Origin of the sequence: Pseudomonas sp. R1-1, from assembly GCF_051132135.1 — a bacterium.
GTDB lineage: Bacteria > Pseudomonadota > Gammaproteobacteria > Pseudomonadales > Pseudomonadaceae > Aquipseudomonas.
This window is the reverse complement of the sequence record NZ_CP071663.1, coordinates 57672-288357: the sequence shown is the minus strand read 5'-3', so window position 1 is coordinate 288357 and position 230686 is coordinate 57672. Positions and strand designations below refer to the sequence as shown.

202 protein-coding genes and 1 pseudogene (2 of these 203 only partly in view) are annotated in these 230686 nt (G+C 59.9%); 74 read left to right on the top strand and 129 right to left on the bottom strand.

The features are described 5' to 3' along the window. Positions 1-595 carry the beginning of an ammonium transporter gene (locus J3P75_RS01285; protein ID WP_093097049.1) on the bottom strand. It extends 743 nt beyond the left edge of the window, so the window shows 595 of its 1338 coding nt (coding positions 1-595); the start codon lies at positions 593-595; its stop codon lies off the left edge, out of view. A 36-nt stretch (positions 596-631) separates the two neighbouring features. Further along, complete coding sequence (gene glnK, locus J3P75_RS01280; RefSeq protein ID WP_002555808.1) at positions 632-970, bottom strand: P-II family nitrogen regulator; 339 nt, start codon at positions 968-970, stop codon at positions 632-634. A 414-nt stretch (positions 971-1384) separates the two neighbouring features. Here glnK and J3P75_RS01275 point away from each other — a divergent pair, with 414 nt between their 5' ends. The 3 genes from J3P75_RS01275 to J3P75_RS01265 all read left to right on the top strand — a co-directional run bounded on the left by J3P75_RS01275 (position 1385) and on the right by J3P75_RS01265 (position 4561). Next, positions 1385-1645, top strand: coding sequence for an accessory factor UbiK family protein (locus J3P75_RS01275; protein ID WP_007920416.1), 261 nt, complete (start codon positions 1385-1387; stop codon positions 1643-1645). A 289-nt stretch (positions 1646-1934) separates the two neighbouring features. After that, entirely contained in the window at positions 1935-2471 is a 537-nt protein-coding gene (locus J3P75_RS01270) for an N-acetyltransferase (protein WP_434709056.1), read from the top strand. Positions 2472-3067: 596 nt separating this feature from the next. After that, a complete protein-coding gene (locus tag J3P75_RS01265) occupies positions 3068-4561 on the top strand; it encodes a YifB family Mg chelatase-like AAA ATPase (protein ID WP_434709054.1) in 1494 nt (497 codons plus the stop codon). On the opposite strand, the gene J3P75_RS01260 is transcribed toward J3P75_RS01265, so the two are convergent. The 3 genes from J3P75_RS01260 to J3P75_RS01250 all read right to left on the bottom strand — a co-directional run bounded on the left by J3P75_RS01260 (position 4558) and on the right by J3P75_RS01250 (position 9079). Beyond that, positions 4558-5772, bottom strand: a complete 1215-nt coding sequence (locus J3P75_RS01260; RefSeq protein ID WP_434709053.1) for an aldose 1-epimerase family protein — start codon at positions 5770-5772, stop codon at positions 4558-4560. The genes J3P75_RS01265 and J3P75_RS01260 overlap by 4 nt on opposite strands. Before the next feature lie 219 nt (positions 5773-5991). Continuing rightward, positions 5992-7968, bottom strand: a complete 1977-nt coding sequence (locus J3P75_RS01255; protein WP_258451180.1) for a methyl-accepting chemotaxis protein — start codon at positions 7966-7968, stop codon at positions 5992-5994. Between the two features lie 190 nt (positions 7969-8158). Continuing rightward, positions 8159-9079 carry a LysR substrate-binding domain-containing protein gene (locus tag J3P75_RS01250; protein WP_434709052.1) on the bottom strand — a complete coding sequence of 307 codons (921 nt, stop codon included), beginning with the start codon at positions 9077-9079 and terminating at the stop codon, positions 8159-8161. A 156-nt stretch (positions 9080-9235) separates the two neighbouring features. Between J3P75_RS01250 and J3P75_RS01245 the strand changes: the two genes are divergently transcribed. Further along, positions 9236-10630, top strand: a complete 1395-nt coding sequence (locus J3P75_RS01245; protein WP_434709051.1) for a NorM family multidrug efflux MATE transporter — start codon at positions 9236-9238, stop codon at positions 10628-10630. Between the two features lie 107 nt (positions 10631-10737). On the opposite strand, the gene J3P75_RS01240 is transcribed toward J3P75_RS01245, so the two are convergent. After that, positions 10738-12411 carry a putative bifunctional diguanylate cyclase/phosphodiesterase gene (locus J3P75_RS01240; protein ID WP_434709050.1) on the bottom strand — a complete coding sequence of 558 codons (1674 nt, stop codon included), beginning with the start codon at positions 12409-12411 and terminating at the stop codon, positions 10738-10740. A gap of 271 nt (positions 12412-12682) precedes the next feature. On the opposite strand from J3P75_RS01240, the gene rep reads away from it, so the two are divergent. Both rep and J3P75_RS01230 read left to right on the top strand, forming a co-directional pair. After that, positions 12683-14692, top strand: coding sequence for a DNA helicase Rep (rep, locus tag J3P75_RS01235; protein ID WP_434709049.1), 2010 nt, complete (start codon positions 12683-12685; stop codon positions 14690-14692). A gap of 57 nt (positions 14693-14749) precedes the next feature. Next, entirely contained in the window at positions 14750-15322 is a 573-nt protein-coding gene (locus J3P75_RS01230; protein ID WP_434709048.1) for a xanthine phosphoribosyltransferase, read from the top strand. A 131-nt stretch (positions 15323-15453) separates the two neighbouring features. Here J3P75_RS01230 and J3P75_RS01225 read toward each other — a convergent pair whose 3' ends face one another. The 6 genes from J3P75_RS01225 to dadA form a co-directional block, all read right to left on the bottom strand. Further along, positions 15454-17376 carry an acetyl-CoA hydrolase/transferase C-terminal domain-containing protein gene (locus J3P75_RS01225; protein ID WP_434709047.1) on the bottom strand — a complete coding sequence of 641 codons (1923 nt, stop codon included), beginning with the start codon at positions 17374-17376 and terminating at the stop codon, positions 15454-15456. A 385-nt stretch (positions 17377-17761) separates the two neighbouring features. Next, complete coding sequence (locus tag J3P75_RS01220) at positions 17762-18175, bottom strand: c-type cytochrome (RefSeq protein WP_434711400.1); 414 nt, start codon at positions 18173-18175, stop codon at positions 17762-17764. 182 nt (positions 18176-18357) lie between these two features. After that, a complete protein-coding gene (locus J3P75_RS01215; RefSeq protein ID WP_016772566.1) occupies positions 18358-18906 on the bottom strand; it encodes a cupin domain-containing protein in 549 nt (182 codons plus the stop codon). Positions 18907-18994: 88 nt separating this feature from the next. Next, entirely contained in the window at positions 18995-20068 is a 1074-nt protein-coding gene (gene alr / locus J3P75_RS01210; RefSeq protein ID WP_434709046.1) for an alanine racemase, read from the bottom strand. Positions 20069-20162: 94 nt separating this feature from the next. Then, entirely contained in the window at positions 20163-20516 is a 354-nt protein-coding gene (locus tag J3P75_RS01205; RefSeq protein WP_034152045.1) for a RidA family protein, read from the bottom strand. Further along, positions 20488-21792, bottom strand: a complete 1305-nt coding sequence (gene dadA, locus J3P75_RS01200; RefSeq protein ID WP_090287486.1) for a D-amino acid dehydrogenase — start codon at positions 21790-21792, stop codon at positions 20488-20490. Before dadA ends, J3P75_RS01205 begins: the two co-directional genes overlap by 29 nt. 154 nt (positions 21793-21946) lie before the next feature. On the opposite strand from dadA, the gene J3P75_RS01195 reads away from it, so the two are divergent. Next, positions 21947-22435, top strand: coding sequence for an Lrp/AsnC ligand binding domain-containing protein (locus tag J3P75_RS01195; RefSeq protein WP_010465173.1), 489 nt, complete (start codon positions 21947-21949; stop codon positions 22433-22435). A 129-nt stretch (positions 22436-22564) separates the two neighbouring features. On the opposite strand, the gene J3P75_RS01190 is transcribed toward J3P75_RS01195, so the two are convergent. Beyond that, positions 22565-22918 carry a YkgJ family cysteine cluster protein gene (locus tag J3P75_RS01190; protein ID WP_090287488.1) on the bottom strand — a complete coding sequence of 118 codons (354 nt, stop codon included), beginning with the start codon at positions 22916-22918 and terminating at the stop codon, positions 22565-22567. Positions 22919-23063: 145 nt separating this feature from the next. Here J3P75_RS01190 and J3P75_RS01185 point away from each other — a divergent pair, with 145 nt between their 5' ends. After that, positions 23064-24374, top strand: a complete 1311-nt coding sequence (locus tag J3P75_RS01185) for an NAD(P)/FAD-dependent oxidoreductase (protein WP_434709045.1) — start codon at positions 23064-23066, stop codon at positions 24372-24374. A gap of 123 nt (positions 24375-24497) precedes the next feature. Here J3P75_RS01185 and J3P75_RS01180 read toward each other — a convergent pair whose 3' ends face one another. Continuing rightward, entirely contained in the window at positions 24498-24740 is a 243-nt protein-coding gene (locus J3P75_RS01180; protein WP_434709044.1) for a DUF1127 domain-containing protein, read from the bottom strand. Between the two features lie 175 nt (positions 24741-24915). Between J3P75_RS01180 and J3P75_RS01175 the strand changes: the two genes are divergently transcribed. Both J3P75_RS01175 and J3P75_RS01170 read left to right on the top strand, forming a co-directional pair. Then, the gene (locus tag J3P75_RS01175) at positions 24916-26337 is read left to right on the top strand and encodes a PLP-dependent aminotransferase family protein (protein WP_434709042.1); all 1422 of its coding nucleotides are present in this window, start codon (positions 24916-24918) and stop codon (positions 26335-26337) included. A gap of 61 nt (positions 26338-26398) precedes the next feature. Then, positions 26399-27967, top strand: coding sequence for a phospholipase D family protein (locus tag J3P75_RS01170; protein ID WP_434709041.1), 1569 nt, complete (start codon positions 26399-26401; stop codon positions 27965-27967). Between the two features lie 121 nt (positions 27968-28088). Here J3P75_RS01170 and J3P75_RS01165 read toward each other — a convergent pair whose 3' ends face one another. Both J3P75_RS01165 and J3P75_RS01160 read right to left on the bottom strand, forming a co-directional pair. Next, positions 28089-29234: an MFS transporter gene (locus J3P75_RS01165; protein ID WP_394504529.1), complete on the bottom strand. Its 1146-nt coding sequence runs from the start codon at positions 29232-29234 to the stop codon at positions 28089-28091. Positions 29235-29423: 189 nt separating this feature from the next. Next, positions 29424-30917 (bottom strand): aldehyde dehydrogenase, encoded by a 1494-nt coding sequence (locus J3P75_RS01160; RefSeq protein WP_090287506.1) that lies wholly within the window; start codon positions 30915-30917, stop codon positions 29424-29426. A 235-nt stretch (positions 30918-31152) separates the two neighbouring features. Here J3P75_RS01160 and J3P75_RS01155 point away from each other — a divergent pair, with 235 nt between their 5' ends. Beyond that, on the top strand, positions 31153-31515 hold the full coding sequence (locus J3P75_RS01155) for a cupin domain-containing protein (protein WP_203419998.1): 363 nt from the start codon (positions 31153-31155) through the stop codon (positions 31513-31515). Between the two features lie 179 nt (positions 31516-31694). Here the strand turns inward: J3P75_RS01155 and rpmG are convergent, their stop codons facing one another. Together rpmG and rpmB are read right to left on the bottom strand one after the other, a co-directional pair. Further along, complete coding sequence (rpmG, locus tag J3P75_RS01150; RefSeq protein ID WP_003177274.1) at positions 31695-31850, bottom strand: 50S ribosomal protein L33; 156 nt, start codon at positions 31848-31850, stop codon at positions 31695-31697. A gap of 11 nt (positions 31851-31861) precedes the next feature. Beyond that, positions 31862-32095 (bottom strand): 50S ribosomal protein L28, encoded by a 234-nt coding sequence (gene rpmB / locus J3P75_RS01145; protein WP_007920377.1) that lies wholly within the window; start codon positions 32093-32095, stop codon positions 31862-31864. 448 nt (positions 32096-32543) lie between these two features. Between rpmB and J3P75_RS01140 the strand changes: the two genes are divergently transcribed. Continuing rightward, positions 32544-34130, top strand: coding sequence for an ABC transporter substrate-binding protein (locus tag J3P75_RS01140; RefSeq protein ID WP_434709040.1), 1587 nt, complete (start codon positions 32544-32546; stop codon positions 34128-34130). 131 nt (positions 34131-34261) lie between these two features. On the opposite strand, the gene radC is transcribed toward J3P75_RS01140, so the two are convergent. Then, entirely contained in the window at positions 34262-34936 is a 675-nt protein-coding gene (gene radC, locus J3P75_RS01135) for a RadC family protein (RefSeq protein WP_203420000.1), read from the bottom strand. 133 nt (positions 34937-35069) lie between these two features. Between radC and coaBC the strand changes: the two genes are divergently transcribed. From coaBC to argB, 4 genes and pseudogenes are all read left to right on the top strand, one after another. Next, entirely contained in the window at positions 35070-36278 is a 1209-nt protein-coding gene (gene coaBC / locus J3P75_RS01130) for a bifunctional phosphopantothenoylcysteine decarboxylase/phosphopantothenate--cysteine ligase CoaBC (protein WP_434711398.1), read from the top strand. Between the two features lie 5 nt (positions 36279-36283). Then, a complete protein-coding gene (gene dut, locus J3P75_RS01125) occupies positions 36284-36739 on the top strand; it encodes a dUTP diphosphatase (protein ID WP_434709039.1) in 456 nt (151 codons plus the stop codon). Positions 36740-37003: 264 nt separating this feature from the next. Continuing rightward, positions 37004-38380: pseudogene (locus J3P75_RS01120) on the top strand (phosphomannomutase/phosphoglucomutase); the annotation flags it as partial. Positions 38381-38397: 17 nt separating this feature from the next. Beyond that, positions 38398-39303: an acetylglutamate kinase gene (gene argB / locus J3P75_RS01115; protein ID WP_016772548.1), complete on the top strand. Its 906-nt coding sequence runs from the start codon at positions 38398-38400 to the stop codon at positions 39301-39303. Between the two features lie 183 nt (positions 39304-39486). On the opposite strand, the gene pyrE is transcribed toward argB, so the two are convergent. After that, entirely contained in the window at positions 39487-40131 is a 645-nt protein-coding gene (pyrE, locus tag J3P75_RS01110) for an orotate phosphoribosyltransferase (RefSeq protein ID WP_090287521.1), read from the bottom strand. Between the two features lie 82 nt (positions 40132-40213). Here pyrE and J3P75_RS01105 point away from each other — a divergent pair, with 82 nt between their 5' ends. Continuing rightward, positions 40214-40993, top strand: a complete 780-nt coding sequence (locus J3P75_RS01105) for an exodeoxyribonuclease III (RefSeq protein ID WP_007920349.1) — start codon at positions 40214-40216, stop codon at positions 40991-40993. Between the two features lie 74 nt (positions 40994-41067). Here J3P75_RS01105 and gltS read toward each other — a convergent pair whose 3' ends face one another. The 3 genes from gltS to rph form a co-directional block, all read right to left on the bottom strand. After that, positions 41068-42276, bottom strand: a complete 1209-nt coding sequence (gltS, locus tag J3P75_RS01100) for a sodium/glutamate symporter (protein WP_434594353.1) — start codon at positions 42274-42276, stop codon at positions 41068-41070. A 367-nt stretch (positions 42277-42643) separates the two neighbouring features. Continuing rightward, positions 42644-43012: a DUF4870 domain-containing protein gene (locus J3P75_RS01095; RefSeq protein ID WP_203420003.1), complete on the bottom strand. Its 369-nt coding sequence runs from the start codon at positions 43010-43012 to the stop codon at positions 42644-42646. A gap of 28 nt (positions 43013-43040) precedes the next feature. After that, the gene (gene rph, locus J3P75_RS01090) at positions 43041-43763 is read right to left on the bottom strand and encodes a ribonuclease PH (protein ID WP_090287527.1); all 723 of its coding nucleotides are present in this window, start codon (positions 43761-43763) and stop codon (positions 43041-43043) included. Between the two features lie 268 nt (positions 43764-44031). On the opposite strand from rph, the gene J3P75_RS01085 reads away from it, so the two are divergent. The 6 genes from J3P75_RS01085 to J3P75_RS01060 all read left to right on the top strand — a co-directional run bounded on the left by J3P75_RS01085 (position 44032) and on the right by J3P75_RS01060 (position 49336). Beyond that, positions 44032-44895, top strand: coding sequence for a YicC/YloC family endoribonuclease (locus J3P75_RS01085; protein WP_434709038.1), 864 nt, complete (start codon positions 44032-44034; stop codon positions 44893-44895). Between the two features lie 12 nt (positions 44896-44907). Next, positions 44908-45528 (top strand): guanylate kinase, encoded by a 621-nt coding sequence (gene gmk / locus J3P75_RS01080; RefSeq protein ID WP_039757364.1) that lies wholly within the window; start codon positions 44908-44910, stop codon positions 45526-45528. Positions 45529-45696: 168 nt separating this feature from the next. Further along, the gene (rpoZ, locus tag J3P75_RS01075) at positions 45697-45960 is read left to right on the top strand and encodes a DNA-directed RNA polymerase subunit omega (protein WP_039757363.1); all 264 of its coding nucleotides are present in this window, start codon (positions 45697-45699) and stop codon (positions 45958-45960) included. A 57-nt stretch (positions 45961-46017) separates the two neighbouring features. Next, positions 46018-48123: a bifunctional GTP diphosphokinase/guanosine-3',5'-bis pyrophosphate 3'-pyrophosphohydrolase gene (gene spoT / locus J3P75_RS01070; protein WP_007920338.1), complete on the top strand. Its 2106-nt coding sequence runs from the start codon at positions 46018-46020 to the stop codon at positions 48121-48123. A 24-nt stretch (positions 48124-48147) separates the two neighbouring features. Continuing rightward, positions 48148-48528 (top strand): RidA family protein, encoded by a 381-nt coding sequence (locus J3P75_RS01065; protein WP_003229509.1) that lies wholly within the window; start codon positions 48148-48150, stop codon positions 48526-48528. Positions 48529-48595: 67 nt separating this feature from the next. Then, a complete protein-coding gene (locus J3P75_RS01060) occupies positions 48596-49336 on the top strand; it encodes a hypothetical protein (protein ID WP_434709037.1) in 741 nt (246 codons plus the stop codon). Between the two features lie 140 nt (positions 49337-49476). On the opposite strand, the gene J3P75_RS01055 is transcribed toward J3P75_RS01060, so the two are convergent. Next, positions 49477-50334, bottom strand: a complete 858-nt coding sequence (locus J3P75_RS01055) for an SDR family oxidoreductase (protein ID WP_434709036.1) — start codon at positions 50332-50334, stop codon at positions 49477-49479. Positions 50335-50522: 188 nt separating this feature from the next. On the opposite strand from J3P75_RS01055, the gene exbB reads away from it, so the two are divergent. The 6 genes from exbB (at position 50523) to J3P75_RS01025 (ending at position 57425) form a co-directional block, all read left to right on the top strand. After that, positions 50523-51476 (top strand): tonB-system energizer ExbB, encoded by a 954-nt coding sequence (exbB, locus tag J3P75_RS01050; protein ID WP_434709035.1) that lies wholly within the window; start codon positions 50523-50525, stop codon positions 51474-51476. A 6-nt stretch (positions 51477-51482) separates the two neighbouring features. Then, positions 51483-51911 (top strand): TonB system transport protein ExbD, encoded by a 429-nt coding sequence (gene exbD, locus J3P75_RS01045; protein ID WP_090287539.1) that lies wholly within the window; start codon positions 51483-51485, stop codon positions 51909-51911. Next, on the top strand, positions 51908-52654 hold the full coding sequence (locus J3P75_RS01040) for a TonB family protein (protein WP_434594337.1): 747 nt from the start codon (positions 51908-51910) through the stop codon (positions 52652-52654). Before exbD ends, J3P75_RS01040 begins: the two co-directional genes overlap by 4 nt. 276 nt (positions 52655-52930) lie before the next feature. After that, on the top strand, positions 52931-53860 hold the full coding sequence (locus tag J3P75_RS01035) for a LysR substrate-binding domain-containing protein (protein WP_434709034.1): 930 nt from the start codon (positions 52931-52933) through the stop codon (positions 53858-53860). Positions 53861-53869: 9 nt separating this feature from the next. Further along, positions 53870-55945, top strand: a complete 2076-nt coding sequence (gene recG, locus J3P75_RS01030; RefSeq protein WP_434709033.1) for an ATP-dependent DNA helicase RecG — start codon at positions 53870-53872, stop codon at positions 55943-55945. A 79-nt stretch (positions 55946-56024) separates the two neighbouring features. Further along, a complete protein-coding gene (locus J3P75_RS01025; RefSeq protein WP_434709032.1) occupies positions 56025-57425 on the top strand; it encodes an aminoacyl-tRNA deacylase and HDOD domain-containing protein in 1401 nt (466 codons plus the stop codon). Between the two features lie 56 nt (positions 57426-57481). Here J3P75_RS01025 and J3P75_RS01020 read toward each other — a convergent pair whose 3' ends face one another. The 3 genes from J3P75_RS01020 to J3P75_RS01010 all read right to left on the bottom strand — a co-directional run bounded on the left by J3P75_RS01020 (position 57482) and on the right by J3P75_RS01010 (position 62349). Then, positions 57482-58843, bottom strand: coding sequence for a hypothetical protein (locus J3P75_RS01020; protein ID WP_434709031.1), 1362 nt, complete (start codon positions 58841-58843; stop codon positions 57482-57484). Positions 58844-59125: 282 nt separating this feature from the next. Beyond that, positions 59126-61774, bottom strand: a complete 2649-nt coding sequence (locus J3P75_RS01015; RefSeq protein WP_434709030.1) for a hypothetical protein — start codon at positions 61772-61774, stop codon at positions 59126-59128. 191 nt (positions 61775-61965) lie between these two features. Then, the gene (locus tag J3P75_RS01010; protein ID WP_434709029.1) at positions 61966-62349 is read right to left on the bottom strand and encodes a helicase; all 384 of its coding nucleotides are present in this window, start codon (positions 62347-62349) and stop codon (positions 61966-61968) included. A 583-nt stretch (positions 62350-62932) separates the two neighbouring features. On the opposite strand from J3P75_RS01010, the gene J3P75_RS01005 reads away from it, so the two are divergent. After that, a complete protein-coding gene (locus tag J3P75_RS01005) occupies positions 62933-63304 on the top strand; it encodes a DUF6124 family protein (RefSeq protein WP_434709027.1) in 372 nt (123 codons plus the stop codon). A 114-nt stretch (positions 63305-63418) separates the two neighbouring features. Here the strand turns inward: J3P75_RS01005 and J3P75_RS01000 are convergent, their stop codons facing one another. From J3P75_RS01000 to J3P75_RS00805, 40 genes are all read right to left on the bottom strand, one after another. Next, positions 63419-63580 (bottom strand): hypothetical protein, encoded by a 162-nt coding sequence (locus J3P75_RS01000; RefSeq protein WP_434709026.1) that lies wholly within the window; start codon positions 63578-63580, stop codon positions 63419-63421. Positions 63581-63617: 37 nt separating this feature from the next. Next, positions 63618-64181, bottom strand: coding sequence for an N-acetyltransferase (locus tag J3P75_RS00995; RefSeq protein WP_434709025.1), 564 nt, complete (start codon positions 64179-64181; stop codon positions 63618-63620). A gap of 190 nt (positions 64182-64371) precedes the next feature. Then, positions 64372-64797 carry a hypothetical protein gene (locus tag J3P75_RS00990; protein ID WP_434709024.1) on the bottom strand — a complete coding sequence of 142 codons (426 nt, stop codon included), beginning with the start codon at positions 64795-64797 and terminating at the stop codon, positions 64372-64374. A gap of 56 nt (positions 64798-64853) precedes the next feature. After that, positions 64854-65852: a hypothetical protein gene (locus tag J3P75_RS00985; RefSeq protein ID WP_434709023.1), complete on the bottom strand. Its 999-nt coding sequence runs from the start codon at positions 65850-65852 to the stop codon at positions 64854-64856. Between the two features lie 54 nt (positions 65853-65906). Continuing rightward, on the bottom strand, positions 65907-66662 hold the full coding sequence (locus J3P75_RS00980) for a lysozyme inhibitor LprI family protein (RefSeq protein WP_434711396.1): 756 nt from the start codon (positions 66660-66662) through the stop codon (positions 65907-65909). A 2-nt stretch (positions 66663-66664) separates the two neighbouring features. After that, a complete protein-coding gene (locus J3P75_RS00975) occupies positions 66665-67528 on the bottom strand; it encodes a tetratricopeptide repeat protein (RefSeq protein WP_434709022.1) in 864 nt (287 codons plus the stop codon). A 4-nt stretch (positions 67529-67532) separates the two neighbouring features. After that, the gene (locus tag J3P75_RS00970) at positions 67533-68039 is read right to left on the bottom strand and encodes a hypothetical protein (RefSeq protein ID WP_434709021.1); all 507 of its coding nucleotides are present in this window, start codon (positions 68037-68039) and stop codon (positions 67533-67535) included. Between the two features lie 37 nt (positions 68040-68076). Then, a complete protein-coding gene (locus tag J3P75_RS00965; RefSeq protein ID WP_434709020.1) occupies positions 68077-68829 on the bottom strand; it encodes a hypothetical protein in 753 nt (250 codons plus the stop codon). After that, complete coding sequence (locus J3P75_RS00960; RefSeq protein WP_434709019.1) at positions 68822-69310, bottom strand: cell division protein; 489 nt, start codon at positions 69308-69310, stop codon at positions 68822-68824. The genes J3P75_RS00965 and J3P75_RS00960 overlap by 8 nt, the downstream gene beginning before the upstream one ends. 137 nt (positions 69311-69447) lie before the next feature. Next, complete coding sequence (locus J3P75_RS00955) at positions 69448-70869, bottom strand: lysozyme inhibitor LprI family protein (RefSeq protein WP_434709018.1); 1422 nt, start codon at positions 70867-70869, stop codon at positions 69448-69450. A gap of 276 nt (positions 70870-71145) precedes the next feature. Then, the gene (locus tag J3P75_RS00950; RefSeq protein ID WP_434709017.1) at positions 71146-71874 is read right to left on the bottom strand and encodes a hypothetical protein; all 729 of its coding nucleotides are present in this window, start codon (positions 71872-71874) and stop codon (positions 71146-71148) included. Between the two features lie 383 nt (positions 71875-72257). Then, positions 72258-72515: a hypothetical protein gene (locus J3P75_RS00945; RefSeq protein WP_434709016.1), complete on the bottom strand. Its 258-nt coding sequence runs from the start codon at positions 72513-72515 to the stop codon at positions 72258-72260. Positions 72516-72657: 142 nt separating this feature from the next. Then, the gene (locus tag J3P75_RS00940; RefSeq protein ID WP_434709015.1) at positions 72658-72912 is read right to left on the bottom strand and encodes a hypothetical protein; all 255 of its coding nucleotides are present in this window, start codon (positions 72910-72912) and stop codon (positions 72658-72660) included. A 41-nt stretch (positions 72913-72953) separates the two neighbouring features. Continuing rightward, positions 72954-73664, bottom strand: coding sequence for a hypothetical protein (locus tag J3P75_RS00935; RefSeq protein WP_434709014.1), 711 nt, complete (start codon positions 73662-73664; stop codon positions 72954-72956). Further along, positions 73645-76701: a glycoside hydrolase family 19 protein gene (locus J3P75_RS00930; RefSeq protein ID WP_434709013.1), complete on the bottom strand. Its 3057-nt coding sequence runs from the start codon at positions 76699-76701 to the stop codon at positions 73645-73647. Before J3P75_RS00930 ends, J3P75_RS00935 begins: the two co-directional genes overlap by 20 nt. 15 nt (positions 76702-76716) lie before the next feature. Continuing rightward, positions 76717-77730 carry a sel1 repeat family protein gene (locus J3P75_RS00925; protein ID WP_434709012.1) on the bottom strand — a complete coding sequence of 338 codons (1014 nt, stop codon included), beginning with the start codon at positions 77728-77730 and terminating at the stop codon, positions 76717-76719. Between the two features lie 10 nt (positions 77731-77740). After that, positions 77741-79777 carry a type VI secretion system tip protein VgrG gene (locus J3P75_RS00920; RefSeq protein ID WP_434709011.1) on the bottom strand — a complete coding sequence of 679 codons (2037 nt, stop codon included), beginning with the start codon at positions 79775-79777 and terminating at the stop codon, positions 77741-77743. A gap of 28 nt (positions 79778-79805) precedes the next feature. Further along, positions 79806-80807 carry a serine/threonine-protein kinase gene (locus J3P75_RS00915; protein WP_206414455.1) on the bottom strand — a complete coding sequence of 334 codons (1002 nt, stop codon included), beginning with the start codon at positions 80805-80807 and terminating at the stop codon, positions 79806-79808. Continuing rightward, a complete protein-coding gene (locus tag J3P75_RS00910; RefSeq protein ID WP_336356515.1) occupies positions 80804-81532 on the bottom strand; it encodes a PP2C family protein-serine/threonine phosphatase in 729 nt (242 codons plus the stop codon). Before J3P75_RS00910 ends, J3P75_RS00915 begins: the two co-directional genes overlap by 4 nt. After that, the gene (gene tssM / locus J3P75_RS00905) at positions 81532-85071 is read right to left on the bottom strand and encodes a type VI secretion system membrane subunit TssM (protein WP_434709010.1); all 3540 of its coding nucleotides are present in this window, start codon (positions 85069-85071) and stop codon (positions 81532-81534) included. Before tssM ends, J3P75_RS00910 begins: the two co-directional genes overlap by 1 nt. 13 nt (positions 85072-85084) lie before the next feature. Next, a complete protein-coding gene (gene icmH, locus J3P75_RS00900; RefSeq protein ID WP_090287580.1) occupies positions 85085-85960 on the bottom strand; it encodes a type IVB secretion system protein IcmH/DotU in 876 nt (291 codons plus the stop codon). Positions 85961-85965: 5 nt separating this feature from the next. Then, entirely contained in the window at positions 85966-87297 is a 1332-nt protein-coding gene (gene tssK / locus J3P75_RS00895; protein ID WP_434709009.1) for a type VI secretion system baseplate subunit TssK, read from the bottom strand. A 2-nt stretch (positions 87298-87299) separates the two neighbouring features. Further along, a complete protein-coding gene (gene tssJ / locus J3P75_RS00890) occupies positions 87300-87800 on the bottom strand; it encodes a type VI secretion system lipoprotein TssJ (RefSeq protein WP_434709007.1) in 501 nt (166 codons plus the stop codon). Positions 87801-87805: 5 nt separating this feature from the next. Next, positions 87806-89002, bottom strand: coding sequence for a type VI secretion system-associated FHA domain protein TagH (gene tagH, locus J3P75_RS00885; RefSeq protein ID WP_394504592.1), 1197 nt, complete (start codon positions 89000-89002; stop codon positions 87806-87808). 18 nt (positions 89003-89020) lie between these two features. Then, the gene (locus J3P75_RS00880; protein WP_434709005.1) at positions 89021-89161 is read right to left on the bottom strand and encodes a type VI secretion protein; all 141 of its coding nucleotides are present in this window, start codon (positions 89159-89161) and stop codon (positions 89021-89023) included. Positions 89162-89254: 93 nt separating this feature from the next. Continuing rightward, on the bottom strand, positions 89255-90775 hold the full coding sequence (locus J3P75_RS00875; protein WP_434709004.1) for a sigma-54 interaction domain-containing protein: 1521 nt from the start codon (positions 90773-90775) through the stop codon (positions 89255-89257). Between the two features lie 10 nt (positions 90776-90785). Further along, on the bottom strand, positions 90786-93443 hold the full coding sequence (gene tssH, locus J3P75_RS00870) for a type VI secretion system ATPase TssH (RefSeq protein WP_434709003.1): 2658 nt from the start codon (positions 93441-93443) through the stop codon (positions 90786-90788). 11 nt (positions 93444-93454) lie between these two features. After that, a complete protein-coding gene (gene tssG / locus J3P75_RS00865) occupies positions 93455-94462 on the bottom strand; it encodes a type VI secretion system baseplate subunit TssG (protein WP_090287595.1) in 1008 nt (335 codons plus the stop codon). Further along, complete coding sequence (gene tssF, locus J3P75_RS00860) at positions 94426-96213, bottom strand: type VI secretion system baseplate subunit TssF (RefSeq protein ID WP_093096845.1); 1788 nt, start codon at positions 96211-96213, stop codon at positions 94426-94428. Before tssF ends, tssG begins: the two co-directional genes overlap by 37 nt. Positions 96214-96282: 69 nt before the next feature. After that, a complete protein-coding gene (locus J3P75_RS00855; protein WP_434709002.1) occupies positions 96283-96705 on the bottom strand; it encodes a hypothetical protein in 423 nt (140 codons plus the stop codon). 7 nt (positions 96706-96712) lie between these two features. Further along, positions 96713-97126, bottom strand: coding sequence for a hypothetical protein (locus tag J3P75_RS00850; RefSeq protein WP_434709001.1), 414 nt, complete (start codon positions 97124-97126; stop codon positions 96713-96715). A gap of 52 nt (positions 97127-97178) precedes the next feature. Further along, on the bottom strand, positions 97179-98108 hold the full coding sequence (locus tag J3P75_RS00845) for a DUF6402 family protein (protein ID WP_434709000.1): 930 nt from the start codon (positions 98106-98108) through the stop codon (positions 97179-97181). A gap of 12 nt (positions 98109-98120) precedes the next feature. Then, the gene (locus J3P75_RS00840; protein WP_083353839.1) at positions 98121-98645 is read right to left on the bottom strand and encodes a PAAR domain-containing protein; all 525 of its coding nucleotides are present in this window, start codon (positions 98643-98645) and stop codon (positions 98121-98123) included. Positions 98646-98656: 11 nt separating this feature from the next. Continuing rightward, positions 98657-99064 carry a type VI secretion system baseplate subunit TssE gene (gene tssE, locus J3P75_RS00835; protein WP_434708999.1) on the bottom strand — a complete coding sequence of 136 codons (408 nt, stop codon included), beginning with the start codon at positions 99062-99064 and terminating at the stop codon, positions 98657-98659. 9 nt (positions 99065-99073) lie between these two features. After that, the gene (gene tssC, locus J3P75_RS00830; RefSeq protein WP_016772499.1) at positions 99074-100549 is read right to left on the bottom strand and encodes a type VI secretion system contractile sheath large subunit; all 1476 of its coding nucleotides are present in this window, start codon (positions 100547-100549) and stop codon (positions 99074-99076) included. Positions 100550-100574: 25 nt separating this feature from the next. After that, the gene (gene tssB / locus J3P75_RS00825) at positions 100575-101078 is read right to left on the bottom strand and encodes a type VI secretion system contractile sheath small subunit (protein ID WP_003229587.1); all 504 of its coding nucleotides are present in this window, start codon (positions 101076-101078) and stop codon (positions 100575-100577) included. Between the two features lie 32 nt (positions 101079-101110). After that, the gene (gene tssA, locus J3P75_RS00820) at positions 101111-102673 is read right to left on the bottom strand and encodes a type VI secretion system protein TssA (RefSeq protein WP_434708998.1); all 1563 of its coding nucleotides are present in this window, start codon (positions 102671-102673) and stop codon (positions 101111-101113) included. Positions 102674-103314: 641 nt separating this feature from the next. Further along, positions 103315-103590: an HU family DNA-binding protein gene (locus tag J3P75_RS00815; RefSeq protein WP_003213368.1), complete on the bottom strand. Its 276-nt coding sequence runs from the start codon at positions 103588-103590 to the stop codon at positions 103315-103317. A 190-nt stretch (positions 103591-103780) separates the two neighbouring features. Then, a complete protein-coding gene (locus tag J3P75_RS00810; RefSeq protein ID WP_434708997.1) occupies positions 103781-104929 on the bottom strand; it encodes an NAD(P)/FAD-dependent oxidoreductase in 1149 nt (382 codons plus the stop codon). A gap of 20 nt (positions 104930-104949) precedes the next feature. After that, entirely contained in the window at positions 104950-105117 is a 168-nt protein-coding gene (locus J3P75_RS00805; RefSeq protein ID WP_003177199.1) for a rubredoxin, read from the bottom strand. Positions 105118-105317: 200 nt separating this feature from the next. Between J3P75_RS00805 and J3P75_RS00800 the strand changes: the two genes are divergently transcribed. Beyond that, positions 105318-105878 carry a chorismate--pyruvate lyase family protein gene (locus J3P75_RS00800; RefSeq protein ID WP_434708995.1) on the top strand — a complete coding sequence of 187 codons (561 nt, stop codon included), beginning with the start codon at positions 105318-105320 and terminating at the stop codon, positions 105876-105878. After that, on the top strand, positions 105878-106768 hold the full coding sequence (gene ubiA / locus J3P75_RS00795) for a 4-hydroxybenzoate octaprenyltransferase (RefSeq protein WP_434708994.1): 891 nt from the start codon (positions 105878-105880) through the stop codon (positions 106766-106768). The genes J3P75_RS00800 and ubiA overlap by 1 nt, the downstream gene beginning before the upstream one ends. Positions 106769-106880: 112 nt before the next feature. On the opposite strand, the gene J3P75_RS00790 is transcribed toward ubiA, so the two are convergent. Continuing rightward, entirely contained in the window at positions 106881-107264 is a 384-nt protein-coding gene (locus J3P75_RS00790; RefSeq protein WP_206414438.1) for a COG4315 family predicted lipoprotein, read from the bottom strand. Positions 107265-107415: 151 nt separating this feature from the next. Here J3P75_RS00790 and phoB point away from each other — a divergent pair, with 151 nt between their 5' ends. The 3 genes from phoB (at position 107416) to J3P75_RS00775 (ending at position 110989) form a co-directional block, all read left to right on the top strand. After that, positions 107416-108105, top strand: a complete 690-nt coding sequence (gene phoB, locus J3P75_RS00785; protein ID WP_007896474.1) for a phosphate regulon transcriptional regulator PhoB — start codon at positions 107416-107418, stop codon at positions 108103-108105. Between the two features lie 133 nt (positions 108106-108238). After that, entirely contained in the window at positions 108239-109525 is a 1287-nt protein-coding gene (phoR, locus tag J3P75_RS00780) for a phosphate regulon sensor histidine kinase PhoR (protein ID WP_434711394.1), read from the top strand. A gap of 123 nt (positions 109526-109648) precedes the next feature. After that, complete coding sequence (locus J3P75_RS00775) at positions 109649-110989, top strand: hemolysin family protein (RefSeq protein WP_090287628.1); 1341 nt, start codon at positions 109649-109651, stop codon at positions 110987-110989. 113 nt (positions 110990-111102) lie between these two features. On the opposite strand, the gene J3P75_RS00770 is transcribed toward J3P75_RS00775, so the two are convergent. The 8 genes from J3P75_RS00770 to J3P75_RS00735 form a co-directional block, all read right to left on the bottom strand. Continuing rightward, positions 111103-111999, bottom strand: coding sequence for a peptidoglycan DD-metalloendopeptidase family protein (locus J3P75_RS00770; protein WP_434708993.1), 897 nt, complete (start codon positions 111997-111999; stop codon positions 111103-111105). A 208-nt stretch (positions 112000-112207) separates the two neighbouring features. Then, a complete protein-coding gene (locus J3P75_RS00765) occupies positions 112208-113158 on the bottom strand; it encodes a response regulator (RefSeq protein WP_434708991.1) in 951 nt (316 codons plus the stop codon). 187 nt (positions 113159-113345) lie between these two features. After that, entirely contained in the window at positions 113346-114107 is a 762-nt protein-coding gene (gene phoU, locus J3P75_RS00760; RefSeq protein ID WP_203420045.1) for a phosphate signaling complex protein PhoU, read from the bottom strand. Positions 114108-114225: 118 nt separating this feature from the next. Further along, positions 114226-115059 carry a phosphate ABC transporter ATP-binding protein PstB gene (gene pstB, locus J3P75_RS00755; RefSeq protein WP_090287634.1) on the bottom strand — a complete coding sequence of 278 codons (834 nt, stop codon included), beginning with the start codon at positions 115057-115059 and terminating at the stop codon, positions 114226-114228. A gap of 131 nt (positions 115060-115190) precedes the next feature. Then, on the bottom strand, positions 115191-116861 hold the full coding sequence (gene pstA, locus J3P75_RS00750; RefSeq protein WP_203420046.1) for a phosphate ABC transporter permease PstA: 1671 nt from the start codon (positions 116859-116861) through the stop codon (positions 115191-115193). A gap of 16 nt (positions 116862-116877) precedes the next feature. Next, the gene (locus J3P75_RS00745) at positions 116878-118911 is read right to left on the bottom strand and encodes an ABC transporter permease subunit (RefSeq protein WP_434711392.1); all 2034 of its coding nucleotides are present in this window, start codon (positions 118909-118911) and stop codon (positions 116878-116880) included. 413 nt (positions 118912-119324) lie between these two features. Next, the gene (locus J3P75_RS00740; protein WP_090287642.1) at positions 119325-120323 is read right to left on the bottom strand and encodes a phosphate ABC transporter substrate-binding protein PstS; all 999 of its coding nucleotides are present in this window, start codon (positions 120321-120323) and stop codon (positions 119325-119327) included. A gap of 239 nt (positions 120324-120562) precedes the next feature. Further along, positions 120563-121861, bottom strand: a complete 1299-nt coding sequence (locus tag J3P75_RS00735) for an MFS transporter (protein WP_090287649.1) — start codon at positions 121859-121861, stop codon at positions 120563-120565. Between the two features lie 377 nt (positions 121862-122238). On the opposite strand from J3P75_RS00735, the gene J3P75_RS00730 reads away from it, so the two are divergent. Continuing rightward, on the top strand, positions 122239-122643 hold the full coding sequence (locus J3P75_RS00730) for an acyl-CoA thioesterase (RefSeq protein WP_003229628.1): 405 nt from the start codon (positions 122239-122241) through the stop codon (positions 122641-122643). 57 nt (positions 122644-122700) lie between these two features. After that, positions 122701-123600 (top strand): D-hexose-6-phosphate mutarotase, encoded by a 900-nt coding sequence (locus J3P75_RS00725; protein WP_434708990.1) that lies wholly within the window; start codon positions 122701-122703, stop codon positions 123598-123600. Positions 123601-123726: 126 nt separating this feature from the next. Here J3P75_RS00725 and J3P75_RS00720 read toward each other — a convergent pair whose 3' ends face one another. The 5 genes from J3P75_RS00720 to J3P75_RS00700 all read right to left on the bottom strand — a co-directional run bounded on the left by J3P75_RS00720 (position 123727) and on the right by J3P75_RS00700 (position 127537). After that, entirely contained in the window at positions 123727-124263 is a 537-nt protein-coding gene (locus tag J3P75_RS00720) for a DUF3299 domain-containing protein (protein ID WP_090288674.1), read from the bottom strand. Between the two features lie 93 nt (positions 124264-124356). Beyond that, positions 124357-124602, bottom strand: a complete 246-nt coding sequence (locus J3P75_RS00715; RefSeq protein WP_208939209.1) for a GlsB/YeaQ/YmgE family stress response membrane protein — start codon at positions 124600-124602, stop codon at positions 124357-124359. 111 nt (positions 124603-124713) lie between these two features. Then, the gene (locus J3P75_RS00710; protein WP_090287654.1) at positions 124714-125796 is read right to left on the bottom strand and encodes a 5-(carboxyamino)imidazole ribonucleotide synthase; all 1083 of its coding nucleotides are present in this window, start codon (positions 125794-125796) and stop codon (positions 124714-124716) included. Positions 125797-125806: 10 nt separating this feature from the next. Continuing rightward, the gene (purE, locus tag J3P75_RS00705; protein WP_007954291.1) at positions 125807-126298 is read right to left on the bottom strand and encodes a 5-(carboxyamino)imidazole ribonucleotide mutase; all 492 of its coding nucleotides are present in this window, start codon (positions 126296-126298) and stop codon (positions 125807-125809) included. 330 nt (positions 126299-126628) lie between these two features. Beyond that, positions 126629-127537: a LysR substrate-binding domain-containing protein gene (locus tag J3P75_RS00700; protein WP_090287657.1), complete on the bottom strand. Its 909-nt coding sequence runs from the start codon at positions 127535-127537 to the stop codon at positions 126629-126631. A 180-nt stretch (positions 127538-127717) separates the two neighbouring features. Between J3P75_RS00700 and J3P75_RS00695 the strand changes: the two genes are divergently transcribed. The 6 genes from J3P75_RS00695 (at position 127718) to J3P75_RS00670 (ending at position 139477) form a co-directional block, all read left to right on the top strand. After that, positions 127718-129142 carry an aspartate ammonia-lyase gene (locus tag J3P75_RS00695; RefSeq protein ID WP_093096767.1) on the top strand — a complete coding sequence of 475 codons (1425 nt, stop codon included), beginning with the start codon at positions 127718-127720 and terminating at the stop codon, positions 129140-129142. 499 nt (positions 129143-129641) lie between these two features. Beyond that, positions 129642-131090: an alanine/glycine:cation symporter family protein gene (locus tag J3P75_RS00690; RefSeq protein WP_434708989.1), complete on the top strand. Its 1449-nt coding sequence runs from the start codon at positions 129642-129644 to the stop codon at positions 131088-131090. A gap of 170 nt (positions 131091-131260) precedes the next feature. Then, the gene (locus J3P75_RS00685; protein ID WP_434708988.1) at positions 131261-132265 is read left to right on the top strand and encodes an asparaginase; all 1005 of its coding nucleotides are present in this window, start codon (positions 131261-131263) and stop codon (positions 132263-132265) included. Between the two features lie 168 nt (positions 132266-132433). Continuing rightward, positions 132434-133429 (top strand): AraC family transcriptional regulator, encoded by a 996-nt coding sequence (locus J3P75_RS00680; RefSeq protein WP_434708987.1) that lies wholly within the window; start codon positions 132434-132436, stop codon positions 133427-133429. Between the two features lie 263 nt (positions 133430-133692). Continuing rightward, positions 133693-134718, top strand: a complete 1026-nt coding sequence (locus J3P75_RS00675; RefSeq protein ID WP_434708986.1) for a histone deacetylase family protein — start codon at positions 133693-133695, stop codon at positions 134716-134718. A gap of 154 nt (positions 134719-134872) precedes the next feature. Continuing rightward, positions 134873-139477 carry a dermonecrotic toxin domain-containing protein gene (locus J3P75_RS00670; protein WP_434708985.1) on the top strand — a complete coding sequence of 1535 codons (4605 nt, stop codon included), beginning with the start codon at positions 134873-134875 and terminating at the stop codon, positions 139475-139477. Here the strand turns inward: J3P75_RS00670 and J3P75_RS00665 are convergent. Then, on the bottom strand, positions 139434-140987 hold the full coding sequence (locus J3P75_RS00665) for a PLP-dependent aminotransferase family protein (RefSeq protein WP_434708984.1): 1554 nt from the start codon (positions 140985-140987) through the stop codon (positions 139434-139436). The two genes, J3P75_RS00670 and J3P75_RS00665, sit on opposite strands and share 44 nt — an antisense overlap. Positions 140988-141078: 91 nt before the next feature. Here J3P75_RS00665 and J3P75_RS00660 point away from each other — a divergent pair, with 91 nt between their 5' ends. Genes J3P75_RS00660 through J3P75_RS00650 form a run of 3 tightly spaced genes read left to right on the top strand, consistent with a single transcriptional unit; the run spans position 141079 to position 142843 of the window. Further along, positions 141079-141702 carry an FMN-binding negative transcriptional regulator gene (locus tag J3P75_RS00660; RefSeq protein WP_434708983.1) on the top strand — a complete coding sequence of 208 codons (624 nt, stop codon included), beginning with the start codon at positions 141079-141081 and terminating at the stop codon, positions 141700-141702. A 10-nt stretch (positions 141703-141712) separates the two neighbouring features. Continuing rightward, entirely contained in the window at positions 141713-142159 is a 447-nt protein-coding gene (locus J3P75_RS00655) for a GNAT family N-acetyltransferase (protein WP_434708982.1), read from the top strand. A 12-nt stretch (positions 142160-142171) separates the two neighbouring features. Beyond that, entirely contained in the window at positions 142172-142843 is a 672-nt protein-coding gene (locus J3P75_RS00650; RefSeq protein WP_434708981.1) for a GNAT family N-acetyltransferase, read from the top strand. Positions 142844-142964: 121 nt separating this feature from the next. Here J3P75_RS00650 and J3P75_RS00645 read toward each other — a convergent pair whose 3' ends face one another. Then, a complete protein-coding gene (locus J3P75_RS00645; RefSeq protein WP_434708980.1) occupies positions 142965-143867 on the bottom strand; it encodes a homocysteine S-methyltransferase family protein in 903 nt (300 codons plus the stop codon). A 114-nt stretch (positions 143868-143981) separates the two neighbouring features. Between J3P75_RS00645 and J3P75_RS00640 the strand changes: the two genes are divergently transcribed. Both J3P75_RS00640 and J3P75_RS00635 read left to right on the top strand, forming a co-directional pair. Then, a complete protein-coding gene (locus J3P75_RS00640; protein WP_434708979.1) occupies positions 143982-144803 on the top strand; it encodes an ABC transporter substrate-binding protein in 822 nt (273 codons plus the stop codon). Next, positions 144800-145636 carry an amino acid ABC transporter permease gene (locus J3P75_RS00635; protein WP_434708978.1) on the top strand — a complete coding sequence of 279 codons (837 nt, stop codon included), beginning with the start codon at positions 144800-144802 and terminating at the stop codon, positions 145634-145636. Before J3P75_RS00640 ends, J3P75_RS00635 begins: the two co-directional genes overlap by 4 nt. Positions 145637-145664: 28 nt before the next feature. Here the strand turns inward: J3P75_RS00635 and J3P75_RS00630 are convergent, their stop codons facing one another. Next, the gene (locus J3P75_RS00630) at positions 145665-145943 is read right to left on the bottom strand and encodes a helix-turn-helix domain-containing protein (RefSeq protein ID WP_090287690.1); all 279 of its coding nucleotides are present in this window, start codon (positions 145941-145943) and stop codon (positions 145665-145667) included. Beyond that, entirely contained in the window at positions 145940-147289 is a 1350-nt protein-coding gene (locus tag J3P75_RS00625) for a HipA domain-containing protein (protein ID WP_434708977.1), read from the bottom strand. The genes J3P75_RS00630 and J3P75_RS00625 overlap by 4 nt, the downstream gene beginning before the upstream one ends. A 229-nt stretch (positions 147290-147518) precedes the next feature. On the opposite strand from J3P75_RS00625, the gene J3P75_RS00620 reads away from it, so the two are divergent. Both J3P75_RS00620 and J3P75_RS00615 read left to right on the top strand, forming a co-directional pair. After that, complete coding sequence (locus J3P75_RS00620) at positions 147519-150473, top strand: autotransporter outer membrane beta-barrel domain-containing protein (RefSeq protein ID WP_434708976.1); 2955 nt, start codon at positions 147519-147521, stop codon at positions 150471-150473. A 206-nt stretch (positions 150474-150679) separates the two neighbouring features. Next, complete coding sequence (locus J3P75_RS00615) at positions 150680-152881, top strand: autotransporter outer membrane beta-barrel domain-containing protein (RefSeq protein WP_434708975.1); 2202 nt, start codon at positions 150680-150682, stop codon at positions 152879-152881. A gap of 655 nt (positions 152882-153536) precedes the next feature. Here the strand turns inward: J3P75_RS00615 and oadA are convergent. Beyond that, entirely contained in the window at positions 153537-155345 is a 1809-nt protein-coding gene (gene oadA / locus J3P75_RS00610; RefSeq protein WP_434708974.1) for a sodium-extruding oxaloacetate decarboxylase subunit alpha, read from the bottom strand. An 11-nt stretch (positions 155346-155356) separates the two neighbouring features. Then, positions 155357-156772 (bottom strand): acetyl-CoA carboxylase biotin carboxylase subunit, encoded by a 1416-nt coding sequence (locus tag J3P75_RS00605; protein ID WP_434708973.1) that lies wholly within the window; start codon positions 156770-156772, stop codon positions 155357-155359. Between the two features lie 189 nt (positions 156773-156961). Here J3P75_RS00605 and J3P75_RS00600 point away from each other — a divergent pair, with 189 nt between their 5' ends. Next, positions 156962-157924 (top strand): LysR family transcriptional regulator, encoded by a 963-nt coding sequence (locus J3P75_RS00600; RefSeq protein WP_258451118.1) that lies wholly within the window; start codon positions 156962-156964, stop codon positions 157922-157924. Here the strand turns inward: J3P75_RS00600 and J3P75_RS00595 are convergent. The 3 genes from J3P75_RS00595 to J3P75_RS00585 all read right to left on the bottom strand — a co-directional run bounded on the left by J3P75_RS00595 (position 157866) and on the right by J3P75_RS00585 (position 162173). Beyond that, positions 157866-158069: a PA3496 family putative envelope integrity protein gene (locus tag J3P75_RS00595; protein ID WP_090287706.1), complete on the bottom strand. Its 204-nt coding sequence runs from the start codon at positions 158067-158069 to the stop codon at positions 157866-157868. The genes J3P75_RS00600 and J3P75_RS00595 overlap by 59 nt on opposite strands. 239 nt (positions 158070-158308) lie before the next feature. Next, positions 158309-159175 (bottom strand): transcriptional regulator HexR, encoded by an 867-nt coding sequence (hexR, locus tag J3P75_RS00590; protein ID WP_007962240.1) that lies wholly within the window; start codon positions 159173-159175, stop codon positions 158309-158311. A gap of 127 nt (positions 159176-159302) precedes the next feature. Beyond that, positions 159303-162173 (bottom strand): EAL domain-containing protein, encoded by a 2871-nt coding sequence (locus J3P75_RS00585; RefSeq protein ID WP_434708972.1) that lies wholly within the window; start codon positions 162171-162173, stop codon positions 159303-159305. 256 nt (positions 162174-162429) lie between these two features. Here J3P75_RS00585 and uvrD point away from each other — a divergent pair, with 256 nt between their 5' ends. The 3 genes from uvrD to J3P75_RS00570 all read left to right on the top strand — a co-directional run bounded on the left by uvrD (position 162430) and on the right by J3P75_RS00570 (position 166327). Further along, a complete protein-coding gene (uvrD, locus tag J3P75_RS00580; protein WP_434708971.1) occupies positions 162430-164613 on the top strand; it encodes a DNA helicase II in 2184 nt (727 codons plus the stop codon). A 289-nt stretch (positions 164614-164902) separates the two neighbouring features. Beyond that, on the top strand, positions 164903-165778 hold the full coding sequence (locus J3P75_RS00575; protein ID WP_203420076.1) for a Tim44 domain-containing protein: 876 nt from the start codon (positions 164903-164905) through the stop codon (positions 165776-165778). 141 nt (positions 165779-165919) lie between these two features. After that, positions 165920-166327: an SMI1/KNR4 family protein gene (locus J3P75_RS00570; protein WP_003187120.1), complete on the top strand. Its 408-nt coding sequence runs from the start codon at positions 165920-165922 to the stop codon at positions 166325-166327. A 21-nt stretch (positions 166328-166348) separates the two neighbouring features. On the opposite strand, the gene J3P75_RS00565 is transcribed toward J3P75_RS00570, so the two are convergent. Next, on the bottom strand, positions 166349-168112 hold the full coding sequence (locus J3P75_RS00565; RefSeq protein ID WP_434708970.1) for a cation:proton antiporter: 1764 nt from the start codon (positions 168110-168112) through the stop codon (positions 166349-166351). A 278-nt stretch (positions 168113-168390) separates the two neighbouring features. Between J3P75_RS00565 and J3P75_RS00560 the strand changes: the two genes are divergently transcribed. Next, positions 168391-168873: an acyl-CoA thioesterase gene (locus J3P75_RS00560; protein WP_016772447.1), complete on the top strand. Its 483-nt coding sequence runs from the start codon at positions 168391-168393 to the stop codon at positions 168871-168873. Between the two features lie 105 nt (positions 168874-168978). Here the strand turns inward: J3P75_RS00560 and pdxY are convergent, their stop codons facing one another. Continuing rightward, a complete protein-coding gene (gene pdxY, locus J3P75_RS00555; protein ID WP_090287716.1) occupies positions 168979-169851 on the bottom strand; it encodes a pyridoxal kinase PdxY in 873 nt (290 codons plus the stop codon). 117 nt (positions 169852-169968) lie between these two features. Between pdxY and J3P75_RS00550 the strand changes: the two genes are divergently transcribed. Further along, a complete protein-coding gene (locus tag J3P75_RS00550; RefSeq protein ID WP_434711390.1) occupies positions 169969-170382 on the top strand; it encodes a DUF3301 domain-containing protein in 414 nt (137 codons plus the stop codon). Between the two features lie 6 nt (positions 170383-170388). Here J3P75_RS00550 and J3P75_RS00545 read toward each other — a convergent pair whose 3' ends face one another. Continuing rightward, a complete protein-coding gene (locus J3P75_RS00545) occupies positions 170389-171354 on the bottom strand; it encodes a CobW family GTP-binding protein (RefSeq protein ID WP_434708969.1) in 966 nt (321 codons plus the stop codon). A 27-nt stretch (positions 171355-171381) separates the two neighbouring features. Here J3P75_RS00545 and J3P75_RS00540 point away from each other — a divergent pair, with 27 nt between their 5' ends. Continuing rightward, positions 171382-171738 carry an NADH:ubiquinone oxidoreductase gene (locus J3P75_RS00540; protein ID WP_434708968.1) on the top strand — a complete coding sequence of 119 codons (357 nt, stop codon included), beginning with the start codon at positions 171382-171384 and terminating at the stop codon, positions 171736-171738. A 4-nt stretch (positions 171739-171742) separates the two neighbouring features. Here the strand turns inward: J3P75_RS00540 and J3P75_RS00535 are convergent, their stop codons facing one another. Both J3P75_RS00535 and zigA read right to left on the bottom strand, forming a co-directional pair. Beyond that, positions 171743-172387, bottom strand: coding sequence for a DUF1826 domain-containing protein (locus tag J3P75_RS00535; protein WP_434708967.1), 645 nt, complete (start codon positions 172385-172387; stop codon positions 171743-171745). Beyond that, positions 172387-173592 (bottom strand): zinc metallochaperone GTPase ZigA, encoded by a 1206-nt coding sequence (gene zigA / locus J3P75_RS00530; protein WP_434708966.1) that lies wholly within the window; start codon positions 173590-173592, stop codon positions 172387-172389. Before zigA ends, J3P75_RS00535 begins: the two co-directional genes overlap by 1 nt. Positions 173593-173788: 196 nt before the next feature. Between zigA and J3P75_RS00525 the strand changes: the two genes are divergently transcribed. The 5 genes from J3P75_RS00525 (at position 173789) to J3P75_RS00505 (ending at position 177589) form a co-directional block, all read left to right on the top strand. Beyond that, positions 173789-174169 carry a glutamine synthetase gene (locus tag J3P75_RS00525; protein ID WP_434708965.1) on the top strand — a complete coding sequence of 127 codons (381 nt, stop codon included), beginning with the start codon at positions 173789-173791 and terminating at the stop codon, positions 174167-174169. Positions 174170-174274: 105 nt separating this feature from the next. Further along, on the top strand, positions 174275-175171 hold the full coding sequence (gene folE2 / locus J3P75_RS00520) for a GTP cyclohydrolase FolE2 (RefSeq protein ID WP_434708964.1): 897 nt from the start codon (positions 174275-174277) through the stop codon (positions 175169-175171). After that, positions 175168-175836 (top strand): metal ABC transporter ATP-binding protein, encoded by a 669-nt coding sequence (locus J3P75_RS00515; protein ID WP_434708963.1) that lies wholly within the window; start codon positions 175168-175170, stop codon positions 175834-175836. The genes folE2 and J3P75_RS00515 overlap by 4 nt, the downstream gene beginning before the upstream one ends. Next, positions 175836-176702 carry a metal ABC transporter permease gene (locus tag J3P75_RS00510; RefSeq protein WP_434708962.1) on the top strand — a complete coding sequence of 289 codons (867 nt, stop codon included), beginning with the start codon at positions 175836-175838 and terminating at the stop codon, positions 176700-176702. Before J3P75_RS00515 ends, J3P75_RS00510 begins: the two co-directional genes overlap by 1 nt. A gap of 11 nt (positions 176703-176713) precedes the next feature. Then, the gene (locus tag J3P75_RS00505; RefSeq protein WP_434708961.1) at positions 176714-177589 is read left to right on the top strand and encodes a metal ABC transporter substrate-binding protein; all 876 of its coding nucleotides are present in this window, start codon (positions 176714-176716) and stop codon (positions 177587-177589) included. Between the two features lie 9 nt (positions 177590-177598). Here the strand turns inward: J3P75_RS00505 and J3P75_RS00500 are convergent, their stop codons facing one another. Next, complete coding sequence (locus tag J3P75_RS00500; protein ID WP_042608032.1) at positions 177599-178117, bottom strand: DUF3617 domain-containing protein; 519 nt, start codon at positions 178115-178117, stop codon at positions 177599-177601. A gap of 131 nt (positions 178118-178248) precedes the next feature. Between J3P75_RS00500 and cls the strand changes: the two genes are divergently transcribed. Further along, positions 178249-179688 carry a cardiolipin synthase gene (gene cls / locus J3P75_RS00495; protein ID WP_434708960.1) on the top strand — a complete coding sequence of 480 codons (1440 nt, stop codon included), beginning with the start codon at positions 178249-178251 and terminating at the stop codon, positions 179686-179688. Between the two features lie 26 nt (positions 179689-179714). Here cls and cfaB read toward each other — a convergent pair whose 3' ends face one another. The 5 genes from cfaB to hflK (J3P75_RS00470) all read right to left on the bottom strand — a co-directional run bounded on the left by cfaB (position 179715) and on the right by hflK (J3P75_RS00470) (position 187068). Then, on the bottom strand, positions 179715-180902 hold the full coding sequence (gene cfaB, locus J3P75_RS00490; protein WP_434708959.1) for a C17 cyclopropane fatty acid synthase CfaB: 1188 nt from the start codon (positions 180900-180902) through the stop codon (positions 179715-179717). Between the two features lie 196 nt (positions 180903-181098). Further along, a complete protein-coding gene (locus J3P75_RS00485) occupies positions 181099-183018 on the bottom strand; it encodes a cation-translocating P-type ATPase (protein ID WP_434708958.1) in 1920 nt (639 codons plus the stop codon). Continuing rightward, complete coding sequence (gene hflK, locus J3P75_RS00480) at positions 183015-184064, bottom strand: protease modulator HflK (RefSeq protein WP_434708957.1); 1050 nt, start codon at positions 184062-184064, stop codon at positions 183015-183017. Before hflK (J3P75_RS00480) ends, J3P75_RS00485 begins: the two co-directional genes overlap by 4 nt. Further along, positions 184061-185107, bottom strand: a complete 1047-nt coding sequence (hflC, locus tag J3P75_RS00475) for a protease modulator HflC (RefSeq protein WP_434708956.1) — start codon at positions 185105-185107, stop codon at positions 184061-184063. Before hflC ends, hflK (J3P75_RS00480) begins: the two co-directional genes overlap by 4 nt. After that, positions 185104-187068: a protease modulator HflK gene (hflK, locus tag J3P75_RS00470; RefSeq protein WP_434708955.1), complete on the bottom strand. Its 1965-nt coding sequence runs from the start codon at positions 187066-187068 to the stop codon at positions 185104-185106. Before hflK (J3P75_RS00470) ends, hflC begins: the two co-directional genes overlap by 4 nt. A gap of 210 nt (positions 187069-187278) precedes the next feature. On the opposite strand from hflK (J3P75_RS00470), the gene lpdA reads away from it, so the two are divergent. Next, positions 187279-188679, top strand: a complete 1401-nt coding sequence (gene lpdA / locus J3P75_RS00465) for a dihydrolipoyl dehydrogenase (RefSeq protein ID WP_434708954.1) — start codon at positions 187279-187281, stop codon at positions 188677-188679. A gap of 91 nt (positions 188680-188770) precedes the next feature. On the opposite strand, the gene J3P75_RS00460 is transcribed toward lpdA, so the two are convergent. Beyond that, positions 188771-189244 carry an Lrp/AsnC family transcriptional regulator gene (locus J3P75_RS00460; RefSeq protein ID WP_090287752.1) on the bottom strand — a complete coding sequence of 158 codons (474 nt, stop codon included), beginning with the start codon at positions 189242-189244 and terminating at the stop codon, positions 188771-188773. A gap of 145 nt (positions 189245-189389) precedes the next feature. Between J3P75_RS00460 and J3P75_RS00455 the strand changes: the two genes are divergently transcribed. Then, positions 189390-190019 (top strand): LysE family translocator, encoded by a 630-nt coding sequence (locus tag J3P75_RS00455; protein ID WP_434708953.1) that lies wholly within the window; start codon positions 189390-189392, stop codon positions 190017-190019. A 2-nt stretch (positions 190020-190021) separates the two neighbouring features. Here J3P75_RS00455 and J3P75_RS00450 read toward each other — a convergent pair whose 3' ends face one another. From J3P75_RS00450 to J3P75_RS00420, 7 genes are all read right to left on the bottom strand, one after another. Continuing rightward, entirely contained in the window at positions 190022-192154 is a 2133-nt protein-coding gene (locus J3P75_RS00450) for a hypothetical protein (protein ID WP_434708952.1), read from the bottom strand. Continuing rightward, a complete protein-coding gene (locus J3P75_RS00445; protein ID WP_434708951.1) occupies positions 192141-193325 on the bottom strand; it encodes a DUF3142 domain-containing protein in 1185 nt (394 codons plus the stop codon). Before J3P75_RS00445 ends, J3P75_RS00450 begins: the two co-directional genes overlap by 14 nt. A gap of 147 nt (positions 193326-193472) precedes the next feature. Next, entirely contained in the window at positions 193473-194300 is an 828-nt protein-coding gene (locus J3P75_RS00440) for a class I SAM-dependent methyltransferase (protein ID WP_434708950.1), read from the bottom strand. Continuing rightward, on the bottom strand, positions 194294-195448 hold the full coding sequence (locus J3P75_RS00435; RefSeq protein ID WP_434708949.1) for an acyltransferase family protein: 1155 nt from the start codon (positions 195446-195448) through the stop codon (positions 194294-194296). The genes J3P75_RS00440 and J3P75_RS00435 overlap by 7 nt, the downstream gene beginning before the upstream one ends. Then, positions 195445-196320: a class I SAM-dependent methyltransferase gene (locus J3P75_RS00430; RefSeq protein WP_434708948.1), complete on the bottom strand. Its 876-nt coding sequence runs from the start codon at positions 196318-196320 to the stop codon at positions 195445-195447. Before J3P75_RS00430 ends, J3P75_RS00435 begins: the two co-directional genes overlap by 4 nt. Next, positions 196317-197621 carry a glycosyltransferase gene (locus J3P75_RS00425; protein ID WP_434708947.1) on the bottom strand — a complete coding sequence of 435 codons (1305 nt, stop codon included), beginning with the start codon at positions 197619-197621 and terminating at the stop codon, positions 196317-196319. The genes J3P75_RS00430 and J3P75_RS00425 overlap by 4 nt, the downstream gene beginning before the upstream one ends. Next, entirely contained in the window at positions 197615-199249 is a 1635-nt protein-coding gene (locus J3P75_RS00420) for a glycosyltransferase (RefSeq protein WP_434708946.1), read from the bottom strand. Before J3P75_RS00420 ends, J3P75_RS00425 begins: the two co-directional genes overlap by 7 nt. Before the next feature lie 425 nt (positions 199250-199674). Here J3P75_RS00420 and J3P75_RS00415 point away from each other — a divergent pair, with 425 nt between their 5' ends. Genes J3P75_RS00415 through J3P75_RS00380 form a run of 8 tightly spaced genes read left to right on the top strand, consistent with a single transcriptional unit; the run spans position 199675 to position 208684 of the window. After that, positions 199675-200589 (top strand): GDP-mannose 4,6-dehydratase, encoded by a 915-nt coding sequence (locus tag J3P75_RS00415; RefSeq protein WP_434708945.1) that lies wholly within the window; start codon positions 199675-199677, stop codon positions 200587-200589. Next, positions 200586-201557 carry a GDP-mannose 4,6-dehydratase gene (gmd, locus tag J3P75_RS00410; protein WP_434708944.1) on the top strand — a complete coding sequence of 324 codons (972 nt, stop codon included), beginning with the start codon at positions 200586-200588 and terminating at the stop codon, positions 201555-201557. Before J3P75_RS00415 ends, gmd begins: the two co-directional genes overlap by 4 nt. A 3-nt stretch (positions 201558-201560) precedes the next feature. After that, positions 201561-203003 (top strand): mannose-1-phosphate guanylyltransferase/mannose-6-phosphate isomerase, encoded by a 1443-nt coding sequence (locus J3P75_RS00405; RefSeq protein ID WP_434708943.1) that lies wholly within the window; start codon positions 201561-201563, stop codon positions 203001-203003. Continuing rightward, positions 203004-203801 (top strand): ABC transporter permease, encoded by a 798-nt coding sequence (locus tag J3P75_RS00400; protein WP_434594095.1) that lies wholly within the window; start codon positions 203004-203006, stop codon positions 203799-203801. It begins immediately after the preceding gene. Further along, positions 203801-205066, top strand: coding sequence for an ABC transporter ATP-binding protein (locus J3P75_RS00395; protein ID WP_434708942.1), 1266 nt, complete (start codon positions 203801-203803; stop codon positions 205064-205066). The genes J3P75_RS00400 and J3P75_RS00395 overlap by 1 nt, the downstream gene beginning before the upstream one ends. Then, entirely contained in the window at positions 205063-206439 is a 1377-nt protein-coding gene (locus J3P75_RS00390; protein WP_434708941.1) for a glycosyltransferase family 4 protein, read from the top strand. Before J3P75_RS00395 ends, J3P75_RS00390 begins: the two co-directional genes overlap by 4 nt. After that, on the top strand, positions 206423-207553 hold the full coding sequence (locus J3P75_RS00385; RefSeq protein ID WP_434708940.1) for a glycosyltransferase family 4 protein: 1131 nt from the start codon (positions 206423-206425) through the stop codon (positions 207551-207553). Before J3P75_RS00390 ends, J3P75_RS00385 begins: the two co-directional genes overlap by 17 nt. After that, complete coding sequence (locus tag J3P75_RS00380) at positions 207554-208684, top strand: glycosyltransferase family 4 protein (protein WP_434708939.1); 1131 nt, start codon at positions 207554-207556, stop codon at positions 208682-208684. A gap of 131 nt (positions 208685-208815) precedes the next feature. On the opposite strand, the gene J3P75_RS00375 is transcribed toward J3P75_RS00380, so the two are convergent. The 20 genes from J3P75_RS00375 to mnmG all read right to left on the bottom strand — a co-directional run bounded on the left by J3P75_RS00375 (position 208816) and on the right by mnmG (position 229709). After that, the gene (locus J3P75_RS00375) at positions 208816-210846 is read right to left on the bottom strand and encodes a pyridoxamine 5'-phosphate oxidase family protein (RefSeq protein WP_434708938.1); all 2031 of its coding nucleotides are present in this window, start codon (positions 210844-210846) and stop codon (positions 208816-208818) included. A gap of 43 nt (positions 210847-210889) precedes the next feature. Then, the gene (locus J3P75_RS00370; RefSeq protein WP_434708937.1) at positions 210890-211516 is read right to left on the bottom strand and encodes a glutathione S-transferase family protein; all 627 of its coding nucleotides are present in this window, start codon (positions 211514-211516) and stop codon (positions 210890-210892) included. A gap of 103 nt (positions 211517-211619) precedes the next feature. Further along, a complete protein-coding gene (locus tag J3P75_RS00365; protein WP_434708936.1) occupies positions 211620-212546 on the bottom strand; it encodes a LysR family transcriptional regulator in 927 nt (308 codons plus the stop codon). 10 nt (positions 212547-212556) lie between these two features. After that, entirely contained in the window at positions 212557-213756 is a 1200-nt protein-coding gene (locus tag J3P75_RS00360; protein ID WP_434708935.1) for a Fic family protein, read from the bottom strand. 201 nt (positions 213757-213957) lie between these two features. Continuing rightward, a complete protein-coding gene (glmS, locus tag J3P75_RS00355) occupies positions 213958-215790 on the bottom strand; it encodes a glutamine--fructose-6-phosphate transaminase (isomerizing) (RefSeq protein ID WP_434708934.1) in 1833 nt (610 codons plus the stop codon). Between the two features lie 2 nt (positions 215791-215792). Then, positions 215793-216569, bottom strand: coding sequence for a DeoR/GlpR family DNA-binding transcription regulator (locus tag J3P75_RS00350; RefSeq protein ID WP_434708933.1), 777 nt, complete (start codon positions 216567-216569; stop codon positions 215793-215795). A 149-nt stretch (positions 216570-216718) separates the two neighbouring features. Further along, a complete protein-coding gene (gene glmU, locus J3P75_RS00345) occupies positions 216719-218086 on the bottom strand; it encodes a bifunctional UDP-N-acetylglucosamine diphosphorylase/glucosamine-1-phosphate N-acetyltransferase GlmU (protein ID WP_434708932.1) in 1368 nt (455 codons plus the stop codon). Between the two features lie 118 nt (positions 218087-218204). Then, the gene (locus J3P75_RS00340; protein ID WP_016772407.1) at positions 218205-218630 is read right to left on the bottom strand and encodes a F0F1 ATP synthase subunit epsilon; all 426 of its coding nucleotides are present in this window, start codon (positions 218628-218630) and stop codon (positions 218205-218207) included. 45 nt (positions 218631-218675) lie between these two features. Further along, positions 218676-220055 (bottom strand): F0F1 ATP synthase subunit beta, encoded by a 1380-nt coding sequence (gene atpD / locus J3P75_RS00335; protein WP_090287822.1) that lies wholly within the window; start codon positions 220053-220055, stop codon positions 218676-218678. Positions 220056-220082: 27 nt separating this feature from the next. Then, the gene (gene atpG / locus J3P75_RS00330; protein WP_007911960.1) at positions 220083-220943 is read right to left on the bottom strand and encodes a F0F1 ATP synthase subunit gamma; all 861 of its coding nucleotides are present in this window, start codon (positions 220941-220943) and stop codon (positions 220083-220085) included. Between the two features lie 50 nt (positions 220944-220993). Next, positions 220994-222538 carry a F0F1 ATP synthase subunit alpha gene (atpA, locus tag J3P75_RS00325; RefSeq protein WP_016772405.1) on the bottom strand — a complete coding sequence of 515 codons (1545 nt, stop codon included), beginning with the start codon at positions 222536-222538 and terminating at the stop codon, positions 220994-220996. A gap of 21 nt (positions 222539-222559) precedes the next feature. Next, positions 222560-223096, bottom strand: coding sequence for a F0F1 ATP synthase subunit delta (locus tag J3P75_RS00320; protein ID WP_016772404.1), 537 nt, complete (start codon positions 223094-223096; stop codon positions 222560-222562). Positions 223097-223108: 12 nt separating this feature from the next. Next, entirely contained in the window at positions 223109-223579 is a 471-nt protein-coding gene (locus J3P75_RS00315) for a F0F1 ATP synthase subunit B (protein WP_016772403.1), read from the bottom strand. Positions 223580-223638: 59 nt separating this feature from the next. Beyond that, entirely contained in the window at positions 223639-223896 is a 258-nt protein-coding gene (gene atpE, locus J3P75_RS00310; RefSeq protein ID WP_003097235.1) for a F0F1 ATP synthase subunit C, read from the bottom strand. Between the two features lie 133 nt (positions 223897-224029). Beyond that, positions 224030-224899, bottom strand: coding sequence for a F0F1 ATP synthase subunit A (atpB, locus tag J3P75_RS00305; protein ID WP_016772402.1), 870 nt, complete (start codon positions 224897-224899; stop codon positions 224030-224032). 16 nt (positions 224900-224915) lie between these two features. Continuing rightward, complete coding sequence (locus J3P75_RS00300; protein WP_090287824.1) at positions 224916-225323, bottom strand: F0F1 ATP synthase subunit I; 408 nt, start codon at positions 225321-225323, stop codon at positions 224916-224918. Between the two features lie 148 nt (positions 225324-225471). Then, complete coding sequence (locus J3P75_RS00295; protein WP_090287826.1) at positions 225472-226344, bottom strand: ParB/RepB/Spo0J family partition protein; 873 nt, start codon at positions 226342-226344, stop codon at positions 225472-225474. A gap of 9 nt (positions 226345-226353) precedes the next feature. Continuing rightward, complete coding sequence (locus J3P75_RS00290; RefSeq protein WP_203420125.1) at positions 226354-227151, bottom strand: ParA family protein; 798 nt, start codon at positions 227149-227151, stop codon at positions 226354-226356. An 18-nt stretch (positions 227152-227169) separates the two neighbouring features. Continuing rightward, a complete protein-coding gene (gene rsmG, locus J3P75_RS00285; RefSeq protein WP_434708931.1) occupies positions 227170-227814 on the bottom strand; it encodes a 16S rRNA (guanine(527)-N(7))-methyltransferase RsmG in 645 nt (214 codons plus the stop codon). After that, on the bottom strand, positions 227811-229709 hold the full coding sequence (mnmG, locus tag J3P75_RS00280) for a tRNA uridine-5-carboxymethylaminomethyl(34) synthesis enzyme MnmG (RefSeq protein WP_434594027.1): 1899 nt from the start codon (positions 229707-229709) through the stop codon (positions 227811-227813). The genes rsmG and mnmG overlap by 4 nt, the downstream gene beginning before the upstream one ends. A gap of 570 nt (positions 229710-230279) precedes the next feature. On the opposite strand from mnmG, the gene J3P75_RS00275 reads away from it, so the two are divergent. After that, positions 230280-230686, top strand: partial view of a sigma-70 family RNA polymerase sigma factor gene (locus J3P75_RS00275; protein ID WP_434708930.1) — the 5' portion only. The gene runs 100 nt beyond the window's last position; 407 of the gene's 507 nt are visible here — the first part of the coding sequence; it begins with the start codon at positions 230280-230282; the stop codon falls past the right edge of the window.

Below are 230686 nucleotides of genomic sequence, written 5' to 3'. Positions count from 1 at the left end.
CGCCCCAGTCCCACATCAGACCGCCGTTACCGGACCAGACCATGTGCGCGATCGGTGCATAAACCAGGGTGAACCAGATGCCCATGAAGATCAGCATCGCGGAGAACTTCATGCGCTCGGCGAACGCACCGACGATCAGCGCTGGGGTGATGATCGCGAAGGTCATCTGGAAGGTGATGAACACCGCTTCGGGGAACAGCGCCGCCGGGCCGGTGATGCTCGAAGGCGTGACACCGGCGAGGAACGCCTTGCCCATGCCACCGAAGAACGAATTGAAGTTGACGACGCCCTGCTCCATGCCGGTGGTGTCGAACGCAATGCTGTAGCCATAGATGACCCACAGGATGCTGATCAGACCGGTAATGGCGAAGCACTGCATCATCACGGAAAGAATGTTTTTCGAGCGGACCATGCCGCCGTAGAACAGTGCAAGGCCGGGAATGGTCATGAACAGCACAAGGGCTGTCGAGGTGAGCATCCAGGCAGTGTCGCCGGAATTGAGGACTGGGGCCGCCACTTCGTCTGCCGCCATTGCAAGGCCGGGCATTACGATGGACAACAGGGCTCCTAGCCCTGCGAATTTACGCAGAGTCATATTGTTTTCTCCTGGGGCGTTGGGGTTTGTGGCGGCTTAGATCGCGTCGGTATCGGTTTCGCCGGTACGGATGCGGATCGCCTGTTCCAGATTGACCACGAAGATCTTGCCGTCACCGATCTTGCCGGTGTTGGCGGCCTTGGTTATCGCTTCGATAACCCGGTCCAGATCCTTGTCGTCGATGGCCACGTCGATTTTCACCTTGGGCAGAAAATCGACCACATATTCCGCGCCGCGATACAGCTCGGTGTGACCCTTCTGCCGGCCGAAGCCTTTGACTTCAGTAACGGTAATGCCCTGCACGCCGATTTCGGACAGCGACTCGCGCACGTCGTCCAACTTGAACGGCTTGATGATGGCAGTGACTAGCTTCATGAAACTCTCTCCCGAATTGGTGGACTTGCCCCAGGAAAACAAACCCGACTCAAGTCTAAGCGCAGTGCCTGGCTTTGTAACGCATCGTCGGCCTTGCCTGCCCGACTGACGCCAGCTAACCGCATCCAGACGAAACTCCCCGCTCCGTCTGCCGCACTGCATTCGTCACAGCGACTGCATCAGTGCATGGGTCGAGGGTGACTAAGCAGAAACCTTGCCATCTCGCCAAAATCCCCTGATTTCAATCCCTTGGCCGCTACCGCAGGCCCTCTCGCGCAAAGCGCCGCGCCGATACGCACAACAACGGTGCGTTGCCGTCCGTCCGCCTGCGCGAAAAGCGTGCATCCCTGACCACGGGATTGACTATAGACACTGCGTGATACACTGCCGGCCATTGTTTCCAGGACATCCACCATGCTCGCGCCCAAAGACTTCCTCGACGCCCTGAGCGGCACCGCCTCCCGCCTGTTCAGCGGCGACACCCCGCTGCCAAAAGCCGAAATCGAAAGCCAGTTCAAGATGCTGCTGCAAAGCGCCTTCAGCAAACTCGACCTGGTCAGCCGTGAAGAATTTGACAGTCAGATGGTTGTGTTGGCCCGAACGCGTGCACGGCTTGAGAGCCTTGAAGCAAAGGTTGCCGAGATGGAAGCGAAGCTGACGCCGCCTGCGGAATAAGACCGCAATCTACTGTGGGAGCTAGCTGAACAAATAAACCGCACGGTTGTGAACTCATGGTGGAGAAAGGCTATGCAATTGATCTGAATTTTGCGCTGCAACCTCACCACAGGTCATTTCAGCGATACCACTGAAATGACCTTTTTTGTGTCGTCGTTATCTTCCCCCCTACTCCGCAATCCTCCACTCACAGAAGTAACGTCCTACAAAACGCGTCCCCCACGTCTGATTTCGCTGCCCCCTCTCTGCTGGCTATCTTCTTGCGACCCGCTCCGAACAGATGAAAACAATGAGAAGAAAAGGCAAGGCAACGGATCTTCGTAACCAGACATTCAGATCAAACTCGCGAAAGATCGCCTACAAATTCTTTCTCAAGGACATTGCCCCGAGAATCCCAAATATTGATGCAGCAGCGGTCAAGTTTGAGCCAATTACCCCAGCAGCGATAAAGCAATACTTTCTCTGGGAGGGGCCAACAATTTTCCCTTGGGATGACGTTGCAGACTGGAAAAGTAAAGATGCGAAAGGTCTGGATTTGGCGATATGGTTCAAACAGATTCTTTGCGGCATGTGCTATGCGACTCCGCGCGCAAGCTCTATCTGCTTAAAGATTATTCTGTTGGAAGGGCATCCGGACAGGGCGCACCCGCTTCGCGGCAGGATCGCGCCGATTGCTCTGCTTGTCGCAGATCACTATGCGCGAGCGCTAGGATGCAAAGAAATCGAGATTCAGGATCCTGATCCGAATGTTGTTTTTTACTACCGGAAACTAGGGTTCGAATTCGACCACACCAACCGGCTTGTCATTTCTGTGAACGGTCAATAACATCGAAATCAACAACCTAATCGCACGAGGTGCGTATGAGCCCAAAAAAGCGAAAGGCAAAGCTTCTTCAGATTGTTGAACTACATCTCGAAGCACTCCGGTTGGCTGGGGATATGTCAGCCAACCAACGGCGATTTATTGAAGTTGCTGTTACGTGTGGGCCAGAGCTTGAGCCAAGCGGCCCGCTGGCCGGTAGAAGATCCTGAGTCAAAAATAAAAAGGCGTCCATAGGACGCCTTTTTTGTGTTTGGAGGAGTAGTCGCAGCGATTCTTTAACTCCTGGCTTTGCAGCCATGGGTTCAGAATCCGACGAGCTGGCCCGTCGTCACTACTTCAGAGAAACCAGCTTTCTCTGCTGCCGAAAATGCGGGGGAGCTTTTGCTGGTGCCCAGTCCCGACGAATGCGCAGTTGCAGTCCTCGAACGGAATGATCCTTTAATGCCGGGCGAGAGTCAACGCTCCAATTCAGGCAAGCAGTGACAGCCCATCGGGTCTTGATACGTCTTGTAAACCTCTATTTCAGCACTAAAACCCGGCTCAACTACCCTTCAAAAACCCGCAGGAAGCGGCTCCCCGATTCAGCTCAAGGAACGACCATGTCCCTCTCCATCGTCCACAGTCGCGCCCAGATTGGCGTGGAAGCCCCCGCTGTCACCGTCGAAGTTCATCTGGCCAACGGTCTGCCGTCGCTGACCATGGTCGGGCTGCCCGAGGCGGCGGTGAAGGAGAGCAAGGATCGGGTGCGCAGTGCGATCATCAATTCCGGGCTGCAGTTTCCGGCGCGGCGGATCACGCTGAATCTGGCCCCGGCGGATCTGCCCAAGGATGGCGGGCGGTTTGATCTGGCAATAGCCTTGGGGATTCTGTCGGCGAGTGTGCAGGTGCCGTGTCTGACGCTGGACGAGGTGGAGTGTCTGGGCGAATTGGCGTTGTCCGGCGCGGTAAGGCCGGTTCGCGGGGTGTTGCCGGCAGCCCTGGCGGCGCGCAAGGCCGGGCGCGCATTAGTGGTGCCTCGGGCGAATGCGGAAGAGGCTTGTCTGGCCTCGGGGTTGAAGGTGTTTGCGGTGGATCATTTGCTGGAAGCGGTGGCGCATTTCAACGGGCATACGCCGGTTGAGCCGTATGTGTCTGACGGCTTGATGCATGCCAGCAAGCCCTATCCCGACTTGAATGAAGTGCAGGGTCAGATGGCCGCCAAACGCGCGTTGCTGATTGCTGCGGCGGGGGCGCATAACCTGCTGTTCAGCGGGCCACCGGGAACGGGCAAGACGTTGCTGGCAAGTCGTCTGCCGGGGCTTCTGCCGCCGCTGGCCGAGAGTGAAGCGCTGGAGGTCGCGGCGATCCAGTCGGTCGCCAGCGGTGCGCCGCTGACCCATTGGCCGCAGCGTCCCTTTCGCCAACCGCACCACTCAGCCTCCGGGCCGGCCCTGGTCGGTGGCAGCTCGAAACCGCAACCCGGGGAGATCACTCTCGCTCATCATGGCGTTCTGTTTCTCGACGAACTGCCGGAGTTCGATCGCAAGGTACTGGAGGTTTTGCGCGAGCCGTTAGAGTCCGGGCACATCGTGATTGCACGAGCCAAGGATCGTGTGCGGTTTCCGGCGCGGTTTCAGTTGGTAGCGGCGATGAATCCCTGTCCCTGTGGATATCTTGGTGAGCCCAGCGGCAAGTGCTCATGCACACCGGACATGGTCCAGCGCTATCGCAACAAGCTGTCGGGCCCGCTGCTGGACCGGATCGATTTGCACCTGACGGTGGCGCGCGAGGCGACAGCGTTGAACCCGCAGGTGAAGCCGGGCGAAGACAGTGCCAGTGCTGCCGCGTTGGTTGCCGAGGCTCGTGAACGACAGCAAAAAAGGCAGGGCTGCGCCAATGCCTTTCTCGATTTGCCGGGACTGAAACGGCATTGCAAGTTATCCACAGCCGATGAAACCTGGCTGGAAACCGCCTGCGAACGCTTGACCCTGTCGCTACGCTCGGCGCATCGCTTGCTCAAGGTCGCCCGAACACTGGCAGACCTCGAACAAGCCGATGCCATCAAACGCGAGCACCTGGCCGAGGCGCTGCAATATCGGCCGGCGACGCCTTAATGCTCGGTCAGATCAACCAGCGGTGTTTGCCGAACTTCGGTTTCACGCCCGGCCTGAATCTCGGTCACACGCTTCAAGGCGTTATCCACAGCGCCCTTGTCCGCGAGCAGGCTGTAACTGATCTGGAACTGCTGGCTCGCTTTCGGCGCAATGGTCGGCACCAGATTCAGCGGGCGCTGATAGCGGCGGTTGTAGGAAAAACTGGTTCCCGGCTCCAGCCCGGTGACATAGCCCTGCCCTTGGGTATCGGTATTTTTCCACAGAGAGAACACCGGCAACTGCGAGGTATTGAAGCCAACCGAAACGCCAAGGCTACCGGCCTTGTTATGCAGCACGGTCAGCGTTTGCCCCTTGGCATCGGCATAGGGCACGACGTTATAGACAGTTTCGTCGTAGTCCCTGGTCGGCCCGCGATAGGTCTGCCAGTCGGCCAGATCACCCTTGGCCTTGTCGTTGAATGGCGAAACCTGTTTGACCGGCGCGGCAAATCGGGCGCCTTGCTCAAGAAACGGCGTGCTGAAATTGCTGTGATACAGCGCCTGATATTCCTTCGGATAATCGCCGTTGTTGGTCAGCGTATCGTTGAGGCTGAAGGCGGCGCTGCCTGGAACCGTGACCAGTTCGGTGGCCACGGAGAAGTCGACTTTCTTGAACGCCTGCTCTTTCAACTCCCCACGCAGGCTGATGGCATAGGGGGGATTTTCGTCAATGTGCAGGGTGACGGTACTGGCCGGGATGTTAGCGGCGCGGCCGTGCAAAGTCAGCAGCTCACCATTGTCGATGCCGGGGTGACCGACCCATTCATAGCCACAGCGGGTCACCAGCTCGTTGAAACCTTCCAGCCAGCCCAGACCACCGCGTCCGTTGAGTTCGATGAAGGCCGGGTTGACCACCTCCTTGACCGGCGAATCCCAGCCCATGCGCACATCGCCGACGGACGCCTGCAAGACGTTCATGCCACGGGTCGGCACTACGGAGAGTTTCATGGTGCCGTTATCGATATCGACGATGCTCACGCCTTCCTGCCGGCCGCCATGCAAGGTGCGCAGGCTGACGGAAAAGGGTTTGTCGGTTTTCACGCCCAATTGCGCGCTGGTGATGGTCCAGTTTTGCGCGGACTTGGTGCTATCGAGCAATACGTAATCCCAGGCCATGGCGTGGGAAGCAGCAGAGAGTGCGCCGAGTGCGACGGCGAGTTTGAGCGGGGTCATGGCAGCAGCCTTTATTGGAGTTGTGCCATTTATATAGCGCTGCGGAAACGTTTCAGCAAGTGCATTAGATCGACGGGGCGCATGTTCTGCCGAAGATCTTCATTGACGCAATCGCGAGCAGGCTCGCTCCCACAGGGGATCCGGGTTTTCACAAAATCTGTGAATCACACCGAAAACTGTGGGAGCGAGCCTGCTCGCGAAAGCTATTTCAAAGGCGCATCAACGAAAGCGATCAACCTCGGAACGCAGATCCGCCGCCAGTTTTTCCAGCTCCTTGGCGGTAACCGCAAGGTTGGAAACCACTTCGCGTTGTTCGCTGTTAGCCAGCGCAATGCTCTGCAAGTTGCTGCTCAGCAACGTCGCGGTGCTACTCTGCTCCTGCGTCGCCGTGGTGATCGCGGCAAACTGTTGGCCCGCCGAACGGCTCTGCTCATCAATCCGCGCCAGCGCCGAGGCGACGTTGGCGTTGCGCGACAGGCCTTCCTGCATCAGCACATTGCCCTGCTCCATGGTGCTGATCGCGTTGCCGGTTTCCTGCTGGATGCTGTGAATCATGCTGGAGATTTCATCAGTGGCCTGACGAGTACGCGAGGCCAGGCTGCGCACTTCGTCGGCGACCACGGCAAAGCCGCGACCCTGCTCACCGGCACGCGCCGCTTCGATCGCCGCGTTGAGTGCCAACAGGTTGGTCTGCTCGGCGATCGAGGTGATCACGCCGACGATGCCGCCGATTTCCTGGGAACGCTGACCGAGGGTGTTGATCACGGTGGCGGTGCTGTTGAGGGCGCCAGCAATTTGCTCCAGCGACGACGAAGCTTCTTCCATCGAGCTGCGGCCGATCTGCGTTTGCTGAGCATTTTCCTGTGCCAGACGCTGGGTGGCGCTCATGTTGTCGGCGATGTTCAGCGAGGTCGCGCTGAACTCTTCCACCGCGCCGGCCATGCTGGTGATCTCGCCGGACTGTTGCTCCATGCCGTCATAGGCACCGCCGGACAAACCGGACAACGCCTGCGCCCGGCTATTGACCTCTTCCGAGGAGCGACGGATGTGCTCGACCATGGTCGACAAGGCCTGGCTCATCTGGTTGAACGCTCGCGACAACTGACCGATTTCATCGTTGCTCGACACGTTCAGACGTACGCTCAGATCGCCCGCGCCCAACGCTTCGGCCTGCCGCACCAGATCGCTCAACGGCGCCAGTTTGCTGCGCAGCAGCCAGACCACCGAACCGACCGCCAGCAACATCGCCAGCAGACTGCCAATCGCCAGTTGCGTGCCGACGCTCCAGGTCACCGCGCGAATCTCGGCTTTCGGCATGCTCGCCACCACCGACCAAGGGCCACCTTCGAACGGCACGGCAATGCTGTAGAAGTCTTCGCCCTGATCGCTCCAGAACTCACCCTTGCCCGGAGTTTTCACCAGTGCGTTGATGGCTGGCACCGCCTGGTCCAGCGACTCGACACCGGCGATCGGCACCAGCCATTTGTTCTGCTCGTCGAGCAGCGCCAGCGAGCCGGTCTGGCCGATGCGGAAGCGCTTGAGGTTGGCGAACTGGGCGTTCTGCGCGTCGGTGTAATCGAAGCCGACATACAACACGGCAATGATCTTGCCGCTGCCGTCACGCACCGGCGTGTACTGCGACATGTAATAGCGCTCGAACAACAGCGAGCGGCCGACGTAACTCTGCCCCGCCATCAACTTCGCGTACGCCGGGTTGGCGTGGTCGAGCACGGTGCCGATGGCGCGCGTGCCGTCCTGCTTGCTGACGTTGGTGCTGACGCGAATGAAGTCTTCGCCGCTGCGCACGAATACCGTGGCCACGCCGGCGGTCATCTGCTTGAACTCGTCGACTTCCTTGAAGTTGTTGTTCAGCACTTCGTTGCCCAGATGCAGGCCCGGGGTCTGCACGCCGGCCACGGTCACGGGCTGGTCAGGGTGCACGCTCAGGCCGCTGCCGAAGCGCTTTTCGAACAAGCCGCTCAGGCGCAGGGTGCTTTCACGCAAGGTGCCGTGGAACGTGCTCAGTTGGTCGGCCAGCAGCCGCGCCTCACTGGCCAGATGCTCTTCACGGGTGGCGAGGTTGGCAGAATCCAGCGAACGCAGGGCGAACACCGTACTGCCGCTGATGACAATCGCCAGTATCACGGCGAGGGCGAGGCCCAGCTGCGAGGCGATCCGAGCACGAGGTTGAGACATGAACAGCTCCTGGCCGAGCCACCGAATCCTCCTTGATCGCGGTAAATGCCCGGGAAAATATTCTAATAATGGGGGTGCAGCCTGGAACCGGCACGACGGTTCCACTTGCTCATAGTCGGCGGTGAATGCGAATACTTGAGCGCGCAACGTGGGTATGGCGTAAGGCCTGCATTGTCGCCGCTCCAACGTTTCAGCTCAAGCGCGCCACCGCTGGCAGTTCCATGGCGCGGACTTCGCCCTGGAGGAAGTCACTGAGGCGGCGCAAACGTTCACCTCCGGGACGGGTTTTCGGCCACACCAGGTAATAATTCAGGCCACTGGCGACCGCCGTAGGCCACGGCAGGCTCAGACGTCCCTGGGCGACATCTTCAGCCACCATCAACAGATCGCCCATCGACACGCCGTAGCCGCGCGCCGCAGCGATCATCCCCAGTTCGAGGGTATCGAACACTTGCCCGCCCTTGAGTGAAACCTGATCCGACAATCCCATGCATTCCAGCCAACTGCGCCAGTCGCGACGGTCCGGGGTCGGATGAAGCAATTCGGTGCTGGCCAGCCGCTCCACATCCCACGGTTGGTCGTTGAGCAGATTAGGCGCACCGACCGGAATCAGCTCCTCGGCAAACAACAGGCTGGCTTCCCAGTCCGGCGGAAAATGGCCGTCGCTCAGCAGCACTGCGCAATCGAACGGCTCGTCATTGAAATCCACCGAATCGATGTCCATCCATGCACTGGTCAGTTGCACTTCGTTGCCCGACTGCAGATGACGGAAGCGACTCAGGCGCGCCAGCAGCCAGCGCATGGTCAGGGTCGATGGCGCTTTCATGCGCAGGATGTCGTCTTCGGCACGCAAGGTATTGCAGGCGCGCTCGAGCGCGATGAAACCTTCGCGAATGCCCGGCAATAAAAGTCGCGCGGCTTCGGTCAGTTGCAGATTGCGCCCGCTGCGCTGAAACAACCGACAGGCAAAGTGTTCTTCGAGGGTGCGGATATGCCGGCTCACCGCACTCTGGGTAATCGACAGTTCTTCAGCCGCGCGGGTGAACGAGCTATGCCGCGCCGCCGCTTCGAATGCGCGCAGGGCATACAACGGTGGAAGTCGACGGGACATGCACAGAGCTCCGGTAGCGGGATGCGGCCAACTTAGCAGAATCGGCGCTGGATGAGTTTTAATCATGCCACCCATCCTTTTTATCCCTTTGTGCAATCACGCTCACGCGCCGAGAATCGACGCTCTTCTGTTCCCTCTGAATCGAGTGGTGATGACATGCAGCATCCTGTGCGTAACGAACTCTGGGCCATTCTGCGGCTGGCCGGGCCGCTGATCGCTTCGCAGTTGGCGCACATGCTCATGGTGCTGACTGACACGCTAATGATGGCGCGCCTTAGCCCGGAGGCCTTGGCAGGTGGCGGCCTAGGTGCGGCGAGCTATTCGTTCGTGTCGATTTTCTGCATCGGCGTAATCGCCGCCGTCGGCACGCTGGTGGCGATTCGGCAGGGCGCCGGCGATATCATCGGTGCGGCGCGCCTGACCCAGGCCGGTTTGTGGCTGGCGTGGCTGATGGCGCTGGGCGCCGGACTGTTGCTGTGGAACCTCAAACCGGTGTTGCTGCTGTTTGGCCAGACGGAAACCAACGTCAACGCCGCCGGGCAATTTCTGATCGCCCTGCCCTTCGCCCTGCCCGGCTACCTGAGCTTCATGGCGTTGCGTGGTTTCACCAGTGCCATCGGGCGAGCGACGCCGGTGATGGTCATCAGCCTCGCCGGCACCGTGGCCAACTTCCTGCTCAACTACGCCTTGATCACCGGCATGTTCGGCCTGCCGCAGCTCGGGCTGACCGGTATCGGCCTGGTTACGGCAATTGTTGCCAACTGCATGGCACTGGCGCTGGCCTGGCATATGCGTCGGCATCCGGCATACGACGCTTACCCTCTGCGTGCCGGGCTGGCGCGGCCCAACCGGCAGTACCTGAAAGAGCTGTGGCGCCTCGGCCTGCCAATCGGTGGTACCTATGCGGTGGAAGTCGGTTTGTTTGCCTTCGCCGCCCTGTGCATGGGCACCATGGGCAGTACGCAAATGGGCGCGCACCAAATCGCGTTGCAGATCGTTTCGGTGGCATTCATGGTGCCGGCCGGGATGTCCTACGCCATCACCATGCGCGTCGGCCAGCATTACGGCGCCGGGCAACTGCTCGATGCGCGGATGTCCGGTCGCGTCGGCATCGCCTTCGGTGCGGTGGTAATGCTCGGTTTTGCCCTGGTGTTCTGGCTGTGGCCGAACGAGTTGGTCGGGTTGTTCCTCGACCATGACGACCCGGCGTTTGCCGAGGTGATCCGCCTCGCGGTAAGCCTGCTGGCCGTGGCGGCCTGGTTCGAGCTGTTCGATGGCACGCAGACGATCGCCATGGGCTGTATTCGCGGGCTCAAGGACGCCAAGACTACCTTTCTGGTCGGGCTTGCTTGCTACTGGCTGATCGGCGCGCCGGCGGCGTGGTGGATGGCGTTCCACCTGAACTGGGGGCCGACCGGGGTCTGGTGGGGCCTCGCGCTGGGCCTGGCGTGTGCAGCGGTGAGTTTGACGCTGGCATTTGAATGGAAGATGCAGCGGATGATCCGGCGCGAGCCGCAATCTCAGGGCTTCAACATTCCTCAAGCCGAATGAGATCCCCTGTAGGAGTGAGCCTGCTCGCGATAGCGGTGTGTCAGACAAATCATGATTATCTGACACACCGCTATCGCGAGCAGGCTCACTCCTACAAGGGACAGGTGTTAACTCACGATTTCGAGAGCTGGCTGCTGATTCGATCCAGACACCAGATACTCCACCAGCTCCGCCAGCGGCAACGGCCGGCTGATCAGATAACCCTGCACCTGATCGCAGCCAAAACCGCGCAGCAATTCCAGCTGCTCGGTGGTTTCGACGCCTTCGGCCACCACTTCAAGCTGCAGGTTATGTGCAAGATTGATCATCGCGTGCACCAGTTTGCGGTTCTCTTCACGCTGTTCCATGCCGCCGACGAAGCTTTTGTCGATCTTCAGCAAGGTGATCGGCAGGCTGTTGAGGTGCACGAACGACGAAAACCCGGTGCCGAAGTCATCCAGCGAAAAGCGCACACCGAGGCGGCCGAGGGCATCCATGGTCTGCTTGACCAGATCGCTGCGGCGCATCACCGCGGTTTCCGTCAGTTCGAATTCCAGCCACTGCGCCTCGACCCCACGTTCGAGAATCAGCCGGCTCAGGGTCGGCAGCAACTGGCTGTCCTGAAACTGGCGGAACGACAAGTTGATTGCCATGTGCAGCGCCGGCAGGCCTTGCTCGCGCAGCGCCTGCATGTCGCGCAGGGCGCGGGAAATCACCCAGTAGCCCAGCGGCACGATCAAACCGCTCTGCTCGGCCAGCGGCACGAACTCGCTCGGCGGCAGCAGGCCGCGCTCGCCATGACGCCAGCGCACCAGGGCTTCGAGGCCGACGATCTGGCCATCTTCAAGATTCAGCCGTGGCTGGTAATGCAGCTCCAGCTCATCGCGCCGCAGCGCCCGGCGCAGCTCGCTTTCCAGATCGGCCATGCTCCGCGCATTGCGGTTGATGCGCTCGTTGAAGATATGAAAGGTGCAGCCCTGGGTGCTCTTGGCTTGCTGCATGGCGATGTGCGCATGCCACATCAGCGGGTCGGCGCCGGCCTGCGCGCGGGCGTGGGCAATGCCCAGGCTGGAGCCGATCAACAGGCTTTCGCCATCAATCCAGTAAGGCTCGGCGAGTGCTTCAGTAATGCGCTCGGCCATCCACTCGGCCCGCTCGGGCGCACGGCGGGTGTCAATCAGCAAGGCGAATTCATCGCTGCCCAGGCGCGCCAGTTGATCACCGGCCTCTAGCTGGCTTTTCAGCCGCGCGACGACTTGCAGGATCAGCCGGTCGCCGGCCTGATGGCCAAGAGCATCGTTGGCGTGGCGAAAGTTGTCGAGATCGAGATGCCCGAGAGCCAGGCCACGGCCGTCGTTTTCCGCCAGACGCGCCGTCAGCAGGGTCTGGAAACCCTGGCGGTTGGCGATACCGGTCAGCGGATCCTGTTCGGCCAGGCGTTGCAAGGTGTTTTCGAGCACGCCGCGCTCGCGCACATGGCGCAGGCAACGGCGCAACATGCCGGCGTCGAGGGCATCAAATGCCAGCCAGTCACTGACCCCGTCCGGCGCGGTGGCCGGTTCGTGATCCAGCAGCAATACCGTCGGTAGGCTGCAACGGCCCGGGGCCGGTTGCAACGCGGGAATGGTCAACAACACCGCGTGGCGGTTGTCTTCGAACAGGCTGCTGACCGACTCCCAGCTCGGCGCGCTGATCAGCACCGCCGCGCTCCCCATGGGCGCCAGACACTCGCGCAATAACGCTGTCCACGCTGGCTCTTCGGCCAGTAACAGCAAACGCAAGGGCTCGACAGGCGTAGACAAGCTGACTCCCTAGACTCTGCAATGATGTGGGCTGGGCATTATGCCGTTGTGTGTAACATTGACCAATGCGCATGACCATCAACGTCGGACAAAACGTTATCTTTGGTCACAAATGAGAACATTAGCCGCAAAATCACCGCGCATCCTGCGTGAAAGTAACAAAACCGGCAAATCCGCATCGCGTGCTACGTCACAAGTCGGACAGAGCAGCACAATTCGCTGAGCCTGTTAAAATGCCGGCCCATTTCGTCAACGACTCCCGAATTTTCGTATGTCCCGACTCAATCCCCGGCAGCAAGAAGCCGTGAACTACGTCGGCGGCCCTCTATTGGTGCTCGCCGGTGCTGGCTCCGGCAAGACCAGCGTGATCACGCGCAAAATCGCGCACCTGATCCAGAACTGCGGCATCCGCGCCCAGTACATCGTCGCCATGACGTTTACCAACAAGGCCGCGCGCGAGATGAAAGAGCGGGTCGGCAGCCTGCTGCGTGCCGGCGAAGGCCGCGGCCTGACGGTCTGCACCTTCCACAACCTGGGCCTGAACATTATCCGCAAGGAGCATGCGCGGCTGGGCTACAAACCCGGTTTCTCGATCTTCGACGAGACCGACGTAAAAGCCCTGATGACCGACATCATGCAGAAGGAATATGCAGGCGACGATGGCGTCGACGAGATCAAGAACATGATCGGCGCCTGGAAAAACGACCTGATCCTGCCGCCGCAGGCCCTGGAAAACGCGCGCAATCCCAAGGAACAGACCGCCGCCATCGTTTATACCCACTACCAGCGCACGCTCAAGGCGTTCAACGCGGTGGACTTCGACGACCTGATCCTGCTGCCGGTGAAATTCTTCGAGGAACACGCCGACATTCTCGAAAAGTGGCAGAACAAGGTGCGTTACCTGCTGGTCGACGAATATCAGGACACCAACGCCAGCCAGTACCTGCTGGTGAAGATGCTGATCGGCAAGCGCAACCAGTTCACCGTGGTCGGCGACGACGACCAGTCGATCTACGCCTGGCGCGGCGCGCGCCCGGAAAACCTGATGCTGCTCAAGGACGATTACCCGTCGCTGAAAGTGGTGATGCTCGAGCAGAACTACCGCTCGACCAGCCGCATCCTGCGCTGCGCCAACGTTTTGATCTCGAACAACCCGCACGAATTCGAAAAGCAACTGTGGAGTGAAATGGGCCACGGTGACGAGATCCGCGTGATCCGTTGCCGCAACGAGGATGCCGAAGCCGAGCGCGTGGCCATGGAAATCCTCAGCCTGCACTTGCGCACCGACCGCCCGTACAGCGATTTCGCGATTCTCTATCGCGGTAATTATCAGGCCAAACTGATCGAATTGAAGCTGCAGCACCATCAGGTGCCGTACCGCCTCAGCGGCGGCAACAGTTTCTTCGGCCGCCAGGAAGTGAAGGACCTGATGGCTTACTTCCGCCTGATCGTTAATCCGGATGACGACAACGCCTTTCTGCGGGTGATCAACGTGCCGCGTCGCGAAATCGGCTCGACCACCCTGGAAAAACTCGGCAATTACGCCACCGAACGCAAGATCTCGATGTACGCCGCCACCGACGAAATCGGCCTCGGCGAGCATCTGGACAGCCGCTTCACCGATCGCCTGTCGCGCTTCAAGCGCTTCATGGACAAGGTCCGCGAGCAGTGCGCCGGCGAAGATCCGATCTCGGCGCTGCGCAGCATGGTCATGGACATCGACTACGAGAACTGGCTGCGCACCAACAGCTCCAGCGACAAGGCCGCCGACTACCGCATGAGCAACGTCTGGTTCTTGATCGAGGCGTTGAAAAATACCCTCGAAAAAGACGAAGAAGGCGAAATGACCATCGAGGACGCCATCGGCAAACTGGTGTTGCGCGACATGCTCGAACGCCAGCAGGAAGAAGAGGACGGCGCCGAAGGCGTGCAGATGATGACCTTGCATGCGTCCAAGGGTCTGGAGTTTCCTTACGTGTTCATCATGGGCATGGAAGAGGAAATCCTCCCGCACCGCTCCAGCATCGAAGCCGACACCATCGAAGAAGAGCGCCGCCTGGCCTACGTGGGCATCACCCGCGCCCGTCAGACCCTGGCGTTTACTTTCGCCGCCAAGCGCAAGCAGTACGGCGAAATCATCGACTGCGCGCCGAGCCGTTTCCTCGATGAGCTGCCGCCGGACGACCTCGCCTGGGAAGGCAACGACGACACCCCGACCGAAGTCAAAGCCGTGCGCGGCAATAACGCTTTGGCCGACATACGCGCGATGTTAAAGCGCTAGAATTGACCACTTTTTACTAGACCTTCGGCGCACCAGGCGCCAAATGAGGACAGCTTCATGGAAGCATTGCAGCAGAAAATCCGCGAACAAGGCATTGTGCTTTCCGACCAGGTCCTGAAGGTCGACGCCTTCCTGAACCACCAGATCGACCCGGCCCTGATGAAGCTGATCGGCGACGAATTCGCCGCGCTGTTCAAGGACTCGGGCATCACCAAGATCGTCACCATCGAAGCGTCGGGCATCGCCCCGGCGATCATGACCGGCCTGAACCTCGGCGTGCCGGTGATCTTCGCCCGCAAGCAACAGTCCCTGACCCTGACTGAAAACCTGCTGTCGGCGACCGTCTACTCGTTCACCAAGAAGACCGAAAGCACCGTGGCGATTTCCCCACGCCACCTGACCAGCAGCGACCGTGTGCTGATCATCGACGACTTCCTGGCCAACGGTAAGGCCTCGCAAGCGCTGATCTCGATCATCAAACAGGCCGGCGCTACCGTGGCCGGTCTGGGTATCGTCATCGAGAAGTCATTCCAGGGCGGCCGCGCCGAACTGGATTCGCAGGGCTACCGCGTCGAGTCGCTGGCCCGCGTCAAGTCGCTGAAGGATGGCGTCGTCGCCTTCATCGAATAATCCGCCACCCCACCGATCCCCTGTAGGAGTGAGCCTGCTCGCGATAGCGTAGTGTCAGTCGACCCTTTCGGTGACTGATGCACCGCCATCGCGAGCAGGCTCACTCCTACAGTTGTTTTTGGGGCGGGCAGTTATTGCGCGGTGGCTTTGAGGCCGGTGAGCAGCAGGCGTTGAAAAAGCTCTTCTTTGAGGCCTTCGGGGTTCGTGAGCTGCATCCGGTCCAGGTGTTCCGGGAACGACGCAGCGTCCGGCGCATCCAGCGCTGCCTTGCCCAGTTCCAGTATCTCGGTCAGCTTGAACTTGCTCTTCAGCCAGTTCAGCGCGCGCAGCAGATCGCGCTCGATCGCGGTGAAATCACAGCCCAGCGGATACTCCGGAAACAGATTCGGATGTCGTACGGCGATCGCCTGCAAGCGTTGCGGCGTGTTGTCGGCAAAACGTGGATCGATGCGGAAGTCCTTTGGCAGTTTGCCAACCTTTTGTGCCTGTTCGATCAGCCCCGGCTGGAAGCGCGAGTCGCTGATATTGAGCAGCGCTTCGATCACCGCCGCGTCGGGCTTGCCGCGCAGATCGGCGATGCCGTATTCGGTGACGACAATATCGCGCAAATGTCGCGCAATCGTGCAATGACCGTATTCCCAGACGATATTCGAACTGACCTCGCCGCCCGACTCGCGCCAGCTGCGCAGGATCAGGATCGAACGTGCGTCATGCAAAGCATGGCCCTGTGCAACAAAGTTGTACTGCCCGCCAACGCCGCTGAGCACGCGGCCGTCCTGCAACTGGTCGGCCACCCCAGCGCCCAGCAGGGTCATGGTGAACACCGTGTTGATGAACCGCGCATCCAGGCGCTGCAAACGCTTGAGCTCTTCCTGCCCGTACAGCTCGTTGATGTAGCTGATGCGGGTCATGTTGAATTCGAGCAATTTGCTTTGCGGCAGCTCACGCAAACGCTCATAAAAACTGCGCGGGCCGAGGAAAAAGCCGCCATGTACGCAAATGCCGTCAGGCTGCGCCGCCTCGTCTAGGGTACCGGCGTTGGCCTGCAGCTGAGTCGGCACGTCCGGGTAGACCTTGCGCCGGATGATCCCTGCTTCCGCCAGCACCAGCAGGCCGTTGACGAACATTTCACTGCAGCCATACAAACCTTTGGCGAAAGGCGCGGTGCCGCCCTCGCGCTCGATCAGTTGCGCCCACTGGCTGAGATTGACGTCATCGAGCAGCGCCCGATAACCGCCGCTGTCGGCCTGCCGTGCAAGCAACGCGGCAGTCAGCGCATCGCCCATCGAACCGATGCCGATCTGCAACGTGCCGCCATCGCGCACCAGCGTGCTGGCATGCAAACCGATGAAGTGATCCTGAAAACCGACCGGCATGTTCGGCGTCGAGAACAGCGTGCTGCTGTCCTTCTCGTCGATCAGTAGATCAAAGGTGTCGATATCGACTTCGGCATCCCCGGGCATGTACGGCAGATCGGTGTGAACCTGGCCGACCAGCACAATCGTCTCGCCGGCTTCGCGGCGCCTGGCGATCATCGGCAACAAGTCGAGGGTGATATCGGGGTTGCAGCTCAGGCTCAGGCGGTCCGGGTGCTCGCTGCTGCTGGCGAGCAACTGCGCCACCAGATTCAGGCCGGCGGCGTTGATATCCCGGGCGGCGTGGCTGTAATTGCTGCTGACGTAATCCTGCTGGGCCGGTGCGCTGTTGAGCAGACTGCCGGGCTGCATGAAAAACTGTTGAATGCGGATGTTGGCCGGCAGGCTGTCGCGCTGCAGATCGGCGAGAAAATCGAACTCGGGATAATCGCCGAAAACCCGTTCGACAAAGGGTTCGATAAAGCGCTTCTGCAAACCATCGCCCAGACTCGGCCGGCCCAGGCACAGCGCCGTGTAGATCGTCAGCTGGCGCTCGGGCAGGTCTTTGATGCGCCGGTACAGCGCGTTGACGAAGTGGTTGGGCTTGCCCAGCCCCAGCGGCAGGCCCATGTGGATATGCGCCGGCAGGCGCGCGAGCACGTCGTCCACTGCCTGTTCGATCGAACACAACTGCACCATCTGAAGCCTCCCGCCCGTTCCGTTGATAGGGGTAGACCGAGATTGCCTTGAGTTTGCTGCAAAGGACAGCGTTAGGGACTGGATCAGCGTTTTTTCCAGATTCGTTTACGACCTCAAATCGCCACCCGCACCCTAACCCTCTCCCGGAGGGAGAGGGGACTGAATGGGGAATATTTGGGAGGTAAGCCGACTTGGAATAGCCTTACTGAATCCATAGTCGCTAAGGTCTTTCAGGTCGATGTAGAGCGCCAGACAACCCGGTCGGCCCCCTCTCCCTTTGGGAGAGGGCTGGGGTGAGGGCAAGGTTGACTGGATCTGAACCAGAAAACCACAAGCACAAAAAAAACCGTCCGAAGACGGTTTTTTACGTCGAGAGCGCCGCCTATTACAGACCGGACATCTCTTTGATCGCACCCTTGAGCTCATCATCGGTGCAATCGGCGCAAGTGCCTTTAGGTGGCATCGCATTAACACCGGTAATCGCCTTGGCGAGGATGCCGTCCAGACCACCCTGGTGATCGGCCCGCTCTTTCCAGGCGGCCTTGTCACCGATTTTCGGCGCGCCCAGCAGGCCGGTGCCGTGACAAGCGTTGCAGTGTTTGGCGATCACGTCTTTAGGCGCCTTGGCTCCACCGCCGCCGCCAGCGCTTGCAACCACTTCCATGCCCTTGCATTCCTTGCCCTGAACACACACCTGGCCAACCGGCTCGAGGCGTTTGGCAATGTCGTCGTTAGTCGCAGCTTGAGCGCTGACAGCCCAGAGGGCCAGTACGGTTGCTGGTGCAGCCAGCATTTTCATAATTAGGTTCACGCGTTCACCCTCAATGGTGGCTATTCACGCCTGCGGCCACGGTTCGCAGGCGGGCGCAAGTATAGCGGGTAGCCCGCCACACTGAAACAACCCCATTTTTAAAGGGGTCTTGTTGCGCATCGGTCAAACGGTTCGGGAGCCATGGCCATCAGGGCCTGGCGCCTCTTGCTTTAGAAATTCGCCGGTGTGGCTGCGCTGATCAGTCGCGCAGGCACATCGAAGGGATTACGGAAACGATGCGGCTTGGTACTTTCAAAATAGTAGCTGTCGCCGGCTTCGAGGATAAAAGTTTCCAGACCGACCACCAGTTCCAGCCGACCCTCGACCAGAATCCCGGTTTCCTCGCCCTCGTGGGTGAGCATTTCTTCGCCGGTATCGGCGCCCGGCGGGTAGATTTCATTGAGGAAGGCGATGGCGCGGCTGGGGTGCGCGCGGCCGACCAGCTTCATGGTCACGGCGCCGTCGGAAATGTCGATCAGCTCGTTGGCCTTGTAGACGATCTGGGTCGGCTGGTCTTGCAGGATCTCTTCGGAAAAGAACTCGACCATGGACATGGGAATGCCGCCGAGCACCTTTCTCAGCGAACTGATCGAAGGGCTCACGCTGTTCTTTTCGATCATCGAAATGGTGCTGTTGGTGACGCCCGCGCGTTTGGCGAGTTCGCGCTGGGAAAGCCCTTTGAGCTTGCGGATCGATTGCAGTCGTTCACCGACGTCCAAGGCGGGAGCCTCCTGATGTTGTAAGAATATTGAGCGGTATCATGGCGACAGCGTTCAGTATTTACAACACTTGGCCCCCGCGCTGGCGTCAGGCCTCGGAATAGAGCCTTGGCACCCGGCGCAGGTTGCAGAAGATCTGATAGGGAATGGTATCGGCCCACTGCGCCACGTCGCTGGCGAGGATGTTCTTGCCCCACAGCTCGACGGTTGAACCGAGGCCCGCCTCCGGTACGTCGGTGAGGTCAATGCACAGCATGTCCATCGACACGCGCCCCAACAGACGGCTGCGCTGGCCAGCCACCAGCACCGGTGTGCCGGTCGGCGCCTGACGCGGATAGCCGTCGGCGTAACCCATGGCGACCACGCCGATGCGCATCGGCTTGTCGGTGATGAACTTCGCGCCGTAACCGATCGGCTCGCCCGCCGGCAGCTCACGGACGCTGATGACTTTCGATTCCAGGGTCATCACCGGTTGCAGACGCTCGGCCACGGCGTTGGCTTCTTCGAACGGTGTCGCACCGTAGAGCATGATGCCAGGGCGTACCCAGTCGCTGTGGATCTGCGGCCAACCCAGCACCGCCGGCGAATTGCGCAGGCTGACTTCCGCCGCCAGGCCCTGGCGCGCCGCTTCGAAGACAACCACCTGCTCGCTGCTGCTCTGCGCGTGCAGCTCATCGGCACGGGCGAAGTGGCTCATCAACACAATCTTCGCCACTTTGCCGCTGGCCAGCAGGCGCTGATAGGCAGCCGGATAATCTTTTGGATGCAGGCCGACGCGGTGCATGCCGGAGTCGAGCTTCAGCCACACCGTGATTGGTTTGTTCAGCGCCGCCTGCTCGATGGCTTCGAGCTGCCACAGCGAATGCACCACGCACCAGAAATCATGCTCGACGATCAGCGCCAGCTCATCCGCCTCGAAGAAACCTTCGAGCAGCAGCACCGGCGCACGAATACCCGCCGCGCGCAGCTCCAGCGCTTCTTCGATGCACGCCACGGCAAACCCGTCAGCCTCGGCTTCCAGCGCTTGAGCACAGCGCACCGCGCCATGGCCGTAGGCGTCAGCCTTGATCACCGCGAGCGCCTTGGCGCCGGTGACTTCGCGGGCAATTCGGTAGTTGTGGCGCAGGGCTTGAAGGTCGATCAGGGCACGGGCAGGACGCATGGCGGCGGACTTCTAGGCAGTCATGGAAGAAAAACCGGCGCCGACTGGCGGCGTTAACCGCCAACAGCGCCGGGAGAGGGATCTTTGTTACGGCTTACGGCAGCGCAGCGACGATGGAGATCTCGACGAGGATGCTCGGCTTGGCCATTTTCGCTTCGACAGTGGCACGGGCCGGCGCGGCGCCCTTGGGCAGCCACTGATCCCACACCGAGTTCATCCCGGCAAAGTGCGCCTCGATGTCGTTCAGGTAGATCGTCGCCGAGAGCAGATGCTGTTTGTCGGTGCCGGCCAGATCGAGCAGGCGCTCGATATTGGCCAGCACGTCGCGGGTCTGCTGTTCAATCCCGGCATCGAAGTCATCGCCGACCTGCCCGGCCAGGTACACCGTACCGTTGTGGCTGACGATCTGACTCATGCGCTCATTGGTGAGCTGGCGCTGGATTGACATGTTTTGCGGACTCCTGGGTCTGGTTGCCGTAACGGGAAATATCGAGGCCTTCGGCACTGATCTGCGGTTTTTTCTTCGCCATCAGATCGGCCAGCAAACGCCCGGAACCGCACGCCATGGTCCAACCCAGGGTGCCGTGACCGGTGTTGAGGAACAGATTCTTGAACGGCGTGGCGCCAACGATCGGCGTGCCGTCCGGCGTGGTCGGACGCAGGCCGGTCCAGAAACTTGCCTCCGCCAGATTGCCGCCCTGAGGATAAAGGTCGTTGACGATCATCTCCAGGGTTTCACGTCGACGTGGGTTCAGCGACAGGTCAAAACCGGCAATCTCGGCCATGCCGCCAACGCGGATGCGGTTGTCGAACCGGGTGATCGCGACCTTGTAGGTTTCGTCAAGAATGGTCGAGGTCGGCGCCATGTCCGGGTTGGTGATCGGCACGGTCAGCGAGTAGCCCTTGAGCGGATATACCGGGGCCTTGATGCCCAGCGGCTTGAGCAATTGCGGCGAATAGCTGCCCAGCGCCAGCACGTAGCGATCGGCGGTTTCCAGCTTGCCGTCGATCCACACGCCGTTGATGCGGTCGCCGGCGTAGTCGAGCTTCTGGATGTCCTGGCCGAAGCGGAATTCCACACCGAGCTTGCGCGCCATGTCAGCGAGGCGAGTGGTGAAGATCTGGCAGTCGCCGGTCTGGTCGTTCGGCAAGCGCAGGGCGCCGGCGAGAATATCGGTGACGCCGGCCAGCGCCGGTTCGACGCGGGCAATGCCGGCGCGGTCGAGGACTTCGAACGGCACGCCGGACTCTTTCAGCACGGCGATGTCCTTGGCGGCGTTATCCAGCTGCGCCTGGGTGCGGAACAATTGCGTGGTGCCGAGGCTGCGGCCTTCGTAGGCAATGCCGGTTTCGGCGCGCAATTCGTCGAGGCAGTCACGGCTGTACTCGGACAGACGCACCATGCGCTCCTTGTTCACCGCATAACGGCTGGCGGTGCAGTTGCGCAGCATCTGCGCCATCCACAGGTACTGATCAATGTCGGCGGTGGCCTTGATTGCCAGCGGTGCGTGGCGTTGCAGCAGCCACTTGATCGCCTTGAGCGGTACGCCCGGCGCGGCCCACGGCGAGGCGTAGCCCGGCGAGACTTGGCCGGCGTTGGCGAAACTGGTCTCCATGGCCGCGGCGGGCTGCCGGTCGACCACCACCACTTCAAACCCGGCACGGGCCAGATAGTAAGCACTGGCGGTACCGATGACGCCGCTACCCAAGACCATGACGCGCATTTTCAATCCCTCATCGCGGCTTTGTGCCGAGCTGTGTTGTTAGAGCAATGATGAGCGCAGTGTAGAAAAGAAATGCCAGTGCTTTTCACTATATAAGCGCCTATATTTGGCGACAATTCTCGGTAAAAAACCTTTTCACGGAGGCGCATCCCCTATGCGGACCAACACCCAGACCAAGCGCGAGTTGGACAAGATCGACCGCAACATCCTGCGGATCCTGCAGGCGGACGGGCGCATTTCGTTTACCGAACTGGGGGAAAAGGTCGGCCTCTCCACCACGCCCTGCACCGAGCGCGTGCGGCGTCTGGAGCGCGAGGGGATCATCATGGGCTACAACGCCCGGCTCAATCCGCAGCATTTGAAGGGTAGCCTGCTGGTGTTCGTCGAGATCAGCCTCGACTACAAATCCGGCGACACTTTCGAGGAGTTCCGACGTGCGGTGCTGAAATTGCCCCACGTCCTGGAATGTCATCTGGTGTCAGGGGATTTCGACTACCTGGTGAAGGCGCGGATTTCCGAGATGGCTTCGTACCGCAAATTGCTCGGCGACATCCTCCTCAAGTTGCCGCATGTGCGCGAATCGAAGAGCTATATCGTCATGGAAGAAGTCAAAGAGAGCCTGTGCCTGCCGATTCCTGACTGAAATTTGTGCCGCAGCCATCGCCAGCAGGCTGGCTCCCACAGGTTCCGTGGTGAACACAAATAATGTGCACACCTGCGAACTCTGTGGGAGCTAGCCCTGCTAGCGATGCAGGCGACTCGGTTTATCGAGTCAAACCAACACCTGCCGATTCGCCGCCATGTACTCGAAAATCTGCTTCTCAACCCGCGGATGAATCAGCTCCACCGGCCGCCGCTCATTCGGGCAAGGCAACGTTTTGGTCGTGCCAAACAACCGGCAGATCAACGGCCGTTCCTCATACACCGTGCAGCCATTCGGCCCCAGGTGTACGCAGTTCAGTTCTTGCATCGCCGCATCCTGCTCGGCGCGGGTCTTGCGCGGCAGTCGGGCCATTTCCTCGGGCGACGTGGTCACCGGCCCGCAGCAGTCGTGGCAGCCGGGTACGCACTCGAACGAGGGAATCTGCTGACGCAACGTGCGGATTTTCTGGCTGTTGCAGCTCATCGAAACGGTGACCGAAGGGAAATGGACGGCAATTGTGCCGCAAAAGACTTGGGCCAGACACCGTAGGCCGACCAATGTTGCCCGTGCTCGGCCGTGCGGCTTATGCTCCGTCAAATTTTCTCGACACCGCCTCAGGATGACGCCCATGACCGCCCGCGCCCACACTTTCGCGAGCCAACCCCACGCCGCCTCTTACTACGCCGCCAGCAGCCTGCCGCAGCCAGACCATCCGCGGCTGCAAGGTGAAGTGCTGGCCGACGTCTGTGTGGTCGGTGGCGGGTTTTCCGGGTTGAACACCGCGCTGGAACTGGCTGAACGCGGCTTCAGCGTCGTCCTGCTGGAGGCGCACCGGATCGGCTGGGGCGCCAGTGGGCGCAACGGCGGGCAGCTGATTCGCGGCGTGGGTCATGGCCTCGATCAATTCGCCAACGTTGTCGGCACCGACGGCGTGCGGGCGATGAAACTCATGGGCCTGGAAGCGGTGGAGATCGTTCGCCAGCGCGTCGAGCGTTTCCAGATCGCCTGTGACCTGACCTGGGGTTACTGCGACCTCGCCAACAAGCCTGCTGATCTGCAAGGTTTTGCCGAAGAGGCCGAAGAGCTGCACAGCCTTGGCTATCGCCACGAAACCCGGCTGTTGCAAGCCAACGAGATGCACACCGTGGTCGGCTCCAAACGCTACGTTGGTGGTTTGATCGACATGGGCTCCGGGCATTTGCACCCGCTGAATCTGGCGCTCGGCGAAGCCGCAGCAGCGCAGCAATTGGGTGTGAAGCTGTTCGAGCAATCGGCAGTCATCCGCATCGATTACGGTGCCGAAGTGAAGGTGCACACTGAACAGGGTTCAGTACGTGCGAAGACCCTGGTGCTGGGCTGCAACGCCTATTTGAATGACCTGAATCCGCAGCTCAGCGGCAAAGTCCTGCCGGCCGGCAGCTATATCATTGCCACCGAACCACTGAGCAAAGAGCAGGCGCACAGCCTGCTGCCGCAGAACATGGCGGTCTGCGACCAGCGTGTCGCCCTGGATTATTACCGACTGTCAGCGGATCGACGCTTGTTGTTCGGCGGCGCCTGCCATTATTCGGGGCGCGATCCGAAAGACATCGCCGCGTATATGCAGCCGAAGATGCTTGAGGTGTTCCCGCAACTCGCTGGGGTGAAGATCGATTATCAGTGGGGCGGGATGATCGGCATCGGCGCCAACCGCCTGCCGCAGATTGGCCGGCTCGCCGATCAGCCGAATGTGTATTACGCCCAGGCCTATTCCGGGCACGGCGTGAATGCCACGCACCTGGCGGGCAAGCTGCTGGCCGAGGCGATCAGTGGCCAGCATGGCGGTGGCTTTGATTTGTTTGCCAAGGTGCCGCACATCACCTTCCCCGGCGGCAAGCATTTGCGCTCGCCGTTGTTGGCGCTGGGGATGTTGTGGCATCGGCTGAAAGAATTGCTCTGACAGCTTTTAGAGATCGTTCCCACGCTCTGCGTGGGAATGCATCCAGTGACGCTCTGCGTCACAGTGGACGCAGAGCGTCCGGGGCGGCGTTCCCACGCAGAGCTTGGGAACGATCGGTGAAAGTCAGATCCGCCAGAACGGCTTCAACCCCTCCTCCAGTGCCTGCTCCCGGGTCAGGCCGACATCCTTGAGCTGATCGGTCGTCAGCGCCAGCAACGCCTTGCGCGTATGCAGACGGTGCCACAACAGACCCCAGCGATTCAGCCCGGACGGTGCATTGCGCAGTTCATTGCGCGCCCGCTCCTTCTGCCCTGCCGCCAGTTCCTGACTGTGTAACGTCAGCCGCACATCGCTCAAGCCGTTCATTTTTGTCGCTCCTGTTTACTTGGGTAGCCAGAGATTCCATGATGCGCGGGCGGGAAAAAGCATTACAGATTCAAAGAACCTGTATTAAATCCATACAGATTCATAGATCTGCCGACTGAATGATCAATTTTTGCCGCATCTGTACTGGTTTTCGCTCAACTGCACCGAGGGCGCCATGACTCTGTATGTAAACCTCGCCGAATTGCTCGGCACCCGCATCGAACAGGGCTTCTATCGGCCCGGCGATCGCTTGCCCTCGGTGCGCGCCTTGAGCGTTGAACATGGAGTGAGCCTGAGCACGGTGCAACAGGCCTATCGCATGCTCGAGGACAGCGGCCTCGCCACGCCGAAACCCAAGTCCGGCTACTTTGTCCCGGTCGGCCGTGAGCTGCCGGAGCTGCCCGCCGTGGGCCGCCCGGCACAACGGCCGGTGGAGATTTCGCAATGGGATCAGGTGCTGGAACTGATCCGCGCAGTGCCGCGCAAAGACGTCGTGCAATTGGGTCGCGGCATGCCCGACGTTGGCTCACCAACGATGAAACCGCTGCTGCGCGGTCTGGCGCGGATCAGCCGCCGGCAGGACATGCCCGGTCTGTATTACGACAACATCCACGGCAACCTCGAACTGCGTGAACAAATTGCGCGGCTGATGCTCGATTCCGGCTGCCAGTTGAGCGCCAGCGATCTGGTGATCACCACCGGTTGCCACGAGGCGCTGTCCACGAGCATCCATGCGATCTGCGAACCGGGCGACATCGTCGCGGTGGATTCGCCGAGTTTTCACGGCGCCATGCAAACGCTCAAAGGCCTGGGCATGAAAGCCCTGGAGATTCCCACTGACCCGCTCACCGGCATCAGCCTCGACGCGTTGGAACTGGCGCTGGAACAGTGGCCGATCAAAGCCATACAGCTCACACCCAACTGCAATAACCCGCTCGGCTACGTCATGCCCGAGTCGCGTAAACGTGCGCTGCTGACGCTGGCGCAACGCTTTGACGTGGCAATCATCGAAGACGATGTGTATGGCGAGCTGGCGTATTCCTACCCGCGTCCGCGCACGATCAAATCCTTCGACGAGGACGGCCGTGTATTGCTGTGCAGTTCGTTTTCCAAGACCCTGGCACCGGGGCTGCGCATTGGTTGGGTCGCACCCGGCCGCTATCTGGAGCGGGTGCTGCACATGAAATACATCAGCACCGGCTCGACCGCGCCGCAGCCGCAGATTGCCATCGCCGAATTTCTCAAGGCCGGCCACTTCGAACCGCACTTGCGGCGTATGCGCATGCAATACCAGCGCAATCGTGATGCGATGATCGATTGGGTGACCCGCTACTTTCCCGTCGGCACCCGCGCCAGTCGCCCGCAGGGCAGCTTCATGCTCTGGGTGGAACTGCCGGAAGGCTTCGACACGCTGAAACTGAATCGTGCGTTGCACGATCAAGGCGTACAGATTGCCGTCGGCAGCATCTTTTCTGCCTCGGGCAAGTACCGCAATTGCCTGCGGATGAACTACGCTGCCAAACCAACGGCACAGATCGAAGAAGCAGTGCGCAGGGTCGGTGCCGCCGCGATCAAATTGCTTGCCGAGAGCGACTGACCTTTTTCCCGCGCCCGGCGTCCAAAATGCCGACCTTAGCCGCCAACCGGAACGATCCTACGTGAGCCTCAGACAGCCCCTACTCGCTTTGCTGTTACTCGCCTCGTTCCTGAGCGGTTGCGCCAGCCTCGATGTGCCGCGCGAACCGAGCCAGGCCTTGCCGGCGTCGGACTCGGCTTTCGGCCGTTCGATTCAGGCTCAGGCCGCGCCCTACCAGGGGCAATCGGGTTTTCGCCTGTTGTCTGACAGCGGCGAGGCGTTTACCGCCCGCGCCGAGCTGATTCGCAACGCCCAGACCAGTCTCGATCTGCAGTACTACATCGTTCACGACGGCATCAGCACACGCATGCTGGTGGAGGAAGTGCTCAAGGCGGCCGACCGTGGCGTGCGTGTGCGCATTCTGCTCGACGACACCACCAGCGACGGCCTCGACCAGATCATCGCCACGCTGGCGGCGCATCCGCAGATCCAGATTCGCTTGTTCAACCCTCTGCATCTGGGTCGCAGCACCGGTGTCACGCGGGCGGCGGGACGGCTGTTCAACCTGTCCGTGCAACACCGGCGCATGCACAACAAGTTATGGCTGGCGGACAACAGCGCGGCGATTGTCGGCGGGCGCAATCTGGGCGATGAGTATTTCGATGCCGAGCCCAACCTGAATTTCACTGACATCGACATGCTCAGCCTCGGACCGGTTGCCGAGCAGCTCGGGCACAGCTTCGACCAGTACTGGAACAGCGCACTGAGCAAACCGATCGAGGAATTTCTCTCGGCCAGACCGAGCGCCGCGGACCTGCAGAACACTCGCACGCGCCTGGAAGAATCGCTGGAAGAAACGCGCAAACAGAATCACGCGCTGTATCAACAGTTGATGAAATTCAAGACCGACCCACGCATGGACATCTGGCGCAAAGAGCTGATCTGGGCGTGGAATCAGGCGTTGTGGGATGCACCGAGCAAGGTGCTGTCCAAGGGCGAACCCGACCCACACCTGCTGCTGACCACGCAACTGGCGCCGGAACTGACCGGGGTGAGCAAAGAGCTGATCATGATTTCGGCGTATTTCGTGCCGGGTCAGCCAGGGCTGGTTTACCTGACCGGGCGGGCCGACGCCGGGGTTTCGGTGAATCTGCTGACCAACTCGCTGGAGGCTACCGACGTGCCGGCGGTGCATGGCGGTTATGCGCCGTATCGCAAGGCGTTGCTGGAGCATGGCGTGAAACTCTATGAACTGCGGCGCCAGCCTGGGGATAACTACGGCAGTGGCCCGCGGCTGTTCTACAGCAAGTCGTATCGCGGCTCGGATTCCAGCCTGCACAGCAAGGCGATGATCTTTGATCGACGCAAATCGTTTATCGGTTCGTTCAACTTCGATCCGCGCTCGGTACTGTGGAACACCGAAGTCGGCGTGTTGGTCGACAGCCCGGAACTGGCCGAGCATGTCCGCGCACTGGCATTGCAAGGCATGGCGCCGAACCTGAGCTACCAGGCGAAACTGGAAAGCGGCCAGGTCGTCTGGGTCACCGAGGACAACGGCCAGATGCACACGCTGACCAAGGAACCGGGGAGCTGGTGGCGGCGCTTCAATGCATGGTTCAGCACCAGCGTGGGTCTGGAGCGCATGCTCTGATTCCGGCTGACGGTAATCCCCTGTGGGAGCGAGCCTGCTCGCGAAAGCGGTTTCACATCCAGCAAATGAGCTGACTGATGCACCGCTTTCGCGAGCAGGCTCGCTCCCACGAGGGATGTGTTCAGGCAGCTTCTGCCGTTGTGCCAAAGGCGCCCTGCCGCAACAGCAAGAGCACCAATCCGAACGCCCCCACCGCCATCAACAGCGGCAACGCATGCCCATTGATCCACTGACTGCCCGCCCCCGCCGCCAACGGCCCGACCAGACAACCGATACCCCACAGCTGCGCGATATGCGCGTTGGCGCGCACCAGCGCATCGTCGCGATAACGCTCGCCGATCAGAATCAGTGACAGGGTGAACAGCCCGCCGGCACTGGCACCGAACAGTACCCACAACGGCCAGATCAGCAGCGTGTCGAGCAGCAGCGGAATCGCCAGACTCGAGAGCATCAGCACCACCGCGCAGCCAGCAAACAAGGTGCGCCGCGACAGGTAATCGGCCAAGGCGCCAATCGGCAATTGCAGCAGCGCATCGCCGACCACTACGGTGCTGACCATGGCCAAGGCGATTTCCGCGGTGAAACCCTGTTGCAGGCAATACACCGGCAGCAACGTCAGGATCATCGCCTCGAACGCGGCGAACAATGACACCGCCCAGGCGATCGCCGGCAGCTCACGGGCGAAGCCCCACAGGTCGACAAAGGTCACGCTGCTCGCTTCACTGCTGGGTGCCCCACTGCGCCCCAGCAACAACAACGGCGAAACGGTCAGCAAGCCAACACCGACCCAGAAACCGTAGTCATGCTCGGTACCGAGCGCACCCAATAGCAACGGCCCCGACAGTTGGCTCAACGCATAGCTGCTGCCATACAGCGCCACCAAGCGACCGCGCCATTGCTCGACCACCAATTGATTGATCCAGCTCTCGCCGAGGATGAACACGATGGTCAGGATCACCCCGATCAGCAGGCGCAGCAGCAGCCAGACCGGATAACTTGGCAGCAGCGCCAGCAAGCCGATCGACAAGGCTCCGGCCCACAGGCACAAGCGCATCAGGTTCGCCGTACCGAAATACGCAGCGAGATGGCTGGAAACCTTGGCCCCCAACAACACGCCGATCGCCGGCATGGCCGCCATCACACCGATGGCGAAAGCGCCGTAGCCCCAGCCTTCAAGACGCAGCGACACCAACGGCATGCTCACGCCCAGGGCCAGGCCGACACTCAAGACCGACGCCAACACGGCGAAATACGTCGCCCACCGCATGTTCCACGCTCCTGTGGATATTTTTTAGAGGACACATCAAGCAACTGTGGGAGCGAGCCTGCTCGCGAATACGGTTTCACATTCAGCACATTGGCTGACTGATTCACCGCTTTCGCGAGCAGGCTCGCTCCCACAGGGGATCTCTGTTTTGCCAGGGAGCCCGAGGGTGGCCGGGCTCGCGTTAGCGGCTTACAGCTTGATCCAGGTCGCTTTCAGTTCGGTGTACTTGTCGAACGCATGCAGCGACTTGTCGCGGCCGTTGCCTGACTGCTTGAAGCCGCCGAACGGCGCGGTCATGTCGCCGCCGTCATACTGGTTGACCCACACGCTACCGGCGCGCAGGGCCTTGGCGGTCAAGTGCGCCTTGGAGATGTCCTGCGTCCACACCGCCGCAGCCAGACCGTATGGCGTGTCGTTGGCGATCTGAATGGCTTCTTCAGCGCTGTCGAAAGCGATGACCGACAGCACCGGGCCGAAGATTTCTTCCTGAGCAATCTTCATCGCATTGCTCACGCCGTCGAAAATCGTCGGCTCGACATACGTACCGCCTGTTTCCTGAAGGATGCGCTTGCCACCAGCCACCAGTTTGGCGCCGTCGCTGTGGCCGGATTCGATATACGACAGCACGGTGTTCATCTGCTGGGTATCGACCAGCGCGCCAACGTTGGTCGCCGGGTCCAGCGGATTGCCGGGCTTCCAGGTTTTCAGCGCCTCGATCACCATCGGCAGGAATTTGTCCTTGATCGAACGCTCGACCAGCAGACGCGAACCAGCGGTGCAAACCTCGCCCTGGTTAAAGGCGATCGCACTGGCGGCGGATTCGGCAGCGGCTTGCAGGTCCGGCGCATCGGCAAAGACGATGTTCGGGCTCTTGCCGCCGGCCTCCAGCCAGACGCGCTTCATGTTCGATTCACCGGAGTAGATCATCAGTTGCTTGGCGATCTTGGTCGAGCCGGTGAACACCAGCGTGTCGACATCATTGTGCAAGGCCAGCGCCTTGCCAACGGTGTGGCCGTAGCCCGGCAGTACGTTGAGCACGCCTTTGGGAATACCGGCTTCGACAGCCAGCGCGGCGATGCGGATGGCGGTCAGCGGCGATTTTTCCGACGGCTTGAGGATCACCGAGTTACCGGTCGACAGCGCCGGGCCGAGTTTCCAGCACGCCATCATCAGCGGGAAGTTCCACGGCACGATGGCGCCCACCACGCCGACCGGCTCGCGGGTTACCAGTCCCAGTTGATCGTGGGGCGTGGCGGCGACTTCGTCGTAGATCTTGTCGATCGCTTCGCCGCTCCAGCTCAGCGCTTGCGCTGCGCCCGGCACATCGATGTACAGCGAGTCGCTGATCGGCTTGCCCATGTCGAGGGTTTCGAGCAGGGCCAGCTCTTCAGCGTGCTGCTTGAGCAGGCTGGCGAAACGGATCATCGTCGCTTTGCGCTTGCTCGGCGCCAGGCGCGACCACACGCCGGAATTGAACGTGGCGCGGGCATTTTCCACAGCGCGCTGGGCGTCGGCGGCGTCACAGCTGGCGATCTTGCCGAGCAGACGGCCATCGACCGGGCTGATGCATTCGAAGGTTTCGCCGGAAACGGCGTCGGTGTATTCGCCATTGAGGTAGGCGCGGCCTTCGATCTTCAGATCGCGGGCGCGTTGTTCCCAGTCGGCACGAGTCAGGGTGGTCATTCGGGTGTCCTCCTCTTTTTGAATACGAACGCCGCAAGTGCTGCGACGTTCATCAAGAATACTGCCCGGCCAGCCTGCATGTCGGCCCAAGGCACCCGCCACCCTAAACCAGCGGCCGGGTTTGTTTCAATATATTTGACATAAGCCGGCCATACGGCCTTGCAGTGTTCAATTTAATAAACATAGACTTTCACCCATTCCAGTCCACGCGCGGTCATCACCGGAGAAAACAACAATGAACATCCAGAACGTCGTCGACATCAGCCTGACCGGCAGCGAAGCCGAACGCTATCGCCCAGACCCGGCCAAAGTGCTCAAGGGCGATCCTGAACAAGCCGTGTTCCATCAATACGAAAGTCCCTGTGGCCAGATGGGCGCGGGCGTTTGGGAAGGTGCGGTGGGCCAGTGGACGGTGAATTACACCGAGCATGAGTATTGCGAGATTCTGCAGGGCGTTTCGGTGCTGCGTGACAGCGAGGGCAACGCCAAGACCTTGCGTGTCGGCGATCGCTTTGTGATTCCAGCGGGGTTCCGCGGAACCTGGGAAGTGCTGGAAGCCTGCCGCAAGATCTATGTGATCTTTGAACAGAAGGCTTGAAAATTTTCGTCGGCTGATCCGGCCCTATCGCGAGCAGGCTCACTCCTACAGGTGACCGCATCCAATTGTAGGAGTGAGCCTGCTCGCGATGAGGCCCTGACAGGCAATACAATCTGAAGGCAACAAAAAAGGCCCGTATCGTGAGATACGGGCCTCTTTCGTAAGTCGGGAAAAATCAATTACTTGATTTTGCCTTCCTTGTAGATCACGTGCTTGCGAACAACCGGATCATATTTCTTGATCTCGATTTTGTCCGGGGTAGTACGCTTGTTCTTGTCGGTAGTGTAGAAGTGACCAGTACCGGCGCTCGAGATCAAACGAATCAATTCACGCATGATTAGCTCCCTTAAATCTTGCCATCGCGGCGAAGTTCGGCGAGCACGACAGTGATGCCACGCTTGTCGATGATACGCATGCCTTTGGCAGATACGCGCAGACGCACAAAACGTTTCTCTTCTTCAACCCAGAAGCGGTGATGCTGCAGGTTCGGCAGGAAACGACGACGGGTTTTGTTGTTTGCGTGGGAAATGTTATTCCCAGTCACCGGACCCTTACCGGTAACTTGACATACTCTCGACATGCCTCAGCCCTCTAAAACCACATGCCCAACCCGGCATGGGTTGGCCGCTTAATCTCTCAGTCATTTGGCGCCAGGCGCCGCGTTTCTTTAGAGGTCTTACCGGCTACACCTACAGTGAAGGAACCGGGCCCCTAGAAAAGAGCGCTGCTTTATACCAGAAAGACCGGGGTGCAACAACAATCGGTGTGCAATCAATCGGCAAAAAGGCGTTTTTTCGGCCTGCGGTTCCCTTGAATAAAGGCTGGCGGCGATTTTTACCGCTCGTCGCAGAAAATCACCTGCAACGACACTTCAGACTTTTTCCTGGGCAGGCCAACCTGAAACGGTGTCGTCGCGGTGCCTGGAAAAATACAAAAAGGGGATAGTCATTTGCAATTCAGACCTCTAGGGTAGGACTTTTCCAGACTGCACTTGCAGATGGGCCTTCGATCTGTAAAGGAAACCGACCATGCGCCTCGCTGCCCTACCCCTGTTGCTCGCCCCGCTGTTGCTAAGCCCTCTGGCCCAGGCCGCCGCGCTGAGCGTCTGTACCGAGGCCAGCCCTGAAGGGTTCGACGTGGTGCAGTACAACTCGCTGACCACCACCAACGCCTCGGCAGACGTGCTGATGAATCGTCTGGTCGATTTCGACACCGCCAGTGGCAAAGTCATCCCGAGCCTGGCCGACAGCTGGGAAGTCAGCACCGATGGGCTGACGTACGTATTCAAGCTGCATCCGCAGGTGAAGTTTCACACCACCGACTACTTCAAACCGAGCCGTGAGCTGACCGCCGAAGACGTCAAGTTCAGCTTCGACCGCATGCTCGACCCGGCCAACCCTTGGCACAAAGTCGCGCAGAGCGGCTTCCCCCACGCGCAATCGATGCAATTGCCGGCGCTGATCAAGAAAATCGATGCGCTCGACCCGCTGACCGTGCGCTTTACCCTTGATCACCCGGACTCGACTTTCCTCGCCACCCTGAGCATGGGCTTCGCTTCGATCTACTCGGCCGAGTACGCCGACAAGCTGATGAAAGCCGGCGCGACCGACAAGCTCAACAGCCAGCCGATCGGCACCGGCCCGTTCGTGTTCAATCGCTTTCAAAAGGACGCGGCGATCCGCTACAAGGCCAACCCGGATTACTTCCGTGGCAAGCCTGCGGTCGATCCGCTGATCTTCGCCATCACCCCGGACGCCAACGTGCGCCTGCAAAAACTGCGGCGCAATGAATGCCAGATCGCCCTGTCGCCGAAACCACTCGACGTACAAGCCGCGCTGAAAGAGCCGACGCTGAAAGTCGAAAAGACTGACGCGTTCATGACCGCTTTCGTTGGCATCAACAGTCAGCATCCACCACTGGACAAGCCGGAAGTGCGTCAGGCCATCAACCTCGCCTTCGACAAGGCCAATTACATCAAAGCTGTGTTCGAAGACACCGCCGAAGCCGCCAATGGCCCGTATCCGCCGAACACCTGGAGCTACGCGAAGAACCTGCCGGGCTACCCGCACGACGTGGCGAAGGCCAAGGCGTTGCTGGCCAAGGCCGGGCTGAAGGACGGCTTCCAGACCACGATCTGGACGCGGCCATCGGGTAGCCTGCTCAACCCGAACCCGAGCCTCGGCGCGCAGATGTTGCAGTCGGACCTGGCTGAAATCGGCATTCAGGCAGAGATCCGCGTGATCGAATGGGGCGAGCTGATTCGCCGCGCCAAGGCGGGTGAGCATGATCTGCTGTTCATGGGTTGGGCCGGTGACAACGGCGATCCGGACAACTTTCTCACGCCGCAGTTTTCCTGCGCAGCGGTCAAGTCCGGCACCAACTTCGCCCGCTACTGCAATGCCGATCTGGACAAGCTGATCAGCGCGGGCAAGACCACCAGCGAACAAGGCGTGCGCACCAAACTGTATGAACAGGCGCAGGCGCAGATTCAGCAACAGGCGTTGTGGCTGCCGCTGGCGCACCCGACGGCGTATGCGCTGACGCGCAAGGACATCAACGGCTATTCGGTGAGCCCGTTCGGTCGGCAAGACTACTCCAAGGTCAACCTCAAATAACCTGCCCTGCACAAAACCTGTAGGAGTGAGCCTGCTCGCGATGGCGGCACTTCGGTCAACCCATGCGGTGACTGGAAGATTGCTATCGCGAGCAGGCTCACTCCTACAGGGGAGCGAGTTATTCATGAGAACTACATCCAGCCACACTCCGCCATCGACAGCGGCTCGCCATCGCCGACGATGAAGTGATCCAGCACCCGCACATCGATCAGCTCCAGGGTCTTTTGTAGCCGCTTGGTCAGCAGTCGATCTGCCTGGCTGGGGTCGGTGTTCCCGGAGGGATGGTTGTGACACAGAATCACCGCCGCCGCGTTATTGGCCAGCGCGCGCTTCACCACTTCCCGGGGATGCACGCTGGTGTTGTCGATCGAGCCGCGAAACAGCGCTTCGAAATTCAGTACTTGATGCTTCGAGTCGAGAAACAGGCAGCCGAACACTTCGTGCGGCTCGTGCCGCAGCATCGCTTTCAGGTAGTCGCGCACGACTTGGGGGTTTTCCAGTGCCGGCTTCTGCCGTGATCGCTCGGCCAGATGGCGCTTGCTCATTTCTTGCGCGGCTTGCAGTTGCGCAAACTTCGCCGGCCCGAGTCCCATTTGTTTACTGAATGCGTCCTGATCGGCCTCGAGCAGTAAACGCAGGCTGCCGAATTGCTTCAGCAGATGTCGCGCCAGGTCTACGGCGCTTGTTCCGGGTACTCCGGTGCGCAAAAAAATCGCCAGCAACTCAGCGTCCGAAAGGCTCCCTGCCCCGTGTTCCAACAACCTTTCCCGCGGCCGCTCTGCCGCCGGCCAATCGCGAATACTCATACACACTCCCTGTCTGTGGGCGCCGCTGTTCCGTAGCGGTCGCTGTGATATCGTAGCCCATCTTTTTTGCGCGCGATTCAACCCTGGGGAGGGGCATCGCCGCGCAGTCATCAACGAAATGAAAGGCAGACCTATGCAGCGGCTGTATCGGAAACGCATCGTTCTGGGCGTCGGCGGCGGCATTGCGGCCTACAAGAGCGCCGATCTGGTTCGCCGCCTGATCGACCAGGGTGCCGAAGTGCGCGTGGTCATGACCCATGGCGGCGCCGAGTTCATCACTCCGCTGACCATGCAGGCCCTGTCCGGCCATCCGGTGCACCTCGACTTGCTCGACCCGGCCGCCGAAGCCGCGATGGGCCATATCGAACTGGCAAAGTGGGCCGATCTGGTGCTGATCGCCCCGGCCACCGCCGACCTGCTTGCGCGCCTTGCTCAAGGCATCGCCAACGATCTGCTGACCACGCTGGTGCTGGCCACCGACGCCATCGTCGCCGTCGCGCCAGCGATGAACCAGGCCATGTGGCGCGATCCAGCCACCCAGGCCAACCTGCAACTGCTCGAAAGCCGTGGCCTGAAGACCTTTGGGCCGGCGTCCGGCAGCCAGGCCTGCGGCGACGTCGGTATGGGCCGTATGATGGAAGCCACCGAGCTGGCGCTGCTCGCCGCCGACTGCTTCCAGCGCCAGGCGCTGACCGGCAAGCATGTAGTGATTACCGCCGGCCCGACTCAGGAAAACATCGACCCGGTGCGCTACATCACCAACCACAGCTCCGGCAAAATGGGCTTCGCCCTCGCCGAAGCCGCGGTAGAAGCTGGAGCCCGCGTCACCCTGATCAGCGGCCCGGTGCACCTGCCAACCCCCGATCGCGTCACGCGGATCGACGTGGTCAGCGCCCGCGACATGCTCGCTGCTTGCGAGTCGGCGATTCCCTGCGACGTATTCATCGCTTCGGCAGCCGTGGCGGACTACCGCCCGGAAGTCGTTGCCCCGCAAAAACTCAAGAAAGATCCTGCAAGTGGTGACGGTTTCGTCCTGCAAATGGTGCGCAACCCGGACATCCTCGCGAGCATCGCGACCCGTCCCGACCGTCCGTTCAGTGTCGGCTTCGCCGCCGAGACCGAACACCTGCTCGACTACGCTGCACGCAAGCTGAAGGACAAGAATCTCGATTTGATCGTCGCCAACGACGTCGCCAACCCGAGCATCGGTTTCAACAGCGAAGAAAACGCCTGCAGCGTCATCGACCGTGAGCTGCACGCCACGGTTTTCGCCCAGACCAGCAAGGGCAAGATCGCCCGCCAGCTGGTCACTTTTATCGCCGAACGTCTGAACCAGGTTTAATTTACATGCACGCTTTGCAAGCCAAGATCCTCGACCCACGCATCGGCACCGACTTCCCGCTGCCGCAATACGCCACCCCGGGCTCCGCCGGCCTCGACCTGCGCGCCATGCTGGATCAGGACACCGTGATCAAGCCGGGTGAAACCGTGCTGATCCCCACGGGCCTGTCGGTCTACATCGGCGACCCGAACCTCGCCGCGCTGATCCTGCCGCGCTCGGGCATGGGCCATAAACACGGCATCGTGCTGGGTAACCTGGTCGGCCTGATCGACTCCGACTACCAAGGCCCGCTGATGGTGTCCTGCTGGAACCGTGGCCAGAGCGATTTCTCCATGACCGTCGGCGAACGTCTGGCGCAACTCGTGCTGGTGCCGGTGGTTCAGGCGCACTTCGAAATGGTCGAGGAATTCGTCGAAACCGAACGCGGCACCGGCGGTTTCGGGCATACCGGAACGAAGTGATCCAGTCGGGCGATCCGGTGGTAAGCCAGCTCACTGGCTCACCGCAAACCGAAATTGTCATCTGCAAGGTTTAGCGCGGTAAATCAAGGCATTGGCCGGTCAAAGCCCCGCTGTATTGGGTGTCATGGCCCTTTCATAGCACGAACTCTCTGTGGAAAACGCCGTCATACCCTTCAGTTTGAGCCTGCCGTCGAACGATTCGTCGGCCTGTCCCGCCACTTTCCAGATGGAGCATTTGTGCAGATGAGCACTCCAGCCAAGATCGCCCCGACCCTCCCCGAGAGCATTTTCCGCGCCTATGACATTCGCGGCACCGTGCCGGATTTTCTGAACGGTGAAACCGCTTACTGGATCGGCCGCGCCATCGGCTCACAGAGCCTGGCCCAGGGCGAACCGAACGTGTCGGTCGGTCGTGACGGCCGCCTGTCCGGTCCGGAACTGGTCGCCGAGCTGATTCGCGGCATCGCCGAGAGCGGTTGCCATGTCAGCGACGTCGGCCTGGTGCCGACACCGGCGCTGTATTACGCCGCCAACGTGCTGGCCGGCAAATCCGGGGTCATGCTCACCGGCAGCCACAACCCGTCGAACTACAACGGCTTCAAGATCGTCATCGCCGGCGACACTCTCGCCAACGAGCAGATTCAGGTACTGCACCAGCGCATCAAGAACAACGATCTGAGCAGCGGCCAGGGCAGCGTCACCCAGGTTGAAATCCTCGACCGCTACAACACCGAAATCGTCCAGGACATCAAACTGGCCCGTCGCCTGAAAGTCGTGGTCGACTGTGGCAACGGCGCGGCCGGCGTGATCGCCCCGCAACTGATCGAAGCACTGAACTGTGAAGTCATTCCATTGTTCTGCGAAGTTGACGGCAACTTCCCCAACCATCACCCGGACCCGGGCAAGCCGGAGAACCTTGTCGACCTGATTGCCAAGGTCAAGGAAACCAACGCCGATATCGGCCTGGCCTTCGATGGCGACGGCGACCGTGTCGGCGTGGTAACCAACACCGGCAGCATCGTTTACCCGGATCGCCTGCTGATGCTGTTCGCCCGCGACGTGGTGGCACGCAACCCGGACGCGGAAATCATCTTCGACGTCAAATGCACCCGCCGCCTGGTGCCGCTGATCAAGGAATACGGTGGTCGGCCGCTAATGTGGAAGACCGGTCATTCGTTGATCAAAAAGAAAATGAAACAATCCGGCGCACTGCTGGCCGGTGAAATGAGCGGGCACATCTTCTTCAAGGAACGCTGGTTCGGTTTCGACGACGGCATCTACAGCGCTGCACGCCTGCTGGAGATCCTCAGCAAGGAAAAATCCACCGCGGAAGAGCTGTTTGCGACCTTCCCGAACGATATTTCTACGCCGGAAATCAATATCCATGTGACCGAAGAGAGCAAATTCAGCATCATTGATGCACTGCACGATGCTCAGTGGGGTGAAGGCGCTGACCTCACCACCATCGACGGCGTGCGGGTCGATTACGCCAAAGGCTGGGGCCTGGTGCGCGCGTCCAACACCACACCGGTGCTGGTGCTGCGCTTCGAGGCCGATGACGAGGCTGAATTGCAGCGCATCAAGGATGTGTTCCACGCCCAACTGAAACGCGTTGCACCTGATCTCCAACTACCGTTCTGATCCACCCGGAGCCCTGAATGACCCTCGAACGCGAAGCCGCCGCCAACACTGCCAAGGTCCTGTCCGAAGCATTGCCTTACATCCGACGTTATGTCGGCAAGACCCTGGTGATCAAATACGGCGGCAACGCGATGGAAAGCGAGGAGCTGAAAACCGGCTTCGCCCGCGACATCGTGCTGATGAAGGCCGTGGGCATCAACCCGGTGGTGGTACACGGTGGCGGCCCGCAGATCGGTGATCTGCTCAAGCGCCTGTCGATCGAGAGCCATTTTGTCGACGGCATGCGCGTGACCGACGCGGCCACCATGGACGTAGTGGAAATGGTCCTGGGCGGTCAGGTCAACAAGAGCATCGTCAACCTGATCAACCGCCACGGCGGCAGCGCCATCGGCCTGACCGGTAAAGACGCCGGGCTGATTCGCGCGAAGAAGCTCACCGTGTCCCGGCAGACCCCGGAGATGACCCAACCGGAAATCATCGACATCGGTCATGTCGGCGAAGTGGTCGGGATCAACACCGAACTGCTGAACCTGTTGGTCAAAGGCAACTTCATCCCGGTGATCGCGCCGATCGGCGTGGGCGAGAACGGCGAGTCGTACAACATCAACGCTGACCTGGTGGCCGGCAAGGTTGCCGAAGCGCTGAAAGCCGAGAAGCTGATGCTGCTGACCAACATCGCCGGCCTGATGGACAAATCCGGCACGGTGTTGACGGGCCTGAGCACGCAGCAGGTCGACGATCTGATCGCTGACGGCACGATTTACGGCGGCATGCTGCCGAAGATCCGTTGCGCGCTGGAAGCGGTTCAGGGCGGTGTCGGCAGTTCGTTGATCATCGACGGCCGTGTACCGAACGCGATTCTGCTGGAAATCTTCACCGACACCGGTGTGGGTACGCTGATCAGCAATCGCAAGCGTCCGTAAGCGATCGCGCAAACAAAAAGCCCCCGCTCAGTCTGACTGAACGGGGGCTTTTTTTTACCGAAAAACCCATGTGGAAGGACCCATGAGGGAGCGAGCCTGCTCGCGAACACCGACTTCTATTCAACATCAATGTCGGCTGGCGAGACGCTTTCGCGAGCAGGCTCGCTCCCACAAAGCCGGCGCTTAAACGCCGAACTGGGCGCGGTACGCTTCCACGGCCGGCAAGTGCTGCTTGAGCTGCGGGTCGTCAGCGAGGAATTCCAGCACCTGATTCAGCGAAACGATGCTGATCACCGGAATACCGAAGTCGCGCTCCACTTCCTGGATCGCCGACAGTTCGCCGTTGCCGCGCTCCTGGCGGTTCAGGGCGATCAGCACGCCGGCGGCCTTGGCGCCCTCCTGCGAGGCGATGATCTGCATCACTTCGCGAATCGCGGTACCGGCAGTGATCACGTCATCGATGATCAGCACGTCGCCGGTCAGCGGTGCGCCGACCAGGCTGCCGCCTTCGCCGTGAGCCTTGGCTTCCTTGCGATTGAAGCACCATGGCAGGTCGCGGTCATGGTGTTCGGCCAGCGCAACGGCAGTGGTCGCTGCCAACGGGATGCCTTTGTAGGCCGGGCCGAACAGAACATCGAAAGGAATGCCGCTTTCGGCGATGGCGGCGGCGTAGAAACGCCCCAGCTGCGCCAGGGCCGAGCCCGAGTTGAACAGGCCGGCGTTGAAGAAGTAGGGACTGGTGCGCCCGGACTTCAGGGTGAACTCACCGAAGCGCAAAACGCCGCGATCGATGGCAAAACGAATGAAATCGCGCTGATACGCTTGCATGAAAAAAACCCCAAATACCACGGATTTAGCTAATTAGCTTGACGCCGTGTATCATACACGCACGCGATTTTTGGGGCCATTTATGCGGATCATCAGTGTGAACGTCAATGGTATTCAGGCGGCAGTCGAGCGCGGTTTGCTCAGTTGGCTGCAAGCACAGAATGCCGACGTCATCTGCCTGCAGGACACCCGTGCCTCCGCCTTTGAACTGGACGACCCAGCCTTCCAACTGGATGGCTACTTCCTTTATGCCTGCGATGCTGAAGTCCCTGCCCAAGGCGGCGTGGCTTTGTATTCGCGGTTGCAACCGAAGGCTGTCATCAGCGGTCTCGGTTTCGAGACGGCCGACCGCTACGGGCGCTACCTGCAAGCAGATTTCGACAAAGTCAGTATTGCCACTTTGCTGCTTCCTTCGGGGATGAACGGCGATGAGGACTTGAACCAGAAGTTCAAGCTCATGGACGACTTCGGCAAGTATCTGGACAAACAGCGGCGCAAACGTCGCGAGTACATTTATTGTGGCTCGCTGTACGTGGCGCAGCAGAAGCTCGACATCAAGAACTGGCGCGACAGCCAGCAGTCTCCAGGCTTCCTGGCGCCGGAACGGGCCTGGATGGACGAGATTGTCGGCAACATGGGCTACGTCGATGCGTTGCGCGAAGTCAGCCGCGAAGGCGATCAGTACAGCTGGTGGCCAGATAACGAACAGGCCGAGATGCTCAATCTGGGCTGGCGCTTCGATTATCAGATCCTGACACCAGGCCTGCGGCGCTTCGTGCGCAGCGCACGCCTGCCGCGTCAGCCACGGTTCTCGCAGCACGCGCCGCTGATCGTCGACTACGACTGGACGCTGACCATCTAAACGTCCGATCGCCGTCAGAAAATGCCCGCATCGTCAGATGCGGGCATTTTTTTCGTCTCGAACAAAGACGCAGCCTAGACAGCGGCGAACAACGGCAAGGCCAGGTAAAGCTTGATCACGATGACGTTGATGATGTCGATAAAGAACGCTCCGACCATCGGCACCACCAGAAAGGCAATCTGCGAAGGCCCATAGCGCTGCGTCACCGCCTGCATATTGGCGATCGCGGTAGGCGTGGCGCCCAGGCCGAAACCGCAATGCCCCGCAGCCAGTACGGCGGCATCGTAGTTGCTGCCCATCACCCGGAATGTCACAAAAATCGCGAACAGCGCCATGACCAGCGCCTGCACAGCGAGAATGATAAAGATCGGCAAGGCCAGCGCCGCCAGATCCCATAATTTCAGCGACATCAGCGCGATCGCCAGAAACAGCGAAAGGCTGACGTTGCCGAGCACCGAAACCTCACGCTCGAACACCTGATACAAGCCCAGTGCCGACAGACCATTGCGCAACACCACGCCCACGAACAGCACGCAGACAAACGTCGGCAGTTCGAAGGCAGTGCCCTGCAGCAAGCCATTCAACAGATTGCCAGCCAGCAGGCTGACGGCAATCAACGCCAGCGTTTCGACGAAGGAAAATGGCGTAATCGAGCGCTCCTTATTCGGCTGCTCGAAGCCTTTTGGTAACCGCGGGGCTTGCTCCTGATTGCAGCCCGGCACTTGCACACGCTTGATCAGCAAGCGCGCAACCGGGCCGCCGATCAGTCCGCCGAGGACCAGACCGAACGTCGCCGAGGCCAACGCCAGTTCCGAGGCGGAGGCCAGCCCATACTTTTCGCTGAATACCGTTCCCCAGGCGGCACCCGTACCATGCCCGCCGGCCAGGGTGATCGAACCGGTCAGCAGGCCCATCAGCGGGTCCAGCCCAAGCATGGTTGCCAACCCGATACCCATGGCGTTCTGCACCACCAGCAAGCCGATAACTGCCAGCAGGAATATGCCGACAACGCGGCCACCCTTTTTCAGGCTGGCGAGGTCCGCACTTAAGCCAATCGTCGCGAAGAAAGCCAACATCAACGGCGTTTGCAAGGAAGTATCAAAGCGCACTTCAATATCAAAGGTGCGCAATATCAATAACAGCACGGCGACCACCAGGCCGCCCGCTACCGGTTCGGGAATATTGTAACTTCGCAAAAAGCCGACACGCGAAACAAGTCCGCGACCGAGTAGTAACACTAATGACGCGGCCACGAGCGTGCCGTAGAAATCGAGCTGAATCATGTGGATTTATTCTTGGCTATGTATTCAGGAGGCGAGCGTTTACCTGGGCTCGACTCATGAACCGGCTGATTTGATCAACACTGATTACTGGGAAATTCAAGAGCCTTCGATGGCTTGAACATATCGAGATGTTTCAAGGGAAACACGACGCCGGGTAACTTTAACAATCAGCACCAGGCCATAACAAGAACTCGATCAGGTACTGCGCGAACGAGTTGTGACGAAAGATGTAGTTGCGCAACACCTACTAATATAAAAACACCACTCGTCAATTAAAGACTATTCCCACACAAGACAGAAACTTATTACGTTGCACAAATAAAAACGCCCGGATAACTCGGGCGTTTGATTTGATTTTTCGGTTCGCTTATTTGATCAGCCGCCAAGTGAAGGGATACCGATAAGGGAAGCCTTCATTGGCCTTGACGCCAGCAATGATGGTCAACACCAGAGCAGCGATGGCCAGCAGGCCAAACAGGAAAAACCCGATGATCAGCACCATCAGCAAAAAACAGATCGCCGAAGCGATTGCCACAGTGATCTGGAAATTCAGCGCCTCTTTGCCTTGGGCATCGATGAACGGGTCCATCTCGCGCTTCATCTGCCACAGGATCAGCGGCCCGATCAGCGTGCCGAACGGAATCCAGATCCCCAGCAAGGCAGACAAGTGACAAAACATCGCCCATTGGCGAACCTCATGGCTCGGTTTGGGCAGCAGCTCTTGCTCATCACTCATCGCGTCCTCCTTGCGGTTGGAAACCTGTTCAGTCGGCCAATGCAGCCTTTTGCAGTTCGAAGATTTCGTTCATGCCTTTCTTCGCCAGTTCCAACATGGCGTTGAGGTCTTCAGGCTGGAACGGCGCGCCTTCAGCGGTGCCCTGCACCTCGATGAAACCACCGGTGCTGGTCATTACCACGTTCAGATCGGTCTCGGCAGCGGAATCTTCAAGATAGTCGAGATCCAGCACCGCCTCGCCCTGATACATACCGACCGATACCGCGCCGATCATCTGCTTGAGAGGGTCGCCGCCCTTCAGGCCACCACGTTTCTTGATCACTTTCAGTGCATCGACCAGCGCAACCATGGCACCGGTGATCGACGCCGTACGGGTGCCGCCGTCCGCCTGGATCACGTCGCAGTCGACGTACAGGGTCACATCGCCCAGCTTGGACATGTCCAGCGCCGCGCGCAGGGAGCGGCCGATCAGACGCTGGATTTCGAGGGTGCGACCGCCCTGCTTGCCGCGGCTTGCTTCACGCTGGTTACGTTCGCCAGTGGCGCGCGGCAGCATGCCGTATTCGGCGGTCAGCCAGCCCTGGCCCTGACCTTTGAGAAAGCGCGGCACGCCGTTTTCGACGCTGACGGTGCAGATGACTTTGGTATCACCGAATTCGACCAGCACGGATCCCTCGGCGTGTTTGGTGTAGTTGCGGGTAATGCGGATCGAGCGGAGCTGATCGGCAGCGCGACCACTTGGACGTTTCATAGGGAATACCTGTGCTGAGGACGGAAAACTACCGAGCATTATAGAGCGGCGCACCGCGACTGGGCACTGGTTAAAAAGCCGGGCCGACCGGCGAGGGCTCTGAAGCGCCTGTTACCGACGGGCTGCAGCGCTTTGTCACAGGGTGTGTTTGGGCGCGCTCGCCGCACTGCGCTACAATCCTGCGCCTTTGCTGCCAGTCGGCTTACATTCATTGATATCGCGCCTGCGGAACCCCTGCTGCGCCGATCTGCATTGCGAGGTCACCGCCATGGTGCACAGCATGACCGCCTTCGCCCGCGTCGAGAAAGCCGGCGCCCAGGGCACCCTGAGCTGGGAATTGCGCTCGGTCAACAGCCGCTATCTGGAACCGCACCTGCGCCTGCCGGAGTCGTTTCGCGACCTCGAAGGCGCCGTGCGCGAAGCGTTGCGCCAGGGCCTGTCGCGAGGCAAGCTCGAATGCACCCTGCGCTTCACCGAAGAAAGCACCGGCAAGGCACTGCAAGTTGACCGCGAGCGCGCGGCCCAACTGGTCGCTGCTGCCGAAACCATCGCTGGCTTGATCAGCAACCCTGCGGCATTGAACCCTCTGGAAGTGCTGGCCTGGCCGGGCGTGCTGGTGGGTGATGCGACGGATCCACAAGCGTTGAACGCCGATGCGCTGGCGCTGTTCAATCAGGGCTTGAAGGATCTGAAGGCTGGCCGCGAGCGCGAAGGCGCGGAGCTGGCCCGCTTGATCAACGATCGCCTGACCGCCATTGAAGAAGACGTCGTGACCCTGCGCGAGCTGGTCCCGCAAATGCTCGCCACCCAGCGCCAGAAGGTCCTCGACCGCTTCGCTGACATGAAGGCCGAGCTGGATCCGCAGCGTCTGGAGCAGGAAATGGTCCTGCTCGCACAAAAAAGCGACGTCGCCGAAGAACTGGACCGCCTGAGCACCCACATCATCGAAGTACGCCGGGTGCTCAAGTCCGGCGGTGCGGCCGGGCGGCGCCTCGACTTCCTGATGCAGGAACTCAACCGCGAAGCCAATACATTGGGCTCCAAGGCCTTCGACCCGCGCAGCACCCAGGCCGCCGTCAACCTCAAAGTGTTGATCGAGCAGATGCGCGAACAAGTGCAGAACATTGAGTAAGGCTACCCCGAGATGACCCAACACACCGGCACCCTGTACATCATTTCCGCGCCATCGGGCGCGGGCAAGAGCAGCCTGGTCAAGGCGTTGACCGACGCTGACCCGGAGATTCGCGTTTCCGTCTCGCACACCACCCGCGCCATGCGTCCCGGCGAAGTGGACGGCGTGAATTACCACTTCGTGACCCGCGAAGAGTTCGTGAAAATGGGCGAACACGGCGACTTCCTCGAACGCGCCGAAGTGTTCGGCAACTTCTACGGCACTTCGCAAAGCCGTCTGCAGCAGACGCTCGACGAAGGTCATGACCTGATTCTGGAAATCGACTGGCAAGGCGCCGAGCAAGTGCGCAAGCTGATGCCGCAGGCACGCTCGATCTTCATCCTGCCGCCATCACTGCAAGCGTTGCACCAGCGCCTGACCAACCGTGGCCAGGACAGCGATGAAATCATCGACGGGCGGATGCGCGAAGCGGTCAGCGAGATGAGCCACTACGTCGATTACGATTACCTGATCATCAACGACGATTTCGCCCACGCGCTGGACGATCTCAAGGCAATTTTCCGCGCCAATCAATTGCAACAGAAGCGTCAACAGGTGCGTTTCGGCAAATTGCTGGCCGAACTGCTCGGTTAAAACAGCACTTCCCAAAATGCCTGCAAGCGCTTTACATTGGTGCTTGCAGCGCGTTGAAGGGTTTGGTCAAAAAATCAGCGCTTCCCTAATCGCTGGTGATTTTTTAAACTGCTGAGTCCGCTTGCCCATTCGGGCAGCGCGCATATTGCATTCGCTCCGAGGAATACCATGGCCCGCGTAACCGTTGAAGACTGCCTAGAACACGTGGAAAACCGCTTTGAGCTGGTCATGCTCTCTACCAAGCGTGCCCGTCAACTGGCCACCGGCGGCAAAGAGCCACTGGTTCAGTGGGAAAACGACAAGCCGACTGTTGTCGCGCTGCGTGAAATTGCTGAAGGCGTGATGAGCTACGAGTACATCGCCGAGCAGGAAATCGTCCAGGATGAGCCGCTGTTCGCAGCGTTCGAGGACGAGTCCAACGAGGCCGTCTAAGCCTATGCCTGGTCGACGTAGCACGGCGCGGGATCACAGCTTGCGGCAGGATTTATCATGCCGAGCATAGACGCCCTCGCCGATCGCTTATCGACCTACCTCGGCAACGACCAGGTCAACCTGGTCCGCCGAGCGTATTTCTACGCCGAACAAGCCCATGACGGTCAGCGCCGTCGCAGCGGCGAGGCGTACGTCACGCACCCTCTTGCGGTGGCGAATATTCTTGCCGACATGCACATGGACCATCAGAGCCTGATGGCGGCGATGCTGCATGACGTGATCGAAGACACCGGTATTGCCAAAGAAGCGCTGCAGGCGCAGTTTGGTGAAACCGTGGCCGAACTGGTCGACGGGGTCAGCAAACTGACCCAGATGAACTTCGAGACCAAGGCCGAAGCCCAGGCGGAAAACTTCCAGAAAATGGCCATGGCCATGGCGCGCGACATTCGCGTGATCCTGGTCAAGCTTGCCGACCGCCTGCACAACATGCGCACGCTGGAAGTGCTGTCCGGGGAAAAACGCCGGCGCATCGCCAAGGAAACCCTCGAAATCTACGCGCCCATTGCCAACCGCCTGGGCATGCACGCGATCCGTATCGAATTCGAAGACCTCGGCTTCAAGGCCATGCACCCGATGCGTTCCGCGCGGATCTACCAGGCGGTCAAGCGCGCCCGGGGCAACCGCAAGGAAATCGTCAACAAGATCGAAGAATCCCTTGGCCATTGCCTCGCCATCGACGGCATCCAGGGTGAAGTCAGCGGTCGCCAGAAACACCTCTACGGCATCTACAAGAAAATGCGCGGCAAGCGTCGGGCCTTCAACGAGATCATGGACGTCTACGCGTTCCGGATCATCGTCGACAAGGTCGATACCTGCTACCGCGTGCTCGGTGCTGTGCATAATTTGTACAAACCGTTGCCGGGGCGCTTCAAGGATTACATCGCGATCCCCAAGGCCAACGGCTACCAGTCGCTGCACACTACGCTGTTCGGCATGCACGGCGTACCGATCGAAATCCAGATCCGCACCCGCGAGATGGAAGAGATGGCCAACAACGGCATCGCCGCCCATTGGCTGTACAAATCCAGCGGCGATGAACAGCCGAAAGGCACTCACGCGCGCGCCCGTCAGTGGGTCAAAGGTGTGCTGGAAATGCAGCAACGCGCCGGCAACTCGCTGGAATTCATCGAAAGCGTAAAAATCGACCTGTTCCCGGACGAGGTCTACGTTTTTACGCCCAAGGGCCGGATCATGGAGCTGCCGAAAGGCTCCACCGCGGTCGACTTCGCCTACGCGGTGCACACCGATGTCGGCAACAGTTGCATCGCCTGCCGGATCAACCGTCGCCTCGCACCGCTGTCCGAACCGCTGCAAAGCGGCTCCACGGTCGAGATCGTCAGCGCACCCGGCGCCCGGCCAAACCCGGCATGGCTCAACTTTGTGGTCACCGGCAAGGCGCGTACGCACATCCGTCACGCGCTGAAACTGCAGCGCCGCTCCGAGTCCATCAGTCTCGGCGAACGTTTGCTGAACAAGGTTCTCAATGGCTTCGACAGCTCGCTGGAGAAGATTCCGGCCGAACGCGTCAAGGCGATGCTCACCGAGTACCGCCTCGAACTGATCGAAGACCTGCTCGAAGACATCGGCCTGGGCAACCGCATGGCCTACGTGGTTGCCCGTCGCCTGCTCGGCGAAGGCGAGCAACTGCCAAGCCCGGAAGGCCCGCTGGCGATTCGCGGCACCGAAGGCCTGGTACTCAGCTATGCCAAATGCTGCACGCCGATCCCGGGCGACCCGATTGTCGGCCACCTGTCGGCAGGCAAAGGCATGGTCGTGCACCTGGACAACTGCCGCAACATCAGCGAAATCCGGCACAACCCGGAAAAATGCATCCAGCTTTCGTGGGCCAAGGATGTCACCGGCGAATTCAATGTCGAACTGCGGGTCGAGCTGGAGCACCAGCGCGGCCTGATCGCCCTGTTGGCCAGCAGCGTCAACGCGGCCGATGGCAATATCGAAAAAATCAGCATGGACGAACGCGATGGTCGCATCAGCGTCGTGCAACTGGTGGTCAGCGTCCACGACCGTGTGCACCTGGCCCGCGTGATCAAGAAGCTGCGCGCCTTGACCGGAGTGATCCGCATCACTCGCATGCGCGCATAACCTGCCTATTACAAGGAGTCATACATGACCAAAACCGTCATCACCAGCGACAAGGCCCCGGCCGCCATCGGTACTTACTCCCAGGCCATCAAGGCAGGCAACACCGTATACATGTCGGGCCAGATCCCGCTGGACCCGAAAACCATGGAACTGGTCGAAGGCTTCGAAGCCCAGACCGTCCAGGTCTTCGAGAACCTCAAAGCCGTGGCCGAAGCGGCCGGCGGTTCGTTCAAGGACATCGTCAAACTGAACATCTTCCTCACCGACCTGAGCCACTTCGCCAAGGTCAACGAGATCATGGGCAAGTATTTCGACCAGCCGTACCCGGCTCGCGCCGCGATCGGCGTGGCCGCCCTGCCAAAGGGTTCGCAAGTTGAAATGGATGCCATTCTGGTCATCGAGTGATGCGCACGGCGCGGCCTGACCGCCGCGCCGACAGCTGTGCAAGAAAAGGTATTGAAAGGATTCCACCATGCGCAAAGCGCTAGCTCTCTCGCTGCTCGCCCTGTTCCTCGGCGGCTGCGCCAGCGACCCTGCCGACCGTGACATCAGCGGCACCTGGATCAATCAGGTGGCGATCGATGCCGCCGCCAAGGGCGGCCCCCTGCGCGAAGCGCTTCAGGCCTATGGCCCGAATCTGGAATGGGACGTCAACACCAAGGCCGGTCAGGCTCGCTACACCAACGGTTTTGAGAACGTCGAAGGTCGGCTGCTGGGCGAACAGTCCGGCGCCTGGAAAGTCGACTTTTATGGCAGCTCCGCCAGCGAGCTGAAACGCGACGGCAACCATCTGCAGCAAGCTGCCAGCGATAACGAACCGGAACAGCTGTTCGACCGCGCGCAGATTCCGGTGCCGGAAGGCGCACCGATTGGTGCCAGCTTCGAACGCGCACTGTATTCGGCGTACATGGGCGGCAACTGGAAAATCGTCAGTGGTGAGGGCGAAGGCGCCACCGTGCAGTTTCAGGCGGATGGCCAGGTTACCGGCCTGCCGGGCGCTGACCGCTATGCCTTGTGCCTGGCGGGTGATTGCGCGTCGATGAGCAACGGCAACGACAGCATGTGGCTGCAGCTCAACGGTCAGGGCAACAACTGGATTTTTGTGCGCAAGGGCAACGAGCTGGAGATTTTGCAGGCAGTGAATGCTGCGCTGGCGGATGAACAGCCGCAGTTCGCTGCGGGTGAGCGCAAGTGGTTGCTGGAGAAGCAGTAGCCCGATTCCTGAAACACCGCAAATCCCATGTGGGAGCTAGCCTGCTAGCGATAGCGGTCTGACAGTCAGTATTGATTTTGACTGTCATGGCCTCATCGCTAGCAGGCTAGCTCCCACAGTTGTTTTGTGATGCCTGGAAGTCAGCAGCGACCCTCAAGAATCGCCGCGTAGCCCTCGCGGTAGGTCGGATAAGTCGGCACCCACCCCAACGCCTTCACCCGCGCATTGCTGCAACGCTTGCTGCCGGTGCGCCGCACGCTGGCGTCTTCGGCCCACTCGGTCACGTTCAGGTATTCGCGCAACCAGCCGACCACTTCTGCCAACGGCGCCGGCGCATCGTCGACACCGATGTAATAGTCCTCCAGCTTCACGCCTTGGCGATCCTTTTCCAGCAGAAACGCCAGCAGACCGGCCGCGTCGTCGGCATGGATGCGGTTGCCGTATAGAGGCGGCTCGACTGCCACACGATAACCTCGGCGCACCTGGGTCAACAGCCATTCGCGGCCCGGCCCGTAAATGCCTGTAAGGCGCAGAACGCTGGCCGGAACACCGCTGCTGAGCGCGACTTGTTCGGCTTCGAGCATCAACCGCCCGGAATAACCAGCCGCGACAGTCTCTGAGGTCTCATCGACCCACTCCCCACCCTGCTGCCCGTAAACGCTGCTACTGGAGACGAAAATCAGGCGTTCCGGCGTTTGCCCGTAGTCACTCAGCCAACCGAGCACGTTCTGCAGACCCTGCACGTATGCCTTGCGATATCCCTCTTCGTCATGGTCAGTCGCCGCAGCGCAATAGACCACATAGTCAATCGCGCCGACTGGCCAGTTCGTCGGGCACTCCTCGCTGAACAGGTCGCCGGCGACGCCAGTTACGCCGTCCGGCAGTCGCGACACATTGCGCCGCAGACCAAAAACGTCCCAGCCGGCAGCCCACAATTGCTTGGCCAGACGACTGCCGACATCACCACAACCGGCAATCAAAACAGAAGGCGAGGACATCAGAAAACTCCCATCACAAAGGCACAGACTAGCGTCGGCAGAGGACGAACGGCTAGCAATGGAGGAAAAAAAGATACTCTATTACTTTTGTTAACAAGAATTACTTGCAATAATGCACGTCACTTTTGTTCTCGGCCTCACGAGGCCTGGAAGAGCATCATCGTTTTTCAATCTCAGGTCCGGCCAGCATGACACGTAATCAAACTCCCGCTTCGCCAACCAATCGACCTCGCGCCTGGAGCGCCGTGGCAGCTCTGGTGCTCAGCCTGATGCTGGCACCAACCGCCGCATTCGCTGACGCCCAGGCCCCGGCCGCACCAGCCGCTGCCGAGCAGAACGCCCCGGCCGCCGCGCCAGTTGCACCGGCCGCCACCGATCCGGTGCAGGGCGTGCAAGCCGTCGACGCACCTGAAGTCCTCGAAGCCGACAACAGCCTGGGCATGGCCCATGACCTGTCGCCGTGGGGCATGTACCAGAACGCCGACATCATCGTGAAAATCGTGATGATCGGTCTGGCCATCGCCTCGATCATCACCTGGACCATCTGGATCGCCAAAGGCTTCGAGCTGATGGGCGCCAAGCGTCGTCTGCGTGGCGAAATCGCTGCGCTGAAAAAAGCCACCACCCTTAAAGAAGCCAGCGCTACGGCCGGCAAGGAAGGCACCCTCGCCAACCTGCTGGTGCACGACGCGCTCGAAGAGATGCGCCTGTCGGCCAACAGCCGCGAGAAAGAAGGCATCAAGGAACGCGTGAGCTTCCGCCTCGAGCGTCTGGTCGCGGCCTGCGGTCGCAACATGAGCAGCGGCACCGGCGTACTCGCCACCATCGGTTCCACCGCACCGTTCGTCGGCCTGTTCGGTACCGTGTGGGGCATCATGAACTCGTTCATCGGCATCGCCAAAACCCAGACCACCAACCTTGCCGTCGTTGCGCCGGGTATCGCTGAAGCGCTGCTGGCCACGGCGTTGGGTCTGGTTGCCGCGATTCCGGCGGTGGTGATCTACAACGTCTTCGCCCGCTCCATCGCCGGTTACAAGGCGCAGGTGTCCGATGCGTCGGCAGAAGTCCTGCTGCTGGTCAGCCGCGACCTCGACCACCAGCCTGAGCGCAGCTCGCAGCCGCACATGGTCAAAGTGGGGTAATCGGCCATGGGCCTGCATTTGAAAGAAGGCGCAGACGACGATCTGGCCGAGAACCACGAAATCAACGTCACGCCGTTCATCGACGTGATGCTGGTGCTGTTGATCATCTTCATGGTGGCCGCGCCGTTGGCCACCGTGGACATCAAAGTCGACCTTCCTGCCTCGACCGCCAAACCGGCGCCGCGGCCAGAAAAACCGGTGTTCCTCAGCGTGAAAGCTGACCAGCGCCTGTTCCTCGGTGACGACGAAGTGAAAGCCGAAGCACTCGGCGCCACCCTCGACGCCAAGACCCAGGGCAAGAAAGACACCACGATCTTCTTCCAGGCCGACAAAGGCGTGGATTACGGTGACCTGATGAGCGTGATGGATAACCTGCGCGCCGCCGGTTACCTGAAGGTCGGTCTGGTCGGTCTCGAGACGGCAGCCAAGAAATGATCAACACGCGCCATAAGCTGACGCGTTACAGCGGTAGCCTGGCCGTGGTGCTGGGCGTGCATGCGTTAGCCATCGCGCTGGCGCTGAACTGGACCGCCCGCCCGCCCATCGAATTGCCGCCGCAGGCAATGATGGTCGAGCTGGCACCAGTGCCTGCCCCACCACCGCCCGCTCCGCCGAAAGTCGTCACACCGCCACAGCCACCGGCGCCGGTGGAAGAGCTGCCGATGCCGAAACTGGCCGAAGCACCGAAAGCGGAAATCGCGGTACCGAAACCCAAGCCGAAGCCAAAGCCCAAACCGCCGAAGCCGGTCGAGAAGAAGCTGCCTGACCCGCCGAAGGAAAAACCTTCCGAGGAAAAGCCGGCCGACACCCAACCGACCCAGGCACCGACGGAGAAATCCGCCCAGCCGGCACCAGGCCCATCGCCAGCACAACTGGCGGCCAAGGCCAGTTGGCAAGGCACCCTGCTCGCACATCTGCAGAAGTACAAGAAATACCCGCAAAGCGCACAGGCACGGGGCAAGGAGGGCTTGAATCGTCTACGTTTCGTGGTCGACGGCGAAGGCAACGTGTTGTCGTTCGAACTGGTGGGCCGCTCCGGCAACGCTGATCTGGACCGGGCCACCCTGGACATGATCCGCCGCGCGCAACCGCTGCCCAAGCCACCGGCCGACATGCTCAACAACGGCTCGATCGAAATTGTTGCGCCGTTTGTTTACTCCCTCGAACGCCGCCGCTAATGCGACACAAAACCCTGTAGGAGTGAGCCTGCTCGCGATAGCGGTGTGTCAGATGATGATTTTCTGACTGAAACACCGCTATCGCGAGCAGGCTCACTCCTACAAATGATATCTGCAAGTCCGGAGACAGTATAAAAGGCACCCGAAAGGTGCCTTTCGCATATCTGCCTGCGGCAAACCGACATCGTCTGGTGTCGCACTCAGCCCACAGTCTGATAACGTGCGTCTATCGATTGCAGCCGGTATGCTTGGCGCGCAACTTCATGGACGCTTGCTATGACCCTCACAGAATTACGCTACATCGTTACCCTCGCCCAAGAACAGCACTTCGGCCATGCCGCCGAGCGTTGCCACGTCAGCCAACCGACGCTGTCGGTGGGCGTGAAGAAACTTGAAGACGAACTCGGTGTGCTGATTTTCGAGCGCAGCAAAAGCGCCGTGCGCCTGACCCCGGTCGGCGAAGGCATCGTCGCTCAGGCGCAGAAAGTCCTGGAGCAGGCCCAAGGCATTCGCGAACTGGCCCAGGCCGGCAAGAACCAGCTGACCGCACCGCTGAAAGTCGGCGCCATCTACACCGTTGGCCCGTACCTGTTCCCGCACCTGATTCCGCAACTGCACCGGGTCGCCCCGCAGATGCCGTTGTACATCGAAGAAAACTTCACCCACGTACTGCGCGACAAACTGCGCAACGGCGAACTGGACGCGATCATCATCGCCCTGCCGTTCAACGAAGCCGATGTGCTGACCCTGCCGCTGTACGACGAGCCGTTCTACGTCCTGATGCCGGCCCAGCACCCGTGGACCAAAAAGGAAACCATCGACGCCGGCCTGCTCAACGACAAGAGCCTGCTGCTGCTCGGCGAAGGCCACTGCTTCCGCGATCAGGTGCTCGAAGCCTGCCCGACCCTGACCAAGGGCAACGACGGCGCCAAGCACACCACGGTCGAATCCAGCTCGCTGGAAACCATCCGGCACATGGTCGCCTCCGGCCTGGGCATCTCGATCCTGCCGCTGTCGGCGGTGGACAGCCATCACTACGCTCCGGGCGTGATTGAAGTCCGTCCGCTGACCGCGCCCGTGCCGTTCCGCACCGTGGCCATTGCCTGGCGCGCGAGTTTCCCGCGGCCGAAAGCCATCGAGATTCTCGCCGACTCCATTCGCCTGTGCTCGGTGGCCAAACCTGCCGCGCCGGTCGCGGCCGGTTAAGCCAGGGTCATGACGGAGCTGTCGCAAGTGTCGGTGACGGCACTCAAGGGTGTCGGCGAGGCCATGGCCGAGAAGCTGGCCAAGGTCGGCCTCGAGAATCTGCAGGACGTGCTGTTTCACCTGCCACTGCGTTATCAGGACCGCACCCGCGTGGTGCCGATCGGTGCGCTGCGGCCGGGGCAGGACGCCGTGGTCGAAGGCACCGTCAGCGGTGCCGACGTGGTCATGGGCCGGCGTCGCAGCCTGGTCGTGCGCTTGCAGGACGGTACTGGCGGACTGAGTCTGCGCTTCTACCACTTCAGCAACGCGCAGAAAGAAGGCCTCAAGCGTGGCACGCGGGTGCGCTGCTACGGCGAAGCGCGGCCCGGCGCGTCCGGTCTGGAAATCTACCATCCGGAATACCGTGCGATCACCGGCGACGAACCGCCGCCAGTGGATGAAACCCTGACCCCGGTCTACCCGCTCACTGAAGGCCTGACCCAGCAGCGTCTGCGCCAGTTGTGCATGCAAACCCTGACCATGCTCGAACCTTCGACCCTGCCCGACTGGCTGCCGACCGAGCTCGCTCGCGACTATCAACTGGCGCCGCTGGCCGACGCGATCCGCTACCTGCACAACCCGCCAGCCGATGCCGACGTCGATGAACTCGCCCTCGGTCATCATTGGGCGCAGCATCGTCTGGCCTTCGAAGAATTGCTTACCCATCAACTGTCGCAACAGCGCCTGCGCGAAAGCCTGCGTTCGCTACGCGCACCGGCGATGCCGAAAGCCACGAAGCTGCCACCGAAATACCTGAAGAACCTCGGCTTCAGCCCGACCGGCGCGCAGCAACGGGTCGGCAACGAAATTGCTTACGACCTCAGCCAGCACGAACCGATGCTGCGGCTGATTCAGGGCGACGTTGGCGCGGGCAAAACCGTGGTCGCCGCCCTCGCTGCACTTCAAGCACTGGAGGCTGGATATCAAGTCGCGTTGATGGCACCGACCGAGATTCTTGCCGAACAACACTTCATCACCTTCAAGCGCTGGCTCGAGCCGCTGGGCATCGACGTCGCGTGGCTGGCCGGCAAGCTCAAGGGCAAGAACCGCGTCGCCGCGCTGGAACAGATCGCCAGCGGCACGCCAATGGTGGTCGGCACTCATGCGCTGTTTCAGGACGAAGTGCAGTTCAAGAACCTCGCCCTGGTGATCATCGACGAACAACACCGCTTCGGCGTGCAGCAGCGTCTGGCCCTGCGACAGAAAGGCGTTGGCGGGCGCATGTGCCCGCATCAACTGATCATGACCGCCACGCCGATTCCGCGGACGCTGGCGATGAGCGCCTACGCCGACCTCGACACCTCGATCCTCGACGAATTGCCGCCCGGCCGGACCCCGGTCAACACCGTGCTGGTCACCGACACCCGTCGCGTTGAAGTCATCGAACGCGTGCGCGGTGCCTGTGCCGAGGGCCGACAAGCCTATTGGGTGTGCACGCTGATCGAAGAATCCGAAGAGCTGACCTGCCAGGCCGCCGAAACCACGTTTGAAGACCTCACTCTCGCCCTCGGCGAACTGAAAGTCGGGCTGATTCACGGGCGCATGAAACCGGTCGAGAAAGCCGCGGTGATGGCCGAGTTCAAGGCCGGCAACCTGCAACTGCTGGTCGCCACCACGGTGATCGAAGTCGGCGTCGACGTGCCCAACGCCAGCCTGATGATCATCGAAAACCCCGAACGCCTTGGCCTTGCGCAACTGCACCAGTTGCGCGGTCGGGTGGGTCGAGGCAGCGCGGCCAGTCATTGCGTGCTGCTTTACCATCCGCCGCTGTCGCAGATCGGTCGTCAGCGTTTGGGCATCATGCGCGAGACCAACGACGGTTTCGTCATTGCCGAAAAAGACCTCGAACTGCGCGGCCCCGGCGAAATGCTCGGCACCCGTCAGACCGGCCTGCTGCAATTCAAGGTCGCCGACCTGATGCGCGACGCCGATCTGTTGCCCGCCGTGCGCGACGCCGCGCAAGCTCTGCTGGAACGCTGGCCAACCCACGTCAGCCCGTTGCTTGATCGCTGGCTGCGGCATGGGCAGCAATACGGCCAAGTGTGAGCACTGTCGCAGTTTCCGACAGCTCGTTCCGGCAGAGGTGGTTATACTCCTGCCATTGTTTCAAAAACGGATACAGACCATGACCGAAGCTGCTCTCGTCCCCGAATCTCCGCAAGCTCCGTCTGTTATTCGGCTGCTGCTCAACAAGCTGGGCGTTGCCTACGAAGAAGTGCTCGACCACCACGGCCTCAATGCTTCGAGCAAAGTGCAGGCCGTGTTGCTCGACGACGCCGTCGGCGCGTTGATGGTGCTGTTTCCACAGAGCCAGTTGCTGGATCTCAACCGCCTCGCCGAACTCACTGGTCGCCGCCTCACAGCCGTGTCCACCGAGCGCCTGGAAAAGATGCTCGGCAAACACAATCTGAGCCTGCTCCCGGGCCTGCCGGCGCTGACCAGTTCGCCTTGCCTCTACGAAGAAAGCCTGCTGCGCGAGCCGAAGCTGCTGATCAACTCCGGCGAGCCGGGCCTGCTGCTGGAAATCAGCAGCGATGACTTCAAATCGATGCTGACCAAGGCCAGCGCCGCCAATTTCGGCGAAGCCCTGAGCAGTATCCGCCCCAACCTCGACCGCCCGGACGATGACCGCGAGGAAATCACCCAGGCCGTGCAGGCGTTTACCGCGCGGCGCATCCAGCAACGTCTGGAAGCGACCATCGAAATTCCGCCACTGGCCGAAACCGCGCAAAAAATCATCAAGCTGCGCGTCGACCCCAACGCCACCATCGACGACATCACCGGCGTGGTCGAAACCGACCCGGCGCTGGCCGCGCAAGTGGTGAGCTGGGCGGCCTCGCCGTACTACGCCTCGCCGGGCAAGATTCGTTCGGTGGAAGACGCGATCGTCCGCGTGCTCGGTTTCGATCTGGTGATCAACCTGGCGCTGGGCCTCGCCCTCGGCAAAACCCTGAGCCTGCCCAAAGACCACCCGCAACACACCACGCCGTACTGGCAGCAGTCGATCTATACCGCTGCCGTCATCGAAGGCCTGACCCGCGCCATGCCGCGCGCCCAGCGCCCGGAAGCCGGCCTGACCTATCTGGCCGGCCTGCTGCACAACTTCGGCTATCTGCTGCTGGCCCACGTATTCCCGCCGCACTTCTCGCTGATCTGCCGCCACCTGGAGGTCAACCCGCACCTGTGCCACAGCTACATCGAGCAACACCTGCTGGGTATCAGCCGCGAACAGATCGGCTCGTGGCTGATGCGCTACTGGGACATGCCGGATGAGCTGGCCACCGCCCTGCGCTTCCAGCACGACCCAAGCTACGACGGCGCCTACGCCGAATACCCGAACCTCGTCTGCCTGGCCGTGCGCCTGCTGCGCAGCCGCGGGATTGGCTCCGGTCCGGATGAAGACATCCCCGACGCCCTGCTTGAGCGTGTCGGCCTGAGCCGCGATAAAGCCAATGATGTGGTCAGCAAAGTCCTTGAGGCTGAAGTGTTGCTGCGGGAACTGGCTTCGCAATTCAGCCAGGCATAAAAAAACCGCTCTCACGGATCACTTCATTCGTGAGAGCGGACATCTTTGTTTATTGATCAAGCAATGAAGCGCGCTATCCATCCGCCTGTAGCAAAACTCAACCGGTCTTTCCAATACTCGCCGCAGATAACAATTTTATTTTGCGCGGTGACGTGCATATCTAAACTATTTTCCAGTTTGTCAGTTTGATCAAAGGATACCCAACCAGTACCGTTGAACATCGAATCGAGCTCGCCGGTAAGGCCATAACGTGCACAGACGGCATGCATTTCATCAGTAGCAAAACCCCCACCACTGGTGCCAGCGACAATCAATTTGCTTTCATCCGCATCACCAAAGGCGCAGCTCGACCAATTTTGGCCAATTTCAGGCACAACTTTGGAGATTAACGGCTGGCCATTGTTGAAAAGGGGATGAGGTGAGCCATCCGCACGCAGCACAACAATCACCCCGTTACCGTCAAACATAGTTTCACCGTCCTGGCCTCCAACCAAAGCGATCATTCCATCCTTTTTTCTCACAGCGATATCACGAAATATCGGCAACCGATCCGATGACACGATCGTTGTCTTGAACGTGTCGTCCCGCACTCCATTCTTGGTGAAGCGAACGGCATAGGTGCCGAAGATACCGTCATCATGGAAGTCGCCATACACCACCAAACCACCATCTGCTTGCGCAGCCACTCCACGAGCAGCGATCTGACTTTGCGGACTCAATTCCGCCAATTCAACCCAGGCGGAACCGACCTTGTTGAAGGTTTCGTCAAACGTACCATCCGGATTGAGCCGAATGACCAAACCCTTGATTTGCTGTGCAGCATCGTAAAAGCCGAAATAGGCCAGAGCGATTTTACCGTCTGGCAACTCGATACCCGAAGCTCCAGGGTGGCCGTTGCCGAGAATGGCAGGTTCCACATTCTGGGGTTCGTTTCGGCGGGCGCGCGCAGCCTTGGCCGCACTGGTCAGCGTGACGGGTATTGAACCGTAAGCGAGGGTCGCCACACCGCCCTCGCCAAACTTGTCGTTGAGTCGACCGTCTGGCAGTAGCTGGATAGCGGCAAGACCGCTTTCAACATTCGGCGCCCGCCCAGAGTAATCGACAGTTATCAACACCCCACCGTTGCTCAGCAAGCTCGCGCCAAATTTTCCGGTCAAATCCTTTCCTGGAGTCAAAATCCGCGCGAACCCTTGCTGGTTCTCGCCGAAACCGGTGCCAACGTCAAGCTGCCCCCTTTCGGTGAGCCGGGCGATTACAAAACCAGGAAACACCCCTCTCTCGTTCGCCACGACGAGCATTCTGCCGTCAGGTAATGAAAGAACAACCTGAGGGGCAATGCTCACAAACTCAGGGAACGTCCAATCGCGCTTGCCGTCACCATTGAAAGTTGAATCAGGCTCACCTGCTCGTACTGACATATTGAATTCTCCATTCCAGATAAGTCCCTTTACTGCTGGACTACCTCATGAAGCCTCAAACATTGAAAAAACACACCTGTCAGATCTGTCAGTCTTTTATGACAAAAAATGCGCCTTTGCCGAGATAACGTGAATAGCGGAATAACTGGAAGGGAATATCGGGAGTAATGAGGCTGCCGTCTGCTGCGTTAATTGCTGCGCAGTTCTGCCGAGGCGGAAAAAAGCGGGCACGCGACGCGAAGTGAAACAAAGCTTGCCCGTAATGCTCCAAGCCTTTCCCGGCTAAGCCGACTTATGCAGATAACGGATCACCCAACCTTTCTCATATCCCGCATCCGTGAAGAACACGCCGCCTACCAGGATGCGGCCGTCCTCCCTCACGGCCATGCCGTGAGGGTATTCGAAACCCTCGCCCTCATTGAAAACGGTGAATCCCGTGCCGAAGAATGAGGTGTCTGGGGAGCCATCGGCCAGAATACGTGCGGTGACTGCACTCAGGTCATCGTCAAACGCGCCGCTACCACTGCTGCCGCAAACGATGATTGACCCGTCCGTCTGCGGCACACAATGCAACCATCTGACGCCTTGGGGAACAGGTGAATCAATCAGTGGATCACCACCGTTGAAGATACGGTTGTACTCGCCGCTGTAATTGAGCACGGCAACCAGGCCCTGATTGACCCCCTGCACTTGCGCACCGCCGGCCACAACGATTTTGTCGCCGACTATCGCCGCGACATCCAGGCTGATCCATTGATCACGGGGGATGTCCACCACTCCGTTTTTTCCGAAGCCGGTGTCAACCTGGCCTGAAGTGGCGAAGCGAATAACATAGGCACCGTGGATATTCGTGGCGAAATAATTGCCACAGACCACCACGCCACCGTCGGCCTGGACTGCCACGGATTGTCCGATAGTGTCCGCAGGTGAAATGCCCGCAAGCTCCACAAATGCAAAGCCTGCGCCATTGAATGTCGTGTCAGGCAAGCCGTTCGAATCGAACCGCAGAACGATACCTCTTGGGTGACCGCCAGTGTCCTCAACGGTAGTGACTACGACGATTTTTTCGTCCGCTTGTTGGGCGACCGTCCGAGCTGCACCAGCAGCTGTAGCACCGTTCGGAGATACTTCCGCCAACCCGATATATCCGCCGCCTCCCATGTCCTCGTAAGCCAGGTAAAGCAGTCCCTGCTCTGCGAAAGACGGCTCCAGTTGCCCGTTCTCGCGCTGTCTGACCAGCACCAGGCCCGTCGAGTAATTTTCGCCTTCCACGCTGTACTGAGCCACCACCAGCCAGCCGCCATCGCCAAGAGGCGTAAAACCGAGGATGCGGCTCATGAACAAATCATCTTTAAGCTTGATCTCAACGTAACCGCTGTTCTGCTCGCCAAAAGCGCTGTCCAGAGAACCGTTCTCGAGCAGACGGACGATCTGCGTGGGCGCGCCCTCCGTCGACAGGCGAACGGCAACCAGCAGCTTGTTTTGCGGCAACGCGAGCAGCGCCCGCACGTCGTACCCTGTGAACCCGGGAAATGGAAATCTGAGGAGGCCACGGTCGCCGAAGGTCGGGTCGTTATTCAGCGTCGTAGAACCGGCCAGGTAGCGCACGATCCGCCCTGCCAATTCTGATGTATCAGCATTGTTGAACAGCCCGATACCCACGACGATCCGGCCGTCTTCGAGCACTGCAAGACCGCGCACGCTGGCATCCCCCATGCTGTCTTCAAACAGCGCCTGCCCTACACCGCTGAAGCCTGTATCCGGTTTTCCGTCAGCGAGGAAACATGCCGTGACCACGACGGAGTGACCCTGACCGACCACGATGATCGAACCACCCTTCTGCGAAACATGCGTCCACGCTAACCCTTCCACGAACGGTGAAAAAAGCGGCTTGCCTCCATTGAACACAAGATTGGCGGTACCGTTGGTCGTGAACGCAGCGATCAACCCGACATCGCCACCGTCACGCAGCGCTCGGCCAGCAACAATAATCCTGCCGTCGCTTTCACGTACCGAGACCGCTTGCAGATGGCTGTCGCCTGCATCGTCGGGCATCAGCACGACCCCACCGGTGGTGACCTTACTGTTCGGTGCTGTAAGTGGATTGAACTGACTGTCCAGCGCGCCACTGGCATCCAGACGCGCCAGAAAGACTCCATTGCCTCCTGATCCGTCCCGGTATGTACCGCAGATGAGTACCTTGGCGTCGGTTTGAACAGCAATGCCAAATGTGGCGCTCGAAGTGGTGCGGACATCGACCACTACGTAACCTGAATCGCCGAATGATGGATCGAGCGAGCCATCCGCCAAAAGACGAATCACAACGGACACAGGCAGTGGAGATGCCTCATCCACAAAAATCGAATGGAGCAGGATGATTTTGCCATCCACCTGCAGAGCCGCTGACGGTAATGAAGCGCTCGCAACTTGAGCAGCCTCCATATTCGAATGGCTTACCGTACGCGGCGCGCTTGCAGGTTCAGGAATGCCGTGATGGGAGATCAACCTTGAGCCATTGGTGCCAAACGAGAGGTCCAGTTCCCCGGTACTTTTCAGGCGGACGAGAGCCAGGCCACGGTCACTGGAGATCGTCGAGGCGTACTGAATCAGTGCAAGCCAACCGTCATCGATAAGGGCAGCCACACTGTACACATGGCTGATTCGAGCGCTCTCCAGGGTTATTTCAACGAAACCTTTGCGCGCTGGACCGAAGGTTTCGTCCAGCGAACCGTCTTCATTCAACCTCGCGATGGCAACCGGGGCGTCCGCTCCGCTTAACGGAACAGCAACGAGCGATTTTGAATCGGAAAGCGCCAGTACGGTGGCCGCTACGTCGCCCACGATGCCAGGGATCGGCAACGTCAACACGCCGCCTTGGGCAAATGTGGGGTCGAGAAACTTGGGGGTCCAGATGCTCTCTGCCAGGCTCATATGCTTGCTCCATCAAGTCAGTGAAGTCCTTTGTGCAGGACCGGTACTTGAGTAGAGCACCGCGCGGGGGGCCGAAACACCTGATAGAAATGACAGTTCGAGTGTCTTTACAAGCCTGATTGCTGGTTTTGGAAGACAAAGCGCGCCATTTTTCAGCGCGCCTGCGTGGGTTTATTCGGGCCAGCGACTTTTTATGCTGTGGCCTTTGCTTTCCGCGGCTTCAGATATTTCATCAAGCCCTGAAACCACATCACCAGCGCCGGATTACCCTTGAGCTGGATCGATTTGTCCTGGATCCCCTGCATAAACGCCAACTGCTTGTTCTTCGCCTGCATCGTCGCAAAGCCATAACCGGCATCTTTAAAAGCAATCGCAAACGCAGGCTCCGCCACCACGCCAGACTTGCTGGTGATGCGCTGATCCTTGACCACAAAATGCCGCGCCACTTTCCCGTCCAGCGTCTGCAGCTGAAACACCAGATCCTTGTCACCCAACTGCTGCTGGAACGCAGGATTGGTCCGGCTGGCCTTGGCCATCAACAAACCCATCATCCACAGAAGAAAACGAAATTTCATGCGCACAGCCTCAAAAGGAAAATGAACGGCCGGAGCAGTGTAAGGGATTCGGACGATAACGCCAGTATCTGACGCTGTTTGAGGATTATGTAGGCGATTTTCGGCACGATGACTGCCAAGTCACGATTCAATGTCCACTCTGATCGTTCCCCCGCTCCGCGTGGGAATGCATCCCGAGACGCTCCGCGTCTCACCACTCACGTTTCCTACAACTGAAGAAACACATCTGTGTAGGAGTTGGCGAAGCCTGCGATCTTTTGATCTTCCGGCCCGCGAACCTATGGGAAATTTCCAGCGAAGTGCCGGGCTGTCCGTGAACTAGGCGAGTTGATGCGCTAGGGATAGGCTTTGAGCATCGCCGCAAAATCGGCGATACGGACGTACACGTCCGGCGGGAGTACACATTGGTTATGGCAATTCGCCGAGCGTTTTCCTATGCTCGCGGATCGTTATGGCTGCTGTGTATGGGAGGCCTTCGGGTCTGCCGGGTGACTCCACCGGTCTTGCACACCTATGCACAGCTGCCACCCCTTTCGAAGTGCGAGCGAAACGGTGCCAGCTCCTGAAACTGGAGTAAGACCGAATGAAGAAACCAACACCCAACCCCCCGGAAACCCCGGACATATCGCCCTCCGAATCTCTGGAATCGAAGAAATTCCACGAAGCCGCCGAGCGCGCCCTCGACCACCACTTCAAACCGCCCACCGAACCGCACCCCAAGCGCGAAACCGGCCTCTTCAAACTCTCCCCCGGCACCGACGCCGAAGCCCTCATGGCCAACGCCTCCGAAGACCTCCTGTCCATCAGCGTCATCGCCTGCGACCTGGCCGACGACCTCCATGGCTCACGCCGTTCTGTGGCACTGGCCCTGAGCAGAATGGCGGATGGGGTGAGATTGATGGTGGAAGGGACGCTTGATCATATTGAGGTGAAGAGCGCGGCGGCGAAGCCGTAGCGGGATTTGCGGATGAAAAAAGGGGACGTTGAGTCCCCTTCCAATAATGTCCGTAAAAATCCAGACATAAAAAAGCTGCCAACGAGGGCAGCTTTTTTAAGAGTCGCGAAAGCTTCAACCGGCCAGTCGACCGACAGGCTCGAAATCACTGCCTTTTGACAGTGCAGCATCCAGAAAGCGGCTGCGCTTACCGGAACGTTTAGCCAAAACTTCACGAGCTTCAGCCTGGAACCGGGCAGCCATCATAGGCTTAGGTTCATGTTTGGATTTTTTCATGGAAACCTCTTGGGTCTCGAAATTTAACTGGATAGTATTACCGCTCAACCGCAATAACAAGCCGGCCCGTCGGATCAAAGCCAAACCCTAAACTCTCGTATATGGGTATAGCGCCGACTGCCGGCTCTTGAACTTCAATCTCTGTACAGCCAATCAAGAGAGCGTAGTTTTCAATCGCGGTTAATGCCAAAGCAGCCACTGTGCCCCGCAACGGATGGGATCTTTCCGGCTTGCCCTCCAGAATGACGATCTTGATACATAGCTTGCTCTTGCGCGGTGACGCATAACACAACCCACACAACTCGTGGTTGAACCAAAGCGAGACATCAAAACCACGGGTGTCAGCCTGTTTCCATTGATGCACATCGTGCCACGGGTAGAGCGTCGCCTCCTCACCCCAAAGATCCGCAGCTTCGATGGCAATGGGAGTAATAGGCTCATACCGGATTTGAGTAGTTTCGATACCTCGGATCTTGAGATTTTGGCTTTCACGCGCCATATCTTCCGCAGCCTTGCGCGCCTCAGATCGCCAGATCTGATAGCGATACCCGTTACCTCGAATCCTGGACATGGACAACCACTGGCAATCTTCGAAGGCCATGAGGGTATCGACGTTTCCAAGCGTCTGAACATAAACAGAAATAACCTGACACTGATTACTTGGTCCGAGCAATCCGCGGCCCTCAGCCACTTACGCCATCGCACATCGGCAGGACGGGGTGAGCTTGAGCCACGCCGTAGCGAGATTTGCGGATAAAAAAGGGGACGTTAAGTCCCCTTTCTTGAAGAATTCATCCCCACTGACAACCCATCTCTGGAGAGGACTCGATGCTGAAGTCCTCATCGAACGAATACTGTTTGGCGGATTCGTAATTCGTGTAACGCATCGAGTTCACCCGAGCGCCTTGCGTTGCAATGACGTACTGCCCCGTCACTGCACCGCCTGAAACTTCCACCCAAGTCGTCGTGAATTCGTAGGGCCCGCTCTCCGTCATGACGTACTCTTCGGTTCGGTGATGAACCAAAGTAATGGCTTTCTTCGACTTGCTGTACCTGACACTTGCACCGCTCCATTTGGCGGCCACGTCGTAATAGGTTCTGAACTCAAAATTGATGCTTTTGCCTTCCAGCGTGTGGAAGCACCTTACCTGTGTAGAAACTTCACTGTGGGAAGCCAACGGCAACACCCACAGCAGCACTAAAAACAACTTCTTCACAAATCCCTCTGAACCCGTTCTGTTGAAGGCGCTTATGTCGATGAACGCCGGTGTTTCTAAAGCGAATAATCCGCCACTTCTTCCAGCCGCCAACACTGCCCACGAACAAACCGATATTCGAAGACATAATCGGTATCCGGTTTCTGAAGGATCGCAATCGCCTTTTCGCCCCGTTCGTCCTTGACGGTCAACGTCAGGCCCTGTGCCTCTCGCTTTGCTTGATCCGGGATGATTGGAAACTTGAGCTGATCGCCGCTGAGACTGCGTTTTTCCATCTCAGGCTCAGGATCGCCGGCCACGGTCGTGGCCATTTTCAGGGGTTGCTGGACGAAAGCTTGTTGCACGTCGACGCGCTCCGAAAACGCTGCAAGGAACGCTGAAAACTCGGGTGAAGGACAAGCAACACTGGCCTCGTCGTCGTTAGTTTTGGCCGACTGCTGGCGCAGGTCCTGTTGAAGCTTTGAATCAGCAATGATCTTTGCATCGAGGTCTGCCAGGCGCTTTTTGATACTCGCCGCATCCTTGTAGCCACACACAACATCGACGCCGTTTTCAAGGTCTCGGCCGTCTCGGCAATCCTGCAACTCAGGGTCTGGTGGATCACCGCGAAAAAACCGTAACGACAACTGTTCGCCCTGCTTGATGAGTGGCAATTCCAGCGTCCAATAGGTGTAGCCTTCGAAACCACCGTTTGACTCTTTTTGCCTCATGAGCACGTAAAGGGACTTCCCCGCTCGCTCAGGGAATTTGCGTTCGAAAAAAAACACCGATGCGACTTCATCACCCACGAGCGGCGCCACAAACGAGAGCTCTGGCCTCATGGCACTCATTGTCGTGTAGAAAACCTCCCCACCGGGAACGTAGGCGCCTGTCGTCTGACCTTTGAGCGTGTTCTTCAAGAACAACACGGTGATCTTCTGCTCGCCCACCGATGCCACCACCGGCGGATGCATTTGTTTGATGGTTTGCAGGTCATCAGCCGTAGCCGTTTGCGCGGTAAGACTGATGGTCGATATGAGCAGGCACACACAACTGAAAAACTTGGTCACTTTCATTACTTCCTTGTTGATCGACGAATTGATCAGTCTTCAATAACTGGCGCGAGGACATCACGATGACTCAGGTTCGCCACATTTCAGCGCTTTGATTTGCTCGTTCTTGATCGGAATCATACAGGCGCGACGCTTCTCCCCGGGCGCGCGAAGCTCCGTGGTGCTTAATGTCAGGTGCAGGCCGTCATCTGCAAATACAGGCTCCTCAAATCTGGCGTCGGTATAACCGGACCGGAATGACTTGCCGTCAAAACTGCAGAGCTGCGCAGATGACAGCACTCGCCATCCACCGTCAGGCGCGAGAATCTGAACCGTCAGGCATGGGTTGTCGAAAGAGTAGAGATAGCGCGCGACTACGTCTTGGTAACGTTTCGTGCCGGATGTGGAAACTTTGTTCATATCAACCACATCCCTCGAGTCATCTGCCACGATCCAGTCCAGATATGCCGCGCATTCCAGGCTCATTCTGGTGATGCAGCTATTGACGGTTGTAAACTGAAGCGCCGTATCAGGCTCGATTTCCGTGGCTTCAAGCGGGCACGTGGTGTCGCGTAGCTTGATCCAGGCGCGCTGAGATTCTCTGGCCATGGCGACCAGCGCCTTGCCCTGTTCAGGGTCGCGCCGCTGTTGAGCCTCAAACCGTCCCAGCAGTTTCTTGTAGCTGGCATTGAGTTGCGTGTCGGCTTCCCTGCGGGCCGCCTCCACACACCGATCGACCTGGTCGCTCACGGTGATTTCTTTACAGTCGTCCTCGGCCATCGCGCAGGAGACAAACAGACACCCAAAGGACAACGCGATAAAACGTGCAAACATGTTCAATTTTTCGCTCCCTGAATGACGGACCGCGAAACTACGCGTTGAGGCATTTTCTGCGTCTTGCCATCGGTGCTCATCGCGTCGCGGTACTGGCTGTAATAGCGCTGCGCTTCATCTTTGCGATCAAGGCGCCAGAGCGAGTCGGCTATGTTCAACATCAGTACCGTGCGTTTACCAACCGCCTCAACGCCGCGATAGAACTTCAGCGCCAGCTCATCTCTACCGCCCTCGGCCAAGTAGAAAGCCAGGTCGTTGAAAGCTTGAACATTGCGCGACGGTGGGTGACAAGCCATATAGGACTCTGGACTTATAGTGCGAAGATTGAATGCGAGTTCTTCCACGCGAGATTGTGGCATCTCAATATTTGAGACCTGCTTCAATAAGTCCTTTGGAGACGGCGTCTGCATGACGAGGTCAGGCGCATCCTCTTCCCCGGAAGTCCACCGATTGCCCTCCCACTTGCCGTAGCAAAACCTGGCTGCCGGCTGACTGAGCACGCAACCGGTCTCCATCGAAATGACCCCGCAACCAGTTTCCTCTGTCGGGATTTCTTCACCCTCCTGGCCAATGACAACGCCATACAGAGTCTGAAGGAGGAGTAATGTTTTCTTGTCGGGACTTAGCCAAGCCTCATGCGTTTCAGTACCCACCGCGGGTACATAGAGGGGAAACGTTTTTCCATTGGCGGTAAACGAGGCAACCGCCGCCTCCGGAGCAGGCCTGCCCCATGTCTTGTCCTTCAGCGTCACTAAGTGCCCGCCAACCCCCACGATCTGAATATTTTCAGACAAGGCATCGGCTGAAGCTAACAGGCTCATGACAATCATCATCCGCTTAAGGCTGCCCGCGAGAAGACGGTTCATCCACTCACTCCTCATCCATCGGCGATGATTCCACATCGGTCATGCTCAGCAGCCGGAATTCGTTGTTCACAAACTCGTAGTAACGATCCCGGTTACCGCTTTCCAACGCCTTCCCCTGCGCATCTTCTTCGCCGTTGAGCGTGACGCCGGAGACGATGATCAAGCGGCTGTCGGGCTGGTAAACCATCCCGAAGGTGCTGCCGTCGTAAGCATTCGGCAGACCGCCAACTACTTCACCGGTCTGGGCGTCCAGCACTTCGCCGCAAATGGCGCTGCCGCCACAACCGAGCCTGTGCAGGATGTAATGGCCGGCGAAGTTGACCTTGCCTTTCAGGGCTTGCACCCGTGCCTGATCCATCATTGGGCTGCTGTTTTCTTGCGGCACCAGCTTATGGTTGGGGCCGGTGAAAACTGGCGTGACGGTGTAATCCTTGAAGGCTGGATCGGCAGCGAATGCCATGGACGCGGCAGCCAATATCACGCTGCCGAGAAGAACCGAAAATCCTTTCACGCTGTAGCTCCATCTATGCAATGCATCGTCAACATCCTCACTCGAAGGCGATGCTCCGCACTGCTGTTTTGATTTCTTCAAATCCTTCAGCGCTTATCGCCAACGGGGCGGATGAGCCAGACTCCGCGGACCCAATCAGTACTTGTTCGTTATGCATAAGGCAGAAGGTGATGCGACTGAACAGACGTCGACTCTCATCGTGATAACCGATGATGAATCCTGACGACTTTGCCCCCTTCAGCGACTCAAACGTGTAGGTTTGTGGATCTCCCGCCAACAACGTTGGCCCCCAGCCGTGACCGGTCAGAGTTGCCGGACACTTGCGGTCGTTGGCTTCACGCAACAGCTGCAACTCAATCGCGCCATCGGACGGCAACTGCTGACTAGTGAGAGCGGAAAAACTTCCCGCACTTTCACACATAACACCAAACCATGGTTCGCTCAGACCCGCTGACTTTTCGAAATTCCACTCAGCGCTGTTTGAGCTTGGCGCCTGCCACAAGTGCGGCGCGTTCAATGTGTCGGGAAGTTGTTTTGCCGCAACGAATATCAGATCAGGCGAATTGAACTGCAGCCATTGATCTTGCGTAAGCGTCATCGAAAACCGGCAGGGTGTCATAACCACCAAAGCGGTAACCGGCCCCTGAGCGGCCTGCAATTGATCGGAAGCATTACCGACCAACACGCTATTAGCGGCGATGGCATGGCTAACCTGCGTGAGTGCAAAACCAAACAGTAGGCTGCGTAGGTAGCGAGGTTTTATGAGCCCTGTCGGTGATACATCAGCCACGGCTCGGGTCGCTCGATTCGGTCTCGCAATTGCTTTTCCGACAATCATGTCGATAGAGCCAAAATAGCGGCGGCAACAATACGAGCAGCGCAAAACCATCCAGCCACAAGTGCGACCAGACCTGCTGTTGCGCCGAGAGCCACATATCCTGCGGCGCCCATAACAGGATGCCGGCGATCAACCAGCCCCAGACTGCCGGGACTTTCAAGCGATTGCCCAGATGCACCAGCGCGAGCATGTACAGCGAATAACTTTGCAACGTCGCGCCGAACAGCGCGAGCCACCAGACCTGTTGATCGTGTCCGGCCACGGGCACCGCATCGGTGCCCCAGAACGACAGTTCGAGGACTTGCAGGTAGCCATCGAGCAAGCCGGAGTCACCGGCCCAGGTCAGGGTAAGACCGGCGAGGATATGCGTGATCGCAGCGGCATATAGCCAAAGCACCAACGCTGGGCGAAGCGAGGAAGAAGAGGCTGGCATTCCGTGTCCTGAGCGCGTTCCTTGGGGGTGGGGAGTTTAAATGAAAACCGGATGTGTCTGATGCTCGAAAATTAAACGTTTTACCCTGTCCCATTCAGGCTCAATGCGTGCGAAAAAGCATCAAGCTTGATCGGGTTTCAAATACAGTGACTGGCCTTGATTGGCTCCGGGCCATGCGAGTCCAGACGTTTTAACTGCTCAATCGCGCGGGGCTCATCTTTATCCGCCGCCATCTGATAACAAGCCAGTGCGCGTGACAGATCTTTTGTTCCCAACTCTCCAGCCTCGAACGTAGAAGCCAGATAAACCATAGCGTCCGTTGAACCCATCTCAATGGCGCGGATAACCTGCTCCTCTGCCTGCTTGGGATGAAGGCAAGGACCGTTATAGTCGGTGGAGTTTCCGATGCAGAAAAACGTGGCATAGGCCAACGCGCCGCTCGGTATTTTCGAAGCCGCTTTGAACAAAGCCTCAACCTTAGGCGTTTCCAACTGAGAAGCCATTTGCGAAAGACTCAGGCTTGCCGCCGACAGGCTCGCCTGTGCATCACCCGACTCCGCGGCACATACATAATTTTCCAGAGACGCCTCAATCAATTCCGCGGTCAGCGGATATTGCTCAAGAAATCCCAGCCCTCCTAAAGCTTCAGCACGTTGTTCACAGAGATTTTCAGCGCGGCTCATTCCGGGGTTACGTGTTGCGACCAAATCCTTCTCACTGATCGACCAGTCTTCTATACCCTCTAGCACCCAGCACGCCTGACGAGAGAAGTTGAAGATTTTCACATTGCTGTTGCCCGCTCGCTTATCCACGACGTTGACGTGACTGTCGTCGACCTCTTGGATTTCAACTCCAGGTGTTTTGCCGGGTGTGATTGCAGCCATCAGCGGATAGGTGAACATTGTTCCACTGACACCCGAGGTCGAAGGCTCAAAGGTGCTACGTTCCTTTCCCGCTACCGGCTTCAACACCAGCGACTTGACCGTCATCGCAGTCAGACGGCGCTGTGATTCGGTGTTGGCGGAAAATGCTGTCAGGAAAGGCGCGAACTCCTCCGAGGGACAGTTATCGATGATTGGCGCCGTCGAAGCGCTCTTGTCGGATGCAAGCGCAGGGACAATCTTGTCCAGATACGCCGAGCGCTCGCGACTCATTCTGGCGATGCACGAGTTAACGGCGACCACATGCGCCGGCATCCCAGCTTCGATCTCGAACGCCTCCAATGGGCAATTCGCATCGCGCAATTTCAGCCACGCACGCTGCGACTCTTTAACCTTCGCGGCGTAGTCCGCGCCCAATGCCGGATCTGCTCGATAGTCAGATTCAAGCCGCGTCATCAACTGCTTGTAACTGACATTCAACTGCGCATCGGCAGCCTTCTTCGCCGCCTCCGAGCAGGGCACCATTTCCAGGCTTGAGGTGACATTTCGGCAGTCGTCCTGCGCGTAGGCCGCTGAAACTGGCATTAGCAGCGCGGCTAGCAGGGTAAAAACAAAACGTTTAACGGTGTTCTTCCTTGAGTCATTCACGCTTTGCGTTTGGTGAATCGAGTGATGCATTGATCTGTTCCGTTCATGCCCCAGTAAGTGCTGAGGAACGTCTTACGTTTTTTTGTCGACGCGCAGGTTAACGAAGCCATCGCCGCAGTCCGGTTGTAACTCTCAAACATGCCGACTTTGGCTTGGTAACGAAAAACCGGTCTTAGTTTGTAATTGCCACTGCCATGATTTAAGCCAGTGAGTAAACGGAACAGATCTGTTTGCCTTCGCAATCTAGACAGAATTCGCATTGCACACCAAACAGATCTGTCCTTTCTTTGAGGCCAGAAGAGTTGATCAGAACAGCTTATTTAAAGCAGCCCGATCATACCTTACGAATGCACTGTCAAGCTTTCCAGAAGACACATCGAGATAGAGCGGACTAGCTAAATCCCCAGACGCGTAAACGGAAAATACGTAGCCATTACCAAAGGAATGGCTGACTTTGTCTTTCTTTACCACGCTTTCGGGACGCGAAAACTTTAGGTCATTGGGAGAATGATAGGTTCTGGATAACTTCACCCCTCCGAAAGCCGAGTCTTCAACCTCTATCAATACCGGGGGCGTTCCCAACAAAGGCGCTATAACCACCTTGCTAGTCAAGTTTTTCCACTGATCCGAAAATTCAGAAACTGCTTCCTCATATTCTTCAGCTAATGGGCGATCCAAGCCGCAAACGGCTTTGTTTATTAGAACTCCATTCTGCTCGTTCCGAATATTTGTATAAACGCAATCTATGAGAACATCCGCGCCATGCCTAGTTAACGTAAAATAGGCTTCAAAAGGAGCTCGCGAGGCGAGATTTTCGTAATGGAGGGCCTTACCTCCATTAAATTCAACCAGTTCCCTAGTTGTTTCGCCTTGACTCCCGACTACGCCTTCTATTGTTTTGCTACCACCTGACCAAGTAACGGTCAGAGACTGGGCGTCAACATCGGCTGAATACACGTCATGCGGCTCGGCGACTGCGAAACCTGCTAGCACGAAAGTTACGACAGCTAAACCTACAGGCAACTTAATATTCATACTTATTTGGTCTCCGGTGCAATTGACGTGGCCTTTAGAGGGTAAAGGGGGACAGACCACGTTTTTCGCATAATCGTGGTCTGTCCCCATTTCCGTTCCATTTCACCCGTTTCTAAAACTGTGGTCTGTCCCCATTTCACCCCTTAAAGGTTTTCTTTCAGCTCTGTGCAGTCACTCGCAACGGCGAGGATTTTACGCGTACCATCATTAAGGACACACACAGGTTTTTCAAAGCTACCTCGCATTTTCTGACAAACAGAGTCACCTGCTTTCTTATAAACACACTGTTCGCCGGAAATGATCAACTCCTTCCCTGGCATCAAAGTAATAACTTTAGAACCATCAATACGGTAGATATTCTCGTAGATTGACTCACCAGCCTGCTAAATATCTTGATAATTTCCGTCCTTTAGTTCTGAAGCACCAGCAGGAATATCTCCTATATAGTGGGCTTCTCCGCCATTAGCTGAAGCAGCAAAAATCATTATTTGAGCATTTAAGCCCATATCGTCACTCGTCGGATAAGAAAATATGATCGATTCATTTTCCGTTCCTTGCGCTTGTCTAACGACATAATCTGACCGACATCCGCGATCAGTATTGTTAACAAAAAAGACTTCCTCTTCAAAAGAAAGAGTCAACCTAGCCGAATCAGAACTCTGACCAGGTTCATAGGCTATGCTCAGCTGAGCCAGAATAAGCGGCGCCACTATAAACAAACAAAAGCAATATAGTTAATCGAATCATTCGGCTGACGTCAGAAAAATGTTAGTAGTTTTTTTGTCAATGTTTCTCGGGCTGGAAAATTTGCAGCAGCCGGCCAAGGGTGTTCAGCATCTGTTCCAACATTGGAGCCATCGCCCCTATACGCCTTGTCATTTGAGCAATATCATTAGAGTCGGCAATTACGAGCAGTTTATTTTTTGCCCAAAACCAGCCAGCCGTATCAATATAAGTAAATGGTTCATCTTTCACACGATCGGGATTGACTATAAGAGAAAAAAGGGGACAGACCACGTTTTTTGGGTACTTACTCAAACCGCGGTCTGTTCCCATTCCCTGCAACAATTAAATAAGCTTCACTTAATAGCTAAGGAGCTGACATACCGCAAAGCAGCTTCCATAGTGAGCAATCCTTGACCCTGTAAACTGAATACCAAAGCAGGTGTCACACAACCAGTATTCCGGACCCACTCCGCGGGACGTTCTTTCTCCAACTCATCGGAAATTTTCATCAGAGAATCCCCTCCTAGCTCTTGAACACACGTACCAAACGCAGAAGAAAATAACTTCTTTGCATCGTCATCGTTCTCGAGAAATTTTTGATAGGTTAGATCACTCAGAGGCGTGGCAGGGCGTTGATAAAAAACGTGTCGCGTTATCGTTTTTTCAGCTGCAGCGACAACTTCTTCACGAGAAAACAAAAAGCTTCCATCCTTATAAGTGCCCACAACATTTCTGCTGTAGCAAACACTGGTTGATGGTTCACAGAAGTAATACTGAATCACCAAATTTCCGTCCACCACAGATAAGCCATGCGATACATCCAGCCCTCCACTATTGTTCATTTTTTTTGTTGGAACGAGACTGTCATTTTTAAAAATTTCCTTCCCACCAGAAGTAATCACAAGAACAAAGAAATCAGCTCCCCCCTCGGTCAACTTTATGACGTCTGCTTGCCCATCCCCCGTCACGTCAGCATTAATAACAAGATAATCCCCTGCGCTGACGCTGCCCGCAAAACTAAAAATAAACAAGCCAAAAATCAAACTATCTAAAAATTTTTTCATTTTCCCATATCCTTTTAAATTGAGCGCGGCGTTCAGCATAGCTACCCGTATGAAGATTTATAACCTTTGTAATATCGTTAACATAGGATTCAGAGTCTCCCTTATCAGCAATGTTATAAAGCTCATTTTTCAACCAAAAATAGACCGCCGACCTAGCAGCATACTTAGGTTGCTCCAGCAAAGCCGGATTATTTATAAAATTCAAATTTTCGCCAGGCCACAGCCCTGGGTACTTATTAGTGAAATCATTGTAGTTATACCGACCAGTTAGCTGCTTTAACCCACGACCTCGATATTTCCAACCATCTCCGCTTGCAATATTTCCATTGCCTAGATCTGAATTACCAGTAACGCCATTATATGCTCTATTAGCAATTTCAACTTGATTGGCACTTTGCACATTAGGCTTAAACCCATAGAGATCAGCTTCGTCCGGCCTATTCTTAAAATACGCAAAGTTATTAATCAAAACTTGCGGACGATATTTTAGCGATTCCACAAGAGCATAACTATCGCCGACCTCAACGCGAACTTGTGCAAAAAAATGGCTTAATCTTAGAGGGGTATCGAGTTTATATTCCGAAAGCCTAGGATTTAACTCATCCGCCAACAACTGTAACTGGGAAGGATCATCAGCACTTTTGAAGATCGCCTTAAGCATCGCCAAGGTAATAATCATAGAGCTTTGCGCTTTAGCGTTCGCAACAAATTCAACTGGGTGGAAATGCCAAATCGGACCGGTGCCAATGGAGGCTTTACCTTTCAGGTCACCCCAAAAAACATAGTTATTTATTCTTTCTTTTTCATGCTTTAAAGTTTTGGGTGCATGTGCTAGCTCCGTATCAAGCCGGCTCCATTTAGGGGCATCTGCCTTATCTTTCCATTCGGTCGGATGATGTGCAACCAGCTTGGACCATTGCGACCGCGTATCAGGGTTTTTCAACGCCTCGGCCAACTCGGCCGGATCGACGTCCCCGCTCTGGTCTTTATCGACCTTCGTGAATAGATCCTGAAAGAACGCAGGCATATCCTTCGGATCGAGAAACCCGTCGGCTGTCGCATTGGTTTCTTCGACGATCTGAAACCCCAGCTTTTCCCAATCATGCTGAGTGATAATTTGTGCGCCCACTTTCTTGACTAGACCATTGACTGCCTGAGCATTGTCAGTAACGGTCACATCGTAGTAATCGTCGGTACCCACTTTGATGACCGGCGTCTTGTTCAAATCAACTGCGTGTTCCGTTTTCAGCACCGTACTGTCTGTCGCAGGTGCTTTTTTCTTCAGATCGCTTCCGGCTGGCAAGTACAGGTATTGCTTGCCGATCTTCAGACCAGCCGTATTCTTGAGGAAGTCTTTTACGTCTGCTTCAGCAGTGAATATCTCGACGTGCACTTGATACTTGCTCGCTACACCGCCATCTTCGCCGGTCAGGTTTTCAGTTAATCCCAGGTAGCCAATCGGATCTCCAGCCTTGATTCCAGTGCTTGCGGACTCCACAGAGTCAAAGCTGTTCGGGATTACATCCCAAGCAACAAAGTCGTTTTCCACAATTGCCCAGAAGCTAGGAGGAAGGCTTCCATCCCCAGCCAAGCTACCGCTGCTCGTACATTTCGCCATTCGACGAATTGTCCCTGAAACATTGAGGTTCAGTACCTCTTTGCTGTCAAACTCCACCGTGCTTTGAGGGTTAAGCTGCAGCGACCCAATTTTGGCACCGGCCGCCTGCCCATTTTGAGCCGAGACAGGATCCTGATAAAGATCCAATCTCTTCAACGCGGTTCCCTTCACCTTCCCTTGCCAATATTTGGGCTTTAAGCGCTCCGGGATCGGATCTGCCAACCATATACGGGCAGGTTTGGAATTTTTGTAGGGTTCTCCATCTTTTAAGTATGCAAACCAGACCTCTCTGCCAGCCTCGCGAACCTTATGACCGCTTTTTTTCACGCTACCTGACAGGATTTTCCCTTGTGCGTAGGTAACGTTGCCTAGGGCCTTTTGATCCAGTATTTCAAGTTTGGTCCCCGCAACGAGCTTGCCAACGTTCTGAACGCTACTGGATTCAGGGAAATCGTCGTAAGCGTTGAAGTCACTTACTTTCATGGTCACTTGAGGCTTCGGAGTTTCTTCCTCAGTCAGCGGATAACGCTTGAAGGGCAGAAGGTGCATGTACAAGCTGTAGAAATTCAGCTTGTTTTGCTTGCCTTTATTCGGTCCGTCTTCTGGGTTTAGCGCAGATTTGTACTCATGTCGCACCAAACAAAACGAGTTGGAATACTTCAGTTTTTTCTCATTTTCACCGAACGTAGATTCCAAATAATCTTCGTTAAGTCGGTAGGCCACGACTTCACCGTCGGCCATACACCGAATTGGTTCATTCAAGATGCACTGAGGAGCGCTGGCATTGCTGATGTGAATACCACCATGCCAGAACTTATTACTGCCCAGAAGATAGTGCCCCGACGTTTCTTTTTCTAACGCTTTATATATTTCGTCGGCACTCTCAAACTGCTTCCCGTCCGCCTTTCTGAATGGATATTGAAAGCTCATCAGCGGTGACCCTGTTTGAGCAGGGGTTGCTGCTGGCGCGGGAGCGGGCGTCGGTTGCGCACCGCTCTTGTACTCCGCCTTCGGCCGGAGATACTTGTTCGGCATCGGCCAGTAGCCGCTGCCCTCACCGTACTTTGCGGACTTTGGCCCGGTTGAACTCTGTGAGCCGAAAAAATTCCCCTTGACCCGGTTAACGTCCATGTCCTCGATCACGCCGGTATGGTGCATACCTGTCCATAGCGCGATATCCCCCGGCTGAACACTGTTGAGGGCAATGAACTCGAAATGCGTGGTGTCTGTCGCAAGTTGACTTGTAGTGCGGTAAGGGATGTCATACCCCGCATCACGGAGCATTAGGTTTAGTAAGTGAGAACAATCAATTTCCTTCCGACCGTTACCGTCTTCGTCCGCAGATCCGCCCTTACCATAACCGTATTCGTATCCGCTGTAAGGGTATTTGGCGCGCTGTTCAAGTAGACCCGTGCTCATCGATAGCATCCTGCTTTAAAGGCAATGAATTGAATTATTTGCGGTAATGCCTTGGGTGCTTAGTCGTTCAACGCCTCTTGCACCTGCCTCATTGCCTTTCTGGGCAGCCTCCTGATAACACGCCACCGCCCGGGCCAAATCACTAGGGATGATTGCGCCGGTTTCATAGGCGCCGCCTAGTTGAATCAGTGCATCCGGGGAACCGAGCTGGGCAGATGTCACGAGAGCTCCCAATGATTTTTCTGGACTGACACAGGCTCGCGTCTCTTCGTAATTGCCTTCGTCGCAATAGAAGTCGGCAAGGGCGATCCCTGCCTCAGGTACGCTCTTGGCGGCTGACTCCAGAAGCTGAAGGATCTTGGCATTTTCCAACCGTGGCGCTTGACCTGAAAGGCTGATACCCGCTGCTGCGAAAGCCGCGTCTGCAGAGCCTTGATCTGCCCCATGCAAATAACTGTTCAGAGCAGAAATGTACAACTGGCTGGAAGAGGTGGATTCGATATCGATAGCCAGTTGGTTATACATTGCCCCTCTTTTTAGTGCGCGCTCAGCCGGTAATGCCTTCAACTTCGGGTATTGAGCATCAAGCAAAGCCTCAAGCGACCAGTCTTCAGAACGGATCAATACCCAACAGTCGTTATGTTTGAAAGTGAAGATCTTGAGCACTTCACCGTTTGAATCGCGAACAATCACGTTGTTCGGCAGCTGGACTTGCATACTCAACCCAGACTTCGCGATGTTGTCAGGAGCAAGCATCACCAACGATTGAAGGTCCAACACCCTCGACTTTCGCTCGAACACTCGCGGCTCTGAATCGGTGGCAACCACCGATTGCTCGATCACGGGTGAGGCGATAAACGCTTGCTGCACCTCGGAGTTGGACGAGAACTCCTTTACGAAAACTGCGAAGTTGTCACTCGGGCATTGCACCGTCCTCGATTGTGCCGCAAAGGCTCCTGAACAAAACCCAAACACCAAAAACGCCAGACATTGCAGCTTGAATTGACGCACTCGATTGTTCTTTGTCATCACGAACTCATCACTCAGAAAACACAAAAAAAGCCTTCGGCTTAACCTTCTCAGGCACCGCATTCCCCAAGGCCTGATCCATCAAACTGCCCGCCTTATCCTTATCCGCCGCCCCCGGCAGCACCGGCGGTTTAATTCCGATCCCCGTGCCGGAACCAGCCGAGCCACCGGCATTAATCTTGATCACCGGCCCAACCACCGTCACCCCACCGCCATCGAGCTTGATAAAGCTCCCACCACCCAAGATGGTCAGCTCCGTCCCCGCTTCAATAACGATCTTGTCCCCAGCCTTGAGGTGTATCTCTTTCCCCACGCTGGTGAGCTGCGCCGTACCCAGCTTCACATGCTGGTTCTGCCCAATCGTCAAATGATCATCCAGCTTCGCCTCAACCTTGCGGTCGGAAATCGTGGTGCGGTGTTCTTCAGCCTTGAGCTCGGTGTAGCTGTTCTTAACCACCGTGTCGTGACGTTCATTCCCGACCCGAATCTTCTGGTCGTGCTCAACGTTTTCATCCCAATCGCGCTGGGCATGGATGTAGATCTGCTCGGCGCCTTTCTTGTCTTCAATGCGCAGTTCGTTGTACCCACCGCCACCCGGTGAGCTAAGCGTTTTGAACACGCTGCGAGTCTTGTTCGCCGGCAGTGCGTACGGCACCGGGTTTTCCTTGTGGTACAGGCAGCCGGTCACCAGCGGTTGGTCGGGGTCGCCTTCGAGGAAGGTGACGAGGACTTCCATGCCGATGCGCGGAATGCTGATGGCGCCGTAGCGGTCGCCGGCCCAGGCGCTGGAGACGCGCAGCCAGCAACTGGTTTTGTCGTCAGCGAGGCCTTCGCGGTCCCAGTGGAATTGCACCTTGATGCGGCCGTATTGGTCGCAGTGGATTTCTTCGCCTTTGGGGCCGGTGACCATGGCGGTCTGGCTGCCGAGCACGCGCGGTTTCGGGTGTTCGAGGGCCGGGCGGTAGAACACGTCCCACGGGGTGGCGAGGAAGGTGTTGCGGTAGCCCTGGTGGAAGTCGTCCTTGTTGTCGGTGGTGTCGCTGGTCACGCCTTCTTCGAGGACTTGCGGTTGCTTGCCTTCGTGGAAGATTTCGGTGAGCAGCCACAGGTCGTTCCACTCGCTGCGCGGGTGGTCGGACAGGGCCATGAAGTGGCCGCTGACCAGTTTGGTCTGGTCGCCGCGACCTTCGGCCTGACGGTAGTCGGCGCGGTGGCGTTCGAGGGCACGCTGGCTGAGGAACTTGCCGCGCGCGCGGTCGATGAAGCGGCCCGGGTAGTCGTAATCTTCCAGATCCGGTTCGGTGCTGTCGCCTTCAGGTTTGTACGCGGCCTCCATTTGCAGGCGCGGTTTTTCGAAGTCGTAGTCGCGGCGCGTGATGCGGGTGGTGCGGGTTTCCAGGCGCAGTTTGAAGGCTTTGATCACCGGTTCGTCGGCGACCATGCCGCTGCCCTGCACGTACGCGGTCGGCTGGCCGAGGTCGGGGAATACGGTCTGGTCGTCGCCGAAAACCAGCAGGTGAGCTTTTTCGCTGTGCTGGAAGTGGTAGTGAATGCCCTCTTCTTCGCACAGGCGCTGGACGAAATGCAGGTCGGTTTCGTCGTACTGCACGCAGTAGTCGCGGTCCGGGCACGGCTGGCTGAGCTGGAAGCTGTAGGCGTTGCTCTTGATGCCGTGTTCGTCGAGGATCAGCGCGATGATTTTCGGCGCTGACATCTGCTGATAGATGCGCTGGTTGGTGCGGTGATGCAGGTATTGCAGTTGCGGCACGATCGACACTTTGTAGCGGGTCAGGCGCTTGCCGGCATCGCCCTGGGCGACGCGGTAGATTTGGCCGTGGATGCCCGAGCCCTGTGGGTCGAATGCGAGAAACGCCTGCTTGTGCAGCAGCTGTTCCAAATCCAGATCGGGGCTTTCGCTGACCAGTTCGAGGTCGAAGCGATACGGCTGGCTGATGCCTTCGGTGCCGGTGAACGACAGCACTTGCAGGTCGCCGACGTAGTCTTCGACCTTGAGGCTGAAGTGGGTTTCGTTAGCTGAGTTGAACATCGTGTGCTCCCTGTTCGAATGTCATCCGTTACGCCCGAAGTCGCAGACGTTGCAGCCAGGACGAAGTGGCGCCCAAGGCGTCACGCAGTTGTTGGGCAGTGATGGTGCGTTCTGCCGGGTTGAAGCTCAGCGCGGTTCGCAGCGCTTGCCAGCCCTGTTGGGGTAGATTCGCTGGGGCGTGCAGCTCGCGCTCCAGATGCTCGTCGCGAGCCTGGGTCGAGGGCAAGCGGCGGAACGGGTGTTTGCCGCTCGCCAGTTCATAGATCACGCAGGCCACGCCGTAAACGTCCGCGCTGGCCGACAAAGGTTGGCCCTCAAGCAGTTCGGGGGCGGCGTAGCCCGGGGTCCAGGCGTTGAAGCGTTCACGGCTCAGGTGCGGCAGGCCGGGCAAGGTGCCCTGCTCTGCCTGACCGAGGCCGAAGTCGAACAGGCGCAGGCCGTCTTCGCTGAGCATGACGTTGCTTGGCTTCAGATCACCGTGCAGCACGCCGCGACGGTGGGCGTAGGCCAGCGTGTCGAGCAGCGGCAGGACGATGTCGCGCAGTTCTTTCCACGGCAGGCCGAGGGGCCGCTCGCAGAGCAATTTGTCCAGGGTCAGGCCACGCATGTATTCCATGGTGATGAAGGCCCGCTGGCAGTCGGTGTCGACTTCAAAGGTGTGCGCACGTACGACGTTGTCGTGGCGCAGACGCCGGGTCAGGGCGAACTCGCTGTAGAGCAAGGCACTGGCGTCCGGCGATTCGGCAAATTCTTCGCTGAGGATTTTCAGCGCAATGTAGGGATCGGGATCACCGAACTGTTCATGCAGCAGATCCCGCGCCCGGTAAACCGCGCCCATGCCACCGGCCCCGAGCAGACGCTCGAGGTGGTAGCGACCGGCGAGTACATCCGGCAGTGCGCCGATGCTGGCCTTGGTTGGCGCCAGCAACGGTTCTGCCTGATTACCTTTGGCAAAAGCGAAATAGGTCAGGTTATTTGCCTGCTCTTCGCTGATCAGCAGGTCATCGATGGGCGATTCGAGTTCACTCATTGGCGGATCACCACGGCAGTCAGGTTGTCACGCGCGGCGCCACGCAGGGCGCCGTCGAACAAACGTTCCAGCGCCACATGCGGCGCGCTGAGGCTGAGGGCGTTGCCGAGGGCGTCGCTGCTCAGGCCCTGGTACAAACCATCGCTGCAAAGCAAAAACGCATCGCCCGGATAGACCTCAAGTTCCAGCACATCCAGGGTCAGTTGTTCGGCAGCACCGACGGCTCGGGTCAACGCCTGAGCCGCCGGATGCGCTGCCGCTTGTTCGACGCTCATTTGTTGCTCGTCGATCAATTGCTGTTGCAGCGAATGGTCCTTGGACAGCTGATACAAACGTTGCCCACGCCACATATAGCAACGGCTGTCGCCGGCCCAGATGCAGGCCGCGCGATTGCCTTCCACCAGCAGCGCGACGACGGTGCTGCCCATGATGCTGTCGTGACGCCCGGCGGTGACCGTCAACTCTTGCCCCAAACGCCGGTTCAGCCAGTGCAGGCACTGGCGGATGGCTTTGAGGCGTTCGTCGAAGTCCTCGTGTTGCGGCAGTTCAGCCAGACTGGCGACGATCAACTGGCTGGCGATATCGCCACCCTGATGACCGCCCATACCGTCCGCGACTACCCACAGCCCATGCTGTGGCAGGTCGAGGAAGGCATCTTCGTTGCGCGCCCGCACCTTGCCCGGGTCGGTACGCGCCGCGCTGCGCCAGGCACTGGCCACCAGCATCAGAGCTGCACCGGCATACGGAAGGTGCGCAGCACGCCCATGTCGAACGGGTTCGGCGTGCGCTGACTGGTCAGCAGGTAGTTGGCGCGCAGGCCGCCCACATCGGCTTTGAGCACCAGCACGTCGCGACCGGTCATGTACTCGGTCTGCATCAGGTCGAACAGACGGAACAGCGACCATGGGCCGGAGTTCTTCTCGATGCCGATCGGGCGCCCGGCCATTTTGTCCATGACCAGACTGGTGCGACCGTCTTCAGCGTCGGTCGGCCATTTGAACGACATCGGCAGGATCGGACCGTGACGGTATTCCATGGTCTTGTCGCCGAACTTGAACTCGGAACGGCTGACGGCCGGGTCGAGGGTGTACGGCTCCAGCTTGAACTGCACGGTCGGTTCGGCCGGGTTGATCGAGAAGAAGCTCTGGCGAATCGTCAGGGCTGCGGCCATCTGATCGAGGTAGACCTTGGACACCGGCAGGCTGTGACCGTCGACGCTGCGCATGCGGTAGTTACCCGGATCGCCGCTGACGAACGGACGCATGTAGTTGTCGAAGAAGCGGTCGACGATGCCTTGCGCCTTGAAGAACTCGCGGAAGTCGCTGATCGCCACGTCGCTGGTGCTGGTGGCGCTGAACGGATAACGCTTGCTGATGGTTTTGCCATACACGCTGTACAGCTCGTTCTGATAACGGCCGTTCAGGTATTGATAGGCATCGTTGAGCACCAGGCGCCACGAGTCTTCAGCCAATACGTTGAACCATACGCTCAGCGGACGCGGCAGACGACCGGAGGCATTGCGCAGGTTGGTCAGCGCATCGCGCTGGCCGCTCATGCGGGTTTTCGCCAGTTCGAACGCGGCTTGTTCCGGCGTGCTGGAACGGGCCAGACCGGCCAGTTGCAGCTGCAGGTCGTTGAGCGCGCTCAGCGCAGGCGTCAGGTCCGCCGCCGGGCCGTTGTTGTCATCGAGCAAGCGATGCAGCGGTTCGAAGCGACGTTGCAGCGACTTCTTCGCGGTGTCTGGCAGGTTCTTGGCGACCTTCAGCGCCGAGGCCTTGTCCGCCACGGCAGACGCCAGTTTGCCGACCTTGCCCAGCTTGCCTTTCTGGTCGGCCAGCGCATCGGCCGCATCACCCGCTTCCTCCACGGGGTCTGCCGTCGCTTCGAAGCGAGTGTTCTCACGCACTTCAGTGAGCAGCGCCAGCACCGGCGAGTTGGCCGAGGTCAGGCCCGCCAGTTGCTCGGCGCCTTCACCGGCGTCGCTGATCGGCGGCAATGCAACCTGGCCAACCGCTTCGCTCCAGTAGTTGGCGTAGTCGCGGAAGTACAGTTGCTCCAGTTCGACCATCAGGCGACGCAAGTCCATGTCGCTGATGCCCGCGCCTTCGCCCAGTACCCAGTTGTCGCGCAGGATGTCGGTGACCAGCGCCGAGCCCTGCACCGAGAAGTACTGCTGATAACCGCTCTGGGTGTAGAAGCCCGGAATCACGTATTCGGTGCCGATGAACAACGAGCCTTGCGGGCCGAGGTGCTGGCTGAAACGGTAGTCCGGCAGGTTGCGCGCCTGCTCGCGGAGCATGCGGTACACCACGGTCGCCAGCGATTCGCTGCGCAGGACCTGACGCGCCTGCGTGACCAACTGATCATTCAGTGGATAGATGAACGGCTGCTTGAGCAAACGATCGAGGTGCGCAGTCAGACCGTTCTGCACCGCGGTGTTGCCGGTGTAGCGCTGCGACCAGTCGGTGGCGATCCAGTCCTTCAGCCAGACCGCATCGCGGCGGTCCTTCATGTTCAGCATCAGGTATGCGCGCAGGCTGTTGAGCAAGCGATCGCGATCCTTCATGTTGGCGCGGATCTGCCCTTCGAGCATGGTCGCTACCCGTGGCAGCAGTTGCGCTTCAAGCTCATGCTCGTAGGCTTGCTTGACCACCGGATTGACGTCTTCGCCCTGATACAGCCCACCGCGTTCGTGATACGACACGTCGCCCTTTTTCGGGAAGGCCTGGGTCGCGGCGTAACTGGTGTCGAGGGTTTTCAGCACGCCCATGGCGTCATCGCGTGGCGTCAGCGCCGAACGTTGCTGGGTCCAGTTCTGCGCCAGCGTGCGCAGGTTTTCCAGGCGCTCGTAGTTGGCCGAGAAACCGCCAGCCCAGAGCATGCCGAACAGCGCCAGTGCCGCCAGTGCGCCAACGTACAGCGCGCGTTGACCCCAATGGATGCGGCTACGCTCGCGCTTGTCGAGACCGGCCAGATCGGCTTCGGGGAAAATAACCTGGCTGAACAGGTGATGAATGAACCGCGAACGGCCGCTGCGCAGGGTCGGCAGCACACCGGCGTTCATGCCGAGGCTGGCGCCGATACCGGCGGTGGTCGAATCCATTTCCTGGGTCAGGTGCGGCGCGCTGGTCAGGTAGAAACCGCGCAGTTGCGTGGCCCGCTGATAACGGTTGCCGGTGAACGCCATGTCGACGAACAGGCACAGGCGCTCGCCGATCTGCCCGAGTTGATGCGGGAAGTCGAGGATGCGGCCACGGCGCTGGGTATCGCGCTCGGAGTGCATGCGCATGATCACCTGGCTGTTGAGACGACGCAGCAGCTCTTCGAACTCGTTGCGCAGTACTGCCACGTCGGTGCCGACCTGATCCTTGCGGAAACTGGTACCGAGCACCTGATCGCTTTCTTCGCGGGTCAGTTGGTCGAAGAACTCGTCGAAGCCGAGCAGCTTGTCGGCCTTGCTCAACACCAGATACACCGGCACATCGACATGCAGTTTCTGATGCACGTCTTGCAGACGCCCACGCACCTGACGCGCCAGCGTATCGATGTCCTGTTCACTGCCGCCGAGCAGGGTTTCCACCGGAATGGTCACCAGCACACCGTTCAACGGACGACCGCGGCGACGCTTGCGCAGCAGCTCCAGCAGGGTGGTCCAGGCGTTGCCGTCGACTTCGGCGTCGGGCTGGGTCATGTAGCGCCCGGCGGTATCGATCAGCACGCCGTGATCGGCGAAATACCAGTCGCAGTGACGGGTGCCGAGGGTGTCGCGGGTCAGCTTGCGGTCGATCTTGTTGATCGGGAATTCCAGACCGGAAAAGTCCAGCAGGCTGGTCTTGCCGGAAGCCTGCGGACCGATCAGCAGGTACCACGGCAAGTCACTGCGCCAGCGCTCGCTGCGGCCGCGATACAGGCTCGAGGTCTTCAGGGTTTTCAGCGCGTCCTTGAAGCGCGCCTTCAATTCTTTCTGCTCTTCGTCGATCAGCTCTTCGCGGCGAATGCGGTCCTGGCCGTCTTCGCTGGCTTCCTCGGCTTTCTTGCGAATCCCGGCGCGCCAGCTGACGAAGACCATGGTCAGGCCCCAGATCAGGAACAGCACGGCGATGGTCAGCAGACGCGAGGTCGGGCTTTCCCAGAACTTGTAATCATCAACCGCCAACAATGGACCGGCGAACCACACCAGCAGCGCCAGAAACAGCACCAGCAGCAAGGTCCAGACCCAGGTCTGGCGCAGGAAGGCGCCGACTTTCTTGAAAAACTTTTTCATCACACGTCCCTGTTTACGGCTGCGACTGCGGTTGCACCGCGGCCGGATCAAGCGGCTGATAAGGTTGCAGAACGGTGTCGCGCTGCTCGCCCAAGACCCAGGCGAAGCCCGAGTACATCACCACCAGGCAGACCAGCGTGAACAGCACCACCATCCACGCTGGCACGATACGCACCAGGTTGCGGCGCTGGTCGTTGAGGCCTTCCCAGTGCGGCGACAGCTCGCGCGGCACGTCGCCACGCAACTGACGGATCTGCCGGTACAAGGCATCGCGGATGCCCTCGAGTTCGAGCATGCCGCGTGCCTGTACGCGGTACTTGCCCTCGAAACCGAGCGACAGGCACAGGTACATCAGTTCGAGCATCGGCAGGTGCTTGACCGGGTTTTTCGACAGCCGATCGAGCAGCTGGAAAAACTTCTCACCGCCGAAGGTTTCGTTGTGGAAGCTGCTGAGCAAACTCATCTGCGACCACTCGCTTTCGTTGCCCCACGGCGTGGTCACGACAGCTTCGTCGACCACGGTGCAAAGCACGTAACGCGCGGCCATCACCTGGCTGCTTTCGGCGCCGTTGTGCAGGGCGCGCACTTCGAACAGCTTGAGCCCGGCGGTCAGGCGCTCGTTGAGCGCGTACAGGTCTTCGCGGGTTTCGCTGTGCTTGAGGCGCACCACTTCCGAAAGCAGTTCCGACGAGGCCGCGACCAGCGAGTTGAGGCTGATGTTGAACGCTTCAGCCGGACGCAAACGCGCGGCGTAGATCATGCGTTCTTCCAGTTGCTCGAAACGCGGCGGCGCGGCGAAGTCGGTCAATGGACTCGACGCCGGTCCGTGGCCCTGGCGATCGAGCAGGACGGTTTTGTCGTCCTGGCTGTAATCCGTTTCCTTGATCATGTCGGTCAGTTCCTGATGGCCCAGAATTTCAGTTCAAGATTGGCGAATTCGCCGGACACGTGGAACGCGAAACCGCCGGAGCGCTCGAGTTGTGCCAGGTCTTCGGAACTGAGTTCGAGAATGAAATAGGTTTTGTTGGAGTGGAACGCGATCTGCCGCGGGGCCACCGGCAACGGTTTGACCTTGATGCCCGGCAGGTGCAGGTTGACCAGTTGGCGAATGCGCTCCACCGGGCCGACCTTGAGGTGCGCCGGCAGACGCTGGCGCAGTTCTTCGGAGTCGCAGTCGGCACTGGCTGCCAGCACGAACGACGCCGAGCCGAGCAGTTTGTGGTCGTGCAACGGCGAAACGATGATGCCGTACTGACGCGCTTGCAGGATCAGTTCGATGGCGTGCTGTTCGAGCACCATCGACAGTACCTGACGAATCGCTTCCATCAGTTTGCGGAAGCTGGCGCCCTGATCGGCGTGGGAATAACGGCTGTCCAGACGCGGGCGTTTGCTCTCGCCGGAGAAAGTCGCCAGATCACCGAGCATGGTCAGCAGCGTGCGGTACAACTCTTCCGGGTGCACCTGCTCCAGCCCCAGATAATGGCGCAGCAGCAGTTCGGTGCGGTTGATCAGTTGCAGCATCATGAAGTCGCCAACCTCGGCGCCGCCGACCTTGCCGTTGGAGCGAATCCGCTCGGCAATGGTGTCGCCACGGTGGTTGAGCATGCTGATGACTTCTTTCAGGCACGACAGCAAATAGCTCGACGCGTGAGCCTGAATGTAGGTCGGCACGAAATCCGGGTCGAGGCTGATCACGCCGTCGGGCGTGGTGTCGAGCACGTCGCAGATCTTCAGCTTGACGTAGGCCTGATCGCTCTGCTGCTCGCCGAGCAACAGTTTGAAGTCCGGGCGACCGCAGCTGACCTGGCTGGCGGAATCGTCGCCAGCGTTGGAGTCGGCAACTTCGGCGTCGTACGCGGTGTAACGCGCGAGCACGTCGGATTGCTCCGGGCGGCGCGCCTCGATGTGGTTGCCGGTAACCAGCGGCAGCGCCAGATAGATCGGCGTGTTGCCGGTGTTCGGCGGCACGTCCAGCGCCAGCGGTTCGGTGTTGCCACCGAGTTCGAACAGGCTGCCGTCCGGCAAAATTCCCGAGGCTTCACTGATCACCAGTTTGCCCATGTTGAGAAACTGCAGGTCGATTTCCAGATTGAGAAAACCCCAGGTGTAGCCACCGAGCAATTGCGTGCGGGTTTTCATCTGGTGATCGTAATAGCGATCGTTGTGCTGGAAGTGCTGCGGACGCAGCAGCATGCCTTCCTGCCAAATGACTTTATGGGTGTTCATGTTCAGTCATCCGCCTTGGCGAGCACTTGATGGGTGTTGCGGATTCCGGTCTGGTCCAGCGTCAGATCGACGTCGGTGACTTCCAGCGGCGTGATCTGAACCGTGTGGCGCCACTGGGTGTCCGGCAAGTCGCGGTAAGCGGCGAGAACGCCAACATAAAGGCTGCCCTCTTCCACCTTGAGCTTCATCTCCACGGTTTCACCCGGGCGCAGTTCGAGTTCTTCGCTGGCGACCAGATCCGGGTTGAGGGCTTCCTTGGCGCGTTCGTAGAGGCTGAAGAAATCAGCGTTCTCGAAAGTCACCGGGTGCTTGAGTTCGAACAGGCGCACCACGATCGGCGACGGCCGCCCGTTGAGGTCCGGGTTGAGCTGATCGCTGCCGGTCAGTTTCAGGTTGATCTTGGTCACTTTCGAGTACGGCGACAGCGACGAGCAACCGGCGAGCAGCACCAGCAGGATGAGCGCAGTCAGCGTCTGGAAAAAAGCGGTCGAGCGGCGAGACATGCGCATCATCCTTGGTGGTCGGTGTGGAGGGTGGAAATCAGGCGGATCTGTTCTTCGTAGGCCTGAGCGAAGTCGCGGGCCAGCAGGCGCTCGCTCCAGTCATCGTCCTGACGCAGCGCCTGGTGATAACGGCCGAACGCTCTCCAGCGTCCGCCCGACGTGGCGATCAGTGGCTTGTTGTCGCGCTCGAAACGCAGGGTCAGTTGCTCCGGCGAGAAGTGCTCCAGCGTGCCGCGCACGGCGGCGCGGCTGGCGGTGAGCAAGGCCACTTGATGCGCCTGCAGATCACGGAACGCGCGGGAGATCGCCTGTTCGGCCGGCAGATGCCCGGGCTTGCTCGGCTGCAACAGAATCTCCAGCGCTTCGCTCGGGTCAACGGCGAATTTCAGCGGGTTCTTGTTGGTGCCTTGCACGGTGGTCTGGGCCAGACGCAATTCGTTTTTCAGCTCCGAGCGGGTGCGCAGGCTCTGCTGCAAACCGCCGACGCTCTGGCGCAACAGGCGCGCCGCATTGATCGCCATGGCCTCGCGTTCGTCGTGGCTGAGGCCTTTGACGTCGACCCCCAGCGCCGCGCCGAAATGCTCCCAGAAGCCGTCGCTCTGACGCTCGACGGCTTTCGGGGCCGGAGCGGGCTCGGGTTCGACCGGGGCGGCGATCAGCTCCGGCACCAGCAGGCTTTCCATGTCGATGCGCGCGTAGTCGGCACGCTGACGCGAATCTTCCGGTTTGGCCGTGGGCGCCAGCAGCTCGTCGATTTCCGAGTAGACGCGCTCCTGCTGTTCAAGCGCATTGAGCGGGTCGAGGTCGAGGAACGCGTCGTCCGGAATGATGCTGCCAGCAGCACGCGGACGGCCGACTTCGCCGTCGAAGGTCGCCGGGTCGCGCACCAGCCGCGCGCGAATCTCGAAGTCGCCGAGAATGTAGGTGCTGCCGTGCTCGATGCGCACCGGCTCGCCCTTGTGCAGGCGCGCGTGGCTGCTGCCGTCCTGGACACCGTTGCTGCTGGTGTCGGTCAGAAAGAACGTGCCGTCGCGGTAGCTGACAATTGCGTGGTGATTGGACAGATGACGCTTGCGGTCAGGGATGATCCAGTCGCAGTCCTCGCCCCGCCCGATCACGCCACCGGCCTGTTTGAAGGTCCGCTGGCACAACTCGGTGGGCACGAACTGCTTGGTGTTCAGCATTTCGAAAACCAATTCCATGTTTGATGCTCCTTGCGGTCACTTGCCGCGATTGACCGCTTGCGGATCACCCAACGGGCGATAGTCGTTGTCGTTGAATTTGTAATTGCCGCTACAGCCGCCAAGGCCGCATAGAACGACGAGGGCCAGCAGGACAGCGTGCCAGTGACGAACAGACATCAGAGGGTCTCCAGGTGTAGACAAAGCACAAAGCGCCGACCCTTGCGGGCGGCGCTGAAATGGGTTTTTCGGGTCAGTTCGATGCGTTTTTGCCTAGCCATCGAAATCCCCCAGATTGATGTTCAGACGGCCGAGCCGGTACAGCAGCGTGCGCCGTGGCAGCCCCAGTTCGCGGGCGGCGAGGGTCTGGTTGCCGTCGTTCTTGCGCAGGCAATCAAGCAGCAAGGTGCGCTCGACCTGCTCCAGGCGTTCGCGCAGATTCAGATGGCTGTTGTCTTCGAGGATCGGCTCCATGCGCAGAGCAAAATGCTCGGCGAGCAGTTCGCCGCCTTCGCACAGCAGCACGGCACGTTCGACCAGCGCTTTGAGTTCGCGCACGTTGCCGGGGAAGGTGTAACCCGACAGGTGTTCCAGTGCCGCGCTCGACCAGCGCACCGGATCGCGTTGCAAATAGGCACAGGTTTTTTCGGCGAAGTGTTGCGCCAGTTCGAGGATGTCGCCCTCGCGCTGCCGCAGGGCCGGCAACTCGATCGGGAATTGCGCGAGGCGGTAATACAGGTCTTCGCGGAACTTGCCTTCGCCGACCAGCGCTGCCAGATCACGGTGCGTCGCAGCGATGATGCGCACGTCGATCTTGTGCGTGTCGTTGGAACCCAGCGGACGAATCTCGCCTTCCTGCAACACGCGCAAAATCTTCGCCTGCAACGACAGCGGCATGTCGCCGATCTCGTCGAGCAGCAGCGTGCCGCCGTTGGCCGCATCGAACAGACCGGCGCGGTCGCGGTCGGCGCCGGTAAAGGCGCCCTTGCGATAGCCAAACAGCTCGCTTTCAAGCAGGTTTTCCGGCACCGCCGCGCAGTTCTGCACGATGAATGCCTGGGAACGGCGCGGGCCACAATCGTGGATCGCCCGGGCAACCACTTCCTTGCCGGTGCCGGTTTCGCCACGCAGCAACACGGTGTACGGGCTGTGCAGGACTTTGCTGATCAGCGAATGGGTCTGGCGCATCGCCGCGCTTTTGCCGATCAGGCCGTAGCCGCTGATGCTCGGTACGCTGCGCACCGCCGTCGCCGATTCCGCCGATGGCTGACGCAGACGTTGCAACAAATGCAACTGACCGAGCACGAACGAACCGAGCTGACCGAGGGAATCGGCAAAGCCCTGCAAGTCGGTGCGGCGACGACTGGCGCAGAGCAACAAGCCTTCGACCGCTTTGTGGCTGTTGACCAGCGGCACGCACAGCAACGACTGCCAGGCGCTTGAGGTCGCCGGTAGAAAACTGGTCTCGTGCAAACTGCCGCTCAAATCGTCGAGGCACACCACGCGGTTCTGGCACAGGGCGAATTGCAGCAGCTGTTCACCGTTGTAATCGGCCGGCAGGCTCGCTGCCTGGCGCGGTTGCAGCGCGCCATCCAGGCATTCGGCGTTCATCCCCAGGCAAGTGTGAGTGGCGTCGAGCAGGTACAGCTGCGTCAGTTCGCAACCGCTCAGCTCGGCCAGCCCGCGCACGAAGTCACCCTGCAGCGCAGCACCGTCCGCCGCCCGCGACAGACTGGCGAACTGCGCCAGCAACGCTTCGGCGTAGACCAGTGGCTGCGGCACTCGAGTGAACATCACACCCACCTCAGGCGAACTCGCACGTCACGCTGGCGTCGCCGTCGAGCGTGGCGTGCACGCGCTTGAGGCTTTCACCCGTGGCCATCGCATCAAGCAGACGATCGGCCACCAGCGGCAATACGTGCTGGTCGAGCAAATGGTCGATCAGGCGCGCGCCGCTTTCGCTTTGCGTGCAGCGCTCGGACAGGTGATCGACGAGGTTCTGGCACCAGGTGAAATCCAGCTGACGACGATTCAGGCGCTCGCCCAGACGACCGAGTTTGATTTCGATCAGTTCGCGCAACACCGGGCCGCCGACCGGGTAGTACGGCACCACTTTCATCCGCGCCAACAGCGCCGGTTTGAAGTGTTTGCTGAGCACCGGGCGAATGGTTTCTTCGAGCACTTCAGCGGTTGGCCGCGCACCGTTTTCGCAGAGGTCGCTGATCTTGTCGCTGCCCAGGTTTGAAGTCATCAGGATCAGCGTGTTGCGGAAATCGATCTCGCGACCTTCGCCGTCGTTGGCCACGCCTTTATCGAAGATCTGATAGAACAGGTTGAGCACGTCCGGGTCAGCCTTTTCGACTTCATCGAGCAGCACCACCGAATACGGTTTCTGCCGCACCGCTTCGGTGAGCATGCCGCCCTCGCCGTAACCGACGTAGCCCGGTGGCGCTCCGATCAGGCGCGAAACGGTGTGCTTCTCCTGAAATTCGGACATGTTGATGGTGGTGATGAAACGGTCGCCGCCATACAGCAGGTCAGCCAGGGCCAGCGCGGTTTCGGTCTTGCCGACGCCGCTCGGGCCGACCAGCAGGAACACGCCGACCGGTGCGTCAGGCTTGTTCAGACCGGCCGCAGTGGCGCGCATCGAGCGATCCAGCGCGTGCACGGCTTGTTCCTGACCACGAATGCGCGTGCGCAAATCGGTGGCGAAACTGGCCACCTTGGCGTTGTGTTCGCGGGCCAGTTGCGCCAGCGGCACGCCGGTCCAGGCGCTGATCACTTCGGCAACCAGACGCGGGCATACTTCGAAGCTGACCAGACGCTCTTTGACTTGTGCAGCGGTCAACGCCGTGTGGGTTTCGTGCAGCTGCGCTTCCAGCGCTTCGACGCTTTGGCCTTCTTCGACTTCGGCAGCGTGGGTTTCGATCACCGTGCCTTCAGCGTCCTCCTCAACGCTGACCGTCGGCTCGACAGCCGCGGCTTCGCGGGCCTTGGCCAGTTGCTGACGCAATTCCAGCAGGCGCTCGGCCAATGATTTCTGCTCGGTCCACAGGGTTTCCAGCGCGACCATTTCACTTTCGGCTTCGTCCAGACGCGCTTCCAGTGCTTCCAGCGCTTCGTGGTCGATCAGCAGACCGGCCTCGGCATCGCGACGCAGGGCCTGACGCTGACGGCCACCTTCCGCCAGTTCGCCACGCAGGCGCTCGAGGCTTTCCGGGGCGGCGGCGAGGCTGATGCGCACGCGAGCGCAAGCGGTGTCGAGGACGTCCACGGCTTTGTCCGGCAGTTGTCGCCCGGCCAGATAACGCGCGGACAATTCGGCCGCGGAGACCACTGCGTCGTCGCGCAGGTAGATGCCGTGGCTCTTCTCGTAGACCTGAGCCAGACCACGCAGGATGGTCACCGCTTCACTGACAGTCGGTTCGTGCAGTTGCACGGGCTGGAAACGACGGGCCAGTGCCGGGTCTTTCTCGAAGTATTTCTTGTACTCGGCCCAGGTGGTCGCGGCGATGGTGCGCAGTTCGCCACGGGCCAGCGCCGGTTTCAGCAGGTTGGCTGCGTCGGAGCCGCCGGCATTGCCGCCCGCGCCGATCAGCGTGTGGGCTTCGTCGATGAACAGAATGATCGGTTTCGGCGAGGCTTTGACTTCGTCGATCACACCTTTCAGGCGACGCTCGAATTCGCCTTTGACGCTGGCGCCGGCCTGCAACAGGCCCATGTCCAGCGAGAGCAGTTCAACGCCTTTGAGCACCTGCGGCACTTCACCGGCGGCGATACGCGAGGCCAGACCTTCGACGATGGCGGTTTTACCGACACCGGCCTCACCGACGACGATCGGGTTGTTCTTACGTCGACGGGCAAGGATATCGACCATCTGGCGGATCGCGCCGTCACGGCAGAGCACCGGGTCGAGTTTGCCGTCGCGGGCCTGCTGGGTCAGGTTGTGCGTGAAACGCTGCAACAGCGATTCGCCTTGCGCGGCCGGTTTGCCGTTGGCTGCCGGCTGCTCCTGTTGCGACAGGGCAAATTCCTTCAAACGATCGATGTTCAATTTGGCGAGCAGCGGCTGATAACGGCTGCCGGCGTAGCGCATCGGGTTGCGCAGCAAAGCCAGAATCAGTGCGGCATCTTCGACCTGGGTCTGGCCCAGTTCCAGGTTGGCCACCAGCAGTGCGTCTTGCAGCCACTGCACCAGTTCCGGGGCGAACACCGGGTTGCGCGAAGCGCTGTGCTCGACCCGCGATTGCAGCGCGGCGCTCAGCTCACCGGCATCGACATCGGCATCCTGCAAGGCGCGCGACAGCAAGCCGTTCGGACGTTCCAGCAGGCCCAGCAGCAGGTCTTCGACGAGAATCTTGCTGCCGCCCCGGGCCACGCACCGCTCGGCCGAACGTTCCAGATCACGCCGGGTTTCGGCGTCCAGCGCCTGGATGAGTTGTTGCAGGTCTACGTTGATCATGGCTCACGTCCTTAATGAATTTTGCTGCCCAGGGTCACCACGCCGTCCGCTTTCTCGCGGCCCAGCCAACTGGTCCAGCCGAGGCGACAGGCGTTCTGTTCACCGATGCGCAGTTCGCGGATTTCTTCCTGGCGCAGGACCAGGCGAATGTCGTAATCGAGCGGGTCACGCAGGGTGAACCGCACCAGCGCGCAGAGCGGCTGGTAACCGAAACCGATCGGCAGGAATTCGTGGAAGCGCTGCCAGTCGAGTTCGGTGATGTGAATGCGGAATTTGCCGCTGCGGTCGCGCACGTGTTCGCCGAGCACCAGGTCTTCGCCGAGCAGGCTGTTGGCGCGGCCCAAACGATTGCGCTGCTCATCGAGAATTTCCACGCGGCGCTCGATGCACTGCTCAATGACCAGGTCTTCGTGCTTGAAGTAGTAACGCAGCACGGCTTCGATCAGCGCCGCCGAGTGCGCCCGCAGGCTGAGCAGGCCGAGGTACGGCAGCAGGCGTTTCCAGTTGAGTTCCTTGGCCTTGCGGATCTCGTCGCCGCCCAGACCGATCAGCGCGAACAGCTGCGCCGAGAACGGATCGACCGCACCGCTCTGAAAGCTCGCGCGGTAGCGGTATTTGCGCCAGATCGGCAGCATCAGCCGTTGCAGGCGATGGTGGAACAGGTCGAGGAAATTGCGTGTCGGGTTGCCGTCCTCGCTGTCGCCCAGCGCCTGCTCGCCGTAGAACGCCGGCAGCGGCGAACCGGAGCCGACCAGCCCGATCAGGTTGAAGCGCATGCGCGCGCGCATCTTGCCGTGCTCTTCGAAAAACTCGACGCGATCGACGTCACTGCGCGGAAAGCCCAGGCTCGGGTTGGCCTGAAACTCGACCTGATCGTACAGATCGTCTTCGCTCAGGTGCGGGTGGGCCTCGCGCAGCCGGTCGATCACCAGCAGCACGGCCTGAAACAGCGAGTACTCGCGTATTACCTTGGTCAGCCCGCTTAGAGCAGGGGCTGCAGGCCCATACGTGGTGTCCATTGGTACACCTCTCCCTGTGTGCTTTTTACCCGCAGCTCATGGAATGAATTGAGACTGGCGTAAAGCGCGAAAAACTCGTTGAGAACCGAAGCGAAGACGAACAGGTCGCCTTCGCCGATATAGCCTTCCGGGTCGATGGTCAGTTCGGTGCGCAAACCGCGCACCGGCAGGCCGCGATGCAAGCGGTCGACGTGGTGATGTTTGATGTGCTTGAGGCCGCCGAGCAGGCGTTTGCTGACCTTTTCTGCGTGCTGGTCGTAGTAGCGCGGCAGGTCGTAGGTTTCCAGAATCACCTTCAACGCATTGACGTCGGCCAGCGACAGATAGTTAAGCGACATGTTGCTGATCAGCTTCCACAGGAAGTCACGGTTCAGCGGCGGCGCAAAACTCGGGGTGGCCGGGGTGATGTTGCGGAAGCTCAGGAATTCCGGAGTCTCTTCGCAGGCCATGCAGATGTCGCCGAGCTTGAGCTTTTTCGGCAGGTTCTGATTGGTGCACATCAGCTCGATCGACAGGGTTTCGTGGGCTTCGGTGTGGCGGATGCCGAAGCTCAGGTAGGTGTCGAGGCCGTCGTGCAGCAAGGACGAACGCTGGCGAATGCTGTAATGCGGGCGGCTGTTGGGGACGTCGAAACTCGGGTCGTGCTCGAAGGACTCGAACGGCACGTACTCCTGATAACCGAGGCCGCCGGGCTTCCAGCCAGTCACGGTTTCCACCGAGAACACACCGCAGTTTTCCAGATCGTATTCCGCCGGCAGCAGCAGGTATTCGTCCTGTTTGCCGTCGAGTCGGATTGGCAGTGCATCGTGGGCAAACAGGTTGGCAATCGGCGTGCAGAACAGCTTGACGTTATCCAGCGTCGGACGCATACGCATGATGCCGCTCTTGCGAATATCAAAACGCAGTTCGAGGCCGCGCATCTGCTTGAGCGTGTCTTCCGGCAGCGCCTTGAGAATGTCGAGGCCGTTGACGTCGACGAAAAGGAATTTGTCCTGGAAGGCGAAGTATTCCTGCAGATAGCGATAGCCACGGAAGGTGTTCAGCGGATACGGGATCAACGCCTCTTCTTCGGCAAAGCCCACCGGTTTCACGCGGTCGCCGGGAATCTTGAACGCCATTGGCTTGCCGCTGACGCCATCGATCGGCTTGCCGGCGCCATCGAGCGGGATCAGTTCGATGCCGTCGAGGTTGCGCAGCAGGCTCAGGTAGAGCATCTGGCTGATGTAGCGCTCACCGGCAAAATGCAGACGCAATTTGCTCAGTTCCAGCTCACCGAGATGGCCGTCGGCACTCATCTCCAGGCGCAGGCTGAGCAGCGAGCCATCACCCTTTACCGAGTAGTTCAGCGCCGCCAGATCCAGCGGCAGCACCTCGGTCGGGTAGCAGGTGCGGAAACGGCAGCGCACGTCTTCGATCGGCTTGCTCTCGATCGGCGTATCGCGCTCAACCAGCAGCGCCGGCCCGGAACGCTTGAGCGGGTCGAACTGCAAAATGCTGAACGCCGGCAGCGGGCGCATGTAGTTCGGCCACAGCAGTTGCATCAGCGAATGGCTGAGCTCCGGCAACTCGTCATCGAGCTTCTGGCGCAGCCGCCCGGTCAGGAACGCAAAGCCTTCGAGCAACCGCTCCACATCCGGATCCCGCCCGGCCTGCCCCAGATACGGCGCCAGCGCCGGACTACGCTCGGCGAAACGGCGACCGAGCTGGCGCAGTGCGGTGAGTTCGCTTTGGTAGTAGTGGTTAAAGGACACGGGGTACCTGCCTGGTAGTGGAGCTCATGGAAATACCGACCTGTGGATTACGTTCGACGCCCGACTTGGTCATTGGATGGCACCTGCAGGCCGACTTGGCTGAATGCGACCTGTGATGTTTCGCAAAGCCCAGCGCAACTCGATGACTTGAGTGGTGAGGATCGCCAGCAACGTGACGCAACCTTGGGCCACGCCGTAGAACAGGGCTCTTAAAGGGTTGTCGGGTAGCATCCAGAGCAGGATGAAGCCCACCATCAGAAAAAGGATGACCAGCTTGGCAACCAGATTTGGAGTCAGCGCAACGATCAGATTGACGCTCAGAAAAATGTAAAACAGTGCGTAAGTCGCAATGCCGATGGCGACGCCATGGGAGGTAAATCCGCCGTTAAAAAGCTTGTAAGCATGCACAACCGCGTAATTCAGAAATGCATAAGCCACGCATCCGAGGGCGTGGGTTGATAAACATAGGGCGAGACGGACGTAGCTGTTCATACTGCTATCAGTTTTCCAGAATCTCGTAGGGTGTATTACTGATGAAAATATTCAGCCAGCTTTCTTCCCATTGCGGCATGGAAATTACAAAAGCCTTATCTTTCTTTTCGAAGGCGATCCAAGTAATTCCAACCTCAGCATCATCTTCAAATGTACGCATGTCCAATGACTGAGTATCATACAGCGGGGTTCGATATACCTTTCCTGGCTCTTTTGAATCGATAACTCTTAAATACGCCATACCACCAAGCATGAAGATCCTGCCGACACGTACATTCTCAATTGTGTAGCGGCCCGAGGGACTAGCTGTAGTTGTACTTGCAGGATAGTCCAGCATTGCGTTCAAGCAATAAATCAGCAATGCAATAAACACCAAGAGCAAACTGATAGGCACTAGCCATTTCTTTTTAAGCGTAGTCATTTTTTCGCCACACCCAGTTCGACAGCGGATTGTACATGAGTAAAAATGCGCATCATTTATTCCAAACATTAATAACTGTCGCGGGAACGTTTTGATATTGAACATCAGACAGAACCTGGAAATCACCGCCTTTTTTAAATTCCATCCGATATTTTACAAAGTGAGAATTTGTAATATAGAAATAACGCGAGCTCTCTATTTCCCTAAACATCGCCTGAGAATCTTCCGCACTGATATAGGGGTTTGAAGCGATGTCTGACTTCATCTGCGCTGCACCGGCATTTGCGGTGGCCGCATAGGCAGGGTTGGCTATACCATCAAAGTTCCAGAACCCCAATGGCTGACTGAAATTGTCATCCGGTGAGTCATTGAAGTCATACGCGTCCTCAGCATAAAACCCAATTCGCTCCACAAACAGCTGAATGCTATCTAGGGAAATAACCAGTTTTCCTTCTGGAAATACGCGGACATTAAAGTTTGCCAGCGCAGCTCGCAACTCATCAGTTTTCTCTATCAGGCCAAATTTAACTGCTCGATTATTACTGTATCCAAACTCTTCAACCTTCCTAGCGCTCGCAAACTTAAAAGGATAGACACCCGGCGCCGAGCCAAGATACTTATCTTTAATCTTCTTGCTTATATTATTACGACCTGCAGTATTATCCCAAGCAGACTTAAGCTCTTCAATGACAGCTTTCGCAGGTTCAAACTGCATCAACCAGCCCATTTTTACGATAGTGTCATTCACGTAGGCGATGTCAGCAAGAGCAATATGGTCTTTGACCTCTTTACTCATCGCACCATCGGCGGTTGGCCATGGCGCGCCATCAAACCAGTGGCGCATAAGCTTCGCAGCAACTGGCCATTTCATCTTATCCATCGCATCAGGTATGTCTGTGATTTTGAATTGACGGACAGCTGCAGACTTACCAGTTTGGTTACTGGCCGGCGTCAGACTTGATGCTATTTTCGTATCCGCCATAACAAACACCTTTTATCCAATTACGACTTCAGATTGCTGTTCAATAGTCAACTCATAGGACTCCGCTATAGAGGACGAGATTTTTTGCGTCTTCCCGTCGGCTCCCGTGACCCCACTGATAACTTTCCCCGAGGCTGTTTTGAAGCTGTATGCCACTCCCGCCAGTGGCTTCCCAGAGTCCTGACAATTGATGACGTAGTGCTCGTTAAACGGCCATTTGATCTCTACCGGCAACGGCGGCACAAACGGCGCCGGCGAATGCGAATTGCCGATAATCACCGTCCCCGATCCAGCCGTTACTTTATTGCCATGAGATCCAACCGAACCGACCGTGGCAGCCGGTTTTCCGTTGATCAACACGGTAGTGGCAAGATCGCCGACCAACGCACCACCACACGCCGAGGCATCGCCTTGGCGGGCGGCCGCGAGGCCGTCGAAGAACACGTCGCCGGAACCGGCGGCGATCGGGTTGGTGCCGTGGCCGGGGAGCGGGCAAGCGGTGGGGTCGGATACGCGTGCTGCGGGTTTGCCAGACATCGGGGATCTCCTTAGTTGACCTTGACTTGACCGCTGCCATCCAGGCGCGCGGAAAAACTGACCTGACGCTTGAACCCTTCAACTTCCAGCAGGCCTTCGATACTGAAGGCCAGGCGAAGCTGATCGTGGTCACGCGGCAGGGAAATGACACGCACGTTGCTCAGGCGCGGTTCGTAGGCTTCGATGAAGCTTTCGATGGCCAGGCGGGCCTGACTCAGCGAGTCGTGCAGGCTCAGGCGCATGTCATTGAGATCGGGCAACCCGTAGTCGGCCAGCGTTTGCACGCTGCCGGCCCGGGTGCTGAGCATTTTGGCCAGATGGGCAGCCACCGACGCCATGGCAGAAACCTCGAGGCTCTTGCCATTGCGTAGTTGTGCGTCGCCGTTGAGGCGTTCGAACAGGCTGCCGTATCCGTCCATGAGTCGCTCTTACTCTTTGTCCAGCTTGCCAACCAGCGACAGGGTGAAATCGGCACCCATGTACTTGAAGTGCGGACGCACGTTCAAGCTCACGCGGTACCAGCCCGGCTCGCCTTCAACGTCGCTGACGATCACTTGCGCAGCGCGCAGCGGACGACGGCCACGCACTTCGGCGCTCGGGTTTTCCTGGTCGGCAACGTACTGACGGATCCACTTGTTCAGTTCCAGCTCGAGGTCGGTACGTTCTTTCCACGAACCGAGTTGCTCGCGCTGCAGCACTTTCAGGTAGTGAGCCAAGCGGTTGACGATCATCATGTACGGCAGTTGGGTGCCGAGCTTGTAGTTCAGCTCTGCCGCCTTGCCTTCTGCGCTGATGCCGAAGAACTTCGGCTTCTGCACCGAGCTTGCGGAGAAGAACGCCGCGTTGTCGGAGCCTTTGCGCATGGTCAGGGAAATGAAGCCTTCCTCGGCCAGTTCGTATTCACGACGGTCGGAAACCAATACTTCGGTAGGAATCTTGGTTTCGATTTCGCCCATGCTTTCGAAATGGTGCAACGGCAGGTCTTCAACCGCGCCACCGCTCTGCGGGCCGATGATGTTCGGGCACCAGCGGAATTTGGCGAAGCTGTCGGTCAGCTTGGTGCCGAACGCGTACGCGGTGTTGCCCCACAGGTAATGCTCGTGGCTGTTGGCAACGGTTTCCTTGTAGACGAACGATTTGACCGGGTTCTCTTCCGGATCGTACGGGTTGCGCAGCAGGAAACGCGGCACGGTCAGGCCAACGTAGCGGGAGTCTTCCGAAGTACGGAAGCTCTGCCATTTGGCGAATTGCGGGCCTTCGAAGTGGTCTTTCAGATCTTTCAGATCCGGCAGGCCGGTAAAGCTTTCCAGGCCGAAGAATTTCGGGCCGGCAGCAGCGATGAACGGCGCGTGGGACATGCACGAAACGCTGGCCACGTACTGCATCAGCTTGACGTCTGGCGAGCTTGGCGACATGTAGTAGTTAGCGATGATCGCGCCCACCGGCTGACCACCGAACTGGCCGTATTCAGCGGTGTAGATGTGCTTGTACAGGCCCGACTGCATGACTTCCGGCGAATCTTCGAAATCGTCCAGCAGGTCTTCTTTGGAGACGTTGAGGATTTCGATCTTGATGTTTTCGCGGAAGTTGGTGCGGTCGACCAGCAACTGCAGGCCACGCCACGACGATTCCAGCGCCTGGAAGTCCGGGTGGTGGAGGATTTCGTCCATCTGACGGCTGAGCTTGGCATCGATCTCGGCGATCATGCGGTCAACCATGGCCTTTTTGACCGGCTCACCGTTGTTCTGCGGCTTGAGCAGTTCTTCGATGAAGGCCGACACGCCGCGCTTGGCGATGTCATAGGCTTCGTCGTCCGGAGTCAGACGGGTTTCGGCGATGATGCTGTCGAGAATGCTGTATTCGCCGCTGGCGGCGCTCTTCTCTTGTGCTGCGCTAGTGCTCATTATGTTGGCTTCCTTGGCAAGAGTCTCAGGCGTCCGGGGCTGCGGCGTTCAGGCCCAGCTCACCGAGTACGCGACCACGGGATTCGTCGTCGGCGAGCACGCCTTCGATCGCTTTACGGAACGCAGGCGCGTTACCCAGCGGGCCTTTGAGGGCCACCAGCGCATCGCGCAGTTCCATCAGTTTTTTCAGCTCAGGCACTTGCTCGACCAGGCTGGCCGGGTTGAAGTCCTTCATCGAATTGACGCGCAGTTGCACAGCCAGCTCGTCGGCCTCGCCATCTTCCTGCAGACGGTTCGGCACGCTCAGCGTCAGACCCAGTTCTTGCTTGGCCAACACTTCATCGAAGGTCATCTTGTCGATGCTGATCGGCTTGCGATCTTCGATTTTGCGATCGTCCTTGCGGTGGGTGTAGTCACCGATTGCCAGCAGTTTCAGCGGCAGTTCAATCTCTTCCTGAGCACCGCCGGTGGCGGGTTTGAAGGTGACGTTGATGCGTTCCTTGGGGGCTACCGAGCCTTCTTTGGCCATGGCTTTTCTCCTTGCGGTTGTGGCCCTGGGGCCTATTCGAGTACCACTTCGAGGTCGAGGTGGCACAGCCTGCGATAAATCTCTTCCTTGCGTTCACGTACGGCATGGTTCTGCGGCAACAACTCGCAGCAACTGTGCAGCAGGTGCAGCACTTCCAATGCAAGATCGGGCTCCCAGGCGTGCAGGCCTGAGTCCTGTAATGTCTGATCGAGGGTTTCGAGCTGGTTCTTGGCCAGTTCGTATTTCTTGGCCATGAAGCACAGCCGCGCGAGGGCGAACTGCCAGAAAAACCGTTCGCGCCCGCCGTGGGCCGATTGCAGACCCTGCTTGAGGGTCTGTACGGCCGGCTTGAGGCCTTCCTTGCGCAGCAGTGGCAAGACGTCTTCGAGGGCCTTTTCCCAGGCGGGCTGGGTTTCGACGTTTTCGCTCTCGACCTTGCGCGGCGCACTGGCGCTTTGCAGGTGCGGCATGACGTTGGCGGCGATCCACGCCCGAGTAGACGGATCGGCGAACGGCGCGCCGTCATGGAAGCGCAACTCGACAATGCCGGGCAGGCGCTGAACCAAAAGCGCGAAGTGGATTTCCACTTCGCGCATGGCCAATTCGGCGTTGAGGTTCTGGAGACATTCCCAGACCATCCTCTGGCCATCGAACCAGAACGGCGCCTTCGCCAGGCTCGCCTCCAGTTCCACCAGCAGGTCGGCGTATTTGCCCTGATCGAAACGGTCCTGATAGAGCTTGAGCTTTTCCAGCGGCAGGCCGCGCAACACGGTGATCTGCTCGGCGTTGCGCTCGGGTACCGCGTCGATGGTCATCCACAGCAATGTACGATTGAGGCGCAGGGCGCGCAGGTCGGTGGCTTTCTGTTTCAGCCACCAGGCACACAACGGCCGGGCACTTTCCTGCTGGGCACGCAGGGCTTTGTGCGCATCACGTTCGTTGTCGATCGGCGCGCCGGGCGTGAGCAACTGGGTTGCGGCCTGCTTGACCTGCGCCACCGCCGCGCCGACCACGCCGGGTGCCGGCTGATTGTCGGCAGCGCGCTGGATCATGGTTTTCAGGCGACGGGAGATCGGCAGCAGAAGTGGCGCGTCATCGCCCAGATGTTCAGTGCACGCGGCTTCGAGACCGGACAGGTGCTCGGAGAGCTGCCGGAACATCGGCAACTGTTCTTTGATCGCAATGTTTTCGGTAATGACCTGCTCGAGACGCGGCACCAGCCAGCCAATCGCGGCGGCACGGGTGCGCGGTTTGAGCGGGTGAACGTCGGCCCAGTTGTTTTCCGACAAATGGTGCAGCAGACCGAGGCCGGCGAGCAGCCCGGGGAAGGATTCGCGCTGGTACAACGACCAGGTCAGCCAGGCGCCGACACGCAAATCCTTGGATTGGGTACGCAGCAGGTTTTCGCTGTTTTCGCGGATTTTCAACCAGTCGATCTGCCCGCTTTCGTGCATCGACGAGGCTTTGGCCAGCTCGCTTTCCAGCGCCTCGAATTCGCTCGAGAAACGAACGTCTTCGCCCGCGAAATTCTCTTTGGAAACAGAGACTTTTGCGAGTTCGAGGTAATGGGCGGAAAGTTTGCTTGAGTAGGACATCCATGGCCTTTATTAAGGATTACAGTCGTGCGGGCGAATAGAGTGTCAGCCACGCGGGACAGTATCGAAGAGCAGTTCAGCGACTCATCCAATTGAGATGTGCTCTTTCAAGTGGGCGCATCGTAATCACAATGATGGCCACTAGCAAGCATCTGATTAAACAACAAGACGAAGTGTTCTTTGTTTGTTGTAGGAGGTTTCCTTATATCCTGTCAGGGTATCCCTGATACCCCCTTCGCCTGTGCATTCGCGCGAGATACGCCTGAAACCCTCGATCCAGAGCGCTCGTTCCAAAACCCCGCAACGCCCGTATGTGTGCTGACGAAGAAGGCTCGGAGCATGACCGCTTTTGAAAAATTCGGATGTAGGATGATTCCGAAAGACTTCGGTATTGTTTCAACGCATCACTGCGCGACAACAAAACAACATTAAAGGTGCCATCATATTGATAGCATTTATGAAAAATTATTAATCGCCCGAAGGTATGCAAAGCCGCCGCGCTAATCAAAAGCCCTTATTAATGCCTTTGCATTAGCGCGCGTGGTCCACTAATTGGCGGACATAAAAAATGGGCATTCGACCGCAATCGAAATGCCCATTTTTCTCAGCGGTTCTCCCGTTATTCAGGAGGTTCGCCGCAATTACGGATTAACGCTGTCTTTCAACGATTTGCCTGGCTTGAACGCAACGGTGTTGCTGGCCTTGATCTTCACCGGTTCGCCGGTTTGCGGGTTTTTGCCGGTGCGGGCGCCGCGGTGGCGTTGCAGGAAGGTGCCGAAGCCGACCAGCGTCACGCTGTCCTTGCGGTGCAGGGCGCCGGTGATTTCTTCGAGGACGGCGTTGAGGACGCGATTGGCCTGTTCTTTGGTCAGGTCCGCTTTTTCCGCGATGGCGGCGGCGAGTTCTGGTTTACGCATTAGTGAAGCCCCTTTGACGGTTTTTTGTTGTTATGTCCGTGCTGTTCTCGTTGGAACAGCGCCCAAGGCGCCGCAGGCTCTACTCTGCGGCAGACGGGAGTGAGAATGGCACGCGGATACGGGCGACGCCAGTCTCCCCGCGACCTTTGTCGGGGCAAAAGCGGGGTGTTTACGACAGAACGACCGGCATTTACGCCAGCAGGGCCGGAAGCTGTTTGTTAAGGGCAAGTTTTTCCATGACCGCAGCACCGGTCAGCGCATAACCGAGCAACTGACCGTCGGCACTGCGGCACAGCGCCTTGATGTCGGCGCCCTGCCCCTCCACCGTCCAGACGCCTTCGCTGCCACGCGGCGGCGGCGAGACCACCAGCGGGCACACTGGGGTTTTCACGGTGATCGGCATCGGGCCGTAGCTGACCGTCGTCGGGTTTCCTGCCAGGGTCTGAGCCAGCGCTCGCGCGCAGCTCATGAGGGGCATGACGTACAACAGATTCAGCCCGTCGACCTCGGCGCAATCGCCCAGGGCGTAAATATTGGCGTGGGACGTTTTAAGCTGCCGATCAACCATGACGCCGCGATTGACCTGGAGCCCCGCCGCCGCTGCCAGATCGATGCGCGGGCGCAGGCCAATCGCCGAGACCACCACGTCGCAGGCGATGACCTGGCCGTCGGACAGGTGCGCTTCGAGGCCATCGGCAACTTTCTGCAGATGGGTCAGCACCGGACCGAGGTGGAATTTTGCGCCGAGACTTTCCAGCCCGGCCTGCACGGCGGCCGCAGCGGCCGGGTGCAACAGGGTCGGCATGACCTGCTCGCACGGTGCGACCAGTTGCACTTCGTAGCCGCCGAGGATCAAGTCGTTGGCGAACTCGCAACCGATCAGGCCGGCGCCGAGCAACAGCACGCGCCGCTTGCCGGCCGCAGCGGCACGAAACCGTGCGTAGTCTTCCAGATCGTTGATCGGGAATACCAGATCGGCAGCATCGCCTTCGATCGGCACGCGCACGGTTTCCGCGCCCCAGGCGAGAATCAGGTCGCGGTAATACACCGCCTCTTCACCGATCCACAGACGTTTGTGGCCGGCATCGATGCCGCTGATGCGCGTGTGGGTGCGCACCTCGGCCTTCAACTGCTCGGCCATGGCGCCCGGCTCGGCCATGCTCAGGCCGTCGGCATCCTTGTTCTTGCCGAAACCGGTGGAGAGCATCGGCTTGGAGTACGAGCGGCCGTCATCGGCGGTGATCAGCAGCAGCGGGGTTTCGCTGTCGAGCTTGCGAAACTCGCGGGCCAGGTTGTAGCCCGCCAGGCCAGTGCCGATGATGACGACAGGTGCGCTCATGCCTAACTCCTTGATTTCGCTTAGTTGATTTCGATCATTTCGAAGTCCATCTTGCCGACGCCGCAGTCCGGGCACAGCCAGTCTGCCGGCACGTCTTCCCAGCGGGTGCCCGGCGCAATGCCGTCATCCGGCCAGCCGTCGGCTTCGTTGTAGATCAGGCCACAGACGATGCATTGCCACTTTTTCATTCGGATACTTCCTCAAGGTTCAGGCGATTGCTGGCGCGGACGGTCGATGGGTGTTGCGCTGCCATCCGGCTCAGGGCGTTTTGTACTGAGGGTGCCGGGCAGATGCAAGCCTGTTCGGCGCAACGGCAGCCCGGATCGATCAATCTCGCCGCCCGCCATGGTAAGCTCGCCGCCTCATTTGCGGCCAATAATGACTCATTGTGCAACATTCAAATGCCTGCCCCGCCCCGCTCTGGCTGCCCCAAAGCCGACTGTCACCCCGCCCCGATCCGTTGACTCTGGACTGGTTGTTCGACGAAGGTTCGCTGACCCGCCGTCTGACGCGGCTGTCCTGCGATGGCTTCAGCGTGACGCCATTGTTCGAAGGCTGGGCCACCCTGCGCAGCGACGAATGCGCGGCGCTGGAGCTGGCCGAAGACAGCGAAGGCTGGGTGCGCGAGGTGTATCTGCGTGGCCACGGCGAGGCCTGGGTGTTCGCCCGTAGCGTCGCCTCGCGTGCGGCATTGCAGGGTGACGGCTTGCACATGGACGAACTCGGCAGCCGCTCGCTGGGTGAACTGCTGTTTTGCGACCAGGCGTTTCAGCGCCGCGCCCTCGAAGTTTGCCACTACCCTGAAGACTGGCTGCCAATAGATGTCAGAGCGCCTGAACTGTGGGGACGGCGCTCGCGTTTCGACCGTGGCGCGCTGAGCGTGCTGGTTGCGGAAATCTTCCTGCCGAGCCTGTGGCGCACCGCCCGTGCCCATCCGGAGAACTGCTGATGTATCAGAGCCTGCTCAAGTCCCTGAACCGCTTGACCCCGCGCGCCTGGGATTTCATTCAGTTGACGCGCATGGACAAGCCGATCGGCATCTATCTGTTGTTGTGGCCAACGTTGTGGGCGCTGTGGATTGCCGGCAAGGGCTCGCCGTCATTGGCTAACGTAGTGATTTTTGTCCTCGGAGTGGTGCTGACCCGCGCCGGCGGTTGCGTGATCAACGACTGGGCCGATCGCAAGGTCGACGGCCATGTCAAACGCACCGCGCAGCGCCCCTTGGCCAGCGGCAAGATCAGTTCGAAAGAAGCGCTGGTATTCTTTGCCGTGCTGATGGGCATCAGTTTTCTGCTGGTGCTGTGCACCAACGCGCCGACCATCTGGCTATCACTGGGTGGTCTGGCGCTGGCCTGTACCTATCCGTTCATGAAGCGCTACACCTATTACCCGCAAGTGGTGCTGGGTGCTGCGTTTTCGTGGGGCATGCCGATGGCATTCACTGCCGAGACTGGCGAGTTGCCCGCAGCGGCGTGGCTGCTGTGGATTGCCAACCTGCTGTGGACGGTGGGTTATGACACCTATTACGCAATGACCGACCGCGATGACGACCTGAAGATCGGGGTGAAATCCACGGCGATCCTGTTTGGCGAGGCGGACCGGGTGATCATCCTCGGCCTGCAGGTGTTGTCGTTGGGCTGCCTGTTGCTGGCGGGTTCGAAATTCGAACTCGGTATATGGTTCAACCTGGGCTTGCTGGTGGCGGCTGGCTGTTATGCGTGGGAGTTCTGGTACACCCGGGATCGCGACCGCCTGCGTTGCTTCAAGGCGTTTTTGCACAATCACTGGGCCGGGTTGGCGATTTTTGTCGGGATCGTCGTGGATTACGCACTACGCTAAACGCAAATCAGTGTAGGAGTGAGCCTGCTCGCGATAGCGGTGTGTCAGTTGACGAAAAATGCAGCTGACAGACCGCTATCGCGAGCAGGCTCACTCCTACAGGGGACGGCGTCTATTTGGCTTTGGCGACTTTCCAGGCGCCGTCCATCTTGCCTTCGCCAGTCATGTCGCCGGCCTTCTTGTCCATCACGAAGGTGTACAGCGGCATGCCCTGGTAAGCCCACTGCATCGAGCCGTCGTCACGCTTGACTACCGTCCAGTCGCCCATCGACTTGTCACCCGCCTGCGCCATCAATGGCGGCCAGTTCGCTGCGCATTTGTCATTGCAAGCTGACTTGCCGGCGGAGTCCTTGGCGAAGGTGTACAGGGTCATGCCTTTGTGATCGGTGAACATGCCGTCCTTCTCCATCGCCGGATCGGCAGCCATCGCCAGGCCAGGCAGAGCCAGGGCCGCGGCCATCAGCAGGGCTTTGAAAGAAGCAGTCATCTGAGTCATGGAAACCTTCTTTTGTGGTTGTCAGGATTCGGACTTAGAGCTTAGTCCAGGATGGTCAAACTTGTGGGCGGGCAGAAATACTGTCACACGACTGCAATAATTCCGTTATCTAATGCGGCGCAAGACAGTTAAATGACAAGAGGATTAAGGCATGGTTGGCAGGAGCATTCTGATCGTCGACGACGAAGCGCCCATTCGCGAAATGATCGCCGTGGCGTTGGAAATGGCCGGCTATGACTGCCTCGAGGCAGAGAACTCGCAGCAGGCCCACGCCATCATCGTCGACCGCAAACCGGACCTGATCCTGCTCGACTGGATGCTGCCCGGCACGTCCGGCATCGAACTGGCCCGGCGCCTCAAGCGTGACGAGCTGACCGGCGACATCCCGATCATCATGCTCACCGCCAAGGGCGAAGAGGACAACAAGATCCAGGGCCTGGAAGTCGGCGCCGACGACTACATCACCAAACCGTTTTCCCCGCGTGAACTGGTCGCTCGCCTCAAGGCGGTGCTGCGCCGCGCCGGCCCGACCGACGGCGAAGCGCCGATCGAAGTCGGTGGCCTGCTGCTCGACCCGATCAGCCACCGCGTGACCATCGACGGCAAACCGGCCGAGATGGGCCCGACCGAATATCGCCTGCTGCAATTCTTCATGACCCACCAGGAACGCGCCTACACCCGCGGCCAATTGCTGGATCAGGTCTGGGGCGGCAACGTCTATGTCGAAGAGCGCACCGTCGACGTGCACATTCGCCGCCTGCGCAAGGCCCTCGGCGATGCTTACGAAAATCTGGTACAAACCGTGCGCGGTACGGGCTACCGCTTCTCCACAAAAGCATAAAAAAGCGGCTGCAAGTTTTTAGCTACAAGCGGCAAGTGAAAGCAGATCCGCTTTAGCTTGCAGCTTGAAACTTGACGCTGCGGCTAAGGACGCCCTTGTGAATCAAAACTGGCATGGCACCCTGATTCGCCACATGCTGCTACTGGTCACCGCGTGTCTGGTGATCGGGCTGATCAGCGGCTATTACGGCTGGAGCCTTGCGGTGGGCCTGGGCCTGTATCTGGCCTGGACGCTCAAGCAATTGCTGCGTCTGCACGAATGGCTGCGTCAGCACCAGCCCGATGAAGCGCCGCCCGATGGCTATGGCCTGTGGGGCGAAGTGTTCGACAGCATCTACCACCTGCAACGCCGCGACCAACGGGTGCGCGGGCGGCTGCAAGCGGTGATCGACCGGGTGCAGGAATCCACCGCGGCGCTGAAAGACGCAGTGATCATGCTCGACAGCGACGGCAACCTGGAGTGGTGGAACCGCGCCGCCGAAACCCTGCTCGGCCTCAAGACCCCACAAGACAGCGGCCAACCGGTGACCAACCTGGTGCGGCATCCGCGCTTCAAGGAATATTTCGAGCAGGACAACTTCGCCGAGCCGCTGGAAATCCCTTCGCCGACCAACGATCGCGTGCGCATTCAGCTGTACCTGACCCGCTACGGCAACAACGAGCACCTGATGCTGGTGCGCGATGTCACGCGCATCCATCAACTGGAGCAGATGCGCAAAGACTTCATCGCCAACGTTTCCCACGAACTGCGCACACCGCTGACGGTGATCTGCGGCTATCTGGAAACCCTGCTCGATAACGTCGAAGAAGTGAACCCGCGCTGGAGCCGGGCTTTGCAGCAGATGCAACAACAGGGCGGGCGCATGCAGACGCTGCTCAACGACTTGCTGCTGCTGGCCAAGCTCGAAGCCACCGATTACCCGTCGGACAACCAGCCGGTGCAGATCGATGCACTGCTGCAGTCGATCACCAGCGACGCCCAGCAATTGTCTGGCGCGAAGAATCAGCACATCACCCTCGAAGCCAATGCCGGCGTGCTGCTCAAGGGCAGCGAAGCGGAGTTGCGCAGTGCGTTTTCCAATCTGGTGTTCAACGCGGTCAAGTACACCCCGGCCGAAGGCAACATTCGGATTCGCTGGTGGGGCGACGATCAAGGCGCGCACCTGAGCGTGCAGGATTCGGGCATTGGTATCGACAGCAAACACCTGCCGCGCCTGACCGAACGCTTCTATCGCGTCGATTCCAGCCGCAACTCCAACACCGGCGGCACCGGCCTCGGTCTGGCCATCGTCAAACATGTGTTGCTGCGCCATCGCGCGCGCATGGAGATCAGCAGCGTGCCCGGCCACGGCAGCACGTTCACCTGCCACTTCGCCCCGGCCCAGGTGGCCAGCGCACGGGCGATCGGCGCTGCCGAGTGATGCCGCCCGGCACACGCCACTAGGCAATTGCCAAGTCAGCCGCTACATTGGCTGACTTGCGCCTGCCTTTCAGGCGCTGTTTTCCCTTACTTTCGAATCACACGGAACCTGCAAAACTCCATCATGGACCCTTCCCCTGGCTTGTCCCTCGCTACTATTTTCGCCGACTTCGGCATGATTCTTTTTGCTCTGATCCTGGTACTGCTCAACGGCTTTTTCGTTGCGGCGGAGTTCGCCATGGTCAAGCTGCGCTCGACCCGGGTCGAAGCCATCGCCGAGCAGCATGGCTGGCGCGGACATATCCTGCGCACCGTGCACAGTCAGCTCGATGCCTATCTCTCGGCGTGCCAGTTGGGTATCACCCTCGCCTCCCTCGGCCTGGGCTGGGTCGGTGAGCCGGCGTTCGCGCATATCCTTGAACCGCTGTTGAGCGCGATCGGCGTCGATTCGCCGGAGATCGTCAAAGGCGTCTCGTTTTTCACCGCATTTTTCATCATTTCCTATCTGCATATCGTGGTCGGCGAACTCGCGCCGAAGTCGTGGGCGATCCGTAAACCGGAACTGCTGTCGCTGTGGACCGCGGTGCCGCTGTACCTGTTCTACTGGGCGATGTATCCGGCGATCTACCTGCTCAACGCCAGCGCCAACGCGATCCTGCGTATCGCAGGGCAAGGCGAACCCGGCCCGCACCATGAACACCATTACAGCCGCGAAGAACTGAAACTGATCCTGCACTCCAGCCGCGGTCAGGATCCGAGCGACCAAGGCATGCGCGTACTGGCCTCGGCAGTGGAAATGGGCGAACTGGAAGTGGTCGACTGGGCCAACTCCCGGGAAGACCTGATCACCCTCGAATTCAACGCGCCGCTGAAGGAAATCCTGGCGATGTTCCGTCGCCACAAATTCAGCCGTTATCCGGTGTACGACAGCGAGCGCCAGGAGTTCGTCGGCCTGCTGCACATCAAAGATCTGCTGCTGGAGCTTGCGGCGCTGGACCACATCCCGGAGTCGTTCAACCTCGCCGAGCTGACCCGTCCGCTGGAGCGTGTGTCACGGCACATGCCGTTGTCGCAGCTGCTGGAGCAGTTCCGCAAGGGCGGCTCGCACTTCGCCGTAGTCGAGGAGGCTGACGGCAACATCATCGGCTACCTGACCATGGAAGACGTGCTGGAGGTGCTGGTCGGCGATATTCAGGACGAACACCGCAAGGCTGAGCGCGGCATTCTCGCCTACCAGCCGGGCAAGCTGCTGGTTCGTGGCGATACGCCGTTGTTCAAGGTCGAACGCCTGCTGGGTATCGATCTGGATCACATCGAAGCGGAAACCCTCGCCGGGTTGGTCTATGAAACCCTCAAACGCGTGCCGGAAGAGGAAGAAGTGCTGGAAGTCGAAGGCCTGCGGATCATCATCAAGAAGATGAAAGGGCCGAAGATTGTGCTGGCCAAGGTGTTGATGCTGGATTGATGGGCTGATCCGGGAGCGCGTCGCCGCTTTCGCGAGCAGGCTCGCTCCCACAGGAATCACACCGAACCTGTGGGAGCGAGCCTGCTCGCGAAGGGGCCCGCACGGTCACCTCATCACTGCTTGCCCAACGCAAAGTTGGGCAAAGCCCCCAGCGGCTGGTTGAACTGATACGGAATCGACACCAGCCCTTCGCCGGTATTGCGCTGCACCACGAAGTGCAGGTGCGGGCCGCTGCTGTTGCCAGTGTTGCCAGACAGCGCCAGCGGACTGCCGACCTTGACCCGTTGCCCCTCACGTACGCTCACCGAACCTTGTTTGAGATGCAGGTACACGCCCATCGTGCCGTCATCGTGCAGCACCCGCACGAAATTGCCCGACGCATCGGTGCCGCGCCCGCTCTGTGAGTTTTCAGTCTTGACCACCACCCCGGCCCGCGCGGCAATGATCGGCGTGCCCACCGGCATGGCGATGTCCATGGCATAGCGATTCTTCGGTCCGTAGTGGCTGTATTGGCCGTTGGCGCCCTGACTCAGGCGGAACGGCCCGCCACGCCACGGCAGTGGATAGCGATAGCTCTGCGCCGCGCCAGCGGGGTCGCCCAGCGAATAATGGAACTGCGGCGAATACACCAGCGGCTTACCGGCGGATATCGCCGTCAGCAGCGCCAGCCGCGTGTTGCTGCGCGCCGGCAGCACCCGGCGAATGGTCTGCACCGGCGCGCCGCGCACGTTGCTCAGGCCGGTAAAAGCCAAGGCAATCTCGACCGGTGCATACAGATCGTTGCGCACGAACACCACGTCGGTGCCTTTCTGCTTTTTGATATCGAGGTACACCTGGCGCTCCAGGCGCTCGACCATGCGGTCCTGAAACACGAACACCTGCGCGCCTTTACTCGGCCGGTCACTGTAGGAAACCACGCCGTTGGCATCGGTGGATTTATAGATGGTCATGGCCACTGCCGAGGTGGAGGCCAGAAACACAGCACAGAGAAACAGCAGGCGCGCGAGCATGGGCAAGAATCTGACGAAAGAAGGCCTGGAAATGAGCCTAGCAGGTGAAGCAGACCAGGCTAGTCGACAGATGTTGCAAATAGGCAGTGCAGAAGATGGATGGTGCTGTTGATGGCCCTATCGCCAGCAGGCTGGCTCCCACATTGGAATGCGTTGCAAATGTGGGAGCCAGCCCTGCTGGCGATAGCGACTTGTCAGGCGAGGACGATCAGGCGCCCGGCACGAAATGCTTCTGCGCCGTGCCACGGGCAATCAGGCGCGAGATGTAGTCGAGCTTCTGCGCGTCCTGATCGACGAAGCGGAAGGTCAGTTGCAGCCATTCACTGTCTGGCTTCTGCTCGACCGCGACAACGGCGTGCAGGTAACCGTTGAGGCGCGCGACTTCGGCGTTGTCGCCCTGCTCCAGATCGAGCACGGCGCTGTCGAGGATCTGCGGCAGGGTCTCGGTGCGCTTCACTACCAGCAGCGCTTCCTTGATGCTCAGCGCCTTGATTACGCATTGCTGGGTGCCGCTCGGCAGGCGCAACTGGCCCTGACCGCGGCCACCGACCGGCGCTTTCGCCGCGGCAGGTGCCTGCACTGGCGGCGCGTTGAGCAAACCGCGCGATGGCGCAGCAGCGGCTGCCGGAGCCGCCGCAGGCTTGGCAAACGGGTTGGCCGCCGCAGCCGGGGCAGCGCCGACCACCGCAGGCTTGCCGCCGGTCAGTGCGCTCAGCGAATCGTTGCCGAACGCCGAGTTCATCTTGGTCGGCGCGCTGTTCATCAGGGTGTCGAGCTTGCCGACCTTGTTCAGCGCCTGCTTGACCTTGGTCAGCAACTGTTCATTGGTGAATGGCTTGCTGACGTAGCCGGACACGCCAGCCTGAATCGCCTGCACAACGTTTTCCTTGTCGCCCCGGCTGGTCACCATGACGAACGGCATGGTCTTGAGATTGTCCTGCTCGCGGCACCAGGTCAGCAGTTCGAGGCCGGACATTTCCGGCATTTCCCAATCGCACAACACCAGGTCGAAAGCTTCTCTGGCCAGCATGGCCTGGGCCTTTTTACCGTTGACGGCGTCCTCGGTGCGGATCCCCGGGAAGTAATTACGCAGGCACTTTTTCACCAGGTCACGAATGAACGAAGCATCGTCCACGACCAACACACTGATCTTGCTCATCCAACACCCCTATTAAAATCCCGGCAAGCATAACGCTGGCTGATGGCACATTGCCAAAACTCTTCAGTCACGCCGGGACTTTTCGTTCGCGGGTGCTGCTTTTTAATTCGCTTTTCAATTCGGTCGCCTGTGAAAAGCACAAACAAAAACGCCCGGCCAAAGGGCCGGGCGCTTTTCTCAGGCAATCTTACTTATCGTCAGTTTCGCCCGGAACATTAGCGGTTTCGGCACTGGTGCCTTCAACTTCTTCCTTCATGCGCTTGAGGCCCATGTGCCGCACGTCGGTGCCGCGGACCAGGTAGATCACCAGTTCCGAGATGTTGCGCGCATGGTCGCCGATGCGCTCCAGCGAACGCAGGACCCAGATGATGCTCAGAACCCGCGAGATAGAGCGCGGGTCTTCCATCATGTAGGTCGCCAGCTCGCGCAGGGCGGTTTTGTATTCGCGGTCGATGATCTTGTCGTACTGCGCCACCGACAGCGCCAGATCGGCGTCGAAACGCGCGAACGCGTCCAGCGCATCGCGGACCATGTTGCGCACCTGGTCGCCGATGTGGCGAACCTCGACGTAACCACGCGGCGCTTCGCCTTCCTCGCACAACTGGATGGCACGGCGGGCGATCTTGGTCGCTTCGTCGCCGATGCGCTCGAGGTCGATCACCGACTTGGAGATGCTGATGATCAGACGCAGGTCCGACGCTGCCGGCTGACGACGGGCGAGAATGCGCAGGCACTCTTCGTCGATGTTGCGCTCCATCTGGTTGATCTGGTCGTCGATCTCGCGCACTTGCTGAGCCAGACCGGAGTCGGCCTCGATCAGCGCTGTGACGGCGTCGTTGACCTGCTTCTCGACCAGCCCGCCCATGGCAAGGAGGTGGCTGCGCACTTCCTCCAGTTCAGCGTTGAACTGCGCGGAAATGTGATGGGTAAGGCCTTCTTTGGAAATCATTGTTCGCTCCGCGAAAGTTGCAAGCTTCAAGCTGCAAGCTTCAAGCAGTTATGTATAAGTCCTGATATCGCACCGCATCTTACTTGCCGCTTAAAGCTTGCGGCTTGCAGCTCTACGATCAGCCATAGCGACCGGTGATGTAGTCTTCGGTCTGCTTCTTCGCCGGATTGGTGAACAGGGTATCGGTGTCGCCAAATTCCACCAGTTTGCCCATGTACATGAACGCCGTGTAGTCGGACACCCGCGCCGCCTGCTGCATGTTGTGCGTGACGATAACGATGGTGAACTTGGATTTCAGCTCGTAGATCAGCTCTTCGACTTTCAGCGTCGAGATCGGGTCGAGGGCCGAGCACGGTTCGTCGAGCAGCAGCACTTCCGGCTCAACCGCGATGGTACGGGCGATCACCAGACGCTGTTGCTGACCACCGGACAGGCCAAGCGCCGAGTCGTGCAGACGGTCTTTGACTTCGTCCCACAGCGCCGCGCCTTTCAACGCCCACTCAACGGCTTCGTCGAGGATGCGCTTCTTGTTGATGCCCTGGATGCGCAGGCCGTACACCACGTTTTCGTAGATGGTCTTCGGGAACGGGTTGGGCTTCTGGAACACCATGCCGACGCGACGACGCAGCTCGGCAACGTCTTCGCCCTTGCGATAGATGTTGTTGCCGTACAGGTTGATCGCGCCTTCAACGCGGCAGCCGTCAACCAGATCGTTCATGCGGTTGAAGGTGCGCAGCAAAGTCGACTTGCCGCAACCGGACGGGCCGATGAACGCGGTCACGCGCTGCTTCGGAATGTTCATGCTGACGTCGAACAGCGCTTGTTTCTCGCCGTAGTACAGGCTCAGGCCGGGCACTTCGATGGCCACGGTTTCCTGTTCGAGGTTCAGGCTCTGCTTGTCTCGGCCCAGGGCAGACATGTTGATGCCGTGGCTGTGTGTTTCGTGCTGCATGGGAGGCTCCCTGTGCTGACAAATTCGGTTCGGTTTTTGTGGGAGCCAGCCTGCTGGCGATTCAGGCACTGCGGTTTGTCTATGAAACCGCGGTGATGCCATCGCGAGCAGGCTCACTCCTACATAAGAAATCAGCTATCCAGTGCTTTGTACTTTTCGCGCAGGTGGTTGCGGATATACACCGCCGACAAGTTCAACGTCGCGATCACCAGCACCAGCAACAGCGCCGTGGCGTACACCAGCGGACGGGCCGCTTCGACGTTCGGGCTCTGGAAGCCGACGTCATAAATGTGGAAGCCCAGGTGCATGATCTTCTGGTCCAGGTGCAGGTACGGGTAGTTGCCATCCACCGGCAGCGACGGCGCCAGTTTCACCACGCCGACCAGCATCAGCGGTGCCACTTCGCCGGCGGCACGGGCCACGGCGAGGATCATGCCGGTCATCATTGCCGGGCTGGCCATCGGGATGACGATCTTCCACAGCGTTTCCGCCTTGGTCGCGCCCAGTGCCAGCGAACCTTCGCGCACGGTACGCGGGATCCGCGCCAGACCTTCCTCGGTCGCAACAATGACCACCGGCACTGCCAGCAGCGCCAGCGTCAGCGAGGCCCACAGCAGACCCGGCGTACCAAAGGTCGGTGCCGGCAAAGCTTCAGGGAAGAACAAGCGGTCGACCGAACCGCCGAGCACGTAGACGAAGAAACCCAGACCGAACACGCCGTAAACGATCGCCGGTACACCGGCAAGGTTGTTTACCGCGATGCGAATGACGCGGGTCAGGGTGTTCTGTTTGGCGTATTCGCGTAGGTACACCGCCGCCAGTACGCCGAACGGGGTCACGATCATCGCCATGATCAGGGTCATCATCACGGTGCCGAAGATCGCCGGGAAGATCCCGCCCTCGGTGTTCGCTTCACGCGGGTCATCCGAGAGGAATTCCCAGATCTTGCTGAAGTAGAAGCCGACCTTGGTCAACGTACTCATGCCGTTTGGCTGGTAGGCATGCACGACTTTGCCCAGACCGATTTCGATTTCCTTGCCGTTGGCGTCGCGAGCGGTCAAGGCGTCGCGGTTGAACTGCGCATGCAGGTCGGACAGACGTGCTTCGATGTCTTTGTAACGCGCGTCCAGCTCGGCGCGCTCGGATTCCATGTCCGCTTGCGCGGTGGCGTCCAGCTTGCCTTCCAGCTCGAGTTTGCGACCGTGCAGACGGATGCGCTCGAGGCCGGCGTTGATCGCGCCGATGTCGGTTTTTTCCAGCGTCTTCAGTTGAGCCGCGAGATCGTTGACCCGATCGATGCGCGCTTGCAGCTCAGGCCATGCGGCCTCGCCTTCGGCGATGACCTTGCCGTCCTGTTTGACGTTGACCAGGTAGCCGTAGAAATTGCCCCACTCGCGACGCTCGATCGCCATCAACTCGGGCGGCGTGGTCTGCTTGGTCAGCCAGTCGCCGACGATCCACGTGAAGTCGTTGCCGTTCAGGTCGCGGTTGCCGACCTTGACCAGCTCGCGGGTCATGAATTCCGGACCTTCGTCAGGCACCGGCAGGCCGGCACTCTTCAGACGGGCACGCGGCACTTCTTCTTTCTGCACCACTTCGCCGACGATCAGGTGATTGGCCTGGCCGGGTACGTCGTAATGCGCGTGGATCAGGTCCGCCGGCCAGAAGTGACCGAGACCGCGCACGGCAATCACCGCCAACAGGCCAATGGTCATGATGACCGCGATGGACACCGCGCCACCGCTGATCCAGACGCCTGGGGCGCCGCTCTTGAACCATCCTTTCAGGGAGTTCTGTTTCACAGACTTCTACCTTTGCTTAAAGCGACGAGTATTTCTTGCGCAGACGCTGACGAATCAGTTCTGCCAGGGTGTTCATGACGAAGGTGAACAACAGCAGCACCAGCGCCGAGAGGAACAGCACGCGGTAGTGGCTGCCGCCGACTTCCGACTCAGGCATTTCCACTGCAACGTTGGCGGCCAGGGTGCGCAGACCTTCGAACAGGTTCATTTCCATGACCGGGGTGTTACCAGTGGCCATCAGCACGATCATGGTTTCGCCGACGGCGCGGCCCATGCCGATCATCAGCGCCGAGAAAATCCCCGGGCTGGCGGTGAGGATGACCACGCGGGTCATGGTCTGCCACGGTGTAGCACCGAGGGCCAGCGAACCGAGGGTCAGGCCGCGCGGCACGCTGAACACGGCGTCTTCGGCGATCGAGTAGATGTTCGGGATCACCGCAAAGCCCATGGCCAGGCCGACCACCAGTGCGTTGCGCTGGTCGTAGGTGATGCCCAGGTCGTGGGAGATCCACATGCGCATGTCGCCGCCGAAGAACCAGTTCTCCATGAACGGGCTCATGTACAGCGACAGCCAGCCCACGAACAGGATCACCGGAATCAGCAGTGCACTTTCCCAGCCGTCCGGGACTTTCAGGCGGATCGACTCAGGCAGGCGGCTGAAAGTGAAACCGGCGACGAGGATGCCGATCGGCAACAGCATCAGCAGGCTGAAGATGCCCGGCAGATGCCCCTCCACATATGGCGCGAGGAACAGACCGGCGAAGAAACCGAGAATCACCGTCGGCATCGCTTCCATCAGTTCGATCACCGGCTTGACCTTGCGGCGCATGCCCGGGGCCATGAAGTACGCGGTGTAGATCGCTGCGGCAACGGCCAGGGGCGCGGCCAGCAGCATCGCGTAGAACGCGGCTTTCAAGGTGCCGAAGGTCAGTGGCGACAGGCTCAGTTTCGGCTCGAAATCGGTGTTGGCGGCAGTCGATTGCCAGACGTACTTAGGCTCGTCGTAGTTCTCGTACCAGACCTTGCTCCACAACGCGCTCCACGAAACTTCCGGGTGCGGGTTGTCGAGCAGCAACGGTTGCAGCTTGCCGCCGGCTTCGACGATTACCCGGTTGGCGCGCGGCGACAGACCGAACAGGCCCTGGCCGTCGACAACCTGATCGACCAGCAGCGTGCGGTGCGCGGTGCTGTGAAACACCCCAAGCTTGCCGCTGGCGTCGAGCGCGAGGAAGCCTTTGCGGCGTTCTTCGGCAGCGATTTCAACGATGGGCGTGCTGCCCATCTGGAACGTGCGAATCTGCTTCAGGCGCTGCTCGCCATCGGTGTCACGGGCCATGAACCATTGGGCCAGACCGCCCTTGGAGTCGCCGATGATCAGCGAGATACCACCGACCAGTTGCGTGGTCGCGGTGACTTCGGCGTCAGCATTTTCCAGCAGCTTGTAGCGACCGTTGAGGCTCTTGTCACGCAGGCTGAAGACGTCGGCCTGGGCACGCCCGTTGACCACGTACAGCCACTGCTGGCGTGGGTCGACGAAGATGTTTTTCACAGGCTCGGTCATCTGCGGCAGATCGATACGCTGCTGCTCGTTGGTGACTTCGCCGGTCATCAGGTTTTCTTCGCTGGTCAGCGACAGAACATTGAGTTGCGAACCGGTCGAGCCGACCAGCATCAGGGTCGTATCGGTGGCATTGAGGCTGACATGCTCCAGCGCACCGCCGCTTTCGTTCAGCGCAATCGGCGCCTCACCGTACGGGTACTCGATGGCCGGCGTGATGGTTTTCTTGCCATCGGGGTAGCTGACTTTGTAGGTGTGACGGAACACCAGCGCCTGACCATTGGACAGGCCCACGGCCACCAGCGGATGACCCGGCTGGTCTTCACCAATGGACGTCACGCTGGCGCCGGCCGGCACTGGCAGATCGACGCGCTTGAGTTCAGCGCCACTGTCGATATCGAAGAACAACGCCTGCCCCTTGTCGGAGACGCGCATCGCCACCTGATTCTGCTCTTCGAGCGAGATCATCAGCGGCTTGCCGGCGTCCTGCATCCAGGCCGGGGTGATCGAGTCTTTCGCGGTCAGGTCGGCACCTTGAAACAACGGCGCAACGACGTAAGCGAGGAAGAAGAAGATCAGGGTGATGGCCGCGAGCACCGCGAGGCCGCCAACGAGGACGTACCAACGGGTGAAGCGATCCTTGAGCGCGCGAATGCGGCGCTTGCGTTGCAGCTCAGGCGTATTGAAATCAATGCGCTTGGGAGGGGAAGTCGTAGTCATTGGGGAATTGGCCAGATCATTCATGCGCACACCCTAGCGATCCTGTATGACAGAAAGATGACAATGCAGTGACGCAGCAAATCCGCCACCCGGAAGGCCCGGCAGCGGAGTCGAAAATTTGGTAATTGTGGGAGCGAGCCTGCTCGCTCCCACAAAGAGTCCGGCGTTACGCCGGGCTCGATTTGTTACTGCTTGGCGACAGAGCCGCCTTCCTGCAGACCCAGGTCAGCCAGTGCCTTGGCAGCAACCTTGGCTGGCAGCGGGATGTAGCCGTCTTTCACCACCACTTCCTGGCCCTGCTTCGACAGCACCAGTTTGACGAACTCGGCTTCCAGCGGGGCCAGAGGCTTGTTCGGGGCTTTGTTGACGTATACGTAGAGGAAACGCGACAGCGGGTACTTGCCGTTCAGGGCGTTTTCTTCGGTGTCTTCGATGAACTCGCCGCCTTCTTTCTTGGCCAGGGCAACGGTTTTCACGCTGGCGGTCTTGTAGCCGATACCCGAGTAGCCAACGCCGTTAAGCGAGCTGCTGATCGACTGCACCACCGACGCCGAACCTGGTTGTTCGTTGACGTTTGGCTTGTAGTCGCCTTTGCACAGGGCTTCTTCCTTGAAGTAGCCGTAGGTGCCGGATACCGAGTTGCGGCCGAACAGTTGCACTGGCTTGTTGGCCAGGTCGCCGGTCACACCGAGGTCGCCCCAGGTCTTGACGTCAGCCTTGGCGCCGCACAGGCGTGTCGAGGAGAAAATCGCATCGACCTGAGCCATGGTCAGGTGCTTGATCGGGTTGTCCTTGTGCACGAACACGGCCAGGGCATCCACGGCAACCGGGATGGCAGTCGGCTTGTAGCCGTACTTCTGCTCGAAAGCCTGCAGCTCGTTGTCCTTCATCTTGCGGCTCATCGGGCCCAGGTTGGCAGTGCCTTCGGTGAGTGCAGGTGGCGCGGTAGAGGAACCGGCGGCCTGAATCTGGATGTTGACGTTCGGGTATTCTTTTTTGTAGTTCTCGGCCCACAGGGTCATGAGGTTGGCCAGGGTATCGGAACCGACGCTGGACAGGTTGCCCGACACACCAGTGGTCTTGGTGTAGCTCGGGATAGCAGGGTCAACAGCGGCAACCGCGTTGGCAGTCGCAACGCCAGCAGCGACAAAAGTCATTGCCGCCATCAAACGCTTCAGTTTCATGCCTTACTCCTAGCAGATAGGGTGTGTTAAGTCGGGGCCAAGTATCAGCAGGCCGTGTGAACACTCTATGGCTGAAATATGACAATTGGATGAAAGGCCAGCATGTCGAGACAGATCGTTCCCACGCTCTGCGTGGGAATGCCGCCAGGGACGCTCTGCGTCCGCTTCGAGAGGTGACGCAGAGCGTCACGGGATGCATTCCCACGCGGAGCGTGGGAATGATCAGGAGGGAGGAAAAATCAGCGCCCCTTCCTCCACAACCACGCACCTACAAGAATCCCCATTCCGCACAGCACCGCCACGTAATAAGCCGGGCCCATCGCGCTTTCCTTGAGCAGCAGACTCACCACCATCGGCGTCAAGCCACCGAAGATCGCGTACGCCACGTTGTACGAGAACGACAAACCACTGAAGCGCACCACCGGCGGGAACGCTTTGACCATCACATACGGCACCGCACCGATGGTGCCGACCAGCAGACCGGTCAATGCGTACAGCGGGAACAGCCAGTCCGGGTGGTCGGCGAGGCTGTGATAGAAGGTCCACGAGCTGATCAGCAGGCCGAGGCAGCCGAAAACGAAGACGCGGCCAGCACCGAAGCGATCGGCCAGTGCACCAGCGCCGATGCAACCCAGGCTGAGGAAGACGATGGCCAGGCTGTTGGCCTGCAAGGCGGTGGTCGGCGAGAAGTGATAGACCGTTTGCAGCACGGTCGGGGTCATCAGGATGACCACGACGACGCCGGCCGACAGCAGCCAGGTCAGCAGCATCGAGATCGCAATCGCCCCACGGTGATCACGCAGCACCGCGCGCAGCGGCACTTCTTCAGCCAATGCCTTGCGCTGTTGCAACTCGGCGAACACCGGGGTTTCGTGCAGCCAGCGGCGCAGGTACACGGAGAACAGGCCGAACACACCGCCCAGCAGGAACGGGATCCGCCAGGCGTAATCGGAGACTTCCGCCGGCGTATAAATGCTGTTGATCGCCGTGGCGACCAGCGAGCCGAGCAGGATGCCGGCAGTCAAACCGCTGGTGAGCGTGCCGCAGGCATAACCGATGTGTTTTTGCGGAACGTGTTCGGAAACGAAGACCCATGCTCCCGGCACTTCCCCGCCGATCGCCGCGCCCTGAATGACGCGCATCAACAGCAGCAGGATCGGCGCCCAGATGCCGATCTGCGCATACGTTGGCAGCAGGCCCATGATCAGGGTCGGCACGGCCATCATGAAAATGCTCAGGGTGAACATCTTCTTGCGCCCCAGCAGGTCGCCGAAGTGCGCCATGACGATGCCGCCCAGCGGCCGGGCGAGGTAGCCCGCAGCGAAGATGCCGAAGGTCTGCATCAGCCGCAGCCACTCGGGCATGTCGGCCGGGAAGAACAGCTTGCCGACCACGGTGGCGAAGAAAACGAAGATGATGAAATCGTAGAATTCCAGCGCCCCGCCGAGGGCGGACAGCGACAGGGTCTTGTAGTCATTGCGGGTCAACGGTCGTGCGGGTTGCTCGGGCTGCGCGAGGCTCGAAGGCGCTGTGGTCATGGCAAGGTCTTCTCTTATAGTCGAATCTGCCGCCACAACAACGCTGGCGGTGGCTTGGGCAGGTTCGGCACCATAGCAAATTGTTCGAAAAAGCACATAGAGGCGCGTAATTGACGGTCGAAATCAGAACCGGACGGTCGTCGTGGAGTCTACCGACCGATATACTCGCCACCTGCGCAGGTTTTGTAAGAGGTTGCTGTGCGAAAACGTTGTTGGCCCGCCCTTTGCTCGGGATTAGCCTTTTTCGCAGAGTTTCCCTTTAGGCGCCTGATGGAAAACGTGACGAACGCAGTGTGTTCGGTGTTGAATCGTTTTTCCCGAAGACGGCTACCACCCGCAATACCCACGAAGAGTCACGGGTCAGAGGCACCCCCGGCATGATAGAGCTCGAACAAGAAGATCCGATCCCGCAGGGCGACCTGGCTCTGCAAATCACCGCACTTCCACGCGAAACCAACGGCTTTGGCGATATTTTCGGCGGCTGGCTGGTCGCGCAGATGGACCTGGCCGGCACCGCCATGGCCAGTCGCGTCGCCGGTGGCCGTGTCGCCACGGTAGCGATCGACCGCATGGCGTTTCTGGTGCCGGTGGCCGTTGGCGCGCAGTTGTCCTTTTATACCCAGACCCTGGAAATCGGCCGCAGCTCGATCCAGATGATGGTCGAAGTGTGGAGCGATGACCCACTGTCCAGCGAATGGCGCAAGGTCACCGAAGCAGTTTTCGTGTTCGTCGCCATCGACGGCAGCGGCCGCACCCGTTCGGTGCCGCCGCGCGCGCGTTAAACCTCGCGGCCGTTTTGCGGTCGATAGTCGTCCCCAGTGTCTGATCGAGAGTTGCCCATGAACACGCCCAACGTTGAAGCCGTGAAACAGGATGAATTGAACTGCTGGCGGATCCGCCACGGCAAGGCCGAAGTGCTGGTGGCCCAGCAAGGCGCGCACATCCTCAGTTACCAGGTCGACGGCCAGCCGCCGATCATCTGGCTCAACGACAAGGCCGACTTCAAGACCGGCAAGAGCATCCGCGCCGGCGTGCCGGTGTGCTGGCCGTGGTTCGGCAAGTTCGAACGCAACCCGCAGAGCGTGCAGGCCATGTACACCGGCGCACAACCAGCCCCCGCACACGGTCTGGTGCGGGCGATGGATTGGGAACTGGGCGGCATCGAGTCGGAGGCTGACGGCGTCAAGGTCGAGTTCAAACTGCCCTACCCGGAAGGTGGCCTGCCGGGCTGGCCCCACGAAGTCGATCTGACCCTGACTTTGCATCTGGCAGATCAGTTGAGCTACAGCCTGACCAGCCACAACCGCGGCGCCGACAGCGTGACCCTCAGCCAGGCGCTGCACACGTATTTCGCCGTCAGCGACGTGCGTAACGTGCAGGTCGACGGCGTGGCCGGGCTGGATTACATCGAGACCCTGGACGACTGGAACATTGCCAGCCAGCAAGGCGCTCTGCAGTTTGCCGGCGAAACCGACCGCATCTACCTCGACGCCCCGCCACAACTGAGCATTGTCGATCCGACCTGGGAACGACGCATCGTGCTGACCTCGACGGGGTCGCGCACGGCGGTGATCTGGAACCCCTGGATCGACCGCGCCTCTGCATTGCCCGACATGGACAACGACGGCTGGCAGCGCATGCTCTGCATCGAGACGGCGAATGTGATGGATGACATCGTCACCCTCGCGCCGGGGGCGAGCCATACGATGGGTGTCAGCGTCGCCGCGACACCGCTCTAAGCCACACCGCTATACGAAATGTGGGAGCCAGCCTGCTGGCGATGGCGTCGTGTCAGTCAATTGAAAAGTCTCTGACAGATCGCTATCGCCAGCAGGCTGGCTCCCACAGTTGGTTTGGGGTGGCTGTTAGAGATCAGCCTCCTGCACCACTCGCACCTTGTCCGCCTCCAGCGCATACGCCGCGTCGGCCAGGTCGTTGCTGACCTTCTCGATTTTCAGCGTGCCGGTCACCCACAACGGCGTGTAGATATCGTCCAGCTTCAAACCCTTCGGATAACGCACCAGCACCAGTTGATTGGGCGGCGGTGGCGGCACGTGGATGCACGCGCCCGGATACGGCACGAGGAAAAACAGCGTGCTGCGGCCCTTGGCGTCGGACTCCAGCGGCACCGGGTAACCGCCGATGCGGATGTGCTTGTCATTCATCGACGCCACGGTTTTGGTCGAGTACATCACCGCAGGCAGACCTTTGGCCTGCTTCATTCCGCCCTTCTCGGTGAAGGTGCCGGTGGCTTCCGGGGTGTTGTGGTCGATTTCAGGCATGGCCTCAAGGGCCTTTTGATCCGACTTGGGCATCAGTTCGAGCCAGTCGGTTTCCGGCAGTTCGCCGGCGTGGGCCAAACCGCTGCCCAGCAAGAGGAGAGTCAACAAAAGACGGCGCATGAAGGTGCTCGGCATAAAAAGGAAGGAACGTTGAATCGCCGAGCATTCTAGCCCTCCCGGCCAGTTTGGCAGAGAGGGCTTTGTCGCTTTGGATCAGTTCTTTTTGATCAGGCCGTAGATCACCAGCAGCACGATCGCGCCGACCAGCGCGCCGATGAATCCGGCACCCTCGCCCGCCTGATAAATACCCAGAGCCTGGCCGCCGTAAGTGGCCGCCAGCGAACCGCCGATACCGAGCAGGATGGTCATGATCCAGCCCATGCTGTCATCGCCCGGTTTCAGGAACCGCGCCAGCAGGCCGACGATCAAGCCGATAAAGATGGTTCCGATAATTCCCATGACATTTCCCTCTGATTTGGTAGATACGCGAAAGCCTAGTCAGAGTTTCGCATCCTGCCATGAGAGAACGGCGGCCCCTGAATGGTTCCGCCGTTGTCACATGAAACTGTCTTACTCGGCGATCAGCGCCTGGACCTTGACGATCTGCGCCTGCAGCGTGGCCATGTCGGCGCAACGCAGGTTGGCGTGACCGACCTTGCGTCCGGCCTTGAAGGCCTTGCCGTAGTGATGCAGGTGGCAGTCTTCGATCGCAATGACCTTCTCAACCGGCGGGACCACACCGATGAAGTTGAGCATGGCGCTCTCGCCGACCTTGGCGGTCGAACCCAGCGGCAGGCCGGCAACGGCGCGCAGGTGGTTTTCGAACTGGCTGCACTCGGCGCCTTCGGTGGTCCAGTGCCCGGAGTTGTGTACGCGCGGGGCGATTTCGTTGGCCTTGAGGCCACCGTCGACTTCGAAGAACTCGAACGCCATCACGCCGACATAGTCGAGCTGCTTGAGCACGCGGCTGGAATAGTCTTCCGCCAGCGCCTGCAATGGGTGATCGGTGCTGGCCACCGACAATTTAAGAATGCCGCTGTCGTGGGTGTTGTGCACCAGCGGGTAGAACTTCGTCTCGCCATCGCGCGCGCGCACGGCGATCAACGACACTTCGCCGGTGAACGGCACGAAGCCTTCCAGCAGGCAGGCGACGCTGCCCAGCTCGGCGAACGTACCGACCACATCTTGCGGCGTGCGCAGGACTTTCTGGCCCTTGCCGTCGTAACCCAGGGTGCGGGTTTTCAGCACGGCCGGCAGACCGATTGCAGCAACCGCCGCATCAAGATCGGCTTGCGACTGGATGTCGGCGAAGGCCGGGGTCGGGATACCCAGGTCCTTGAACATGCTCTTTTCGAACCAGCGGTCGCGCGCGATGCGCAGGGCTTCGGCGCTCGGGTAGACCGGTACGAATTGCGAGAGGAACGCTACGGTTTCGGCCGGGACGCTTTCGAATTCGAAGGTCACCAGATCGACTTCATCGGCCAGTTGGCGCAGATGGTCCTGATCGCCGTAATCGGCCCGCAGGTGTTCGCCCAGTGCGGCCGCACAGGCGTCCGGCGCAGGGTCGAGAAAAGCGAAGTTCATCCCCAGCGGAGTACCCGCCAGGGCCAACATGCGACCCAACTGGCCGCCACCGATTACACCGATCTTCATCTCAACAACCTCAGGCAATACGTGGGTCTGGATTGTCCAGGACGCTGTCTGTCTGCTCGGCACGGAAGGTTTTCAGTACCGCGTGAAACTGCGGATGCTTGGCGCCGAGAATGCTCGCCGAGAGCAGCGCGGCGTTGATCGCGCCAGCCTTGCCGATGGCCAGGGTGGCGACCGGAATACCTGCTGGCATCTGCACGATCGACAGCAGCGAATCGACGCCCGAGAGCATGGCCGACTGCACCGGCACGCCCAGCACCGGCAGGTGGGTCTTGGCCGCACACATGCCTGGCAGGTGGGCAGCGCCACCGGCACCGGCAATGATCACCTCGATGCCACGGCCTTCAGCCTCTTCGGCGTACTGGAACAGCAGATCCGGGGTACGGTGGGCAGAGACCACTTTGACCTCGTAGGGGATGCCGAGCTTTTCCAGCATGTCGGCGGTGTGGCTAAGGGTGGACCAATCGGACTTGGAGCCCATGATCACGCCAACCAGTGCACTCATCGTCGCGCCTCTTCTCTCAGGAGCGCCCGCAGGCGCGTCATAAAACAACAAGCCACGCAGGTTGCGTGGCTTGATTGTACGAAAAATGGCCGGACATGCCGGCCGAAGGCCGCGCAGTATACCGCAAAGAAAGCAATAAACAGCCCCCGAAACGACCATCCGTCAAATCAGCGAAAGGCCCGGTTTTATTGACTTGAAGGTCAGCGAAACAACACCGTAAATCCCTGTAGGAGTGAGCCTGCTCGCGATGGCGGTGTGTAAGTCACATTATCGTTGAATGTGCAGACGCTATCGCGAGCAGGCTCACTCCTACAAGGGGTCCGCGTAGGGTCAGGAGGATTGTGCTGCTCCGCCCTCAAGCTTGCGCCACAGCAACCGCACGTTGGCCTTGCGCACCAGGGCGCAGCGATACAGGCGTATCTCCAGCGGCACATGCCATTGCGGACCGCCGCAGACCACCAGTTCGCCGCGGGCGAGTTCAGCGCGTACGCTCAGTTGTGGCACCCAGGCGATGCCGAGGCCTTCCAGTGCCATGCTTTTCAGGCTGTCGGCCATGGCGGTTTCGTAGATCGTGGTGAAGCGCAACTGGCGCTGGCGCAACAGACCGTTTACCGAGCGCCCGAGAAACGCCCCGGCGCTGTAGGCCAGCAGCGGCACGCTCGCCTCGCCCTCCAGATCGAACAACGGTTTGCCCTCGGCATCCGCCGCGCACACCGGAAGCATTTCGGTCTGGCCCAGATGCAGCGACGGGAAGATTTCCGGGTCCATCTGCATCGCCGAATCCGGGTCGTAAAACGCCAGCATCAGATCGCAACCGCCCTCGCGCAAGGCGTGCACCGCGTCGCCGACGTTGGTCGCCACCAGCCGCGTGGCGATGTTCAAGCCGTCGTTGCGCAACTGCGCGATCCAGCGCGGGAAAAAACCCAGCGCCAGCGAGTGCGCCGCCGCCACCTGTATGACTTCGCCCTGCCCGCCTTCCAGGTGATGCAAATGGCGCAGCACTTCGCCGAGCTGTTCGACCACGGTGCGTGCGGTCACCAGAAACAGCTGCCCCGCCGCCGTCAGCTCGACCGGCGTACGCGAGCGATTGACCAGCGTCAGACCCAGCGCTGCCTCAAGGCTGCGAATCCGCCGACTGAACGCCGGCTGGGTCACGAAACGCCGTTCGGCCGCCTGCGAGAAGCTGCGGGTGGCGGCCAGAGCACTGAAGTCCTCGAGCCATTTGCTTTCCAGATTCATCACGTCCTCCCGGACACGCACCAAAACAGGTCACACGTCTGCCGCACCAGCGGCGTCACACCGACATTATGCCGAATGTGCATAGGGCAGTGCTGAACAGCATTGGCCCAAAAATCCCCACAAGCCTAGCATTCGCAGCGTTCCGGCACAGACCGGGTCCTTATCGAGATGATTTCCATCATGTCCTCCGCTGCATCTTTCCGCACAGAAACCGACCTGCTTGGCGCCCTCGACGTACCGGCGCAAGCGTATTACGGCATCCAGACCCTGCGAGCGGTGAATAACTTCCGTCTCTCCGGCGTTCCGATTTCGCATTACCCGAAACTGGTTGTGGGCCTGGCGATGGTCAAACAGGCCGCCGCTGACGCCAACCGCGAGTTGGGTCACCTGAGCGAAGCCAAGCACGCTGCCATCAGCGAAGCCTGCGCCCGATTGATCCGCGGTGATTTCCACGAAGAGTTCGTGGTCGACATGATTCAAGGTGGCGCCGGTACGTCCACCAACATGAACGCCAACGAAGTGATCGCCAACATTGCGCTCGAGGCAATGGGTCACCAGAAAGGCGAATACCAGTACCTGCACCCGAACGACGACGTGAACATGGCGCAGTCGACCAACGACGCCTACCCGACGGCCATTCGCCTGGGTCTGCTGCTCGGTCACGACACTCTGCTGGCCAGCCTCGACAGCCTGATCCAGGCGTTCGCGGCCAAGGGCAAAGAGTTCGATCACGTCCTGAAAATGGGCCGTACCCAACTGCAAGACGCCGTGCCGATGACCCTCGGCCAGGAATTCCGTGCCTTCGCCACCACCATGGGCGAAGACCTCGCCCGCCTGAAGACGCTGGCCCCGGAGCTGCTGACCGAAGTCAACCTGGGCGGCACCGCGATCGGTACCGGGATCAACGCCGACCCGCGTTATCAAGCGCTGGCGGTACAGCGTCTGGCGCTGATCAGCGGTCAACCGCTGGTTCCAGCCGCCGACCTGATCGAAGCGACTTCCGACATGGGCGCCTTCGTGCTGTTCTCCGGCATGCTCAAGCGCACTGCGGTCAAGCTGTCGAAGATCTGCAACGACCTGCGCCTGCTGTCCAGCGGCCCGCGCACCGGCATCAACGAAATCAACCTGCCGGCGCGTCAGCCAGGCAGCTCGATCATGCCTGGCAAGGTCAACCCGGTCATCCCGGAAGCGGTAAACCAGGTGGCGTTCCAGGTCATCGGCAACGATCTGGCGCTGACCATGGCAGCCGAAGGCGGCCAGCTGCAACTGAACGTGATGGAGCCGCTGATCGCCTTCAAGATCTTCGACTCGATCCGCCTGCTGCAACGCGCCATGGACATGCTGCGCGAGCACTGCATCGTCGGCATCACCGCCAACGAAGCGCGCTGCCGCGAACTGGTCGAACACTCGATCGGTCTGGTTACCGCACTGAACCCGTACATCGGCTACAAAAACGCCACGCGCATCGCCGGCCTCGCCCTTGAAAGCGGCCGCGGCGTGCTGGAACTGGTACGCGAAGAAGGCCTGCTCGACGAAGCCATGCTCGCCGACATCCTGCGTCCGGAAAACATGATTGCCCCGCGTCTGGTTCCGCTCAAAGCCTGAACCGACACGTTATCTGTAGCACCGCTCACCAGGTCGAGGGACTAGACACCTCTCACCTTTTGAGGGCTTGGGGACCTGGTCCCCGAGCCCTTTTTTTTAACTGTTTGAAGGACAAACGTCTTCTGTAGGAGTGAGCCTGCTCGCGATGAACGATGACGCGGTGTGTCATTAGAACCGCAGCGCCTGCATCGCGAGCAGGCTCACTCCTACAAAAGCCCGGCGCCGGTAACGCCGGGTGTTTCAACGCTTCGTTTCGTCGCTTGCACCACAACCGTGCAGACGGGCGCGCCACTGATCGGTATAGTGCCGCCCCTCTTCGCGTGAGCGGTCGTCGGTAACGAGGCCATAACCCATGCGAAACCCGAACTAATAACAAAACCCGCGATATGGATCCGGGACGAAACCTTCGCCTCACCCGTTGTGCCGTGCGCACAGCGGTGTAACACGATGTTTCTCCGATCCAGCATTTGCTCTCACAAAAAACAGCGAGGAAAAATCCATGCTCGAAGTCATCAACGACTTCCTCTCAGGGAAAGTACTGATCGTGCTCATTGTCGGGCTCGGTAGCTACTTCACGATTCGCTCGCGTTTCGTTCAACTGCGCCACTTCTTCCACATGTTTGCGGTGTTCCGCGACAGTCTGAAAGGCAGCGCCGGGCAACTCAGCTCGTTCCAGGCCCTGATGCTCAGCCTCGCCGGGCGTGTCGGTGCGGGCAACATCGCCGGTGTCGGCATCGCCGTGACCCTCGGTGGTCCGGGTGCGGTGTTCTGGATGTGGGTGACCGCACTGGTCGGCATGTCCAGCAGCTTCTTCGAGTGCACCCTGGCCCAGGTCTACAAGCGCGCCGATGGCGACGGTCTGTACCGTGGTGGTCCGGCTTACTACATCCAGCACGGCCTGAAGCTCAAAGGCATGGCGGTGGTGTTCTCCATTCTGCTGCTGGTCACCTACGGCTTCGCCTTCATTGGCCTGCAGTCCTACACCGTGACGCACTCGCTGCAGAACGCCTTCGAGTTCAACCCACAACACACCGGTATCGTCCTGGCCGTGCTGCTGGCCATCACCTTCATCGGCGGCATCAAGCGCATCGCTTCGGTGTCCGACCTGTTGGTACCGATCAAGACCCTGGCCTATATCGGCGTGACCCTGTACGTGATCGGCACCCAGATCGAACACGTGCCAGCCATGCTGGAAACCATCTTCAAAAGCGCCTTCGGTCTCGACCCGGCCTTTGCCGGCCTGCTCGGCAGCGCCATTGTCATGGGCGTGAAGCGTGGCGTATTCGCCAACGAAGCGGGCCTGGGCAGTGCGCCGAACGTCGCCGCCGTGGCAGCCGTCAAGCACCCGGGCGCGCAGGGCGTGGTCCAGGCATTCAGCGTGTTCCTCGACACCTTCGTGATCTGCACCTGCACCGCGCTGCTGATTCTGCTGTCGGGCTTCTACACCCCGGGTTTCGAAGGTGACGGCATTGTCCTGACCCAGAACTCGCTGGCCGCCGTGGTCGGTGACTGGGGTCGCATGTTCGTCAGCGTCGCGCTGTCGCTGTTCGTCTTCACGTGCATTCTCTACAACTACTATCTGGGCGAGAACAGCCTGCAATTCCTCACCCGCAACCGCGCCGCCCTGATGATTTTCCGCGGTCTGGTGCTGGCACTGGTGGTGTGGGGCTCGATGCAGGACCTCACGACCGTGTTCGCCTTTGCCGACATCACCATGACCTGTCTGGCGTTCGTTAACCTGGTGGCTCTGGCCATGCTGTTCAAGGTCGGCATGCGCGTCATGCGCGACTACGACGAGCAGCGCCGCGCCGGCGTCAAACAGCCAGTGTTCGACTCGGGCAAGTTCCTCGATCTGGATCTGGATCGCAACGCCTGGCCAGCCAACCCGCCGGCAGCTGCGGGCAACACCGAAGCCGAGCCGCAAGGCGTACCTGCAGCGCAACGCTGACAGGTGAATGACGGGCGCATCCCCTGCGCCCGTCAGTTATTGTGGTGCAATAACTTGTAGGAGCGAGCCTGCTCGCGAATGCTATCCGTCAGTTGCTACAAGGCTGACTGACACACCGCTTTCGCGAGCAGGCTCGCTCCCACAGGGCCCTCATCGTTTCGGAGATTCCCATGAATTCGTCGACTTATCCCGCCGCCCAACAGGTCATGGTGCTCTACACCGGTGGCACCATCGGCATGCAGGCCAGCGCCAACGGCCTGGCCCCGGCGTCCGGTTTCGAAGCGCGCATGCGTGACTATTTGCACAGCCAGCCGGAGCTGGTCGTGCCGCAGTGGCGCTTTCGCGAGATGTCGCCGCTGATCGACAGTGCCAACATGACCCCGGCCTACTGGCAGCAACTGCGCGAAGCGGTGGTCGATGCCGTCGACGTCCAGGGTTGCGACAGCGTATTGATCCTGCATGGCACCGACACGCTGGCGTACAGCGCGGCGGCGATGAGCTTTCAACTGCTCGGCCTGAATGCTCGCGTGTGCTTCACCGGTTCGATGCTGCCCGCCGGCGTTACCGACAGCGATGCCTGGGAAAACCTCAGTGGCGCACTGGTCGCGCTCGGCCATGGCCTGGCCCCCGGCGTGCATTTGTACTTCCACGGCGAACTGCTGGCGCCGACCCGTTGCGCGAAAGTGCGCAGCTTCGGGCGGCATCCGTTCAAGCGTCTGGAGCGTCAGGGTGGTGGCGTGAAGGCCCCTTCGATTCCAGCCGCGCTGAATTACAACCATCCAAAACAATTGGCCAAAGTTGCCGTTCTGCCACTGTTCCCGGGCATCAGCGCCGGGATCCTCGACGGCTTGCTCGACAGCGGTATTCAAGGCCTGGTGCTGGAATGTTATGGCAGCGGCACCGGGCCCAGCGACAACCCCGGATTCCTCGCCAGCCTTGGCCGCGCGCGGGACAACGGTGTGATCGTCGTGGCAGTGACGCAATGTCATGAAGGTGGCGTCGAGCTGGACGTGTATGAAGCTGGCAGCCGTTTGCGCAGCGTTGGCGTATTGTCCGGCGGTGGCATGACGCGGGAGGCGGCGTTCGGCAAGTTGCATGGGTTGCTGGGAGCCGGGCTTGAGATCGCTGAAGTGCGCCAACTGATCGAGCTGGATCTGTGTGGTGAGTTGATCTGACACAACGCAAAACCCTGTAGGAGTGAGCCTGCTCGCGATAGCGGTATGTCAGTCGCCATAAAGGTTTATTGATATACCGCTATCGCGAGCAGGCTCACTCCTACATTTCGATCTTCGTACGGCATGCAACTTGCTGCCGTTTCCAGTATCCCCAGGCTGGAAGATCCCATGCTCCACTCCCACCTCACCACCCTCAACGCGGTCTCGCTGATCCTCAACACCTTCAAGGCCGAAGGCTTGTCGAGCGAGGCGTTGCTGGCCGGCAGCGGCATCACCGCGGCGGATTTGCAGCGTGCCGACACGCGCATTACCACCAATCAGGAGATGCAGGTCTGCGCCAACGCGGTCGCGCTCAAGCGTGACATTGGCCTGGAACTGGGCCGGCGCATGCATGTTTCCTGCTACGGCATCCTCGGTTACGCCTTGCTCACGTGTGCCACCTTCGGTGACGCATTGCGCCTGGCGATCCGTTATCCGGCGCTGTTGGGAACACTTTTCGAGTTGAACCTTGAGGATGACGGCGAGCGCATCTGGTTCGCCGCCGCCGATTACCGTGAGAGCCCGGCCATGGCAGTGTTCAACGCCGAGTTCTGCCTGGTCTCGCTGAAGGTTATTTGCGATGACTTGCTCGGGCATCCATTGCCACTGCTCGCAGCACGCTTCGAACATGCCGCGCCGGACTACCGCGACAGTTACGCCGAGCATTTCGATGCGCCGCTGCACTTCGGTGCCAGGGACAACGCGTTCGCCTTCGAGCGCCAATGGCTGGATCAACCGCTGCCATTGGCCGACAGCATCACCCATCAAGCCATGGCCGAGCGCTGTCGCAAGCAGAACCTGGAGTTCACCGGACGCCAGGCCTGGCTCGGGCGGATTCGGCAGTTGCTCAGCGCGCAGCTGAATGCGGCACCGGGTCTGGAAGGTCTGGCACAGCAGATGAAATGCTCACCGCGTACCTTGCGCCGGCATCTCAAGGACATGGGCAGCAGCTATCAGGAACTGCTCGATGAGCTGCGTTTCGAGCGGGCCAAGCAGATGCTGTGTGAGGATCAGTTGCCGATCTACCGCATTGCCGAGACCCTGGGTTTCAGCGAGACCGCAAGTTTCCGACACGCGTTTGTGCGCTGGAGCGGCGTGGCACCGAGTCAGTTTCGCCCACACTGAGGACAAAATGTAGGAGTGAGCCTGCTCGCGATTGCGGTGTATCAGTAAGCAATATTGGAAACTGACAGACCGCTATCGCGAGCAGGCTCACTCCTACAGGGCCCTGTTCCAAGCTCAGATTGATAGTGGATCAAATAGAAGGGGCGATTTAAGGTCAGTTTTTTTGGCCAGATCCATCCCCTTTTGGCCTTTCCTGCCGTTCTCCGTTTCACCTCGCGCCGCAACACTGAAGGCCACCGAACCAGCCTTGCGGAGAACAACAAATGCTGACGATCTACTCGGACGATCACCACCTGCACCATGGCCGCTGCGAGCTTATCGATGGCCAGCTCAAACCCTGCTTCGAGATGCCTTCACGCGCCGACCACGTTTTGCAGCGAGTGAAAAGCCAGAGTCTCGGCCCGGTTGAAGCGCCGCAGGATTTCGGTCTGGAGCCGATCGCACGCATCCACGACCGCGATTATCTGGAGTTCTTCAAAGGTGCCTGGGGGCGCTGGACCGAATTCAATACTGACGGTGATTTGCTGCCGTACACCTGGCCGGCGCGCACCCTGCGCGCGATCAAGCCGACCAGCCTGCATGGTCAGCTCGGTTATTACAGCTTCGACGGCGGCGCACCGATCACTGCCGGGACCTGGCAAGCAGCATACAGCGCAGCGCAGGTGGCGTTGACTGCACAGGCCGAAATCCAGCGTGGCGCACGCAGCGCCTTCGCCCTGTGCCGCCCGCCGGGACACCACGCCGCCAGTGACCTGATGGGCGGTTATTGCTACCTCAACAACGCCGCCATCGCCGCGCAGGCGTTCCTCGATCAGGGCCACACGAAGGTTGCGATCCTTGACGTCGATTACCACCACGGCAACGGCACCCAATCGATTTTCTATCAGCGCAGCGACGTGCTGTTCACCTCGATCCACGGCCACCCGGAAGCGGAATTTCCGTTCTTCCTCGGCTATGACGACGAGCGTGGCGAAGGTGCCGGTGAAGGCTTCAATTTCAACTATCCATTGCCGGCCGGTTCCGGTTGGGATGCGTGGAGCGCCGCACTGGAGCGAGCCTGCAAGGAAATCGAAGGTTACGGCGCCGATGTCATCGTCGTGTCGCTTGGCGTCGACACCTTCAAGGACGACCCGATCTCACAGTTCAAGCTCGACAGCCCCGACTACCTGGCCATGGGCAAACGCATCGCCGCGCTCGGAAAACCGACCCTGTTCGTCATGGAAGGCGGCTATGCCGTGGAAGAGATCGGTATCAACGCAGTGAATGTGCTGGAAGGTTTCGAACGGTAAATCCCGGCAGCCAGGAACCGCCAAACGACCCGCCGATGCGGGTCTTTTTTTTGCCCTGCGATAGTTATCTACCGCAGCCCGCAAACGACCCGCCACTACCTTGCCCGATACCGCCGCCGTTCCGGCGTGCGCCTATCAGAGCAGGACCTGCCCCATGCCCGAAATCCCCTCGCCCAGCAGCATCGATATCATCACTCAACTGGTCACCGGTCCGTCGCTGCGAGAAGTCGCCTCGAAAACCTTGCGCCCGACATTGAAGAAACTGTACCCGGATCAGGATATAGATCCGCAATCGAGCATGGTCGTCAGACCGACCTGGACCCTTCAGGCTGGCCAGGTGGTGCCCGGTCGCCATCTCGTCGAATCGCTGACCGACACACTGGTACGCCTGGGGCTCACCGGCACCACCGTGACCTACCTCGACGGCGAACATTACCTGACCCGCCAGCCCGATCAGCCATCCGCCATCCAGTTACCGGTCAAGATCAGCGCCATCGGTCAGTTGCTCAACCAATTGGCGCCGTTGCTGTTCATTGCCTACAAGGAACAGCACGTCAGCTATTGGGACGAGTTCACCTATCCCGGTCAGCCGCGCTGGCAGCAAATGTCGCAAGCCTTGCGCAACCTGTGGAGCAACGATGCGAATCCTGATCGGGATGCCGTTCAGCAGGCCATGGCCGCCGCACTCTACAACCATCCGGACAAAGCCCAGCGACTGCCTGCCGACAAATACAACACCCGCGCTTGCCTGATCGATATCGACCAGGGCGACGGCGATGCGCAGCAACATCTGACCTTGCTCGATACCGCAGTACTGATCGGCATCGATGACCAGCGCACCGTGATCATGACGCATTCGGTGGTTCACGGTTTCAAGAACTTCGAGTCGCTGGAAGAACTCGGCGAGACCCTGCCACGCCATTACTGGGACGCCACCGCCAGGAATGACTTGAAATGGCGGCTGGTCGAACCGCAGGGCGATTTCTTCGATTATCAGGCCTGCTCTCTGATCGCTCTGGAGGCTGACGCCCTCGGGGCGATCAATTTTTTCCAGGGTACGCGCCTGCGCAACGCCTATCCGCATGCCGGAACGGCGGGCAGTCATCAGGGACCGACCCCGCGTCTCAAACCGCATTTCGAGCGCCTGCGCCCGATGTTGCCAGCGTGGCTCGACAACGCACCTGCGGCCGACCAGACCCGCTACAGCCGCCATCTGCTGGACCTGACCACGGTGCAGCATGAGAACAAAGGCAAAACGTTCCAGAGCGAAGTCGTCAGTCTGCAAGCGTTCACTCAGGAGGCCCTGAAACAGCAGATGCTCAAGGACCATCCGAAAGCGGCTGAGGTGAAGATCGAGGACATTCAGATCACCATCACCAGCCTGGTGGTCTGGGGCACGTTCGTCTTGCCGAGCAATACCCAGACGCGCACGCTATCGCTGATCGAACTGGCTTTGCAGAACCTCGCAGGACAGCCGATCGGCAATAAGACCGTGCGCTACAAGGATGGCAGCGACGTGCCGCAATGGATGACCGCCAGCTATCTGGAACAACTGGTAAGCAGCGTCGACATCGGCAAGACCTACCCCGCGCACTTGCAGAAAATGCTGATCGACGACAGCGAACAAGCCGCAGCGCTGCAAACGCTCTATACCAGCCAGTTGCGTATCGAGCTGCCGCTGCTGGCGTTGCAACACAAGATCCAGGGCAAGGCCGGCATCACCGAACAGGGTTACCGCTATGTCGCCGCCGCCCTGGCCAACACTGACGATGAACGTCACGTCGATCACGATGAAATCGTTATTCGTCCGCTGGCGTTCATCGCTCATCGCTCCAGCAGCAGGGCCGACACCGTTGAAAACATGTTCATCATCGGCCCGCGCGAGGTCAGCAAAGGCCCGTGCGTGCTGTACCGGCCGCTGTTCGAAATGGCCCTGATGCAATTCCCTTCCCACGCCAACCTTCTTTATCAGATCCAGCATTCACGCGACTTGCGTGAGTCGGTGCTGGCCTGGCTGCCGGATGACGTGCGTTTCAATTACAGCCAGTTCGTGTTCACTGCCAGCCTGCCTTCGGTGTGGACGATTCCCCAATTACTGGTCAATCCCACCGCAGCCCTCGACATGTCCGGCGCCGTCGCGCTGGGAATGGCGCATATTGAACACCATGTGCTGACGAGCCTGCATGAACGCAACGTGCAGGCGGTGATTACCCAGGCCGACCGTCAATCGGTTTCCGATGCGGAGTCACGCTGGGCAACCCTGAAAAGCGGCGGCTGGCTGCTGTTCAACGCCGCATTGCCGTTCATGGGTCGCAGCCTTGGCGCGGCGGCGTGGATCTGGCAGATCATGGACGACTTGCAAGAGATCAGCGATGTGGCCAACGAGCAACCCGGTAAAACCGCCTGGGCCGCGCTCGCCGATATCCTGCTGGCGCTGGGCATGGTGCTGGCCCATCGCGCAGCGGTCGGCGACCAGCCACGCAGCGATTCGATCATCGAAGAAGCACCGGCAATCACCCCGACCGCCGAGCTGCCCGCCAGCAAGCCCGCGCAATTGCCTGACGTCGTCGACGGCGCATTGCCCATCGCGCATGAGATATCGGTCAATCGCTTCACCCCGCTGAAACGCTCGCCCGTTGCTCTGACGGCGTTGCTCGACAGTTTTCAGATCGCCAAGCCCAAAGGCATCGGAGCTGCAGCCAGCAACGGCGCGCACAGACACCTTTATCCGCGCCAGAAGCAATGGTACGCGGCCGTCGGCGTGCGCTGGTTCGAGGTCATGCTCAATGAGCATGGCGACGTACAGATCATCGACTCACGCCAGCAAGCTGCGCGGGTCGGGCCATCGCTCGCCCGCACCGCCAACGGCGAATGGGTGATCGACCTGCGCTTGCGCCTGCGTGGCGGTGGACTCGGCAGTGCTCTCGAGGAACTGCAAAAGGTCAACAAGATGGGCGCCCGACAGCTGACCGCCGAAATCAATGCGTTCGACAAGACCATGGATGCCAAGCAACAACAGCGCAACGCCGACCACACCGCACTCACCGCAGCGTTACCGGCGGCGCAGACCGCGGCGCGGGAGCGCTATCTGGCCACGCTCGAGGCGCAAATCCAGGCCTATGGCAAGAACATCGAACAGATCAAAGCGTTGAATCACAAGGAGCCCATACCCAATTACCGCACGGTCATGATGCAGCGGCTGGAGATGCAGTTGTTTCTCGGCCAGGAATGGCTCGGCCTGCATTCGGACGACTTCCAGGCCAGCCTGAAAACCATGCAGACCATGCTCGCCGACGAATCCCGCTTCGAGGCTCAGGCGTTCGTACAGACGTTCGAAACAATGACCGACCAGACCCAGGCCATCATGGACAAAGTGGAGCTGGCGCAGAGCCGTTTCGATGAGCTGGCCCTGCTCGGCCGGGATGCGACCGGGATCATCAAGACCTATCGTGACGCATTGCCTGGCTATGATCTCAATGACCTCAAGCTGTTGCAGATCAGCCTTGGCCAGGAGATCTGCCTCAAGACCGGTGCTTCGGCGTCGAGCGCCAACGCTTATCAGAGCCTGAGCACACTGATTGAAGAGGCAGCGCTGAGCATCCAGAGCACGCTCAACCTGACCGCTGACGAAAGTCTCGACAACCTGCGCGAGCGCACCGAAGTACTGAGCACGGCCGCCGAACGGTTCACTTCCATCGATCAGCGTTTGGGTGATCTGCTCATCGACTATCCCGAGCAGGTCAATACCGAGCGACTGGAGCTGGTGCGCAAACGGGTCAACGAATTCAAGGCCCGCGCCGATGTAAAACTGGTCGAGCTGCTGCGTTACAAACACTTGCTCGAACCGCAACCGGGTCCATCACGGCCGGCATCCGCATCGGCATCGACGCGCCGGATCATCAAGACCCGATCGCGCGGCGTGCTGGTCGGCGAGCGGAAAAAAAGCGTCGACGGCGAAGACTCTGGTTTGGTCGAGATACGCACCCACCTGACCGGCGTCATCGCTACATTCGAGGAAGAATCACCAGGCGTCTGGGTCGAACAGCGCACGGTAAAACCTGCGTCGGCCAAGGCCACACCGAATCTCAATAAAAGTATTCGTGAAGGTCAGGCGCTGATCGACGATCTGGCCGCTTTCCATCGGCGGACCGAGGCCTGGCTCAAACGAGGTACACGGATACCAATAGAGGCTGAAGCGGAATATCGCAAACAGGCTGGCATTTTGCGCACAGCCAATGCGGCCATCGATGAAGCCTTGACCGCCAGCAACCTGACCGCCGACCTCAAGAAGCCGACCGAGGCGCTAAACCACAAGCTGGACGAGGCCGCGACCGGTCTGATTGAGAAAGGCCTGCGCACGCGTATCAGAATGGTCAAACAACAAGCCCCGACAGCCGCCGGCGTTCAGTGGCTCAAGGACCAGGGCGAAGTGACGTTTGCCCAAACGGTGACGCGCAAGCGCTTGAAGGGTAAGACTGCCGACTTTCTCGACGAATACGAAATACGCGACGTCCAGACCCACAAAGCGATCTGTTATGCGCACTTTCATTACAGCAACGCGCAGGCACCCGTCGTGCCGTTTCCCATCGGTCATATGAAAACCGTGGCCCAACGACACATGGCGGGGGCCTATGAGCCACGCCTTCTAACCAATCAGGCACTGATCGATATCCATCGAAGCGGTATTTCCAGCACGTCTGCACTGGCATTGTTTGCTACGCCCGCCAAGCCTGCCGCAAGCGAATCAACGCCGCTTTGATTGCAGGCTCGGGCACGGCGGCGAAACCCAGCACCAGCCCCGCGCGCTGATCCGCCGGGGTGCTGGAGTCCGGGAGCCAGTAACCACTCAAGCCATTGATCTCTACCTCGACACGGGCGGCCTGTTCGATCAGCTGCCGCTCGCGCTCAAGGCTTGCGACCGCCACGGTCAAATGCAGCCCGGCCGAGACGGCGGGCAATTCGCCCACCCCTGCAATTTCACGCGGCCAGCCGTCGAGCAAGGCATTGCGGCGGCTCAACGCGGCCCGACGCATACGCCGGATATGCCGCTGGAAATGCCCGGCAGCCATGAATTCGGCCATCACCGCTTGGGTACTGACTTCAGAATGCCGGACATCTACCGCGCGGCGTTGCGAGAAGGCATCTACCAGTGCCGGCGGCAGCACCAGATAACCGAGGCGCAATGCCGGGAACGCGACCTTGCCGAACGTGCCGACGTACAACACCCGCCCCTGACGATCGAGTGCTGCCAACGGCGCTAGCGGCGCTCCGGTGTAACGGTATTCGCCATCGTAATCATCTTCGACGATCCAGCCCTGGCTGCGCTCGGCCCACGCCAGCAATTCGAGGCGCCGCGCCAGGCTCATCACCACGCCGGTCGGGTACTGGTGCGACGGCGTCACGTAGGCCACGCGGCAGTCGTCGCTGGCCGATAACGCCGAGCAGTCCATGCCCTCGGCGTCCACGGCAATTCCGCGCAGGCGAGCACCCGCCACGGCAAAGGCATGCCCGGCGGCGCGGTACCCCGGATTTTCGATTGCAACACTGTCGCCCGGCTCCACCAGTAACTGTGCACAAAGGCTAATGCCTTGTTGTGCACCACTGGTGATCACAATTTGTTCAGCTGAGCACTGCATCCCGCGTGAGCTGCGCAAGTACGCGGCGATCATCGCGCGCAAGCGCTGATCGCCGGAGGGATCGCCGTAGCACAGTTGTTCAAGGTCCGGCTTGCGCCAGAAAGCCGCGTTCAGCTTGGCCCAGACGTCAAACGGAAACAGATCGAACGCCGGAACACCGACCCGGAATGCCCGTGGCGGGCCGCTCGGTGGTCGTGGTAAATGATTGCTTTCGATGCGCGAAAAACTGCCGCTGTGGATAACTTTACTGGATGAAACCACAGGCAAATCCAGCCAATTTGTGGATAAGGCTGTGGGTAAGCCTGTTGAAAAGCCTGTGGACAGTTTTGTGGATAGTTTTTTCGGCGGCGTGGCTGCCGGCACTAATTGCGCGACATAAGTACCGTCGCCCACGCGCCCTTCGATAAACCCTTCGGCATACAGTTGATCGTAAGCGCGCACCACGCTGTTGCGCGAAATGCCCAGCGCCGCCGCCAGATCACGACTGGCCGGCAACCGCGTGCCACTCGCCAGGCGTCCATCCAGAACCCGCAGGCGCAGAGCCTGATAAAGCTGGCGGCTCAGACCCAGACGCCGATCAAGTTCAATACCGGCCGGATTGAACGGCATGGACAACAGCGCTGAATCAGGCATGACAATGGACCTATGAAATTGGTCAGCAATGGCTCTTACAACAGACCAATAGCCTGCCTAGGATGCAGGCATTCGCCAAGGAAATTCTGTCATGTATACACCCCGCGCCTTTGCCATCGAAGAACTGTCCCAACTGCATGAATTGATCCTGGCCGCCCGCCTCGCCATTCTGGTCACCCACGGCGAAAACGGCCTGCAAGCCAGCCATGTGCCGGTGCTGCTGCATTGTGAACAAGGCGAATACGGCACGCTGTACGGGCATCTGGCCAAGGCCAACCGGCAGTGGAAAGACTTGCGCGACGGTGCCGAAGCGATGTTGATCTTTGCTGGCGCCGACGCCTACATCAGCCCGGGCTTTTACCCGAGCAAGGCCGAACACGGCAAAGTCGTGCCGACCTGGAATTACATTGCCGTGCATGCCTACGGGCATGCCGAGACGTTCAGCGATGGCGGGCGCCTGCTCGACATCGTCAGCACCCTCACCGACCGCCACGAAGCTGGCCGGGCACAACCCTGGGCCGTCGCCGACGCGCCTGCCGATTACATCGATGGCATGCTCAAGGCCGTCGTCGGTTTCGCCATTCCGATCGAGCGTCTCGAAGGCAAACGCAAGCTCAGCCAGAACCGCAGTGCCGAAGACATTGCTGGCGTTCGCGACGGCCTCGCCGCCAGCCCCGACGTCAACGATCAAACCCTCGCCCGCTTGATGCGTTAAGGAAATCACCATGAGTCAGATCGACATTCGCCCGGTCAGCGCCGCTGACCATGCCGCGTGGCTGCCGTTGTGGCAGGCGTACCTGCGTTTCTACAACACCGAACTGCCGGACACGGTGACGCACAGCACCTGGCAGCGTTTTCTCGAGCCAAGCGAACCCACCCATGCCGCATTGGCCTGGGCTGACGGCAAAGCGGTAGGCATGGTGCATTACATCTATCACCGCTCGAACTGGAGCATCGAAAACTCCTGCTACCTGCAAGACTTGCTGGTGGTCCCTGAGACCCGCGGCAGTGGCGTCGGCCGCTTGCTCATAGAACACGTCTACGCCACTGCCAAAGCCGACGGCTGTGGCAAGGTCCATTGGTTGACCCACGAAACCAACGCCACCGCGATTCAGCTCTACGAACGGATCGCCGAACGCCCGGGCCTCATCCAGTTTCGCAAAGCCCTCTAAGGAGACGCGCACATGACCGCTTCACTCGCTGACTGGAAAGGCGCCCCCGCCCCCACCGCCACCTTGCTCGAAGGCCGCTTCATCCGCCTGGAAAAACTCGACCCGGCGCGGCATGCCGATGAGCTGTACGCCGCCCTTGAAGGCCCCGGGGCCGATCCAAAACTCTGGGATTATTTGCCGTACGGGCCGTTTCCCGAGCGCAGTACATTCAATGACTGGCTGAACAATCATGCGGCCAATAGCGACCCGTATTTTTTCAGCGTTGTCGATCGGGCAACCGGTCGGGTGCAGGGCATTCTCAGCCTGATGTCGATTGTTCCGGCGCAGGGCCGCATCGAAATCGGTCACGTCACGTTCGGTGCGCCAATGCAGCGCTCGCCGAAAAGCACCGAGGCGGTGTATCTGCTGGGCAAATATGCCTTTGAGCTCGGTTATCGCCGTCTCGAATGGAAATGCAACAACGGCAACGCCCGCTCCAGATACGCAGCCGAGCGTTTGGGGTTCAGCTTCGAAGGGGTGTTCCGTCAGCACATGGTGGTCAAAGGCCAGAACCGCGACACCGCGTGGTATTCGATTCTCGATTCGGAGTGGCCGGCGATTGGCGCAGGCTTCGAGCGCTGGTTGAGCGATGACAATCAGACGCCGGCCGGTCAGGTGAAAGGTCTGGCCGAGTGCCGAACCTAGTCTTCACAGGCGCCCCTGTGGGAGCGAGCCTGCTCGCGAAGACGGCGGGTCAGTCACCCTTGCATTGACTGACCCAGCGCTTTCGCGAGCAGGCTCGCTCCCACCACTGGCCGGATATGGCCTAACGACGCAGTTGCTGCGCGAGCACCGCAATGTGTTCCGAGCCAATGCCGCAGCAACCGCCCAAATGACTGGCGCCGCGCTGCTGCCAATCCCGCGCCCACTGCAAGTATCCCGGCGGGTCGAGGTCTTCGCGTAACGGATCGAGGCCGTCGTTGGCCGTGGCTTCCTTGGGCTGCGGCGGAAACGCATTGGCGTAGGCGCCGATATGGATGCTCGCCCCGAGACGCTCGAAGGTCGCGCGCGCCGCGTCAATCGCTGCGCCGATGACTTCCGGCTGGCTGCAATTGAACAGCAGCGTCTCCACACCCAGTTCAGCCGCCACCGCCGCCGCGTCAGCGACCGGCTCACCGGAACGCAGGCGCGGCACCTCGTCGGTGTCTTCATCTTGCAAGGTAAACGACAGCCAGAACGCCTTGCCATCCTTCGGCAATCCGGCGTGGATGGCTCGGGCTTCGACGGTCGAACTCTGGGTTTCCGCCAGCCACAGATCCACGTGCGGCGCCAGGCCCTGAACCAACGGCGTGAGCAATTCGCTGACACGCGCAGCCTCGAACAGATCCGGGCGATAGGAGCCAAACAGCGGCGGCAATGAACCCGCCACGCGCACGGATTGGCCCGAGGCGTGCACCGCACGTTGCGCCAGCTCTCCGGCCAATGCTGCCAGCGCCTGGCCCTCAGCGGCGAAGCGTGCTTCGCCGATATGGAACGGCACCACGGCGTAACTGTTGGTGGTGATCACATTGGCGCCACTGGCGATGTACGCCGCATGCACCGCTTCGACCGCTTGCGGTGCTTCGCTCAACGCCAGCGCCGACCACTCGGGCTGACGAAACGGCGCCCCGGCGCGCTGCAACTCACGGCCCATGCCGCCATCGAGAATCACTGTGCTTGCTGCGCCCATATGCTTTTCACTCATATGCTTATGAAAAAAACTCACTACCAGAGTCTTTGTTATAACTATTTAATGCTCACCATTCGGTTAATGACAACCTCTTTTTTTGCTCAGGGATCGCCCGTGAAACTGCAACCATTACTGGCTCTGGGCCTGACCCTGCTCGCCGCTTCGACACAAGTTTTTGCCGGCGCCACGCTGGATCGCATCGAGCAGAACAAAGAACTGGTCGGCGTGCTGATGGAAAGTTATCCCCCGTTCTCGTTTCTCAATGAGCAAAATCAGCTCGACGGCTTCGACGTCGATGTCGCCAAAGCCGTGGCCGAGAAACTCGGCGTCAAGCTGCGCCTCGAGACGCCCTCCTGGGACGTCATCGCCGCCGGCCGCTGGAGCGGACGTTACGACATCTGCATCTGCTCGATGACACCGAGCAAGGCCCGCGCCGAGGTCTTCGATTTCCCGGTCGAGTATTACGCTTCGCCGGCAGTCATCGTGGTCAACGCCAAGGATGAGCGGATTCACAGCGCCAAGGACCTGAGCGGCAAAAAAGTCGGCCTGACCAGCGCCTCCAGTTACGAAAGCTATCTGAACAAAAACCTGGTCATCGAAGGTGCCGAGGACACGCAACTACAGTATCCGTTCGAGGAGGTGCAGATCGCCCCTTATGACACCGACAATGTCGCCTTCCAGGATCTTGGGCTCGGCGCGGGCGTACGTCTCGATGCAATCCTCACCAACCTGGTCACCGCGCAGCCGCGCCTGAATCAGGACAAGCGCTTCAAACTGGCCGGCGCGGCGCTGTACTCCGAGCCAAATTCAGTGGCCATCGAAAAGGGCGACGCGCAGTGGGACGCGAAAGTCCGTGAGGTGTTCGCGCAACTCAAGCAGGACGGCACCCTGAGCCAGTTGTCGCAGAAATGGATCGGCGCCGATATCAGCCAATGACCTCTTTCCCGACGCCTCCACAGCCACCGCAACCGGTGGCTGAATCACGCTTGCAGCGGCTGTTCGGTTTTCGCACGCGGCTGTACCTGACATGGGCCGCGCTGTTCTGCCTGTTCGCCGGATTTTTTCTGAGCTTCGACCTGAAGTTCTCGATCATCCTCGACAAGCTGCCCAACCTGGTCGGCCTGCACTTGGCGCCCAACGGCTTTCTGCAAGGCGCGGCGCTGACGCTGTTTCTGTGTTTGTGCTCGATTGTCGCCTCGTCGCTGCTGGGCTTCGTCACGGCACTGGCGCGCCTGTCGAGCAGCGCCCTGGCGTTTGGCATCGCCAGTTTCTACACGTCGTTCTTTCGCGGCACACCGCTGCTGATCCAGATCCTGCTGATCTACCTCGGCCTGCCGCAACTGGGCATCGTTCCCGGTGCGATTGTCGCCGGCATTATTGCCCTGTCACTGAACTATGGCGCCTACCTCAGCGAGATCTTTCGCGCCGGCATTCTCGGCGTTGACCATGGCCAACGCGAAGCCTCGCTGGCGCTGGGTATGCGCGAGACGGTGATCTTCTGGCGCATCACCCTGCCCCAGGCCATGCGCACCATCATCCCGCCGACCACCAATCAGTTCATTTCGATGCTCAAGGACTCGTCGCTGATTTCGGTGATGGGCGTCTGGGAAGTGATGTTTCTCGCCCAGTCGTACGGCCGCTCGAGCTATCGCTATATCGAAATGCTCACCACCGCGGCGATCATCTATTGGCTGATGTCGATTGGACTGGAATTGATCCAGGCGAAGATGGAGCGGCATTACGGCAAGGCGTACGTTCGGCGTAGTTGAAACAGCGAGCCCCTGCCCCGTGCGGGAGTCAGCTGTTATCCCGGTGAATCCGCACCACGCCCATCTTCATACCAAACGGACGAAACACGGCATTCAACGATTTGAGCGTCTGATTGCCTTCGCCATGCTCGATATGCACCAGCGTCCGCACCGAGATCTTGCACATCCGCGCGAACTGGGTCTGATGCAAACCGGTCACTTCCACCCGTAGTCGACGCACGGCTTCGCCGATGTCCAGCGTGCCTTGGGCCAGGGCTTGCTGGATGCTTTCGATCAGCGCCGTGCGCTCAGCCACAGACAGGCTCATTTCAATCCCCAATCATTCAAGCGTTGCTGCAGATTTTTCAGGTGGACGCCGGGATGGTTCATTGTTCTGGCTGGCAGACCGCTGTCAGCCAGAATATCCGGCAGTGCCGACAGGCGTTGAGCCTCTTGGCGCAAGCGCTCAAACAGCATCGACTCGTCACCCACTGCCGACGGGTCGCCTGGCTCGGCAATATCCGCCAGTGCGCGGCACACGCCTCGCCAGTCGATATCTCCCGCCCGCTCCAGCTCTCTTGGCCATTTGGTGGTACGGGTCACGCCTTCATCGTCCATGACCATCGGCGCCAGGTCATAAATCGGCGCCAGGCGAAAGGCGTTTGCCTCGCGAATGATTGCGGTATTGCGACCATGGTTATCCGAGTTACCGAGGATCTTGTTGATCAGGTCCCGACGCAAGTAATCCACGACGAGGTCAGGGATCTGGCTGGCTTGCCCCGCCGTGCGCCAGAGCCCGGCAAGCAGGCGGATAACCTCCAGATGATTCATCGCACTGCCGGGTGTCGTCACCTGAGCCAGCGAGTAAATCGATTCGACAGCAAAACGGCTGACCTCGCCGTCCTCGACACTACGGTCGAAGCGGTGCATCCACAAACTCGGTTTGTTCGCCTCCTCCAATGCCAGGCCGTCCTCCGCGATCGTGTCGATGCCCAGCGTCTGCAGCGCCTTGTAGTAATGGAATTCGCTACGCAGGATGTCCTGATCGGTCAGCCCACCTCGGTTGCGGGCAAACTTCACGAACCAATGCTGCCTGACGTCCTCATCACTCAATACCGCGTCGGGGTACAACAGACCCGCCTGATTCTCGACCAGCAGTAATTTCGGAGCTTCCCCGCCTGCCCCGGTAGCACCACCGATTGCCGCGCCCAATTCGTAGGCGTACTCAAGAAAGCGCTGATCACGGTGAATGACGTCTTCACGCTTGAAGCCGATTGGCTTGCGCTCATCAACAGCCGCAGCAGACTCCTTGATGCGCATGTTGCCGATAGGGGCCGGGGTGCTGCGCCCGAGCAGATACAGATCGGCGCTGATATCCGCGGGTTTTTCCTGTCCCAGACGTGCAAGCAGGAACCGCTTGGCTGCGCCTGCGGGGGCAATGTCGTGGACAAATGCCGGTGTCTCGGAGCGCCGACCGTTCCAGTCCAGCGGATACAGAGCACTCACCGCCTTGGAAAAAGGCGAGCCTATGGCTTCTATGTTTTCTGCGAGGTAGTCCGTCTCATAGCCGAAGCTGCAGCGACTCGCGAAGCCCTTTTCAGGATCATCGAAGCTCAGAACCATCGCGTCGTGCCAGATACCGGCTGTGAAAATCTGTAATGTCAGGTTGTACATGGTTTCGCCCGTCTGCATTTAAATGCACTTAACTCAGCGCTTTAGTGTCGCCGAATGCAATATAGTGCATTTCAGAAGGACTGGAGGTGGGTAATCTGCAACAAAATGCAGATAACGGACTGTTTCGCTTATACGGCGCGCAAAACAATGCAGATTGACTCCGACATCATTCTGTAAAAACCCCTCGCTATACAGGACGGCCCGTCCATAAGAAAAAGGCCTTCCCTTCATGCCGTTTCCGCCACAGCGCCTGCCTCTCACTATTGCCCTGCTGATCAGCGCCACCACTGCTCACGGTAAAACCGTGCAGATCGACACCGCCACCACCGCCTCGCAAACCCTGGGCGGCAGCGACACGCTGACGATTTCGGCGCGGGGCAGTATCACCAACAGTGGCAAAGCCGTGAGCCTGAAAGACAGCACCAGCGGTGCCGGTGTGGTGATCGATAACGCCGGCAAGATCGTCTCCAGCGGCGGCCGGGCCATCGACAGCAGTGGCGATGAGAGCAAGGCGCGCAATTACGCGATCTACAACCGCAGTGGCGGGCAGATTCTCGGCGCCAACGATGCTTTGCGCATCGACAGCAACTTCGTCAGCGGCAGCCTGTTGATCGACAACAGCGGGGTGATTCGTTCGGCCACCGGTCAAGGCCTGGATCTCGACGCGCTGCGCAGCGACGCGGTGAAGACCACGATCATCAATCGCACCGGCGGGCTGATTCGCGGCGAGGCCAGCGACGGCATGAAGACCGGCGCCAACGCCAGCCTCACCAATTACGGTGAGATCTCCACCGGCGATTCGCACAATGCCGATGAGAAGTTCGACGGCGTCGACATCGACACCGCCAGCGGCGTGTCGATCAGCAACTACGGGGTGATTTCCGGCGGTCGTCACGGCATCACCACCGACCTCGGCGCGACCTTGATCAACTACGGCCAGATCACCGGGCGCAACGGTTCCGGGTTTGGCTCCGACGGCGATGGCTCGGTGGTCAACCATGGCACCATCACCGGTGCGTATTCGGGCCTGCAAGCGAACGGCGACGGCGATGGCGTAGACATCGACAACCTTGCCCACATCGAAAACTACGGCACCATTCAAGGCGTCGGCGCCGGCGGCGTGGACAAGGCCGGTTTCGCCAATGGCAGCGAAGGCATCGCCCTGGGGGGCGGCTACATTCTCAACGCCAGCGGCGCGCTGATCAGCGGTGCCGACAGCGCGATTCTGGTCGACGACGGCAGCGGCAACTCGGGACTGGCCGCGACCACCCTGGAGAACTTCGGCCGCATCGAAGGCCTGAACGGTTTTGGCGCGAAGTTCGTCGGCGAGTTCGCCGACAGCGTAATCAACGGCGGCACTATCAGCGGCAGCAACGGCCTGGCGCTTGACCTGGGCGGTGGCGATGACCGCCTGACGCTGCGCAACGGCAGCCGTTTCCTCGGCATCGTCGATGGCGGCAGCGGCACGGATCGATTGGTCATGGACGATGCGCTCGGTGGCAGTTTTGGCGCCAGCCGCAACTTCGAGTGGCTGGAGGTCCGCGAAGGCGCCTGGACCCTGACCGGCAGCGGCGATTTCAGCGATGGCGGCGCGGTGCGCAATGGCGCCACCCTGATCAACCACGGCGGCATCGCCGGCACCCTGACCGTCGATGCCGGCGGCGTGTATGCCGGGGGCGGCTTGGTCGGCAGCCTCAACGTCAACGGCACCCTGCGCACCGACACCCGCTTGGGGCGTGCGACCATTGTTCATGATTTGACCATGGGCAAAGCCGCCACCCTCGCCTACGGCGTCAACGCCGACGGCAGCAGCGCGCCGGTAGTCGTCGGCGGTGTCGCCAACCTCAATGGCGCGACGCTCGCGGTGAATCCCGGCAGCGGCACCTACCCTTGGCAGAGTCACTACACCGTGCTGCAAGCAGCGCAGGTCAACGGCACCTTCGGCGAGGTCAGCAGTGATTACGCGTTCCTGACGCCAACCCTCGCCTACACCGCGACTCAGGTCGACCTGACCTACACCCGCAACGACATAGCATTCAACGAGTTCGCCACGACTGCCAACGGCAACAATGCCGCCAACAGCCTGGCCTCGATCGGCAAAAACAGTGCGCTGTACAACGCCTTGCTCAACACCACTCAAAACAGCGCCGGTGCGGCAATCGAACAACTGGCCGGTGCCAGTAATGCCAACCTGACCAGCGCCACGCTCAGTGCCAGCAGTCAGGTCGGCAGCAGCATGCTCGCAGCGATGCAGCAAATGGCCGGGCCGGGTTTTCTGGTCGGTCTCGATCAGCGCGACACGCCGGTGCTGGCCGCCAGTGGCGTGCCGGCGGCAGCGCGCAATCTCAATGATCCGAACGCTCGCGGCCGGCTCTGGCTGCAAGGCATCGGTGGCTACGGCAAGCTTGATGGTGAACATGGCAGCAGTGGCCTGGAGCAACGCACCAAGGGCAGCTTGCTCGGCGCCGATTGGGCGCTGAACCCGGCCTGGCGGGTGGGCGTTCTCGGTGGTTACTCGCAAACCGATCTGGATGCCAGCGGCGTCGATGGCGAGGTCGACAGCTGGCACGCCGGGGTTTATGCGCTGCATCAGAACGGCCCGCTGGCCTTGCGCCTGGGTGCGGCGTACAGCGCCCATCAAGGCGAGAGCCAGCGCCACATTGCGTTCAACGGTTTCAGTGATCGTCCGAAAGGCGACTACGACGCCGACAGCCAACAAGCCTTAGCCGAACTCGGCTACGCCATGGGCAGCGGCCGGCTCAGCGCCGAACCGTTCGCCAGCCTCGGCTACCAGCGCTACCACCGCGACCGCTATCAGGAAAAAGGTGGCGCCGCGGCGCTGCAAATCGACAGCCAGACCCAGGACAATTTCAGCAGCACCCTCGGCTTGCGCCTGGCGCACTTGAGCAGCCTGGACAACGGCATGAGCGTCACCCCACGCATGGCCCTCGGTTGGAAACACACCTTTGGCGACGTCAGCAGCTCGACGCGCCAGGCGTTTGTAACCGGTGGCACGGCGTTCAATGTCGAGGGCAGCGCGCTGGATCGCGACAGCCTTATGCTGGAAGCCGGGCTTGATGTCGGGGTCTCGGCACGGCATTCGCTGGGCCTGGGTTACAGCGGCGAGATCGGCAGCAACAGCCGCAACCACGGGCTGATCGGGCAGTGGCAGATGAGTTTCTAAGCACCTCGACAGCCATCGCAGCCCGGCCTGGCTGTAGGAAAAAGCGCCGATCAAGCCATGTAAAAAAGATCCGGTTTCGAAGCTGCCGGACTTTTTCATCCGATACGCTCCGACGTCGCCTGCACGCGTACGGGACGCAGCCGACAGCGGATTTTTGAGGACATCCATAGAGTTGAGTCTTCACTTTCTGGAAAAGGCTTTCCTTGATGCGTACTCAACACGGATGTAAACCAGAACACCTGGCGCTGGCCATTTCCCTGACACTCGGTTGCGTAGAGTTTGCCAACGCCGAGCAACCCTCTGAAGCCGCTGAGCCGCTTGCAACCATCGCGACACCGCAGACGAGCGAAGCCAGCGCCAGGGAGAAGGCTGCTGAACGACTTCAGAGTTTTCTCAGTGACCCGGGGACGGTGCCCATCGTTTTTGAAACCGCGCAAAAAACCTTCAAGGGCACCGCGGTCAACGATCTGATCAGCCTCAGGGACGGTGCCAGCTTCACCGGCCGACTGGACGGTAGCGAGGGCGACAATTTCCTGTTTCTCGATGCGACTGAGGGAGGCGCGCTGAAAGACACGCGCAACTTCAACGGCCTGGTGGTCGCCAAGGGCGACTGGACGTCGAGCTCCAAAGGTGACTTCAAGGAAGGTGTGCTGGTTCAAGGCGGCACGGCCCTGACCAACCTCGGAAATATCAAAGGCGATGTCTATGTCGATAACGGCGGCAGCTTTGCTGGCAAAGGCGCGGTGACCAATCTGCATGTCGACGGCCTGCTCACCGTCAACGGATTGCTTGGGGCGCCGAGGGTCAAAGGCGATCTGCGCCTGACGCCAACCGCCGAGCTGGCGTATGAAGTCACGCCTTCTGGCAGTCAAACGATCAAGGTCGATGGCACTGCCGCGCTGGCCGGCGCCACCTTGAATATCGTCGCAGCGCAGGGGGAATATCCGCAGAGCAGCCAGTACAAGATCATCGAAGCGCGTGCGGTGGAAGGTGAATTCGGCACGATTCGCAACAACCTCGCCTTCATGACCGCGACGCCTCAATACAACTCGAAATCGGTCGGACTGACTTATGCCCGTAATGACGTGGCGCTGGAAGAGGTGGCTACGACTGACGCCGGCCGCGCGGTCGCCAAGAGCATTGTCGAGCCCGTCGCGCCATTGCGTTCTGCAACCCCAACTCAAACCCCGGCCTCTATCTCTACCTCTACCGCTGTGATTGCACCGGAACAGGCCTCGATAGCGGCTTCAGCTTTGGCGTCAATGCCCCTTGCCGAATCCTTGCCCGTCGCTATCAACGAAGAAACCGTCATCGCACAGGCAGAGCAAGCAGCCGAACAGCCCGTGCCTGCGCTGGTTAAACCGGCAAACACCGCAGTCGCCGCACTCCTGTCCAGCGACAAGGCCACCGCCCCCATCGCCCTCGAACAACTCGCCGCCGGCAGCAACGCCAACCTCGCCAAAGCCACGCTGAGCAGTATCTCGCCGGTGAGCGCCAGCATGCTTTCGGCGATGCAGCAGTTGAGCAACCACTCGGACAGGACGTACACATCGGCCAACTCGCCAGGCCAGGCATCCACCGCTGCCGACACCGGCCGGGTATGGATTCAGGCACTCGGCCATGGCGGCAAGGTCGATCGCGATGTCGACAGCACGCTCAAGCACGCTACCCAAGGTCTGGTCCTGGGCGCCGACTGGCGGCTAGATGAGCAATGGCATGTCGGCCTGCTCGGCGGCAAATCACAAACCCGACTCGACGCCCGCCAGTACGACGGCGACCTCGACAGCTGGCACCTCGGCGCCTACGCCGTACGCCAGGACGGCCCGTTGGCACTGCGCCTCGGCGCAACCTGGGCCAGCCACGAAGGCAGCAGTAAACGCCGCGTCGCCTTCAACGGCTTCAGCGACCGCCTGCAGGGCAACTACAACGCCCACACCCAGCAAGCCTTCGCCGAACTCGGCTACAACTTCGGCCGCCACAACGCCACCCTCGAACCCTTCGCCAGCCTCGGCTATCAACGCTACCAGCGCGACAGCTACTGCGAAAAAGGCGGCGACGCAGCCCTCAAAGTCTTCGAACAAACCCGCGACAACCTCAGCAGCACCTTCGGCCTGCGCACCGCCCACACCACCCGACTCGACAACGGCATGCACCTGACCCCGCGCTTCAGCGCCGGCTGGAAACACACCTACGGCGAAATCGACAACCACACGCACCAACAACTGATCAAAGGCGGCAACCGCTTCGAAATCGCCGGCGCCGCACTGGACCGCAACAGCCTTGCCATCGACACCGGACTCGACCTCGGCCTCTCCGCCAACCACACCGTCGGCTTCGGCCTCACAGCCGAAGCAGGCAACGACAGCCGGACTCATGGCGTGATGGGACAGTGGCGGATGGCGTTTTGATGGGGTGAGTTGTTAGCCTGATTACCGTGTTTCAGGAAAAGCCCCTCACCCTAGCCCTCTCCCAAAGGGAGAGGGGACTGATCGCGGTGGATGTGAGATATACGCCGACTAGGGATACCGAGCCGTACGCGATTTCAAAGCCAACGCAAATCGGCTCCCTCTCCCTAGGGAGTGGGCTGGGGTGAGGGGAAAACCAACACGAAATCCAAGTCGAACAACCGCTTTTCACCACTCAACAATGAGCGTTAGCTCGCGTGCTCTTGATCTTGATCTTGCCTAACCAGCGACATCGGAAGGCTGAGTGGAGGGATTGATCCGGGCGTGGGAGCGCAGCGACCGTCTGGCGCAGCCAGACACAGCGGAAGTAGGTGCAGCGAAGCAAACCGTAGCCGCTGCGCCGGGATCGATCCCGCAACGAAGGGACCCGAGCCTGCGAGGGCCGAACGCAGGAGCAAGCCTTTTTGGGTACTTTTTCGGCGTCTGGAAAAAGTGCCTCGCCGTAAGGGCGAAACCGCCAGAAGCAACCCCCGAAGCAACGGATATGCCCCCAAAACAACCAGAGCATGGTCGGCCCACAGGCCGCCAAGTCAAAAAGCCAAAAAAAAGGGGAGCACATGCCCCCCCGAGGTTTAAACCATCACATCGAAGCGCTAAATCACCCTTCGATCTCAATCAAAATCTCACCCGGATTCACCCGATCGCCCTTGACCACATGAATCGCCGCCACCTTCCCGGCAATCGCCGCCTGAACCTCGGTCTCCATCTTCATCGCCTCGGTAATCAACACCGCCTGACCGGCCTTCACGGTGTCGCCCTCCTTGACCAGCACATCGACGATATTGCCCGGCATGGTCGTGCTGACATGCCCCGGCGCCGACGCCTGCTTGCGCTTGCTGCTGCCACCGCCGACAAACTCATTGAGCGGTTCGAACACCACCTCTTCCGGCATGCCATCGATCGACAGATAGAAGTGCCGCTTGCCCTCAGCCTTGACGCCAACACCGGTGATATCGACGCGGTAGGTTTCGCCGTGCACATCAATGACGAACTCGGTCGGCACACCCTCACCGCCCGCCGAGGCAACAGCGCCTGCCTCAGGAATCGGCAACAGCACTTCCGGCGTCAGGGTGCCGGCGGCACGCTCTTCAAGGAATTTGCGACCAATGTCCGGGAACATGGCAAAAGTCAGCACGTCTTCTTCCGAGGTCGCCAGAGCGCCGATATCGGCCCGCAGCTTGGTCATTTCCGGCTTGAGCAGATCGGCCGGACGTACGTCGATGACGTCTTCACTGCCGATCGCCTGACGCCGCAGTTTTTCGTTGACCACACCCGGCGCCTTGCCATAACCGCCTTGCAGATAAAGCTTCACTTCATTGGTGATGGTCTTGTAACGCTCGCCGGCGAGTACGTTGAAAAACGCCTGGGTACCGACGATCTGCGAAGTCGGCGTCACCAGCGGCGGGAAGCCGAGGTCTTCACGCACCCGCGGAATTTCCGCCAGCACCTCGCCCATGCGGTTCAAAGCGCCCTGCTCTTTCAACTGGTTGGCCAGGTTGGAAATCATTCCGCCCGGTACCTGGTTGACTTGCACGCGAGTATCGACCGCGGTGAATTCGCTTTCGAACTGGTGGTACTTCTTGCGCACGGCGTAGAAATACAGGCCGATCTCTTGCAGCAGCTCCAGGTTCAGGCCGGTATCGAATTCGGTGCCCTTGAGCGCCGCGACCATCGACTCGGTGCCCGGGTGGCTGGTGCCGGAGGCGAAGCTGGAGATCGCGGTGTCGATGTGATCGGCGCCGTTTTCGATGGCCTTGAGCTGACACATCGCGGCCAGGCCTGCGGTGTCGTGGGAGTGGATGAACACCGGCAGCGACTGCTCGGCTTTCAACGCACGCACCAGTTCACCGGTAGCGTACGGAGTCAGCAGACCGGCCATGTCCTTGATGGCTACCGAGTCGCAACCCATGGCTTCCATTTGCTTGGCCTGGGTGACAAAAGCGTCGATGGTGTGTACCGGGCTGGTGGTGTAAGCGATGGTGCCTTGCGCATGTTTGCCGGCAGCCTTCACCGCTTCGATGGCCACGCGCAGGTTACGCACGTCGTTCATCGCGTCGAAAATACGGAATACATCGATGCCGTTTTCCGCGGCTTTGGCGACGAAGGCCTGGACCACATCGTCGCTGTAATGGCGGTAGCCCAGCAGGTTCTGCCCGCGCAAGAGCATTTGCAGACGCGTGTTGGGCAGCGCCGCGCGCAGTTGGCGCAGACGCTCCCACGGGTCTTCTTTGAGGAACCGCACACAGGCGTCGAACGTCGCACCGCCCCAGCATTCCAGCGACCAGTAGCCGACTTTGTCGAGCTTGTCGCAGATCGGCAGCATGTCCTCGGTGCGCATGCGGGTGGCGAGCAGCGATTGGTGAGCGTCGCGCAGGATGGTGTCAGTAACGAAGATCTTCTTGCTCATTCTTATATTCCTCACAGGCCTGCGTGGGCGGCGATGGCGGCGGCGATGGCCAGGGCCAGCTCTTCGGGTTTGCGCTTGATCGAGTAGTTGGTCAGTTCCGGGTGGCTTTCAACGAAGCTGGTATTGAACTGGCCGCTGCGGAATTCCGGGTTGCGCAGGATTTCCTGGTAGTAGGCGGCGGTGGTCTTCACCCCTTGCAGGCGCATGTCGTCCAACGCGCGCAAGCCACGGTCCATCGCCTCTTCCCAGGTCAACGCCCAGACCACCAGTTTCAGGCACATCGAATCGTAGAACGGCGGAATGGTGTAGCCGGTGTAGATCGCCGTGTCGGTGCGCACGCCTGGACCACCGGGCGCGTAGTAACGGGTGATCTTGCCGAAGCTCGGCAGGAAGTTGTTCTTCGGATCTTCGGCGTTGATGCGGAACTGCAAAGCGAAACCACGGTGCTGGATGTCTTCCTGCTTCACCGAAAGCGGCAGGCCGGAGGCGATGCGGATCTGCTCGCGAACGATATCGATGCCGGTGATTTCTTCGGTGATGGTGTGTTCCACCTGCACGCGAGTGTTCATCTCCATGAAGTACACCTCGCCCTCGGCGAGCAGGAACTCCACGGTGCCGGCATTCTCGTAACCCACCGCCTTGGCCGCGCGCACCGACAGGTCGCCAATGTAGGCGCGCTGTTCCGGGGTCAGTTGCGGGCTTGGCGCGATCTCGATGAGCTTCTGATTACGGCGCTGGATCGAGCAGTCACGTTCGAACAGGTGCACGACGTTGCCGAAGCTGTCGCCGAGAATCTGCGCTTCGATGTGTTTGGGATTGACGATGCATTTTTCCAGAAACACTTCCGCCGAGCCGAAGGCCTTGGTGGCTTCGGAAATGACCCGGGGGAAATTCTGTTGGAGTTCTTCGCGACTGTTGCAACGACGGATACCGCGACCGCCACCGCCGGAAGTGGCCTTGAGCATCACCGGGTAACCGATGCGGTCACCTTCGGCCAGGGCTTCTTCAATGCCCGAAACGTTGCCTTCAGTGCCCGGCGTGACCGGCACACCCGCCTTGATCATGCTGCGGCGCGCTTCGGTCTTGTCGCCCATGCGCCGGATGACTTCCGCCGACGGGCCGATGAATTTGATCCCGCGTTCGGCGCAGATCTCCGCCAGTTCGGCGTTTTCCGAGAGGAAGCCGTAGCCGGGATGCAGCGCATCGCAGCCGGTTTCAACAGCCAGGTTCACCAGCTTGCGCGGGTTGAGGTAACCGGCCAATGGCTCGGCGCCAATGCTGTGAGCTTCATCCGCACGCTTCACATGCAAGGCATGCCGGTCGGCGTCGGAAAAAATCGCTACCGAGCGAATGCCCATCTCGGCGCAGGCTCGTACGATTCGTACGGCAATCTCACCACGGTTGGCGATCAGGATCTTTTTTATCACTTGGAGGTTCCCTTGAGCCGGTGGCACCACGACCTGCTAGACCCAGGTCGACGCGTGACCAAATGTTTCAATTCGGTCGCAGGTCCACACTAGCGCTCGCAAGGGATTAACAAAAATGAATAAAAATTGGGTCAGGCATAAGTAAAGACTTATAGTTGAAACATCGACCGCACTTCAGAGCCTGGAAAAATGCGTAAGTCCTTGATGCGTATGACGTTACGCCAACTACAGATCTTCAACGAAGTGTGTGATTTGCGCTCTTACAGCCGCGCAGCCGATGAAATGTCCCTCACCCAACCGGCCGTTAGCCTACAGATTCGACAGCTCGAAGAGCTGATTGGCCAGCCGTTGTTCGACTATGTCGGTAAAAAACTCTACATGACCGAGGCTGCTGAAGCCCTGCAACGCGCCAGCCGCGACATCTTCGGGCGCCTGGAAAACCTCGATATGCAACTGTCGGACATGCAAGGTTCGCTGCAGGGCCAGCTGAAACTGGCGGTGGAATCCAGCGCCAAATATTTCGTCCCGCACTTGTTTGCGGCGTTCAAGCGCCAGCACCCCGAGGTCAATCTGCAACTGACCGTGGTCAACCGCGGCCAGGTCATTCGACGGCTGTCGGACAACCGCGATGACCTGGTGATCATGTCGATGGTACCGCAAGACATGGGCCTCGAATTTCTGCCTTTCCTGAACAATCCGATTGTTGCGGTGGCGCGTCCGGATCACCCGTTGGCACACCTGGGCCCGTTGCGCCTGCAGGATCTTGAACCCTACACATTGCTGATTCGCGAGCCGGGCTCGGGCACGCGGCTGGCGTGCGAAGAGTATTTCAAAGAGAAACGCGTGCACTTCACCCAGACTCAGGAAGTAGCCTCGGCCGAGGCTCAGCGCGAGTGTGTGCTGGCGGGTCTGGGCGTGGCGCTGTTGACGCGTCACGCCCTGAACCTGGAGCTGGCGACCGGCGGGCTGGTCGAGCTGCCGGTAGAGGAATTGCCGCTGCTGCGTAGCTGGTGCCTGGTGCAGGCCAAAGCCAAACGCCTGTCACCGGTGGCGCATGCCTTCCTGGCGTTTATCCGCAGCGAGCGTGCGCAGATCAGCGCGCTGGTTGAGCGTTTCGACGGGAAGCTGCGGGCGCTGCCTGCCAGAGATTAACCTCGGGAAAATCGCCGATCTCGGCCTGAAGCTGGCGAAGTTCGAAACGATCTTCGATGGCGCGACGGAATTCCATGCGGCGCTGGTCTTCCTGCTGACGACGGGTTTTCGCGGCGCTGTTGCGTTCTTCGTAGGGCTGAGCCATTTCGATTCTCCCAAGGCGAGTACGGGAGTTTCACGATAGGCGCGGGGGATGACGGTTTGGCTGCGCGGGGATGACAGTGCGATGAAACTTGCTCAGGGTTGCGGTGCTTTTCAGGACGCCATCGCGAGCAGGCTCGCTCCCACATTGGATCTCGGTATGACACAGATTTCATGTGTCGCTGTAGATCACTGTGGGAGCGAGCCTGCTCGCGATCAAGGTCGGAACGCCCCTGGATGACTTCAGTCATCAAGGGCTTTCACGGCTTTGGGCGACAAGCGCAAGCTGCGCAAACTGCGCTTCACGCTCTTGAGGTGATTGACCAGGCTCGGCCCGCGCGCCATGGCCACGCCCATCGCCAGCACATCGATCACCACCAGGTGGGCGATGCGCGAGGTCAGCGGCGTGTAGATTTCCGTGTCTTCGTGCACATCGATTGCCAGATTGACCGTCGACAGCTCGGCCAGCGGTGTCTGGCTCGGGCACAGGGTGATCAACGAGGCGCCGCTTTCGCGAACGAGATTGGCGGTGATCAACAGATCCTTGGAGCGCCCCGACTGGGAAATGCAGATCGCCACATCGGTCGGCTTCAGGGTCACCGCCGACATCGCCTGCATGTGCGGGTCGGAATACGCCGCCGCGGTCAGCAGCAGACGGAAAAACTTGTGCTGGGCATCCGCCGCCACTGCACCGGACGCGCCAAAGCCATAGAACTCGACGCGCTGCGCCTGGGACATCAACGTGACCGCGCGCTGCAATTCCACCGGATCAAGCTTCTCGCGAACCTCCATCAGCGTGTGCAGCGTGGTGTCGAAAATCTTCAGGCTGTAATCGGCGACCGAGTCGTCTTCATGGATCGCAAACTGGCCGAAACTGGCACCGGCGGCCAGGCTTTGCGCCAGTTTCAGTTTCAGATCCTGAAAACCGGAACAACCGATGGCGCGGCAAAAGCGCACGATCGTCGGCTCACTGATGCCGACGCTGTGAGCCAGATCGGCCATGGAACTGTGCATCACCGCCGCAGGGTCAAGCAGCACGTGGTCGGCGACCTTGAGCTCCGACTTGCGTAACAGGTGACGTGACTGGGCAATGTGTTGCAGCAGATTCAAGGGGCTGGACTCTTCTTATGGGCAAGGATGTAGCACGCTTGTAGTTATACTACATGAATTGGCATTTTGCCTGCTCAATGCGTAACTCGATGTCCCGCTATCTGGCGCGATGGCCTGCATGTAGCCCTTAAAGCGGTTTTCCCTGTTCGCGCAAAAGCCCGGCCAGCGCGCCGGCGTCAACCGGACGACTGATCAGATAACCCTGCACTTCGTCACAACCTTCGCTGCGCAAGAACTCCAGTTGTTCCGGGCACTCGACGCCCTCAGCGACGACTTTCAGTGACAAGCCATGGGCCATGGCGATGATCGCGCGAGTGATCGCCGCGTCTTCGCTGCCCTCGTCCAAACCGCGAATGAACGCCTGATCGATCTTCACGTAATCCACCGGAATGCGCTTGAGATAACTCAGCGACGAATAGCCGGTACCGAAATCGTCGATCGCCAGTTTCACCCCCAGATCGCGCAGTTGCTGGAACGTCGCGATGATGTGCTCGACGCTGTCGAGCAACTGGCTTTCGGTGAGCTCCAGTTCCAGGCAATGCGGCGCCAGTCCCGTCTCCTCCAGCACCTGCCGCACCAGACTGACCAGTTTGCCCTGGCGCAGCTGGTGCACCGACAGGTTCACCGACACGCGGATCGGCGCCAGGCCCTGCCGCTGCCATTCGCAAGCCTGCCAGCAAGCCTGACGCAGGACGAACTCGCCGATCGGCCCGATCAGCCCGGTTTCCTCGGCCAGCCCGATGAAGTCCGCCGGCGGCACCTGGCCCATGCCCGGATGCTCCCAGCGCACCAGTGCTTCCGCGGCGTTCAGGCGGCCGGTTTGCAGGCACAGTTTCGGCTGATAGAAAACACTCAGCTGCTGCTCTTCGATGGCCCGGCGTAGATGGTTTTCCAGCTGCAAGCGCTCAAGGGTGCTGGCCTGCAAACTGTCGGTGTAGAACTGGAAGTTGTCGCCGCCCAGATGCTTGGCGTGCTGCATGGCCATGTTCGATTGGCTGACCAGCGCGGAAATCTCCCGGGCGTTGTCCGGCAGCAAACTGATGCCCATCGACGCGCTGACCACCAGCTCGTGCCCTTCCACCGTCAGCGGCAAGCGCAACTTCGATGACAACCTTGTGGCGACGCGGGCCAGACTCGACAGGTTGCCGTAGGCATCGAACAGCACCGCAAACTCATCCCCGGACAAGCGCGCGATCGTGTCGGCTTCCGGCAAGGCGTTGACCAGCCGCCGTGCCATTTTCTGCAGCAACTGGTCCGCGACCTCATGCCCGAGGCTGTCGTTAAGCAGCTTGAAGCGGTCCAGATTAATGTGCAGCAGGGCCAGACTGCGCCGGCTCTGCCGTGAGCGCTGATGCGCTTCGTGCAAGCGTTCGCGAAACAGCGAGCGGTTGGCCAGGCCGGTGAGTTCGTCGTAGTGAGTCAGATAACGCATGCGCTCTTCGGATTCGCGCCGCGCCGACAGATCGGCAAAGAAGCCGACGATATGGCTGACATTGCCGCGATTGTCGCGCACCGCATTCAATTGCAGCCATTGCGGATACAGCTCGCCGTTCTTGCGCGTTTCCACCAGTTCGCCCTGCCAACTGCCGTGCTGTTCCAGCGCGTGACGGATCGCCACGTAATGCCGGCGGGCATCGCGGCTGCACGGCAACTCGACGACATTGCGCCCGAGCATGTCGTCGATGTCATAGCCGGTGACCCGGCTGAAGGCCTGGTTGATCGCGATCAGCGCGTAGTTCGGGTCGAGAATCACAATGCCTTCACTGGCCGCTTCGAACACCGTCGCCGCCAGCCGTTGCTGTTCTTCCAGACTTTTGCTGGCGCTGATGTCGCGGCGCGTGCCGACCATGCGCATCACCCGCCCGCTGGCGCTGCGCTCTACCGCGCGGCCACGGTCTTCGATCCAGACCCAATGGCCGTCACCGTGACGCACACGATATTCAATCTGGTAGTCCTCGCTGCGCCCCTTCAAATGCTCGATCAACGCGTACTTGAGCGTCGGCAGATCTTCGGGATGCAAGCGTGGCTTGAGATCGCGCAGCAGCGCGGTGACGTATTCCGGGGCGAGGCCGAACAGCTCCTGAATCTGCGTATGGTGGACTTCGTCGGTCTGCAGGTTCCAGTCCCACAACCCCAGCTCGCTGGCCTTCAACGCCAGCGCCAGACGCGCCTCGCTTTTGCTCAGGGCCTGATTGGCCGCGTCCAGTTCGCGGCTGCGCTGGGCGACGCGGTCTTCGAGTTCGACCTGAGCCTCGCGCAGCTTGCTCTCGGCATCACGGCGTTGTTCGATCTCTTTGCCCAGTTCCTGGTTGAGCTGCTCGCCGCGCACCTGGGTCTGCTGCAAATGTTCGATCAGGTGCTGGTTCTGGAAGCGGCGCAGCAAACCGCGATCGATCAACCGATTGACCTGCCAGGCGACTACGCTCAGCGAGCCGAGCAGGATCAAGCCGAGCCAGCCCCAACCTCGCGCCTGTTCATCGCCGCCCCAGAACAGGTAGCCGATCGCTGGCAGGAGGCAGGGCAAGGTGAAAGACAGGAATGCCGGCAGACTTACGGCGTAAGCGACACTGGCCGACAGGGTCGCCGCGCCGATCAGGCCGAACACCCAGGCTTGTTGCATGAAGTTGTCGGCGGGCACCAGCGCGATGCCGGCACCGGCGAGCGTCAGGCCGGTCATGGTTGAGCCGAGCAGAAACATGCGTCGCCAGATCGGCTGAGCCTGACGATCAGGTATCGCCGAATCGAACGCCGCCACCTGAATCACCCGCAGCGCCACCAGCGACAACAGCCACACCAGCCAGATGCTGACCACAAAGTAACGCTGCGGGCTCCAGAGCAACGCCGCACAGACCAGGCCATTGATCAACATGAACAGCGTCGGCAACAACGAGCCCTGATACAGCAGACGCGTGCGCTCGACCGCCATTTCGACGGCATAGTGCTTGCGGATGACCCGGGGTTCCATAGAGGGTCCCGACAGTTCGGCGCTGAGGATCATGGGCAACGTTCTTGTTCTTATAAGGAGGGCGTGCGCCCGAAACGTCGACGGAGCATACACAAGCCGCTCCGGTTGCCAAACTGCTGCAGGTCACAATTGCGCCGAAACTTGCCCTTGTCCCGGCGCCGTCGCAACCGCTCAAGCGAGACGGGCCGAAGCCTGCAGCGGTGACCGACCGGTCGTCATCGACAGCACTTTCATCGGCTAATGCAACACGCGGTTTGCCCGGGCCTGCGGCGCACCCTAGAATGCCCCGATGCGCGATGATCTCTCCCTTCTGCTGAACTCCCTCAACGATGCCCAACGCCAGGCCGTAGCAGCCCCCGTTGGCCGTCAGTTGGTCCTGGCCGGTGCTGGCTCCGGTAAAACCCGAGTGCTGGTGCACCGTATCGCCTGGTTGATCCAGGTCGAAAACGCCTCGCCCCACTCCATCCTGTCGGTGACCTTCACCAACAAGGCCGCTGCCGAGATGCGTCACCGCATCGAGCAGTTGCTGGGTATCAACCCGGCCGGCATGTGGGTCGGCACCTTCCACGGCCTGGCGCACCGCTTGCTGCGGGCGCACTGGCAGGAAGCCGGCCTGAGCCAGACCTTCCAGATTCTCGACAGCGACGACCAGCAACGCCTGGTCAAGCGGGTGATCCGCGAGCTGGGTCTGGATGAACAACGCTGGCCGGCCCGTCAGGCGCAGTGGTTCATCAATGGGCAGAAAGACGAAGGCCTGCGGCCGCAACATATCCAGGCCAGCGGCGATCTGTACCTGGCGACCATGCGGGGCATTTACGAGGCCTACGAGGCGGCGTGCCAGCGCGCCGGGGTCATCGATTTCTCCGAATTGCTGCTGCGCGCCCTCGACCTGTGGCGCGATCATCCCGGCCTGCTGGCGCACTATCAGAAGCGTTTCCGGCACATTCTGGTCGACGAATTCCAGGATACCAACGCCGTGCAGTACGCCTGGTTGCGCCTGCTCGGCAAGGGCGGCGACAGCCTGATGGTAGTCGGCGACGACGACCAGTCGATTTACGGCTGGCGCGGCGCGAAGATCGAGAACATCCACCAGTACTCGTCCGACTTCCCGGATTCGGTGACCATTCGTCTGGAGCAGAACTACCGCTCCACCGCCGGCATCCTCAAGGCGGCCAACGCGCTGATTGCCAACAATACCGGGCGTCTGGGCAAAGAGCTGTGGACCGATGGCGGCGACGGCGAAGCGATCAATCTGTACGCCGCGTTCAACGAACACGACGAAGCACGCTACGTTGTCGAAACCATCGAGAGTGCGCTGAAAAGCGGCCTGGCGCGCAGCGAGATCGCGATCCTGTACCGCTCCAACGCCCAGTCGCGGGTGCTCGAAGAAGCCCTGTTGCGCGAGCGCATTCCGTACCGTATCTACGGCGGCCAGCGCTTTTTCGAACGCGCCGAAATCAAGAACGCCATGGCCTACCTGCGCTTGCTCGAAGGTCGTGGCAACGATGCGGCCCTGGAGCGGGTGATCAACGTGCCGGCCCGCGGTATCGGTGAGAAAACCGTCGAGGCGATTCGTGAGCACGCCCGGCACAGCGATGTGTCGATGTGGGAAGCGATGCGCCTGCTGGTCGCCAACAAAGGCCTGACCGGTCGCGCGGCCAGCGCACTGGGTGCGTTTATCGAGCTGATCGAAAACCTTGCCGCCAAGTGTGCCGAGATGCCGTTGCACTTGATGACCCAGACCGTCATCGAGCAGTCCGGCCTGATCGCGTACCACGAAGCGGAAAAAGGCGAAAAAGGTCAGGCGCGGGTAGAAAACCTTGAGGAACTGGTCAGCGCCGCGCGCAACTTCGAAAACACCGAAGAAGACGAAGAGCTGACGCCACTGGCGGCGTTCCTCGGTCACGCTTCGCTGGAGGCCGGCGACACCCAGGCCGACGAACACGAAGACAGCATCCAACTGATGACCCTGCACAGCGCCAAAGGCCTGGAGTTCCCTTACGTGTTCCTTGTGGGCATGGAAGAAGGCCTGTTCCCGCACAAGATGAGCCTCGAAGAACCGGGGCGTCTGGAAGAAGAGCGACGTCTGGCCTATGTAGGTATCACCCGGGCGATGCAGAATCTGGTGATGACTTACGCAGAAACCCGCCGCCTGTACGGCAGCGAGACCTACAACAAGGTCTCGCGTTTCGTCCGCGAGGTGCCTAAAGGTCTGATTCAGGAAGTGCGTCTGTCGAACAGCGTCAGCCGCCCCTTCGGCGGCAACCAGTCGATGAGTGGCAGCAACCTGTTCAGCGGCAGCGAAATACCGGAGACCGGTTTCGTCCTCGGCCAGGCCGTGCGCCATTCGATTTTCGGCGAAGGCGTGATCCTCAACTTCGAAGGCTCCGGCGCGCAGGCCCGGGTACAGGTGAACTTCGGCGAAGGCAGCAAGTGGCTGATGCTCGGTTACGCCAAGCTCGAAGCCATCTGACGCTGGTTTCGCTTGCTTTCTGTAGGAGTGAGCCTGCTCGCGATAGCGGTCTGTCAGTCATCAATGTGTTGACTGACACACCCTCATCGCGAGCAGGCTCACTCCTACAGAAGACCCAAATCCAGCTGAACCTATCGCCTTTTCCTACACACAAAAGTACATCGGCTGATTGTCTCGCCAAGCTGAACGCAACCTGTCAGGCAAAAGCCGGAAACACTCTCTCGCTAGCCAGTAACACTTCAGCTGTGCAACATGGCGCGCGTGTCTCCACAAAACGGGAATACCCTTTATGAAACGTTTTCTTAGCATCGCCATGGCGTTGTGCATCGGCCTGACGATGAGCCTCGACGCCAACGCCAAGCGCTTTGGTGGTGGCAAAAGCGCCGGCGCTGCGCCGACGCACCAGACCAGCCAGATGGCTCCTTCTTCTCCAGGCGTGGGCGGTGCAGCTGCAACCGCTGGCGCTGCCGGTGCTGCGGGCGCTGCGGCCAAGGCCGGTGGTGCTTCCAAATGGCTCGGCCCTCTGGCCGGTATCGCCGCCGGTGGCCTGCTCGCGTCCATGTTCATGGGCGGAGGCTTCCAGGGCATGCAGATCTTCGACATCCTGATCATGGCGCTGATCGCGTTCGTGATCTTCCGCTTCATCGCCGCCCGTCGTCGCAAGCAGCAGGAGCAGTTCGCTCCGGCCGGCGCGCCGATGCAGCGTGAAGTGTTCGAGCAGAAACCTGCTGCCATGGGTTCGATCTTCGGTGGTTCGGCCGCTCCGGCTGCTGCCCGCCCGGTGATCAACGCACCGGCCTGGTTCAACGAACAGCGCTTCCTTGAAGCCGCGCGCAGCCACTTCCAGTCGCTGCAGCAGCACTGGGACGCCAACGAAATGGACAAGATCGCCGAGTTCGTCACGCCACAAATGCTTGAGTTCCTCAAGCGTGAGCGCGCCGATCTGGGTGATGGCTTCCAGTCGACCTACATCGACAACCTGCAAGTGCAACTGGACGGCGTCGATGATCGCGCCGACAAGACCATCGCCACCCTGACCTTCACCGGCGTATCGAAGACCTCGCGCTTCGACCAGGGCGAAGTGTTCAGCGAAAGCTGGAACATGGAGCGTCCGCAGGGCGACAACCAGCCTTGGCTGGTCGCCGGTATCCGCCAGAACGGCTGATTGCCTGCTGCGCTAGACTTGCGGTAATAAAAAAACCCCAGCCTCGGCTGGGGTTTTCTATTTCGCAGTTGCATCTATAGCGAGCTACTGTATAAACCGGCCCCTATAAACCGCGCCATTCAAGCAAGAGGATCCCCGGACGTGGAAGAAATCATCGAACAACTACGCGAAGCCAACGAACCCGTACCGGTTCCCCTGGAATTGCCTGACGAAGACCTGCTGGTCGAAATCGAAGAACAATTGTTCATCGACATTCCATTTGTCTTCAGGGAGTTTTTGCTGACCGTCAGCGATGTGGTCTATGGCAGTCTCGAACCCGTCACCGTCACCGACCCGCAATCCCACACCTATCTGCCGGATGTCGCAGCCAATGCATGGGATGCGGGGGTGGATCGCAGCTTGATCCCGATCTGTCAGGACGGTGATGACTACTACTGTGTCGAAGAAGACGGCACCGTGGTGCTTTGGCAAGCCGAAGAAGAGCTGATTGCCGAAGAAACCTGGGAATCGGTGTGGCACTGGGCGCGGGACGTCTGGCTGGAAAGCTGATCGGCCAGCCGCCCCGGCGGCTTAGTGCCCTGACGATTCCTTGTGATTGTCGAGGGTTTCCAGCAGCGCCACCTGCATCCGCGTGTGCACTCGGATGAACCAGCGCCAGAGCAGCGCCGCCACCGCGGCCGCCACCACGGCGATCAGCACCAGCAACTTGTTGGTCGGCAGGATACTGGCCGACAAGGCTGCCAGCAGCAGGAAAATCACCAGCAGCGAGAGAATCGGGATCACCTCGGCGATCACCCGACGCACTCGCTGCGTGTGCCGCCCGGCCATCTCCGGCTTGACGCCCATTTCCGCCAACAGCATCGATAGCGCCTTGAGCTTGCGATAAGCCGCGATCAGGAACGGCAGCGACACCAGCAACGCGCCGCCCCAGATCAACGCTTTCTGCCAACTCGGATCGCCGATCCAGTCCTGCAGCCAGACAGACAGACGTTCGGCGAAATACGCCCCGGCGATGAAAATCGCAATCACCAGCGCCAGGTTGACCCCGACCTGCAACAGTATTCGCCGGATCATCGACGCCAGCATCGCGCCCTCGCCTTGCGGCTGGATGCTGCGCAGCCATTCACCGTACATGCCCAGCACCCGGCCGAGACTCTTGGGCATGGCCGCGGATAACTTGATCGACAGCGGATCGGCCGCGCGTATCAGATACGGCGTCAGCAGCGTGGTGATCACCGATACCGCCACGGCGACCGGGTAGAGGAAATGGCTGGTGACCTGCAGGGTCATGCCCAATGCGGCGATAATGAAGGAAAATTCGCCGATCTGTGACAGGCCCATCCCCACTCGCAGCGAGGTACGTCCGTCATTGCCGGCGATAAACGCACCGAGGCCGCAGGACAACATCTTGCCCAGCACCACGGCCACGGTAATCACCGCAATCGGCCAGGCGTATTCGAGCAGGATCATCGGGTCGAGCATCAGCCCGATGGCAACGAAGAAGATTGCGCTGAACAGATCACGCACCGGCTCGACCAGCCGTTCGATCTTCAGCAGTTGCCGCGACTCGGCCATGATCGCGCCAATGAGGAAGGCGCCGAGGACCATGCTGTATTCAAGTTTGACCACCAGCAGGCAGAAGCCGAAACACAAGCCCAGCACGGTGATCAGCAGCATCTCGTTGCTGTCGAATTTCGCCACGTAGGCCAGCAGGCGCGGCACCAGCAGGATGCCGATGACCAGCGCAACGATCATGAACAGCGACAGCTTGCCGACCGTGGAAAACACCTCGCCCGAGCTTACCGTGCCGCTGACCGCGATGCTCGACAGCAGCGCAATGATGCCGATGCCGAGGATGTCCTCGACGATCAGTACGCCGAAGATCAACTGCGCGAAGCGCTCGTTCTTCATCTTCAGATCATTGAGGGCTTTGACGATGATGGTGGTCGAGGAAATCGCCAGGATCGCTCCGAGGAACAGCGAGTCCATGGTGTTCCAGTCGAACCAGCGGCCGATTTCGTAACCGATCCAGATCATCAGGACGATTTCCAGAAATGCCGCGATAAACGCTGTGGCGCCGACCTTGAACAGCTTGCGCAGGCTGAACTCCAGCCCGAGGCAGAACATCAGGAAGATCACCCCCAGCTCGGCGAGGGTCTTGATGGTGTCTTCGTCGTGGATCAGGCCGAACGGTGGCGTATGCGGGCCGATGATGAAGCCGGCCACGATGTAGCCGAGTACCACCGGTTGTTTGAAACGATGAAACAGCACGGTCACCACACCTGCAACCAACATGATCACTGCCAGATCCTGAATGAAGCTGATGGCATGCATGGTGTGGGCTCCTTGAATGACGAGGCCGCGGACAGACGTCAAAAGTGTCTGCGCAGGCTGGGTAAAAATCCGCTTCGGCTGTAGGAATTGCCCTTGGGCAGGGCTTTTGCAGGTTAACACCGCGACTTCTTTCTGAAAGCCGGTGCAATATAAGGAAACAGATCGATTGCGGCGTGACGGCGAGCCTGCGCCCGGCGTCCCGATAACGGCGCTTTCGATAAGCGACCAGGCACCCGCAGAGGTGCTTTCAGCCATCCGCCTTGACCCGTGAGAACGTTATGGAACCCGGAAACGCCCAGCTGTCGATGACGGTACTGATGACCCCCGATATGGCCAACTTCTCTGGCAATGTCCACGGCGGTACGCTGCTCAAATACCTCGACGAAGTGGCCTACGCCTGCGCCAGCCGGTATGCCGGCCGCTACGTGGTGACCCTGTCGGTGGATCAGGTGATTTTCCGTGAGCCGATCCATGTCGGCGAACTGGTGACCTTCCTCGCGTCGGTCAACTACACCGGCAATACCTCGATGGAAGTCGGTATCAAAGTGGTCACCGAGAACATCCGCGAGCGCTCGGTGCGCCACACCAACAGCTGTTTCTTCACCATGGTCGCCGTGGACGACCAGCGCAAACCCGCCGCCGTACCGCCGCTGCAACCGCAGAACAGCGAAGACAAGCGCCGCTTCATGCAGGCGCAGCAACGTCGGCAGATTCGTCAGGAGCTGGAAAAGCGTTATCAGGAGATCAAGGGCGACGCTTGAGATTTGTTGCGTTAAGAAAATCGCTATCGCGAGCAGGCTCACTCCTACATTGGAATGCGTTTCCCTGTAGGAGTGAGCCTGCTCGCGATTGGATTCAACGCGGTATTACAAACTGATCGCCGTCGCCTCGAACTTCACCCGCGGATGCGCAATCCGGTCCTGCGCCCGCACCAGTTGCAACTCGTAACTGGCACACGCCTGAGTCTCCAGCAGCACCTCATGCACCGCCGCCGCCGTGAACTCGAACGCGGCCAGCAGGCTGTCACCCAGCAGCACACGCGCCAGAAACAGACCGGACGTCAGATCGCCCACGCCCACCGGCTGACGCGGAAACGCCAGCAGCGGACGGCGCAGGTGCCAACTGCCTTCAGCGGTCACCAGCAACATTTCGAAGCCATCGGCCGGTTTGCCTGGATAGTCCAGATGCTTGACCAGCACCGCTTTCGGCCCGCGTGCCAGCAGTGCCCGCGCCATCGCCAGGCAATCGAACAGCGATTGCGGCTTGCGTCCGGAAAAGCTGTCCAGCTCCAACTGGTTCGGGCACATGATGTCCGCCACCGCTGCCGCCTCATCCAGCAGGAAGTCGCTGACTTCGGTCGGCACGCTGCAGCCTTTCTCCGGGTGGCCCATCACCGGGTCACATAAATACAGCATCTTCGGATTGACCGCTTTGATGCGTGCCACACCGCTGAGAATCGCCCGCCCCTGCGCGGCGCTGCCGAGGTAGCCGGAGAGCACCGCGTCGCAGTTGCCCAGCTCACCAATGGCGGCAATCCCTTCGATCAGCGCGGGAATCTGCTGCGGCGCCAGCACTTCACCCGCCCACTGACCGTATTGGGTGTGGTTGGAAAACTGCACGGTGTTGAGCGGCCAGACATTGACCCCGACCCGCTGCATCGGAAAAACCGCGGCGCTGTTGCCGGCGTGGCCGAACACCACATGGGACTGGATGGCGAGCAGATGAGGCGTACGTTTCATTCGGGTCATTCCGTAAAACGATTGAAATTCAAGCCGCGCAGTATGCGACGAAACGCAGCCTGTACGACAGACCGGCGACGCAGTTAAGCTGACGCCATCTTTTGGAGTTCGATGTTGATGCTGACCCTGGAAAACATCTTCGTGCTGATGCTGTTCGCCGCTGCCGGCGCCTGGTTATGGCATAACCACGGCTTGCGCGAGCGCGCGCTGGAGCGGGTCAAGCAGCATTGCACCAATGTCGGCGTCGAATTGCTCGACGGCAACGTCGCGTTGAAGAAGATCGGCCTGATCAAGGATGCCAGCGGTCGCCGACGCCTGGCGCGGGTCTATAACTTCGAGTTCACCGTGACCGGCGAAACCCGGCACAACGGCACCATCACTCAGTTCGGTGCGCACAGTGCGCAGATCGAACTGGCGCCCTACCCCGCGCCGTTCGACGATACCTCGCCAGTCGTGGAAGTCAGCAAGCCGCGCGCCGAAGTGATCGAACTGAGTCAGTGGCGTCAGGAGCACACCAAGTGGAAGCCGTGAGCTGACTCAGAGCAACCGGCAGCGCGCCAGACCTGCCTGCAATTCATCAGTGTTTTGTGGCTCAGCAAAGATCAGCTCGATTCGCGAGTCTTTGCGCCATTCGCTGGTTTGCCATTCCAGACTGGCGTTATCCAGTGCGTTCGCCGACACCCAGCCATCCGGGCTGTGGATCACCAGTTTCGCCCGCTTCCACTGAAGTGCCTGCAGCCAGTCGGCAATGGGCTGTTTGCCGAACGTCTGGCCCGGATGCCAACGCCAACCGATACTCCAGCCGCCCTCCTGCGCCTGACTCAGGCAAATCGGCACGGTCGGATCGCTCCAGACGGCCGGGAGCTGCGCGGGTCCCTGAGGCATGAGCAGATTATCCGCGCCACTCACCGCTTGCGCGGCCAAGCCCGGCAATTCACTCAAGGACAATTGCGCCTGGCTGGTCCAGATCAGCCTGACCGGCGGCAGCTGTCTGGCGATTTTCTGCCGCTGGTCCTCAACGAGACCTTCGGCTTTGTTCATCAAGACCAAGCCGGCACCGCTCAACGCCTGTTGTTGCGCTGCTGGCAGTGCTTGTCCTGCATGCAGTGCCTGAGCATCCAGCACCAGCACACTCGGCTGCACCGCCAATACGCCAAGCCATGGCGCCTCGCTCAATTGCCTGAGCAACTGCAGCGGATGGCCCAGCCCGGATGGTTCGATGAACAAGCGATCCGGCTTGGCCCTGCGCAGCAACCGTGCGAGGCCGATCTGGAATGGCGCGCCGTTGACACAACACAAACAGCCGCCGGCGACTTCAGCCAGGTCGGTACCCGCTGCGTCGCGGCTCAGCAACGCGGCATCCAGACCGATCTGGCCGAACTCATTGATCAACACAGCCCAGCGTTCGCCAGACGGACGCTGGGCCATGAGCTGGCGAATCAGACTGGTTTTGCCAGCGCCCAGAGGGCCAGCAATGACATGGGTGGGAATGTTCTGCAACATGGCGGCAAGCTTTTGGGAGATTAGAAGATGCGTTGGATGGGATGGTCGTTGCTGTTGGCGCTGCTGTCGAGCGAAGCGTGGGCCCAGGCCTGTGTGGTGCACAGCCAGGGCGAACGGCTCGACGTCAGAGTCTGTCAGCAGAACCGCAACATTCCCGAGAAACTGTTTAATGACGGCTTCTGCCAGCCGACCCTGGCCGGGCAAAAAGTCGAGGTGCAATACGTCGATCAATGCCCGAGCGGTGCGTTTGGCGTGTGCAGCAACGCGCAAGTTACCAATATGCCCTATCGCCAGGACATCCACTATTACGGTGTGGCCACTGATGCGGCGTACCTGAAACCGTATTGTGAAGCTCAGAGCCAAGGGTCATGGCTCAGGCCTTGAAGCATCAGCCGAGCCAGTCGAGGGTCAGAATCAAGCGGCGCTCGCCCACTAACGGTTGCGGCGAGCGGTGGATCAAGCCGAAACCTTCGTTGCCATGCCATTTTTCGCCCTTCAACAACGCAACCTCGCCGCTGCTGAGTTGCTGAATATCCGCGTGGGGTTCGGCGTCGGCTTGGCCGAGTTGACGGCGATCCATCGCACCCTCCGCGAGCCATTGGCTGCCGACGCCGGCGTAGGTCGTGATCAGCCGCACCGGTACGTGATCAACGTGGAAGCGCGGACACATGGCTTTGTCCAGCGCCCGCAGGCGCAGGCCGATCCGCCGCGCACCGAGCAAGCAGGCAAAGGCGCTGACCAGCCATTGCAAGTCGGCCATAAAGCCCTCGTAACCCTGCACATCGCGAAACTCCGTAGCCAGCCCGGTGAGATCCGGCTCGGCGTCCTCTTCGGGCAACTCCAGACACAGCGACTGCGCCAAAGGCTGGTTGAGCGACAGCAGCACATCGGCAAACTCGCTGATGTGCAGTGGCAACTGTCGCTGCCAGACGGCCAGATTCACCTCGTCTTCGAAAATGCGCGTCAGTGCCTGTGGGGTCGGGCCTTGATGCTGTTGGCGGGTTTGGTTTCCCGGCAATTGGAGTGCAGGCATCAGGCGGCCTCTTCGTGCCAAGGACCAAATGGGTCCGCGAGCATTCGCCAGCCCTCGGCACCGAGCGCCATTTCATCATCAGTGAGCAGGCAGGCATCCAATTCAGCAGTGAGTTGTAGGAAATCGATGTTCTGGCCGATGAACACCAGCTCCTGGCGGCAATCTCCTACGCTCGGCGTCCAGTTTTCCAGGATGGCTGCGCTGCTTTCCTGATCCTGTGGCCATTGGTCTTTCGGTACGAACCGCCACCAGCGCCCGGCAAAACCGTGACGCATCAAGCCACCGGCCTGCGACCAGCTCCCGGCGTCGGTGGGCTTGCTCGCCAGCCAGAAAAAACCTTTGGAGCGCAGCAGTTTGCCGGTCAGCCATGGGCGGTTGATGAAGTCGAAGAAGCGTTGCGGGTGAAAGGGCCGCCGCGCGCGGTATGCCGTCGAGGCGATGCCATACTCATCGGTTTCCGGGATGTGCTCCCCCCGTAGCTCCTTGAGCCAACCTGGCGCTTGCGCGGCTTTTTCGAAGTCAAAACGGCCGGTGTTCAGCAGTTTCTCCAGCGGCACCTCGCCCATCACCATCGGGATGATTTCGGCCTGCGCGTTCAGGCGCTTGAGGATGGCGATCAGTTCTTCACGTTCTGGCCGGCTGATCAGGTCGATCTTGCTGATCAACAACACGTCAGCGAACTCGATTTGCTCGATCAACAGGTCGGTGATTGCGCGTTCGTCGTCCTCACCCAGGATTTCACCGCGAGAGGCCAGGCTTTCTGCTGCCTGGTAATCGGGAAGGAAGTTCACGCCGTCGACCACCGTCACCATGGTGTCGAGACGGGCAATATCGCACAGGCTTTGGCCGTGTTCGTCGCGAAAGGTGAAGGTTTCCGCGACGGGTAGCGGCTCGGAAATGCCGGTGGATTCGATGAGCAGGTAATCGAAGCGATCTTCGCGGGCGAGCTTGCTGACTTCTTCAAGCAGGTCCTCGCGTAACGTACAACAGATACAGCCATTGCTCATTTCGACTATTTTTTCTTCAGCGCGGTTAAGGCTGACATCGCGCTGGACTTCGCTGCCATCGATATTGATCTCGCTCATATCATTAACAATTACAGCTACGCGCATTCCGCTTCGATTACGTAGTACGTAATTCAAAAGCGTACTTTTACCGGCACCCAGAAATCCTGAAAGCACGGTGACGGGCAATTTTTCTGACATTGGATAAATCCTGTCTTTGAGCCAGCAATGGGCGAATTCCTCAGTGCCATGCATCCCATCGCTGCATTGAATCAACGTAGGTATCTGAAAAAATCAAAATCATGGAGGCTGAGGCCGGGTTGCTTTTATGTTATGTTATAACCATAAAAACAAACCAGCTTTTGTTTCGCCCTGAGGTACTCGCTTGAAACGGTCCATGACGAAAAACGCCCTGCTTGGGGTTTCGCTGAGCTGTGCCCTGCTGCCCGCCGTAAGCACGCTGGCGCAGCCGGGGCCACCTGCTACTTGCACGCAGAGTGCGAATCTTCTGGCTTGCGCGGACGCTGACGGCAATAGCTACAGCGTGAACACCGTGGGCAACACGCTTTATTTGCGCGGCTTCGAAAAAGACAGGCATCGCTATTGGGCACAAACCAACAGTCGCTTCGGTCAGCTCACCTTTTTTACCGGTATCGCTTCGAACGGAGAGGCGTGGGTGGGTTACACCCGTCGCGTGGGCTGGACCACGATCAACCGTTTTTCGAGTTCTGGCGGAGGTAGCGCGAAATTCACCTGTAGCCGAATGACCGGGTGCTAAGCACTCCCGCTTCTTGCTTGGGTAAAGATATATTCATGAAACAAGCAATGGCGTGCGCATTGTTATACTGTAACATCCGATTCGTTCATATCGACGGTTACAACCATGAATTCACTGACACTTCCGGATATTGCCGCAGAGGCGCTGCGCGAAAATGTGCCGCTTGAATGGGTAGGCATGCAGGGCATCGCCTTGCCGATCCACCTGCAAGGAAAGCCTCTGAGTGCCAAGGCAGACGCGGGGGTGAGCCTTGATGATGGCGAAGCGCGGGGCATACATATGTCGCGCCTGTACCTGGCGTTGGACGCACTGGAACAGAAGGAGCTTTCGCCTTCTTTACTGCGTCGTGTACTCAGCCAATTTCTCGATAGTCATGAGGGCTTATCCAGCTGCGCTTATCTCAATCTGCACACTGAGTTACTGCTGAAACGCCCCGCGCTAGTCAGCCCTTTGGCCGGCTGGAAGGCCTATCCAGTGTGCATTACCGCCACGCTGAAAAGGCAAATGTTCCACGTGGAACTAAAACTTGAATTGCCCTATTCCTCGACCTGCCCTTGCTCAGCGGCGTTAGCCAGACAACTGATCCAGCAACAATTCATCGATGACTTCGCCAACCAAACGTTGCAACACGCCGATGTGCTGGCGTGGCTCGGCTCTTCTCGCGGCATCGTTGCCACGCCTCATAGCCAGCGCAGTACTGCACAACTGCATCTTCATCTCGATCAATCCATCGACGAGTTACCGCTGAATACGCTCATCGACGCTGCCGAAGCAGCGCTCGGCACAGCCGTACAAACTGCGGTGAAGCGTGCCGACGAGCAAGCCTTCGCACTCGCCAACGGGCAGAATCTGATGTTTTGTGAAGACGCTGCACGCCGCTTGAATCTGGCGCTGCGCCGCATCCCAGGGGTCAGCGCTTTCCGCCTGCGCGTTGTTCACGCCGAAAGCCTGCACGCTCACGACGCTGTTGCCGAAAGCCAATGGCAGCGGGAGTCGGCATGATTCGTTGCCAATCATTGAGCTGGGGAGCCCCGGGCCAACCGCTGACTTCGCCGCTGAACCTGCAACTCGACAGCGGCTCACTCACAGCAATCATCGGTGCCAATGGCTGCGGCAAAAGCAGTCTGCTGAAAGTCATTGCCGGCCTACAAAAGCCACTGGCTGGCAAAGTCTCGCTCGGTGTTCCACGGCAAAGCGGATTGTCCTTCCTCCCGCAGCAGCAGCATCTCGATCGGCAGTTTCCGATCAACCTGCAAGAGCTGGTTGCCGCGGGATTCTGGGGGCGCCGGTTATCAACGCAACTGCGCGTGCAACGGTTGCAAGCCGCGCTGGAGAACTGGCACTTGCACGGACTCGAACAGCGCCCGTTGATGGCGCTGTCCGGCGGCGAGTTGCAGCGCGGCCTGCTTGCCCGTTTGAGCCTGACCGACGCGCCCGTGCTGCTGCTCGATGAACCCCACGCGGCACTCGATGAACTCGGTCAACAACTGCTCTGGCAGCATATCCATGCATGGCACGGCGAAGGCCGAACACTCGTTGTGGTGTGTCATGACCTCGCTGCGGTACGCCAGCACATTCCCAGCACCTTGCTGATCAAGCATCGCGAGTGCCGCTTGGCGGCGAGTGCAGAGCTGATTCAGCAAACGCCCTACACCCAGGTGGCCTGATGCTCGCAATCAGCCAACTCTGGCAGCCGTTTAACGAATTCATGTTCATGCGTCGCGCCTTGTTCGGCGGTTTGGTGCTGGCCTGCAGTACGGCGCCGCTCGGGGTGTTTTTGATCCTGCGGCGTATGAGCCTGATCGGCGATGCGGTCGCTCATGGAATCCTGCCCGGCGCTGCACTGGGCTTCTGGTTTGCCGGGCTCAGTTTGCCGGCACTGACTTTCGGCGGCCTCGGTGCAGGCCTGGGCATGGCCGGACTGGCGGCCTGGATTACTCGCCGCACAGGCCTGCGCGAGGACGCCAGCCTCGCCGCGATCTACCCGATCTCGCTGGCCAGCGGCGTGCTGATTCTGGGTATCGCCGGAAAGCGCCTGGACCTTCTGCATCTGCTGTTCGGTTCAGCCTTGGCCGTCGATGGACCCACCTTGCAAGGCATGCTGTGGGTCTCGCTGTGCAGCCTGATCGCTATGGTTCTGATCTATAAACCGCTGGTACTCGACACCCTTGATCCACTGTTCCTGCGAACCGTCAGCCGTCTCGGCCCGCTGGCCCACGGTGTTTTCCTGACGCTGGTCGTGCTCAATCTGGTCATCGGTTTCCAGGCCATCGGCGCCTTGATGGTCGTCGGCCTGATGATGCTGCCCGCTGCAGCTTCGCGATTCTGGAGCCGACGTCTTCCGGTGCTGATTGCCGTTGCGGCTGTGATCGGTTGCCTGTCGGTGTGGCTGGGGTTGTTGCTGTCGTTCTATTACTCGCTGCCCAGCGGTCCGGCAATCGTGCTGGTCGCCGGCGCCGGTTATCTGTTGTCGGTGATCGTCGGGCCGGTCCATGGTCTGCTGCGCCGCCCGCCTTTGCTCACATCCCAATGAGGTGTTTCCCGATGCGCGCTCTACTCGTGCTGTTCAGCTTGTTGCTGTCGATGTCATTGTCGGCGGCGGAAAAAATGCCGGTGGTCACCAGCTTCAGTATCCTCGCCGACATGGTTCACCAGATTGGCGGCGAGCACGTGCAGGTCACCAGCATGGTCGGTCCGGATGCCGACGCGCACACTTACGAGCCAACGCCGGACGATGCCAAAGCCCTGCTCAAAGCCAGACTGATCATTAAAAACGGCTTGGGTTTTGATCCATGGCTGGATCGTCTGGTCAGCAGCACCGCCACCCAGGCAACGGTGATCAATGCCAGCCGCGGGGTGATTCCGCGATCTCTGGACGAGGATGGCGAAACCGTGCCTGATCCGCATGCCTGGCACAACCTGGCGAACGCGGAGTTGTACGTCGCCAATATCACCAAGGCATTGATTGCGGCTGATCCGGCTAACAAGACCGACTACGAGCGCAACAGCCAAACCTATCTGAAGCAGATCTACGCCCTGCTCGCCGAGGCCAAAAGCAAACTGGGCTCACTGCCAGCGGGCAACCGCAAGATCGTCACCAGCCATGATGCGTTCGGTTATCTCGGTCAGGCCTACGGCATCGACTTCATTGCACCTCAGGGTTTGTCCACCGAGCGCGAGCCGTCAGCCGCTGAAGTTGCCGCGCTGATTACGCAGATCCGTCAGGCCAAGGTCAAAGCGGTGTTCATGGAAAACATCAAGGACACGCGCCTGCTCAAGCAGATCGCCGATGAGAGCGGCGCGCATATCGGCGGCACGTTGTACTCGGACGCGCTCGCTGCGAGCGGGCCGGCGAGTACGTTCACCGGCCTGTTCGAGTACAACCTCAACACGCTGTACAAGGCGTTGAGCCAGAGATGACGTGAAGCATCAAGCGCGGGGCTTCACCGTCCCGCAATCCTGACCCAACCACACCGCGCGGGTTTCCAGACTGCCCTTCTGGTTGATCCCGATGGCGTTGAACGTGCCATTGGCGACAGTGGTGAATTCGCGATCACTGAGGAAAGTCGCGACCCCGGTGCCCTGCGCTTTCGGGCAACTGAAACGGAATTTCCACTGGTTGCCGGTGCGCTCGGTGATCTGCTGTTTGCAGCCCGATTGTGGATCGGCCAGCGGGATATCGTTGGTCGCCACTTGCTGCGGCGTGAGGCAGGCGCGGATGCCTTTGCCGCCGATGTTAATGCCGTTCTTCTCCAGTGCCGCACGCTGTTGCGGCGTGATCTGGCCTTGAATCTGCCCAAGGATCGACTGCACATCCATCGCTTGATCGTCGACTTTCAAATTGCTCGAGGTCATTTCCCACAGCCCCGGCTGCAGCATCTGCGCTTGCGCAACCACCGGCAATGCCAAACCCAGGCCCAGTGCCAAACCCAGCAGACGAACGTTCATCGACAAACTCCTGATCAGTAGTGGCCGTTAGACGCCGGCCGCTTGCTTCGGTTCATGGACCAATTAAATAGCGACATTCGCCGCTGAACATGGTCTGTTAAGCATTGCATCTTCCGGAGCAAGGCTGCCCCATGGATTATTTTGGACCGCACATTTTCGGTTATCTGATCGCGCTGATTCACACCCTCGGATCGATCGCCGCGATACATGCGGTACTCACCGTGCGCACTGCGCAGGGTTCGATTGCCTGGGCATTGTCGCTGATCTTCATTCCCTACCTCACGCTGATTCCCTATCTGGTCTTCGGCCGTAGCACCTTCGACGGTTACATCAAGGCGCGGCGCCAGGCCAACGAACAGATGCGCGTGGCCATCTCCGAGCTGAACTGGCGACCGTGGGTCGAGGAAGCCCTCGCCGCGCGTGCTTCCAACGCCTATGCCTCGTTGCGTGCGATGCCCAAACTCGGGCGCATGCCGTGCCTGGCCAACAATGAAGTGCGGCTGTTGATAAATGGTGCAGCCACGTTCGAGGCAATCTTCAGTGCGATCGAACAAGCCAAAGAAGCCGTGCTGGTGCAGTTCTTCATCATCCACGACGATCGACTCGGGCAACGCTTGCGCGATCTGCTGCTGAAAAAAGCCGCCGAAGGCGTGACGATACATTTGCTCTACGACCGCATCGGCAGCCACGCCCTGCCCCATAGTTACGTGCAGGCATTGCGCGACGGCGGCGTTGCGGTGAAAGCATTCGCCACGCGCAGTGGCTGGCTCAACCGCTTTCAGGTCAACTTTCGTAACCACCGCAAGATTGTCGTGGTCGACGGCATCGTCGGGTTTGTCGGCGGGCACAACGTCGGCGACGAGTACATGGGCGAGAAACCACCGCTGGCACCATGGCGCGATACCCATGTGCAAGTCCGCGGACCGGTCGTGGCGAGCATGCAGGAATCCTTCGCCGAAGACTGGTTCTGGGCCGCACGATCGCTGCCGCCGCTGATCCTCCCGGACGCCTATCCGGAGGATGGTGTGCTCTGCCAGTTGCTCGCCAGCGGCCCCGCGGATGCCTATGAAACCTGCTCGCTGTTTTTCGTCGAGGCGATCCACGCCGCCACCGAGCGGGTGTGGATCACCAGCCCGTATTTCATTCCGGATGAAGCGGTATTTGCCGCACTGCGACTGGCCGTGCTGCGCGGCGTCGATGTGCGCTTGCTGCTGCCGTCGCGCGCGGACCATCGCATCGTTTACGCAGCTTCAAGTCTGTATGCATTTGAAGCCGTGCGCGCCGGCGTGCGAGTGTTCCGTTACGAGCCCGGTTTCCTGCATCAGAAAGTGGTGTTGATCGACAGCGAGATCAGCGCGATCGGCAGCGCCAACCTCGATAACCGCTCGTTCCGTTTGAATTTCGAGGTCATGCTGCTGACTGTCGACAGCGCCTTCGCCGCCAGCGTGGAACACATGCTCGAAGCGGACTTCGCCCAGGCCTACGAAGTGGCCAAGGAAGAAAGCCGGGAGATCCACCGCCTGCAACAAGTCGGCATGCGGATCGCCCGGCTGATATCACCGATCCTGTAAGGCGCCGCGCGAAGACGCCTTCGATCTCAGGGGTTGTAGATGTCGTCGCGGGTCCAAGGCAATTCATGGCTGCCGTCGGCATGCGCTTTCACCGCAAGGATCTGGTGCAGATTGATCCAGCCGCGGGCAAACGCGTAAGCGCAGCCGGCCAGATACAGGCGCCAGATACGCAACGCCTGTTCCGGCACCAGTTTGCCAGCGGCTTCGAGGTTGTCCTCCAGTCGCTCGCTCCAATGGTCCAGCGTACGCGCGTAATGCAGGCGCAGGCTTTCTACGTCGACAATCTCCAGCCCGGCTTCACTGATCTGCGCCGAGATCATGGAAAGGTGCGGCAACTCGCCGTTAGGGAACACGTATTTCTCAATGAAGTCGCCCGCCCCGCGCCCGACGGGCCGGCCGTCGGTGTGCTTGGCGGTGATGCCGTGGTTCATCACCAGGCCACCCTCCTTCACCGCGCCAAACAGGGTTTTGCAGTATTCGGCGAGATTGGCATGGCCGACGTGTTCGAACATGCCGACACTGACCACCTTGTCGAAGCGCCCGTCCTGAGGCAGATCGCGGTAGTCGAGCAATTGCAGTTCGATCTGATCTTCCAGCCCCTCAGCCTTGACCCGCTCGCGTGCCAGTTTCAGTTGCTCTTGGCTCAGCGTAATGCCGAAGACCCTGGCGCCGAATTCCCGTGCGGCGAATCGCGCCAGCCCACCCCAGCCGCAGCCGACATCCAGCAGATACTCGCCCGGCTGCAGGCGCAGCTTGCGGCACAGATGGCGGAATTTGGCTTGTTGCGCCTGTTCGAGGGTTTCGCTGCCGGTCTCGAAATAGGCGCAGGAATAGACCATGTCGCTGTCGAGCCACAGCTGGTAGAAGGCATTGGAAAGGTCGTAATGGTACGAGATGGCCTTGGCGTCGGTTTCCTTGTCGTGCACTGAACGCACCGGCTGGCTGCCTTCATCTTCGTCGAGCAACGCACTGCTTAGTTCGTCGCAGACGCGGATGACCTCGCTGATCGAGCCCTCCAGTTCAAGCTTGCCTTCAACGAACGCCGCTCCCAGCGCATCGAGGCTTGGGTGAGTGAACTGGGTGACCATCTGTGGGTCCTTGACCACGATGGTAACGCTGGGCGTCGGCCCCAGATTGAATTCATGGCCGTCCCAGAGTCGCAGGCGAAGCGGAAGCTGCAGGTTCTGTAAGGCCGGTGGAAGTTGCGCGAGCATGGAAATCCCCCCTTGTTTCAGACGTCAGATCTGAGGGTAGACCATCGCGGAAAAATAGCAGGCTATCGAATTGATTAGCCGAAGCTATCGTCGCAGACGCTCCATCAGGCCATCCTGCACCCACGTCTTCCAGCCGATGGCGGCTTGAAATGGAGCGCCCTCTCTACCAATGACTGCTAACTTGGCCGGCAGTTCGTTACAAATCGTTTCGAAGCTCATCATCTATTTTCGCCAGCGGTTCCTGAAACCGCAGCAAGCGCCCGGCATTACCGAGCACCAGTAAGGTACTGAGGTTGTGCAGCAGTGCAGCAATCATCGCCCCGGCTGCACCAAGCCAGCCAAATGCCGCGAAGACGACGATTGCCAGCGTCCAGCCCAGCCCGATGATCACGTTGACCTGCAAGGTCTTGCGGCACTGGCGGCTGAGTCGCACGCAGGTGCCGAGCCGGCGCAGGTCGCTGCCGATCAGCACGATATCGGCCGAGGCCAGCGCGATGTCCGCGCCGCCCGCGCCCATTGCAACGCCAACCACACCAGCCTTGAGTGCGAGCGAGTCGTTGATACCGTCGCCAACCACCATTGGCCGGAAGCCGCTGTCGATTTCCTTGAGCACACGATTGAGCTTGTCTTCCGGCAAGGCCTGCGCCTCGACCTCGTGCAAGCCGACATCCTGTGCCAGCGAGTTCGCGACGCTCTGACGATCGCCGGTCAACAATAGCTGCCGGCCGAGGCCCAACTCACGCAATTCACTAAGGGCAAAGCGTGCCTCCGGTTTCACGCTGTCGGCCAACAGCAGCCAGGCGAGAAACTCACCGTTCGAGGCCAACCCGGCAATCGGCCCATCATGCTCTGGGACGGACGTGGTACTGATGTCCAACTGCGCAAACAGCTCCGGGCGCCCGAGTGCCGCTTCGCCCTGCGCGGTCATGGCAACAACGCCGAGCCCCTGCCGCTCCTGAATCTCGCTCAAAGGCAGATAGTCTCGCGCACTGACGAGGCCGGCCAAGGCGCGGCTGACCGGATGACTGCTGGCTGCGCCGAGGCTGGCCGCCAAGGTCTTCGCCGCCGCGTGATCCGCTGCTGCGCCGGTGATCGATTGCAGACGCAAGGTGCCGTAGGTCAGCGTCCCGGTCTTGTCGACCACCAAGGACGTCAGATCCGCCAGCTCCTCAAGGAAAGCCGAGCTACGGATCAATATGCCGTGACGCGCCGCGACTGCCACACCGGCAATCGCTGTGGCGGGTGCCGACAACACCAATGCGCACGGGCAAGCGGCAACCAGCACTGCAAGCATCGCTTGCGCATCGTTGGTGATAAACCAGGTCACAGCGGCCAGCAGCAATACCAGGATCATGTAGCTGCCGGCGTAACGTTCGAGCAGTCGGGTGATCGGCGGTTTCGAGCGTTCGGCGTTCTGCATCAGTGCGATGACTTTGCCCAAGGTCGACTCGTCACCGGTGCGCGTCACTTCGATACGCAGTAAGCCGTCGAGGTTGATCGCGCCGCCAAACACAGTCATGCCGACGCCCGCCTCGACCGGCACTGATTCGCCAGTGATCGACGCGGTATTGAGACTGGCCTGACCGGAGAGAACCCGACCATCCGCTGGCACGCGATCACCGGCCCGTACCTCGACGGTATCGCCCGGCTTGAGGGTGCCGTTGTCGACTTCGATGACCGAGCCGTCCGCCTGGATTTTGCGCGCGTGGCTACGTGTCAGTTGCCCGAGGGCGTCAATCGCTTCCTGCGAACCAATGACACTGCGTTCCTCCAGCACATGGCCAAAGATCATGATAATCGGCAACAACGCCGCCGTGAGCAGATCGCCGGTTGCCCAAGCACCGAGCATGGCCAGCGCAATCAACTGATCGGTAATGCCATGCAGACTCGGAGAGCGCAGGCTGTACCACGCCGAGCGCATCACCGACACCCCGACCATTAACGAGGCAAAGCCCAGCAGCAATTGGCTGACCCCGGTTTGCTCCGGCAGCCACCAACGCCAGATCAGGCCGAGCCCGAGCAAACCGAGCGCAAGCATGGCCAGGGTCAGTTGCCGTGCGGCGCGGCGTTGTTCGGTCGAGGACAACAGGCTCGGCGTGGCGGTGGTCGCAGTCATTGGCTGGCTCCCTGAATGATCAGGCGGGAATCGTCTTTCGGATTGACCGTGGTCACCGAGCCGGCCTGGCCGAGAATCTTCGGCATGCGCTCGCGGTACAGACGCAAGAGCAACTGCGGGTCGGCACCCTTGGCCAGACTCGCAACCGTGGCGGTATCTGCCGACGCTTTGGCCAAGCGCTCGCCGGCCTGGGCGTGGGCAATCTGCAGCGTGCGGTCGGCTTGTTCGTTGGCGGCCTGGGTGAGTTTTTCCGCCTCGGTGCGCGCGTTGGCGACAGCTTTGTCAGCTTGCTGGCTGGCGGTCAGGACCGCATTGAAAGCGCTCACCGCAGGCTCGGGCAGACTCGATTGCACATCGACCCGCGCCACTTCGACACCAATGCCCTGCCCGCCCGCTTTCAGTTCAGCCAGGCGCTGATTGATCGCTTTGACCAGATCACCGCGCAACCGCTCACGGCGCTCGGCGGCCTGACTGTCCGCACCGATGAGCTCCGGACGTGCAACCAGAATGGTATCCAGATCACGCGCGGCGGTCAGTGCCAGCGCACTGCGCGTCACCAACCGATCCAGAGCCGGCAAGACATGATTGCCTTGCACAACGAAATCGTACGGGTCGCTGACTTTGTAAAACACCCGCACGTCCAGTTGCACCACACCGGCATCACCGGTCAATAAATAACCCGAGCCCGCCAGCGCATCACTCAACGGCGTGGCAAACGAAGCGACCCGATCTGCCCTTAGCGCCTCATCGCTGCGCAACAGGTTTTCCACGCGCCGTTCGATCACCCGATCCGCTGCCGGCAGCAGAATCACCTGTTCGAACGGCTGTGGCCAGGCCAAGAGCAGGCCGGCGTTCTGAACGCGATCCAGCGCACCGAAATGCAAGACCACCGCGCGATTCTGCGGGTCGATCTGCCGCACATTGGAAAATGCCCAAGCCAGCGCGGCCAGCACCGTCACCGCGTACAAGGCAAGAAATGCCAGGCGTCCAGCCTGAATCCATGGACTGTTCAATGTTTGTGTTCCACGTGGAACGTCATCAGTCATGGCTGTAATCCGGCTTTATTGTCGAGTGCTGGCGGCCCGTCGACCAACACGCGAAACGGCGCAGCATCGGTCCGCAAAATCAGTTTGGTTTCTGGCGTGACGATGGTGCCAAGGGTGTCGAGCGAGCGCAGCAAATTGTAGAGCTGCGGTGAACTGGCGTAGGCGCGGCCATAAATCTGCGCTGCTTCGACGCGGGATTGCGCTTCGATGTCGGCGGCTTTCACCGTCGCATCAGCCTGCACGATGCGTGCGTCGCGTTCGGCGGCGGAACGGATTTGGGCGGCTTCACGCTTACCGATCGCCGTGCGTTCGGTGGCAATCGTTTCACGTTCCGCACGCATGCGATCGACGGTGGCCGTGAGCGTGACCGACGGCAAGGTCAGGCGCTCGATGCCGACTTGCACGACGCGCACGCCGTAAGTAGCGAGTAGCTGCTGATCGATCTGTTGGCGCAACTGCGCCTCGAAATCGGCGATGCGCACCTGGCTGGCATCGGTGTTGACCAGACTCGCCAGGTCAAAGCTGCTGGCGGTGGTTTCCAGCGCCGAGCCGACAAAGGTGCGAATCTGCCGTGCGGCTTCGTCCGGCTGGTTTTGCACGGCGCGCATGAAACGCTGCACATTGTCCGCGTCGCCCTGCACCTGCCACGCCACGTAAGCCTGAACAATGATGCGCAAGCCGTCGCGGGTACCGACATCCTGCAAACCGCTGGAAGTGGTACGCAAGCGCAGATCCACCGGAATGGCCGCCTCGAATGGCGCCGGCCAACGCCAGCTCAGGCCCGGATCCAGCAACACTCGCGCTGGATTGCCGAAGCGTGTGATGACTGTGGCTTCGCCGGAGCGCACTTGCACCAGGCTCGCCGCTGCAACTGCAAACGCGACCAGCAACGCTGCCCAGCCCATGCGCCGCCACGGAAACGGCCCGGCTTCTTGCGGCGCACCGTGGTGGTGATGGTGATGCCCGTGAGGGTGGTGATGCCCGCCATGGCCGTGATCGTGGCCGCTGTGGTCATGCGAATCGTGAGTAGGCGACTGGCTCAATGGGCAACTCCTGGCTGAGCGTTGGTGCGCGCGGGCGTCGAGTCAGCCGGCAGCGTGAAATTGCGCAGATCGATGGTCGGCGCGTTGGCAGTGCCGCCCAATCGGTGGTCTAGGATCAGCAGCCGCGCTTTGCTCAAGCCTTGGCTGAGCTGACCGAGATATTGCTCGAGCACAAAGGCTTGACCGGCATTCGCGAAGGCCTTTTGTTCGGCGCTGAATTTCGAATCCGCTGCCTGCGCTGTGGCACTGGTTTCCCGCGCGTTGGCGATAGCTAGATCGCGCGCCAGACTGGCCTGCAATTGCGCCTGGTTGCTTGCTTCGGCGGCGGCACCCCGCTCGCGGGCAATCAACGCCTGCGCGCCGATCTGTGCGGCTTGCACGCGGTGATAGGCATTGGCTGCACCGGCCGGCGGATGTATCGCTTCGACCACCGTGGCCAGAATTTCCACGCCGCTGTTGAGTGAATCCAGATCGCTTTGCACCGCGCGACCGATTTCCTCGGCCAGGTCGACGCGGTCCTCACCGAGCAAACCGTCCAGCGTACGCGAGGCGAAGTCGTGCACCAGAATCCGGCTGGCGGTGCTGCGAATCAGCGTCGGCACATCGGCAGCGTTGTAAGTCGCGGCCAGCGCGGCCTGATCGCTCAGGCCGATGCGATAGACGAAACGCACGTCCATGTTGACGATCTGGAAGCTCTGCTGCTCACCGCGACGGCTGGCGATAACTTGCGACTTGTCATTGACGTGACTGGCGTCCCACAAGCGGTTGGCTGTCGCCGGTGCCGGACCTTCGGCAGGGTCGGCTTGCAGCGGTGCCGCCGGGTTCTCGCCGACGCTGGTTGCCAGTTCATGAACCACGCCGTTTTCAACGCTCAACACGCGCCCCAGCGGCCAAGGCAACCCCACCTGTAAACCGGGGCCGAACACCTGCACCGGTTTGCCGAAACGTTCGTAGATACCCCGGCCCTGCAAGGGAATTTCATGAATGCCGGTGAGCAGCCAACCCACCACCGCCACCAGCGCCAACACCGGCAACAATGCCCGGCGCATGAAACTGAACGCCCAGATCTGCCGAAGATCGATGCCAAAACGGTTGTGCAATTCGTGCTGCAAGGCGAGCAACGGTTGCGGTGGCCAGCGCAGCATGTCGGCGACAAAGCTGCGCCCCAGCAGCGTCGGTTCGAGCTGCTCGCGGCGCGGGCTGAACAGCGAAAGCATGGCACGCAATAAAAATTCCACCGCGACCAGGCCCGGCAAGAGCCCGATCAGCACGGCGACACGCACCGGCCAGACCGCATTTTCGCCCGCGAACAACAAACACAGCGCGCTCAATATCAGCGTGATGATCGCCACCCGCGTCAGTTGCGCCAACGACCCCGCTTCCGGCCATTGTGCCGGGTTCTCCTGGGCCAGTTGCCGTTCGAACACCAGCAAACCGAACGCCAACAGCAACCCCAGCGCTGCTGCCACGGTGGCGGACAGGCCCATCGCCGCGCTCGGCAATGTCAGGTTCCACGCTTGTTCAACGCTGAGCAGCGTCAGCAACGCCCAGCTGGCCAGCCACAACGTCGCTGCGCCAATCTGGCCGAGCAGATGCAGGCCGCGCTGGCTCAGGCGATCGAGCAATCGTTCGTACCAGCCATCTGCTGGTGAAACTTCTTCGTCTGCAAGCGCAGTCGAGGGCGTTGGATTGATCGCTCGTGCACGCCATTGCGTCAGCCACCACGCCGATTGCAACCCCGCGACCAACACCAGCAACGCGGCACTTTGATTGAGCAATAACGGTTGCCACGAGGACTGCGGCGCGAACAACCCGACAAACAGCGCCAGCACCACGCCCGCCCCTGCCAACCCACCAAGCCCCAGCGCCCAACGTCGTAGCCGTCGGCCCTGAATGGCTGCCTGCTGGAACCGTGGCAGTCCGGCCACTTGCGTGCCCTCAACCTGCAGATCGACTTGCATATCACCCCAAACTGATTGGCCCGCGTTCGTGTCGTTACGATATAACGAAAAGCGTGAAATATTCGTCCACAATTGCGCTTATTCAAAGATGCCAGACCTGTCGCTTGCCTGAAGCCTTGACCGAAATGTCTGAACGCGCACATATTACGCTCGTAATTTTAATTGATGACTAACGTCAACGATCCGCATCCATCGAGCAGGAGCAAGCGCATGAGCAACTATGACGTGGTGATTCTGGGCGGCGGCCCCGGTGGCTATAACGCCGCGATCCGCGCCGGTCAGTTGGGCCTCAAGGCCGCTTGCGTGGAAGGGCGCGCAACGCTCGGCGGCACCTGCCTGAACGTTGGCTGCATGCCCTCCAAGGCCTTGCTGCATGCCTCGGAACTGTACGACGCTGCGATGGGTACGGAATTCGCCAACCTCGGCATCGAGGTCAAACCGACGCTGAATCTGGCGCAGATGATGAAACAGAAAGACGAAAGCGTCGCTGGCCTGACCAAGGGCATCGAGTTTCTGTTCCGCAAAAACAAAGTCGACTGGATCAAGGGCTGGGGCCACATCGATGGCCCCGGCAAAGTCAGCGTGACCGACACTCAGGGCAACAAGGTCGAACTGACCGCGAAAGACATCATCATCGCCACCGGTTCAGAGCCCACTCCCCTGCCCGGCGTCGAGATCGACAACCAGCGCATCCTCGATTCCACCGGTGCGCTGACCCTGAGCGAAGTGCCCCGTCATCTGGTGGTCATCGGTGCCGGCGTGATCGGCCTGGAGCTTGGCTCGGTCTGGCGACGGCTAGGCGCGCAGGTGACGGTGATCGAATACCTCGACCGCATCTGCCCCGGTGTCGACGCGGAGGCGGGTAAAACCTTACAGCGCGCGCTGGGCAAACAGGGCATCAACTTCAAACTGAGTTCGAAAGTCACCGGCGCTACGTCCTCTGCCAGCGGCGTGCAACTCAACATTGAGCCCGCCGCGGGCGGCAGCGCCGAGTCACTGGACGCCGATTACGTGCTGGTGGCCATCGGTCGCCGTCCTTACACCGCAGGTCTGGGGCTGGAAAATGTCGGCCTGAGTACTGACAAGCGCGGCATGCTCACCAACAAACAACACCGCACCGAAGCCCCCGGTGTCTGGGTAATCGGCGACGTGACATCCGGGCCGATGCTTGCGCACAAGGCCGAAGACGAAGCCATGGCTTGTGTCGAGCAGATCCTTGGCAAGGCCGGCGAGGTCAATTACGAGCTGATCCCCAACGTGATCTACACCAAACCGGAACTGGCCAGCGTCGGCAAGACCGAGGAGCAACTGAAAGCTGAAGGTCGCGCCTACAAGGTCGGCAAATTTCCCTTCACCGCCAACAGCCGGGCGAAGATCAATCACGAAACCGAGGGCTTTGCCAAAGTCCTCGCCGACGAGCGCACCGATGAAGTGCTCGGCGTGCATCTGGTCGGCCCGAGTGTCAGCGAGATGATTGGTGAATTTTGCGTAGCGATGGAGTTCAGCGCCTCGGCTGAAGACATTGCCCTAACCTGTCACCCGCATCCGACACGTTCCGAGGCATTACGCCAGGCGGCAATGAATGTCGAAGGGATGGCCACGCAGATGTAAGCGTCGAACGGCTGTCGCCATCGCCAGCAGGCTGGCTCCCACAATGGATGGTGTGGGAGCTAGCACTGCTAGCGATGAAGGCACCCCGTTCTCAGGCCGGCAGATGCCCCAGCGGCAAAGGCCCGGGCGTCTTCACCGTGTGAATGGCGAAGTTGCTGCGAATGTCGCTGACTCCCGGCAGTTTCAGCAGATGACTGCTGACAAAACGGTCATAGGCACGCAGGTCCGGCACCACCACTTGCAGCAGAAAATCCGACTCGCCCGACACCAGAAACGCTGAAATCACCTCCGGCAATGCGGTAACGGCGGCGTAGAACGCATTGGCCCGTTCTTCGTTGTGCCGCTCGACCTTGACCCCGACAAACACCGTCAGCCCCAGTCCGACTTCATCGCGATCGAGGTTGGCCTGATAACCGCGAATCACCCCCGCCTCTTCCAGCATGCGCACGCGGCGCAGGCACGGCGAGGCCGACAGGCCGATTTCCTCCGCCAACTCGACATTGCTCAAGCGGCCGTTGCGTTGCAGCGCGGCGAGAATCTTGCGATCGAAAGCGTCGAGTTTCATGGTTGGCAGATTCCGATGGTCTGGACGTGGAAAGCCAGCAGGTTATGCCAAAATCGAGCGCTTTTGAAGCTGACTACGCAAGCACCTGCGCCCGCTTTCGGCCCTAGAATTGGCCCACCGAATCCGCTGCACAAGGGCTGCAAACATGACCAATCTCTGGCTGTTTTTCCTAGCATTGGCCGTGGTGCTTTTATTGCCTGGCCCGGACATGATCCTGCTGTTGCAGACCGGCGCCCGTCAGGGTCGCGGCCCGGCACTGGCCACCGCCATCGGTCTGGGCATCGCTCGCGCTTGCCATGTAGCGCTCGCCGCGTTGGGACTGGCGGCGTTATTCAAGGCAGCACCGTGGACCTTCGAGGTGGTGCGCCTGGCTGGCGCGGCGTATCTGCTATGGATCGGCCTGCACTGCCTGCGCAGCACATTGTTGCCGCCGCTGAACGCTGAAGCCGTCAGCAACAGCCACAGGCAATGGCGCACGGCCATTCGCCGAGGCCTGCTGACCAACCTGCTCAACCCCAAGGCGTTGCTGTTCTGCTCGGTGCTGTTGCCGCAATTCATCGTCAATGACGGTACGCTGGTGCTCAGCCAGTTCGCCGTGCTCGGCGGATTGCTGGTCGGCATCGGCTTTATGTTCGACAGCGCATATGCCCTGGCCGGCGTCGCGCTGGGTCGTTGGTTGCAACATCATCCAACGGCCCAGCGCGTGCAGCAGTGGTTGTTCGGCAGCCTGTTGATCGGCTTCGCCGTGCGTCTGACCTTTGTCCAGCAGGCCTAGCCTTAGCCCGCCTTGCGCCGGCGACGGCTGATCAGCAGCAACGCCGCAGCGACCAGCAGCGCCAGCGCGCCGATCTGCACCGGCCACTTGTACGGCCGCAGCGACGATCGCACTGCATCGGTGACTTGAGTCACGTAACGCTTGTCGGCGTTTTCGAAATCCGGGTACGGACATTGATTGCCGAAATCCACCGCCCACGGTACGAACGGTCCTTGCTTGACGTAACGCTGATACAACGCGCTCTGGTCTTGCAGGCTGCTGTTCCAGCCGGCCGCATTGCACAACACCGCGGCAAAGGCCTGACTGGTATGCGGCAGGTTATCGGCGGCGCGACCGGCCAGTTCGGTGGCGACAAATCGATAGTGGTAACGCTGATCCGGCTGCGCGGCGCTGGCCTGCTGGCGTTGCACTTCCGCCTCGGACACCAGCGGGCCGACCTTCAGCTCGGCGCTTTCCAGGCTGTAATTGCCGCCGAACGTGGCGTAATCCGGGGCCATTTCGTAGCCGAGAATGTCCATGCCCCATTCGCGGGCCGTCCACGCGGCGTTGTACAAGGCACTCGCGCGCTTGGTCGGCCACCACGCGGAGTCGGCCTTCAGGCGTTGTTCGCCGTAAAGACGCGCCTTGTTTTGCAGGTCTGGGTTGTCGAAATAAGCCACCGCCTCCTGATAATGGCCTTCGCGCAGCAGGCGCCGACCGAGCAGATTGCGCAGGCTGGCCGCCACCGGCAGCGGCACATAGTTGTCGCGCTCCTGCGGGGTCAGCGCTGGCGGCGCAGGGACGTTTTCGTCGACGTAGCGTTTTAGCTCATCGACCGTCAGCACGCGCTCGGCCACGGTCGCGGCGTCAAACCAATAGACGTTGTTGCTGCGATACAACTGCACGAACGCTTGCAGGTACTCACCGCGTTGCAAGGCGAGAATCGCGCTCTCGCCCTCGACCCGGCACTTCGGCTGCACGGTTTCATAGGCCCAGTCCGGTGTGCGTCGGTAACCCCAGTCCTCAGTCTGCGGAAAGGCTTGCGCGGCTTTGGAATACGCCGCCGCAGCGGCATTCTTGTCGCCGTCACGCACGGCCAGTTTGGCCCGCAACCACCAGGCCATTCCGCCGTCTCCAGCATTTTTCAGAAAGGCTTTGGCGCTCGCGTAATCCCCCTGTTGATAACTGATCGCCGCCAGACGATCAGCATTGTCGAGGCTGCCACGGGTGCTGTTTTGCAGCAGCTTCACCAGTTTCTTTTCGTTCGGCGGCTGATCACCGAATGACCAGCCCTGGCGGCTGACCAGCGACGCCGTGACCAGTTGCTGCACCGTTTTATGCTCAAGCAGTTTTGCCAGTTGATCTTCGGGCAGCTCCGCCAATTCGTTCATCACTTGCTTGAGCGAGGTGTAGCCCACCGCCGAACCGTGCAGGTTCTGCGCTTCATACAGTTCGATGGCGCCGCTCCAGTCACCGGCGCCGCGCAACACCCGCGCCTCTTCGCCAAGGCTGGCCACGCCCAGTTCCAGCGGATCGCTGAAGCCATCGATGCTCAACTGCCGTGTCTGGCGGTACGCTGCGCGTGCCTGCTCCAGTGCGGAGATCGCATCAGTGGCCTCGGCGCTCGCCGCCAGCCATGTGCGGCCCAGCGAATACGCCGCCCAGGTGCTGCGCAGCGGACGCTGATCGGCCGGCAGCGCTAGCACTTTGTTGAAGTATTCGATTGCCTGTTGGTGATCACCGGTCGCAAAGGCTACGGCGCCGGCAACGTACCATCGGATTTCCTCGGGCAGACTGGCGCCCTGCGCTTCGACCTGATGCGCATCGGTCAGCCCGCGCAGTCGTTTGACCAAGGCTTGCTGCTCGGCGCTCAGGCCCGTCTGCTCGGCTTGTTCGCGAGCGATGGCGGCAGCGTTTTCTTCGCCGTACAGATCGTTGGGATTGTGCGTGATCGCGGTCGCGTTCTTCAGCCCGGCGATGGTTTTACCCAGACGACTGAGCTCGAAATTGAAGTTGCCTTCAGGCAGATCGGCAAGGGTCTGGCCGCGATCGTCGAGCAGGCGCATCGGAAAATCCGGCCCGCACGCCAGCGCCGAACCCAGCGGCAGGCTGAGGCTCAGGCAAAGCAGATGACGCGGCCAGTTACGGGACAACATGCGAACCTCCTTGATCAATAATGGCGCAACGCGCCCAACCGATGGCGCGTCGTCCGCCCGCTGGCAAGCGGCCGTCGCGCAGGCGGGTGAAGGTAAGCAGATCGGCACTTTGTTGCAACGAGTAACCGGCGAGCGCATCGGCGCCCTCGCAGTTTTTTGCCTTCACGGTAATTTGCGCAGGCCAGGCGCTGTCGAGATTGCCCGTGTTGACGAGCTGAATGTCGTAGAGGCCAGCGTGTTCGTTGAACGTCACGCCGAGCCGACTGGTCAGTTGATCGCCACGGGCAACCGCCGCCAGCGTGGTCAGGCTCCAGGCGCGGCGATCATTGGCCAGCGGCAGGCGAAACCAGATCAGCCCGGCCAAGTGCTTCGGCGGATCATCGCGTAATGTTTGGCCGAGCCGGCTGAGTTGCAGCGGATCGGCAAGCAGTTCCCGACGCTGACCGCCCCGCTCCAGTCGTACTTCGCTTTCCACCACCGGTGCCCCACCGTCATCCGGCAATAACGCCACGCCATAGGCGGGCAGTGCCAGATAGAACGGCTTGTCAGTGATGCGGGCCCAGGCCCTGGTCCACTTCAGCGCCTGCTCGGGATCGAACAGACCGCGCCGAGGATCGCTGACCGCATGCACTTGCAGCACGCTGCTGTCGACAGTTTGCAGCAGCGCGGGCAGTTGCGGACTGTCGAGCCACGCCGGCAGCGCGGTGATGCTCAGCGGCAACGTTGACGGCAATGCCGAGTGCAGCTGTTTGAGGAATTCAGCGTAGGCCGGCAAGCGCGCGCTACCGGCGTCGTGGTCGATTTCAATGCCGCTCACTGTCAGGCCTTGCGCCTGCCAATCGGCGAGCACTTGCAGAATCTGCGTGGTGACCTGCTCCTGATCCAGCGCCTTGAGTTGGCCGTCGAGGCGCACCACCGCGATCAATCCCCGGCCATCGGCCTCCAGCAATGGCACATCGACCCGTGCCCGGCTCCAGCCTGCGTTCGGAAAGGCTTGCAGCGCCAGCACCCGCAGCGTGGAAAAATCGGCGCGGCTGTCACGCAACGCCGCCTCGTGGGCAGGTGTCCACTGGCGTTGCCAGACATACAGTTGCTGGTCGAGGGGCGGCGCATCCTGCGGTTTGCAGGCACACAGCAGCATCAAAATACAAAAGCCGACGAGACGCCGCATACCTTGCAGATCCTTGGAAACGAGGCCGCAAGGTTACACAAAACCCCTGTAGGAGCGAGCCTGCTCGCGATAGCGGTGCGTCAGTTAAAAACTGTTTCGACTGACTCAACGCTATCGCGAGCAGGCTCACTCCTACAGGAATGTAGGTCAGGGCTTGCGCGCGATGATCACCTGGCTTTTCGCTACGACCGCATCCAGTGCCTGCTTGATCTGTGCGCCGCGCGGCGAATCCAGCAGCGCTTGCCAGGTTTCGGCCCAGTGATTGAGCAACGGATGATCCGGATTGCTGAAGTCGACTTTGGCTTCCCAGAACAGCAGCATCCACATCGACCAGTAAAAACCATACTGGCTGTGACTGATGATCTCCAGCCCGGCGTCGCTGACCAGCGCCTTGAACTGCTCTTCGCTGAGGATGCGGATGTGGTTGGGCTTCTGGAAATACTCGGCCGCGGCGATGTCTTTTTGCAGATCTTCAGAGCTGGGATGCGGCACGCTCAACAGGTACAACGCACCCGGTTTACCGACGCGCACCAGCTCGGCGAGAAACTGCGCCGGGTTGTCGACGTGTTCGATCACCTCGGTGGATACCACGCGCGTGGCCGTCGCATCGGCAATTGGCAGCGGGTTGCAATCGGTGACATGGCATTCGACGTCCCGCGCCGGGGTATCGCTCAGGCGCTGACGGGTCGCCTCGACCTTGGCAGCATCAATGTCAGCGATGATGATTTTCGCCCCGCGCATGCCGCAGAAATGCACGTTGCCGCCGTCGCCACAACCGACATCGAGCAAGGTGTCGTCGGCAGACACCATGAAGCCTTTGAACAGCTCGTTGGTTTCCTGGTTGAACCAGCCACTGAGCTTGGCATCGTACAAGCCGAGCATGTACGGATCGACTTTGCTGGCGGCTGGCGCAACCGGTTGCGTCGACGCCGGGGCTGGCGTCGCCGCCGTGAGTTTTTTCAACAGGCTCAACATGAGGTGGCTCCAGTGGCAGGGACGGCGGATCGCGCGGTACCGAGGCGTCGCACCAGTGCGGCACCGCGGTTGCGCATGGGCATTTCGACCAGACGGTAATTCAGTTCACTGAGCAGCCCGATGAGGCCAAAGGCGATCAACAGCGTCAGTATCGGGTGGCCGGCGGGGCTGGGCAGACCGGCGCTTTGCAAACGAAAGATCAGCTCTCGCACCAGTTGATAGGCCGGAATGTGGATCAGATAGATGCCGTAGGAACGGCTGCCGATCCATCCCAGCAGGCGCTGCAGCACGCCGGCCGGCATCAGATAGTCGCGATCATACGAGGCGATCCACACCAGAACCGCGCTGAGAATGGCGATGGAACCGATGCGATACCAGGCGAAGGTGAAGCGGTCGGTGGCCATGAAACTCAGCAACGCAGCGATCACGATCAACGCACCAATCCCCAGCCACGGCCGGCGCAGAATGTCCGGTCGCCAGCGCTGATAGCCTGGCTGCGCGCTCCACATCGCCAGCAGCACGCCGAGGGCCAGCGCGTCGGTACGCACCACCATCAGCAACGGCGTGCGCAGCGTAAAAATCTGCACCGCGACCAGCGCCAGCAACACCCACACCAGACGCTTGCGAAACAGCACGATCAGCAGCGGAAACAGCAGGTAAAACTGCTCCTCCAGCGCCAGACTCCAGTAGACGAAACTGCTGCCGTATTCGTAGCGGAAGAAGCTGTCGGCGAAGCGAAAGTTGGCGTATTGAAAGACCCCGGCGAGGCTCGCCTGCAAGTTGGCTGACAGCGTACCGAACGCTCCCGAACGGTTGACGAACAGGCACGCCAGCAACATCAGCGCCAGCCATAGCCAGGCCGACGGCAACAAGCGAAAGGCCCGGCGCAGCCAGAAATTGCGCGTCTGCTGCCAGTATTGCTGGCGACTGGTGCAGCCTTGCAAGGCCGGGATCAGGCTGCGCGCGATGACAAAACCGGAAATGGCGAAAAACAGGTCGACGCCCCACCACGGCTGCGCCCAGGCATGGATCTTGGCCAGCAGCGGCACGACATCGGTAAACAGGCTGTCCTGCAAATGATGAAACAGCACGCCCAAAACCGCGATGGCGCGCAGCACTTCGATGTCCATGATGCGTTTGCCGCTCATGGCACATCCCCGGCATCGAGTGGCTTTCGAGCGATGATCACCTGGCTCTTGGGCAGGAAGCTGTCGAGGGTCTGTTTGATCGCCAGTCCGCCAGGCTGTGTGAGCAAGTCCTGCCAGGTTCGCGCCCAGCTTTCCATCAACGGCATGAACGGCGGCTGGATGCGGTCACGCACCGCGCCGCCCGGATCACGCCCGGCGGCGCGTTCGCCGGCCCAGAAAAAGATCATGCCCATTACCCAGAAAAAGCCGCTGGCCTGACGATGCTCGATCACCAGACCCGCCTCCTGCACCAGCGCGGCGAAGCGCTCTGCGCTGAAAATCTGCACATGGTTGGGTGACTGGAAGTAGCTGGCCGGGGCGATGCCTTTCTGCAGATGTTCACCGGCCGGTGCCGGGACGCTGAGCAGATACTGCGCACCAGGACGTCCCATGCGCACCAGCTCGGCCATGAACGGCTCGGGTTCGGCGATGTGTTCCAGCACTTCCATGCACACCACTTTGCTCGCGCAGCCGTCAGCCAGCGGCAACGGCAAACTGTTGCTGACCAGACCAAGACTGGCTTTTGCGCCGTGTGCCTCGACCTGCAGCGCAAGGTCACGCACCTTGTCGTGTTCGCTGTCAGTGAAGATCACCGAGGCGCCTTGGCGTACGGCGAACAGCGTCGCCACACCCTCACCGCAACCGACATCGAGCAGGCAATCGTCGGCAGTGATCGCAAAGCCCTTGAGCAACTCGCCGCTGTCGTTGAGGAACCAGCCATCAAGCACCGCGTCGTGCAAACCGACATCGCGCGGCGACAGCGTTGCCGGCGATTCAGCCGAAGGTTGCGCGGCAGGTGCCGGCAGCCATCGCGCGAGCATTCGCTTGATCATGCGAGGGAAGCTTGCGCAGGCACCGGCGCGGCGGCGGGCAACGGCGATTCGAGAAAAGCACGCAAGCGCTGCTCGGTGCTGGCCTGGCTGCAGAAGCGTTGCAGGCTTTGCACCGCTGCGGCGGACATGGCGGCGTAACGCTGCGGATCGTTTTTCGCCACCGCGTAGCTGTCGCGATAGGCCACGCACAGTGAATCCCAGTCGGTCATGTAACGCAGGGTGCGGTAGGCCGCGCGCGGGTCGTGCGGCCAAGCCGTGAGTTCTTCAGTGAAATCGACCAGAAAGGCGTTGTCGCCGCTGACGTAATCGGCCATCGCCGTGTTGACCGGGGCAATCGCCGGTTTACCGCAGGACATGAATTCCATCAGCGGCAAGCACTGGCCTTCGCCATAGGAACTGTTGACCACATAACTGGTGGCCTGCACCAGCGCCTCGTAGTCGGGATCGGCCAAATAGCCGTGGATCAGCACGATCCGGCATTGATAAAACTGGTTCTTGTACAGATGGTGCAGCATGTCGGTCAGCGCATTGGCGATGTCGTGGTGCGTCAGTTTCAGCACCAGCGTCGCATCGCTGACCTCGCGAAACGTGGTGCAGAACGCACTGATCATGTCCTTCCAGTTCTTGCGTCCGTCGTAAGGGTTGAACACCGACGTGTAGACCACACCGTCCAATTGCAACGGGCAATCCTGCGGCGGTGCGTCAAACACTATTGGCGTGCCTTCGCACGACCCCGGTGGGCCGTATGGACACAGATCCGTCTCGCGACTGTCGATCAGCAAACCGCGCAGATTGAGCGTCACGCCCTGCACCACCGGGCGCTTGAGCAATGCTTCACCGCGCGCGGCAAAACGGTCCCACACCGGCGCGGGAATCGCACACACCGGATAGTCGGCCCCCATCACATCGCGCACCGCGTTGACGGTGAACGTCGAATGGGTGATCGCCCGGCCGCACGCCTGCAAGACCACCCTCCAGTCATGCCGTGGTTCACCCTGCCAGCTCTCGGTGGGGATGGTGCTGAACTCCCAGGCGAACACTGGAATGGTCGGGCATGCGTAATGAATCGGCGTGCGATGCGGTGGCGAGAACGACAGAAAAACGCAGTCCTCGCCGCGGCTCTGGCAGTCGAAATACAAGCGGTCGACCAGTTCGTCAGGATTGCTGACTTCGATCACCTGACCGATGCGCTCCAGCACCGGGCGGAACTCCTTGAGCACAAAGTAATAGCTGTATTCGGGCCGCCCGAGGTTCTGCTGGATGTTGCTCTTGTTGGTTTCCGAATGAATGATGATCAGCATGAGGCCGCCCCGCTCTTGATTGCTACGGGCGTAAGTTCACTTGTCGCCTGCTGGTCGAAAAATGTCTTTACGCGCTGCTGCACCGGAGCGAAACCGCAATATTCACGCATGCGTTCACTGGCAGCGGCCGCCATCGCCTGATAGGCCTCTGGTTGCCGTTTGGCCATGGCATAGCTGTTTTCATAAGCGGCTTTCAATGAGCCCCAGTCAGGACGATGGCGCAGGGTGCGATAGAGGATGCGCACGTCTTCCGGCCAGATGGTCGGCTCGCGGCTCGATTTGACGATGAAGCCGACACGTTCGTCGATGTAATCGCCCATGGCGGTGTGGTCAGGCGCGATTACCGGTCGGGCGCAGGACATGAATTCCATCAACGGCAGGCACAACCCTTCGCAGCGCGATGCGTTGACGTAAAAACTGGCGGCGCCATACAGGCGGGCAAACTCCTCGTCCTCCAGATAGCCGTGCATCACCACCACCCGGCAGGCAAATGGCGACAGTTGCGAGAGCAACGTGATCAGATGAACGTAGTAACTCGACAGGTCGTTCTGGGTGATTTTCAGCACCAGCGTGGCGTCTTCGACATCGCGCATGGCCCAGCAGAACGCCGTGATCAAGTGATGCCAGTTCTTGCGCCCGTCCTCTGGATTGAACACGCTGACATACACCACACCGCTGACGTCGATCTGCACCTGAGCGTTGGTGTCGGGCAGTACGGCTTGCGGGTGTTCGGTCTGCTCTTGCGCTTGTGCTTGTTCCACCGTGACGGGCAAGCAATCGACAGCAGGTGCGGGCGCAGCGGCGAGCGCCTGCGGGTCAGCCCCGGTGAATAGATCACTGAGCGCTTCGCGATACCATTGCAACAGGTTGTGCTTGAGCAGAAACAGCGGTCGGTGCTCCGAAGGCGTCGTCAGCGCCCGGTAGCCTTCGCGCAGATAATGTTTGCTGATCAAAAGCCTTCGCTGCAGGGTCAGTTCGGGCTGGACTTGCGGCTCGGGCGGTAGCGCATCGGCTGGTTCAGCGAGGCCACGGACCTCCAGTTCCTGTTCATTGTGAATCGGTGCGATCAAGCCATCGGCCGACAGGCCCAACGCGCGGCTGTCGATGATGCAGCCCTTGATCTGCAAGGTACTGCCGGGGTTTACCGGAACACTGGGGTAATTCTGGCGAACGTTAGCGAAGCGCTCCCATAGCGGCGTGGGCAATACCAGTACCGGGAAATCTGCACCGAGACTGCGGCGGATGGCCTGCGCGGTATGGGTGGACAGGGTGATTACCCGGCCGTGGCGCGCGAGCATTTGGCGCCAGTCCTGGCGTTCATCGCCGGCGGCGAATTCGCTGGGGATCGAGTCGTACTCCCAGGCAATCACGCAGACCATCGGGCATTGCAGACCGGTCGGGGTTTTGTGCGGCGGCGCAAACGACAGGAACAGGCAGTCTTCACCGGCCTGACGCAGTTGCAGATACAACGGATCGACGTCGTCAGGCGAGGCCACCACATGCACCTGACCAAGGCTTTCCAGCACCGGGCGATAGGCCTTGAGCACGAAATAGTAACTGTATTCCGGCCGCCCCAGACTTTGACTGATTGAGCGATCGTTGACGTCCGAGTAAAGAATGAAATTCATGGCATCCCACGATGAAGCAGCCGTCCCGGCAACCTCATGCTATGACGGCCGGGCACGAGGTTCAGCCGGCATTGCCGCTGCTGATCCCGCTACCTCAGACACGTCTTCGTTCTTGTTTTAGTGGTCGGTTTCACCCTGTTGCGCAATACCCACAGCGAACCTGGGGAATGGCGACGAGGGCCATTCTAAACACATCCATCGCAGCTCCGGGAACCGCCCGCCGAGAATAAATCCGGCTACGCTGACGAGAACTGACCGGTCACGGTTTGCCCTGTTGAAATTGCCGCGCAATTGGCACAGATTGGGCACAAACAACTACAACAACGGACTTCGCCCGTCTTTCAACCGGTTTTTCCATCGGTCTGACAGACCTCTCCTTAAACTCTGTGGGAAAGTGCGCAAGTTCAAGACCAAGGGGTCGCTGCTTGAAAAAACGTCTGTTCGTCACGGGCCTGACCGGCTTCGTGGGACAACATCTTCAGTCTCGTCTGGCCTCGCCTGATTCGACTTGGGAGTTGCTGCCTGCCGCAGCGCCCTATGACCTGACGGACGCCGAGAGCCTCAGTGATCTCTGGCCGCAAATGCCCGACGCGGTGATTCATCTGGCCGGACAAACCTTCGTTCCTGAAGCCTTCCGCGATCCGGCACGCACCCTCGCCATCAATCTGTTCGGCACCCTCAATCTGTTGCAGGCGCTCAAGGCCCGGGGCTTCACTGGCACCTTTGTGTATGTCAGCTCCGGCGATGTCTACGGACAGGTCGGCGAAAGCGCTCTGCCGATCACCGAACAGCACCCGCCCTGCCCGCGCAACCCGTATGCCGTGAGCAAATTGTCCGCCGAGTTTCTCAGCCTGCAATGGGGCCTGAGCGAAGGCTGGCCAGTGCTGGTCGCGCGGCCGTTCAATCACATTGGCAGCGGGCAGAAAGACAGCTTTGTCATCGCCAGTGCCGCGCGCCAGATAAACCGCATCAAACTCGGTCTGCAAGGGCCGCAACTGGAAGTCGGCGACATCGACGTGACCCGTGATTTTCTCGATGTTGGCGATGTCATCTCGGCCTATCTGGCGCTGCTTGAAAGCGGTACGCCCGGGCAGGTCTACAACATTTGTTCGGGCCGCGAGCAAAGCATTCGCAGCCTGATCGAACAGCTGGGCGACCTTGCCGAGGTCGAGTTGCAACTGGTTCAGGACCCGGCGCGGATGCGCCGTGCCGATCAGCGTCGCGTTTGCGGCAGCCACGCAAAACTGGCCACAGCCACCGGATGGGCGCCGGCCATTACCACACAACAATCCCTGCGGACGATCCTGTCCGACTGGGAGACGCGAGTACGACAAGAATGACCAAAAGTGCACTGATCACAGGGATCACCGGCCAGGACGGCGCGTATCTGGCCAGGTTGTTGCTCGACAAGGGCTACACGGTTTACGGCTTCGTCGCCCGGCGCAGCAGCGATTCACGCTGGCGTCTGCGCGAAATGGGCGTCGAAGCCGACATCGTCTATCTGGACGGTGACATGGCCGATGCGTGCTCGGTACAGCGTGCGGTCATTCAAGCCAAACCCGACGAAATCTATAACCTCGCCGCGCAAAGCTTCGTCGCCGCCTCGTGGAATCAACCGGTCACGACCGGCATCGTCGACGGCCTGGGGGTCACCCATCTGCTCGAAGCGATCCGCCAGTTCAGCCCGCACACGCGCTTCTATCAGGCCTCGACCAGCGAAATGTTCGGCCTGATCCAGGCGGAGCAGCAGGACGAAAACACCCCGTTCTACCCGCGTAGTCCGTATGGCGTGGCCAAGCTCTACGGCCACTGGATCACCGTCAATTACCGCGAAAGTTTCAACCTGCACGCCAGCAGCGGAATTTTGTTCAACCACGAATCACCACTGCGCGGCATCGAATTCGTGACGCGCAAGGTCACTGACGCCGCAGCACGCATCAAGCAGGGCAAACAGCATGAGCTGGCCCTGGGCAACATCGATGCGAAACGCGATTGGGGTTTTGCCGGCGATTATGTCGAAGCCATGTGGCTGATGCTGCAACAGGACAAGCCCGACGATTTTGTGGTCGCCACCGGCGTCACCACCACGGTGCGGGAAATGTGCCGGATCGCCTTCGATCACGTCGGCCTCGACTACCGCGATTTTGTGAAGATCGACCCGGCGTTCTTCCGCCCGGCCGAAGTCGAAGTGCTGCTCGGCAACCCGGCCAAGGCGCAGCGAGTGCTGGGCTGGAAGCCGAAAACCGATTTGGATGGCTTGATCCGCATGATGATGGATGCGGACATGAAACGCGTCGCCAAGGAGTAGGCCATGCTGATCCCCGTGATTCTGTCCGGCGGTGCCGGCACCCGTTTGTGGCCGGTGTCCCGCGAGGGCCATCCGAAGCCGTTCATGACCCTGCCCGACGGCCAGTCATTGCTGGGCAAGACCTACCAGCGTGCGGCCGCGTTGCTGGACGGCTGGGGCGACATCGTCACGGTGACCAACCGCGAATACTACTTCCAGAGCAAGGATCACTATTGCGCCGCGCAGGTGTCGCGCCATCGCGGGCATTTCCTGCTGGAGCCGAGCGGGCGCAACACCGCGCCGGCCATCGCCGCTGCCGCACTGGCCCTGCAAGCACTGCATGGTGACGAGGCAATCATGGTGGTGATGCCCGCCGACCATCTGATCGTCAATCAGGACGCACTGAAAAGCGCGGTCGAACACGCCGTGAACCTGGCCAAGGACGGCTATCTGGTGACCTTCGGCGTGGTGCCGACCGCGCCCGAAACCGGCTTCGGCTATATCGAAACCGGCGCACCACTGGACGCCAAAGGCGCCGCCAAAGTGCAGCGCTTCGTCGAAAAGCCCGATCTACAGACTGCCACGCACTATCTGGAAAGCGGCAATTTCCTCTGGAATTCAGGCATGTTCTGCTTCACCACCGCCGCGCTGATTGCCGAGTTGCACCTGCACGCGCCAGAGTTGCTGGAGCAGACTCGCGCCTGCATGGCCGCCAGCGCCCCGGTGGAAACCGTCGGCTGCCTGCAACAGGAACTGTCGCCAGCCTTGTTCGCCGAGATCACCGACATTTCCATCGATTACGCGCTGATGGAGCGCTCGGAAAAAGTCGCGGTCGTCCCGGCCGGTTTCGACTGGAGCGACATCGGTTCATGGAGCGCCGTCGCCGCGTTGATTCCGGCCGATGCCGACAACAACCGCGCCAGCGGCGAAGCGATTTTCATCGACAGCCACAACAACTTTGTCCAAAGCGAAGGCCGCCTGGTGGCGGCCCTCGGTGTGGATAACCTGATCGTCGTCGATACCGCCGACGCCGTGCTGATCGCCCACGCCGACCGCGCGCAGGATGTGCGGCGCGTGGCCAGGCAGTTGAAAGACAAAGCCCACGAAGCTTATCGCCTGCACCGCACCGTCAGCCGGCCGTGGGGCACCTACACCGTTCTCGAGGAAGGCCCGCGCTTCAAGATCAAGCGCATCGTGGTCAAACCCGGGGGCAAGTTGTCATTGCAGATGCACCATCACCGCAACGAGCACTGGGTGGTGGTCGAAGGCATGGCCAAGGTCACCAACAACGGTACGGGTACCCATCTGGTGGCGAAAAACGAATCGACCTTCATCGCTGCCGGCCACCGCCATCGCCTGGAAAACCCGGGGGTGATCGACCTGGTCATCATCGAGGTGCAAAGCGGCGAGTACCTGGGCGAGGACGATATCGTTCGCTTCGAAGACCAATACGGCAGGACCGTTTGAATGCTGCTTTCCCTGTACCGCTCGATGCGCAGCTACCGTGGATTCATCCTCGGCAGCGTCAAGCGCGAGTTTCAGTCGCGCTATCGCAACTCGCTGTTCGGCGCCCTGTGGACGGTGCTCAATCCGTTGTCGATGATCGTCGTCTACACGGTGATCTTTTCGCAGATCATGCGCGCGCGCTTGCCGGGGGTGGAGGATGGTCTGGCGTACAGCGTTTATCTGTGTGCCGGTCTGTTGACCTGGGGCCTGTTCGCGGAAATCACCACGCGCAGCCAGAGCATGTTTCTGGAAAACGCCAACCTGCTGAAGAAAATCAGCTTCCCGCGCATCTGCCTGCCGGTGATTACCCTGCTCAATGCCGGGATCAACTTCGCGATCATTCTCGGCCTGTTTTTCGGCTTCCTGCTGATCAGCGGGCGCCTGCCCGGTATGGCTCTGCTGGCGTTGATACCGCTGCTCATCGTGCAAGTGATTTTCGCCGCCGGACTGGGGATGCTGCTGGGCATGCTCAATGTGTTCTTTCGCGATGTCGGGCAAATGTTCGGCATCTGTTTGCAGTTCTGGTTCTGGCTTACGCCCATCGTCTATCCGTTGTCGATCCTACCACCGGGCATCCAGCACATCATCAGTCTCAACCCGATGACCGCGCTGATGAACAGCTATCAGAACATCTTCCTCTACAACCAATGGCCGCACTGGCCTGCCCTGCTGCCGTTACTGGTCATCGGACTGCTGCTCTGCGCCATGGCGCTGCGCCTGTTCCGCCAGCGTGTCGGTGAAATGGTGGACGAACTCTGATGGGACACCTACGCGTCACCGGGCTGGCCAAAGCCTACAAGCAATACCCGAACCGCTGGAGCCGCCTGCTGGAATGGCTGGTGCCGTTCTCCGGCGCTCGACATAACCTGCACTGGGTACTGCGCGATGTCGACTTCGAGATCCAGCCCGGTGAAGCCGTGGGCATCGTCGGGGTCAACGGTGCGGGCAAGAGCACCCTGCTGAAGATGATCACCGGCACCACCCAACCGACCTGCGGGCAGATCCATCTGCAGGGCCGCGTGGCCGCGCTGCTGGAGCTGGGCATGGGCTTTCATCCGGACTTCACCGGGCGGCAGAACGCCGTGATGGCCGGGCAACTGCTGGGCATGCAGGTCGAAGAGATCGCCGCGCTGATGCCGCAGATCGAGAGTTTTGCCGAAATCGGCGAGGCTATCGATCACCCGGTGCGCACTTACTCCAGCGGCATGCAAATGCGCCTGGCGTTCAGCGTCGCAACGGCCCGGCGTCCGGACATTCTGATTGTCGACGAAGCGTTGTCGGTGGGTGACGCCTATTTCCAGCACAAGAGCTTCGAGCGCATCCGCAGCTTCCGCAAGGCCGGCACCACCCTGCTGATCGTGTCCCATGACCGCTCGGCCATTCAGTCGATCTGCGACACCGCGATCCTGCTGGAAAACGGCCGGCTGGCGATGCGCGGCAAACCCGAAGAAGTCATGGACTATTACAACGCCATGCTCGCCCAGCGCGAAGGCCAGATCGTGCGCCAGGAAATGCTCGCCAACGGTCAGGTACAAACGATTTCAGGTACCGGCGAAGCGGGCATTCTCAGCGTGCGCCTGCTCGATGCACAGGGACGCAGCCTCGAAGTCGCCGAGGTCGGTCAACCGGTGGTGCTGGAGGTGCAGACCGAAATCCGCGAAGACATCGAACGGTTGATTCTCGGCTTCATGATCAAGGATCGCCTCGGTCAGGCGATCTATGGCATCAACACCCATCGGCTGGATAAAGCCGTCACCGATTTAAGCGCCGGCGAGCGCGTGACGTTCCGTTTCGCCTTCGACATGCGCCTGGGCAAGGGTAACTACTCGGTGGCCCTGAGCCTGTCCCGGCTGGACTCGCACCTGGATCGCAACTTCGAATGGCGTGACTACGGTTTGATCTTCCATGTGATCAACAACCGCCAAGAGGACTTCGTCGGCTGCGCCTGGTTGCAGGCGCAGACCGACATCACCCGTTGCAGCGAAAAACTCGTCCAGTTGCCTGACACGGAGAGCCTGCGATGACCCGCATGTTGGTCGAGTGCACCTACGTTTTCGAACACCCGGACGCCAATTCGGGGATTCAACGGGTGGTGCGCAACGTCATTCAGCAACTGCCGGCTGCTGACGAAAACATTGAATGCATCCCGGTGGTGATGATCGACGGCGGCCTGTATGAAGTGAAAAGCCTGGCGCCGCTGAAATCACTCAAACTCGACTTGATCGGCCTGCGGGTGAAACTGGAGCAATGGGCCAATGCGTTCTGGCTGCGTCATCGTGCGGTGGAACGGCGCTGGCCGTTCAACCGCTCGCATTTCACCCGCAGGGTTCTTTACGTTGGCTGCCGACTCACGGCGTTCGCCTGTTTCAGCTTGCCGATGCGCCTGCTGGAACGCGCGCTGAAGGGCAAACACATACCCGAGCGCTGCGTGCCGCTGGCCCACCGCGCTGGCGATCAACTGGTGCTGCTCGACTCCTCATGGCACGCCAATTTCTTTCCTCTCGCCGAACAACTCAAGCGTGACGGCGTGGGCATTGTTTCGGTGATCTACGACCTGATCCCACTGACCCATCCGCAGTTTTGCGACGCCGGGCTGGTCAAGGTGTTCAACGACTGGTTCGACTGGATCGCGCAGACTGCCGATGGCTATGTGGCGATCTCGACGACCATTCGCGATCAGGTGCGTGAGGAAATGCAGCGCCGGATCGGCTCGCACCAGGTCGGCCAGCGCTGGTTCGACTACTTCCATCTGGGCTCCGAACTGGACCTGAGCGAAGCCGCTGCCGAGGTCGATCGCGGCTTGCAGCAGATGTTCGTGTCGCCTGAACCGGTGTTTCTGATGGTCAGCACCATCGAGCCGCGCAAAAACCATGCTTATCTGCTCGATGCCTTCGAACGCGCCTGGGCCGGCGGTTCGACAGCCCGTTTGTGCATCGTCGGCAAGATCGGCTGGAAGTGCGAGGCATTGATCGAACGCATCCGCAAACACCCCGAGCTGAACCGGCGCTTGTTCATGTACAACGCGCTGTCCGATAAAAGCCTTGAACACGCTTACTCCCATGCCACCGCGCTGGTGTTTCCGTCCTACGTTGAAGGTTTCGGTCTGCCGCTGGTGGAAGCCATGCAACGCGGACTGCCGGCCATGGCCAGCGACATCCCGGTATTCCGTGAAATCGGCGGGGACTACATGGCCTATTTCGATCTGGCCAACCCGCAGAGCCTGACTGACCTGGTGATCAGCCTGGAGCACTCCGGTGTGTTCCCGGCAGCGCTGAGCCTCGAAGACTGGCGCTGGCTGAGCTGGCGCGAGGCGAGCGCGCAACTGGTCGAACGCATCTCGCGCCATCTGGATGCATCCCTGCCTGCCCCCGAGAGTCAGCATGCGCATTGCTCTTAACGCGCGCATTCTACAGGCACCGCGCACCGGCATCGGCCATTACGTGGCCGAACTGGTCAGTGCCTTACGCCTCGAGCCCGATGTCGAACTGACGCTGTTTCACGGTTGGGGTTGGAGTTCGGCTCTGCCGCAAGCCGCGCTGCCTGGTTATTCGCGTCTGACCCCGCTGCTGCGGCAGATCCCCGGCGCGTATCAGGCACGGCGCTGGCTGGAGCAGAAGCGCTTCGATCAGGGCCGCGCGCACGGCATCGACCTCTACCATGAGCCAAGCCTGTGGCCGCTGGTGTTCGACGGGCCGACGGTGATCACTCTGCATGACCTGACACATCTGCATTATCCCGACACCCAGCCGGCAGCGCGGATCAAGGAAATCGAGCGCCGACTGGAAACCGGGGTGCAGCAGGCGCGCTTGATCCTCACCGACTCCCAGGCGATTGCAGACGAAGCACAGCAGCACTTCGGTCTGCCGGCGGAGCGCTTTGTCGTGGCGCCACTGGGCGTCGCCGAGCGTTTCTATCCGCGCGAGGCGAACGCCGTCGACGCCGTGCTCAAAGCCCACGGCGTCGAGGCTCGCCAGTATTTTCTATGCGTCGGCACGCTGGAGCCGCGCAAGAACCTGAGTCTGGCCTTGCGCGCGCACGCCTTGCTGCCGCAGGCCCTGCGCGAACGCTTCCCGCTGCTGATCGTCGGCATGGCCGGTTGGCAGCGCGAGCAGTTGAGCGACGAACTGCGCCAGGCGCTGGCCAGCGGGCATGTGTGTTTGCTCGGCTATCTGCCCGACGAGGATGTTGCGCAATTACTGGCGGGCGCACGGGCGCTGATTTTCCCCTCGCGTTACGAAGGTTTCGGGTTGCCGGTACTGGAGGCGATGGCCAGTGGCACGCCCGTCGTGATTACGCGGTCTTCGGCGATGCCGGAAGTCGCTGGCGCTGCCGGCAACTATATCGACGCTGACGATGCACAAGGCTTGCGCGATGCGATGAGCCTTCTGATCGACGATCAAACGCATTGGCAGGAATGCCGAGCGGCCGGCCTGCAGCAGGCCCGGCTTTTTTCCTGGCAGCGTTGTGCACAGGCCACGGCCGGTGCCTACCGCCAGGCCATGGGAGGTTGAATGCGCGTTCTTCATTTTTTCAAGACGTACCTGCCTGACTCGGTCGGCGGCATCGAGCAAGTGATCTTCCAGCTCTGCGAAAGCGGCGCCCAGCACGGCATCGACGGTCAGGTGCTGACACTCAGTGCCGACCCGACACCGCCTGTGGTGCAACTCGGCCGGCACGAAGTGCACCGGGCCCGACTGGACATTCAGTTCGCCTCCACCGGATTTTCCTGGAGCGTGTTCAAACAGTTCCGCGAACTGGCCGCCGAGGCAGATGTGGTCAATTACCACTTCCCGTGGCCGTTCATGGACCTGGTGCACTTCGCCAGTGCGCTGAACAAACCGAGCGTGGTCACCTACCACTCCGACATCATTCGCCAGAAGCACCTGCTCAAACTCTACCGGCCGCTGATGAACCGCTTCCTCGCCAGCGCCGACCGCATCGTCGCCGCTTCGCCCAACTACCTGCACACCAGCGATGTGCTGCAGCAATTTCAGGACAAGACCCGGGTCATCCCCTACGGCTTGAACAAGGCCGGTTATCCACAGGCCGACAGCGAGCGCATGAATCGCTGGCGCCAGCAGCTTGGGGATAAGTTTTTCCTGTTCGTCGGGGTGATGCGCTACTACAAGGGCCTGCATATTCTGCTCGATGCCCTCAAAGACGTGGACTATCCGGTGGTGATCGTCGGTGCCGGGCCACTGGAGCTGGAACTGCTCGCACAGGCGCAGGCATTGGGCCTGCGCAAAACCCATTTCCTCGGGCGTCTCAGCGATGAAGACAAAGTCGCCCTGCTGCAACTGAGCTACGCGATTGTCTTCCCCTCGCACCTGCGCTCCGAAGCCTTTGGCATTTCGCTGCTCGAGGGCGCGATGTACGGCAAACCGATGATTTCCAGCGAGATCGGCACCGGCACCAGTTACATCAATATCCACAACGAAACCGGGCTGGTGGTGCCACCGAGTCAGCCGCTGGCGTTTCGCGAGGCCATGCGCACGCTCTGGGACGATCCGCAGCGTGCCGCAGCCATGGGCGTCAAGGCCGAAGCGCGCTATCGGCAGCTGTTCACCGCCGATGACATGGGTCGCAAGTGGACGAAGCTGTATCAGGAACTGCTGGAAGAAAAGGCCCTGTCCTACGCCTGATTCAGGTCGAAACACATTCCCCCTGTGGGAGCGAGCCTGCTCGCGAAAGCGTCAAGTCAGTCGATGAAGTCGTCACCGACAGTCCACATTCGCGAGCAGGCTCGCTCCCACACGGGTATTGGCGGGTGTGTTCAGAGATCCAGCACCAGCGACTGCGCACTCTGCGCCGGCACCGCACAGCAAATCAGCACATGCCCCGCTTCGGGAATTTCCGCCGGTGCCTGTGGATAATTCACCGCTCCACTGACCAGGCGGGTCTTGCAGGTGCCACAGGAACCGCCGCGGCAGCTGAATTCCGGGCGCAATCCGCGGCTTTCCGCCAGTTCCAGCAGACTGCCACCGTCTGGCTGCCAGCGCGCCTCTTTTGCCGAGCGTTCGAACACCACCGCCACCGAAGTGGTCGCCGCTGGCGGTTGTTCGATGACGATCGCATCCGCATCCGCTTGGCGTTTCAAGGTCGATGGGCCGAAGGTTTCCGCATGAATCTGCGCGTCCCGCACATCCAGTTCACGCAGGCTGTCGTACAGCCCCTGAGTGAAACCGCCGGGGCCACAGAGGACGAAGTCGATCTGGTCGAAATCGTCGACGTCGAGCAGATTGCGCAACACGGCGCCATCGATGCGCCCGGTCAGATCGAAATCTTCGCCCTCCTGCGCATCGGCCTCCGGTTGGCTGAGCAAGCGCAGGACCCGCACGGCCTCCCCGGAGCGCTCGAGCAAGCGGTCCAGCTCCTGACGAAACGGCTGATCGGCGAGGCTGCGCGAACTTTGCAGCAGTAACGTCGGACGAATTCCGCGCGTGCGCAGCCCCTGATAAACCACTTCGCGCAACATCGACAGCAACGGCGTGATGCCGACACCCGCCGCCAATAACACCAGCGGCCTGCGCGCCAGTGGCGCCACGGTGAAATGCCCTTGCGGCGCCCGCGCTTCCAGCACATCGCCGACCTGTATCTGCTGATGCAGGTGCGATGAAATCAGGCCTTCGCGCTTGACGCTGATGCGGTAGAAACCGTCCGACGGCGCACTGGACAAGCTATAGGTGCGGATATGCACCTCGCCATCGAGGGTAAAACGCAGCGGCAGATGCTGGCCGGCAAGAAAGACCGGCAGCCCGGCGCCATCGACCGGCTCCAGATAGATCGAACGAATGTGACGGCTCTCCGCTTCGATCTTCGCCACCCGCAGCGGTCGCCATTGGTTGCCGAGTGCCTGGGCCTGCAAACGCGCCTCCGCCTCAGTCCAATTGCCGGTGAGCAGGCTGGTCGGCGACATGCCGTCGAAACGCCAGCGCAACGCCAACGCCGCCGGGCGCCGCACGACCTGCTCCACCTCGAATGTCCACAGCCGCTCCGCGCCTTGAAACGCCTCGATCTGCGGGTCTTCGAGAAGGATCTCGGTACGCCCGCTCAGGTGCAGCAGATCGCCTGTGGAAAAGTCGACGAACAGCAAGCCAGCCTTGGGGTTGAGCAGCAGATTGCCCAAGGTGTTGAAGTGCAGATTGCCGGGGAAATCCGGGATGGTCAGGCGATTGCCTTCGATGCGCACGAAACCGGGCTGACCGCCGCGATGGGACACATCCACCGAGCGCTGACCGTCGACGTCAACATAGCTGGCGACGAAAAACGTATCGGCGCTCGCGATCAGCGCGCAGGCCGCCTCATCGAGACTGTTCAGGTGCTGAGCCGGGCGCGTTTGCGGATCGCTCAGCGGTACACGCTGAAACTGGCGCAACTGGATGTATTGCGGGCAGTTGCCGAACGCTTGGTCGACGCTCAGTTCGAAGCCGTCAGCCGTCAGGTTGGCGACATGCCCGTTGAGGCGATTGCGCCGCCGCGTGTGCAGTTCGATACCGAGCAGACCAATCGGCTCGCCGTTGCGCAGTTGCGCCGGGTCGTCAGCGGCCGGCCGGCTGGCGAAGTGCAAATGCTCGGGATCCGGCGAATCGGCAAAACCCGGCTCGCCCTCCAGCACACTGGCCCACGGCCGCCCCTGCGCGTCGACCGCGCCGAGCAGCATGAATGGCAATTGCCGGTAGAACTCGCGGTGTTGATCGGGCATCCAGCTGCGAATGACTTTGCGCCCGAACGCCTCCATGCGTTCGGCCACCCCTACGTGGGCCTGTAACTGTTGTTCGCCGGCGTGCCAAGGTGAACGTTCCATCACGATTCTCCCCTGCGCCAGCGGCGCAGTCTGGTTGCGCCTGTCAGGCTGAAGTTTGCAGACCGGCAATCGTGCGCGGCATGCCGACGAAACCGGGCAAGGCTTCGACCCGGGTCAGCCAGGCGCGAACGTTGCCATAGTCGTCCAGCGAGACATTGCCCTCCGGCGCGTGGGCGATATAGCTGTAGGCGGAAACGTCGGCAATGCTCGCTTCGTCGCCAGCCAGAAACGCGGTTTTGCCCAGCTCGATATCCATGATCTTGAGCAGATTGTGCGCACGGGTGATCGCTTCTTCAGCATTCAGCTGTGCGCCAAACACCGTCACCAGTCGCGCAGCCGCCGGGCCAAAAGCAATCGGGCCAGCGGCGGCGGACAACCAGCGCTGCACCCGCGCCGCGCCAACCGGGTCGGCCGGCAACCAACGCCCGTGGCCGTACTTTTGCGCCAGGTACACCAGAATCGCGTTGGAGTCGGCGAGCACCACGCCGCCGTCATCGATGGCCGGCACCTGGCCAAAGCTGTTGATCGCCAGATAGGCCGGCTGCTTGTGCTCACCTTTGGCCAGGTCGACGAAAATCAGCTCGGTCGGCAATTGCAACAGAGACAACATCAGCTCGACACGGTGGGCATGGCCGGAACGCGGGAAGTTGTAGAGTTTGATCGCTTGCATGGTCGACTCCGCTGGGTGAGGGTGTCGTCCGAGATGACTTCACCGATGGCAGCGATCTTCCACGTTTGTGCAAAACAACAGAATAACCAGCAACCGCAATCAATTATTTCACTGGTTGCAATAACACAGCGTTCTGCAGGGCCGGATGTTCGCGCAAGGTCTGCACGGTAAAGTCGACGAAACTGCGCACCCGCGCCGCTGCCTTGCGCCCGCCCTGGTATACGACATGGATGGGCAACGCGGGCAGCTCGAACTCGGCGAGGACAATCTCCAGCTCGCCGGCCGCGACATTGCTTGCCACTTGATACGACAGCACCCGCGTCAGCCCCAGGCCGAGACAGGCCGCCGTGATCGCCGCCTGGTTAGCCGTCACCACCAGCCGCGGCTCGGGGCGCACGAACAACGGCTCGCCGTGTTCCAGAAACGGCCAGTTGCGTGGCTGCCAGGCAGCAGAAGTCGCCACCACCGGCATTGCGCACAGCGCCTGCGGATGTTGCGGCCGACCATGCTGCGCCAGGTATCGCGGCGAACCACACACCACCCGTCGCACCTCGCCGACGCGGATCGCGTGCTGGCTGCTGTCCGGCAGTTCACCGATGCGCACCGCTACATCGATGCCCTCCTCGACCATGCTCACCACCCGGTCGAGCAACAGCGCATTGATCGAAACGTCCGGATACTGCGTCAGATACGCCGCCATCAGCGGCGTCACGAACAACTCGCCAAACAACACCGGCGCCGTCACCGTCAACTGCCCGCGCGGCTGCGCATGACTGCCCGCCGCCGAGTCCTCAGCCTCCTGCACCTCCAGCAGAATCCGCCGACAGTCTTCCAGATAACGCTGACCGGCCTCGGTCAGATGCACGCTGCGCGTGGTCCGCACCAGCAACTGCGTACCGATCCGCAACTCCAGCGCCGCCACCGCCCGCGTCACACTCGCCGCCGACAACCCCAGCCGCCGCGCAGCGGCAGAGAAACCTTGTTCTTGGGCGATGGTGGTGAAGATGTGCATTTCCTGGAAGCGATCCATTCCCTGACTCCTAAATCGCGTTGGTCATCCGTTGGTGCAGGTCCGGAAACAACAACTGAGCAAACCAGATCGGCAAACCCGGATAAAGATCACGCGCTTTTGGTGTCGCGCTTTCGACCAACCCAAGCTGGACCAAACTTTTCAATTGATCCGTGGCAACGCGATCCGACAGTCCGGTGAAGATTTTGAAATCGGCTCGGCTCAATGTTCCCTGAGTCAGCAAGACATGCAATGCCCGCGCGACCTCGGGCTTGACCCCCGCCATTTTCAGTCGCTCATTCCAGACGAAAATGCTGTGCAACCGCTCGCGCATGTTCGCTATGTTCAGCGCCCGCTCGGTATAGCGCATCTGGTCCAGGCAGGTTTCCAGCATGAAGCCAACAAATTCGAACAAACCTGCCTGAGTCAATTGGCCACGACCGTCCAGATCCCCCCTCCGAGGTTTGTCTGCATTGGCTAGCCGGGCGTAATAACTTTCTTGCTGTCGAGCAAGACCTCGGGACAAAGACCATAAAGGCGAGACCAGCCCGAGTTTTTGCAGTTGAAGATGGGTGAGCAGCCTGATGGTGCGCCCGTTGCCATCAACAAAGGGGTGTATCCAAGCCAGTCGGTGATGGAAGGCCATTACGGAAATCAAGCGACTCCGTGCATCCGGTAGGCGTCCGTACACCTGCTGCATTCGATCCAGCATGGGAGCGATAGATTGGCAGTGTGGCGCGGCATGATTGCCGACCAAAACCTCTCGCCCCGTCACGTTGCGTAATTCGCCGGGGACCCATTGGCTACCGTCGCTCAACGTCAATTGTTCTTCGCTTGTACCGTAGAAAAGCCTTTTATGTAGGCGCGTAACAAATTCTGGACTGAAAAGCGCCTCCCACGAGAGGCCCTTATGGATTGACAATGCTCGCTCGAAAGCCTCCTGCGTACCGATATGCGTCATCGCCAGTTCTGTCAGTTCCTTACGATGACGCTTGGGAGATGTCGGTGCGAGAGTCACCGGCTCGGTGAACTGACCTTCGATCAAGTTGCTGTAGAAACTGCTGGTCACGCGAAGTAATCCGCCGACTCGAAGCAACATGGGTGGAGAAACCAGTGCGCTGAGCTTTCCCGCCTGAAAAGGCACCTGCTCGGCCAAGTTCAAAATCTCACTGGGAAAAACAGGCATAAGCGGCTCAAGCCAATGCGTTCCCAGAACTCTTTCAGCGTCCATCCAGCCTCCCGAAACGCGGATTTTTTTGCGGATTCAAGAATACGCTGAAAGGCCCGATCTACCCATCCTATAAAGATGTAGGAGGTTTCCAATTACAGGGTAGTTCGCGGATTTTTTAGCGGATATATCAAAAGAAGTTGGCAGTAGTAGCAAGCGTCCTACACGAGAGCGCGAAACGTCGCGCTCTCAATGAAAATAATGTTATTCCACCGTCACCGACTTCGCCAGATTGCGCGGCTGATCCACATCCGTGCCCTTGAGCACCGCAACGTAGTACGACAGCAACTGCAGCGGGATCGTGTAAAGGATCGGCGAGAGGATGTCGTGGATGTGCGGCATCTGTACCACGTGGGTGCCTTCGCCATTGGTCATCCCGGCCTTCTCATCGGCGAAGACGACCAGTTCGCCGCCGCGTGCGCGGACTTCCTGCAGGTTGGATTTGAGCTTTTCCAGCAGTTCGTTGTTCGGCGCAACGGTGACCACCGGCATGTCGTTATCCACCAGCGCCAGCGGGCCGTGTTTGAGCTCGCCGGCCGGGTAGGCTTCGGCGTGGATGTAGGAGATTTCCTTGAGTTTCAAGGCACCTTCCATCGCCACCGGGAATTGCGCACCGCGACCGAGGAACAGGGTGTGGTTCTTTTCGGCGAACAGCTCGGCGATTTTTTCCACGGTGCTGTCCATCGCCAAGGCTTCGCCCAGGCGGGTTGGCAAGCGACGCAACTCTTCGACCAGCGTGGCCTCAACGCCTTTGGCCAACGTCCCGCGAACCTGGCCCAGCGACAGGGTCAGCAGCAGCAGGCCGACCAGTTGCGTGGTGAAGGCTTTGGTCGACGCGACGCCGATTTCGCGGCCGGCCTGGGTCAGCAGGGTCAGGTCGGATTCGCGCACCAGCGAACTGATGCCGACGTTGCAGATCGCCAGGCTGGCGAGGAAGCCCAGTTCTTTGGCGTTGCGCAGTGCGGCGAGGGTGTCGGCGGTTTCGCCCGATTGCGAGATAGTCACGAACAGCGTGTCCGGCTGCACCACCACCTTGCGATAACGGAATTCGCTGGCGACTTCGACCTGGCACGGGATGCCGGCCAGTTCTTCCAGCCAGTACCGTGCGACCATGCCGGCGTGATAACTGGTGCCGCAGGCGACGATCTGCACATTGCGCACCTTGGCAAACAGCTCGGCGGCTTGCGGGCCGAAAGCCTGCACCAGTACCTGATCATGGCTCAGGCGGCCTTCGAGGGTACGTTGCACCACTGCTGGCTGCTCGTGAATTTCCTTGAGCATGTAGTGGCGGTACTCGCCTTTGTCGGCGGCTTCGGCACCGTCGGTGTACTGCACGGTCTGACGCTCGACGGCGTTACCGTTGACGTCCCAGATCTGCACGCTCTCGCGTTGAATTTCAGCGATATCGCCTTCTTCCAGGTACATGAAGCGGTCGGTAACCTGACGCAGGGCCAATTGATCGGAAGCGAGGAAGTTCTCGCCCAGACCCAGACCAACTACCAATGGACTGCCGCTGCGCGCAGCGACCAGACGATCCGGTTGTTGCGCATTGATCACGGCCAGACCGTAAGCGCCGTGCAATTCCTTGACCGTGGCTTTGAGCGCAACGGTCAGGTCTGGCTGCTGCTTGAGCTTTTCAGTCAGCAGGTGGGCGATGACTTCGGTGTCAGTATCGGAAGTGAAGACGTAACCGAGCGCCTTCAGTTGCTCACGCAGCGCTTCGTGGTTTTCGATGATGCCGTTGTGCACCACCGCAATGTCACCGGAGAAATGCGGGTGGGCGTTGCGCTCGCAAGGCGCGCCGTGGGTGGCCCAGCGCGTGTGGGCGATGCCGAGGCGGCCGGCCAGAGGATGCTCGGTCAGCGCTGCTTCGAGCTCGCTGACCTTGCCCGGCCGGCGCATGCGCTCAAGGGTGGCGTCGTTGGTATACACCGCCACACCGGCGCTGTCGTAGCCGCGGTATTCAAGACGCTTGAGGCCTTCGAGCAGGATCGCGGTGATATTACGTTCTGCCACTGCGCCGACAATTCCACACATGTTTATTTCTCCTGACTGACAGCCGCGCTAATCACGGTGATACCGCGGGCCTGAAGGTGATCGCGGGCCTCATCGGACAGGCGATCATCGGTAATGAGGGTATGGACGCTGCTCCATGGCAGCTCCAGGTTGGGGATCTTGCGGCCGATCTTGTCGGCCTCGACCATGACGATGACTTCGCGCGCCACTTCAGCCATTACCCGGCTCAGACCGAGCAGTTCGTTGAAGGTGGTCGTCCCGCGCACCAGATCGATACCATCGGCACCAATGAATAGCTGATCGAAGTCGTAGGAGCGTAGTACCTGCTCGGCGACCTGACCCTGAAAGGATTCAGAATGCGGATCCCAGGTGCCGCCGGTCATCAGCAGCACGGGCTCGTGTTCAAGCTCGCTCAAGGCATTGGCGACATGCAGGGAGTTGGTCATCACCACCAGCCCCGGCTGCTGGCCGAGTTCGGGAATCATGGCGGCGGTAGTGCTTCCGCTGTCGATGATGATCCGCGCGTGTTCGCGGATGCGTTTCACTGCGGCGCGGGCAATCGCCTGTTTGTATTTGGAGATACTTTGCGCGGTTTCCGCGACCAGCTCCTGCGGCATGGTGATCGCACCGCCGTAACGGCGCAGCAACAGACCATGGCTTTCGAGTGCAGCCAGGTCCTTGCGAATCGTAACCTCGGAGGTTTCGAAGCGCTTGGCCAGCTCATCCACACTGACTTCGCCCCGCTCAGTGAGCAAAGCGAGGATGTTGTGGCGGCGCTGGGGCGTGTTGCGTTTCGACATGGCGGCTTAAGTTTCGATCCGAAAGATAACGTAAGCAATCAAAACCTATCGAAACAATGCCGTCAAGCCGTTGCGAGAAAAATTCAGAAAAATGACGCGATTCGTATGGGAGCGAGCCTGCTCACTCCCGTCAAAGGACTGTGGATAACTCAGGACTTGTTGATTTTTACCGGCCGTTTCCAGCCATCAATGTTTTTTTGCCGCGCCCGACCTACGGCCAACTGCGCGTTATCCACATTTTGCGTGATTGTCGAACCGGCCGCCGTGGTTGCCCCGCTGGAGATATCCACAGGCGCAACCAGCGAATTGTTCGAGCCGATGAACACATCCGCACCCAACACGGTTTTCCACTTGTTGGCGCCATCGTAGTTGCAAGTGATGGTGCCGGCGCCGATGTTGGTGCGTGCACCGATTTCCGCATCGCCCAGATAGGTCAGGTGACCCGCCTTAGCGCCCTCGCCCATGTGGGCGTTTTTCAATTCGACGAAGTTACCCACATGCGCGCGCGCTTCAAGCACGGTGCCAGGACGCAGACGCGCGAACGGGCCGGCATCGCTGCCTTCGCCGAGAATCGCACCTTCGATATGGCTGTTGGCTTTGATCACCACACCTTTGCGCAGGGTACTGTCCTTGATCACGCAATTCGGGCCAATGACCACATCGTCTTCGATCAACACGTTGCCTTCGAGGATCACGTTGATGTCGATCAGCACGTCACGACCGACGGTGACTTCACCACGCACATCGAAACGGGCCGGATCGCGCAGGGTTACGCCTTGCGCCATCAGACGACGGCCGGCGCGCAGCTGGTAATGACGCTCGAGTTCGGAGAGTTGCTTGCGATCGTTGGCGCCCTGCACTTCCATCGGGTCATGCGGTTGTTCGGTGGCCACCACCAGACCATCGCTGACTGCCATTTCAATCACGTCGGTCAGGTAGTACTCGCCCTGGGCGTTGTTGTTCGACAGGCGGCTCATCCAGTCCGCGAGGCGATTGGCCGGCACGGCGAGAATGCCGGTGTTGCCTTCGGTAATCGTGCGCTGGGCTTCGCTGGCGTCTTTATGCTCAACGATGGCGGCAACCTTGCCATCAACATCACGAACGATGCGACCATAACCGGTCGGATCGTCGAGTTCGACGGTGAGCAAACCCATCTGGCCCGCAACGACGTGCTTGAGCAAACGCTGCAAGGTTTCGACTTCGATCAACGGCACGTCGCCGTAAAGGATCAACACGGTGTCGGCAGTAATGAACGGCACCGCTTGCGCCGTGGCGTGGCCGGTACCGAGTTGCTTGTCCTGGAGGACGAAATTCAGATCGTCGGCCGCCAGGCGTTCACGCACCACATCGGCGCCGTGACCGATCACCACATGAATACGTTGCGGGTCCAGCTGACGGGCGCTGTGGATAACATGACCCAGCATGGAGTCGCCGGCAATCGGGTGCAGCACCTTCGGCAAGGCAGAACGCATGCGGGTGCCTTGGCCGGCCGCGAGGATAACGATTTCAAGAGACATGACTGGCTACCAATCCTGGGTGGTCAGCGACTGCGACCGGTTTTCGGGAATTCGGAAAAGAAAAAAGGGTAGCCGAGGCTACCCTTTTTTATCAATCGCACAACAAGCGGCTGACGGATTAACCGCCAAACTTCTTGCGGATCTGCTGGACGGTGCGCAGCTGGGCTGCAGCCTCGGCCAGACGTGTGGCAGCGGCGCCGTAATCGAAGTCCGCGCCTTTTTCGTTCAGGGCATTCTCGGCAGCCTTGAGAGCTGCCTGAGCCTGAGCTTCATCCAGGTCGGCGGCACGTTGCACAGTATCGGCAAGCACCTTGACCATGTTCGGCTGAACCTCGAGGAAACCACCGGAGATGTAGAACACCTCGGCTTCCCCGCCTTGCTTGATCAGGCGGATCGGACCCGGCTTGAGATTAGTGATCAGCGGCGCGTGACCCAGAGCGATACCAAGATCACCCAGTGCACCGTGCGCAATCACCATCTCGACCAGGCCGGAAAAGATTTCCCCTTCCGCGCTGACGATATCGCAATGGACTGTCATAGCCATCTGATTGCCTCAACCTAAATTAGCGCCCGTTACCGGGCGCCGGGATTACAGTTTCTTGGCTTTCTCGATCGCTTCTTCGATGCCGCCAACCATGTAGAACGCTTGTTCTGGCAGGTGGTCGTAGTCACCGTTGAGGATGCCTTTGAAGCCAGCAATGGTGTCTTTCAGGGAAACGTATTTACCCGAAGCACCGGTGAAGACTTCAGCCACGAAGAACGGCTGCGACAAGAAGCGCTGGATCTTACGAGCACGGTTAACCAACTGCTTGTCGGCTTCCGACAGCTCGTCCATACCCAGGATCGCGATGATGTCCTTCAGCTCTTTGTAACGTTGCAGAACGTACTGAACGCCGCGAGCGGTGTCGTAGTGGTCCTGGCCGATCACGTTCGGGTCCAGCTGGCGCGAAGTCGAATCCAGTGGATCTACCGCCGGGTAGATACCCAGGGAAGCGATGTCACGGGACAGAACGACAGTAGCGTCCAAGTGGGCGAAGGTGGTCGCTGGCGACGGGTCGGTCAAGTCGTCCGCCGGTACGTATACCGCCTGGATTGAGGTGATCGAACCTTCCTTGGTCGAAGTGATACGTTCCTGCAGAACGCCCATCTCTTCAGCCAGGGTCGGCTGGTAACCTACTGCCGAAGGCATACGGCCCAGCAGTGCGGATACTTCAGTACCGGCCAGGGTATAACGATAGATGTTGTCGACGAACAGCAGAACGTCGTTACCTTCGTCACGGAACTTCTCGGCCATGGTCAGGCCGGTCAGGGCTACGCGCAGACGGTTTCCCGGCGGCTCGTTCATCTGACCGTAAACCAGTGCCACTTTGTCCAGAACGTTGGAGTCCTTCATCTCGTGGTAGAAGTCGTTACCCTCACGAGTACGCTCACCCACACCGGCGAACACGGAATAACCGCTGTGCTCGATGGCGATGTTACGGATCAGTTCCATCATGTTTACGGTTTTGCCTACACCGGCACCACCGAACAGACCGACTTTACCGCCCTTGGCGAACGGGCAAACCAGGTCGATAACCTTGATGCCGGTTTCCAGCAGGTCGTTGCCGCCTGCCTGTTCAGCGAACGAAGGCGCTGGACGGTGAATGCCCCAGCGCTCTTCGGTGTCGATCGGGCCAGCTTCGTCGATCGGGTTGCCGAGGACGTCCATGATCCGGCCCAGGGTCGCTTTACCGACCGGTACGGAGATGGCTGCGCCAGAGTCGCTGACTTCCAGACCGCGCTTCAAGCCCTCGGTGGAACCCATCGCAATGGTACGAACCACGCCGTCGCCCAGCTGCTGCTGAACTTCCAGAGTGGTTGCGGCCGCGCTTTGTACAGTCAGCGCGTTGTAGATGCTCGGTACGCTGTCGCGTGGAAATTCCACGTCGATAACGGCGCCGATGATTTGAACGATACGTCCGCTACTCATAGCTGGATCCTCTGAATATTTGAACCGTTAAACCGCGGCAGCGCCGCCGACGATTTCCGAGATCTCTTGGGTGATCGCAGCCTGACGCGCCTTGTTGTAGATCAGCTGCAAATCGCTGATCAAATCACCGGCGTTGTCGGTAGCGTTCTTCATCGCGATCATCCGCGCAGCCTGTTCAGCCGCGTTGTTCTCGACCACCGCCTGGTAGACCTGCGACTCGACGTAACGGACCATCAAGCCGTCAAGCAGCTCTTTGGCATCCGGTTCGTAGAGATAGTCCCAGTGGTGCTTGAGATCCTGATCCGGGGTGGCCACCAGTGGAATCAATTGCTCCACGGTAGGCTGTTGCGTCATGGTGTTGATGAACTTGTTGGACACCACGGACAGGCGGTCAATACGGCCGTCCAGGTAGGCATCCAGCATCACCTTGACGCTGCCGATCAGATCATTGATCGACGGCTCTTCACCCAGGTGGCTGATAGCTGCAACGACGTTACCGCCGAAGTTGCGGAAAAAGGCCGCACCCTTGCTACCAACGACACACAGATCAATCTCGACGCCGTTTTCGCGGTTTACCGCCATGTCCTTGACCAGGGCCTTGAACAGGTTGGTGTTCAAGCCGCCGCACAGACCACGGTCACTGCTCACGACGACATAACCGACGCGCTTGATTTCGCGGTCGATCATGAACGGGTGGCGGTATTCCGGGTTGGCGTTGGCCAGATGCCCAATTACCTGGCGGATACGCTCCGCATAAGGACGGCTAGCAGCCATGCGCATTTGTGCCTTGCGCATTTTGCTGACCGCCACTTTTTCCATGGCGCTGGTAATCTTTTGCGTGCTTTTGATGCTCGCAATCTTACTGCGAATCTCTTTTGCGCCTGCCATGTAACACCTATCAGGTTAGCAAGCGGGAGCCTCGCGGCTCCCGCTGCGGCTTACCAGGTTTGGGTGGCCTTGAACTTCTCGATACCGGCTTTCATGCCAGCGTCGATTTCGTCATTGAAGTCACCTTTAACGTTGATCTTAGCCATCAAATCGGCGTGATCGCGGTTGAAGAAAGCAATCAGCGCTTGTTCGAAGCTGCCGACCTTGGCGATTTCAATGTCAGTCAGGAACCCACGCTCAGCGGCATACAGCGACAGCGCCATGTCAGCGATCGACATTGGTGCGTATTGCTTCTGCTTCATCAGCTCGGTAACGCGCTGACCATGCTCAAGTTGCTTGCGGGTCGCTTCGTCCAGGTCAGAAGCGAACTGGGCGAATGCCGCCAGTTCACGGTACTGAGCCAGAGCGGTACGGATACCACCGGAAAGCTTCTTGATGATCTTGGTCTGAGCGGCACCACCCACACGGGATACCGAAACACCGGCGTTCACTGCAGGACGGATGCCCGAGTTGAACATGGCCGATTCCAGGAAGATCTGACCGTCGGTGATGGAAATCACGTTGGTCGGAACGAACGCGGAAACGTCGCCAGCCTGGGTTTCGATGATCGGCAGTGCGGTCAGGGAACCGGTTTTGCCGGTCACTGCGCCGTTGGTGAACTTCTCAACGTATTCTTCCGAAACGCGGGATGCGCGCTCCAGCAGACGGGAGTGGAGATAGAACACGTCGCCTGGGTAAGCTTCACGGCCTGGTGGACGGCGCAGCAGCAGGGAGATCTGGCGGTAAGCCACTGCCTGCTTGGACAGATCGTCATAAACGATCAGCGCGTCTTCACCGCGGTCGCGGAAGAATTCACCCATGGTGCAACCGGAGTACGGTGCCAGGAATTGCAGCGCAGGAGATTCCGAAGCACTGGCAGCCACGATGATCGTGTTGGCCAGGGCGCCGTTTTCTTCCAGCTTGCGAACCACGTTGGCAATGGTCGATTGCTTCTGACCGATCGCTACGTAGACGCAGAAAATGCCGCTGTCTTTCTGGTTGATGATCGCGTCGATCGCCAGAGCGGTTTTACCGATCTGACGGTCACCGATGATCAGCTCACGCTGGCCACGGCCGACCGGGATCATGGCATCGACAGCCTTGTAGCCAGTCTGTACAGGCTGGTCTACCGACTTACGCCAGATCACGCCTGGAGCAACTTTCTCGACCGCGTCGGTCTCGGTGTTGCCCAGTGGACCTTTGCCGTCAACAGGGTTACCCAGTGCATCGACTACGCGGCCCAGCAATTCCTTACCAACAGGAACTTCGAGGATGCGGCCGGTGCACTTGGCGCTCATGCCTTCAGCCAGCGACTGGTAGGAGCCCAATACCACGGCACCTACGGAGTCCTGCTCCAGGTTGAGGGCCATACCGTAGACGCCGCCCGGAAACTCGATCATCTCGCCGTACATGACGTCGGCCAGACCGTGAATCCGCACGATGCCGTCAGATACGCTGACGACAGTGCCTTCGTTACGGGCTTGGGAGGTCACATCGAGCTTGTCGATGCGGCCCTTGATAATTTCACTTATTTCGGAAGGATTGAGTTGCTGCATTGCTCTGCTGCCCCTTCAAACTCAAGATTTCAATGCTTCGGCAAGTTTCGCGATTTTGCCGCGAATCGAGCCATCGATAACCAGGTCGCCGGCGCGGATCACGACACCACCAATCAAGGCAGCGTCCTCCGCAACTTGCAGGCGCACTTCCCGGTTGAGTCGTGCACTGAGAACCTTGGCGAGTTTGTCTTGCTGTTCTTGGTTCAATGCGAAAGCACTGGTCACTTCAACGTCTACCGATTTCTCTTGTTCGGCCTTGTACAGGTCGAACAGAGCGGCGATCTCCGGCAGAAGCAGGAGACGGTCGTTTTCGGCAACGACGTTGATGAAGTTGCGTGCCTTTTCATCAAACTTGTCGCCGCACACGTCAATGAACGTGGCGGCCTTTTCTGCGCTCGTCAGTCGCGGGGCCTTGAGCACGCGCTGCAGGGTGTCGTCTTGCGACACCGCTGCTGCCAGGCCGAGCATGGCTGACCAATTGGCCAGTTGCTGGTGGGCCTGAGCGTGCTCGAAGGCCGCCTTAGCGTAAGGTCGGGCCAACGTGGTCAGTTCTGCCATGATCGCCCTCGCTTAGATTTCAGCAGCCAGTTGGTTAACCAGCTCTGCGTGCGCGTTTTGATCGATTGTGGCACCCAGGATCTTCTCGGCGCCGCCAACAGCCAGCAAGCCCACTTGGGCACGCAGCTTGTCTTTGACGCTGTTCAGTTCCTGTTCGATCTCGGCTTGAGCCTGAACCTTCACACGGTCAGCGTCGATACGGGCTTTTTCAACAGCCTCTTCGACGATCTGGTTACCGCGTTTCTTGGCTTGCTCGATGATTTCAGCTGCCTGAGCTTTCGCTTCGCGCAGTTGCTGACCCGCTTTTTCTTGGGCCAACTCCAGGTCGCGAGCTGCACGGCTGGCAGCGTCCAGACCATCAGCGATCTTCTTTTGACGTTCGTGCAGAGCAGCGATGACCGGAGGCCATACATACTTCATGCAGAACAGTACAAAAATCAGGAACGCAACGGACTGGCCAATCAGGGTCGCATTAATGTTCACGCCAACACCTCGCAGTTACGTTGTCCATCACATCAAATTACTCGGAAAACTCCGGGTAATTAGCCAGCGATCTGACCAACGAACGGGTTCGCAAAGGTGAAGAACAGAGCGATACCAACACCGATCATGGTTACGGCGTCGAGCAGACCGGCAACGATGAACATTTTAACTTGCAGCATTGGAACCATTTCTGGCTGACGCGCTGCGCCTTCCAGGAACTTGCCGCCCAGCAGGCCGAAACCAATTGCGGTACCCAGTGCGCCCAGGCCGATCAACAGTGCAACAGCGATAGCGGTTAGACCAACTACAGTTTCCATCTTTCCTCCCGACTTTTACGTCGTATGGTTTAGGTTTTTTAGATTAAAGCGGTAAAACAAATCGTTTCAGGTGCCCTGTGAAGAGCCCCCTCCCGTTTGACCGGGAGGGACATCAGACTAGTCGAGACTGGCCTTAATGGTTTTCTTCGTGCGCCATCGACAGGTAGACGATGGTCAGCATCATGAAGATGAACGCCTGCAGCGTGATGATCAGGATGTGGAACACAGCCCACGCCCACTGCAGGACAACGCCCAGGCCGCTCAGCCAGAGCAGGCCGCTGCCGAACATCACAGCGATCAGAATGAACACCAGCTCGCCGGCATACATGTTGCCGAACAGACGCAGAGCCAGAGAGATCGGCTTGGCGATCAGGGTCACGAATTCCAGCAGGAAGTTCACCGGGATCAGCAGCGCCTGAACGAAGATGTTCTTGCTGCCGAACGGGTGCAGGGTCAGTTCGCCGATAAAGCCGCCGATGCCCTTGACCTTGATGCTGTAGAAAATGATCAGTGCGAACACCGAGAACGCCATGCCCAGGGTCGCGTTCGGGTCGGTGGTCGACACGGCGCGGAACGGGATGTGCGCATCACCGGAGATCAGGATGGCCAGTTGAGGAATCCAGTCGACCGGTACCAGGTCGACGGCGTTCATCAGGAACACCCAGACGAAGATGGTCAGTGCCAGCGGTGCGATCACCGGGCTACGGCCATGGAAGCTGTCTTTCACGCTGCCATCGACGAATTCGACCAATACTTCAACGAAGTTCTGCAAAGCACCCGGCTGACCCGACGTTGCCTTCTTCGCCGCCATGCGGAAAAGAAGCACGAAGATCAGACCCAGCGCGACCGACCAGCCGAGGGTATCGACGTGGAAAGCCCAGAAGCCCATTTCCTTGGCCTCTGCTGCGGTGTGGGCAAAGCCCCAGCCGCCGTTGGGTAGCTGACCGAAGGTCAGGTTCTGCAAGTGGTGCTGGATATAGCCCGAAGCGGTTGTTTCTGCCATGGTTGCCTCAAACGCCCTAAGGTCTCGAAAGTCTTGTTCTCATCAGCAGGGGAGCGAACCAGCTGACCGACTGCGTCAGCACGAACACGCCGAATACTGCGATCGGCGCCAGTGGCTTCACACCTGCGAACACCAGTGCAAACAGCACTGCCGTCAAAATCAGTTTGCCTGCCTCGCCGGCATAAAAAGACCGGACGATGGACTGGGCTGCTCGGGCGCCGGAAAACCGAAATGCCCTGTGAGCGAAATACACATTGGGCAGCAAGGCTATCAGGCCTCCGCAAAGTCCCGAGTATCCGGCAACGACTCCATGCCATTGCCAGAGCGCCAATGCGGCAATCAGCAAAACGACAAATTGAGCCATCAACACCGGAAAAACTGCCAGGCGATGGAACGGCAGGCGGTTTGGCTTGCGGGTTTCCATCACGTTTGCTCTCCAATGGTCGGCTGCCAGAATTCACTAACTTGGCATAATTTGTGCCGACAAAATGCGCGCAGAGTATAGGGGCGGTTCTGCCCCTATTCAACTGTCAGGTAGTGATTTCCGACTGCGCGCTACATGAGGAAATGTTTCAGCGGATGTGTGCGAGCACACCTTGAAGCTCATCGAGCGAGTTGTAACCAATCACCAATTGGCCCTTGCCCTTCTTCCCGTGGCGAATCTGCACCGCAGAGCCTAGGCGCTCGGCCAGGCGCTGCTCGAGGCGGGCGATGTCCGGATCGGGTTTGGCGGCTTCGACAGGCTCCGGTTTGCCACTCAACCACTGGCGAACCAGTGCTTCAGTTTGGCGCACGGTCAGGCCTCGTGCGACAACATGTCGCGCCCCTTCGACCTGTTGATTGTCCGGCAGACCGAGCAATGCGCGGGCATGACCCATTTCCAGATCGCCATGGGACAGCATGGTCTTGATGACTTCAGGCAATGCAATAAGTCGCAACAGGTTAGCCACAGTCACCCGAGACTTACCCACAGCCTCGGCCACCTGCTGCTGAGTCAGCTGGAATTCCTGCTGCAAACGCTGCAGGGCCACGGCTTCTTCGATCGGACTCAAGTCTTCACGCTGGATGTTCTCGATCAGCGCGATGGCAATAGCCGTCTCATCGGGGACATCGCGGACCATGGCCGGGATGGTTTCCTGGCCAGCCTGCTGACTGGCGCGCCAGCGACGCTCACCGGCAATGATTTCGAAGCGGCCACCACCAATCGGACGCACCACGATCGGTTGCATCACGCCTTGGGCTTTGATCGAAGACGCCAGTTCTTCCAGCGCCTGCGGATCCATGTCCCGGCGCGGCTGGTATTTGCCGCGCTGAAGCAGGTCCAGCGGCAAATGCTGCAATTCCCGGGTATCAGCCTGCGCGGCCTGTTCTTCCAGGGCGCTGACTGTCGGACCGCTCAGCAGTGCATCCAGTCCACGTCCGAGACCTCGTTTCTTGACGGCCATGGGGATTCCTTAAGTTGGCTGGGCAGCGGCGATGCGTGAATTTTTGCGCTGACGGCGAACCATCTCGCCCGCGAGGGCCAGATAAGCCAGCGCGCCGCGCGACTGCTTGTCGTAGGCCAGCGCCGGCATGCCGTAGCTTGGCGCTTCGGCCAGACGGATGTTGCGCGGAATCACCGTGTCGTAAAGCTGCTCGCCGAAGTGCTCCTTGAGCTGCGCCGAGACGTCGTTCATCAGGCTCAGGCGTGGGTCGTACATGGTCCGTAACAGACCTTCGACTTTCAGGTTCGGATTCAGCAGTTCAGCGATTCGCTTGATGTTATCCACAAGGTCGCTCAAACCTTCGAGCGCGAAATATTCGCACTGCATGGGGATAATCACCCCGTCGGAGGCGACCAGCGCGTTCAGCGTGAGCATCGACAGCGACGGCGGGCAGTCGATCAAAATGTAATCGTAGTTGTCGCGGATCGGCGCCAGCGCACTGCGCAGACGGCTTTCCTTCATCTGCATTTCCAGCAGCACCACTTCGGCCGCCGTCAGATCGCGGTTGGCCGGCAGCAGCTGATAACCGCCATGTTCGGAAAAATGCATGGCCTGGCCCAGATCGCATTCACCGATCAGCAGGTCGTAGACCGAATTTTCCAGGCCGTGTTTATCCACACCGCTACCCATGGTGGCGTTGCCCTGTGGATCGAGATCGATCAGCAGCACCCGGCGCTTGGTCGCGACCAGCGATGCTGCGAGGTTGATACAGGTGGTGGTCTTGCCCACACCACCCTTCTGGTTCGCTATCGCGAATACCTTAGCCATTCTTGCTTGTGTTCCCAATCATGCCGTGCGGCGCAGTATCAGCAGATGGCGTTGGCCTTGGCAACCGGGTACGGCCAGGGCGTGTTCGCTATCGAGTTTGAAGTCTGCCGGCAATGCTACCAGCTCATCGGCCGGATGAACGCCCTTCATTGCCAGCCAGCGTGTATCGGCATCGCCCAGGTGGCGAGTCCAGTTACTGAAGTTCTCCATGCTGCTGAACGCCCGGGAAATGATCCCGTTGAATGGCTCCACAGGCTGGAAAGCCTCGACACGACTGTGGATAACTTGCAGGTTATCCAGCTTGAGTTCGAGTCTGACCTGGGTCAGGAAGCGGGTTTTCTTGCCGTTGCTGTCCAGGCAGGTCACCTGCGAATCCGGAAACAGGATTGCCAACGGTATCCCTGGCATCCCGCCGCCACTGCCGACATCAAGCCAGCGGCCGTTTTCGATGAACCCCATCACGCTCAGACTATCGAGCAGATGACGCGAAACCATTTCGTCCGGATCGCGCACAGCGGTGAGGTTGTAGGCCTGGTTCCATTTGATCAACAGGGCCAGATAACCCAGCAGCAACTCATGCTGGGCTTGCGTGAGCTCGACACCGAGCGCGCGGGCTCCTGTGGATAACTCTTCGGCGTGTTGCGAAGTGACCTTAGAACTCAAGCGCTTTGCTCCAACTGACGGCCCGCGCCGCGTTTTTTCAAATGAATCATCAACAGCGAAATGGCTGCCGGGGTCACACCCGGGATCCGCGAAGCCTGACCGAGCGTCTCGGGGCGAGTCGCGCCGAGCTTGCTCTGGATCTCCTTGGAGAGACCGGAAATGTTGGTGTAATCGATATCCACAGGCAGTTTGGTGTCTTCGCTGGCGCGCAAACGGGCGATTTCATCCTGTTGGCGATCAATGTAACCAGCGTACTTGGTCTTGATTTCGACCTGCTCGGCAACCTGTGGATCTTCGGCGCCGTTGCCGGTCACCTCGACCAGACCGGCGTAGTCGATTTCCGGTCGGCTCAGGAGGTTGAGCAAGTTGTATTCGTGGGTCAGCGGCGTGCCGAACTTCTCGGCAATCGCATCGCCCTGTTGCGTATTGGGTCGCACCCAGGTGCTTTTCAGGCGCTGTTCTTCCAGATCGATGCTTTCGCGCTTCTTGCAGAATGCCGCCCAACGCGCGTCATCGACCAGACCGAGTTCGCGGCCTTTTTCAGTCAGACGCAGGTCGGCATTGTCCTCGCGCAGGATCAGGCGGTACTCGGCGCGGGAAGTGAACATGCGGTACGGCTCTTGGGTACCGAGGGTGATCAGGTCATCGACCAACACACCGATGTACGCTTCATCGCGGCGCGGGCACCAGGCTTCTTTGCCCTTGGCGCGCAGCGCAGCGTTGGCGCCAGCGAGCAAACCTTGTGCACCGGCCTCTTCGTAACCGGTGGTGCCGTTGATCTGGCCAGCAAAGAACAGGCCGCCAATCACTTTGGTTTCGAGGCTGTATTTCAAATCGCGTGGATCGAAGTAGTCGTACTCGATTGCATAACCCGGACGCACGATGTGCGCGTTTTCCATGCCGCGGATCGATTGCACGATCTGCAACTGCACGTCGAACGGCAAGCTTGTGGATATCCCGTTCGGGTACAGCTCATGGGTGGTCAAACCTTCCGGTTCGATGAACACCTGATGGCTTTCCTTGTCGGCAAAGCGATGGATCTTGTCTTCGATCGACGGGCAGTAACGCGGGCCGATGCCCTCGATTTCACCGGCAGCGGAATACATCGGTGAACGATCGAGGTTCGCCGCGATGATTTCGTGGGTGCGGGCATTGGTGTGGGTAATCCAGCAGCTGACCTGGCGGGGATGCTGTTCCTTGTTGCCCATGAACGACATCACCGGGATCGGCGTGTCGCCTGGCTGCTCGGTCATTACCGAGAAATCCACAGACTTGCCGTCAATGCGCGGCGGTGTGCCGGTTTTCAAGCGGCCTACACGCAGTGGCAGTTCACGCAAACGGTGCGCCAGCGCGATTGACGGCGGATCACCGGCACGACCGCCGGAAAAATTCTGCAAACCGATGTGGATAAGTCCACCGAGGAACGTACCGGTGGTCAACACCACGGAATCGGCGAAGAACCGCAGACCCATTTGCGTGACAACACCACGGACCTGTTCCTGCTCGACGATCAAGTCATCCGCCGCTTGTTGAAATATCCACAGGTTCGGCTGGTTTTCCAGGATCTCGCGGACAGCCGCTTTGTACAGAATGCGGTCGGCCTGCGCACGGGTCGCCCGAACGGCCGGGCCTTTGCGGCTGTTCAACACGCGAAACTGGATACCACCCAAATCGGTAGCCATGGCCATTGCGCCGCCGAGGGCGTCGATTTCCTTGACCAGATGGCTTTTGCCAATGCCACCGATGGCCGGGTTGCAACTCATGGCACCGAGGGTTTCCACGTTATGCGTCAGCAACAGGGTTTTTGCCCCCATACGTGCTGAGGCCAGTGCTGCCTCGGTACCGGCATGACCGCCGCCGATGACGATCACTTCAAAACGGGAAGGGAAATCCACCACGCACCTCGTGCCTGCTTAATAGGTCATTCAGGAAATAGTTTGAGCTCAGGTTTCTGGACCTGGTCGGCAAGTATAGGGACTTCGCCCTTTCTAAAGAACCCTTTGCACAAAAATTAACCAGCTGTGGAGAACTCGCGGTTAAAAGAATAAAAAAGAGAGAAATTTATAAAACCTTTGTTTTTATGTTTATTCTTACTGGGCATGCTTTCTGTGGATAGATCTCTACAGACCTTTAATTATGGACTGTACAGAGATTCAAAACCCTGTGCTCATGTGCCAATGAGAACACTGGATAAGCCTCTTAAGCCTGTGGATGAAAGGGGTGGTTATCCACAGAGGGGTTTATATCCAGTTTTGGAGCCCTGTTATCAACCGACCTCAGTGGCAGTTATTCACAGGGCTTAATCCACAGAAACGGTCCAAACGATGACGACAGAACGCAAAAAAAAGGCGCCACCGAGATAGCGGTGACGCCCATGAAGTCAGCGGAAGGAAGTGCGAAGACTATTGTGAGAGCACGTAACAGAGGCTAATAATAGGCATTATCATTAACTCGTTACTTTTCCCATGCCCCTACTCGCCCACACCGCTGCGATCGAGCAAATCTACGAGCAACACCATTCGTGGCTCTACGGCTGGCTCAAGGGAAAATTAAATGATGCCTGCGATGCGGCTGACGTCGCGCATGACACGTTTGTGCGGATTCTGGCGGCCCGTAGCGCGGCGCATATCCGCGAGCCAAGGGATTATCTGGCCACCATCGCGCGCGGCCTGGTGATTGATCGATACAGAAGGAGCGCCATCGAGACCGCTTATCTGCAGGCGCTCGCTACCCGAGCCGAAGCCTGCGCAATCAGTGAAGAAGATCGAGCGCTGATCATCGAAACCCTGATGGCTGTGGATAAAGCCTTGGCCGGCCTCGGTGCGCGAACGCAGAAAATCTTCATGCTTTCGCAGATAGAAGGTCTGACTTA

Coding starts and splice junctions, on each gene's coding strand:
- J3P75_RS00930 (WP_434709013.1), bottom strand. CDS start 76,701: ATGAGCACGGGTCTACTTGAACAGCGCGCCAAATACCCTTACAGCGGA.
- alr (WP_434709046.1), bottom strand. CDS start 20,068: ATGCGTCCTGCCCGTGCCCTGATCGACCTTCAAGCCCTGCGCCACAAC.
- J3P75_RS00360 (WP_434708935.1), bottom strand. CDS start 213,756: ATGGACGCTGAAAGAGTTCTGGGAACGCATTGGCTTGAGCCGCTTATG.
- tssE (WP_434708999.1), bottom strand. CDS start 99,064: ATGGACGGATACGGCAGCCTGTTCGAACGCCTCAACGGCGACGCACAA.
- J3P75_RS00390 (WP_434708941.1), top strand. CDS start 205,063: ATGACCCGCATGTTGGTCGAGTGCACCTACGTTTTCGAACACCCGGAC.
- glnK (WP_002555808.1), bottom strand. CDS start 970: ATGAAGCTAGTCACTGCCATCATCAAGCCGTTCAAGTTGGACGACGTG.
- J3P75_RS00350 (WP_434708933.1), bottom strand. CDS start 216,569: ATGTCGAAACGCAACACGCCCCAGCGCCGCCACAACATCCTCGCTTTG.
- atpD (WP_090287822.1), bottom strand. CDS start 220,055: ATGAGTAGCGGACGTATCGTTCAAATCATCGGCGCCGTTATCGACGTG.
- J3P75_RS00295 (WP_090287826.1), bottom strand. CDS start 226,344: ATGGCCGTCAAGAAACGAGGTCTCGGACGTGGACTGGATGCACTGCTG.
- dut (WP_434709039.1), top strand. CDS start 36,284: ATGCACGCTTTGCAAGCCAAGATCCTCGACCCACGCATCGGCACCGAC.
- J3P75_RS01180 (WP_434709044.1), bottom strand. CDS start 24,740: ATGAACGGCTTGAGCGATGTGCGGCTGACGTTACACAGTCAGGAACTG.
- J3P75_RS01255 (WP_258451180.1), bottom strand. CDS start 7,968: ATGTCTCAACCTCGTGCTCGGATCGCCTCGCAGCTGGGCCTCGCCCTC.
- J3P75_RS00565 (WP_434708970.1), bottom strand. CDS start 168,112: ATGCATGCCATCAGCTTCATTCAGGATCTGGCAGTGATCATGTTGGTT.
- J3P75_RS00385 (WP_434708940.1), top strand. CDS start 206,423: ATGCGCATTGCTCTTAACGCGCGCATTCTACAGGCACCGCGCACCGGC.
- gltS (WP_434594353.1), bottom strand. CDS start 42,276: ATGATTCAGCTCGATTTCTACGGCACGCTCGTGGCCGCGTCATTAGTG.
- J3P75_RS01245 (WP_434709051.1), top strand. CDS start 9,236: ATGCAGCATCCTGTGCGTAACGAACTCTGGGCCATTCTGCGGCTGGCC.
- J3P75_RS00625 (WP_434708977.1), bottom strand. CDS start 147,289: ATGTACAACCTGACATTACAGATTTTCACAGCCGGTATCTGGCACGAC.
- J3P75_RS00975 (WP_434709022.1), bottom strand. CDS start 67,528: ATGAACCGTCTTCTCGCGGGCAGCCTTAAGCGGATGATGATTGTCATG.
- gmk (WP_039757364.1), top strand. CDS start 44,908: ATGACCCAACACACCGGCACCCTGTACATCATTTCCGCGCCATCGGGC.
- J3P75_RS00850 (WP_434709001.1), bottom strand. CDS start 97,126: ATGACTACGCTTAAAAAGAAATGGCTAGTGCCTATCAGTTTGCTCTTG.
- J3P75_RS01025 (WP_434709032.1), top strand. CDS start 56,025: ATGACCGAAGCTGCTCTCGTCCCCGAATCTCCGCAAGCTCCGTCTGTT.
- J3P75_RS00685 (WP_434708988.1), top strand. CDS start 131,261: ATGAATTCGTCGACTTATCCCGCCGCCCAACAGGTCATGGTGCTCTAC.
- J3P75_RS00710 (WP_090287654.1), bottom strand. CDS start 125,796: ATGAAGATCGGTGTAATCGGTGGCGGCCAGTTGGGTCGCATGTTGGCC.
- J3P75_RS00935 (WP_434709014.1), bottom strand. CDS start 73,664: ATGAAAAAATTTTTAGATAGTTTGATTTTTGGCTTGTTTATTTTTAGT.
- J3P75_RS00910 (WP_336356515.1), bottom strand. CDS start 81,532: ATGCTGGTGGCCAGTGCCTGGCGCAGCGCGGCGCGTACCGACCCGGGC.
- J3P75_RS00535 (WP_434708967.1), bottom strand. CDS start 172,387: ATGCCTGCACTCCAATTGCCGGGAAACCAAACCCGCCAACAGCATCAA.
- J3P75_RS00635 (WP_434708978.1), top strand. CDS start 144,800: ATGACCTCTTTCCCGACGCCTCCACAGCCACCGCAACCGGTGGCTGAA.
- J3P75_RS00405 (WP_434708943.1), top strand. CDS start 201,561: ATGCTGATCCCCGTGATTCTGTCCGGCGGTGCCGGCACCCGTTTGTGG.
- J3P75_RS01250 (WP_434709052.1), bottom strand. CDS start 9,079: ATGTCCCGTCGACTTCCACCGTTGTATGCCCTGCGCGCATTCGAAGCG.
- cfaB (WP_434708959.1), bottom strand. CDS start 180,902: ATGCTCGCGCAACTTCCACCGGCCTTACAGAACCTGCAGCTTCCGCTT.
- J3P75_RS01020 (WP_434709031.1), bottom strand. CDS start 58,843: ATGTCAGTACGAGCAGGTGAGCCTGATTCAACTTTCAATGGTGACGGC.
- rep (WP_434709049.1), top strand. CDS start 12,683: ATGTCCCGACTCAATCCCCGGCAGCAAGAAGCCGTGAACTACGTCGGC.
- J3P75_RS00300 (WP_090287824.1), bottom strand. CDS start 225,323: ATGGAAACCCGCAAGCCAAACCGCCTGCCGTTCCATCGCCTGGCAGTT.
- J3P75_RS00845 (WP_434709000.1), bottom strand. CDS start 98,108: ATGGCGGATACGAAAATAGCATCAAGTCTGACGCCGGCCAGTAACCAA.
- J3P75_RS01175 (WP_434709042.1), top strand. CDS start 24,916: ATGACTCTGTATGTAAACCTCGCCGAATTGCTCGGCACCCGCATCGAA.
- oadA (WP_434708974.1), bottom strand. CDS start 155,345: ATGAGCAAGAAGATCTTCGTTACTGACACCATCCTGCGCGACGCTCAC.
- J3P75_RS00725 (WP_434708990.1), top strand. CDS start 122,701: ATGAACACGCCCAACGTTGAAGCCGTGAAACAGGATGAATTGAACTGC.
- J3P75_RS00740 (WP_090287642.1), bottom strand. CDS start 120,323: ATGAAACTGAAGCGTTTGATGGCGGCAATGACTTTTGTCGCTGCTGGC.
- J3P75_RS00600 (WP_258451118.1), top strand. CDS start 156,962: ATGCGTAAGTCCTTGATGCGTATGACGTTACGCCAACTACAGATCTTC.
- glmU (WP_434708932.1), bottom strand. CDS start 218,086: ATGTCTCTTGAAATCGTTATCCTCGCGGCCGGCCAAGGCACCCGCATG.
- lpdA (WP_434708954.1), top strand. CDS start 187,279: ATGAGCAACTATGACGTGGTGATTCTGGGCGGCGGCCCCGGTGGCTAT.
- atpB (WP_016772402.1), bottom strand. CDS start 224,899: ATGGCAGAAACAACCGCTTCGGGCTATATCCAGCACCACTTGCAGAAC.
- gmd (WP_434708944.1), top strand. CDS start 200,586: ATGACCAAAAGTGCACTGATCACAGGGATCACCGGCCAGGACGGCGCG.
- atpE (WP_003097235.1), bottom strand. CDS start 223,896: ATGGAAACTGTAGTTGGTCTAACCGCTATCGCTGTTGCACTGTTGATC.
- J3P75_RS00915 (WP_206414455.1), bottom strand. CDS start 80,807: ATGAGTGAACTCGAATCGCCCATCGATGACCTGCTGATCAGCGAAGAG.
- J3P75_RS00920 (WP_434709011.1), bottom strand. CDS start 79,777: ATGTTCAACTCAGCTAACGAAACCCACTTCAGCCTCAAGGTCGAAGAC.
- J3P75_RS01035 (WP_434709034.1), top strand. CDS start 52,931: ATGACCCTCACAGAATTACGCTACATCGTTACCCTCGCCCAAGAACAG.
- rpoZ (WP_039757363.1), top strand. CDS start 45,697: ATGGCCCGCGTAACCGTTGAAGACTGCCTAGAACACGTGGAAAACCGC.
- rph (WP_090287527.1), bottom strand. CDS start 43,763: ATGAAACGTCCAAGTGGTCGCGCTGCCGATCAGCTCCGCTCGATCCGC.
- J3P75_RS00445 (WP_434708951.1), bottom strand. CDS start 193,325: ATGCGGCGTCTCGTCGGCTTTTGTATTTTGATGCTGCTGTGTGCCTGC.
- spoT (WP_007920338.1), top strand. CDS start 46,018: ATGCCGAGCATAGACGCCCTCGCCGATCGCTTATCGACCTACCTCGGC.
- tssA (WP_434708998.1), bottom strand. CDS start 102,673: ATGTCCTACTCAAGCAAACTTTCCGCCCATTACCTCGAACTCGCAAAA.
- tssB (WP_003229587.1), bottom strand. CDS start 101,078: ATGGCCAAAGAAGGCTCGGTAGCCCCCAAGGAACGCATCAACGTCACC.
- J3P75_RS00340 (WP_016772407.1), bottom strand. CDS start 218,630: ATGGCTATGACAGTCCATTGCGATATCGTCAGCGCGGAAGGGGAAATC.
- tssJ (WP_434709007.1), bottom strand. CDS start 87,800: ATGTCTCGCCGCTCGACCGCTTTTTTCCAGACGCTGACTGCGCTCATC.
- hflK (WP_434708955.1), bottom strand. CDS start 187,068: ATGCAAGTCGATCTGCAGGTTGAGGGCACGCAAGTGGCCGGACTGCCA.
- J3P75_RS01265 (WP_434709054.1), top strand. CDS start 3,068: ATGTCCCTCTCCATCGTCCACAGTCGCGCCCAGATTGGCGTGGAAGCC.
- J3P75_RS00420 (WP_434708946.1), bottom strand. CDS start 199,249: ATGAATTTCATTCTTTACTCGGACGTCAACGATCGCTCAATCAGTCAA.
- J3P75_RS00630 (WP_090287690.1), bottom strand. CDS start 145,943: ATGAGCCTGTCTGTGGCTGAGCGCACGGCGCTGATCGAAAGCATCCAG.
- tssH (WP_434709003.1), bottom strand. CDS start 93,443: ATGATCAACGTAGACCTGCAACAACTCATCCAGGCGCTGGACGCCGAA.
- J3P75_RS00375 (WP_434708938.1), bottom strand. CDS start 210,846: ATGGAACGTTCACCTTGGCACGCCGGCGAACAACAGTTACAGGCCCAC.
- J3P75_RS01225 (WP_434709047.1), bottom strand. CDS start 17,376: ATGGTGCAGTTGTGTTCGATCGAACAGGCAGTGGACGACGTGCTCGCG.
- J3P75_RS01160 (WP_090287506.1), bottom strand. CDS start 30,917: ATGACCACCCTGACTCGTGCCGACTGGGAACAACGCGCCCGCGATCTG.
- J3P75_RS00655 (WP_434708982.1), top strand. CDS start 141,713: ATGAGTCAGATCGACATTCGCCCGGTCAGCGCCGCTGACCATGCCGCG.
- phoB (WP_007896474.1), top strand. CDS start 107,416: ATGGTTGGCAGGAGCATTCTGATCGTCGACGACGAAGCGCCCATTCGC.
- J3P75_RS00540 (WP_434708968.1), top strand. CDS start 171,382: ATGCGTTGGATGGGATGGTCGTTGCTGTTGGCGCTGCTGTCGAGCGAA.
- recG (WP_434709033.1), top strand. CDS start 53,870: ATGACGGAGCTGTCGCAAGTGTCGGTGACGGCACTCAAGGGTGTCGGC.
- J3P75_RS00560 (WP_016772447.1), top strand. CDS start 168,391: ATGGAACCCGGAAACGCCCAGCTGTCGATGACGGTACTGATGACCCCC.
- J3P75_RS00370 (WP_434708937.1), bottom strand. CDS start 211,516: ATGCAAGCGATCAAACTCTACAACTTCCCGCGTTCCGGCCATGCCCAC.
- J3P75_RS00840 (WP_083353839.1), bottom strand. CDS start 98,645: ATGTCTGGCAAACCCGCAGCACGCGTATCCGACCCCACCGCTTGCCCG.
- J3P75_RS00365 (WP_434708936.1), bottom strand. CDS start 212,546: ATGGATCGCTTCCAGGAAATGCACATCTTCACCACCATCGCCCAAGAA.
- J3P75_RS00995 (WP_434709025.1), bottom strand. CDS start 64,181: ATGGCCTTCGAAGATTGCCAGTGGTTGTCCATGTCCAGGATTCGAGGT.
- J3P75_RS01140 (WP_434709040.1), top strand. CDS start 32,544: ATGCGCCTCGCTGCCCTACCCCTGTTGCTCGCCCCGCTGTTGCTAAGC.
- J3P75_RS00615 (WP_434708975.1), top strand. CDS start 150,680: ATGCGTACTCAACACGGATGTAAACCAGAACACCTGGCGCTGGCCATT.
- J3P75_RS01095 (WP_203420003.1), bottom strand. CDS start 43,012: ATGAGTGATGAGCAAGAGCTGCTGCCCAAACCGAGCCATGAGGTTCGC.
- J3P75_RS01260 (WP_434709053.1), bottom strand. CDS start 5,772: ATGACCCCGCTCAAACTCGCCGTCGCACTCGGCGCACTCTCTGCTGCT.
- pstB (WP_090287634.1), bottom strand. CDS start 115,059: ATGCAGCACGAAACACACAGCCACGGCATCAACATGTCTGCCCTGGGC.
- exbB (WP_434709035.1), top strand. CDS start 50,523: ATGACACGTAATCAAACTCCCGCTTCGCCAACCAATCGACCTCGCGCC.
- J3P75_RS00955 (WP_434709018.1), bottom strand. CDS start 70,869: ATGCATCACTCGATTCACCAAACGCAAAGCGTGAATGACTCAAGGAAG.
- J3P75_RS00875 (WP_434709004.1), bottom strand. CDS start 90,775: ATGTTCACTCGAGTGCCGCAGCCACTGGTCTACGCCGAAGCGTTGCTG.
- J3P75_RS00620 (WP_434708976.1), top strand. CDS start 147,519: ATGCCGTTTCCGCCACAGCGCCTGCCTCTCACTATTGCCCTGCTGATC.
- J3P75_RS00775 (WP_090287628.1), top strand. CDS start 109,649: ATGGACCCTTCCCCTGGCTTGTCCCTCGCTACTATTTTCGCCGACTTC.
- folE2 (WP_434708964.1), top strand. CDS start 174,275: ATGAATTCACTGACACTTCCGGATATTGCCGCAGAGGCGCTGCGCGAA.
- J3P75_RS00805 (WP_003177199.1), bottom strand. CDS start 105,117: ATGAAAAAGTGGCAATGCATCGTCTGTGGCCTGATCTACAACGAAGCC.
- atpG (WP_007911960.1), bottom strand. CDS start 220,943: ATGGCAGGCGCAAAAGAGATTCGCAGTAAGATTGCGAGCATCAAAAGC.
- icmH (WP_090287580.1), bottom strand. CDS start 85,960: ATGATCAAGGAAACGGATTACAGCCAGGACGACAAAACCGTCCTGCTC.
- J3P75_RS00680 (WP_434708987.1), top strand. CDS start 132,434: ATGCTCCACTCCCACCTCACCACCCTCAACGCGGTCTCGCTGATCCTC.
- dadA (WP_090287486.1), bottom strand. CDS start 21,792: ATGCGCGTCATGGTCTTGGGTAGCGGCGTCATCGGTACCGCCAGTGCT.
- J3P75_RS00765 (WP_434708991.1), bottom strand. CDS start 113,158: ATGAGCAAGATCAGTGTGTTGGTCGTGGACGATGCTTCGTTCATTCGT.
- tssG (WP_090287595.1), bottom strand. CDS start 94,462: ATGGACACCACGTATGGGCCTGCAGCCCCTGCTCTAAGCGGGCTGACC.
- J3P75_RS01165 (WP_394504529.1), bottom strand. CDS start 29,234: ATGCGGTGGGCGACGTATTTCGCCGTGTTGGCGTCGGTCTTGAGTGTC.
- J3P75_RS00810 (WP_434708997.1), bottom strand. CDS start 104,929: ATGAGCGCACCTGTCGTCATCATCGGCACTGGCCTGGCGGGCTACAAC.
- J3P75_RS00400 (WP_434594095.1), top strand. CDS start 203,004: ATGCTGCTTTCCCTGTACCGCTCGATGCGCAGCTACCGTGGATTCATC.
- J3P75_RS00320 (WP_016772404.1), bottom strand. CDS start 223,096: ATGGCAGAACTGACCACGTTGGCCCGACCTTACGCTAAGGCGGCCTTC.
- J3P75_RS01155 (WP_203419998.1), top strand. CDS start 31,153: ATGAACATCCAGAACGTCGTCGACATCAGCCTGACCGGCAGCGAAGCC.
- J3P75_RS01060 (WP_434709037.1), top strand. CDS start 48,596: ATGCGCAAAGCGCTAGCTCTCTCGCTGCTCGCCCTGTTCCTCGGCGGC.
- tssC (WP_016772499.1), bottom strand. CDS start 100,549: ATGAGCACTAGCGCAGCACAAGAGAAGAGCGCCGCCAGCGGCGAATAC.
- J3P75_RS00460 (WP_090287752.1), bottom strand. CDS start 189,244: ATGAAACTCGACGCTTTCGATCGCAAGATTCTCGCCGCGCTGCAACGC.
- phoR (WP_434711394.1), top strand. CDS start 108,239: ATGCTGCTACTGGTCACCGCGTGTCTGGTGATCGGGCTGATCAGCGGC.
- rpmG (WP_003177274.1), bottom strand. CDS start 31,850: ATGCGTGAATTGATTCGTTTGATCTCGAGCGCCGGTACTGGTCACTTC.
- J3P75_RS00645 (WP_434708980.1), bottom strand. CDS start 143,867: ATGGGCGCAGCAAGCACAGTGATTCTCGATGGCGGCATGGGCCGTGAG.
- J3P75_RS01005 (WP_434709027.1), top strand. CDS start 62,933: ATGAAGAAACCAACACCCAACCCCCCGGAAACCCCGGACATATCGCCC.
- J3P75_RS01275 (WP_007920416.1), top strand. CDS start 1,385: ATGCTCGCGCCCAAAGACTTCCTCGACGCCCTGAGCGGCACCGCCTCC.
- J3P75_RS00985 (WP_434709023.1), bottom strand. CDS start 65,852: ATGAAAGTGACCAAGTTTTTCAGTTGTGTGTGCCTGCTCATATCGACC.
- J3P75_RS00650 (WP_434708981.1), top strand. CDS start 142,172: ATGACCGCTTCACTCGCTGACTGGAAAGGCGCCCCCGCCCCCACCGCC.
- J3P75_RS00720 (WP_090288674.1), bottom strand. CDS start 124,263: ATGCGCCGTCTTTTGTTGACTCTCCTCTTGCTGGGCAGCGGTTTGGCC.
- J3P75_RS00595 (WP_090287706.1), bottom strand. CDS start 158,069: ATGGCTCAGCCCTACGAAGAACGCAACAGCGCCGCGAAAACCCGTCGT.
- J3P75_RS00815 (WP_003213368.1), bottom strand. CDS start 103,590: ATGCGTAAACCAGAACTCGCCGCCGCCATCGCGGAAAAAGCGGACCTG.
- J3P75_RS00510 (WP_434708962.1), top strand. CDS start 175,836: ATGCTCGCAATCAGCCAACTCTGGCAGCCGTTTAACGAATTCATGTTC.
- J3P75_RS01195 (WP_010465173.1), top strand. CDS start 21,947: ATGCGGACCAACACCCAGACCAAGCGCGAGTTGGACAAGATCGACCGC.
- J3P75_RS00980 (WP_434711396.1), bottom strand. CDS start 66,662: ATGTTTGCACGTTTTATCGCGTTGTCCTTTGGGTGTCTGTTTGTCTCC.
- J3P75_RS01190 (WP_090287488.1), bottom strand. CDS start 22,918: ATGAGCTGCAACAGCCAGAAAATCCGCACGTTGCGTCAGCAGATTCCC.
- coaBC (WP_434711398.1), top strand. CDS start 35,070: ATGCAGCGGCTGTATCGGAAACGCATCGTTCTGGGCGTCGGCGGCGGC.
- J3P75_RS00575 (WP_203420076.1), top strand. CDS start 164,903: ATGAAACGTTTTCTTAGCATCGCCATGGCGTTGTGCATCGGCCTGACG.
- J3P75_RS01040 (WP_434594337.1), top strand. CDS start 51,908: ATGATCAACACGCGCCATAAGCTGACGCGTTACAGCGGTAGCCTGGCC.
- J3P75_RS00290 (WP_203420125.1), bottom strand. CDS start 227,151: ATGGCTAAGGTATTCGCGATAGCGAACCAGAAGGGTGGTGTGGGCAAG.
- atpA (WP_016772405.1), bottom strand. CDS start 222,538: ATGCAGCAACTCAATCCTTCCGAAATAAGTGAAATTATCAAGGGCCGC.
- tagH (WP_394504592.1), bottom strand. CDS start 89,002: ATGGAATTGGTTTTCGAAATGCTGAACACCAAGCAGTTCGTGCCCACC.
- J3P75_RS00960 (WP_434709019.1), bottom strand. CDS start 69,310: ATGCCAGCCTCTTCTTCCTCGCTTCGCCCAGCGTTGGTGCTTTGGCTA.
- J3P75_RS00855 (WP_434709002.1), bottom strand. CDS start 96,705: ATGAACAGCTACGTCCGTCTCGCCCTATGTTTATCAACCCACGCCCTC.
- J3P75_RS00690 (WP_434708989.1), top strand. CDS start 129,642: ATGCTCGAAGTCATCAACGACTTCCTCTCAGGGAAAGTACTGATCGTG.
- J3P75_RS00505 (WP_434708961.1), top strand. CDS start 176,714: ATGCGCGCTCTACTCGTGCTGTTCAGCTTGTTGCTGTCGATGTCATTG.
- J3P75_RS00515 (WP_434708963.1), top strand. CDS start 175,168: ATGATTCGTTGCCAATCATTGAGCTGGGGAGCCCCGGGCCAACCGCTG.
- hflK (WP_434708957.1), bottom strand. CDS start 184,064: ATGACTGATGACGTTCCACGTGGAACACAAACATTGAACAGTCCATGG.
- radC (WP_203420000.1), bottom strand. CDS start 34,936: ATGAGTATTCGCGATTGGCCGGCGGCAGAGCGGCCGCGGGAAAGGTTG.
- J3P75_RS00695 (WP_093096767.1), top strand. CDS start 127,718: ATGTCCTCCGCTGCATCTTTCCGCACAGAAACCGACCTGCTTGGCGCC.
- J3P75_RS00500 (WP_042608032.1), bottom strand. CDS start 178,117: ATGAACGTTCGTCTGCTGGGTTTGGCACTGGGCCTGGGTTTGGCATTG.
- tssK (WP_434709009.1), bottom strand. CDS start 87,297: ATGAACACCCATAAAGTCATTTGGCAGGAAGGCATGCTGCTGCGTCCG.
- J3P75_RS00745 (WP_434711392.1), bottom strand. CDS start 118,911: ATGCAGGACGCCGGCAAGCCGCTGATGATCTCGCTCGAAGAGCAGAAT.
- J3P75_RS01105 (WP_007920349.1), top strand. CDS start 40,214: ATGCGGATCATCAGTGTGAACGTCAATGGTATTCAGGCGGCAGTCGAG.
- J3P75_RS00585 (WP_434708972.1), bottom strand. CDS start 162,173: ATGATCCTCAGCGCCGAACTGTCGGGACCCTCTATGGAACCCCGGGTC.
- J3P75_RS00715 (WP_208939209.1), bottom strand. CDS start 124,602: ATGGGAATTATCGGAACCATCTTTATCGGCTTGATCGTCGGCCTGCTG.
- uvrD (WP_434708971.1), top strand. CDS start 162,430: ATGCGCGATGATCTCTCCCTTCTGCTGAACTCCCTCAACGATGCCCAA.
- J3P75_RS00735 (WP_090287649.1), bottom strand. CDS start 121,861: ATGACCACAGCGCCTTCGAGCCTCGCGCAGCCCGAGCAACCCGCACGA.
- J3P75_RS01010 (WP_434709029.1), bottom strand. CDS start 62,349: ATGAAATTTCGTTTTCTTCTGTGGATGATGGGTTTGTTGATGGCCAAG.
- J3P75_RS00675 (WP_434708986.1), top strand. CDS start 133,693: ATGCTGACGATCTACTCGGACGATCACCACCTGCACCATGGCCGCTGC.
- J3P75_RS01065 (WP_003229509.1), top strand. CDS start 48,148: ATGACCAAAACCGTCATCACCAGCGACAAGGCCCCGGCCGCCATCGGT.
- J3P75_RS01000 (WP_434709026.1), bottom strand. CDS start 63,580: ATGAAAAAATCCAAACATGAACCTAAGCCTATGATGGCTGCCCGGTTC.
- exbD (WP_090287539.1), top strand. CDS start 51,483: ATGGGCCTGCATTTGAAAGAAGGCGCAGACGACGATCTGGCCGAGAAC.
- argB (WP_016772548.1), top strand. CDS start 38,398: ATGACCCTCGAACGCGAAGCCGCCGCCAACACTGCCAAGGTCCTGTCC.
- phoU (WP_203420045.1), bottom strand. CDS start 114,107: ATGATTTCCAAAGAAGGCCTTACCCATCACATTTCCGCGCAGTTCAAC.
- zigA (WP_434708966.1), bottom strand. CDS start 173,592: ATGTCAGAAAAATTGCCCGTCACCGTGCTTTCAGGATTTCTGGGTGCC.
- glmS (WP_434708934.1), bottom strand. CDS start 215,790: ATGTGTGGAATTGTCGGCGCAGTGGCAGAACGTAATATCACCGCGATC.
- J3P75_RS00450 (WP_434708952.1), bottom strand. CDS start 192,154: ATGTTGTCCCGTAACTGGCCGCGTCATCTGCTTTGCCTGAGCCTCAGC.
- J3P75_RS01270 (WP_434709056.1), top strand. CDS start 1,935: ATGAGAAGAAAAGGCAAGGCAACGGATCTTCGTAACCAGACATTCAGA.
- J3P75_RS00665 (WP_434708984.1), bottom strand. CDS start 140,987: ATGCCTGATTCAGCGCTGTTGTCCATGCCGTTCAATCCGGCCGGTATT.
- pdxY (WP_090287716.1), bottom strand. CDS start 169,851: ATGAAACGTACGCCTCATCTGCTCGCCATCCAGTCCCATGTGGTGTTC.
- J3P75_RS00770 (WP_434708993.1), bottom strand. CDS start 111,999: ATGCTCGCGCGCCTGCTGTTTCTCTGTGCTGTGTTTCTGGCCTCCACC.
- tssM (WP_434709010.1), bottom strand. CDS start 85,071: ATGAAAAAGTTTTTCAAGAAAGTCGGCGCCTTCCTGCGCCAGACCTGG.
- J3P75_RS00730 (WP_003229628.1), top strand. CDS start 122,239: ATGATAGAGCTCGAACAAGAAGATCCGATCCCGCAGGGCGACCTGGCT.
- J3P75_RS00670 (WP_434708985.1), top strand. CDS start 134,873: ATGCCCGAAATCCCCTCGCCCAGCAGCATCGATATCATCACTCAACTG.
- rpmB (WP_007920377.1), bottom strand. CDS start 32,095: ATGTCGAGAGTATGTCAAGTTACCGGTAAGGGTCCGGTGACTGGGAAT.
- J3P75_RS01055 (WP_434709036.1), bottom strand. CDS start 50,334: ATGTCCTCGCCTTCTGTTTTGATTGCCGGTTGTGGTGATGTCGGCAGT.
- cls (WP_434708960.1), top strand. CDS start 178,249: ATGGATTATTTTGGACCGCACATTTTCGGTTATCTGATCGCGCTGATT.
- J3P75_RS00430 (WP_434708948.1), bottom strand. CDS start 196,320: ATGATCAAGCGAATGCTCGCGCGATGGCTGCCGGCACCTGCCGCGCAA.
- J3P75_RS01205 (WP_034152045.1), bottom strand. CDS start 20,516: ATGTCAATCCAGCGCCAGCTCACCAATGAGCGCATGAGTCAGATCGTC.
- J3P75_RS01085 (WP_434709038.1), top strand. CDS start 44,032: ATGGTGCACAGCATGACCGCCTTCGCCCGCGTCGAGAAAGCCGGCGCC.
- J3P75_RS00700 (WP_090287657.1), bottom strand. CDS start 127,537: ATGAATCTGGAAAGCAAATGGCTCGAGGACTTCAGTGCTCTGGCCGCC.
- J3P75_RS00545 (WP_434708969.1), bottom strand. CDS start 171,354: ATGTTGCAGAACATTCCCACCCATGTCATTGCTGGCCCTCTGGGCGCT.
- J3P75_RS00550 (WP_434711390.1), top strand. CDS start 169,969: ATGCTGACCCTGGAAAACATCTTCGTGCTGATGCTGTTCGCCGCTGCC.
- J3P75_RS00950 (WP_434709017.1), bottom strand. CDS start 71,874: ATGAATATTAAGTTGCCTGTAGGTTTAGCTGTCGTAACTTTCGTGCTA.
- J3P75_RS00455 (WP_434708953.1), top strand. CDS start 189,390: ATGACCAATCTCTGGCTGTTTTTCCTAGCATTGGCCGTGGTGCTTTTA.
- purE (WP_007954291.1), bottom strand. CDS start 126,298: ATGAGTGCACTGGTTGGCGTGATCATGGGCTCCAAGTCCGATTGGTCC.
- J3P75_RS01185 (WP_434709045.1), top strand. CDS start 23,064: ATGACCGCCCGCGCCCACACTTTCGCGAGCCAACCCCACGCCGCCTCT.
- J3P75_RS00525 (WP_434708965.1), top strand. CDS start 173,789: ATGACGAAAAACGCCCTGCTTGGGGTTTCGCTGAGCTGTGCCCTGCTG.
- J3P75_RS00425 (WP_434708947.1), bottom strand. CDS start 197,621: ATGCTGATCATCATTCATTCGGAAACCAACAAGAGCAACATCCAGCAG.
- J3P75_RS01230 (WP_434709048.1), top strand. CDS start 14,750: ATGGAAGCATTGCAGCAGAAAATCCGCGAACAAGGCATTGTGCTTTCC.
- J3P75_RS00880 (WP_434709005.1), bottom strand. CDS start 89,161: ATGTCTGTTCGTCACTGGCACGCTGTCCTGCTGGCCCTCGTCGTTCTA.
- J3P75_RS00925 (WP_434709012.1), bottom strand. CDS start 77,730: ATGACAAAGAACAATCGAGTGCGTCAATTCAAGCTGCAATGTCTGGCG.
- J3P75_RS00790 (WP_206414438.1), bottom strand. CDS start 107,264: ATGACTCAGATGACTGCTTCTTTCAAAGCCCTGCTGATGGCCGCGGCC.
- pyrE (WP_090287521.1), bottom strand. CDS start 40,131: ATGCAAGCGTATCAGCGCGATTTCATTCGTTTTGCCATCGATCGCGGC.
- J3P75_RS01220 (WP_434711400.1), bottom strand. CDS start 18,175: ATGAAAATGCTGGCTGCACCAGCAACCGTACTGGCCCTCTGGGCTGTC.
- ubiA (WP_434708994.1), top strand. CDS start 105,878: ATGTATCAGAGCCTGCTCAAGTCCCTGAACCGCTTGACCCCGCGCGCC.
- J3P75_RS00435 (WP_434708949.1), bottom strand. CDS start 195,448: ATGAGCGGCAAACGCATCATGGACATCGAAGTGCTGCGCGCCATCGCG.
- J3P75_RS00485 (WP_434708958.1), bottom strand. CDS start 183,018: ATGACTGCGACCACCGCCACGCCGAGCCTGTTGTCCTCGACCGAACAA.
- J3P75_RS00440 (WP_434708950.1), bottom strand. CDS start 194,300: ATGTTGAGCCTGTTGAAAAAACTCACGGCGGCGACGCCAGCCCCGGCG.
- J3P75_RS01015 (WP_434709030.1), bottom strand. CDS start 61,774: ATGAGCCTGGCAGAGAGCATCTGGACCCCCAAGTTTCTCGACCCCACA.
- J3P75_RS00395 (WP_434708942.1), top strand. CDS start 203,801: ATGGGACACCTACGCGTCACCGGGCTGGCCAAAGCCTACAAGCAATAC.
- J3P75_RS00380 (WP_434708939.1), top strand. CDS start 207,554: ATGCGCGTTCTTCATTTTTTCAAGACGTACCTGCCTGACTCGGTCGGC.
- J3P75_RS00660 (WP_434708983.1), top strand. CDS start 141,079: ATGTATACACCCCGCGCCTTTGCCATCGAAGAACTGTCCCAACTGCAT.